This is a genomic window from Thalassoglobus neptunius, from assembly GCF_007859735.1.
In the GTDB taxonomy this organism is placed as follows: domain Bacteria; phylum Planctomycetota; class Planctomycetia; order Planctomycetales; family Planctomycetaceae; genus Thalassoglobus; species Thalassoglobus neptunius.
Map to the genome: position 1 here is coordinate 2,592,884 of NZ_SIHI01000001.1, position 230,686 is coordinate 2,823,569.

Consider the following 230,686-nt stretch of genomic DNA (forward strand, 5'->3'; position numbering starts at 1 on the left):
GGTCAGTCAGGTCACTTGGGTACGCTTTTCGAATCGCCTCGGACACCGTGCACTCCTTTGCGTTGATGAACCGCAAAGTGTGAACAAAACCAGACTTTCACAAAACCTCAGTTTCCGGATAGCCTCTCAGTCTTGCGGAGATGATTCTTCCGATGAATCATCCTGCTGCACTGAGGTTTCGCACGAAGCTCCATCCGAATTCTTCTGAAGCGGAAGAGATTCCCCGTCGAGTTGAGCGAGCGCGTTCCGGGCTGCCCGTTGCTCCGCGACTTTCTTACTTGGCCCCCAAGCTGGGATGAATTCCCGATCCCCTACGACTGCGGTCACCTGAAAACATTTTGAATGATCCGGACCGCGTTCGTCCATGACTGTATAGACCGGAGTTTCCCCGAGCACCTTTTGCATTCGCTGTTGAAAGAGACTCTTGTAGTTCACTCCAATCGTCGACTCAGCGGCATTCGAGATATCTTCATCAAGCACCCATCCGATAAACGAGCAAGCCGCTTCGTATCCTCCGTCCAGATAAATCCCTCCAATGATCGCCTCGAACGCTGTCGCAAGAACGGAATTCGGAACCGATGAACTCGTTGTGATTCCTTTTCCGAGGACGAGGACGTCATCGAGTTTCAATTGGCGGATCAACCGTGCGCAAGTGGCTCGACTCACCACGACTGATTTAATTCGGGTCAGCTCCCCTTCTGACGACTCCGGAAATCGATGGAAGAGTTCTTCACAGACAGCTGCCCCCAGAATTGCATCGCCAAGAAACTCCATCCGCTCATTCGATTCCAACCGTGTCCGTGCTGCAGAAGCATGCGTTAAGCAACGGATCAGGAGGTCCTGGTCCTTGAACCGGTATCGCAAGACGTTCTGGCAAGCTGCCAATGCATCTGACTCAGGAAGTTGAGAGGCCGGTTGAGAAGACATCAATCATCAACATCGAGAACGTTCGGATTGAGAAGCCAAGTCTATTTCGCCTTTGAGTAGACTGTCAATTCGCTAAGCATCAAGCCCGCATAGAGATTACTTTTCAGCTACTTAATTCGAGCGAGAATTTTCGCTTTGCCCTTCTTGCGAATAAGGAATAATCATCTCCGCTTTCCAGTAGCTCTTCAGCCTTTCTACCAGATCGACAAAGTTTCCAACATCCACCGGCTTGGTGAGAACTCCCTGCACATCCATCGCCCCGAACTCGTCTCCATCAGACGGAGTCGTTTCGCCGGTCATAATCACGACAGCGATCCGCTTTAAGTGATCCGTCGATCTCATCAGCTGCAAGATTTGACGACCGCTGAGCCCCGGAAGATTCAAATCGAGCAACACAAGATCCGGACGCGGAGCGAGTGAAAACCGGCCTTCCTGAAACACAAAACTCTTCGCGTCATCGCCGTGACTCATCCAGGTCAGACGATGCCGGATTCCGCTGCGATCCAAAGCCCCAATCGCAAACTTGGCAGCGACCAGACTATCTTCGACCAGAAGGATCTCCATAGGACGACCGACGGCAGACTGCAGAGCTGCTGCTTCGTCACTGCTGTCGTGTCCTCCGAGGAATCCAGTCACTCTCGCCTCCTGAGTCCGATCTACTCGAGATCACTGAGAATGTCATCCCAATGTGATGACGAAACCGGAGTCGGTTCAAAGGTCTCGTTCTCGGAAACGGTTCCGACTTCGCGAGACTGAAATGCATTATATCCGTCGAAGCGATACTCATGCAAAAGGGTATTGATTCGCATCTCGATCTTTGTCAATTCCGGTCCTTGCTCCGGAGTGACGAAGGTAAACGCCCGCCCGTGAAAGTCTGAAGAGAGTCGACCCGTTCGCCCCACGCGATGGATGTAGTCGTCAGCACTTTCAGGAATATCGTAATTGACAATGTGAGAGATTCCCGAGATATCGATTCCGCGACCGACGACGTCCGTCGCAATCGCCAATCGAACTCGACCGTCACGCAGCTGTTTGAGAACACGATCCCGAGTCTTCTGCGGAAGATCTCCATGAATCGCGGCGACGTCCGGCAGATTCTTTTTAGTCTTCGCATAGATCTCATGAGCCTTCCGCTTAGTGCGGCAGAAGACGATCGCCTGCGAGGGACGCTCATTCAGAAGCAACTTGATCAGCAATCCGTATTTCTGCTCGTGCTCGACGGTGCAGTAAAACTGCTCAATGGTATCCACGACGACGTGATCTTCAGAAAGATCGACGAGCGCCGGCTCCTTCATGAATCGTTGAGCCAATCGCTGAACCGGTTCGGCCAGCGTTGCGGAGAGGAGCAGAGTTTGGCGATCTTCAGGACACGAACTCAAAATCCGTTCAATGTCTTTTCGAAACCCGATATCCAGCATCCGGTCTGCTTCATCAAGAACAGTAAAGCTGACCTGACTCAAATCGAGGGCTTTTCGCTGGAGAAGATCGATCACGCGTCCCGGCGTTCCAATGACGACCTGAGGGCACTTTCGAAGAGCAGAGAGTTGCGGCCCGAGAGGACGACCTCCGACCACGAGAACGGTTTCGCAGTTGGACTTCCCGGCGAGTGATCGGAATTCCCGGTCGACCTGTTCGCTCAGTTCTCGAGTCGGCGCCAGAATGATCGCCTGGACCGCTTCCGATCGAGGATCGAGCTTCTGAAGAATCGGGAGCGCGAAGGCTGCCGTCTTTCCGGTTCCAGTGCGTGCTTGTCCAATACAATCCACGCCAGTAATCGCGACGGGAATGAATTCCGCTTGAATGGGTGTGGGCTTCTCGAAACCGAGTGATTCAAGCGTTGCCAGGATCCGCTGATTCAGCCCAAGACCCTTAAATGAGAGTGTTTCGACATCAGATGTCATACGTGCGTTCAACCAATTCAGCAACCGGCCAGTCTTGAATACAAGTGACAAACCGCTGGTTGCACTAAAGAAAGTTCAATTACGACAACAGTTTACTGAATCATACGCCCGCGTGGCAAAAATCGCTATCGACCTGTGGAAATGTGCTAGGTTTTAACGTGAAACAATCGACAGAAACGAACACAACCAGAACATGTGAACATTCGTCAACTAACTGCTGATATCGAAACAGTTTTCAGGAACTCGTTCACGCGAAAATCTTGACCCTCACAACCAGGCTTTTCGCACAAGCAATCCAAAGAACACCACCAGACTGCAGAAGGCATCCTGAACTCGTGACTCGAATCGTTGAGAAGGTCTTTTTCGAGCCGCGTTCAGACTCAAGACAATCGCTGGGTTGTCAGCACAGCTGCCTTCGTCGGTCCCAAACTCGCTGAGTCACCAGCTTGCCCGATGACAGATTCCCCGGAAAACAACGATCGATTCCTGGCCGCTCAACAACGCCTGCAGGACCTCCTCAATTCAGTGGAGTTGCAGTCGAGTTCGGACGAAATTCTCCTCGAGGAGAACTCCGGATTCACGGAGATGTGCCCCTCCTGCGAATCGACAGAAGACTGGGGAACAAGCTCCTGGTGCCCGAACTGCGGGTATTATCCAAAGACCGGGAAATCCGTTTTTGACGATTCCGCCGTCGAAGGTCTCGAACTGGACCTGGACGAGGACAACGACGAGAATGCTCACAAGGATGAAATCGACGAAGATGAATCATCCCATATCCTGATCACCGGAATTCTACTGGGGCTCATCGCCTCCACCGGCATCGGCGTTTATTTCTTTGCTCCTCAACTTCTTCCTGAACCGTTTCGGCGCAATGCGTCTCTTGCAGTCATCGAAACGGAAGAGCAACCCCTTGAAGTCATTCCGGATCAACCGGAAGAACTCGATCTCTCGAGCGACACAGAAGCGATCGACGGCCTGTCAGAAGATGAGATTGCTTCCTTAGACCCAGAAGGCGATTCCGCGCTACTCACTCAAATTGAAGACCAGCCACCGGGATATCACGAAACGTCTGAAGGGATTGTCGAAGACAAAATCTATCAGAACGATTACGCGATCATCGGCTATTCGACCAACGCTGAAGGGGAACTTCGATCCGTCCTCCTTGCGGGAATTCACGCAAGGACCAAGCGACCCGCATTTGCGGGGAAGTTTTCCATCAGCATTCGCGACAAGAACTTCCTGACTGCGTTGCAGGAGTCTCTCGACAACCACCGGACGAAGAAGCCTCCCGTCCCGAACCCCTACAACGCGCGCTGGACGACACCGTCAATCTTTTGCACGATTCATCACAATGGAGTCACGCCCGACGGGCGCATCCTCGAAGGTCAGATGATTTCGTTTCGTGACAGAACTCTTTTCCCTGCAAGCAGTGACTCCGAAACGGAGACTTCAACGCTGGGTGACTCGAGTGCCGGATCGCAAACAGGCAAGACTTCCGAATCCTCGTAGATAGAGGCGACAGTTCGCCACTGCTGGCGTCGAATACGAGTTGTCACCGATCGGACTTTTTCCGTACAGATGGAATTCCGGCGAGGCATCAATAACGACGACTTCCCCTTCTTCAGAAATGCAGTAGAGCTTTCCGTCAATCAGTACGGGTGAGCCACTGAAGTTTCCTCCGACCCGCTCCATCCAGACGTTCTGTTCCAGGTCTCCGGACAGATCGATGCAGCAAACGACGCCGCCATCGTTCCACAAGAACAAATGGCCTTCGTGAATGATCGGAGTCGGGACGTAAGGCAAGTTGCGTGTTCGCATGTTGACGACTTCACCCTTCCCGTCAGCCCTCACAAGTGCCAGAGTCGTTCCGCGTCCACCCTTTCCGCAAATAGCGGTCAGTAAGCCTTCTCCATACGCAGGCGAGGCCACAGTTCGATCGGGAAGCTCACCGGAAAACCAAAGCTGTTTTCCTGTTTGTGGGTCCAATCCCGACAGTCCCAGTGCACCGCTCAGACAAACCAGCTGATCCTTTCCGTCAATGTTGACGATCAAAGGAGTCGCATAGGAGGTCCGGCGGAAGTCTCGTTCGGATTCCCAAACCTGCTCTCCACTCGCAACATCGAGAGCGACGATCTTGCTTGGCCCCATCTGATCATCCGGAACGATCACTTTTCCGTCGTAGACAATCGGAGAGACTCCCTGTCCATGCTGGCTCGTGAAGGAACCGAGATCTCGTGACCAGATTCGTTCGCCCGCAAAGTCGTACGCCAGAATCGTGTAGTGATTATCGTCTGCAAAGACCACAAAGACCCGCTCACCATCAACAGCAGGTGTTCCTGAAGCGTAGCTGTTTTTCTTGTGAAGATGATTGGCGCCCAGTTGAATCGAGTCCTCCCAACGGATTTCCCCGGTCAGAGCGTCAACGCACAATACGATTCGGGTTCCATCGTCGAGTCCTGCTGTGAGGAACAGAGAATCGTTCCAGACGGCCGGCGAAGAGTGCCCTTTCCCGGGAAGCTCAACGACCCATTCATAATCTTCCATTTCCCAGTTCGTCGGGAAGCCCTGCTGCGAACTCTTTCCCTCACCATTGGGTCCACGAAATCGGGTCCACTCCTCAGCCTCGACAGAAGTCAGTGCCGCAAGGACGGCGAGCATCGTACAAACCAGAACAGACAAAAACAGATTCGCGACACGAACAGGGGGCATGGGAAACCTCATTCAAATAGTGCGCACAACTTCACGTTTTGCACGTTGGGATCGATGTTCAACCGGGAGGCAATAAAGTGGAGAGCATTGCCCTCTGAAAGCCTTCCAGCATCATGAATCCGAAGCTGTTACGCAATGATACCTATGAGAAAAGTTGCATCCCACAAATAGCGAGAGACGCGACGTTTTGTACGCCGCGTCTCTTGAATTTCGTGTTAATCACGATTTTTCGAATCGACTCATTCGAGGAACGAGGTCCTCACGAAGGAGTCGCCCGCTCTACTCGCCGTAGAACTTTGTCAGTTCATCAGTCGTCAGTGGTTCAGGCACAGATTCACTTGTTACCCGTGCTCGGAACCGCATGTTTCCGGGAGTCTTGCTCGCGACGCGAACACGGAAGGTCGCAGTTTCTCCCGGTGCGAGTTCTGGAGTGGTGCGGAAGACAACTTCGTTTCCTTCACTCACATGAGCTGCTGGTCCTTCAGCATGAACAAACGCTGTTCCCGGTGCGAGTTCACAAGTCAGGCCAACATCTTTCGCCGCTGCGGTTCCTTCGTTCTTGACTTGAACTTCGTAGACAGCTTCGGTTCCGACTTCGACAGGATCATCGAGATCGATGACAGCCACGGAAAGTGATGAAGCTCCTTCGATACGGCAATCGAGTTCGGCATCAGCCAGTGTGCCGTGCTCTGAGGTCGCACGAATGAGGTGCTTGAACGCTCCCGACTTCTCAGCCATCAGTGTGACGTTCAACTCTGCCGACTGTTTGACATCAAGCCGACCGACAAACCAGATCAGCATTTTTGCATTGCGATCGAATTGAACTCCGCGATCCGCCGAAACGAATTTGAACCCGTCCGGAATTTTGTGCATCAACTGGACGTTGTTCGTGGCAGCTTGTCCGTCGTTCTTGACTGTCAGTTTGAAGGTTCCTTCGCGACCCAGATATCGCAGTCGAGGACCACTCACTTCAGCCATCAGATTCGGGGCGATGACGTGAACGGCTGAGCTGATCTGTTCGTCGAGACCATTGTCAGCCACAGCGTGAACCATCACATCGTGAGTTCCGCCTGCGACAGCTGACATCGCCAGTTGAACATGTCGTGATTCACCGGGGTTCAGAGATCCGATTTCCATCAGCAATCGTTCACCACGAATGTGTTCAAGTCCTTTCGGAATGAACGCTTCGACGCGAACATTTTTCGCGACACCGGTTCCCGGATTTGTAACGATCACAGAGTGAGGAACACTGTCCCCGACGTGAACTTCCTGAGGACCTGTTAGTTTCAGAGCGAGCATTGGCTCGGCGACTTCAAAGACACCTCTGGCGTTGCCTGAGAAGCGAACGCTGGCATCGGCGTTAATGGCTCCTCGTTGAAACGGAATCATCGAAACCTTGATGGTCTTTTGTTGTCCCGGCTTCAATTCCGCGAATTCCCATCCGAGGAATGTTTCACTCTGATCAGGTTTGGGTTCGGTATTAACAACGCGAATGTTCTGCGGCAAACGAGCCTGAACTTCAACACGCGTAGCTGTTGATTTTCCGTGGTTCGAGATCACAAGGTCACAGTCGAACTGCTGGCCGACGTTGATTTCGGAGTTGGTCTTCCATTCGATCGTCAAGCTTGGAGTCTGCGGTCCATGAAGATCGCGACCGGTGACGACCGATGGAGTTCCGAATGTATTGGGAGCCACAGGAGCAGTCAGCGACCGCGCGGCTTTTTCTTTTCGGTCCGGAGCCCGAGTGATCGTGAACGATCCTTTTGGAGTTGTCTTGGCAGGAACGCCCATCTCTTCCTGTCCGTCCGCTGCCGTCATGGGTGCAGGAGTTTCAGGTGCAGGTGCCTCTGCACTCGCAGGCTTCCCGGGAAATGGACGAACGTCGCCCAACTCGCCACTGACTGGCTGAATCGTTGGGCTGCTGTCAGATTCCTCAGCTTGAAAAGTAGCTGGGGTCACTCCGCTTCCCGCGGACGCATCGACTGTTGTTTCAAAGGTGAACGTTGGACGGGCTGGTTCAGCCTTTGCCTCGTTCTTTTGAGCTGCGCCTCCAATGGCCTGCCCGTAGAATCCCGGAATCGGTGAAGCCTCTTCAATCTTCACAGGCCTGGGACCGGGTGCCTCTGCCGAAGGAGTGGTTTGATCCGATTTGGAATTGAAAAATTGCAGCCCACCTGGTGCGGGCTTGTTCGCCTCGACGGAAGGTCCGAATGAACTCTGAGCGTTGGCACTCGATATTCCCAACCCGAGAATGGCCAGTAAACATGCACTCCTTCGCATGACAGTCTCCGTAACGATGTGAGGGGGTCCAAAATGGATTGGAACGATCGAAGACTCACTGAGCTGCGACGGGACGTCACTTTGACCGTAGGATGGGCGATTCGCTCAGCAAGAAGTTTGATTTCGAGGTGCGTCTGTGACGCTGTGGAGCGCGGCACATCTGCTATCGTTGAAATCGACTACGTTCTTTCGTGAACATGAGGAAATTGGACGGGTTGTCCGGATTTCCGCGAAGTCTTTTCCTGATTTGCTCGACGAAAGATCGATTTCGCTCAAGAGAATCGATTCTTCCGATTTGAATCAAGCCGAAACCGATTCTTCGCCCAATCGAGCATTCGGAATGGCAATTATTGCCTGAGAAAACGGCTTTAGAGCCCACAAAAGCGGGGACCGGACAGTGATCCAGAAGTGCGCGCAGTTTCAGATGTCCACACTGCTACAGAAGGACACTCGCCGGGAGAGTTTGTGACCGTCGCTCCGTTCTGTTGCCCGATTTTTTGCCCAATCTCTTGCCTGTTTTTTTGATTGGGGGCCCGCACGATCAAGCGTTTTCTGAGACCCGAAACTCGATTCGCCGCTATTCGCCGCCGTTCGTATCGGGTTTGGGAGGCTCTTTCGGACGATTGTGCTTGTTCGGGATGAGCTGGTCCAGCACGCCGTTGACGAACTGAGCGGACTGAGCGTTTCCGAACTTTTTGGCCAGTTCGATCGCTTCATCGATCACAACGCGTGGCGGAGTGTCCGTCTTTAATAGCTCGAATGCCCCGAGTCGAAGAACACTCCGATCGGTGGCAGCCATTCGGCTGATCCGCCAATTTTGGGCGACAGCCTGAATTCTTTCATCGAGTTCAGCGCGACACTCCATCACTCCGCCAAACAGCGACCAGGCGAAGCTTCTCAGATCCGGATCTTTCATTCGTTCGGCGATCATTTCGCGAATCGAATTCATTCCAATATCTGGATTCAGGTCCGTCTGATACAACATCTGGAGGGCAATTTGTCGGGATTTGCTGCGTCGAGCCATTCAGTTCTGCTCTATCGTGGAATTCTGTCGGTGGGTATCAAAAGTCATTGAGAATCAGGCTCGCGGTGCCGCCAGCTTTCGCATGGCCGAAGCAACGGCGAATCACGTTTTTCTTTCGAGTGAACTCGTCCTTCCGGAGTTGACTCAGCAGTCTGCCTAATCCCTGCAAATGTGATTCAGTGGAACAGTGTTCGGTCGAACAGTGTTAAGAGTGTTTCTGAAGCGATCTCAAAATCAACATCTTGTTTCCGGGGACATTTACTTGATTTCAAAGACCGTCCGAGACAAGCTCGATTCATCATTCCTTCGATGACGTGATCGCGCCATGATCAAACGTTTTGTTTTCGCCGACCGAGCGACTCGGCGCTGTCCAGGATGCCTGCCTGACCCATCTCTTGGGGAGACTCACGCGATCTTTGGAAGCCCCCGTCCGATGGACATTCCATCGACCTGAAATCTCATCTCCGTATTCACGAAATCTCCGCACAAGTCGTGGACAAACCATTGCCCAAAGCATTCAGGAGATCTGTCTGAGAACATCAAGTGTTTCGATTGCTGCCAAAGCGGCCTCGGCACCCTTGTTCCCTGCTTTTCCGCCAGCTCGGTCCAGAGCTTGCTCCATCGTACGACAGGTCAACACGCCAAACAAGGTGGGTATCGAGAACTTCTGCGACACTGTCATCAATCCTTGAGCGACAGCGTGATTGATGTACTCGTGGTGATCGGTATCGCCCTGAATGACCGCTCCCAAGGCGAGAACCGCCGACACATCTCCTTTGGCAGCCAGCTTTTCCGCAACGACCGGAAGCTCAAATGCACCAGAGACCCAGTATACGGAAATCGACTCTTCCGAAGCACCGTGCCGAGTCAACGTATCGATCGCTCCTTGAAGAAGTTTTCCCGTGACCAGATCGTTGAATCGGGACACAACGATTGCAAAACGGTCTTCAGAATCTGCGATCAGTTTGCCGGAAGTTTGCTGAACCATAATTTCCGCTTCGTCACCACAAAGAGAATCAAAGGTCGCATTCTAGGGGGATCACTCCGGTCATACCACTATTCGAACGCCTTCGTCTGGTGGCCCGCTGAGCGGATTCCAATTTAGTGAGAGTCCTCAGTCGAAGCGTCCTTGTCGGAAGACACATTTTCCGGGGCATTCTCTCCGGGTTCGTACTCGCTCGAGCCATCTCTCATCAACTGGCACAACGATCGATACGAAATCACAGCATTCAAGGTGAGGACAAATGCCGCTCCGATCGCGAGATACGAAACGATCGACAATGTGCCAAACAGGAGCAGCGACACGAGGATCAGGACGAGTGTGACGCCCCAACTCATCAAAGCGGTCTGCTTCCACTGCTGAAACCTCAAGCGTTCTCGATCCGCCATGGAGTTCGCGACAGCTTGCCTGGCGGAGTGATTCGCGACAGCCCGAAAGGAATCGAGTTTCTGGCGAAGCTCCTTCCGGTCGGTGTCGGATGGACGAGGGCTTGGTGATTTATTGGCCTTTTCTCTGCTTTTTTCCCGCTCGGAATCGGCCAGTTGAATTGCCTGTTCCTGTTCTTGAGCTTCCTCGGCTTTGGATTTAGACTCACTCGTCTGGTTACTTCGGGAAAGAAGCCGTTCCATATACGAGTCGATCGAAATTTCTCCCGACTCCTCAGCTGGAGCATTTTCCGGATTCGAGTCGTCCGACTGAACATCTTCCGGCGCCCGACTCACAGCCTCTTCATGGGACGTCGGTGGCAACGCCGAGAATCCCTGATCGTCTCTTCCGGCATCTGAACTCGATGAATCGTAAGCCGCTGGCGAAACCCGATTCCCTGTCGCTCCGGAAGGGTCAGCCCCTTCTCTTCCAATTCCGAATGCCTGACTTAACTCCGCCCGGAGTTCTTTTGCACGAACTTCATCGTCACTGATCATTTCCTGGCCCTCTGTCACTTGTGGAGTTGAGACATCACTGCGAGCATCGTCTTCTGTCTCAGACTCAGATTCTGATTCATACTCAGCGAAATCGTAGATCAGTCCGGAGTCCTCTTGAGGTTCAGATTTCGCGTTCGCATCGATTCCGTCCGTTGCATCTAAGAAACGTCCGGCACAATCCTCAGCATCGAGAGAATCGACAGGCTCATCAGCATCACTCTCAGCTTCCGAACCCGAAGCCTGATCGTGTACGACTTCAATCTGCGTTGATGCCAGTTCCTCAACGAAACTTTCAAACTCATCATCGTCCGCAGTCGGATCATCCGAGTTTGGCCCCGGAACGGAACTCTGAGCCGATTCGACACTGAATTCCTCCCATGAACCGGACCAGCTACTCTCATCGCGAGATGGACCGTTCGCGATTTCATCGGCATCGATTCCCATCCGGAATTCCATCTCACCGAGAATCTGTTCGCGACGTTCCAGTTCCGCCACACGATGAGCGAGATGCTCCCGCGACTGCTCAATCCGTGCGGCTAGCTTTTCAATCTCTGTCTGTTCGACGCGCAGTTGATCTGCCTTCATTGCCAGAGTGGCCTGAGCCTCTTCGAACTCCGCACGCCAACCCAACGGCTCGGGGGAGGACGGTTCCCCGCCAGTTTCATTGGCTTCGCTCGACAATTGCAGCATCGCAGCTTCTTTGGCTTCGAGCGTGTGGCTCCAGTCGGTGAGATCGGTGGCGAATTTGGCTAAGTCTCTGCGCTCCTGCTCAAGCTTCTCTTCTGCTTCAGCGAACCGATCGAGTTCCGCTCGCAGCAGTTGTTCTTCTTCCTTCAGAACCTGTTCGATTTCATTCAACGTCCGCCGGTTGCCGTGCAGTTCTTCGAGTTTCTCATCCAGAATCTCTCTTTCCGAGATGAGTGTCGCCCGCACAGCTTCGAGTTCGTCCCGCTCAGTCAGTACGGTCCACAGCATTTCTTCCATTCGCCTTTGTTGAAAGGCGACGTCTTCCTGCAACTGCTGCTCGAACAATTGAAGATCTTGCGCCTTTTGCATCGACGCACTCTCGATTTCATCGCGAAGAGAGTTCTCTTGCTCTTTCAGCTGCTGCGTCGCTTGTTCGAACTCTTCAGCCTTCTGAGACAACTCGTCTCGAATCGAGGCAAGTTGTTCCTTTTCATCGCTGAACGCATCTGCTTCCGCTTTCAAACGACTCCGTTCTTCGTCGAGTTCTTGTTTCGATTGATCAAGATGTTGACGCAATTCTTCGAGCTGTTGCGCCTCCTGAGACAACCGCTCTGCTTCCCGCTCCAATTCCCTCTGCTTCTGTGAAGCACTCTCTGAACCTGCCTGCTGCGAACTCTTAAACTCAAGTTGTTGCTCCCTGAGTTTGGCTTCTGACTTCTTCAGTTCCCGAACCAACCGTGCGAGCGTCTGGCATCGACCTTCCAGTTCGAGTTCCCGAGACGTCAGTTCTGGCTCGCTGGTGGAAAGTGAGACTTGTTGATCGGCTTGCAGTGCTCGTTCTTCGAGATTGCGTTCCGCATCGCTGAGTTCGTTCTCTCTTCTGGTGAGTTCCGTTTTCTCAGCTTCGAGTGCTTCTGCCTGGCGAGTCAATTCCTCCGCTTGAAGTTCAACGTGACTCTTGCGGGAATTCAGTTCTTCTTCACGGCGAGAGAGTTCGACTTCACGCTCTTGAAGATTCTGGAGCGTAATCTCGATTTCGCTTCGACGCGTTGCCCAGCCAGTCGCATCCTGGTTGAGGCGATCCTCCTTCGCTTCAAGCGAAGCACGGGTCTCTCGTTGCTCCTTGGCTGTTGCTTCTAACTCGAGACGAAGCGACTCCAGTTCCGCCTTCAGCTTTAAGTTCTCGTCATGCTGGCGAACAAGTTCCTGTTTCTGTTCGGCGAGATCCGACTGCATTTTCGCGAGCCGTTCGTTCTCTGCCTGACTTGCAGTGCGTTCCGGTTCGAGTTCCGATTCCGTCGAATTCAATGTTCGTTCACGTTCGGCCAGTTCCTGTTTGACCAACTCCAGCCGGGTGAACTCGTCCTGCAATTCGAGACGCTTTGATTCCAGAGAATTTCGGTCCGATTCCAACTCGTTTTGATTCCGATCGACTTGTTCCTGCAGCTGTTGCAGCTTCTCTTGAGCCTGTTGAGTGTCGTCGGGAGCGACAACTTCTGACTTGACATCGCTCGTGATGCTCTGCGAATTGCCATCAACCGCCTGATGACTTTCCGTCGATTCCGCCGGGAAGTCTTCGCGAGTTCGTCCTGTGAAGAGGATCGATTTCAAAAGGTCTCCGAAGTCCGACGCCAGAAAGCCGCCCGCCGGACTGCCGTGCTCGTGGCTCTCGACGAGAGGTTCTTCAACGAGGAATTCGATGGGGCCAAGCGCAATGCGATCGCCCGTTGAAACAGTCTCTTCGTTGACTGCTCCGTCGTTGACCCAAGTCATCGGAGAGTAGGCCTGAAGGATTGTTCGCTTCGCGCCAATCACCAGCAAAGCATGCTTCTCTGCGACACCGTCAAAATCAAAGACGAGATCGCAGCCTTGACCACTCCCAAGCAGGTAGCGACCGGGAGTCAGATTCACAGGGTCAAGTTCCCAACTCGACCGGAGTGGTTTCAAGCAGAGAACTGCCGAAGCTGAAGCAAGCTTGTCATTGTGCGCAACAGTTTTGCTTCTGGGGATGGAGGGGTGTGCCATTTGTCATTGCTCCTGAGGTAGGGCGACCTCGACGTACCGACTCCTCATCGGTCACTCAGAGAATCACCCTCAATGGCATATACCTCACGAAATTCATGCGGTCAAAACCCCAAAGACACCTTCGCATCATCCCTGCAATGAATCACTCCAACTGCCGATTTTGCGGTGTCTGATGCCCCAAAAATCGTTCAGGCTTTGCATTCGCCGATTCGTGCGCAGGCCAGACAGACGTTAAAACCGATTCGTTCTTGACGAGATCCGTTTCCACCGGGGAGTTTTCTCGTCGCCGATCGCTCCACTGAACAGCGGATTGAATGCATGCGGATCGTTGTGAGTGTCGCTCCAATTTGCGAGACTTTATCGAAAGAACGGAACATAAAGGAAACACTCCTATGACGTGCACAACGCAAAGAATGATCGCAATTTTGGGAACGTTTTTGATCATTGCGTGCAGTTCGCAAAATCTATCGGCACAGCCTGCACAAACAGACACGCCCAATGTCAGGCAGCGTCCCGCGAACCGCGAAGCTGTCAAGGTTTTGAAAGACCTCGAATATGTCCCGAATGGCCATCAGCGGCAGCGTCTGGATCTCTACCTCCCGGTGAATCCGAAAGCCAGGCAACTCCCGTTGATTGTTTTCATTCACGGTGGAGCATGGAGAGCGGGAGACAAAGCTGGCGGTCGAGGGCAGGTCTACTCATCCGTTGCTTCAGGAGAGTTTGTGGGCGCCTCGATCAACTACCGCCTCAGTGGACACGCGATCTGGCCAGAGCAAATCAAAGACTGCCAGGCAGCGATCCGATGGCTGCGCGGAAACGCCGAAAAGTATGGGATTGATCCCGAACGAATCGGAGTCATCGGGAGTTCCGCCGGTGGGCACCTTGTCGCGATGCTCGGCACTTCGGGAGATGATGCCGATTATCCTGATCCGATCGGTGAGCACACGACCGAATCGAATCGCGTCTCCGCAGTTGTCGACCTGTACGGACCGACGAATTTCCTGACAATGAATGACTTCCCCGGCCGAATGGACCACGACGCCCCGAACTCTCCCGAATCGTTGTTGATTGGAGCCCCGATTCAAAAGAATCCCGACAAAGTTCGGGCCGCTTCTCCTTTGACATATGTCTCGGAAGACGATCCCCCATTCCTCATTATTCATGGGACAGACGACCCTCTTGTCCCGCTCGATCAATCGATTCAACTTGACCGGGCTCTCGATATGATCGGTGTTGAGTCAACGTTGATTCGAGTCAATGGGGGCTCTCATGGTGGTTTTAAGAATCCGCAGGTGCGGCAAATGATTCTCGACTTCTGGAAAGCGAAACTGAGTGGAAGCGAATGGGATGTCGAAGACTCAGAAATCGAGAACCAGGTTCGAGAGAACTGATTGTTCGAGTAGATTCCGCCCCCATTGTCCACTAAATTTCACAAATTCAGGTGTCACGGAGTCCCTCCGCCGGACGTACTGTTGTCGAAACTGCAAAGATTCCCGGTATCCGGGGTGTGAACTTCTTCTATAACAAACGAAGAATCACACAGAAGTCGACACTGTGTCCAGCAATGACACTGTGCCCAAAATGACAAGACGTTGAAATGACGTTGCGTTGATATGACATTGGGTTTGAAAGACACGGTATTTGACTCATACTGCCCTTGAATCTGCGGACTGCCTCCAAGAGACCTCCCCTGCCGAAACAACTTCATCCAGCCTTCTCAATGCGATCCCAAAACCTGCGAATCGAGAAACTTCCTCGGAAGACTCGCTGAAGCAGGAAGAGTCCTGAGAGACTTTCAGAAATGGTTTTCGCTATTTGATTGAGTAAAGAGGATGAAAACCCTGACAAACGGACCAAGCCAGTTCACCAGCAAGAGCAACACGTTCTTCTAAAGACAGCTGACACATCGATCCACCGACTTCGATCGGTTTACTGAGAGGAAATTCAACTGTGAACGCTAAAATCGTCCTCCTTCCTGGAGATGGAATCGGACCGGAAGTGATCGCGGAAGCGAAGAAAGTGCTTGAGGCTGTCGGCACAAAGTTCGATCACGAATTCCAGTTCGAATCTCATCTGATCGGCGGAATTGCAATCGACGAAACAGGAAATCCACTTCCCGAGCCGACACTCTCTGCGTGTCGATCCGCAGACGGAATTCTGCTGGGTGCTGTCGGTGGTCCGAAATGGGATGACCCGAACGCCAAGACTCGTCCCGAAGCAGGGCTTTTGAAGATTCGCAAGGAATTGGGCCTGTTCGCAAACCTGCGGCCCATCACCACGCACGAATTCCTCATCGATTCTTCCCCATTGCGTCGGGAATTCGTCGAAGGAACCGACATCCTGTTTGTGCGTGAGCTGACCGGCGGAATCTATTTCGGTCCATCCGGATTGGAAAAACATGACGACGGGACCGAAACAGCATCGAGCACGATGGTCTACAGCACTCACGAGGTCGAACGCGTTGTTCGCATCGCGGCAGAGGCAGCACAGAAACGATCCGGTCGCCTCACATCAGTCGATAAAGCCAATGTGCTTGAAGCTTCGCGACTGTGGCGAAAAGTGGCCGAACGCGTTGTTCGCGAAGAATTCCCTGACCTGGAATACGACGTCGTTCTCGTCGATGCAATGGCGATGCACTTGATTTCACGTCCATCGACGTTTGACGTCGTGGTCACCGGCAACATGTTCGGCGACATACTGACGGATGAAGGCTCAATGCTTCCGGGATCGATGGGACTGCTCCCATCAGCATCTCTTGGAAGCGATGGTCCCGGACTTTATGAACCGATTCATGGATCGGCTCCGAACATTGCCAACAAGGGAATCGCGAATCCTCTCGCGACAATCCTGGCAGCCGCCATGATGCTCAGACACTCGCTGAACCTCGAAGAAGAAGCGAATGCAATCGAAGCTGCGGTCGATTCGGTTTTGCGTTCGGGAGCACGTACCAAAGATCTCGCACGTGGTGACGAATCGACGCTGTCCACGATCGAAATGGGTGATCGGGTCTGCTCAGAACTGACTACCTAGAGCATCTTCTGATTTCGTGTGCACTCACTCGCACGAACAAACTCAGCCTTTTCGCTGGTGAAAAAGTTCAAGCGAGTGCACAGGAAAGAGCAACTTGCTCTAGCAGAACTCGTTTCCACTCGTCCTCAGGGCTCGCGTACAGCCCTGCCTTTTGAAAAGTTTGACATCGCCAAAGGAGTTCGAACGATGCACGATCGACTGTTGCCATTGCTTGCAATTGGTCTCATTTGTTGGATCTCAGGATGTAACAAAGCCGCGGAAGACCTAACTCCTCCGACTCCGGAAGTCCCGGAAGCGGGGAGTGCAGTGACCGACGAACCGGAAGAAAGTGGAACTCCAACACCAGCCCCGGCGGGACAAACTGAAGAGACGGAAAACTCGGAAGAAAACTCCGAAACAGATTCAGAAACACCCTCTGAGTCGACTCCTGTAACACTCGAGACGAAGAGCTGGGATGAGACACTGAAACTTGTCGATCAGGAGCAAGGCAAAGTCGTCGTGATGGACCTCTGGTCCACCTCGTGTCCTCCGTGTCTTGAAGAACTTCCCAACCTCATCAAACTTTCCAAAGAATTTCCCGATTCGGTAACCTGTATCTCGGTCTCTTTGGATTATGCTGGCTACGAAGATGAACCTGTTGAAAGCTATCGAGATTCGGCGATGACCTGGCTGGAGAAATTCAACGCGAACATCCAGAACATCCTGTGCTCAACCGATTTCAACACCATCTTCAGCGAGAAAATTCCCCATTCCTCGCTTCCGGTCGTTCTTGTTTACAATCAGCAAGGGCAACTCGCCGGACAATTCCCTGACCCCAAAGATCCGTCAGAGTTTACCTATCACGGAGACGTCATCCCCTTCGTCAAGAACCTGATTGATCAATAAAGTTTCCGAAGACAGCCCGAGTCCAAACAGCCGATCTGAACAACAAGCCCCCCTATCATCGCAGTGTTGCGTTCTTGTTGAATTGGGTTGGTCGAGCATAACCAGTGATCCGAATGAGGTCTGTGGTGGTATCAACGAATCTCGAGGATCGTGTTTCCTCGCCTCCCTCGAGCCAGAATGACCACGACAGGTTTCAACGCTTCCTGCTGACCAATCAACAGCCGATCATGGGTGACCACGACGAATCACACCTCCCTCCGCATCATCGATCAATGAACTGGCGATCGAAGATTGCGTGGTGGTACGACCCCCGCCAATGGGTGCGCGCGATCTTGCTTCTGCGCGACACACCACATTCCATTGCACTCGGAACAGCGATCGGAATCTTCATCGGGCTGACTCCGACGTTCGGAATTCAGATGATTCTGGTGATTGCGCTCGCTTTTCTGACGCGAAAGCTCTTCCGATTCAATCGCTTCGCGGCACTTGTCGCGGTCTACGTCTCGAACCCATTCACGATGCTCCCAATCTTCTGGTTCAATTACCGGGTTGGGGCTCTCTTCATTCACTCTCAACTGACTTGGGACGAATTCGCAAAAGTCTTCAAGTACAACGGAATGAGAGAGTGGTGGCACTCCTTCCTGAATGCTTTTCACCTCATCGGCTCTCCACTGATCGTTGGCTCTTTGATAGTGGCTTCTGTCTTCGCTCTTCCCACCTACCCTCTCATGAAACGTCTGCTTGAGAACGTTCAGAAACGTCGACAACTTCATGCGGCCCGCAAACTTGTTCCCAACGTCGACGCTGATTACTCGACAACCTCTTCCGAGTCCTCCAAGCTTCCGCTCTCTTAGCACATCGTTCATGATGTCTGGGACGAATTCTGAAAGCAGGCAGATGGCGAGATCAAACGTCAGGGCTGCTTGAGAAGGTATTCGTCCCGTTTGTTTGTGCTGATTGCTACGTTCATAAAACAACACATTCAAGCGAGTGCACAGGAAAGAACAACTTGCTCTAGAAAGAGGGTTCCATGAAGCCGTCGCAACTCTCATGCGATGTCGTTTGCCTCGGGCTCATCGTGGCTGACCATGTGTGTGCTCCGATCCGCAAAATTCCCGCTCCGGGAGGATTGATCACCACTCCCGAACTGCGACTGACGATCGGGGGTTGCGCTGCCAACGCCAGCACGGACATGGCGAGACTCGGGCTTTCTGTCGAGCTTGTGGGATTAGTCGGAGACGACCCGTTCGGCAATGTCGTGATTGAAGAACTCCGCTCCAATGGAGTTCGATGCGAGCACGTGAAACGCCTCACCGATCAAGCAACCGCAGCCACGATGGTCATCAATGTTCATGGAGAAGACCGCCGGTTCATTCACGCTGTCGGAGCGAATACCCAACTCACCGGAAACGAAGTCTCGAACGAACTGCTGAGCAGTGCGAAAGCACTCGTTGTGGGCGGCTTCGGGCTGAACCCAAGTCTCTCAGGAGAAAACGTGAGAGACCTTTTCTCACGCGCCCGCGACTCTTCGGTCGTAACCGTCCTCGATGTCGTGCTCGACGACGTGGATATGTGCCGAACAATGCTCAAGGATGCTTTGCCGGAGACAGATTACTTCCTTCCCAATTCCGATGAAGCTCGACTCTTGACCGGGACTTCTGACATTCAACAGCAAGCCCGAATCCTGCTTGACTGGGGCGCGCGTGCGGTCGTCATCACGCGAGGTGCCAGTGGTGTGATTCTCGCCGACCAAACTGGAGCAGTGAAAGAAGTTCCTGCCTTTTCCGTCACGCAGGTCGATGGAACCGGTGGAGGAGACGCATTTGTGTCAGGGTTCGTTTACGCACTTCTGAAAGAGCTCCCTCCACAAACGTGCATGCGTTACGGGGCTGCCATGGGTGCCAGTTGTGTCCAGCATTCCGGAGCAACGACGGGTGTTTTTAACTCACAGGAACTGGAAGAGTTTATTCGTTCTCAGAAATGCGCAGAGGACGAATAAAATCCGCTCGAACGAGAGATCGGGATCAAACGGGGACCGGTGAACTCGTCTTAACGGCCGTGAGAGGAACCGTCGTCAGTGATCGATCCTTGAAGGCAATCATCTTGACACCCATCAACGAATTCCGCTATTGAGACTCCCGCACCTCGGAGAGTCTGAAATGAACCGATGGATCATCATTCTTCTTGGGCTGAGCGTGACTTCTTGCGCGGTGAATAAAGCCTCTCTCGGAGGGGATTTGCAGCAAATCGAAGACTCAGTCGAAGGGAAGTCCTCGAAACACCGACCCCGCGATTCCGGAAAGTCCGACAACTGCGCTCCGTCCGCAGCGGAGTGCGATTCCGATTCGTGGACGGAGAGACTCTTTGTCGACATTCTGGCCCCGCCGCTGTTCTACGCCGTCACGTCACCATGGTGGGTTCCTGCATCGCTGATCGAAGATGATCAACTTTGCGAAGCCGCTTACCCAAAGTATCCGTACGAAGCAGAAGGCAGCGGATTCCTGCTCATCAACCCCGAATCACCAATGGTGAAACCGTTTGCGTTGCAATTGACTTCCGAGTATGCCTCGGACTTCTCGGGGCTGGAACGTGTCGGAAGCCGAATTCAGCTCGACACGTCCTCGCGTTTTGGAGTCGATTCTGAATGGAACTACTGGAACGAGACCACTCCTCACGGAAACGACACATTGTGGAACGGCGACTTCAACGTCACCTACCGATTCGCCCAATCGGAAACGATTCAGATGTATTCAGGCCTCGGCCTCAACTGGCTGAGCGGAGACCAAAGTGACGCTGGAGTGAATTTCACCTATGGAATCGACATGTTTCCCGGCGAGCCATTCGTCATTCGTGGCGTCATCGATGCCGGGACCATTGGGGATGCCGATTTGTATCACGCAAAAGCTTCACTCGGTTGGATTTACAAACATTTTGAAATCTCGACGGGCTATGACTTTCTTCATATCGGCGATACCAACCTTCAGGGAATCACGTGCGGATTGACTCTCTGGTTCTAAGCCATGTTCGCGGTTTCCCTGCACTCGCCAGATCCCATTTCTTTCACTGTTGGCTGCAAGTGACGAAAGTGTCTTCACTCCTGGCCAACGCGTTCTCTGCCGTACCAAAACGCGAAAATTTCTTATCTTCGACCGAGAATTTTTGAAAGAAGTTGGCACGCCCAATTGTCGTGCGCAGATCTCATTAAGATTTGAGAACCACAGACTGGCAAATATTGACTTTCACCCGATTTCGACGAAAACTTCGACGCCTCTCCCGGGTTTGACTTGTAGGGCCCGAAATCGTGAAGGTTCCCAGAGCCTTTCTCCTCCCGACATTCCATCCAACCCTCCGACGCGCGGAAAGAGGCGAGGAAAATCGGCAAGACTCCTACTTGAATGCGACTTTCAAAATCGATTATCCGAAACCTGTTTCTCCTCATGCTGATTCTCGTCGGAGCAGTCGGAGGGGTGTACTGGGTCGAGAACTCACAACCACTGGCAGCTTCGAAGTCAGTTGGTGAGCGTGCTTCGTTGTTCAAACCCGACCTGTTCGAACAATTCGAACAGTCGGTCGATTACGTCACACTCGCTCCGCGCGCGCGCGACAATCTAAACTTTGAGCAATCAATGCAGCTCAACCTCGCTCACAAGTACTTCACCGACTTCCTCAAAACCTGGGAATCGGACCCGGCACTCTTATTTGAAGTCGCCCGAGCCCATCAGCAAATCGGGAAAATCTGTTTCGGTTCGCGTGACTATATTTTGTCTCTTGAAGCTTACGACGCCGCCATTGCCACCGTCGAAAACGCGAGCCTCAACGATTTCAGCTCTCGCTATTTCACAGCTGTCACGCGAACCCTGCAGGCAACGACGTATGCGATGACTGGTCGCGATGCGGAAGCACTCGAGTCGACACGCCTCGCTGTTCAGGAACTTCGATCGCTCCTCAAAGAGTCTCCCGACGATTACACATATTCATCGTCGCTGGCCGTGGCCCTTCGGAATCAGGCAATCCTGCTGGAATCGATCGGCCAACCCTCTTTAGACGCAGCCGCTGAAAGCGTGGCCATCGCCGAGTACTCTGCAGAAATCGCTTCCACACCGTTTCAGGCGATCGATATCATTTTCAATGCCATGGGAGTTCGAGCGGAGCTTGCCGTCAGGAACAATGACACCGTCCAGGCAACTGAAACCGCACAACGTGCCATCACACGGCTCAATGATTTCATCGCCATCATTCCGGAAGTGAATCGAAAAGGCGATAATCTCTACCCGCTTCAGCAGTACGAACGAACCTTGCTCAACTTCAAGGAACTTCTCCACACGTTGAACAACTCGCCGGAAAGCGAAGACCCAACGATTGCCGCCGGACTCAACAATCAACTTCACTCATGGCGCGCTTATCTCATTGCTCCCCGACCAGCAATCACACTCTCGACAACCCGATTTCAGTCCGGGCAGCTATTCCCCGATCACGACAACCAGGATTTGTTGCTCCTCGCCTGGCATGACTGGTGTGCGAAAGAACTTCTGGAAGTCATTTCCGCAGCCAAGAATCACATCCGCATCGCCGTTCTGGTTTCCGACATGGAGACGCGACGATTCCTCGCGGGCCGCCTCAAAGACGGAATTAAAGGCCGGCGAATTCAACTCGTGAATGTCGAAACCGATTCCCCCTGGATTCAGGATTACGGACCACAATCGTTCCAAAGCATTTACGGAGAACCCACCTGGTGTGATCCCAGCTATTCGAACGCGCTGACACGCCCTCACTACCGGGACGATGAATCTCCGAAGACGCTTTCCAGCTTCTATGATCTTCGGCCAATCGAAACCCCAGTCCTGCTCGAAGGCGGAGCGGTCGTCGGCAACGGGACCGGGATCTTGCTGGTCAGCCAACATATCCTCGAACGCAATGCTGAGTTGGGCATCACGCGAGACATGGTTTCACGGACGTTGCAGCGAGTTTACGGAGGAACTCAGATCCAGTTCATCGAAACATTGCATCGCGACCCAACGTCCCACATCGACTGGTTCGCAACGTTTCCCACTTCGGATACGGTTCTTCTGGGAAGTTATGGCTCAGACGATCCTGAGAATCGAATCCTTCTGGATCGACATTCCGCATTGCTGCGAACTCTGCAAACTCCCAGCGGATCATTGAAGGTCAAACGCATCCCAATGCCTCCCCACGAGGGCGACTTCTTCGGCGGCAGCTACACAAATGTCGTCTACCTGAACGGACTCGTCCTGGTCCCATCCTGGGAAAACGCACCTCGTTCCATGGAAGCCAGTGTTCGAGCAATTTACCGGGAAGCTCTTCCTGGCTGGGAAGTTCGGATGATTGATTCGACCGCGCTTGGTCGTCGAGGAGGAGCACTGCGATGCATGACAAAAACCGTCCGCGTGCCAGAACGAGTCATTCAGACTCTCTTTGAAGAGAGCTGATTCGCCGCACGACTCCGCAAAGAGACCCGTTGACCACACACATTCGTTGTGCACACTTGACCGTGGCCCACGCGCGTTTTCTATGATCCTCAGAACTCTTCCCTTTCTGAAGCCGCTTGGACCATCCCGATGATCATTGATGCGCATCAACATTTCTGGCAACGTTCACTCCCCTTCGACTACGACTGGCTAGACAGCCCAGAGCATCAGCCAATCAGCGGAGACTATCTTCCCGAAGACCTTGCCAAGGAGATGGCAAAAGCTGGCGTCGATCAATCCGTCTTCGTCCAAACACAACACAACCTCGACGAAAACCGCTGGGCCCTCGAACTCGCCAATCACTACGATTTCATCGCTGGCATCGTGGGCTGGGTCGATCTGGCGAGTCTCAATTGCGAAGAACAACTTGCGGAGTTTCGCGAGCACCCGAAGTTCGTCGGGATTCGACACATCACCCAGGGCGAACCCGACGACGACTTCATTATTCGTGAACCAGTTAAACGAGGTCTCGCCGTTCTGCAGAAGCACGAAGTCCCCTTCGACCTGTTGTTCTATGTCAAACATTTGAAGCACGCCAAAACGCTCGCCGAAGAGTTTCCCGACCTGCCAATGGTCATTGACCATCTCGCGAAACCTCGGATCAAAAAACAGGTCCTGGATGATTGGGAAGCCAATTTTCGCGCAGCTGCTCGACACGAAAACGTCTACTGCAAACTCTCCGGGATGGTGACGGAAGCTGACTGGAATTCCTGGAAGGTCGATGACCTGCGTCCATACGTCGAGATCGCACTGGAGTGTTTTGGTCCAAAGAGATGCATGTTCGGATCGGACTGGCCGGTCTGTGAACTCGCTGCAACTTATTCAGAAGTCTTCGAAGCTTTGAAAGAGCAGACATCTCAACTCAGCGATGCGGAACAAGCGGACATCTTCGGAAACACAGCACGACGATTCTATAAGCTCGGCTGAACGGTCCTTAGAAATTCGATTCTGTCGCTGCGCGGCGTATTTAAACCGACAAGTCGTGACTAGCGAGTTGCTGCAGTGATTCGTGCGGAGCCGCGAATAAGAATTCAAAAGCGCTTGACAGACGTATCAGTTTCGATTGTCTCAGGCGGCTGATACACTACGGAACCTCAATAAGATTTCCCCCACGGACGTGGCCCTGCGAGTGTTCAATCCTGGTGGATTCGACCACCCGCAGCAGACACTCAATGCACGGACCGGTTTTTCCTCAACTCACTTTCGAGCCTTCACCATGAAACTCGTCGTTTGGGGACTCGTCGTCCTCCTGATCATCATCCACCAGGACTTCTGGCTCTGGGATGACCCCACTTTGCTGGCCGGGTTCTTCCCGATCGGCTTGGCCTACCATTTTGGAATCTCTCTCGCCGCAGCCTTCACGTGGTATCTCGCGACTCTGTTCTGTTGGCCAGTCGAGCTTGAGAGTTCAGAAGACAACACGACCGCGACCGGAGAGGGGGCTGCAGAATGATTCAGCTCATCATTGTTTGCATTTACCTCGGTCTCCTGCTTTGCCTGGGAGCATTCGCCAGTCGAATGTTTCGAGGAACGAGTCAGGACTACATGCTCGCGAGCCATTCGATTGGCCCGTTCCTGCTGTTGATGTCGATCTTCGGAACGACGATGACAGCCTTCGCACTCGTCGGTTCCAGCGGGGAAGCTTACAAAGAAGGAATCGGCGTTTATGGTCAGCTTGCTTCGTCGAGCGGGATCATTCACTCGCTCTGCTTCTTCCTGATCGGTGTCAAAATCTATTCCTTCGGAAAGAAATACGGCTACACCACACAGATCCAGTTCTTCCGCGACCGCTTTGAGAGCGACCGCATCGGAATCATTCTTTTCCCAATCCTCGTCGGCCTCGTCATCCCATACCTTCTCATCGGCGTCATGTCGGCGGGAACCGTTGTCTCGAACATTACCGAAGGTGCGTTCACGAACATCTTCGCCAGCTACGACTACGGAGTTCCTCCGTGGCTCGCCTCCGGTGTGATCTGCGTCGTTGTGTTGATTTACGTCTTCTTCGGCGGAATGCGAGGAACAGCATGGGCGAATGCGTTTCAAACGCTCGTTTTCATGGCTTTGGGAATTGTGACCTTCTACATGATTTCATCACAACTGGGAGGGCTCGAAGCAGCGAGCCAGAATGTTGCGGAGAAGCATCCCACCAAGCTCATGAGGGCAGTCGCCGAAGTAGAAGCCGAAGACTATGAGACTCAACTCGCGGCGTGGAAGAAGCGGGCAGCGTACAACTACGCCGTCGATCATGGCATCCTCAAACTGACACCGGAACAACTATCGGAAGCTCACGAGTCAATGCGTCCGGGCCCTCCGTGGCAACGACAGTTCCTGGAACGGATCGCCGAATCCAATTACGCCTACGCTCATGACCTGATGCCGGAGTTGACTCCAGAGCAGATGAAGATCGCAGAGATCGAGCAAAACGACCGGGTCGTTCCCGATCCAATCCCCGAGAATTTTCTCGAAATGCCGATGCATGATTTTCCCGAAGACAACTGGGCCCCGAAAGCGATGGAGTACTTCTCCAGCATGATCGGTCACCCGAAGGAAGAGGGAAAGATGACCATCAAACAGGCACTCGGACGCTATCGTGCAATGCGATGGGCGCCTGAAGCTCCTCGCGGAATGGATCAACTCGCGTTTTTGACTTACCTGTTCATTCCACTCTCCGTCGGAATGTTTCCTCACCTGTTTCAGCATTGGCTCACCGCTAAAAGTGCGAACAGCTTTAAGCTTCCGGTGGTCGCCCATCCAATCTTTATTGCCATCGTTTGGGTGCCGTGTGTTCTCGTCGGCGTCTGGGCGACGTCCGCATCCATGCCAGGAAACGCCAACGTGCCGCTCGTTCCCTCTCACTTCAATCCGAACGGGGTCCTGGCATACATGGTCGGGCAGTTGACAGGGGACGTCCTCTCCGGATTTTTGACTGCCGGAATTCTGGCTGCGATCATGTCATCGCTCGACAGCCAATTCCTCTGCATCGGCACGATGTTCACAGAAGATATCGCGATCCACTACGGGGGAAGGAACAGGTTCTCTGACAAACAAATCGTGCTCATGGCTCGATCGTTTATTGTCGCGATCGTGTTCGTCACGTACCTATTCAGCCTTCTCGAAGTGCGTCGAGTCTTCACACTGGGAGTTTGGACCTTCAGTGGATTCTCAAGTTTGTTCCCGTTGATTTTCGCAAGCTTGTACTGGAAACGCATGACCAAGATGGGAGCGTATGCCTGTATTCTCGCTGCCTTTGGAACATGGGTTTATTTGTTCAAAGAATCGGGATACGGAGCAATTCCTGACTTCACTTATTTCCGGATGCAACCAGTCGTGACGATGATCGTCGCGTCAACTGCGGCACTTGTCGGCGTTTCACTTGTGACACGCCCACCGAGCGACGAGACATTGGCGAAGTTCTTTCCCAAACAGAAGGACGCCTGAGACAAGTTTCCATGCTTGACTCACATGATCCCGTAGCAGCGAAAGATGCATCCGAGTGACCTGCATTCCATGGAACGCATTCACTGTTTTCAGTGATTCACTCTGACATGCAACTGACTCATTCTGAAAGGCCCCGCGCAACCAGTGGCACGGGGCCTTTCTCATTCTCAATCTTCTCATCCCGAGTAACTGACAATGTGGACGACCGTTGAAATTTCTGGAAGACCAGCAGACGTTTTCCTCCCACAGACTGAAGAGAGCGCAGAGGAAACGAAATTCCCCGGAGCTGTGATCTACCTTCACGCTCATGGAGAAGAGAAGTTGAGTGAGAAGCCGGAGTTCACTCAGATCTTCGAACAACACGGGCTGCCGATTGTCTGTCCTCGCGGAGCCAAGTCCTGGTGGCTCGATGTCATCTGCAAAGACTTCGATGATGAACTCACTCCCATGGAGTTCATTCGACGCGATGTCACTGCGTGGATTGAACAGCAATGGGATGTCACTTCTCCGCGGATCGCACTCTTGGGAATCAGCATGGGAGGACAAGGCGCGCTCAATCTTTCTTATCGACACGCATTGAAATTCCCCGTGGTTGTCGCAATCTCGTCTGCCGTCGAACTGCACAAAGCCTATGGATACGGCTTCCCGATCGACAACATGTTCGAGAGCGCAGAAGAAGCAAGACAGCAAGCTCCCTTGTTGCATCTGCATCCGCTCAACTGGCCCCGATTTCAGTTTCTCGCGTGCGATCCCATGGACCCGACCTGGCTCGAAGGCAACGAAATTCTCGCGAGCAAACTCGCTTCATCCGGAATCCCCTTCGAGAACGACTTCCAGACCTCACTCGGCGGACACACCTGGGAATACTTTGCAGCGATGACAGACAAAGGAATGACCTTCATCTCAACAGCCATCCAGAAGCTGCAAACATAAGCGATCCAACTTCGACGATTGGCGTTTCTAACTCGCGCAAAAAAAGAACGAGCAAACCGGGATTCCCGATTTGCTCGTACTGAACAATCTGTTCCAGCTTGAAAGCCGACTACCGCTTCTTTGTAGCTCTCTTTTTGGTGGCTTTCTTTTTGGGAGCAGCCTTCTTTGGTGCAGCCTTCTTTGGTGCAGCCTTCTTTGGTGCAGCCTTCTTTGGTGCAGCCTTCTTCTTAGGAGCAGCTTTCTTTTTAGTGGCTGCCTTTTTCTTAGTCGCTGCCTTCTTCTTTGGAGCTGCTTTTTTCTTAGTCGCTGTCTTCTTTGTCGCAGCTTTTTTCTTCGGAGCAGCTTTCTTTTTAGGAGCTGCCTTCTTCTTAGTGGCTGCTTTCTTCTTAGTTGCAGCCTTCTTAGTTGCCTTTTTCTTGGCCACGGAAACTCCTCCTTCCAAGAGTTTCAGGGTTGTGGAATCAAGCCGATGCTACTGGGCAAAAAACGGTTGATATTTCCACGTTGCCGAATCCATCCCGATCCGCCAACCGTGGCGAACCGACTGTTGTCGTTCTGAACCAAGCTTTCAGAAATAAACTGAAACGCAAAGACATAGCGACAACAATGACTTGCGGCAAATGTTACGAAATCCCAAAAACCTTGCAACCCTGATTTGTACCGTTTTGACGACAACCCCCACTCGCAGAACAGAATAGATCACGCGTTTTCACGTTGCTGGCGATCAAGTTGAGTGCGCTTCGGACCACAGACTGTCGTATTCGCTGGGTCGTTTGCTCGCCGGGGAACTCGATCAGATTGATACACCCGCAGCAGTTGACTCAGTCGCTCATGAACGAATCATCGAATCAACCCACTGCGCCGACGACACACGCAGCAAAGTTTTGACAGCATAAATTCTGCCGCAAAACGACGCCTTTTCAAAAAGAAACGTGCCGAAGAGATTCACAGTCAACAGCGATCCACTGGCTAGCGACCACTGACGATCGCGATTCCGCTTGTTCCGATTGTGAAATCGCAGAGTGAATTCGGACAGACAATCTGTTCGCGACAAGAACTCAAAACTGCATCAATGAAGACCAAACTCGCTCGTGTCAGCACCATCAACCAACTCAAGAAAGATTGACGACGCGATCAAAAAAATACCAACCCAAACCAAGAGTTGTTCGACACCTGCGCTGTTCAAGCTGTCTCAATGAGACATCAATGAGGCATACGTATCAGTCGGTCGATTCACGCCGAAAGAGCTTTCGCGTATTCGCAGTCACTTGCTTCGCGAACTTATCCAAGGTCAACTCATGCACATCCGCCAGACACCTTGCTGTGTGAACAACGTTGGCGGGCTCATTCCGGTTTCCCCGAACTGGAACCGGTGCCAGATACGGAGAGTCTGTTTCCACTAACAATCGTTCAAGGGGAATCGCGCTGGCCACGCTTCGAAGTTCATCATTCTTCTTGAACGTGACCATGCCCGCAAACGAAATATGCATCCCAAGATTCAAGCACTCCTCGGCAGTTACCGCGGTCCCGCAAAATGAATGCATCACCCCGCGCAGTTGACGTCCCGAAGCGGTCTCTTTGAGGACCTCCACAACGTCATCTTCCGCGTCGCGACAATGCACAATGAACGGCAGATCGCGCTCAATTGCTAACTCGATATGGCGGACGAAGTATTCTTTCTGAAGGTCCAGCGGAGCGTGATCCCAATATCGATCGAGGCCCGTTTCACCAATTGCAACAACACGGGAATGTTCCGCGATTGCTTCAATCTTCGAGAAGTCGTCAGGCTGAGCTTCAGCGACATAGTTCGGCTGAATCCCAACAACAGCGAAGAGTTCTGAATGCTGTTCCGCCAGTCGAACGGCCGCTTCGCTCGTGGACCGAGAGATCCCGATCGTAAAGATTTCCTCAACCCCCGCTTCACGGGCTCGGCCAAGCACCGCATCCAAATCAGTTTCGAAAGACTGCTCGTCCAGATGGGCGTGAGTATCGATGAGCATAGTGGATCTCACGAACTGAGATTGAAGAATTTGCACGAAGAAACGTAGCGAAACCTGCGGTTTACGCGCCACGTTTGGGACTCAGCAACGTCGTTAGGGAATCAAGCATCCCCTGCTCCGCAGCGAAGATCCTATTCGCTCGCTGAACCAATTTCGGAGCTGCCTGCAAGGTGAAACTCTGAAAGCGATTTGAGCACGTCTTTCTGAACGCCAACGGCATTCTGCACGAGTTCGCTAGCCTCAGAATCCTCGGTCAATCGAGGCAAAGCAGCTTCCAACTCGACCAGAACCGCAGCTTCGCTCTCGCGAAGACGATTCAGAAAGAATCCCAGAGACACGAAATGCAGACTCGTATACTCATAGGGATAAACGCCGAAATCGATCGGGTGTTTACACTCTTTCAAGAATGCAACCATGCGTCCGACAACCTGCTCCTGCCGCCGGGCTGTCATCAGAAGATGTTGCTCAGTATCGAGATCATTCACTGCCGCCCATGGCCATGATTCGGCAGCGTATTGCAGCAAACTGCGATGCACCTGCACCAACAAATCATTCACAATTGCAACGGAAGAATCCATGCCATCATCTCATTCTGGTCGTGATCGACAGGCTTACTGAAACAGGGAGGCTGCGACGTATTTTGCTGTCGCAGTCAGATCACCCTGAAGGGAAGACATCCCAAGAGCAAGAATAGGAATCGTGACCAGCAGAACATAGGCTCCGGCCATTCCGGGTACTTCAACAGGTGCCGCATCAGCTTCGGGTTCACTAATAAAGGCCGCCTTCAGAACGTTCAAATAATAGAAGAGGCTGAAGACAGTATTGAGGGCTCCAAAGCCGAGCACAATCCACAAAAACCAGTGAGCATGCCCAGCTTGAAGTGCACTGTAAAAAATCATCATCTTGGCAAAGAAACCACCGAATGGAGGCATTCCGACAAGACTGAAGAAGCTGATTGCCAGGCAAACACAAAGAACCTTTGTCGCCGCACTTCCCGAGATGATTCCTCGGTAGCTCGAAATGTCTTCGCGGAATGTTTCGTTTCTCAGCAAAGCGACAATCGCAAATGCCGAGAGATTCATGAACAGGTAGACCGCGACATAGTACATCAGGCCTTCAATGCAGGTAGCTGCCTGACCAACACCGACGCTCGAAGATGGGGAATTCAAAATCACCAGCATCGCCGAAACCGCCATCACCATGTAACCAGCATGGGCGATCGTCGAGTAAGCAAGCAGTCGTTTCAAATTTGTCTGACTGTACGCAGCAAGATTTCCAAAGGTCATGGTGATAATGGAAATCGTCCCCAATGCGATTCCGAAGAGAATTCCAAGCTGAGCGAGCGACTCATGAGTTCCCTGGAATGCCAGAACAAATCTCACAAGCAACGCCAGTGCAGCCGCTTTTGAAGCGACAGACAGGAATCCGCAAACCTCGGCGGAAGCCCCTTCAAACGCATCCGGACACCAGAAGTGAAATGGAACCAGCGACAGTTTGAAGGCCAAACCGACCAACACCATCATCATGCCCAACACAAGCGTGAGGGCAGTCGTGTTTGACATCGAGAAGAATTCACCCTGCATCAAAATTGCAAAGCGTTCCCCCAACTCCGGCATGTTGGCAGTCCCCAACAACCCAGCGATCAACGAAATCCCATAAAGCATCACGCCCGCGATACCGGCTCCGTAAACAACATACTTCAGTGACGCTTCACCCGCCTGCTTCCGACCTTTCTGGAACGCGACCATCACATAACTCGGGACGCTCATCATTTCGATCGAAAGAAAGAGCATCAACAGGTGATTGGCTCCCACTGCCATCAACATCCCGACAGTGGAACCGATCAAAAGCGTGTAGAAATCCTGACCATCTTCTGCATCCGGAATCCCGGTCAGAATTGTCAGTGCAGTGACCAGAACGAGAAACAGAGTGAGCACAAGCCGGAAGAAAACCGCGAACTGATCGTGAACCAACAGTCCGGTGAAATACGGTCCGATCTCGCCAACTCCCGAAGGAGTCAGTCTCCATTGATCAAACAGAAACTCAAGACCACCAACGCCCGCTCCGCCGGTCTTCAAATACATGAATTGTGCAAACACGCCGAAGAATGCGACGAGTGAACCAAAGAGTGCCACCCAGCAAGTGGGAATCCGTTGATGCAAGTCCAACATTCGCCACAACAAGAGAAGCACAACGGTGGCGCACAACACGAGCTCAGGAGCAAAGACCTCCAGTGAACGAGGGAGGTCTTCTCCAAGAACGTGATTCAAAATCGAATGAACAGACATCGTTTGTTTTCGTTAAGGTGCGTCAACAGGATTCGAAGTGATGACCACGTTTTGGAAGACGAACTAGCGTGACAGCTGCGTAACAGCAGTCACGGTTTCCTGAACGGCCGCGTATCCCTCGGAGAGAGAAACCGTTAACTGGGCGATTGATGCATCCATCAAGTTCAACACCAGCTGATATGGGAAGATTCCGAGCAGAACCGCCAGTACAGCCAGCGATGCTGCAACGGTTGTTTCCCGGCTTGTGATCGGAACGATCTCTTCTTTGTGAGGACCTTTGTACTCAGGTCCCAGGTAAACCCGTTGAATCGTCCAGAGGATGTAACCAGCTGTGAGGATCACCGCGGAAGCAGTGATGATCGCCAGAATCGGGCTGTAACTCCAGATGCTCAGCACAACAAAGACTTCGCCGATGAATCCACACAGTCCCGGAAGGCCAAGACCGGCAAAGAAAATGATCACAGCCAGTCCGCTGTACAACGGCATCAGCTGCATCAGTCCACCGAACTTGTTCAGATCACGATGGTGGACTCGATCGTAGATCACACCCACCATAAAGAACATTCCCGCTGAAGAGATTCCATGACCGATCATCTGGAACATTGCCCCGGCCATTCCGAGTTGCCAGAAGTTCAGATTCTCTGTCGCACCAGTTTCGCTGATCTTCCAGACTGCCATTCCGACGAGAACGTATCCCATGTGACTGACTGAGCTGTAAGCAACGAGTCGTTTGAAGTCTGTTTGAGCCATCGCAGCGAAGGCTCCATAAACAATACTGAAGACTCCCAGAGCGACGAGAGCGTAAGCTGCGTATTGAGTCCCATAAGGACAAAGTGGCATTGCGATTCGCAAGATTCCGTAGCCCCCCATCTTCAGGAGGACACCGGCCAGAATCATCGAAATCGGAGTCGGTGCTTCCACGTGAGCATCAGGAAGCCAGGTGTGAACCGGGAACGATGGAAGCTTAATTGCAAAGCCGATGAACAGCAGAATGAATGCGAAGATCTGCATCGTCGCATCGAACCCGCCGACTTTGGCAATCTCCGCCAACTTAAGCAGGTCGAAGATACTTTCATTCCCGGCGATCTCTGAAGAGGCACTGTTGAAGTAGAACATCAACATTGCGATCAGCATGAGAACCGAGCCGAAAAGCGTATACAGGAAGAACTTGATCGCTGCGTATTCGCGTCTCGGACCTCCCCAGACACCGATGAGAAAGTACATCGGCAGGAGCATGACTTCCCAGAAGACATAGAACAGGAAGAAGTCGAGGGCGAGAAACACACCCATCATCCCGGTTTCCAGGATGAGGAACAGCATGAGAAAGCCGCGAACCTTGGTCTTGATACTCCAGGAAGCCAGGCACGACAACATGCTGATCAACCCGGTCAACAAGACCAGTGGCAGACTGAGACCATCGACCCCCAACTGGTAATTGATGTTCCAGGTCGGCACCCACGGAATGGAGACAGCCATCTGGATGCCACCCTCCGAGCGATCGAACTGCTGCAGGATCAACAGAGTCAATCCAAATGTCACTGCAGTGATCACCAATGCAAAGTTGCGCATTGCATCTTCAGCCTTCTTATCGAAGACCATCAGAAACAGCGCACCCAGCGTGGGCAGAAAGATCGTTGCGCTCAGTAAAAATGCTGGATTGGACATGGCTTGATTTATTCAGTGAATCTGGCAGACCGGAAGGTCGGTAGTAAATCGCAAACAACCTATCGAGGCAGGTAAGCAAACAACACAAAAAACAGCATCACAACACTGACAGCAATAAACATGACGTATTGGCGAAGCCGTCCTGTCTGGACATAACGCAGCGACCGTCCGACGGAGGAAGTCGCTTCTCCAACGGCATTCACCAACCGGTCCACAACAGCTTCGTCGAAACGACGGTCCCAGCTGGAAATGGCAACAACCATTCCAGCGAGGAATCCGAGGAAACGGTCGAGCACGCAACGATCGAAGGCCGCTGCCCACGTCGCCACAACTAAGGTCGGACGAACCCACATCCATTCGTAAAGCTCGTCGAACATCCATTTTTCTCGGAGGAACTCGTGAACGCCCCCGAATTGTTTCTGCATTGCTCCGGTGTCGACGATACCAAGCCCATAGAAGAGATAGGCCAGGATCGTTCCGCCGAATGCGACCAACAGGGCCACCGCACCTGCACTCGCATGGAATTCGTGAATCTGATGATGCCCAGGCAGGTTCAATCCAATATGCCCCGCTTCCATGGCTCCTTCAGCAACATGGACTGGTTCCGTCGTCAGGATCAATTGGGCCAATGGACCATTCTCACCACCGATGGCACAGAACATCGCGAAGAACGCGAGAATCAGAAGCGGTGCTGTCATCACTCGTGGTGATTCATGAGCATGGTCATAAACATGTTGATCTTTCGGCTTTCCGAAGAAGGTCATGAACCACATTCGGAACATGTAGAACGCTGTGATGCCAGCTGTGATCAATGGAACGAAGAACAAGAGCGAGTGAATCGGATTGAGTGACGAGAACGTCATCCCCGCAGCCACGATCGCATCTTTTGAGTGATAACCTGAGAACGCGATTGCTCCCAGCTTCGGAATTCCCAGGAACGGAATGGCGAGACCACTGATGGCGACAACACCAACGAACATGGTCCAACAGGTGATTGGCATTTTCTTGGCCAGGCCACCCATCTTCGTCATTTCCTGTTCATGGTGACATCCGTGAATCACACTTCCGGAACACAGGAACATCAGCGACTTGAAGAACGCGTGAGTAATCAGATGGAAGAGTCCGGCAAGCCAACCGCCGACGCCCAACGCCAGCATCATGTAACCCAACTGGCTGATCGTGGAATATGCGAGCACTTTTTTGATGTCCGTCGCGACAACCGCAATCGTCGCTCCGACAAACAATGTAATACAGCCTGTGTATGCGATAACGAGCAGGACTTCCGGTGTGAACATCGGGTAGAAGCGCCCGACGAGATAGACCCCGGCAGCCACCATCGTCGCTGAGTGCACGAGTGCAGAAACCGGCGTCGGACCTTCCATCGCATCGGGAAGCCAAGTCTGAAGCGGGAACTGAGCACTTTTCCCGATACACCCTCCAAAGATTCCCAACCCTGCAGCGACGAGCAGGAAGTACGGAATCGTCGGGTGTGGGTTGCCACCATCTTTGTGGATTCCCTGCTGAGCTTGCAGGACGACCACTTTCTCCCGACCTTCGCCTTGAGTTTCGAGTTCACCGTCAGCTGTGCGGACCATCTGGAACAGTCCGGTCGAACCTACAGTTTCCGGATTCGTTTCGGCAAACTGGAAGACGCCAAACCAAGTCCAGAGAATCATCAACCCGATGAGAAAACCGAAGTCTCCGACCCGGTTCATGATGAATGCTTTGTTCGCAGCTGTGCTGGCGGTTTTTCTTTCGACGTAGAAACCGATCAGCAAGTAGCTGCAGACGCCGACGAGTTCCCAGAAGATGAACACCTGAAAGATGTTCCCTGCCAGGACGAGCCCCAACATGGCGAAACAGAAAAGCGACAGGTAAGCGAAGAATCGATAGAAACGTCCGACGCGATGGAAATGACCTCCATCTTCCGTGTGAACGAAGTGATCTTCGTAGCGCTCGGTCAGCTCATCGCTCATGTAGCCGATTGCGAAGATATGAATACAGGTCGCGATCAGTGTGACCATGGCAAACATCGCAACGGTCAAACCATCGATGTACCAGTCGAGCGTAATATCGAGGGAACCATACTTCCCGAGCCGGTAAAAGGTTCCGGCGAAAGCTGTTTTGAACGGATCATTTGCGTGAGATTCATGCCCACCATGATGTCCTCCATCATGATGAGCGTCTCCATGCTCTCCGTGAGCGTTGGAATGATCAGCGTGATCATGGCTGTGGGAATGGTCGTCTTCGTGTCCGGCCTCAGCGGCATCAGCTTCATGATGAGCGACTGCGGCGGATTCGGTATCTCCAAAGTGCCACAAATTGAGATCGGCTGCGTCGACCCAAGTGAGGAGAGCGACGAGACTCAGGAGAAATCCGGTTCCGATACATCCGACCGCAAGATAGGCCGGCGTTTTGCTCTTACGATCACTCCAATAGCCACCGAAGATTTCGATCACGAACCCCAGCAGCGGCAATAGCCATGCTGCAGTGAGCAGCCACATCAGCAGATTGCCAACTTCACTATAAAATTCAGGAGACATCATTTGTCGCTGTGGTCAGTCGTTTTGGTGGTCAGTGAAAAACTGTTTCAATCGCAGGAACACTTCGTCGCCACTGCCTGTCAGCAAAAGCTGTCAGCAAGCGAGGTAGTGCCTTGTCATCCTTGTAGGTCTGTTGCCTGGTCGACGTCGACGGTCATGTGATTGTTGTAGAACGCGAGAACGATCGCCAGCGCCGCAGCTGCTTCTGCCGCAGCCAGAACGATAACAAACAAGGACATCACCTGCCCATCAAGCCCGAGTGATCCGTATCGGGAGAATGCGACGAGATTCAAATTCGCCCCATTGAGCACAAGCTCGACACCCATCAGAACACCGATGGCATTCCGTTTGGTGGCCATGCACACCACGCCGCAGACGAACAAGACTGCTGACACAGCGAGAAACATTTCCAGACCGACATTTTCCACAATGTTCTCCCTCTGCTGTTAAGCATTCTCAACGTCGACACGTCGCTTGGCTCGAGCCAGATACGCGGCACCGACGAGGACAACCAACAGATGCACGGAAACAATCTCGAACGGCAGCAGATATCCTGCACTGACTTCATGATTGCCATGAGTATGTCCGTGATTGGAACCGTCTTCTGACTCCAGCGAAAGATCTTTATCGAAACGCACGCCCAGAAGAGCTGTTCCCAAACTTCGAGTTGTGTTCCCCGACTCTTCGGGATTGTAACCTTGCTCAGATTCAGGCTCTGAGACTTCGTGAACGTGACCATGCTCAGCATGATCATTCGCGTGTGCGAGTCGCACTTCGTTCGCTTCCCAGTTCACAGACAGGACTGTTGATGCGACGAGAGCCAGAAAGGCCATTCCGATAATTCCTGCCTGAACAACTTCAGCAGGTTGACTTTTGATCGTTCCGTAAGGGCCACTGGAGGTCAGCATCACCCCGAAGATCAGCAGGACAACGGTTCCGCCAACATAAATCAGTAGTTGTGTCGCACCGACAAAGTCTGCACCGAGCAGAAAGAACAAGCCAGCCACTGAACTCAGAGAGATCACCAGCCAGAAAGCCATTCGCACAACATTCTGACTCAACACAACAGCCAGAGCACCACCACTGGCGGCGAGTGCGTAGATCACAAACAGAACTGTCGACATTACTCTGCCTCTCCCGTTGAGAGACCCACTGTCACGAGAGAGTCCCGACTATTCCATCGATTCATTGCCGTTTCATCACCTTCAACCTCAGAGGAAACTTCTGGCTCCCCGGATCGTCGCGAACGCGGCATCCGGTCCCCGACCGGCGACCAGATCGATGTTTGACCAATTGTGGTTGCGAGAACCAGAGGCCAGATCACAGCCCCCAGGAACAGAAAGCAACTCATCGGCACAAGATACTTCAAGCAGGTGGTCATCACCTGATCGATTCGCAATCGCGGCAAAGTCCAGCGAATCCAGATCTGCACGAAGACCAGGATCGCAGCTTTGACCATCAGAATTTTCATTCCGAAAACTCTGAGGAGATAGTCCCCGCCAACTGAAGACTGGGCTGTTGAGAGCAACCAGTTATCGAGTGGAGAAAACCCTGTCCACCAGCCACCGAGGAACAAAATCGCCCCCAGTGCACTGACAAAGAACATACTTGCGTATTCAGCGAGGAAGAAGAACGACCAACGCATCCCGGAGTATTCCGTATGGAATCCCCCGACAAGTTCACTCTCAGCTTCTGCCAGGTCGAACGGAGCTCGCTTGTTACTGGCGAGCGTGACCGTAAAGAAGACAAAGAAGGCGAGGAACGTAAACGGACTACTGAAAATCAACCAGTTTTGAATTCCGCCAGATTGCAGGGCACCAATCTCTCCGAGATTCAGAGTTCCCGCAACGACGACTGGAATGACAACGGTAATTCCCAGCGGAACTTCGTAGCTGACCATCTGGGCCGCTTCACGCATTCCACCAAAGAGAGACCATTTCGAACCACTCGCATATCCGGCGAGAACAATTCCAAGGACTTCCAGTGAGAGAACAGCCAAGGCGATAAACAACCCGGCATCCATCGCAACTGCGACGAGTCCTGCACTAAACGGCAGGAACATAAATGCGGAAAACGCCGCAATCACAACGATATAAGGGGCCAGCCGAAACAGCATGACGTCGGCGGCATTCGGAGCGAGATCTTCCTTCTGAATCAGCTTCACGCCGTCAGCAAGAGACTGAAGCCAGCCAAACCGGCCACCGACACGAGTCGGTCCCAGTCGATCCTGGATTCGTCCGGCAACTTTTCGCTCTGCCCAAATAAAGACAAAGGCCGGAAGACCAAAGAAGAGGCCAACGAGCGTCGTATGGATAATCGCCGCCCAAACCGCAGCAGGCAACACAGACAAAGGCCAGAAACTGGCCGAGTCGATCCAATTTTCGATTGATGTTGCCAAGAGAAAGGGATTCATTCAACGGTGCCTGTTCGAGTCCTGCAGCCACTTTGAGAAGCAAAATCTCAGCGGCAGCATGGATTCAGCGAGTCAATCTCTAACAGAAGTCCAGAGTTATGACAGATGCGACAGGTGACTTCAAGCGACCCCATCGCCGTTTCCGGTGTTGGGAAGAGAGTTTCCCAGACTCACCCGAACCAAACACTACTGTTCAGGTTGAAAAGAATCCCCCCAGACCTTTTCCGCTGCCTCTTCACCACTTCTGATACAGTCTGGAATCCCAACGCCAACAAATGCGTTCCCCGCCAGAGCCACACCTTGCAGGTCGTCCATTTGGCTGCGAATACGCTCAACCCGCTGCAGGTGTCCAACCTCGTACTGAGGCATCGCGCGATCGTACCTGACGATTTTCATGAAGTCCGGCGTTCCCTGAACTCCCAAAACCGATCGCAATTCGATCCGCACGGTATCCATGATTTGATCATCAGAGAATTCCACTTCGCCGGGTTGCATTGCTCCGCCGACGAATGTTCGGAGAACGACTTTCCCAACTGGTGCACGATCCGGAAACTTTCGACTGAGGAATGAGACAGCAAGAATTCGTCTTCGCTCCCGATGTGGAATTACCAATCCGAACGCATCAAGCGGATGCTCAATGTCATCAAGCTGATGACCGGAAACCACGATCGCGCTACTCGCGTAGTCAATCTCACTCAAGCTTGAAGAAAGGTCCGGATTCGCTGACTCAAGAAGCGACGCACTCAGGTAAGCGGGCAGCGCCAGGACAACTCCATCGAAGCAGCGCGGTGGAGCTTCCGCAAACTCAATTTGAATCCGGTCGGCATCAGGACGAATTCCTTGCACCTTGGTCTTCAATTCAATGGTCGCTGATTCTTCGATCTTCTCCACCAGACTGTTGAGGAGTTGCTGCATGCCTTGCGCAGGAGTGACGAAGAGCCCGTATCTCGCACCACTGGCGGGACTGGAACCCTGCTTCAGTTTGCGAAGTCCGCGAATCACGCTTCCATAACGTGCTTCGAGTTCCAGAAAACGAGGCAACGTCGCTTGAAGCGAAAGCCTTTCCGGATCAGAGGTATAAATTCCGCCGACCATGGGCTGCACAATATTGTCGAGCAATTCCTGTCCGAACCGCCGACGGACGAAACTCGCAAGGCTTTCATCTTCGTTGCTTGCTTTTCGTCGCACGAACATTTCTTGAGCGACGCGCAGCTTTCCGGGGAGCGACAACAGTGGGGACTTGAGCATCGGCCACAACTCAGTTGGTCCGAGAAGTTGAAACCCTGCCGGTGTTTCGACTGGTTTCCCCCGATGCAGAATCAACGCCCGACGAAACTCCGGGTTCGTGGAAATCAACTGGTCCTGAATTCCCAGACGCTCACACAACCTCACCCCCCAAGGCTTGTTGGTCACGAATGAGTCCGCACCTCGCTCGATTCTGTAGTCTCCGATCTGTTCAGTCCCGAAGGCGCCTCCAATCCTCTTAGCAGCATCGAAAATCGTCAGTTTGACCGGTTGAGAGTGCTCCTGACTCAATTCAAGCAGATGATAAGCAGCGGCCAGACCACTGATCCCGGCACCAACAATGGCGATTTCTTTCGCGGGGGGATCGAATGTTGGAGATGACGAAAAGTCCGAGTCGTTCATGGAAGTTTCAGTTCGTGAGAGCGAACAAATCGTTGCTGTAGCTGTAAGTGGTCGAAACAGTTTGACAGACCAGTTGCTTCCGAGAGCACGTTGCTCCGGTGTCTTGTACGGAATCGGCAACCCCGTTTGATTGATCGCCCCGTCCGAACGAACGAGTATTCTTGTCGCCCATGTCTCGATGGACAACAGCCGGAACTCGCATTTCTCGCCGATTGCAACCTGTCACCGCCGAAGATCGCGGTTCATCAATTGACGCGATTGCCGATGGAGGAGTAAGTAGCTCTTGTGAAAGACTGGAGATTCCTTGCCCCCAACCCACAACGCAGCGCATCATGCAACCTCGAATTGCCGTTCTGCACGTGATAGGGGTCTTACTGGCCGTTGCAATTGCTTCCGCAATTCGCGCTGAAGAATCTCAACCCGAGTGGACACCGGAACACGCCCTCAAACAGTACCAGTCACAGCTTGTTTACGATCCGAACCGGGCTGCGACGACTTCTCGCGCGCCTTTAGCAACTGATCCAAACGGCCCACAAGAGAATGAGATTCCCGAACCGGAGATCGCCCCGGTCGACGTTGCCATGGGAGGAGTTCCTGACCTCATTCCGTCGGATTTTCCGAGCCCTGATGATCGACTGAATGCCGTTCCGAACCCGTATTCCGGAAATCCTCTTTCGTCGTCTGGCAGCGATCCGTGTTGTCCGCCGGCGAACGAATCAAATTGGCTCGCCAAAGAATTTTCGTTGTTCGGGACAACCTGGAACAAACACCTGTTCACGACCAGCGTGATTCCAGCTTCGCAAGATGGCGTCGGTTTCACCTCTCTGGAAATCGGGACACAAATTTTCCCGAACGCCTTCCCTCTGCTGAGAGTCAGCCCACGCTTCGCCTGGCACTTCGTCGATCGTCCCGACTCAATCGATCTTCCCGCAAACGTCTATGACACAGCCGTCGACGTTGCATTGTTTCTTCCCTTCAACAAGAGATGGTCATTCTTCGGCGGTCTCGCACCGGGGCTGTATACCGATTTCGACAACATGTCTTCGGACGCATTTCGATTGATTGGTCGCGTGTTGTTCTTCTACAAGCGATCCGAATTTCTCAAGTACGCTTTCGGTTTTGTTTACCTCGACAGAGAAGACATTTCTGCACTGCCTGCTGTCGGGGCGGTCTGGACACCGGAGTCCGCTCCGAACCTCACGTTCGAAATCATGTTCCCCAAGCCGCGCATCAAATATGTTCTAGAGAAATGCGGCGAAGCGGAGAACTTTGTCTATCTCGGCGGCGAACTTGGCGGCGGAACCTGGGCGATTCAGGAACGAAACGGAAGAGACACGATCGTCACGTACAACGACCTGAAACTCGCACTCGGGTACGAAAAATCCAATCCCGAAGGACTGACGTGGTTTCTGGAAACCGCTTACGTCTTCGATCGATCTCTCGAATATCCCGACCAACCGGAAGTCGATCTCAGCAACTCCGGAATGGTGCGAGTTGGCCTGAAATACTGACTGTGAAAAGATTCTCTAAGAAAGTGCCTGCTGAGACGAAACTCTTTCAGCAATCCAATTCCGTTTGCCTCCATTGAACGCAAGACTTATCGGGGCTGCGAAAGAACGATCTTGCGAACCCGCTGGCGGTATGGGATAAGAAAGTTGACGGGTGTTCTTCAACTGCTGAACGATTATGCAAAACACTGAATCCGAAATGGAGCCTTCCCCCTCTGGTCCTGACAGTCAGAAGAACAACCATCAGACAGGCTCGAAAACAAAGACGCCCACACATCCGATTGTCGCCAGCATCGAACAGATGATTATCCTCATTGGATTTTACATCCTTTCGATCGGGCCCATGTACTGGCAGTGGATTGCAGCCAAAGACGTCGACGGATTCCACTTCATCGAGGTGCTCTATCGCCCGCTCTGGGTTCTCGCTGGAGAGATCCCCGCATTAGGAGACTGGCTGAACTGGTATGTTCGGCTGTGGATCTTCTGAAGAAGCTGTGCGGCCCATTCCTCTCCCACTTCTCCACTTCTCATCAATCCAATCGTCACAGAAGGGTTGATCACAAGCTGATCTGGCAAAGGTCACTTTGGAGATCAACAGACCTGTTTGCCGACAAATCAACATCTGGTTATAAGTCTCAGTAGTCGTGCAACCTTGTTTCTGATTGCTGAGAATAATGGCCATTGATCCTCCCTCCAATCTTCCAGACGCAGAACCCCTCGATACGGTCCCTCCGGAATTCGATCAGGAATTGAATGAGGGAACTCTGCCTCCACCGAAAACACTCGGCGGAATTCTGCGTCAACTGGGTCCGGGGCTCGTTGTTGCCGGCAGCATTGTTGGATCGGGAGAGTTGATCGCCACGACCAAAACCGGTGCTCAGGCGGGCATCGCACTGTTGTGGTTGATCGTGGTGGGCTGCCTGATCAAAGTCTTCGTTCAGATTGAACTCGGGCGTTATTCCATCTGCAATGGAGAGACCACGCTCAATGCGTTGAATCGCGTTCCGGGGCGAATGGGGCCAGCCAACTGGATCATCTGGTTCTGGTTCTTCATGATGCTGGCCGGAATTGCGCAGCTTGGCGGAATCGTCGGTGGAGTGGGTCAGTCTCTGGCGATCGCCGTTCCCTTCACCGGAGATTATCGCGAAGCGATCGCTGTCCCTGAACAAAGCGAAGTTGTCTCGTATCTCGAATGGACGGACCTCCTCAACAGCGAAACCGTGGAACTCACCGACATTCCTGAGGAAGAACTCACTCGAATTCAACATGGACACAAGCGGATCGGCGAGGCACTCGAACAACTCGGCGAGCGAGGCGTGCAGACGCTGGAAGCGGTCAAAGCTGGCGAAACGCTTAAAGACCCTCGCACCTGGGACGACAAATTCTGGGCATTGATCGTCGGGCTGATCACGGTCGCACTCCTTTACAACGGTCGCTACAGCGTCATCCAGACCATCTCCACTGTCCTGGTGATTGCATTCACGTTCATTACGATCGGTAATGTTGTCTCGCTTCAAATGACCGAGGAATGGGCGTTGTCGTGGGACGATGTCGTCACCGGCTTCTCTTTCGGACTCCCAAAGACCGGTGACAAATGGGATTCACTGGCGACGGCGCTGGCGACGTTCGGAATCATCGGAGTCGGAGCGACTGAGTTAATCACCTACCCTTACTGGTGTATTGAAAAAGGATACGCCCGCTACACCGGAAAACGCACGAACGATGAAGACTGGGTGACTCGTGCTCGCGGCTGGATGAAGGTCATGCATTACGATGCATTCCTGTCCATGGTCGTCTACACGATTGCGACGATGGCATTCTTCATCATGGGCGTCGCTGTTCTCTATCGAGAAGGACGCGACCCCGGCGGAATGCGAATGGTGAGCACACTGGCATCCGCGTATGTTCCGGTCTTTGGAACGTACGCCAAGTGGCTCTTTCTGGGTGGAGCGATCGCTGTGTTGTATTCAACGTTTCTCGTCGCCAACGCAGGTCATTCCCGGATGTATACCGACGCGATGAAGATCTTCGGATTCATTCCCCGCAATGACCAGAAAGCCCACGACAGAACACTGACGACGTTCTGTGTTGTCCTTCCCATCTTGTGCGTCGCGCTGCATTGGACGGGAATCGATCCCGCTTCCGCCGTTTTGCTATCGGGAATGATGCAAGCGACGATGCTCCCGATGATCGGTCTCGGAGCCCTTTACTTCCGATACACGTCGACAGACCCGCGGCTTGCTCCCAGCAAGCTCTGGGACGTGATGCTGATTATCTCGTTCCTGGGCCTACTCGTCGCAGGCGTCTGGGGCGTTTACCTTCAGATCCTGAAACTGATGTGAGGACAGGATCACTTTTGACCGAAAGCGATTCACGCTTGAGCGCAACGACTTGCACTGGAAGGTTTGCGTTCAGTATGCCGCGACGCAGCAGAAGGACGGGTTAAAAGACCACCGTACTGATGCCAGCCATGACCCAATGATTCACCATCTCGACTGGAGAAAACTTGGATTCTGGCGAATAGACTGTGATCTCGACACCAGCGTGTCCGAGTGCATCCAAAGCTGCCTGACCTTCCGCGTCGTTGACTTCATCAAGAATCAGAAGACGCCCACCATGCGAACTTCGCAATGGTGGAAGGAACTCCGTCCAACGCTTGGGAAGTCGGCTGCAGATGACACCTCGAACGCGTGCCAGATCGTACTCGCCGGAGTTTTGCAGGATCAGCTGTTGCAGTCCGACAATTGCTCCTTCTCCTTCACCCAGAATGTGTACGCGATCTGAGTGAATGTTGAAATCCGACTGACCAGCACGCACGCAGTCTCGAACGGTCGCGAGGGAAGCATCCGGACGATGGAGTTTCCATTGAAACTCTCCGGGAAATCCGAGTTGATGCGGAAACGGTGCCCGAACACCCATGGCCAGAAAATTCTGGTCACTGATCGCGGGAAACCACTTCTCGAGATCTGCCTCAGACCGATGGTGATCGTGAACGTAAGCAATCAGCGGATACGCATATCCTTCGGTGTAGCTCTCCGGGAAATACGTAGAGAATTTGAGATCGACCGCTAAGCTGGCGATTCTCGCAGCATTGAACCGGTGATTCGCTGAAAACTGACTGCTTGTTAGACCGCTAGGGAGTTGAAGCCCGTTCCCGAGGGACTCCATTTCTCTGGGTTGTCCGAAGGACCGATACCACATTTTTGATTACCTCCGTGGATCCCGAACTCGTTCGGGAATGATGTGCGTCGTTGGGAACCGGCCGTCTGGCAATCGGTCGTGACACAATTTCCTGAAACGGAAAATGCCGTCCCGGGCATGCGGTGGCCTTCAAGTCACCATGTTTCAAGATCTGATCGTTTTGAATTCCAAACTGCGCTCTTAGCTCTGCAAGCAATCGCCTGACCGCATCGACTTGTGCAGATGTGGGGCCAGCCTCTTCAAAATTTCCGACGAGACACACTCCGATTCCGAAATCGTTGTATTGCCGAATTCCGGCGTGTGCTCCGCTGAGTTGTTCTTTCCAGCGAAAGGTTGGCTGAACCTCCCCATCGCTCATCCCGTGGCCGTTTCCAATCACGAAGTGATAACCGATTCCCCTCCAGGGATTTCCCGACGAGTCAACTCGCCGTCGATGTGCTTCGTGAATCGATTCAACGCTTCCCGACTGGGTCGCTGTGTGATGCAGGATCACAAACTTCCAGGCTTTCAATTCCGTCGCTTGATCCACTTCAAGATGAGCGGTCGTTTCTTCTTCAACCAGTTCTTGCTTGTGATCTTCGACATCACTTCGCGTCGGAACCTTGGTAGTTTCCCGATCGTTTGCTGCTTCCTGATGAGGTGGTTCTGCACTCCCCAACACCGCAACAAAATGCGGGAGCAAGGTCACCGCAAGGATCGGAATCAACAATTGAACTCTCGAAAAGTGAATCATGCCTGGAATGTTTGTACGTAGCCTTCGGGAGCGATGTCAACTTGGATCCTTCAGCCGTCGCAATCGATTCTTAACAATCGGCAGCGATTGCCCTACGCGTCGTGTTCCGACACGCCAAGGGTGCAAGACTTACAAACTTAAATCGAGAATGCGACAATGAATGGAGAAACTTTCACTTCACAGCTTCAAAAAACACGATGGACCAGTCCTACTGAACAGACCAATGATTCGTTCATTCGGAGCGAAAGAATCGATGGCTTTCCGGATACCAGCCAACCACATTTCTGACGATTCCATCGATCGCGCGGAAGATCACAGCTATGATCTCGACAGTTCTCAATGGCGATTTGTGCCCGACTGTCCGTGAACTGAATTGCTCAACGCATTCTTACGATTCGCTCGTGCGAATCGCTGCTCCGATTGAAACGAAAATGCTCCAAATGCCTCACCGTTCATGACCGAAGACATTGCCCTCGTCGTTGTCCACTGGACTGCCCGTCTGATGGTTCTTTGCTACTTGCTCCGCGTCATGATCGATTTGCGGTCCGGGTCTCTGCCTTCCGATAATGCCAGCCAGTCACGCGCTCGAATGTTGTGGACGATTGGATGCGGCCTCTTCCTGATTCACCTGAGCTTCGCATTCGCGTTCATTCACCACTTCGATCATGCGCACGCCTATCAGCACACAGCAGAACGGACCGCGAAAGTGATCGGAGTTGAGTGGGGCGGTGGAATCTATGTGAACCACGCATTCGCGATCTTCTGGATCTACGATGTGATCCGGTGGTGGACCCGTGGTGTCGAATCCGCTCGCATTCCCGGATCATACTTCTGGACCGTGCACGGAGTCTTTGCGTTCATGTTCCTGAACGCCACCATTGTTTTCGGTCCACGCTACTGGATCTGGATCGCCCTGCCGGTCGCAGCTCTTCTGATAGCAGCTTACGTATCGCGAAAACGTTAGCCCCGAATCATCACGACTCTGCACTCACGAAAGCAGATTTCGAAAGGGTTCGCATGCATCGAAACTACGGCAGTTCCCGGATTCGGAAGTTGCGAAATTCGATCGGAGCCCCTTCCGCTTCCAGGCACAAATACCCTTCGCTGGGATTGCAGTTGTTGCCGCCGGAGACTTCTTCTCCATTCACCCACAAACGGACTTCTCCGTTAATGGCTCTGACGTAGTAGTGATTCCAATCGTCGACTCCCTTGCTGAGATTCTTGCTCGGGAAGCTTCGAGCCCCATTGGGGCTGAGAGGAGGAAAGGGATTCATTGTCGACGTTCCGACCGGGAACACATCCCCGTTGGAGGAAAACCAGTCCGGTTCTTTGCCGGTCCGCTCTTGATACTTGACTGCGTATCCGTGATCCAGAATCTGAACTTCAATTCCCCCCGGCGGAAGTTTGTTCCGCGGCAAATCCGTCACGGCAGCTTCCGGAACCCAAACGAAAGTTCCTGAGTTTCCGCCAAATTCGCGATGACACCATTCGAGAACGTATTCGAAGTTCTTGTACTGCTTCTTCGTCCGCAGAACTCCGATCGGTTTTCCTGTGCAGAAGATCTTTCCGTCTCGAAAGCTCCATGTCTCCGGATCACAATTGACGGGAGCGAAGTCCTCTTCGCCGAGTTCCACCCATCCATCCCCAGTTCCGTCGATGAAAGCCTTAGGGTGCGTGACGTCACTTTCCTGAGCGAAAGCGTTTGTCGTGATGAACATGATCCCGAAGATTATGGCTGATCGCATAGCGGTTCCCATCATTGAACTCAAAAGACTGTTCGTTGGTACCGGGGGCTTAAAGTCCCCGATTATCGACTGATGGGAACACCGATCATGGTCCCGTTGTAAACCATTTTGTCGTCGACAAATCCCTGAAATTCGAATTCGGCGAGCCGCTTGGGACGGACTTTGAGAATCCGAGCGCAAATGATCAATCGGCAATCGGGGTAAACAGGACGACGAAACCGAACGTCATTCATCCCGCCAAAACCGAGATAATCACCGGCTCCGAGCAGATCGTACTTCCGAGCATAAAACCCGGCGAGTTGGGCCGCTGCTTCGCAAAGCATGACTCCTGGCATCAACGGAAATCCGGGCATATGCCCTTTGATCCAGAATTCGTCGTTCGAGACTTCCTTGAATCCGACCAGCCCGTGCTGCTCGCGGTCGATGTGAACAATTCCGCTCAACTGCTCCATCTCGTGCCGTTGAGGATTGACCTTCCGAACCTCATTGAGGTCCAAAAGCGGTTTGTCGTAATCGAATTGTTTGTAATCGAATAAGGGCTGTGCCGGCATCTCTGTCTAATCCGTGATGAAACTTTGTTCGACTGTTGAAATCTTGAAGTGACCAAAAACCAGTGAATCGTCGCTATTTCAGTTCGAAACATTCATCGATTCAAACCACGTTTTTCGGCAACCACTCACTTACCTCCCGACGATCTGTCGGATCTGACGTACCTCCGTGAGGAGTCGATCCGGTTTCATATCGGGATGACGCACCTCCTCGGCGGTCACTTGACACGTCTGATCGGCAACCAGCAAGGCGGTGCGAAAACCAGACTTCTTTGCAATCGCCAGATCGTCCTTCAAACGATGGCTGACATGCAAGACCTGTTCCGGAAGGATTCCATGCTTCTTGAAGACTTCCTTGGGCCGTTTGTAGAGAGTCAGAGAGGGTTTCCGCAACTTTTCCTGATAGGACAGGAAGAAAAATTCCGGTGAGAACATTTCTGCAATCGAAGAAAATCGGCCTTGAAGCGACAGTTCATGGCTAAGTTGAGCCAGTGAAAATGCTTGCGCGTCGGCAAGTAGCCCCTGAAAAACACCCTCATTTGTCAATTCAGCAAGTGTTGATTGAGCGTGTGGAGCTGCTTGAACTCCTTGCAAACTTGCATGAAAAAAATACGCAATCTTCAGCGCGAAATCTTCCTTTTCCCCATATTTCCCGACATCCCAGCTGTATTCTTTCTGCTTGAGTCGATCGAGAACCTTGGACCAGATCTTCACGGAATCCGCTTCTGTGAAGTCCCCCTTGTGCTTGGAAGAGACCATTTCGAGATCTTCCCGAAATCGATCATAGAGAGTCAGCATCCCTTCCCACGGCTGCCCTTGCCGCCGGTTCATGCTGTTCCACATATTGAACTCTTTGATAACCTTCTCGAGAGCAATCTGCATCCGGATTTCCTGGGGATGATGATGCAGCAGCTTGCCGTGGTCGATCTCCAGCAATGTTCCGTAAAGTGACCAGGTGACTAGTTTCACTTCGGGAAGTGGCTTCAAATAAGGTGTTGCTTTCACCGGTTTCGGATCGGCGGGCTTCGGCCAGATCAGGTCCGAACGGGTGTGCAACTCTTCAATATAGGCACTGAGCGAAATTCCCATTGGTGTCGATTGTCTTCCACATTGGTCATCTGGAAATGTCGTGAAATCTGTTGCTGACCCCAAACGATTCCGAAATCGGACTGGGTCTCTCGTCGCGATTCGATTTCGGTGGTCTCAACTCTTTGGGCGGGAGTGTCGTGAGCAATCCTCAGCGACTCAAGCCTCAGAGCAACTTGCCGGACCTTGATCACCGGGCCCGACTCGTTCGCGGGATCCACCTGTTCTTTTTCAGATTCCAGCTGCTAAACTACCGAAATTGTCGAGTCTTGTCACCTATTTCGAAGTTCAGCACTGCTCTACTGGCAGTCTGGAAGAATGAAACCTGCGTGGTCGAAGGGAGTCGACACATCCCAGCTCCGGACGGGAGGAATCGCGTGAGTCACAAGTCCTCAGGACAACCGTCGAACCCAGTCAGTCGTCGAAATTTTCTCGCCGTCGGCGGCGTCAGCATTGCCACTGCTTCTTTGCGAGACTCCTTCGGCGGAAAACGTTCGCAGCCTCATGCTGTCATTCAGATCATCCAAAACGGCGGGGCCAGTCACCTCGACACACTCGATCCCAAGCCGGATGCAGCACGTGAGATTCGCGGTCCCAGCCGTGCCATCTCGACGGAAATCCCGGGCGTTCACTTCGCAGAATCGTTTCCCGAACTGGCACGCCGAGCCAACGAACTCGTCGTCTTGCGATCGCTGCACCACGACCTCGCACCGATTCATGAGACCGGTCTTCAGCTGCTTCGTTCTGGAGATCACGCCCGACGGGGTCAACATCCGCTCGATCTTGGAATCGCGCTCAGCCAACTCCTGCGTCCCAATGGAACCACACCTCTGGCTGTTCGTATTTCTGAAACAGACATCACTCCGAAAACTTCTGTTAAACAAGACGACAGCCCAACCCCGAACAACGAAGCGACCTCGAGCGAGCCACCCGTCACGTTGAGTCTTCCAACCCTCAAGGACATTCATCAGAGAGGGTTTGCATTCGAGGACAGCTCATCTCAAAACGCTGCCCGAACAAAACGTGCGTACGGAGAGACTCATTTCGGGGAACTGTTGTGGACGGCAGCGCGACTGGTGGAAGCGGGAGTGCGGTACGTCGAAGTTCACACCTTCGAGAACCTCGAAGGTCAACTTACCTGGGACGCACACGGTTGTCGGAAGACGTCACCCGCCACGGTGTTCACTTATCGCGACGAATTGGGTCCGCGATTCGACCGAGCCGTTGGCGGCCTGATCGATGACCTCAAAGAGACCGGTCTATGGAATCAGACACTCGTCGTGAGCGCGGGCGAAATGGGTCGAACACCACGGATCAACGAGACAGCTGGCAGAGACCACTGGCCTCACGTCTTTTCCGGCTTCCTCGCTGGAGGAGGGTTAAAGGGCGGACAGGTGATCGGAGCGAGTGATGCCACCGGGGAATCGATCATCAACGATCCCATTCCTCTCAACCATCTGCCGGGATTGATTTGCAATTACTTCGGAATCGACGAAAGCGAATCACTCGAACTTCCGGGCTTTCGCACATGGTCTCCACCACCAATGGAGAGTTCTCTGACAGCTTCGTGCTGAAGCATCTTCACGAGATCGGCGACTCCGTGAGGAGATTCGAGCCCCGTTGTCGATGAATGGCGGTTGAGAAAAGCTGTCAAATAAAAAAAGGGGCAGGAATCCCAATTGGACCCCTGCCCCTCAACGGAGGGTGATCGCGTCAATTCACCTTATTCAACGACAGGCAGCAAATTTGGATTGCTTGCTGAACGTTCAAGTTCGCTCGACTCAGACGCTGCTGGTGGAGTCGGAGCAATTTCGTTCGTGTTTTTCACTTCCACGCCTTCGATAATCTGCCCGTTTTGAGGACAGTACTCTCCTGCGTATCCGTATTGATTTCCGTGGGCATAGCCGCGTGGATTTCCGTACTGATGCCACTCAGCTGGCTGCATCGGAGGAGGAATCATCCCTGGACGTGGAGTCCAGAATGGAACTCGCTGGTAGTAGTATCCCAACTGAGTCGTATCTGTTGGCATGTAAACAGCAGGACGGTGTGCGCGGTAGCCGCTTGCGACTCCGCCGTTCCAGCACGCTGGGTAGTTGTGCTGGTATGACACTGGCATCGCTGAGTAAGGCTGCTTCGTAGGTGGACGGAAGCCATGGCTTGGCGAGTGAGTGCAGGTATTGCTGCAAGGGTTGAGCCAGCAGAGGATGTTTCGCATTGCCTGGCTGCACTGTCCCCCACAGGGTCCGCATCCATAGCCGCAAAGTCCACCTCCACAGAGCCCACCGAATGGGCAAAGACCACAAGCACCATATCCGCAGGCGTTGCCACACATTCCGTTGCCACACATTCCGCCGCATTGCCCATTGCAGCCAGCTCCGTTGCCGCACTGGCCATAACATCCAGCACTGCTGCAACCCGCTCCGCCGCCGAGCATTCCCGCTCCGCACGCGCCGCTGCCGGACATGTCGCAATTGACACCGGGGCAACAGGCGTTGGCATTCGTATCACACCCCAGGACATCGCAGCTGCTCTGCAAGATCTGTCCTTGAGCCATATCCGTAATCCGGACGATTCCGGTATCGTCAAAGTCCTGAGCAGTGACTGCTCCTAAGGACATCGACAGCACTCCCGCGACCGCGAGGAGGCAGTGTCGCCATGTTTGTGTTTCAGTCATCATCATGATCCTGTTCGAAGATTCAGAGTTCAACGATCGCTCAAGCTCAGCGAACGGAAACTCCTGGAGAGAGAGGCTGTGCAACCCGTGTCAGACGGCTCGATGGAACTCCCCAACCGTAGTTGTAGGTGTTCTCTACGACAGGCGCGAGTGGAACGGAAACCGGTCCACCGTATCCGGGAGCGGCGTAGACGTTTCCATCTCGAGGATCGAAATGGTACGGGTTGACGGGGTAGACCATGTTGTAGCAACCGATCGGAGCAACTCCGGATCCGTCACCACCACTTGGGCAGAAGTAGCCGAACTTGCATCGCAAGAACGCGCACTTCTCTCTCAAATCTTCACGACAGGATTGCTTCAACACAGCACAGGCCTGGTGGTGTCGCATGCAGCACAATTGCATGTTCCACGACAACCAGCTGCAGGGACTTTCGGGGCAGCAAGTGGGACAATTGGTCGCTCCCATCGGAACGCCGTGCTTGCACCGGCGAGCATGCCCGACGAGTTCGATGTCCTGAGCCGAACCGTATTCGGCTGACTGACCGCGAAGGACTTGCTCGGGCTGTGCTGCGTCGGTAATCCGAACAACACCTGGCGTGTTTGTCTGTGAAATGCGAACCACACCCTCAGCGTCATCGGCAGAAACGGGCAAGGTCGCAAGGACGAGGCTGGCGGCGAATAACCGCAGACTCCAATTGCGAACGTGAGTCAACATGATTCGTTTTCCTGGGTCAAGGGTTAGTCCAATTCACCAGCTGGAGGCATTCCCAATGGAGCCCTGTTGCCGGAATTTGGCACTTTTCATTTAGTGAGAACGACTCGAAACTGCGGGTTGCAGGCAGTGGAAAGCTCAGCACGGTGCGGGCCGTGCGAGCAATCCTGCTGCGGCTACCAACGCGGTCCGCAGTTGATCAAGCTCAGATCGTTACGCGGGACTTTGAATCCAGAGAAGAGAGGGAAGTGTGAACGATACTTCACAGTCACTTCGGTTCCCTGAAGTTTGACTTCTTCGTGCTGTCGCATTCCGAAAGGAGTCCAGATCCATCCACCTTTGACCTTGTAGTAGTAAGGGGGATAGACCGCACGATAAGTGTGTGGATAGAGCATCTCGTGAGGCGCCAGTGCCTGGTTCGTCACGATTGTTCCGCCATTCCAGTGCGGTGTGTGCTGGACAGGACTGGGGTACAACGGAGCATTCAGCTGTGGATAGGTCTGTCCCGGTGCCGGGGCGCCTGTCTGAACATCTTGTGCCAGTGCGCTGTTGAACGCAGCTGCTGCGAGTAAAATCGCAGTCGTCTTGAACGTCATTGAGAACATTTCACCCTCCATGTGTTCTCACCGAAACGAACTGAGCACTTCCGAGTGCTGAGATTTCGGTTTGTTGAAAAATTCCGGCCGCTCTGACTGGCCAACCGCAAGGATTGAATAGAGAGTGGCTCAATCTCAACTTCGGCAAGCAACGATCGTGTCAATGAGTCATTTCGTGTACGTTCCACCGAAACGGCCGTGTTTTCCGAATATGAGGCTCTCAAACGACTTAAAGACGACGCACAACCCTCACGAACCACTCAATTCGCAACCTCTTCGCAATCGTTAAAGTCACCCCAGTCGCCGCAAAGAGTCATCAAATGAACGCACAAAACCGCTTGAAGCTCGGCATCCTCGGTTGTGGACGGATCGTCACTCGGCGAATTCTGCCGGCGCTCTCGGAGTGTCCTGAACACTGGTCGGTGGTCGTCGCGAGTCAACGTCCCGGAGTCGCCGACGAAGTGGCTTCAGAAGTGGACGGAGTGACCGCAAGTGACTCCTACGAAGCGATTCTCGCTGACGACTCCATCGCCGCGGTTTACATCCCGGCAACAGGGGACCAGCACCGAGAACTCACCATTGCAGCTGCGAAAGCCGGTAAGCACGTTCTCTGCGAGAAACCTCTGGCCCCAAGCATCGAAGAAGCGGAAGAAATGGTGCGGGCCTGCGAGGACCACAATGTGATCTTACAGGAAGCGTTCATGTGGCGACTTCACCCGCGAGCACTGCAAATTCGCGAACTTATCGAGAAAAACGAGATCGGCAATCTGAGACTGATCGTCGTCAATTTCTCCTTCAATATTGACCGAAATGACTGGCGATTGAACCCCGATCGAGGTGGAGGAGCGATGTGGGATTTGGGCTGTTACGGAGTCAATGCGAGCCGTTTTTTCACCGACGCCGAGCCAACAAAAATCAATGCGGGCGCTCACTGGTGGCCGTCGGGCGTCGACATGTCGATGCGGATCGGTTTGACCTTTCCCGGAGAAGTTCTGGCACAGATTGATTGCAGCTTCGAAGCCCCGTTTCGGTGTCGACTCGAACTGGTGGGAGACGACGGAAGAATCCTGGTCGAGCCCGCTTTTCAGCCCGGTCAACAACCAACATTCGAACTCTGGAGATCATCAGAAAGAGACACCCCGGTCGAAGTCATTTCCTGCCCGAGTGATGATCAATACGCGTGCCAGCTCAAACACTTTCACCGCTCAATCGAGAGCGGAGAACTCCGCGCTCCGGCTGAGAATGGGCTGCAAAACATGAAGATCATGGACTCAATTTTGAAGGTCGCCCGCGAGTCTCGATAGCCTCAAAGTTACCTTCAATGATCCACAACAAAAGATCCCGTCTGCAGAGTCCTGCACACGGGATCTTTGAATCATTTGAAGAGTGCGTCGGACACTCTTTTGGACTCAACGGAACGATGTCCGCTAAGCAGCACGCTTCTGTTGCTGTTGAGCTTCTTCGACGGTTTGCGGCTGTCGAGTGCGGCTCAACTGGTATTTGTCTTCACCGCGAAGCACGGAGACGCCCCAGTTCTTCAGCGAGTATTTTCCGCCGTTGTAGACTGAGCGGTACTTTTCTTTATCGGTGTAAACTGGAACATTGGTCGGGATCACGCGCATGTTGAATGCGAGGCGATGGCGATCGGTCGTGTTCGGACCGGAGCCGTGAATACATCGTTCGGTGAAGATGATGAACTGTCCCGACTTCACAGGCAGCTTCACGATGCGATCCGCAGGATAGTCGTGTTCCAACGTAAAGTTGGCTTCGTAAAAGCCATCCTGTCCGCCGAATTTGATCGTCCGGACTTTCTCGTGTGAGCCCTTTAAGAACTCGATGCAGCCGTTCTCATAGGTCGAATCGTCGACGGCCACCCACACGGTCAATTGAAACATTTCATTGAGATTCGGTGGGAAGATCGCTGGGTCGAGATAGTCTTCCACCATGAAGGTACTGGCCTGGTGCCATTGAATCGACGGTGCCTTTGGTCCTTTGTAGAAGAACTGTGACCGCCAGACGAACAAATCTTCACCAAGAATCTGAGCGACTCGCTCGGTAATCGCTGGCGACTTCATGTAGCTCCACACGCGAGGCATATGGAAATGCGGATCGCGGGGGGTGACGAAGTTGTAGGTCGGCGAAACGGCTTTTTCTTCGCGAAGCATTTCTTCGCGGAAATCCGCCATCTCTTCAGGAGTGAATGCGTCGAAGGGACCGATAAACCCGTTCTCATAGAAGGATTTGAGTTGATCTTCTGTCAGCTGGAATTCTGGAGCGACCTTCGCTTTCGGTTCGACCTTCTCCGGCATTTTGAATTCACACGGTTCGTCGATATAAGCGCGCGTCAAACCGGACTTCAGCAACATCGCGAATTGCGAATAGTGCCAGTTATTGATGATCGAACGAATCGCACGTGGGAGAAAGAATGTTGGCAGACCGGCCGCTTTGTATCCCATCACACCAGCCAAGCTGGGAATCGCCAATGCACGTTGCCAAAGAGGTCGAATTTTAGGCTTCAGATTCATCCTTGAATTCCTGCCGAAGAGGCTGCGGCAAAATGTGCCGCCATCAATCACCATCGAACATGAATTCCCCAAAAATTGGGAAATTTAGCCGATGACTCCGTGATACTATCGGAAAAACCGGAATTCTTCCGAGACCAGTTTCCAGAATTTCTTAAGCCGGGAACCAAAATGAGGGGAAATTCGATCGCCGCCAGAATCCCCTAACGTTTGTGACTTCAAGGTGAAATCGATCGCTACGACGAATGAGCGCGGGCTGAAAAAACTTTTGTTACGCTCAATGACGGAATCGCTCAAGAAATCTTTTGCAGGAGCAGCACGGTGCAGAACATGTTTTCGCTGGCGGCCTTCGTATCCCTTATGTGCCTCGCATCCCTCAGTTGTCTTCACGAGGTTCACGCACAGCCTCTCGTGCAGAAGGAATCCCCATCTGCAAGCAAACTCGCCATTGTCTGGACGAGTTCCGATCCCGAAGTCGCTCACAGAATGGTCTTGATCTACGCACACGCTGCCAAGAAAGCGAAGTGGTTTGACGAAGTTCGCCTGATCGTGTGGGGACCGAGTTCAAGACTGCTCGCAGCTGACAAAGATTTGCAAAGCAAGATTCAAGACATGAAGAAAGATGGTGTGTTCCTTCAAGCGTGCGTCGTTTGCGCCGACTCATACGGCGTCGCCGACCGGCTTCGCGAATTGGGACTGGAAGTCAAAGGGATGGGAAAGCCGCTGTCTGACCTCATCAAAGACCCCGAGACCCACGTGTTGACCTTTTAACCGCAGCCCAACTCTTTACCGCAGCCAATCTCGAACAGTCCCGCATCTCTTGAATCGCGACGAATCGTCAACACGCATTTAGAACGAATGGAACGGTCTCCGAACACCATCCTGACAGAATGAAGTCGGGATGGTGACGGTGACGACTCTTCAGAATCGTGAGACGACAAGAGTCTATTGGGCCAATTGCAGGACCGCCATAACAGGGAAGTGATCGGATGGAGTCACTCCATTCCGATTGGTGCGATCAATTTCGGCTGACTCAATCGAGAAATGATTCGTGCATCCAATCCAGTCAATCCTTCTTGTTCCCCGATCCTTCAGCGTGAAGCCTCCAGAGGTTCCGACGTTCTCATCTGAGTCCGAATGAGAACTCCGATACGTATCGGTCAACGGAATCGGGGTCTCCCCATCGAAGAGATTCTTATAGACGTCGCTGCCTTCCGCGGCATTAAAGTCTCCGGTAGTAATCGCGGGGTCTTTCCCGGCCAGCTGTGAGACCATCTTGCGCAAGAGCAACGCGGACTCTCGACGAGCCTGCTTTCCCCGGTGATCAAAATGGGTGTTGAAGAACCAGATCGTTTTGCCGCTTTGAGTGCGATCACTTAATTTCACCCATGTCGCCATACGTGGCAAACTGGTTTCCCACGCTTTCGATCCGGGTTCGTGTGGAGTTTCGCTGTACCAGAAGTGCCCGCTATCGAGAATCTCGAAACGTGATTTTCGAACATAGACAGCCATCATCTCACCGGACTCTTTGCCGTCATCCCGTCCGACACCGATGACTTCAAAATCCGGAAGGTGCTCCGCGAGATAGTCCTTCTGAAACTTCAGCGTCTCCTGAGTTCCCAGCAGATCCGGGGCGAACGCCTGAATCGTTTCAACGACGAACTCTTTTCGGTTGTCCCAAACATGATCGCCGTCGTTTGCGGTTCCATAGCGAATGTTGAAGCTCATCACTTTGACCGCAGACGTCTCTTCTGCCTGGAGAGAGAATGTCATCAGGATGAGAAAACACATTCCGCCGAGAGTCATTCGAGTCATGGTGATTGAGCGCTTAAGAAGATCAATGGGAAGGCAAACTCTTTCCGCGAACATCTATTCCTATCAATGAAGCAGGACTGAAGATATTAACAGTTTCCGAAGAACATGCAAAAACCCATCAAGAGACGTTTGAGTCTCTGATCTTGACATGGGTATCATCGAGTCGTCGCGCGGGTTCTTCTTCAATTACAGTAAGGATGGTACTCATGATTCGTACACTTCTCTCACTGGCTGTGCTGCTGCATTTCGTCGCAGCTTCTTCCTCAGCGGCTGACCTCTATGGCCTGTCGGAAGGAACTCCTGACATTCAGTCTGCGGGACCGATGACCTTCGGCCCCAGTGGAATCCTTTTCATTGGCGACCCCAAGGGCGCAGCTGTCTTCGCGATTCAAACTGGTGACAGCGACGGTGATCCAACCGGAGCCGAACATGATCTGGATGGAGTGAAAGACGCCATCGCATCCGCAGTTGGGGCTTCTGCAGATGCTGTCACAGTGAATGATCTGGCTGCGAATCCTGAAACCGGGAATGCGTTTCTTCTGGCCACTGTCGAAGGCAAAGGACCAGTCCTCCTCCGAGTCAGTGGTGACAAGGCTGAAGTTGTCTCTCTCGAAAAGATTCACTTCGCAAAGAAAGAACTGACCGACGCTCCTGAAGATGCCGTCGTGGGAGAAGGCCGACGAAAGCGAAACCTTCGCGACGATTCCATCACTGACATTGCTTTCGTCGATGGAGAAATCATCGTCTCTGGACTGCGAAAAGCCGACTCACCTTCTGGCGTCCGCACAATGGTCTTCCCATTCAACAAAGCTGACAAAGGGGCCAGCCTCGAAATCTATCATGCAGCACACGGACGATCGGAAGACAGTTCCGCGATCCGAACTTTCGTGCCGTTTGTGATTGATGGCGAACCCAACCTGCTCGCTGGTTTCGTCTGCACTCCGCTCGTGAAATTCCCCATCTCCGCAGTCGATTCAACGGATCGCATTCAAGGCACAACCGTTGCCGAGCTGGGAAATCGAAACCGTCCACTCGACATGATCGTCTACACAAAGAATGGCGAGCAATACCTGCTGTTGACCAACAGCGCTCGCGGAGTCATGAAGATCAGCACCAACGACATTGAACGTCCAGAAGGACTGACCGAACGAGTTGAAGGAGGCGGAACTGCCGGGCAAACGTACGAAACTGTCTCAAGCTGGCAGAATGTCGTCGAACTCGACAAACTCAATTCCACACACGCTGTCGTCCTCATCGATGACGGCGGACAACTCAATTTGAAAACTGTTGAGCTTCCTTAATCAGGATTGACATCAATTCTCAACAGCATTTCAATCGCAAATTCTTCCAACAGCCTGCCTGGAATTCCCGGCAGGCTGTTGGCATTTTCAATTGAGAGACAAAAAGTTGGGAATAGTCAGAGTCGAAAAAGGGTTCGGGCGATACAATCACTCTCTTCGGCATTTGAGATGGCGCATTCCCGACTGGGAAACATGCGAGATGTTGGATGCTTTCAATTTCTCTTCCAGACTGTCTGGCACTCAACAATGAGATTCCAGTAGGCTGAAAGGAAGCGCTCGATTTTCGGGCGAATCGTGTTTTCTGATCATTGAATCACGAGAAACCGTTCTTTGAAGAATTCGTTTCTCAGTGGAACATAAAGCTAGGTAGGGAGGGGTTTGTGTCGCTGGCACAACTTCTTGAGAATAAGTTTCGCGGAGACATCCGCTTTCGTGGACAGGCATACGTTCAGGCGGAGCGCGTTTCGATCGTCCGAGTGACACCCGACGATTTGCACGGCGCTGTTCGTGACGGTGTGGAATACCAGACACATCTCAGCCGGCAGGGTGATGAACTTCGCATGTTCTGCTCCTGTGTCGGCGACGCGCAATCCAAAGAACCGGCATGCAAACATCTCTGGGCGACCATTCTCGCCGTTGATGAAGGGGACTACCTGACCGGCGTCGCCCGTGCTGGGCAGATCCCGCCATTCGCTGCGGAAGTTCTCTATCAGCCGAGCCATCTGCTCGACGAATGGGACGAAGATGTCGACGTCAACGAGATCTTCCGGCCCAGTAAAGCCGCAACGCAGACGACCACACAGACAGCGACGAAGCCTGCTCCGCGTCAATCGAGAGAGTGGGAGTCGAAGCTGCAGACGCTTCGTTCGGAAATGCCGACTCAATCGCGAGGCCCCGCAGCTGCGGACTCGAAAGAGCGGGAAATTTTCTTCGAGATTGATGTCGAAGAAAGTCTGAAGTCGAAGCAGCTCATCATTCAGACTTCCCAGCGACAACGACGAAGTAACGGTCAATGGGGCAAGCTGAAGCCGCTCAAGTTGCGTCCCGGTCGCTTGGAAGACATTGAACATGCCGACGACCGGAAAATCCTCGCGTTTCTCGCGGGAGGAACTCCAGAACGAACGGGATGGATGGCTCAACAGGCCGAGTTCCAAACTTCCGTGTTCCGATACCGAGTTCCATTCGAACTCTGTGAACTGATTCTGCCATTGATGGCGAACTCAGGACGCTTGAGGTATCTCGACGAGTCCGAAAAGGAACGTCCTCCTCTCAGTTGGGAGAGTACGAATCCCTGGAAGCTTTGCCTGGTCCTCAATCAGAGCGAAGAAGACGGCACGTGGAAACTCGAGGGAGAAGTCCGTCGAGATGACGATCGAATGAAACTCGACGATTGCGAACTCCTTCTTCCGGGAGGACTCGTCGCCACTCAAGATTTCATTTATCGCCTGGACGACTTTGGAGCATTCGACTGGGTGCCGATGCTGACCGCCGACCAGAAGATGGTCGCTCAAGACGGTGAACAACAGGATCTGGTCGACTGGATCCTCGACATGCCCACTCTTCCACAACTCGACCTGCCTGAAGAGTTGCAACTGGAAGAAGTCCGGCCGACTCCAAATCCGCGACTGATCTTCAAATCTCCCAAGCAGAGAAGTTGGAAGCACGAACGAATCCACGGGTCCATCGAGTTCGATTACCTTGGCACAAAGGTCTCCGCATCCAATCTTCAGTGGGCCATTGTTCAGCGGAACGAAGGCCGTTGTCTGCTTCGAGATCAACAACGCGAAGCGACCTGCTGGTCGAAACTGAACGAACTCGGATTTCGCCGACTTGTTGAACATCGACAAAGCGCACACGACGTCGATATCCCGGTCAGCGAACTGGGACGAGCTGTGCGAGAACTTGTCGCCGACGGTTGGGAAGTTCAAGCAGATGGAAAAGAAGTCCGACAGCCAGGAGCGGTCAAGTTTAATGTCCGTTCCGGAATCGACTGGTTCGAACTGACCGCCGATGTCGACTTCGAAGGAAAAAAAGCCAACTTCCCGGAACTGCTGGCAGCCCTGACTCGCGGCGACCAAACGATTCGCCTCGACGATGGTTCGCTCGGAATTCTTCCCGAAGAATGGCTTCAGCAATACGGAATTCTGGCGGGGCTCGGAACAACGGACGAGGAAGGTCTTCGTTTCTCAACGACGCAGATTGGACTCGTCGACGCGTTGCTCTCGGCTCAGGAGTTTGTCGATTTCGATGAACGGTATCTGGAACTTCGTTCGAAGCTGTCGACCTTTGATGGAGTTCGTGAACAACGCGAACCGGAAGATTTCCGCGGGGAACTTCGAACGTACCAGCGAGAAGGTTTGGGATGGCTGACATTCCTCCAGGAGTACGGGTTCGGAGGGTGTCTTGCGGACGACATGGGTCTCGGAAAGACCGTCCAGATGCTGGCCCTCATGCAGGATCGCATCACTCAGCGTAAAGAGAAGATCCCGTCGATTGTCGTGGTTCCGAAGTCACTGATGTTCAACTGGGTTCAGGAGCTGCAAAAGTTCGCTCCCGAGTTGACCTTCGTGGAATACACCGGCCCTCTTCGATCGGCACATCTGCGCGACATTCCGAAGACGGACGTCGTGTTGACAACCTACGGAACACTGCGTCGAGACATCATGGAGCTGAAAGACATTCAGTTCGACTACGCAGTTCTCGATGAAGCTCAAACGATCAAAAATGCGTCGTCGCAGGCAGCCAAAGCGTCGCGATTGATCCGCGCACAGAATCGCGTCGCATTGAGTGGTACGCCGATCGAAAACCATCTCGGCGATTTGTGGTCGATCTTCGAGTTCCTCAACCCGGGAATGCTCGGCCGAAGTGCCATCTTCAAAACACACGCCGTCGATTCTGCCAATCCAAAATCTCGCCAGTTGATTTCGCAGGGAGTCCGACCGTTTGTGTTGCGACGAACCAAAGGCGAAGTGGCGAAGGAACTGCCCAACAAGTTCGAAGAAACCATTTACTGTCGAATGGGTCAACGGCAGCGCGAACTCTACTCTGAACTCAGAGACCATTACCGAGACTCATTGCTCGGCCTGGTCAAGAAGCAGGGGATGGGAAAATCGCGTATGCATGTCCTTGAGGCGTTGCTGAGGCTTCGTCAGGCTGCTTGCCATCCGGCATTGTTGGATCGCGGAGCAGAAGAAGACGCTTACGCGAAACTCGACGCGCTTTGCCCTCAACTGGAAGAACTGATCGAGGAAGGCCACAAGTCGCTGGTGTTCTCACAGTTCACGAGCATGCTGTCGATCGTCAAGCAACATCTCGACAAACGCGGGATCAAGTATGCTTACCTCGACGGACAGACTCGCAAGCGAAAAGATGTTGTCGAGCAGTTCCAGAACGATCCAGACACATCAGTCTTCCTGATTTCGCTGAAAGCAGGGGGACTCGGATTGAACCTCACCGCGGCGGAGTATGTGTTCCTTCTCGACCCATGGTGGAACCCAGCTGTCGAAGCTCAGGCGATCGACCGTGCCCACCGTGTTGGACAGAAAAATCAAGTCTTCGCCTATCGACTCATCTGTCGAGATACCGTCGAAGAAAAGATCCTCGACCTGCAACAGAAGAAACGCGAACTCGCGGATGCCATCCTCGAAGCAGACAATGCTCCTTTGAAAGACCTCACCACCGAAGACCTCGAACTGTTGCTCTCATAGGCAGCATTCACGGTCCTTCACCAGTTGAGTCTTGTGGACATCGCCGCTTCTAACTGGAGTCGTCATTCGTAGCTGACAGACAATCTGTCGTTCGAAAACGACGTCGGGAATCCGCACGAGTTTCAGAACGGAAAAAGGAATCGTTGTCGAGACAACGATTCCTTTTCTCTTGGCATCTTCATCTGAGCGACAGAATTCGACTCACTTCTGAATTCCGGAATTTGCAGCGGCGAGCTTCTCTTTGTAGTAAGCGTTGTCGGGCTGTTCGTCGACAAGCTGCTGAAAATACTTCTTCGCCTGCTTGTAGTTTCCTTCTTCAAGATAGGTCTCTGCGAGGCCAACCGTTCCCGCATTCACCCCGTCGATGCTTTCGACCATTTCCTTCCAAAGTTCAATCGCTTTCTCGGTGTCTCCCTCAGCTTTATAGCATCTCGCAAGGCCGTTCATTGCTCCGAAAGCTTCATCAGTGGAGTCGACACACTTCTGAAAGTACGGTTTCGCTTCCTGGAAGTCTCCCAGATTGAGCAGTGCGAATCCCAACCCGTTCAGTGCACTGAGATTCTCCGGCGACTCTTTCAGAACTTCCTTGAACTGGTCCTTCGCTGCGCTCGGATCTCCCGAATTCAGAAGACGCCACGCTCCAGCCACACTTGCACTTGATGGACTTGGCGGTTCAATCAGTCGTCGCAGCGAGTCATCCAACTCTTTTCCTTCGGCCGCAGACAGCATCTTCTGAACAAGTTCGTTCTTGGGGTCGGTGTTGGCGATTTTTCGGCACCACTTCTCTGCATCCTGAAAGTTGCCAGCGAGAAGTTCCAAACGTGCCAGCCCATACCAGGCTGCCGGAGCCTGCGGTGCGGCCTTTAAGAGGAACTCTCTGGCTTCATCATACTTGCGTTGAGCCAAGAGAGCCTGCCCCATTCCATTCAATGCACCGGGTAATTTCGGTTCCAGTTTGAGGCATCGACCGAAAGCTTCAATCGCTGCTGCATTCTTGCCCTGATTGACGCGAGCCCAGCCGAGCCCATTCCACGCATTGACTGACGTCTCATCGTGTTTAATCGCGTCGCCGAACTTTTGCTCAGCTTCTGCAAACTGTTGCTTGCCCCACAACTTCCATCCTTCTTCCGTGAGATTGGAATCGCCTTTTGCCTCGCCTTGATTGGGCACAAAGACCATTGCCATCAGCGCGACGACGCCCAGAACACTGAGTGTTGTGAGAATCAATGATCGACGACTGCGACGCTGATCTTCCTCCTTGAGTGAGTGCAGGAGGAGGTCGTCACACTCCAGACTTTGATTCAATTGTTGATCTTCATTGACGATTGGATTCTTCATTGGACCGCTCAGTTCGAGAAACAGGTTCGTGCCCAGACGACGGCGACTGGATCAAACAGAACTCAAATACTCTTGATCAACTTTCCAGCGTTCAAAGCGTCTCGATTCTCCTGTCGGGTTGCCGCAGATTTCTCTTCGACATCGACCATGGCATCGAGAAGGTTACCTCGCGTGGGAGATGTTTTTCCGATTTCCTCTCTGAGCGTCTCGATGATCTTGTTCAATCGAGAACGAACGGTCGGATAGGAAACCCCGGTCAGTTGAGCAATCTCTTTGAGGTTGCCTCCGGCGAGGATGAACATTTCGATGAAACGTTGATGCTCGGTCGGAAGACTCGAGAGCCGGGATTCTGGAAACTCCGCCCGAATTGAGACCTCGCAACATGAACATGACATTTCCGTCACATTCAACTTTTGAGAACAGTACGGGCATTCATTTGTAATAAACTTCAATTTTCCACTCCCAAAACTCCACAATGTCAAACATGACACGAAGCCAATGCAGAGTCAACGCAAACTCAAACATTTTTCAAAACAACAGAACAAATTCTTTCACATATTGAAAACTCGAACCACACAAAGTTACACAAAATGTAATTCCAAGACTCACTCAGTTCCAGCAATTTCCCCTTCAACGATAACCTTTGACCCCGAAAACACGTGAAAAAGCGAGCACTTGACGCATGAGAGCGTGATCAAATTCGATTCTTGAAGTGCTCCCGATACACCCCATCCCATCAAACGTCTACACTTCTGTGCCCTGTGAATGATTGCGGTGCTCGATCAGCAAGCACTGAGAGACCACAAGGTTTGTCATCAACAACGTCCGATATCCAACCTCCTCAAGCCCGGTTCGGTGACTTCCATTCAGTATTTCGTCGTCAACATGTATGGGCTTCTTGTCCTCGCAATCCTGGTTGCAAGTGCAACCAGCTGGGCGAATTTGTTGCGTCGCTCCAAGGAGAACGAACCGCTCATCCCGCCGAGGTTTCGATCGCTTTCCGCAACCGTGCCACCGTTTGCCGTCGCGGTCGTTGTGGCTTATCTCTCACTGAATCTCGTGCTCGTCTTCAGTGCAGCCCCCGCCAGAGAGTTTGATGCGGAAGTCACTTTGCAGCAGGTCCGTGGGTCGATCGCGGAAGGTCTGATTGCCGTTTTCCTCGTCGGAGGGATTCTTGTGTCACTCTGCCCGAGAAGGACCGATCTCATCCGACTCGGATTTCGTCTGGATCACATCAAAGAGCAACTCACTTACGGAGTCCGTGGGTTTGTCGTCGCGATTCTTCCAGTCTTTGCACTCCTGATGCTGACGCTGCCCCTCCGGAGCAACGAAACACTCCATCCCTTTTTGCGACTTCTCGACGAACGCGGATTCGGCCCGGAGTTTCTCGTCGTGACGTTCGCTGCGGTTGTGATTGCGCCCATCAAAGAAGAATTGATCTTCCGAGTTTGCTTGCAATCCTCGCTCACAGAACGCTTCGGAGCTCAAGCGGGGATCGCCGCGACCGCGTTGATTTTCGCGATGGTCCACGGACTCCCTGATGCTTTAGCGCTCCTTCCGCTGGCGATCATCCTTGGAATCGTTTACCACTATCGACGCAGCTACGTGGCTGTTGTCATCACTCATGCTCTCTTCAATGCTTTGAATCTGTCAGCTGTCTGGATTCAAAAGTACGCAGAAAATCTTCTCGGGATCGTTTACTGACATGAGCCTGCTGCCTGCCTCGTTTTTGTTTCGTTATTCGATTCCGGTAAAACGCATCGACCGATTGCCGCGTGCGAAAGCTCCGGTTCTGAAACTTCCAAAGAGTTGCGAGATTCCGTTTCCTTCTGAGATGGACGATGTTCCGCAGTTCGCAAAGCTTGCAATGGCATGGAATTCCGAGGGCCTTGCGCTCGCCGTTACCGTTTCAGGAAAAACCGACTGGCCGAACTGCTCGCCCGACGCTCCGCATTCCGCCGATCGAATTCAAATCTGGTTCGACACCCGCGACACTCAGAACATTCACCGTGCCTCTCGGTATTGCCATCGATTCGTCCTGCTTCCGATTGGTGAAGGCAGTGATGGAATGGAACCCTTTCTGAAACAGGTTCCGGTCCCGCGAGCCAGTGAAGATGCCCCCGATATTGATATCGATTCGGTTCTACTGGAGAGTGAAGCGGATCAATCCGGCTATCGCGTTGCCGTCTGGTTTCCGACTGAATCGCTTCAGGGTTTCGACCCGGAGACCTATTCACGACTCGGCTTCTATATCACTGTTCACGATGATGAACACGGACAGCAAGTCTTCACCCTCGGCGACGACTTCCCTTATGAGAGCGACCCGAGCATGTGGGCCAGCCTTGAGCTCGATTCTGGAACCGATTGAAAACAAAAATCCCGCCACACGAAAGATCGGTGACGGGATTGTTTTTCGTTCACGGCATTCCAAACGCCGACGATGTCATCGGTGGCATCTTCAAGCACTTGATGAATTGTTATGGAGCCGCGATGACTTCAATCGATTCATCCGCTGCATCTGCGGAAACGTTGACCGGGATCGTCCACTTTTTCTCGCCTGCTTTACAGACTCCTCCGATCCCGTCGCGGCAATACTGATAGCTGACAGCCAACCCAAGCGTTCCCTGCCCTTCCTGCCCGGTCATCGGAACCGAGACAGTTGCGGAGATCTCATCAGAAGCTGCTTGCTGTCTTTTCCCAAAAACCGAAGCTTCGATCACTGATGGCGTCGTCTTCGCTCCCACTTGATAAATCACTGGAGCCAGCTTGTTGAGCTTGTACCCGATCGGGAGATCGAATTGGACAGTGATGTTGAGCATCTCACCCGGTTTGACATTGACTGCGGGAAGTTCTTCACCGGGACCAGTCACCAGTTCAACGACCTGCTGCGACTGCGGGGGCTGCGGAGGATTCAAGCCTTCGATCTTGAGAGCTTCTGCTGTTCCCGTTTGCCAATTGACTTTCAGAATGCGGTGATTGTTGGTGTCTGTAACAAACAGTGCTTCCGACGTGGCAGCGACTCCGGCGGGCTCATTCAGCTGCAACGGATCAAGGCTTTCGCCCCGCTCACCATTTCCAAGCCACGACTTCGCTTCTCGTGACGCGATGTCGATCTTTTTGACTCGATCGTTGTAGGTATCCGCGACGTAGAGCATTCCGTCGTGATAAACCAGTCCGATCGGATGCTGAAGCCGAACATTGTCTCCCACGCCGTCAATGTCTCCGAACTCAAAGAGCGCTCCGCGAATATCGTGGGGACCGACGATCGTTGTCACCTTGCCGTCTCTCACTTCCCGGACAGCAGAACCTTCACTGTCGACGAAATAGAGGGCTTCACCGTCGCTGGTGATTGCCGATGGTTGAGCCAGTGCGCTCGCGTCCAGTGGACCGTCGATCACATCTTCTCGTCCGGTTCCGGCGAAGACCTCGATCGTTTCACTTCCCAAGTCGTGTTTCCACAATTGGTGTGGCCCCGCCATCGCAATGTATAAGACGCCGTCCAGATGCTCCAAAGCCCATGGACTGTTCAATGGCAACTCACGGAGACTTCCCGAATTGGCACGTCGACGCGCCTGAACTCCGGTCCCGGCCAGCGTGGAAACTTGCTTCTTTTCCAAATCGACCGTTCGAAGGAGATGGTTTTCAGTGTCGGCAACATAGAGAGTGTTTCCGACGAGGACTGTGCCTTGCGGATGGTCGAACGATGCGGACTTGTAATCTCCATCATTGGCCCCGATCTGACCGCTTCCAATCACGTCGATGAGATCGCCATCAAGCGTCGTCACGACAATTCGATTGTGATTGCTGTCGGTGATGAACAACCGGTTTCCTGCTTCGTCCGCATGAATTTTGCCGGGGTAGTTGAGTTCGCGAGCGGGCTCTTGCTGGCGCTCAAGATGAAACTTGATCGGCGTTTCGTCGAGCGTCCCCTTGCTTCGATGGTAGTTCACCATCTGGCCGATGACTTGATCGAAGAGCTCTCGATTTCCCTCGCCCGATTGCCTTCCGACGAAGTTTCCTTCCGGATCGATGAGCATCAGTGTCGGCCAACTGCTGAAGCCGTACTTCCGAGCGATTGTCATGCTTCCGTCGTTCACGACCGGATGTTCAATCTCGTAGCGAATAATCGCTTCGCGAATGTTCTCTGATTCTTTTTCGTTGTCGAACTTCGCTGCATGCACACCGATCACGACAAGTTCGTCGGGGTACTTCTGTTCGAGATATTTCAGGTCCGGAAGAACGTGGATGCAGTTGATGCAGCAATAGGTCCAGAAGTCGAGCAGAACGACCTTTCCCCGCAAGTCGCGAAGAGAAATGGGGCCGGAAGTGTTGAGCCATTCGAGTCCGCCGTCGAGGCTGGGAGCTGGAACTCGACCGGGATAAGGATTCTCGGTGGGAGCATTTTCCTCGGAATCCTGAGCTGAGCAATGTCCCGGGACCGCCAGTCCTGCTCCAAATAACAGTGCGATCAGCACGCACGAAATCAATCCAAACCGCATTCCATCCCTCCGTTGCCGCATCGCGGGAACTCTCATCAGTCGAATCCTTGTTTCACTCCGAGCTGACAGACCATCGATTGCCAGCTTCGATCGTGGATGATTTGATCAATGATGGTAGGCGAGAACTCGACAAGTGGCTACCCTCATTCCAGCACGTCGCTGTGTCTCTGCGCTCGACTGGGATGTTTGCCGTCGTTTTCGTCTCGTTCGCCCGTGCGAATTCACGATCGCGATGTTGAAAACTGCTCTCGACGCGGTGGCATCGGTTCCGAAAGATGGCATCCTGCCATGCAGAAATGAACTCGACGAACACCTCAAAATCGACCTGTTCGCATCGTTGGACTCCACGAATCTGGATCATCACTCTGATGATCGTGCATACCGGTCTCGTCGCCTGGGCATCCTGGAGGTATTCGCCGACACAAGATGAGTGCGGTCATCTGGCAGCGGGTCTGGGTCTCTGGAAATTTCAGGATTTCAGTCTGTATCGCGTCAATCCTCCGCTCGTACGAACTGTCGCAGCTGCGCCGCTATTGCTCATCGATCACAAAGAGGACTGGACGCGCTATCAACCGGGAGCGACCGTTCGACAGGAGTTCGATCTCGGGCGGAGATTCTTCATCGCCAACGGAACACAATCGCTGTGGATGCTGAGCGTTTCCCGATGGTGTTGCCTGCCGTTCACGTTGATCGGCCTGCTCGTTTGCTGGCAATGGGGACGAGAAATCGCAGGCGATCACGCCGGAATTGTCGCAGCCGGTTTCTGGTGTTTTTCCCCGAACATCATCGGGCATGGAGCGTTGATTACGTCAGATATCGCAGGCGTGTCGTTGGGGTTGCTGGCAGCCTGGCGATTCAGTCGATGGCTCGAAAGCCCCAACTGGCCGCTTGCCTTTCAGGCGGGGATTGCATTGGGATTGGCGCTGCTGAGTAAGCTTAGCTGGGTGGTCCTCTTCCCGATCTGGCCAATCCTGTGGATCGCGAGCAGACTTCCCTCTCAGCGTCCTCACGACATCAAAAAGGAGGCGGTGCAGTTCGTTCTCATCATCGGATTGGGCATTAATATTTTGAATCTCGGATACCTGTTCGACGGGACCGGAACTCCGCTTGGAGAGCTGGAATTCTTTTCGACACCTCTGGCGGGCAAGAAGCTTCTTCCGGGGGGAAAACCTTCCTCTGAACCGTTTTCAGGGCACAATTTTCAAACACATTCCCTCGCCCTTCCCGAGAGAATTTCTCCTCGGACTCGATTTGCAGAAGAGTGATTTCGAATGGGGGGCGACGAACTACTTCTTCGGAGAAACGAAAGTCTCGGACGGCTGGCTTCTCTACTACGTCACAGGTCTCTTCCTTAAAGTTCCTGTCGCTTTGTGGGTGCTGTTCGTTTGGAATTTGTGGGCAGGATTCAGAGACGCTGCACTTCGAACGAAACAGGGCCGCTTGTTGCCAATCGTCGTTCCTTCGCTGGCGATTCTGATACTCGCCTCGCTTCAACCGAATCTCAACAGCCATATTCGATATGTCTATCCGTTGCTGCCGGGCCTTTATCTCGTTTCGGCACTCGGTGTCGACAAACGGTTCTGCCTCACTGTGTTTTGCGTGTCTGCATTCGCGATCAGCAGCTTGTCGGTCTATCCCTACAGCCTGAGTTACTTCAACAGTTTGATTGGAGGCCCATCGAACGGCCACAAATTTCTGATTGACTCCAACCTCGACTGGGGTCAGGACATGATGGCTGTTCGTGACTGGATCGCCGAAAACCCGGACTCTCGCCCGGTTCGGATCAAATGGCGTGGATTTCTTCCGTTAGAAACCCTGGGAATCGATGCCGAACTCGCAAAGGCAGGCGAGGACCGACCCGGTTTCGTCATTCTCAGCCTGCATGAATTACTTCGTCCCGATTCTGGATTTCAGAAATTTCAGCGCGAACGCCCGATTGACCGTGTCGGCTACAGCTTCAATATCTACCATGTGAAATCACACAACAGTTCCCCGAATTCAACAGCTGAAAGCAAGATCAACGAAAACTGATTTTGTCGAGGACGATCCACTTTGACCGACAGCCAATCCCCCCTCACACACTTCGACGAAGCTGGACAGGCCCGCATGGTCGATGTTGGTCAAAAACCGGAAACCGACCGAATGGCACGGGCGGAAGCGTTTGTTGAAATGGATCCATCGACGCTTCAGCTGATCTGTGATCGCAAAATTGCCAAGGGTGATGTTTTCGAAATTGCTCGACTGGCCGGGATCATGGCAACCAAACGAACGCCTGAACTCATCCCGCTTTGTCACGCTCTCGGACTCGATTCCGCACATGTCGACTTCGAAGTTCTGGAGCCGAATCGCATTCGAATCGAGTCTGCCGTTACCGTTCATGCGCGGACCGGAGTCGAAATGGAAGCTCTCACAGCTGTCTCAGTCGCCGGGCTGACCATTTACGACATGTGCAAATCCGTTGATCGGGGAATGTCGATCACAAATCTCCGCCTTCTGGAAAAACAGGGTGGGAAAAGCGGACATTTTCTGCGTGAAGAAGATCCGTCAACTGCGGTCACTCAAGAAGACACAACGAAGCAATCCTGAACGAAAGTGGCCTCATGCCGCACCTTGATCGTCCACAACAGCTCCTTCAGAAAACGCAAAACCTGATCGGCGATGCGCTGGAAGCTGTGGAAGCGACATATGCCGCAGAACTGGCATCTCGAAACTCTTACATCCGAGATATCTACCAACATACGAACCGGTTTCGAGGGAAACGACTTCGACCTGTTCTCTGCCTCCTCGCAGCCAAAGCCTGCGGCAATATCACAAGAGAACACGAAATTCTCGCCGCTGTGATTGAGATGATTCACACCGCGACACTCGTGCACGATGACGTTCTCGACAATGCCGACGTCAGGCGACACGTCGCGACTGTGAACGTCCGGTGGAACAATCAGACCAGCGTTTTGTACGGAGACTTCCTGTTTACGCATGCGTTTCATCTCGCCTCTCAAACCGGCAGTGCTGAAGCGTGTCGATTGATCGGACATGCCACCAACCGGGTTTGTGAGGGAGAGCTGACCCAGATTCGAAACCGAGGCAATCTTTCGCTGACAGAAGCGGAGTATCTCGACATCATTGACGGAAAGACTGCCGAGCTATGTGCCGTCGCGTGCTATCTGGGAGCGAAGTTCGCCGGCGCTGAAGAATCGGAAATTGGCCGCCTCGAACGATACGGCCGCAAACTCGGGCAAGCCTTTCAGATCGCGGACGACGTTCTCGATCTGACCGGAGCGGAGAATGCTGTCGGCAAGACACTCGGCACCGATCTCATGCAGCGAAAACTGACTCTTCCCATCATTCGACTTCTCAATCGCGAAGGCGACAGTCATCGAATCCGCATGATCGAACTTCTCGAAGCTGGCGACGAAAAGGCGTGTCTTGAGATCAGTAAGCTGAGCCGAGAATCAGGAATGATTGACGATTCTCTTCAGTTTGCTCACCAACTTGCTGAAGAAGCTCGCGCCGAAATTGCGGGAATTGCTGAGTCCCCCGCTCGAGAGTTGCTGCTGCAACTTCCGGAATTGTCGATCAATCGTGCCTGCTGAACATCGCGTGAAGAAGTCACCTGTTTCAAGTCGCCCAGTTGAGTTCATGCCTCTTCAAAGCGTCCTCGGTGGGAACTCCGGACGGTGACCATTTTCGAAGTGAGTAGTAAGCCTGAATCTGATTCCGGAGGACTTCCCGATTCAGGATTGCTCCGTCGCTCGGTGTTCCTCGCACGGGAAGATTAAAGAATCGATCCGGCAGCGTGTCTTCCGCAGCTGTCCACCCCTGACGGATGTTGAACAGTTTTTTTGCGGTGACAATTCCCGCCGCACGCTCTTTCAAAGACTCCGAATTGAAATTCGCTCCAGTCACCAATTCGAGCATTGTCGCCATCGAACTCATCCGATCCTCGAAGACTCCTCGCAGGAACTTGCAGAGAATCAGTGAGTCCATGATCGACGCTTCGTCTTCTGTTTCAACAGCCATTTGCGCAGCACGATTTCCGGGATTGAGCCGGTCGACACCCGGTGAGAAATCGGCTTGATACGCTCCCGACTTGTTGTGATCAGCCCCGCGCGCCCCGACTGCAAAACCGAGAGCCATCGTCTGAAGAGACCGGGGATCATAACCGGGAAACTCCAGTCCTTTGACGTGAATCGCGAACTCCTCAGACCCCTGACCGATTTTCCGGGATGCAGCCCGAACACCCTGTGACAACAGATCACCAAGATCTGTTTCACGAGAGACGATCGCCTGAAGCAAGACCAGAAGCTTCTTTCCATCCCCGAAGCTCAACCCGTCAGCTTCAATGAGCCCGCGTTCTGAACATTCCATCGCAAACGCAATGCAGACACCCGCACTCACGGTATCGATCCCTGCAGCATCACAATATGACGACGCTTCAAGAATGACTTCCGGATCGTTGATGCCGCACATCGGCCCGAGTGCGTAGAGGTTCTCATACTCCATTCTCACAGGAGAGCTTCGATCCTTTTGAGGAGCGAAGATGTGTTCGCAACCAATCGTGCAAGCTGCGCAACTGGAACGAGTCCGTGTTGCCGAGAGAGATTCTGGAGCAATCGCTTCAGCGTCTGAAAACGACGACTCCTGAAAGTTTCGCGTTGGAAGCGTTCCCAATCGATTGAATGTCAGGAGATTGCTGACCGTCCCCAACTCGCGATACTTCGCTGTTGCCTCGCCGAAAGATCTCTCCGACAGATTCTTGCTGTAGGCAATTAACTCTTTCGGCGCAGCAAACTCTGTCAGTTGATCCCCTGACACCGCGAGTGCCTTCAGTCGTTTCGATCCCATGACTGCACCGAGACCGCCCCGCCCTGCATGACGCCCTTCGTTGGAGATCGTGGCATAGCGAACACCATTCTCACCAGCTGGACCGATCGCAGCGACTCGGAATGACGATCCCACCTGACGCCGGAACCGCTCGCTCGCCTGCTCGCTCGACAGCCCCCACAGATCCTGGGCATCTTCAAACATCACCGTGTCATTGCGGATGACGAGTGCCGTTGGCCCCGGACACGCACCGACCAGACAAATTGCATCAAAGCCTGTCCGTTTCCCTGCAATCGCAAAATGAGATGACGAAAGTGAATCATTGATTCGATGGGTGAGCGGACTCTTGGCGACGATCGAAAACTTGGCAGAAGTTGTGAGCGGACTTCCAACCAGCGGGCTGAACACAAAGATCAAAGGAGCTTCAGGTCCCAAAGCATCGTAACAGCCTGAAGTCTCTTCGAGCAAAAGAGCTGTCCCGAGCCCAGCCCCTCCGAGAAACCGATCCAGTCGCTTCGGATCAATTTCAACCGCCCGCGATTCGCGCGTTGACAGGTCGATCCGCAAATAACGACCGTGGTAACCAAACTTCATGGATGCTCAATCGGCATGAGATTCGTCAATCAAGACGCGTCGACCTTGAACTTTCAGCCGCCCTTCCGAAAACAATTGAACGGCCTTCGGATAGATTCTTCGTTCGGCCGCGACCACTCGGTCTGCGAGGCTGTCTCCATCATCACCGTCGAGAACGGGAACCGCTTCCTGCAAAATGATCGGACCGTGATCGTATTCATTGTCGCAAAAGTGAACCGTACACCCCGACACCTTACATCCCCGTTCAATCACCGCCTGATGAACATGGTGTCCGTACATGCCCTGTCCGCAGAATGCCGGAATCAGGCTGGGATGAACATTCATGACGCGCCCGAAATAGTCTTCGGGAATGATGAGTCGACTCAGAAAACCGGCCAGAACGACGAGATCGGCCTGATGTGCCCGCACAAGTTCAAAGACAGATTCACTAAACTCCTCTGGCCCCGAAAACTGACGAGGCGAGATGACGCTGGCTTCGAGCCCGAGTTCCTGCGCTCGCTCGACTCCCAGACATGATCGACTCGCAACAACCGCCGCGATTCGCGCATCGAGGAGGCCATCCTGAATGTTCTGTTGGAGATTGACCATCGTTGTCCCTCCACCTGAAAGCAGGACAACTAGTTTGATTGGAGGACGAGAGTCGGACGAAGATGACATGGAAACCTTGACGATCGATACAGGCCGAAGTGGGACTGACTGAAAAGTTGAGATGGATGGCGGACTAAAATCTCCACCGCGACACATCCGATACTGTGAGATGATTTCGGCGAAGTTGCATCAGATCCGCTTCGACGTCCCCGGTGATCGGATCCAAAAACTTGACGTCGATCATCCTCCACCGACCTTCTTCTGTTTGCCAGCGTGCTTCAATGTATGCTGGTTCTCGAGCAGAAGCACGTTCTGAGGTGATCAGCGCATTCACTCGAAATCTCGAGACAGCGCGCGTGGCTTCACTTTTCAATTCGACCTGAATATCGGTGACACGCATGTTTTCGAGCGTCGCCAGATTCATCGCCATATCGGCAAGAGTCCGCAAATCTAACGAACGCTGGGAGATTCGTGAATGCACACCTTCGAAGTCTTTGGCAGCGAATGCGTGTGTGATTTCCAGAATGGCCTCTTGGACTTTCTCTCGCTCAGTCACGATCGTCCGGTCAGCGTACCATGCAACTCCCATCATCCCAAGACAACAGAAACAGAGGACGAGATATCGAGTCTGCAGTCGCCGATACCAGCCGAACGCCGCAATCATCGCCAAGATCGCGAACAGGAGCATGGGCTGCCAGGCATTCTCTGTGAACCACATCTCCTCGCCCTCCCGATTGGATATTCATCCATCTTGTGGAACTCAATTCGAACTCTGAAAGTGCCTCAAACGCGGTGAGATTTGCCGATGGCAACAACCTCGCGAAGTCTTACGAAAACACCGTCTCATTTTCTGAGAAACTCCCGTCCGTTCTCCGCGAAACGTTGATCTCACCGAGTGCTTTGTCTGTTCGAATTCTGGTTCGGAGAAGCTTACGACTTGGTCACAAGTTCACGAACGAGACTCCGAGCGGCTTTATAGGCATGTCGAACCGCAAACAGACGTGTCTCAATTTGCTCCTGATTGTAGTACTTCCCCGGTTCACTTGGCGGCAATCCGGCCAGATTGAGCGTGAGCGGAAGCAGATCCATAAACTCTTTATACCGCCTCTGTTGTTCGTTTTGCTCAGTCATTCACTACTCTCCCGAGTCTTCCGGATTTCTGCGACCCCAGTCTGTGATTCCGGATTCTCTACGATGGTATACGAAATAAAGACTTCTTCTGTTGGACAGCATATTCGTTGCGCGAAGTCGAGTCCACAAACGAACAACAGCCACTCCGAAGACTTCATGTCTTCCGGACCGACTGTCGTGCAAAATTCGAATTCAAGAAGAGCAGTACGTCCCCGGGAGGAGAGTCAACACGAGAAGGTCACAACGTGTGGCGGAGCCGTTCGCTCACGCGATCACAAACGCTGCATTCATCGAAAGAGACAACTTCACGTGAGTGCATAAAGACCGCGAGAATTGTTAGAACTCGCCGACGATTTCGCCTCCGGAACGGGTCGCGAGAGACTGGAAGACGCCTTCGTCGATATTCTCGCTGAAAAAGTGCACATGGCCGTCTCCCAGAACAAACTGGGCTCCTCCGGCATGAAAGCTTCCAAAGTCTTCTGGATGCTCTGCTTCATTGGGTGGATGTTCTGCATGTCCGAGAATTCGGGCTGACGCTTCTTCGACCTCAGGAGCAGCTCCGGACCAGGTGCCGTAAAAGTTTTCACCAGTCACTTCATCAACAAACGTGGTTCGTTCCCCGACGACCAGCGTCGAACTTGTCCCATCTGTAAAGTCTCGAAACCGAACGGCACTGTTATGAAAGAAGGCTCCGTCACTGACACACTGACCCTGAGAAGTCACTGGTGCTGTTCCCGGTGAGTTTTCGCACACATGGAGTTCCGTCGTTCCGAACACTCCGACATAGTTCGCCGTCGACATTTCCAAAGCGGTCCCGTCTCGGTCTTCGAGCTGAAACGTACTCGGTTTCGGATCACTCGGGCATTGGAAGACTGTCAGAATTTGCTTCAGCTGTTCCCGGTTGGGAGTCCGATCAATCGCGAGTGCAAAGTCGAATTGATTGTAGAGCGGACCTTGATCCATCTGAGGAAGCAACATGGACCCCCAGCCAAAACCGCTTTCCCCTTCCGCATTCGCACGTTGATTTTCAACGCCGATCCAGCCTGAAGGAAACGTTCCGAAAGTGTCGTGATAGTTGTGAAGCGCCAAACCGATCTGCTTCATGTTGTTCTTGCACGACGAGCGACGAGCAGCTTCCCGGGCCTGCTGAACAGCAGGTAACAGGAGGGCAATGAGGATCGCGATGATGGCAATCACGACCAGTAATTCAATCAAGGTAAAACCGCGACGGGCGCGCATGGATGATCTCCCAGGAGAAGCTTGAGCAAAAGAAGTTCTCAGCCATTTCCGACACCGCTCTCACACAGAGCGCCAGCTTCGCACATGAATACGCAGAACGTCATTCAAAATTCATCGTGCGTCCAAGTTGCGTGCTCGGCCATCTGATTGAGGACTAAGCTGCGCAAGAAGCATGACGTGAAGCGAAATGGAACTGAGTTCCAGAGACCCTCAACATTTGAGAGCCAATGGGGAGTTAGAAAACTCGACACTCAAACCAAAGAAGGGGGACCGCGAGCGGACCACGAAAAGCGAATCGGGGAGTCGTAGTCCATTTCGGACGGAAGCACGTCCACGACAACAACGGAAGAACTGGCCGGTTCCCCAACCAGTGCGACATTCACAAGCGACTTTGAAAGATCATCGCAGAGTTCACACTCTTCGGAATGATCCTGTTCGCCCTGAGAAGATGTACCCTGAGAAGAGCGATCCTGAGTGTCGTCTGCCACTTCTGGCAAATGTCCGAGACACTCGTCGGGCGAAGTCGCCCCAGTGTTTTCAGCCTCATCATGACGCGAAGATTCGCGATGTGAATGAGAATGCGTTTGACCAACGTGAACATGCGTCGACGAATGAAAGTGGCATGACGCCAACTCACTCGAAGCTGCCTCACCTGAAATCTCGGCAAGGTGGTGGAACGGGGAATGGACCCATTGCACAGCCAGCAGCATTGCGAATGCTGCAATCGCTGAATATCTCTGAAGTTGTGACGCCACGCGTGTCACGCAATCCACTCCAACCGAGCTATTTCGAAAGAACCTGAGAGCAGGCAGAACTTTCTGTTTCTTGACTCAACTCGCATTTCCGAAGCTGAGTTATTCACGACAAAGCAGTGAGAATTCAACTGAGTCGATTCCTGGAATTCACCGCAGATCAGTCACGCGAACGCTCTGACAACTCCGGACGATTCTTCAAGAAACGCACAATTAATATAACACTCAACAGAGAATTCTCTAGTTCCACTTTACAAATTTCCATGCCAGCAATGGCAACAGAACGCGCCACTTTCACTAAGTCTTCATGAAATGCAGGAGATTTGCCATCTTTTTGACCACAAATCGCTTGCACGAGAACCTGCAACAGAATTGCAGCAACGTTCAACTTGTCATTGTAAAGAGTTTGGAAGAACCTCGTCCAGACAGATGAAAAAGCCCCGCAATGACCGCCCCGCTTCGATGAACGCAACAGTTCTTCGTGCGCAACAATTCCACGTGAAGTTGTGGCGATCCGGAAACGAAAGCACCTTCGCTTCTCACCTCAAACGCGATGTCAGGCGTCTTCACTCTGAGGAGCTTCGTTCTTGCGAAAAATCCCGTATCGGAAGATTCCCAACTTGGCCATCCAGTATTGTAGGAGCACCCACAGCGTCGTGCATCCATAGGTCACACAGCGTCGAAAATTGATGCTGGACGCCTCATCAAAGTACCGGACAGGGACGGGAATGTCTCCCAATTTGAATTCGAAGAAAACGGACTGAGCCAGAAACTGGCTGTCGAACGCGAAGTCATCGGTGTTCTTTTGCCAGGGAACAGTCTCCAGAACTTCGCGGCGATACGCCCGAAACCCGCTGTGAAAGTCTCCCAGATTTTGCCCCAAACACACATTCTCAACGAGCGTCAGACATCGGTTTGCGACGTACTTCCAGGCGGGCATCCCACCTTCGAGTGCTTCTCGTCGAGTGCGGATTCGTGAGCCAAGGAGGACATCACAGATCCCCAATCGCAAGATCTCCGCAGCTGCGGGAATAACGCGGGCGTCATACTGATAGTCGGGATGGATCATCACAACGACGTCGGCGCCGACTTCCAGAGCCCGTTCATAGCACGACTTCTGATTGCCCCCATACCCGGTGTTGTTCTCATGAGCGACAACTGTCAGACCGAGCGATTTCGCGAGCTCAACCGTCCCGTCGGAACTGCAATCGTCGACGAGAATGATCTCATCGACCCAGTCTTCCGGAATGTCATCGACTGTACGCTGCAGAGTTTTTTCTGCATTGTAGGCCGGCATGACGACGACCACTCGCCCCACCAGTTCTCGCTTTGGAGCTTTCTCCGCTGGGATCGTCATGTTGCTCACTGCGTCTTGTCACTCACAGAATTGAAAGGGGCTCAAGAATTAAAACTGGTGACCGCGCTGAGGTCCGTTTTCAGTCAGCGTCAAAATCTCCGGCCCATCTTCCGTCATCAAGATTTGATGTTCAAACTGTGCAGACAGTGAACCGTCTTCCGTGAGAACCGTCCAGCCATCTTCCAGAGGAGGTTGAGTGGCGGCGCCTCCGAGATTCAACATCGGTTCAATCGTGAAGGAAACTCCAGGCGTGAGGACATCCAGGCGGCTCTTGCGGAACGGAACATGAGGAACCCCCGGCTCCTGATGAAACTTCCTGCCGATCCCATGCCCCTGATAATTTTCGACGACGCCGAATCCCTGTTCCTGGCCGAACTTCGAAATCGCGAGCCCAATTTCAATCACGGTGCTGTATGGGTGAATCGCATCGATCCCGATCCACAGCGCGTCAAAGGCCCCCTGCATAATTCGTTTGGCGTCAGCACTCACTTCACCGATCATGAAGGTTTCCGAAGAATCGCCATACCAACCGTCAACGACCGTTGAACAATCGACGTTAACGATATCGCCCTCTTTCAGCTCGCGGTCTTCGGGAATCCCGTGACAGACAACATCGTTGACACTCGTGCAGATCGATTTCGAGTACCCGTTATAACCCAGGCAAGCTGGAATGTGTCCATGATCTCGCGTGTACTCTTCGGCAAGGCGATCCAACGTGTTGGTTGAGACGCCGGGCTGAACGTGCGGACGCAGAAAATCCAGCAGCTGAGCGTTGAATTGACCGGCGGCGCGAAGGCCATTCCGCTCTGCCTCGGTATTGTATTGAGGGAGCTTGTTGCGTCTTCGCAATGGAATCATCCGTCTCATTAGTTATTCTCCAGGAATTGCCATTGTGATCGGGTGTCGTTCAACCTTCAAGACCCACTCCACACTTCCCCCGACAAAACAAGACGGAATTCACGAACACTCATCCTGGAAGCTTTAAAACGTGGTCGGTCGAAAAAAAAGACGCACTCGCTCGAAATCCTCAATGGGAAACCATCAGCGAAACTGGATTTGGGGACGTCACGCGGTGATGGAATCACTGCGTGCGCATCAATGGCTTCCGGACGAACTTCACCTCGCGCCGGAAGTCCTCGACTCCAACATACTCCGTGAAGCGACTCGCAGAGCGCAATCTTCCGGAATCACCACTCATGAGGAAACCGCTGAGTCGCTCACTCAACTTTGTCATGCGCGAGACCATCAGGGACTTGTCGCCAGAATGCCGGAGTTCCCTTACTGTTCCCTCGACATTCTCGACAAACATCCCGACAACAGCCAGAAATTCGCACTTGTCTTAGATCGGATTCATGACCCGTTCAATTTCGGCTCGATTCTCCGATCCGCCGATCTTTTCGGAGTCTCCACAGTTTTGATCGGTGAACGTGAACAGGTTGGGGTCACATCTCACGTCGCCCGCAGCTCGGCCGGGGCTGTCAATTTTCTCAAGATTTGTCGAGTCCCGAATCTGTGCGAAGCCAGCCAGCGACTTATCGACACCAATTACCAGCTCATCGCAGCGACTGAGAAAAGTTCAACTCCGCCTTCCCGGATTGATTTTCAACGTCCGACGGCCATCGTCATTGGGAACGAGGGAACGGGAATCGATCCCGATCTTTTGAAACTGGCGACAGCGACCTGTACCATTCCGCAATCAGGGCACATCGACTCATTGAATGCCGCCGTCGCTGCCGGGATTTTGTGCTACGAGGTCGCGCGTCAGCGGACTCCGTCTGATCCCTGAAATCGACGGAAATCGAGGAAACCTCGACAGACTGGCGACGATTTGCCAAAGTCAACGGCGTCACAAGTGCGATCCTTAGGAGTAAGCCGAGTTCAGTTTGATGGCCCGATTACCCCAGCCCAGCGCAACGCCTCCTTCGCAACAGGATCGCCCAATGGCAATCGCCCTGGGAAACACGACAACCGCTGCTCCATCACAGCTCTATCTAGGAATCGATCCGGGCCTCAACAACACCGGCTATGCTTTGATTCGTCGAACAGCTTCGCGACCTCGGTTGGTCGAAGGAGGAGTGATTCGATCCACACGCACAAAAAACCTCGCTGAGCGTGTCTTCGAAATTGGTCAGGGCCTGCGGGAAGTCCTCGCGGAATTCCAACCGGACGCGGTCGCGATTGAACAGGTTTTCTCGTCCCCGAAGAATCCGAAATCGGCACTCTTAATGTCGCACGCAAGAGGTGCCATCCTCTACGCGGTTTGCGAAGCGTCGATTGGGATCATGCACTACACGCCCCGACAGATTAAGAAGCTTCTGACCGGCACCGGAACTGCCTCGAAAGAACAAGTGCAGGAAGCGATCCAGCGAGAACTCGGCCTCAAGAAGATTCTGGAGCCGAACGATGTCGCTGATGCGAGTGCCGTTGCGTTGTGCCACTATTACAGCGCCCGCGTCGATCTCACCACCGACGAACAGTGCTGTCCGGTTCTCTGAATTCGCGAAAGCGATCCCGGCGACGTCTTCTTTCAAGAAGCCGTCTGCGAAGCTTCCGGAAGCGAAAGAACAGCTCCGACGAAAAAGCCAACAGCTCCGACCAGAGTGAATAACGTCGCCAACGTCACGGCAGTTTCATTCACAGGACCGGGAGTGATGAATGCGCAAAGAGCAGACGCCATAAAAAACAGGCATCCCAACAAGTTCACGAAAACCACCCACCAGGAAAGGTTGCTGGTATTCCATGACCAGTAAGCGTGAGCGACTTCAGCGAAAGCAAGATATCCGGATGCGAGAAAGAATACGGAGCCAACAAAATTCGGGACCCAGACAAACAAGTCCTGTTGAAACCAGTTGAGGGAAGGAATCATCGCGTCGAACGTATTCACGTTGAAGAGGACCGTTCCCAAAAATTGAAGGAGACAACTGATCCAACCGATGTTCGCAGGCTTCCATCCCAGAAATATCGTCGGCCGGTCGGTTTTCTTGCCTTCTCCTTGAGCGGGCTGTGAGTGATTGGATTGATAAAGCTGCAGATAGGCAGCCAGTGTAAAAGGGATGGATCCAGCGAAATAAACCGCGTTCACTTGTGTCGCAGACAATCCCACGGTTTCTAATTCGTTCGGGAGTAACGTCAGCACACTCGCTGTGACAAACAGACTGGCCCCCAACGCGAAGATGATTCCGATCCACCAGTTCAAAGTCGCTGGTGCCCAGAGCTGTCTGCCTCGAAGAGTTTTGGCTTCATCGCCAAGAGTCTCAGGCAGGATCAGATTCTTGCGGGCGTGTCTCGAACTCCAGATGTCCACAGACGAGTCTTCGAACTTGTAGACCGTTCGCGTGATGAACGGCCATGGCCCGATGGACTCAGAGCTGCGGACGTGTTTGAAGCGTTCTTCCCGGAAATCCATTTTGGAAAGTCTTCGATTTTGTCGTCTTGGAAAAAGGCCGGAGCGTCAGACACGTGACACCCCAGCGACCATCTTCAGTCACGTGATGTGAGACATTGATTGTCAGTGAGAGCATTTTCTGTTTTGGTTTCTGCTCACTCCCACGAGCAAACTCCGCTCTTCACCTGATGAAAGTGTTCAAGCGAGTGCACCGGAAAGAGCACCTTGCTCTAGTGATGAAATCCTGAAGCATCTTTCGCTGTCATGGAATTCTGCACCGGGTGCTTTTCGAAGTATTCGATCGCACGTTTGATGTCCGCCACGAGAAGCGTGCCGAGATCGCGGCTCACTCCATGCCGCACAAGAATTCGCTGAACCGGAAGATCATCGAGATGCGCAGGAAGTGAATAAGCGGGAACCTGCCAGCCGCGAGTTCGCAACCTGTCCGCAAGATCATACAGTGAGAATCCGGGATCGGTGCCGTCTTTCATCTTCCAGCACAGCGCTGGAATCCCTGCGTCCATTTGGCCATTGTAAATCACATCGAACAGCCCGATCTCATCGATCTGTTCGGCAATGTATTGAGCTGTGTCGTAACAAGCTTCGTGAATCTTGCGATAACCTTCTTTGCCGAGACGCAGGAAGTTGTAGTACTGACAGACAACCTGCCCGCCCGGACGAGAGAAGTTGAGACCGATGTCTCGCATATTTCCGCCGAGGTAATTCACCCAGAAAATCAGCTCCTCCGGCAGATCCGCAGGATCCCGCCACACGATCCAACCAACTCCGAGCGGGGAAAGCCCGAACTTGTGGCCAGAAGTGTTGATTGATTTCACTCGAGGAATTCGGAAGTCCCACTCAAGATCCGGGGCACAAAACGGAGCGAGAAATCCTCCACTTGCTCCATCGACATGCATGCGAACATCGAGTCCCGACTCTGCCTGCAGTCGATCGAGTGCCTCGGCCACTTCTTTAACGGGTTCATATTGGCAGGTAAAAGTCACACCCAAAGTCGGAACGACACCAATGGTGTTTTCGTCGCAGCGTTTCAGGACTTCGTCCGGTGTCATCAACATCCGGTCTTTATCCATCGGGATTTCTCGAAGCTCAATATCCCAGTAGCGGGCAAATTTGTGCCAGCAAACTTGAACCGGGCCGGTGACGAGATTCGGTTTATCAATCGGTTTGCCGGCTGCTTTGCGTTGGGCTTCCCAATGACGTTTCATCGCCATTCCGCCGAGCATCGCCGCTTCACTGGAACCTGTTGTCGAGCAACCGATCGTGTTGGCCCCTGCGGGAGAGTTCCACAAATCGGCAAGCATGTGCACGCATCGAGCTTCGATTTCGGCCGTTTGAGGATATTCATCCTTATCGACCATATTTTTGTCCATGCACAGATCCATCAGTTCATGAACTTCGGGTTCGGCCCATGTTTGACAGAAAGTCGCCAGGTTCTGTCGGGAGTTCCCATCGAGCATCAACTCATCGCGGACAACCGAGAAAGCGCAACGTGGGTCCTGCTCCTCTTGCGGAAATTGATATTTAGGCATGCTGACTGTCAGATCAATCGATGCGTAAACATCGTCGTCGAGATTCTCTCGAATCGTATCCTTCTCGTGGAGCGACATAGTTTTCCTTTCTGCTGGGAAAGCGTCATCGACAATGTCGAGTGTTCGGCTCGAACGCTAGGGCGACGTTGTTTATACCGGCCTCGTTGCAGATTAACGACTCGTGCGAAGATCGAACAGAAGTGGCCGTTTGCGTTCAAAAAGAGTTCCAACGAAACCCATCTGGGCAGGACAACCCACAACATCCATTTTTTCCGGTGCCTCCGCATGAATCATGACGATCCGAACGATGTGAAGCATGCCCTTTCGACCGACGAACATGACGGTCAAAAACTCGCACACAAATCACTTCTCCAGAAACAAAAACAGCCCCGGACCATCGTCCGAGGCTGCGATTTGTGCTGAGCAATTCAAACGTTACGGAAGCTTCTTCACACGGATATTCTTGAAGTGAACCGTGCTGCCTGGATCGTGTCCCTGAAGAGCGAAGGTTCCTTCGCTGATCAGTCGATCGAACCCTTGCTGAGGTTCTTGTCCTTCAGATTCGGTGTAGTCCGTCACAACTTTTCCGTCGACGAGAATCTTCACATTCTTTCCATTCACGATGATGTGCTGAGTCCACCATGTGTTGTCCGGGATGTGTTGTTCGTTGACATCATCCACAGCGTAGAGGCTTCCCGTTTTCCGGGGATCTTTGTGATACGTGTTGTTGACCTGCGTTTCGAATCCCGCTTTGGGCCAACCTTCGTCCTGATACTTGGTGTGAAAATAAATCCCACCGTTGCTGTTGGGCTCCGCCATCACATCGACTTTCAGTTCGAAGTTTTTGAACGGTGCCAGATCGCCGGTGTAGAAAACGTGGCTGCGAGGTCCATTGCAGACAATTGCTCCGTCCTCGATTTTCCAGGTTTCCGGTGACTCGTTGATTGTCCAGTCGTCGAAAGTTTCGCCATCCCAGATTTGCACGAAGCCTTCTTCTTCTTCGTCGTCGAGATAAGCAACCGCTCTGCGGACTTCGGCGAGGCAGAGTTCGATGTCTGAGAGTGGGTTTTCGGGGTTTTCTTCGTACTCGAGAGACAGATTGCGGTCGAAGTCAATATTTCGCAGTGCTCTCAACACGCCCACAACATTCAGTTCCCCTTCACCGAGGATGGTGAAGATTTTGCCTTCCTGCTCGAGGTGTTTCTTTCGGTTCGGTGGGAGAGATTCGAGAAGTGTGGCTTTCTCTTCATCTGAGTAAATCGTTCGAACGTCTTTGAGATGGACCCCGAACACCCGCTTGCCGAGCTTCTGAATGACTTCCACAGGATCTTCATCGCTTCGAAGATAGTGGCCAGTATCAACGCATGCTCCGATCAACGGGCTTCGTCCTTCGACCCATTGCAAGACATCGTCAACTTTGTCGTAGGCAGCTCCCGGTCCGTGATTGTGAATCGCGATCGGAATCTGATATTCCTCAACCAGTTTATCAAGCAGTGCGAAAGTCGCTTCGTCTTTCTTAGGATTGGCACTGATGGAAAGCAGTCCCATCGCTTTGGCGTAGTCGAAGACTTCGCGAGCTTTGTTCTCGTTGCTGTCGAACCCGACAACTCCATATGCATCGAGAGTAATGCCTGATCCCTCGAGCAGCTTCTTCTGATCCTCAATGTGAGAGGGAAGCGTCGACATCGGAAGGTGCTTGGAATAGGCTTCCCAATAAGTCAGGCCGAGCTCTTGAGAATGCTTGAGAGCTTCTTCAACGGGATATCCTCGCAGGGAATAACTCTGGATTCCCATCTTGAATCCGCCGTACGGATCATCGGACGCTGATAAAAGAGCGGGATGAATGAGCAGGCAGCAGGCTGCGAAGCTCAACATCTGGGGCAAAAAGAAACGTGTGAAAGTGGGTTGGCGCATGTTATCGGTTTCTCCGAGGCAGGAAGACATTGTGTGGCCCTCCAGTATGATGAGCAAATTCACAAGTATTCAAGTGTTGAAGCATTGATGTTGGCCCCAAAGCCGACATTATCCGCAAAACCGTCAAGGTTTGCCCCGTTCTTGTCGATGATGAGAGTGGAGCACTCTGCTCTATTCCATCAAATTCAGTGACAATGGAGCAGTGATGAGCCCACGGATGCAGCAACGACTTTGTTTCTGGTCAGCGGGCAGCTTGTTTGTCATCGGAATCGCATTGGTCACCAGTCCGACGACTCCGACACACTCTCCAACGTCCATGTCCCGTTCTTCGACTGACCAACGGAACACTTCATATCAACAATCTGAGGATGCATCGCGGCTCATTCGAGAAACCAGGACAAAGCCGGAAGAAGAAGCCTCCGAATACGTTGCGGTGCGAATGCGAACCGTTGACTTGGCTGAAGCGTCAGAGAAATTGACGGCTGCGGACGCTGTTCAGGCACAGCATCGAGAAGAGGTCAGTCAGAGCGACGCGATGATCGAACAGACATCTTTCCGGAAAACCGACAAGCAAGCTTCGAAGCTCGTGCAGCTCGTCGGTGTGATCGCCCCAGTTGAAGATGAGTCAAAGTAGAGTGTGAGTTCATTCAATGTATGAGACTTACTGGAAGCTCACCTCCCGACCGTTCGACGACCTCCCTGACCCGAGGTTTTATTTCCCGGCGCACTCTCACCAAACCGCACTGCTGAAGCTGCGTTATCTGATCGAGCAGAAAAAAGGAATCGGGTTGATTGTCGGCGAACACGGGACAGGAAAATCGTTTCTGCCGTATGTGCTCGAACACGATGAAAAGTCTTCACTGAATCTGAGCTTCATTCGACTGGTGATTCCGCAGCTTGAGCCCGAAGATCTGCTCCGGTACTTCTCGAATCGATTGGGAATCGGCAGCAATCCTGATCAGACACTCGACGGAATTCTGGTTGACCTCGAATCAAGACTCGTCGAAGTGGCCGATTCAAGTCGACATGTCGTGTTCGTTGTGGACGACGCCCACTTGTTGGGAGACGAACAACTCAACGTCATCCGTCTCTTGCTCAATCTTCGTGAGAATCCACGAGTGGACTTCACGATTCTGCTTTTGGGAAGAACAGAACTTCTCTCCCATGTCTCGCACCATCACGGACTCGATCAACGCATCGCCGTTCGCTCGGGGCTTTCGCCGCTCAAGCCAAACGAAGTGCGGGGATACATTCAGCATCGAATTCACGTTGCGGGCGGTGAGGTTGATCAGTTTCACGAGAACGCACATCAGACAGCCTGGGAGCTGAGTGGCGGCATTCCTCGCAAGATCAATCAGATTTGCGACCTCGCTCTTCTTGTCGGCTTCGCGGATCAACTCGACACACTCGGGCCGCTTGATCTTCAAACTGCAAGTGAAGAGATCGAAACAGTCATCGCCTGAGTTTGATCGACAAGCGCATCTTCGAATGGATTCTCGTGAACACGCACGAACAGGAAATCCATTGCACAACGGAACATGTTCCTCCGAACGCCTCGCGACCGTGAGCTCGGCTTAGAGAAGTTCGCGGATGACCTCTCCGGAAGGAACGAGATGCGTCGGCCGTCCGGAATGGTCGATGATCGTGTCGTCTTTGCTGAGTCCGACAGCGTCGTAGACAGTTGCGCAGAAATCCTCCACGCTGATCGGCCGTTCGGTCGGGAACTCCGCCTTGCTGTTGGTCGCTCCAACAATCTGACCGTGACGATACCCTCCCCCGGCAAACAGAATGCTTTGTGCTTGCGGCCAGTGATCTCGTCCGGCGCTGCTATTGATTCGCGGTGTTCTCCCGAATTCTCCCGCTGAAATCACAGTCACATCATCGAGCATTCCCCGATCGTGAAGATCCTGAATCAACGTCCCCACTGCCTGATCATGTCGCGGGAGTTTGTTGCGAAGATTGGCTTCGATGCGACCATGATCGTCCCAGTACCCCGTGTTCAGGGAAACAAAACGAACGCCAGCTTCAATGAGTCGTCGTGCCAACAGCGCCTGTTCTCCCCAACCGGGACCGTAAGCATCTCGAAGAGATTGCGGTTCTTGCGACAGATCGAAGGCTCCACGAGTCTTCCCTGTGAGCAGAATATCGAGAGCTTGCCCATCGATCTCATCGATTCCGGAGAAGACTCCCGAATGATCCATCTGATATCGAAGTTGATCAAGCTGCCGTTGGAGCGAAACGCGATTCATCAAGCGATTCTCACTCAGTGAATCAACGAGTTCGAAACTCTTGGCATCTCCCGTTGGAAGCCGTCCCGCTTCGTTCCCGTAGCTGAATTCGCCCGTTCGAAACGGATTGTGTTGAACTCCCAGCCAGGATCCTCCGTGGAATCCAAATCCCCCGTCGTTGATATTGACCGACGAAAGACTTCCCGGCTGAGTCGGTCCGAGAAGATGAGAAGCGACCGCGCCCATGGAAGGTTGTCGCGGAGCACGATCTGATCCATTCGCCCCCAGGCGTCCGGTCAACATCCAGTGGGCAGCTGCCCAGTGATCGCCATTGCCATGCGAGAAGCTGCGAACAACCGTGCACTTATCCATCACCTTGGCATGACACGGCATCAATTCACAGACAGGCAAACCGGGAAGACTCGATTCGATCGAGCGAAATGGTCCTCGATACTCAGCAGGAGCATGAGGCTTCATATCGAATGTGTCGAGTTGCGATGGTCCCCCATGCTGCCAGATCAGAATGACAGCTTTCTTCGATTTTGGATGACCGTTCGCTTCCGCTCGAAGCTGTTGACTCAAGCCCCAGCCAAACGGGGCGAGTGCTCCCACCTGGAGAAAATGTCGTCGCGATTGACGACCACATAGTCGGCCTTGTTCCGTTCCAACAATTTTCAGCATCTTTGGAAGTCCGTCAATGATGTGTTGTTCTATGGTGTGGATCAGCTTGCAGTCATCCAAACTTCATCGTTTCTTCAGATTATAGATTGCAACGAGAGTTGGCGAGTCCAAAGTCCCCCAACTTATCACAGGATTCCGATGGACGTGCCGCGAGAGTCGCGTCCGCGAAACATCTTCACAATCAGAATGATTCGACCGATCACGTGCTGTCGCTGGCGAAAAGTGACCTGTTCGTTCTATCCTCCCATCTCAACGAAACAGGGAGAGACAAGATGCGTTTGGCGTTGTGCATAATTCTCTGGATGGGAATCCAAGCTGTCGCTGCAGACGAAGTTTCGACTGCGCAGCCACAGGGGCTACGGAGTCATACTCCATCCACATTCCTCTTAAAAAATGCTCACGTCGTTGTCCGACCGGGCGTGAAACTCGACAACGCGGACATCTTGATTCGTGATCGGAAGATTTCGGTTGTCGGTGCAGACCTTGTGGCTCCTGCCGAAGCTCAAGTCATCGATTGCTCCGAAAAAACTATCTATGCCGGATTTGTTGACGCTTACGTCGAGCAAAGTGTTTCGACAGAACCGATCGAGAGTGGTGCCCCGTATTGGAACGAAGCGATTCGGCCGCAGCTGCGAGTCGCACGACAGCTAGGCGTCAATTCCCTGAATCAATCGACTCGGCGAAAACAAGGCTTCACCACGGTCCTGGCTGCTCCGGAGGGAGGGATTCTGAAAGGGTCCGGCTCCGTCATTCTTCTCACAGGAAACTCCGCCAGCGAAGCGATTCTTCGACCTGACGTCACGCAGCACATCAAGCTGACGGTGCAGCGAGGACGCGGACGATCACCGAATTCTCCAATGGGTGCCGTTGCGCTCGCACGACAGGCTTTCTACGACGCGAAGTGGTACGACTCCGCCTGGTCCGTCGCAAAGGAGGATCCCACTCTTCAGCGACCGGAACAAAACGATGCGCTCGAAGCTCTTAATCTTGATCTCGCCGACGATCGCCTTTTCATCGCAGACACAACGAACGAATTGATGTTCCTGCGAGCCGATCGTTTCGCGAGAGAATTCGGTCTGGAGCTGGCAGTCCTTGGCAGTGGCAATGAATACCGCAGACTGAATGAAATCGCCGCGACGGGACGGCCTGTCATTCTTCCCGTCGACTATCCCAAACCGCCGAACGTCGGAACAATCGAAACGGCGATGAACGCATCTCTTGAAGACCTGATGCACTGGGATCTTGCTCCGGAGAACCCGGCGCGCCTCGAAACATCGGGGGTCACATTCGCCTTCACAACCGACGGGCTCGATTCACCCTCCAAGTTTCTCGAAGGACTTCGAACAGCCGTCGAGCGAGGATTAACACGAGACAGAGCGCTGTCAGCACTGACGGTAATCCCTGCAGAGTTGTTCGGTGTGGATGAACAAATTGGGACCATTGAGCAAGGGAAGCTGGCGAGTCTCGTGATCACCGATGGAGACCTGTTCGAGAAGAAATCGAACGTTGTCGAGACATGGGTTGCCGGACAACGCTTCGAATTCGATCGACCGTCTGACCGCGAAGTCGTCGGGGAATGGACTCTCAGTCTTGTTGATTCCTCCAATGTCGAAGATGTTGAGCAATGGAACCTCTCGATCAGTGAACGCAAAGGAAAACTCAGCGGGGAATTGACTCGACCTGAAGAAAAGGAAGAAGCTTCCGATGATCAAGAAAGCGAATCGGACACAGACACTCCTTCGCAAGACAAGACCGAAGAAATCTCTGACGACGATCCAAACGCAACCCTCGACGACGAAGACTCCGACGATTCGTCTCAGGAAGAGAGTGACAACAAGAAGACAATCAAACTGACCAAACTTGTTCTGAATGGAACCCGCTTGAGCGGAACGTTCCCGAGCCACGACGATCCGACGCCGGGAATTGTCCGTTGGACAATGGTCATCGATAAAGACGGAAACACCGGATCCGGACAAATCCTGTATCCTGATGCCACTAAGAAAAGTTTCACCGGAGAGCGATCACCCAAGCAAGACAACGCTTCGGAAGATGAAGACGACGAGGCTGAAGAGTCCGACGACTCAGAAGAAGCCAAGCCTTCCTCGTTCGCGGTCAACTACCCGCTTGGCTCCTATGGAGTCGATGAAGTCCTTTCCACAACGGAACGAGTCGCACTGGTCGGCGCGACCATTTGGACGTCTGGCCCGGAAGGGATCATCGAAAACGGAACCCTTCTCATCGACGATGGGAAAGTCGTCGCAGTTGGAACTGATGTCCCGATCGATCGAAACACTCGAACGATCGATGCTTCGGGAATGCACATCACTCCCGGGCTGATCGATTGTCACTCCCATATGGCAACTGATGGCGGAATCAATGAAAGTGGACAGGCAATCACAGCTGAAGTCCGCATCGGAGATTTCATCGATTGTGACGACATCAACATCTATCGCCAGTTGGCCGGTGGGGTCACAACTTCCAACATCCTGCATGGCTCCGCAAATCCCATCGGAGGGCAGAATCAAGTCATCAAACTGCGATGGGGAATGAACGACGAACAACTCAAATTCCGCGAAGCTCCTGCAGGAATCAAATTCGCCCTCGGCGAGAACGTCAAGCAAAGCAACTGGGGTGACGATCACACATCGCGGTACCCACAAACACGGATGGGTGTCGAGCAAATCTTCATCGACGAGTTTCGTGCAGCTCAGGAATACGCTGAACGACAAGAACAATACCGTCGCGACCGAGAAGGAATTCCGCCGCTTCGCGATCTTGAACTCGATGCAATTGCTGAAATCCTCGCGGGGGACCGATGGATTCACTGCCACAGCTATCGTCAGGATGAAATTCTGGCTTTCATTCGTGTTCTCGATCCGTTCGATGTCACAATCGGAACGTTTCAGCACATCCTCGAAGGCTATAAAGTTGCGGACGCAATGGCCGAACATGGAGCAATGGGCTCTGCGTTCTCCGACTGGTGGGCCTACAAGTTCGAAGTGTACGACGCGATCCCTTACGCTGGCGCACTGATGCACGAAGCAGGCGTTGTGGTCTCGTTCAACTCTGACGATCGAGAACTCGCCCGGCACCTGAACACCGAGGCTGCCAAAGCGATCAAGTACGGAGGACTCAGCCCGGAAGAGGCTCTGAAATTCGTCACTCTCAACCCCGCCAAACAGCTTCGGATCGACGAATACGTCGGTTCGCTGGAACCTGGAAAACATGCGGACTTCGTTGTCTGGTCCGGCTCGCCACTCTCAACGATGGCCCGCTGCGAACAGACATGGATCGATGGCCATCAGTATTTCGACTACACACAGAGTCAGGTCGTTTCCGCACGAAACGAATTCATGCGAAACTCCTTGATTCAGAAGATTCTGAAATCGGGACACGACATGAAAGACCCTGACGCGGGACCGGATGACCCGGAACAACTCTGGCCACGCGACGACATGTTCTGTGGAGTTCATGGCTTTCAGGAATAGATTGTTCTCCGGTTCCTGATCGCGTTATTCGCTCAAATTTGCGTCATGCTATGAAACGAAATTTAATGATCCGAATCCGACCTTTCCTATGTGCTGGTGTCGCGGCAGTTCTCTCTGTGTCAGTGGCATTGCGGGCATCGGACGAGATTCCCGGCGGCCCTCAACAGAGCCCGATCGCGCTCATCGGAGCGGATCTCTACCCGGTGAGTCAGCCTCCCATTCCGAACGGAGTGATTCTCTTCGAGAAGGGAAAAATCACCGCCGTCGGTCCCGCGAGAGAAATCGCGATTCCCGCAAACACACAAAGAATTTCGCTCGCCGGAAAACGAATCTATCCCAGCTTGATCGAGTCGCATTCGATTCTGGGACTTGTTGAGATCCCGGCAGTCCGGGCCAGTCGAGACCAGCGCGAGACCGGCTCCATCAATCCCAATGTTCGCGCCGCAGCAGCTGTGAATCCTGACAGCGAATTGATTCCCGTGGCACGCGCGAATGGCGTTCTTCTGGCATTGTCTGCTCCGGAAGGTGGATTCGTTTCCGGGCAAGCGTCGATGCTTCAACTGGATGGCTGGACGAGTGAAGATCTCGCGTTGGAACCATCTGTTGGAATGATTGTGAATTGGCCGAGTGTCAAAAACGACCTCAAGGAAAGCTCCAACGATCACGACCGGGTTGACGAACTTCGTGAGCTGCTTGATGAAGCCCGAGCCTATCGAGCCGGAAGAATCAGCGACCGAAGTCGACAGCAGACAGACCTCAAACTGGAGGCGCTGCGTCCGGTCATCGATCGGCAGATTCCGATTCTCGTCTGGGCGGATTCCGCTTCCGTCATTCAATCGGCTGTTGCTTTCGCCCTTGAACAGAACATCCGAATCGTCATCCTCGGCGGATATGACGCTCCGGTTTGTGCGGACCTCTTGAAGAAACACAAAGTTCCCGTCGTTATCTCAGCAGTCTATCGACTTCCGCGGCGACGGAACGACCCATTCGACTCCGCCTATACGTTGCCCGCAAGACTTCACGAAGCAGGTGTTTCGTTTGCCATCTCAGGAAGTGCCTCTTCACGAAGTTCTTCAAACTCGAGAAATTTGCCGTATCATGCGGGAGTCGCAGTGGCGTATGGACTTCCCGAAGATGAGGCATTGAAAGCAATTACGCTGTCTCCGGCGGAGATTTTCGGCATCGAAGATCGCGTCGGATCACTCGACGTCGGAAAAGATGCGACGCTCATTGTGACCGATGGTGACCCACTTGAAACTCCAACAAGCGTTACCCATGCGTGGATTCAAGGTCGTTCGGTGGAGCTCACAAGCCGCCACACCCGGCTTTACGAAAAGTATCAGCAAAAATACCGACAGCTCGGAAACCAGTAGAACGGGGGATTTACTGGTCATCGCTTTACGATGATTCCGTTGGCGCGTACTATCCGCCGTCTTTAACAACTCTCTGTGTGTAAGGACGGTGGACGGATGTCTGTCTTGCTGCAACTTGTCAAAGGCGAGAAGAGCTACGGCGACCAGATGCTTCTGGATCAGGCGGATGTCACGCTGTACGAAAACGTCAAAGTCGGTTTCGTCGGTCGAAACGGTGCCGGAAAATCGACGCTCCTCCGGGTTCTTCTCGGCGAAGAAGATCTGGACAGCGGAGAAATCATTCGCAGCCCGGATCTAAGAATCGGCTATCTGCGTCAGCACGATCCCTTTCAACCCGGCGAATCCGCGATGGATTTTCTCCTTCGCGATTCAGGGCAGCCCGACTGGAAGTGCGGAGCCGTCGCTGGGCAGTTTGAACTCAAGGGCGATTATCTCGAAGGCCCCATCTCGGCACTGTCCGGAGGATGGCAAACACGCGTCAAGCTGGCAGCCCTTCTGCTTCACGAACCGAATTTGCTCGTTCTGGATGAACCGACGAACTTCCTCGACCTTCGAACTCAAATTCTTCTTGAACACTTCTTGCGCGGGTTCAATCAGGCGTGTTTGATCGTCTCTCACGATCGATCATTCCTCAGCCAAACGTGTTCAGAAACCCTCGAACTCTCTCGAGGGAAACTGACGATGTATCCCGGCCAAATTGAAGCGTTTCTGGAATACAGACAGGAACGCAAAGAGCACGACGAGCGAATCAACGCAGCTGTCGAAGCGAAGCAGAAACAGCTTCAGCGATTTATCGACAAGAATCGTGCGCGTGCGAGCACGGCATCTCAAGCCAAATCGAAAAGCAAGCAACTCGAACGGCTTCAACTCGTCGACATCGCTGCCGAGGAAGCGGTCGCGCACATTCGCGTCCCGTCTGTGGAACCCCGAAAGGGCCCTGCTGTTCGATGTGAAGGAATGGCCATCGGCTATCCGAACAATACCGTCGCCAAAGACATCACTCTTGAAATCGAACACGGCGAACGAGCTGCGATCGTCGGGGATAACGGACAAGGAAAAACGACGCTTCTGCGAACGCTCGTCGAGTCACTCAAACCAGTCGAGGGAGAAGTTCGCTGGGGCTATGGGTGCGAGATCGGCACCTATGCACAACACGTTTACTCGTCACTTCCGCCCGATCAAACGGTCGTTGAGTATCTCGACTACGTCGCCAAGCCCGGCACCACAACGCAAGAACTGCTAGCCGGTGCGGGAGCGATGCTCTTTCGCGGAGGACATACGAAGAAAAAGGTCTCCGTCCTGTCAGGAGGCGAGAGAGCCCGTCTCTGTCTCGCCGGTTTGCTTCTCGGGACTTACAACATTCTCGTTCTCGATGAACCGGGAAACCATCTGGATGTTGAGACAATTGAATCGCTTCTCGACGCACTCGCCGATTATGAGGGAACCGTGATTTTCACGAGCCACGATCGGCACTTCATGAAGCGGCTCGCGACGTCGGTGATCGAAGTCCGCGACGGTCATGTTCGTAACTACGGAGGCGATTACGAGTCTTATCTTTATGCGGTCAATATAGAAATTGACGATGGAGAACGGGAGCGAAATTCAAGAGCAAAGTCTTCTCCCGGAGTTGAGCAAGCTGCGCAACCGACGCGGACTCAGGCTGACTGGAAAGAAGAGAAGAAACTTCAACGCGAGATTTCCAAGCTCGAAAAAACGATCGCACGACTTGATGATCGCAAGCGTGAACTCAACGACAAACTGGCCAATACCCCCGACGCTTCAGAAGCGATGAAAGTTCACGAAGAACTGACCGAGGTTCAAACCCAACTTACAGAAGCGGAAGACCGCTGGCTGGAACTTCAAAGCGAATAACAACTCGGGAAGTAATCACACCCCGAGAAGTTCTGTCTCTGTTCTTTAAGCGCTGGGCCCCGCTTTGAGAATGGGGATGAGCTTGTCGAATTCGGAGCGAAGCTGATCACTGAGAGTTTTTGCGCGACTCGAATCTTTGCTTTTCGCAGACTCCTCAAGCGAGAGGAGCGTCTCCGCGGGAACAACTGCTCCGATGCTCAACAGGGTCCCCTTGAGCGTATGGGCATTCCTGCTGAGACTGTCAAAATCATCGGTCTCAATGCTGCTTCGGATGCCTTCAAGAAGCGGCGGATACTCTTGCAGAAAAGCGTCCAGAACTGTTTCCAGCAGTTCTAAATCACCAGCGACATTCTCGAGAGCCACAGACCAGTCGTAATTCACCCACGGGTCATTGGCTGTTGATTCGGAGTGGACGTGCGGTGCCGATGTTGAACCTTTCGGCGAGTTCATGATCGATTGCAGTTTCTCTCGAAGCTCACCAACCCGCACGGGTTTCGAAAGATAATCATCCATCCCGGCAGCAAGACACTTCTCGCGGTCCCCAGACATTGCGTGCGCGGTCATCGCAATGATCGGAAGATGTTCTGCGTCGTTTTCAAGTGCTCGGATTTGCTGAGTCGCTTTGAGGCCATCCAGATCCGGCATCTGAATGTCCATGAGAATCACATCGAATTCGCCTGCTTTCCACTTCTCGACAGCTTCAATTCCCGTTTCCGCAACGGTCACCTCGCAGTTGAGCTTGCTGAGAATCCCGACCGCCAACTTCTGATTGACGAGATTGTCCTCCGCCAGAAGGACGCGGCATCCCTCAAATTGCTCGACATCGGAAGCTGTTTCCACTATGTCGTTCATCCCGGACGATGGCTGTACTCCCAGTGCTCGAACGATCTCTTCAAAAACTTCTGACTGCTTGACCGGCTTCATCATCTTGGCGCTGATGTTGAGTTCCCGTCGACGTTCTGTGTCACCGGGGCGTCCTCCGGAAGTGAGCATAAGAAGTGGCAGCGACTGGAACCGTTCTTCCTTTCGAACCCATTCCGCGAAATCGAATCCGGATGCTTCGGGCATGTTCACATCAAGAAGAACTGCTTGAATCGGACGGTCTGTTTCAGCCGCGCTGCGAATGGCATCAAGGGCCGCTTTCGCCGAATTCACAGCCTCCGGTTCGACACCCCAGTTCGAGAGCATTTCCGTCAGGATTCGGCGATTGGTGGCATTGTCGTCGACAATCAGAACCCGAGCGCCCTCAATCTCGGAAACATCGGGCAACGTACTTGAGCCTTCGGAATGGTCGATTTCCAACTGCGCGGAAAACGTGAAGGTGCTTCCGGTCCCGGGTTCGCTTTGAACCGAAATCTCCCCGTTCATGAGCTGGACAAGCCGAGACGAAATCGCCAGCCCGAGACCGGTTCCGCCGTATGTTCGCGTTGTGGAAGAATCCGCTTGTTGAAACTCATCAAAGACGAGTGCCTGCTTGTCTTCCGGAATTCCGATCCCCGTATCACGGACGGAAATTTGTAGAGTGATGGTCTCCTGCGTCGACTCGATCGCTTCAATTGTCAGGACAACTTCGCCCTCTGATGTAAACTTGATCGCGTTCCCGACGAGATTCACGATCACCTGCCTCAATCGACCGACATCCCCGATCAGGGCCGACGGAATCTTCGGGTCAATCGAATACGCCAACTCGATGCCCTTGGCGTGTGCCCGCAGCGCGAGTGAACGAAGTGTGTTCCCGATGCTTTGATGAAGATCGAACGAGCTACGATCCAGCTCGAGATGCCCAGCTTCGATTTTTGAAAAGTCGAGAATGTCATTAAGAAGACTTAATAGCGACTCCCCAGATTCTTGAACGATCTTCAAGTATTCCCGTTGAGACCGATCGAGACTGGTATCGAGCAGTAATTCCGTCATCCCAATGATCGCGTTCATTGGTGTTCGAATCTCATGACTCATGTTGGCGAGAAAGTCGCTCTTGGCTTTGCTTGCCAGGTTCGCCGAATCACGAGCTTGCTGTAATTCGTCCTGAGTCTTTTTGAGTTCCGTGATATCTCTGGAAATCCCGAACGTCCCGACGATCTCGCCCGTGCTGTCTCGAAGTGGCATTTTCGTAGTCGAGACCCACGTATCTTCCCGCTCTGGCCATGTTTCCTTTTCAATGCGAGCGACCATGGGAATCCCCGTGGCCATGATCTTTGCTTCATCTGCGAGCGCCTGACGGGCGTGCTCTTCAGTAAAGATGTCTGCGTCGGTCAGACCAATCGCGTCATCCGCCGAGGCAATTCCAAACTTGCGTGCTTGAGCCGAACTCATCCGAATAAAGCGGCTGGCCCGGTCCTTAAAATAAATCGCGTCGGGAATGTTATCCATCAGCGACGACATTAAAGAGCGTTCATGATCAAGTGCCTCTTCGGTGCGATTCAGTTTCGACACATCCCAGAAAACGATCTGCACTCCGACAACTGTCTGATCCGGGGCACGAAGCGGAGTTTTAATCCGTTCGATCCAATAGCGTTCCCCATCTGCATTGAGGTGTTTCTCCACCGCCCAGGAGCGTTCTCCCGACGACATAACCTGTTGGTCGTCCTCACTGAACTCGCGTGCGAGATCTTCTGGGAAAAGGTCGAAGTCGGTTTTTCCCTGAATCTCCTCGAGCGTCATCTCGTGCAATTTGAGATACGCCGGGTTTCCATAAACTCTGCGTCCGGATCGGTCTTTGATGAGAATGTGGAATGGCAAGCTGTCCAGCAGGGTCCGATAAGCGATCCAGCTTTGCACGTTCGGCCCCTGAGACGCGTCACCCTCGGGGCTCCATATCCATTGCAGTGATGTCTCGGGATCTGAAGAGGAACTCTCATCCGACATAATCAACAGGGCCTGCAAGAGCGTGATTCAAGTTGTTTCGACGAACTCGTGCGATCCATCCAGTTGATCTCCCGAGCCAAAGAGTTCAGGCGTACTTACAAAACCGAGCAGTTGCTCCCGACTCTTCCATGACCTGACTCCCGTGTCACTTTGCTGTTTCATCTTATCAGAGTAGGTATGACGCTGAGTACAGGAATTCTCGGGATTCAATGAACTCCTCCCAGCAATTGTTCTCTCTGAATGATCTCTGCATTGTTGAAAACATCTCTGGAGTCTGAGATGAGAATGCGCTAAAATCTGGTGATGAGTGATTCCCCACGAACGAATGTGTTGTTGGAAGTGGCAAAGCTGTCGCTTCGGATTGGACGCAAGTATGTCGAGCCGTATTCGCATGCGAAGAGGAAGCATATCCCACTGGCATCCCGATCGGCATTGATAGAGGATCGTGTTGATCACTTCCCGCACGTCCACAGTTTGTGGTCGCCCGCCTTTCTTGCTGCGGCGGGGCTTCGGAAGAATCATTTCGACCATCTCCCACTGAAGGTCAGTCAGGTCACTTGGGTACGCTTTTCGAATCGCCTCGGACACCGTGCACTCCTTTGCGTTGATGAACCGCAAAGTGTGAACAAAACCAGACTTTCAAAAAACCTCAGTTTCCGGATAGCCTCTTAGTTGAGGATACTGAGGAACCCAGCATACGTTGTCACTACTAACTGTTTACCATCCGGGCTGATGTCGATGTCACCAACACTCGATCCGATGAAGTGTTGCCAGCGGAAGTTGCCCATGAGGTCGAATGCCCTCAAATATCCACTCGCATCTCCAATAATGAACTCGTCACCACGAGAGACTGCGGCATACACCCGAGAGCCTTCTTCAAGGACGGTACATCGGTTGTCGGTTTCGTAAGGCTCGGTTTCGAGTCCGGGCAGTAATTCGGTTGGCACACCGACAGTTTCACCGTTGTAAAAGTGGCACGAGCTGAGAGCGACCATCGAACTGTCAGCACTAAATACAGCGTAGTGTGGGTACTCGCTGAGATGTCCGATTTCGCCAACAATCTCAAGCGTATTGACGTCGAAGATATAGTGCAGACTCGACTGCTGACCTGCTGCAATCCACTTTCCGTTCGGTGACAAGGAGCCGTGCTCCATTGAAAGGTCGTACGACAGTGGATCGTCGGGGTAGTCCTTCCGCAGCCACTCGAAATGTTCCCGCAATTGTTCCTTAGTTGGAAGGAGCCGGTCTGCTCGTTCATGTCCAAGCACAAAAACACCTTCTGGACTGACGAGTAGCACTTTCTCGCCGCTGTCGAACGGGCAAAGTGTTGTGATTGTTGGAGTCCCTGAAATTGCCTCGACCGTAAATTCGCTGGGTACGCCCTCTTTGCCTGATGGCCAAGGCAGTCTGACGGACTCAGGACCGTCCAAACCTTGACGAATCGAAACTCCAGACTTAGTGGCCAATGCAAAGAAACGGCGATTCGGCGAAATACCAACTGAGATGACTTCTGGTCCGAGCTCTGAAATCTCCCTATCATCGATCACAATGACACGCCCTGCTTCCCATGGAGACCCAATTCTTGTCACGATCCGTCCGTCATCTAGCAGAATGACAAACGGCAAGCTCTGTCCGTTTTCTTCAAGCATGTCGATGAACGGGCCATGTGCTCGTGGAAATCGCTCGTGCAATCCCTCCACATCCCCCACGTCATTTGCCCTGCGAATGGCAGACAATACTGCCGACGCCAATGGTTGCCGGGTATCCGTTGGCTCGTCTTCTCCTTCGAGGTTCTCCCAGCCTTCACGCTGACCACGTTCAATGAAAGCGTTCAGTGCAACGAATTCCTGCCCTGTCCGCGTGTGAAAACAGCAATTCGGGATACGTGGCATGAAAGAATCCCCTCGATTCGAACGGGACTACACAACTCAGAATCGGTAGTTGGCTCAAAACGGGTTTGCCACACTTCAGAAAAGGACAGCACAAATCGTGCTACAACAACACGTTACAGAAAATCAATCGGCCCTCAAAAAGCAATGCGGTTGAGAGGATTCGAACCTCCACGTCCTTATCGGACACAAGAACCTGAATCTTGCGCGTCTGCCAGTTCCGCCACAACCGCAATGGGTGGAAAGTTTAGTCGAACAATGGTTTCGGTCAACCGTGTGACTTGAACCTGTTCGGAATGAACGGGGCTGCGGGAACTTTTTCTTTCTGGGGCGTTCTGCGAGACTATGGTTTCTCCATCTTTTGATTGCAGTGATTTGCTTGGGCGAAAGCTGTGATTATTGTAAGAAGCGGGTGCTGAGATCCCATGAATTCGGTTTATTGAAGAAACTTTCCGGACTGGAAGGTCACGTTGGCGAGGAACGATGTCAGAAACTGGGGATTCTCCGCAACCGAGGCGAAAACGAAAGCGTGAACCGGGTCATCGTCGCACGCCACGTTCGATCGAGCGAATCCGCGTTTATCGTCAGGCTGACTGGAAACGGGTTTCTCAAAATCTGACTGCGAGTCTCCCGGGCGTTGCTTTCAGTGTGGCCTTCCATCTGATTCTGCTCGTCGCTTTGGCCTGGATCATTATTCGGCTTCCGGTTGAACCTCCGAGCGTGATCGAATTGGGATGGTCAACACGGGTCGACAAGCAAGATGTCGAGGAATCGGAGGCGGCAACAACTCCGATTGCCATCCCGTCTGTGACGTTGCAATCGAATGGAAACGAGCGGAATTCGGAAGCTGAGACGAACTCTTCGAACGAAAACACCGAACGCGATTCGAGTGAAAGATCTGAAACGCCGGCGGAATTGCGACTCGTCCCGGTATCGCAAGTGCTCGATCTTCGGACTCGTTTTTCGGGATCGAGTGGGGCTGATGGGTCTTCGGATGATTCTCTCTTTCAGGCGATTGATTCTGCAATTGGGTGGATGGCGCGACAGCAAGCTTCCGACGGGTCTTGGGATTTGCGTGGTCCCTATCCGGATGGAGGATCAATTGAAACTCGAACCGGGGCAACGGCTCTCGCTTTGCTCACGTTTCTCGGCTGCGGTCAGACACATCAATCCGGGGAGCATCAAGATGTTGTCGCCCGTGGGCTGATGTGGCTTCAGGACATCCAGCGAGCTGATGGAAACCTCTTCGACATTGAAGAACAGGGACGGGAAGCACATTTTTATGCCCACTCACAAGCGACGATCGTGCTTTGCGAAGCTTTGGCACTGACTGGAGATGAATCACTCCGTGAGCCAGCAACACAGGCTGTCAACTATCTCGTCAAAGCACAGAACCCGAAGCTGGGAGGTTGGCGGTATCGCCCGTTGACTGAGGATGGAATTGGAGATCTCTCGGTGACGGGGTGGGCATTGATGGCTCTTCATTCCGCTCGAGTTGCTGAGATCCCGGTGGGGTTCGAAACATTTCTGCTGGCGGAGCAGTTCTTGAACTCGGTTCAGGAGTCACCTCATTCGGAGTCGTTCTATCGCTATCGTCCCGACTTTCCCGCCGAAGAATCTCAACGGTTGTCGATGACCGCCGAAGGACTTCTGTGTCGACAATGGTTGGGATGGCCGTCTGACTATCCTCCATTGAGAATTGGAGTGCGGAGGCTGGTTGCTTTAAAGAACGAGCCTCAATGGACACATCGGCGTCGCAATGTTTATGCGTGGTACTACGTTGCACAAGTTCTGCATAATCTCGACTCGAAGGAATGGGACGACTGGTTCAGCATGACGAGCAGATTCATCGTCGAGAACCAAACATCGTCGGGACCACAGCGAGGAAGCTGGAATCCGAATCGCCCGTTGGGGGCATTTCAGGAGAGAAGCCAGGATGCAGGACGATTGTACCTGACAGCGATGTGCACTCTCATCCTCGAAACGCCCATTCGACACCGGCCTCTTTATTCCACGTCGGAAGAATGAATCAAAGAGCCTGTAAACAAAGGCATGCCCCTTCGTGATTGCTTCAATTCACTCGAGCTGACATCTCGCTGGCCTGACAACGCAGTTCAAGCGAGTTGTGTCTGTTACCGGGAAATCGAGTCGTGACTCGACATCCGCTCCTCAATTCGATTCAATTTTCTGAGCAGGGTTGTCAGGTCTTCTGTGATGACTCGCTGGAAATGACGAATCGGATCTTGAATCCTTTGGCGATAAGTGCTCACTCGTTTGAAAACGGTTTACCTCATGAAATCATTCACTCTGCTCGCGTTGACGCTGACGTGCCTTTCTTTCGCTTCTGTTCAAGGTGCGGAAGTTTCGTCGAATCGACATCAAGTCATTGCTGCCGACAAAGGTCAGATTGTCCGTTTTGACGAATCCGGGAAAGCTGTCTGGAAGTGCGACAAGGTTCGATCTGTTCATCGCATTCAACAGCTGGAGAATGGAAACGTGATCGTCCAGCAGGGGTGGGGCAAGATCGTCGAAATTGATCCCTCGGGCGAAATTGTCTGGGAATACAATGCTGCCAACAGCAATGGGAACAAAGGCAAAAAGCTGGAAGTCCACGCGTTCCAACGTCTCGAAAACGGCAACACCATGATTGTCGAAAACGGAATCGGCCGCGTCATCGAAGTCGATGCGAACGGGAAGCTGGTTCATCAATTCAATTACAAGGTCAAGGAACTTCATCCGCACAGAGATGTTCGGCAAGCTCATAAGTTGAGCAATGGAAACTATCTGGTTTGCCATGAAGCTGACGGGCGAGTCACCGAATACACCGCGGATGGGGAAATCGTCTGGGACTACCAGGTTCCGCTTTTCGGAAAAGAGCCGGCAAACGGTCACGGTCCAGAAGCGTTCGGAAATCAGGTTTTCAATGCTTTGAGACTTCCCAACGGAAACACTCTGATCGCGACGGGGAACGGACACAGTGTGCTGGAGGTGTCTCCCGAGAAAAAGATCCTCTGGGAGATTCATCAGAACGATCTTTCGGGAATTACTCTCGCCTGGGTGACCTCACTGGAAGTGCTTCCGAATGGAAACATAATCATCGGCAACTGCCATGCTGGCCCGGAAAACCCGCAACTCATTGAAGTCAATCGCGACAAAGAAGTGGTCTGGACGTTTCGTGACTTCGAAAACCTCGGAAACGCGACAGCTGCATCAGCTACGGTTGGAGGAATCGGCAAAGTGCTGCGGTAGACGAAAGAAGAAGTCGCCGACCTGTTGCTCTTTGGTTTGCAGATCGAATGAGCCTCGCATGATCGCGCTAAGTAATCGGCTTTCATGTTCAGTGAGAGCGATCCTGAAAAAGATCTCGCCGACACGAATCAAGGACTTCAAGAATTCGGGGCAACCACTCCTGATGCTCGGGCTTCATGAGACAGGCTCGCAGACAGACGAGCGTATCACGGTCCCACTTAAGATCCGGCCGAGCGACTTCAGCGAGCGCTTTCGGAACTTGTAGCATCGCGAGGTGCACATTCCGTTTAGCAGCCTCATGAAAGAATCGTTCCGCAAGCATGGACGATTCTTTCGCAGAGTCTGCAGCTACGGACCAAACGACGATATCAAGCTCGGGATCGACGATTCGAACGAAGTCCGGCGACTGATCGATCCAGTCGGAAAGTAGTGTCGCTGCGGTTCGACTGGACTCCAGTCCTTGCGCGAATTCGCCATCAACGGTGAGTGGAAACCTTTGGAGTGTCGCCCACAAAGCGACCGCTGAAGCGCCCGGACGGGAGCATTCGAACGAGATTTCGCCGAGATGGAGATCGTCGGACGTGAAGTATGTGTACGGAGAGTCGTGCTTGTAAACACGTGCAACTGCAGGGTCCCGAAACAGGACGCATCCACACCCGTAAGGCTGGAGTCCGTGCTTGTGCGGATCGATGACAATGGAGTCTGCCTCCTGCATCAAACTGAATTGGCGTTTCGTTGCAGGCTCAAGATTCTTCGCCAGTCGAAAGTAGCCTCCATACGCAGCATCGACATGAATCCGGCACGGAACGCGATCACGCAATTCGAGAACCTGATCAAGCGGATCGACGACTCCAAGCCCGGTGGTTCCCAGCGTCACCACGATTGTCGCTTGCGAAGAACCATCGAGCATCTCTTCCAAACGCTGAACGTCCATTCTTCCGGAGTTGTCGCAAGGAACAGAGTGAAACGGAACCCCGAGAAGCTGGCAGCATCTCTCGTGAGTGTAGTGAGCCTGACTCGATGCAAAGACCGGAGCATGTTGATTCACTTCACGAGCGACCCACAAGGCTTCGAGATTGGCGATCGTACCGCCCCCGCAAAGATGCCCCAGTGCTGATTCCCAACCAACCATTCTGGCGATTTGGCGAACCGCTTCTTTCTCCATCTGAGAACTGGCCCGCCCTCCGTCCATGGCATGGTTATTGGGATTGATCGCCATCGCCAGCGCGTAAGCCAGACTCGCTACAGGATGCGGCGGCTTAAGCATTTGTCCCAAATAGAACGGATGTTGATAGGGGAAATTATCCCGCATTCGCTCGGCAACATTGTTCAGAATTTCTGAAAGAGCATCCGGGTTTTCCGCTGACTGTGTTGAAGGAAGATCAGCGAACCCTCCGCTTAAGTGATTCAATGCCTCACCGAGCACGCGAAGACATTCTGTATCGTGATCTGCCGAATGATTGTCGACCATGGTGTTTGGACTCTTTGAGCGAGTTGCGCTTTCCTGTGCACTCGCTTGCACTGTTTCATCAAATCAAAGGCTGAGCTTGCTCGTGCGAGTGAGTGAAAACCAAATCAAAGAATGCTCTCAATTGACTCTTGGGACTTTCAGCGAAAGTTTATGCCATCATCGTTTCTGAAGTCACCGCTTCACGCAAACGGATTTTCTGCGGCGTGATAGATGGTTCGACGGTTCCGCTCTCTCAGAATCGTCTCGACCGTGTGCGCGGGATGAGACCAGAGAATTCTACCCGATCGACACTCACCTCAACCGGGGCCGAATCCTTCGCGAACGTGAAGACACTTCGCCAGGTTCGTCACACGGAGCACTTCACGCAACTCCTCTGAGGGATGGTACAGTTCGATGTCGATTCCGTTTCGCTGAACGGCCGCAAGAATCCCAAGAACCCAGCTCGACACGATGGGTACTTCCATCATGTCCACAACCAGAACTTCACAATCATGATGCTCCACAAGGTGAAGTAGCTCTCCGCAAATGTCCTGCGAACTGCCGAACTCCTGAAGATGTCGACCATCGAAACCGATGATTGTCAGTCGACCCGTCTTGTAAACGTGAAAATACTTGCTGCCGTCGAGTGGATTGTTCATACGTCATCCCTCCTGGCTATCGACCCTCGCAACTCCCTCTTTGACTCTATTCTCGCAGCACAAATTGGGAAACGCAATTCCCTTCACTCAAGATCGCAATGAAGGTCGCAAGAGGAATGCGGAAGAATTACAGCGGGTGGACCTGATCCCAGTCGTGATCCGCTTTGGAGAAGTGCCAGGACTCCAGAAGCGGCTCAAAGCGTTCCCGGTCTTCAGAATGAGCACAAACAATTGTCGGCCGCATCGTCCTCGTCGGAAAGAATCCAGCCGACCGAAAAGCCTTGAGAACGCGCGGATCAGAAGCTGCCGTTTCGATGTAATCGCAATGCGGGCCGAGTTGTTCAAACCCATGTTGCAACAGAATCGCCATCGCACTCTCATCTAATGGAGAGGTGAACAGGTCGACGATCACCCCTTCTGGAAGCTCTTCCGGTTCGGCAACTCTTGTGACGAGATAGCCGCGAATCTGCTCGCCATCCCGCAATAGAAATCGGCGATACTTCAGAACTGGAGCTTTACAGAATCGCCAGTTCACAAAGGTTCTGGACCGGTCGAACAATGCCGGAAACTCGGGTTGAACGCGATTCCAGAATTCATCGTACTCTTCGGGGAACGTCTGTATTTCTTCGATTGTCCAGTTTTCGCCACGAGCTTTCTGCCGAAAGATCCGCTTCGACGACACAACATTCCTCGCCAGCGCGGACGTCATGATCGGTCCCACTTTGGAGCCAAGAAAGACCCCAATTGGAGTCGCCCAGTCAGAGCGATACGAGGCTTTGTGTTTGAGGTATCGTTCGACCGTTCCGGTGGAAAGGCGATGAGGACAAATGAGCTGAACAGTTGGTCCCAGTGTCAAACAACCCGCTTTCTCTGCGATTCGGCGAGTCGCTGCCGCCATTGTGAGAGTCACGAGAATGGGCCGGTCTTCCAGCACAGCCGCATGAATGCGATGCCCGAGCCCTTGCCCACGACATTCTGGATCGACCATCACATCAACGACCCAGCCGGCGGGAATCTGGCTCCCATCCTGAAGATGAACAATCCCATCTTGAACGGCAATCTGCCCCACGACACGTCCGTCGGATTCTGCAATCCAGACAGGCAGCCCCGAATCCTGATCCGTCGTGAACGGATTCTTCACAAACTGCCACTCGGTCCGCTCACCTCCCTTGAAAGGCGCGGTCTCTTCGTAGGTTCGCTCGATAAAATCCTGAATTGCGGCGAGGTCATCCAAAGAAGCTCGACGAACTCGAATGGACTCGCTCGAACGATTTTCCTGAGCAGAGTTGATTGAGTCGGTGTCCATGTCCACTTCGTAACTTCTGAATTCACTCCTTGCTATAGAATGATCCCTTCGTCGAAAGGGATTATCAATATCGGCTGGAGAATTCCGAAAGACAGGTGCGTCCCAATCAACTGTTCTGAGAGTTAATGTCGCTACAAGCGCTACACATCGTCAGAAGCAATCGAAGACACAAATCGACTCCGCAATGAGCGAAACGGACACGTAATTCAAACCGTGGCATGAACCGACGAAGAACATTCTTCGGGATCTCAATAACGCAATGACAGTGCCGCACAAGAGCACGTGCAGCAATGATCGAGAGAAACAATTTCCAACACGTACAATGCGCCCCAAAAGTGTGTGACTTAAAATTCTCCGACGATGTTTCCATCTCGACTTTTGGCCAGATTCACGAAGACTTCCGAGTCAATGTTTTCGGAAAGACTCCTTGTCGAACCATCTGCCATCATTACGTGCACTGTTCCCACATGAAAACTGTAAGGAGAAGCTTCGTTATCGACGTTGATGTACTTCGTGCAGCCATCACAGCCTTTTTGCAGCCCATCATCGGACCAGTTGTAGACACCAACTCCGTTATTCCCTGACCATGGTCCGTAGCTGTAGAACTGTGCATTGGTCGGCGGAGGATGCAGCCTTCCAAGTTTCCAGTGATCGCCTTTGCCTGCCATCTCGTAAAGAAGAATCGTATTGCTCGACCCATCGGTGATGTGACCAATTTTCGTCCCCTTCTCGTTGAGAACTCCAGCTGATCCATCGAAGAGATGGACTCCATTCTCGTCGACGTAATGCATTCCGCGGACCCCAAAGTAGTCGGACGCCACTCCTGTGACTCCGGGAAGTGCATTAACGTCCGTTGTCCATCCCATGTTCCAGCCAGCATAGATCGGCATCACGCGATCGCCCGGTGCAGACGGACAAAGAAACTCAGGCACAATCGTATTCACTGCTTCCTGATTGAAGGGATCATCGAAGCCGTATTTCTGATCGTAGATGTTGCTGAGATTCGACCCTTCCATTTGCGGAAGAATCATCGCCAGAAACCCGGTCACCACGCCAGTGGGGCTGCCTGTCGAACTTGTCCCGGGATACACAATCCGCCCTGGGGGAAATGTGCCGACCATCGAGTGGTAGTTGTGGCATGCAATCCCGATCTGCCGGAGATTGTTCTTACACTGAATCCGACGGGCTGCCTCCCAACGCCGTTAACCGTATGAAGTCAGTGTTAGGGGTGTGATTTTTTGGGCGAGGAGGTTCAGGTCAGCTGAAGGTGGCTTGATTGTCGGTGGACCGGGTGGTTTGCGAGTTCGACGCTGCGGATAATCAGTTCAAACAAATGGTGAAAACCAAAAGTCTGAACACCTGACAACAAGTGATCATCTGGGCGCTACGCTTTTATTCCGTCACACCCTCTCCGTCGAGCGCTACGTTTTCTGACCGATGTCTACAGATGATCCGCGAAACATGTTCTTCACTTCCTTCACTCTCTATGACGCTGACGGTTATCTCATGGAAGGAGAAACCCACATCAACGACAAGATGTGGAAACCGAACGAGGATGGGACCGTCACCATTCACTTCAATGCCGGAGAAGACGCGATCAACAACCTCTCCTCCGGCGGTAAGCCCTTCAACTACATCGTTCGCAGCTACGGAGTCAGCCAGCAGGTGATGGACGACACCTGGAAGCCCGTGAAGCCTGAACACGTCAAGTAACCTAGCCCTGTCGCAACACCTTTGAATACGAGAACGCTCCTATGAAAACACTGCCGATCATCGCATTGACCATCACTCTGGTTGGCTCCGCCGCCGCACAGCCGCCAGCGATGAAGATGACCACCGAGATTCCGGAAGGCATCGCGACACCCGACAAATTGGAAACCAGCCTCGGGACACTCACCTCGTTCGACGGTGTGCCCGACGACAAGACGACCCGACTGGTCTACGAAAACCTCGCACTGCAGCGCGCACAACACGCCTATCTGTCCTCAATCCAGATTTCGTCGATGTATGCGATGGAGCAGGGCTTGCGGAAGTTCGGTCCGCCGAATACGACCGCGCTGCTGTTCGAGGACCTGATGGATTCCAAGGCACTTTGGCTGACCCCCAATACCGTTTCGGTGTACATGGCCGCCTGGATGGAAATGGAAGACGAACCAATGGTGCTGGAAACACCTCCCCATGTGCTCGGATTCATCAACGACGCCTAGTTTAAGTATGTCATCGACTTCGGCAACGCCGGTCCCGATAAGGGTGAAGGTGGGAAGTTCTTGATCGTTCCACATGATTACAAGGGCGAGATCCCCGAGGGCTATCACGTCGCCAAGACCTACACCAAGGGTCACTGGGTGGTATGGCGCGGCTTCCAGGTCGACGGTTCCACCAAGCCCGCGGTCGACGCCACCAAGGAAAACTTCCGGATCTATCCGCTCTCCCAAAAAGACAATCCGCCCAAGATGGTGTTCAAGAACGTGTCGGGTATCCCGCACAACACTATCCATCGCATGGACTACGGTTTTTGGGAGGAATTAAACCAGCAGATTCAGGACGAGAACATCGAAGGGCTCAACCCCGACATTCGCGGTCTGCTCGCCACGATCGGTATCGAAAAGGGCAAGGAGTTCGCACCCGATGCCCGGATGAAGAAGATTTTGACCGACGCGGCTGCCATCGCTGCCGTGACAGCAAGGGCGCTCACGGCCCGTCCAGAAGACGAGCGTCATTACCTTTACCCGGGAGAGCGAGTGTGGACGAATCCCTTCATCGATGGACGCTACGACTTCCTCCTCGATGGCGAGCGACTGTTCGACTCGCGGATCTACATGCACTTTTATGCGACGGGCATCACCCCGGCGATGTCAGTCAAGAACGTGGGTAAGGGCTCGCAATATGCGATCGCGTATCTCGACAAAGACGGCAAGGCTCTCGACGGCAGCAAAACGTACAAAATTCATTTGCCAAAGAATGTTCCCGCAAAGGACTTCTGGTCATTCACGCTCTACGACAACCAGACCCGGTCCATGCTCCAGACCGACGAGCGGTTTCCAGGCCTGAGCAGCGTCGACACAACTCCACCCGTCGCGAACGAAGACGGCTCCTACGACATTTACTTCGGTCCGGAAGCTCCGGAAGGAATGGAGAGCAACTGGATCCAGACTGTTTCAGGCAAAGGTTGGAACACGATCCTGCGCCTCTATGGTCCACTGGAGTCCTTCTACGATCAGACCTGGAAGCCGGGAGATCCCGAGTTGGTTGAGTAGGTCGGTGACAGAGCGATTAAATCGTAGTGCAAACATCGAGCCTCGCGTCTTGTGACGTTCGGTTCGACGTGTTGACCAGCCGTGGGCAATGGCACTGAGTGCTCCCCTAAACCGTTTCGCCAGGTATCTCTCAACCTGCTAGCGGTTGGACCAACCGAGGCGGCTGACGAAATATGCAAACTGAGCGAGGTGACGCACACCTCCGCGCCCTAGACATTCGCTCGGCGTGCTTCACTGGTAACGTCGAGCGATCTGCTTGTGGGCGAACGTTGCGACGGGATTTGAACTCCGCAACACCCAGGCATCAATTGAGTTAGAGCGAAGTGCGGTCTTTGCCAGTCGACTTTGCGGATCCGTTTGAACCGAGAGGCCACTTCCAGAAAACAACGCAAATCGTTGCTATTCAATGAGAAACAGCTTGCCACAAACGATTGCGACGAACTGTTTTGAATTTCAAGTCGGGATGACAGGATTTGAACCTGCGACCTCTTGACCCCCAGTTAGACGCGCCTGAGCGACTGTTCACGTCGTGCTCGACTCAATCTCCAGTGTTTCGCGTGAATTATGCCGTCGGCGATTTTTGACTTCCGTCCAGAAGTGTACGGAACTGTTCAGAACTGTACGGAACTGTCCACTTTGGCTAGCGCTTTGGCTAGCGCAGCCCGCGTCTGTTTGTTAACAAATCTTCGCGTCCATTGAGTGCTTCCGCCCCGCCTGCGAATGTGATCCGTTGTCAGAATTAGTCCGATTTTTTTTCGTAGAATTGCTGCATCATGTTCGCCGCTTCCGAGTGATCCTGATCGATCCAATGTGCGTAGGTTCGAAGAAGCGTGTCGACTCGGTCGCCCAGCCATGCCGCCGCTTTCGTGACTGGAAGTCCATTCGACAGCGCGATCGACGCGGCTGTGTGCCGTGCCGTATGGAATCCACAAACGGTCAAGCCGAGCCGTCTGAGCCTTGGTTTCCAGTTTCGGTTTGCGAAGTTGCTTCTCCGGATGACTCCGCCCAGTCGATTCAGGAACACCATCTCCTTCGCTCGCACCCGTCTGCTCCCGTCCTCCGTTTTGACGACGATCTTTTGCGGGTCTTTGAACTTCAGATCCTTCCTTCTGCGGAGTTCGTTGACGGTCTGATCTGCCCATTGAAGAAAATCATCATTCGCGAATTGACCTCATCGATCGAACTTGTCGATGGCGGACGCTGCGACGTTCGTCGTCCCGACTGTGAAGGGACGACAATGGATGTCGAAGGCATGCGTGTGGTCGGAGGGATCAATCTCCGTTGGACAATGTGGGCGATCGATCTCATACGCCAATCCCAGGACTTCACTCCAGCCTCACTTGCAGCAACAACGCCGATCGACAGCATGCGTCGCAATCCATATTCGCCGTCTGCCGGTACCGGTTCTTCCTGAGCGCTGTTTGGAAACAGACGGTCCAAGATCAGTCCCACGCCTGTTTCGACAATGAGTGAGCAAAAGGGAAAGGCCAGAATTGCCAGCGGTTCGGAGAGCGTCAGCCCGTTGAGGAGCGAGAGTGGATTGAACAATTGTGCAGACGTTCGAGTTGTCGTTGCAGCATCCGCTCGAGGAATCCAACTCGTAGTTAAGAGAATGGGGGATACGCGAACGACAAAATTCGCTGGCCCACGCGCAGTACATGTTGCTGGTGACACACATCTGCAATCGATTTACAAGATTGCCGTTTGTGAAAAGTGCGTGGAAATTTGCCACCGACCGTCAGATTTCTGACCTAAACTTGAATCTACACAAAAGCGACGAATCGCGGCCCCTTGTACAAGATTTATCTGAAAAGTAGGAACGAGAATTGAGACCGATTCAAGAACAACCAGGTCGCATTGTGCTGATTCCATCCACCTGGATCGCATGGCTGGCGGTCACTTGCGTCCTGTTCGGAGCGCCGCTACTCGTGATGCTTCCCTGCCTCACATGGAACGGACTGACAGCAGTCCGCAATCGAGTTCGCTGTCCAAATGTTGAGCAACAGCAGCGAAGATGGCTTTAGTGGAGGGATCGTCGCAAGGCAGGTGCCATAAGCCCTTCCTGCAGAGTCTCACGAAGGCTAAGAAATGCAGCCAAGTCGTCCGGAGTGAGGTTCGCTAACGATTGTGGCCACCTCCACGTGGCTGAAGAGTTTGCTGCGCCGATGCGCGACGGGAGTTTCGTGATCGTCCCGCCAGTCAAGGTCAGGTCGACATCGACAGTACCGAATCCGGCTACGAGTCGGGCCCCCGATGGCAACTCCGCGTAGATCGCGACAAAGCGTTCACCGACCACGGATTGCGCAGGTCCGGATATCAACTCATCGCCCACGGTCGCAACTTGCGGATCGACAAATTCGCCCGTAACTCCCCCGGAGACATTCGAACCTGAAACGGAAACCATTGTCGGCACGTTCAGGACGAGCAGATTCCAGCTCGCCAACTCCAGTTGGATCGGAGCGAGTCCGGGTACGGGGTCCGGTTGACCCGGAGGTTGTGCTAGCAAGTAAGGGCCAACGGTCATTGCAGGCACCGCTTGGGCAATTGCCGTCGCCCGAACAATCGTGCCCCGTTCGCGGCGGTCAAGTAAGTCCGGCCCGCCATATGGCCCTCGACCGAACAGAAACGGAACGGTCGGACCACTGGAGCTGACACCTGCGGTCGTGTCGATTGCTGGTGCGGGATCGACGGTGGGGTCTGTTCGCCGCAGCCGGACCAGAAACGAGTCGTCCCCGACAACAGAGTCGTACCCGCTGTCCCCAGACAGCAGAAAATCCTCGCGAGAATATGTCGCATCCTCGCTGTGACTCGCGGCCGGTTGGAACTGTCCGGCGACCATGTCCCCGTGTCGTTCGTTGGATTCGTTGGATTGCAGGACTGGATCATAGACGCCGGTGTTCTCTCGTCGAATGCTCCGTGACGCTCGAAATGAGGTTCCGGGCAGTGTGACGTCCGTGGCATCGTCGTCGAACAATATCACGGGACCGGCACCGAATTGCATTGCATCATCTGCGTCGGAGCTGAGGTTGTCATCGTAGATGGCGGTCACGAGTTCGGTCACGTGGGCCCGTCGGTCACTCTCTGTAAACGTCGGGGCAACAAGCGATCGATCTCGCAGTCGCAGGCCCTCCATTGCGGCCGCATCAACCGCAGTCTGCATTTGCCGCCGACTCAGCGTCACCATTCCCAAGTGAATCACAAGCGCCATCAGCGGCAGCAGTGCGAATAGAAGCACTGCAAACCAGATCATGACGGTGCCTCTAAGACGGCACGTGACATCGTGCTTCTTGTGGAGAACTCGTCTCACTCGAACACCTCGCGACGGTAGATGCCCTGAGCCGAGATGACTTTCCGATAGGGGCGGACGGTGGTGGCGAATGCCTTAGCTTCCCCGAAACCATAAGTTCCCCGATGCGGACCAGCACCGAAATTGGGATTCGCGGAGGGATCGACCAGTATGTAGCCAGCCGCAGCCAATGTCTGGCCATTTGGAAATGTCGCGGAGGCAGCCCCAGTGACAGATGCATCATCGGCAGTGACCGGGATGTTCTGTACTCCGTTGAGTCCAACCGTGTCAGCTGGCCGGACAATGTTGCCATCGGAATCTGATTGGATATACGCGACGAGAGCTGCAGACTGATACGGAAAGTTGATCCGCAATGCGACCATGCCCGGTTCGAGGCTTCCAGGCGTGGGGGAATCGAGCGCAAACGGTCCTTCGGAAGCTCCTGCTGGCAAGACCTCCTCAACCACGCGCCGCCATTCGGAAATTGTTTCGGCGCCTGTGCTCGAGTCACGGTTTCCAAAACCGACAAGCGGGATGACAACAGTCAGATCGCCATCGACATTTGTGACCAGCGTGCCAGGGTATCGCACACGGTCAATGTCCGGGTCGTAAATGTAAGTGGAGTACAGCAATCGATTGATGAGAGGAAGGGTCTCTGGGTCGGTGCCTGGAACCACGACGAGTGATGCTTCGCTGTACAAGCCACTCCCCTCCAGTGCTTCATCAAATGTACCAACTGGGGCAAACGGGTGCCGTGACAATTCCATCGCCCCAACATCCGCTGCCTGTTGCAACACGTTCGCTGAGAAGAAGAGAAAGCCGAACGCCAGAATGGCCCCCAGTAAGAACGTCATGACGAACGCGATGACGGCAAACTCAATTAATGCCTGACCGGACCGTAGCGATCGACGATCCTGGTGCGATGAAGTTCGCATCAAACTCTTCCTCATTTTCGCCACGGAGTGCAATTGGTGTGCATGTATCGTACGACTGTCATGCCGCGAATGCAATAATCTCGCCTGACGATAATGTTCTGGTGGTTGCAGATGCACACGTTGTGTACTACGGTGGTGGATCGGCTGCATGCCAAGGAGCGGCATGCAGTCCCAAGTCTCATGGATGAGCCGATTATCGATCTGGAAGACAGCGTCTTTCATCGAAAACCGTCCACTGGAGTCTACACATGCGTTCGCAAACAACGAGACTGTGCCTGCCGGTCTGCCTTGTCCTCTCTTTCACCGGCATGTCGCAAAGTCAGGACGAACACGACACGAGGCAAGAGGGCTCAACACAAGCGTTGATGCAGATCTCTTTCTCTCCACGCCCACAGATGACGGAATCCGCTGTCGAGAGTTTGCGGTCAATTCGCCTCAAGTGCGACTGCACGCAGTCGTTCCATGGAACCTTCGCGTCACCTCTGTATGCCCTCGACCTTCAGGGTTGTGCAATCAATGACGCGGACTGCGAGTTGATCGCCGAAATTGTCGAACTGGAGGAACTGAAACTTGTTTGTACGCGAATTACGAACGGCGCGATACATCCGCTGTGCCGCCTCAAGAACCTGCGGTGGCTTGACCTGCGTGGCACCCGCGTCACGGATGACGGCATCCTCAAGCTGACCCAGGCACCGAGACTGGAAATGCTCGATCTGCGAGGCACGAAAGTGACAGCGGACGGTGTCCAGGAACTTCGATTGCGACGACCGAAGTTGAGGGTACTTGTTGATCTTCGAAAATCCTCCCCCAACTTTACTTCCGCGTTGACTGCGGACAGCGTCGACTAGCCGAAGGTGGGATCACTCGATGAGTGGCAACGGGTTCGACGATCGAATCAACGAGAGCAAAGTTCGTCTTCGGGTCTGGAGTCGTGTTTACGAGCGACTCTTGCTGACGCAGACTTTGCGATGCTGAACTTGTTGATGACCGGCCTGATGGGGCACTCTCGCAATCGACGCAATCGCGATTGGCCCGGCATTGTCGGTGACTGCATGCGACCTCAAGTCGACGCCCCTTGGTTCGCGCATGAGCCGTTTGCCCCTGCAATTCTCGCCATGTTGCTGGGACCGATGTGAGTGTTTGACGTCCGTGATTTCAGCCGCGGAAGAAGTCGATTGTCGAGTTATCCCACAAGTCAAATGAAAGAACCGCACTGAATTCAGTGCGGTTCATGGGGCATTTGCGTAGCGAGACAATCGTTGATCGTCAGGCAATGACGTTGACCGGACCGTGGTTGTCGCAGTGGTCGCCGTGCGGATGGTGCAGGTGCCCATCGACGAGATAGTCGACATGGTCACCGTGCGGGACGGCCTCGTGACCGCAACCCGGTCCATGAACATGATTCACGTCGTGTCCGCCGCACTTATGGTCCGGAGTACAAGCGGAGGGATTTGCATCGCTCACTTCCAGCACATGTTCGACGACCTGGCCGTCCTGCTGCTGGTGGTGTAGGTGACCATCGTGAAGATAGTCCGTGTGGCCATTGTGCTCAACGGCGGTATGACCGCAGTCGGCCCCATGCTGATGATCGTGATTGGCGTGAGTCGTGGACATCGAGTTTCCTTCTTCGTTGAAGAGCAATAACACGGCGAATCACTGGAAAGTGAATCGTCGCTGATTAGGGGTCGGTTTCCCGCGCATGGTCAATGCCGTTGGATACCAACTGCGAAACATGCTGGTCAGCCACGGAATAGAACAGGTGCTTGCCATCGCGACGACTGCGGACCAGCCGTTCGCTCTTGAGCAACTTGAGCCTCTGGGAAATCGTGGTCATCTGCTCCTCGAGAGCAATCGCGATCTCCGTGACGCACATTTCCTGTTGGGACAGGAGTATGAGTACCTTCAATCGTCCGGGGTCGCCCAATGCCCGAAAGATTCCGGCCGCGCGGTCGCAGACGGAATCATCAACTGCCGAAAGGCCACTCACTGAATGGTCATCATTGCTGCAATCGGGCTTCACAATCCATTAATCCTTCAATTCACCATTTGATGAAGTGTAGGATAGTGCACGGAGTCGATTCAGTCAAACGGTATTTTCGATGAACTTGCGCCAGCGACTTCACCCTCATTCGGGCTGTCGCCCGCTACATGCCAGCCGCCGCCACACGGACAGTGTAGAAAGCTCCCATACCGAGAATGAGCAACGCCCGAATGTGCGCCCAGGGCAATCGCGATGTGCCTGTCATTCGACGTCCTATGCGGTCCCCGAAAAGTTGCAGCATGATGCCCACAAGCGTAAGCGACGATGCAATGCCAGCAGCGAACAGAGCAATGATCAGATAGGCCGCCGCCGGCGAACCGGTCGACAAGCCAGTGAAGTAGGCTGCAAGCGCCGAAGGACACGGCAGCAATCCGACAGCCATTCCGAGCAGTGCGGTCGTCTTGTAGCTCGTTCGCAAGGGCGACTGAGATGAGAGGTCTCCGCTGGCGACATCGAGTTTTACGACGCTGGGACCGTCCGCACAGTCATGATCGTGATCGTGGGAATGGTGGTCATGTCCACAGCAACGCACCTGTTTTCCCCGAATCGCCTGCCGGAGGAGATAGCACCCGACAGCTACGACCAACAGCGCGCTCACCCAGGGAAGGAACGTCGAAACGTTTTCTTCGTGGTGGTGATCGCCCGTCACCACGTGATGCGCAAGATGCACGGCAAAAGCGATGGCGAACAGCGACACAGAGTGCGAAACGGCTGTCGAGAGTCCCATTACAATCGGATGCCACGGACTGCGTCGCCCACCCACAAGGTAGACAAACATGGCCGTCTTCCCGTGCCCCGGTTCGAGGGCATGCAGCGCCCCGAGGAGAAAAGCAAGCCCGAGAGTTAGGTCATGGGTGTGTTGATGCATTGAACCACCTGGAAAGTCACTCGCAAGGAATTCGACGAACGCGACCGATCAGAAATGAAAAGTCCTTCCATTGCAACGTGTCGAACGAGCAGTTGCAAGTATCGCAGGCACAGAATGGTGCCATCATGGTGATCTCTAAACAGATTCATCTCCAAATGAGCTCCCCGCACGCTTGCCGAAAATACTCGTGAAGTGTCTCACATCAGCTGATGTTTCATCGAGAGATTTTCCGGATCAGGTGGCTTTGCTGAGGATAACCCACCCGTGCGAGATGCAGGGCCAGGCGAGAGCGTGTTCGAAGGAATTTCGTCGCACACATCCCTGTTCCTGTTGCCTGAGTCACTGAAAGACTTTCGGCTCAACGATCGTCGGCCGCGTCTATTTCATCGCGAGTGTCGGCGGCGACCTCCGGTTAATTCGTTTCCCCTTTCTGGATTGTGTCGTTGTCCTGAAAGAGAGTGCCAGCTCCCTCGATGAAGTCTTGCCGCTTACCCATTCTCAATCCTCGACAATCGCGGGCTGCTCAATCTCGGCAATCTTCTCCCGATTGTTGTCCCCGTGGCTGATCCTTTGCACAATTGCGTCAACACGAACTCCACAAGCAGGAGTTTTCACCGAGGACCAGACAGTTGGGTTACGAGGCGGCCGTCAGGGAACACCGGTTTGAGTCTTCGCCATCCGTCATCAAAGCGGTACTCGCCCGGCGCCTCGCTCGCCCCAACATTGCCAGCTGCGTCTCGACCGGACTGCGCAAAAAAAGGAAACCCGTCGAATGGAAGTTGCCATTCGACGGGTTTCCTTGCATCCCTTGCGGGGCAGTTCGTTCTGGCTACGGAGCCAGGTCACCACCTTCGATCACGAGAGTGTCAATGCCGGGCATACCCATGTTGCTCGCCAGGCTGCCAGGATTTGTTGGGTCGAGATAGACCACGCCGTTAGTGTCCTGCTGCGTGTTCACCAGTTTACCACTGACGATTGGACCTTGATCATCGTCGTGTGCACAGGGCAATGCAGCGGCACAAGCAGCCATCAGGTCATTCGACTTGTGGCCCATAGTCGCAACCGCGACCAGGCAGACCAAAGCCACTCCGCCGACCAGAATGCCGTACTCGACCATTCCTTGGCCCTTGCGGCTTTTCAACACATTCCGCAGTTTTCTCAACATCAATTCAACCTCTTTCAAATGGAGCATCGCTAATCACGCTATCAGGGCAATAGCTGCCAGTTGCGTGCTTACTTGCAAATTAGCTGCAAGTGTATATTGCGTGTATATTGGAGAATCGATGTGATCGTCAAGCCTACCGAAGCGAGTTTCTCACATTTTCAGATTCGTTTTGATGGGGCCACGCCATTCGCGAATCGCGATCGAGGGTCGGGAGTGTCTCGGGCATAGTAAGGCGTGTTGGCCAGCAGCGGGTTGTTCGTTATGAACTATGCCGCGTTCTTTGGCGAGGACTGCTGTGCAGCGGCGCTCCTATCGCGGACACATGTGAGCCCAATGCTGTTTTGCATGTCAAAAGCAACTCAATCGTATCGCTTTCGTCCATGTGGAACGGGACAGCAGCGATCAGTCATTCCGACGAGAAGACCCTCGAACTGTCGAATGAGTGCATTTGCTGCACGCTGTGAGGCTCTACTGAATGAAATGAGCCGACTGGCCGTGGACGGTCGCTTCGATTACCGAGCCCGCTGATGCTTGGTGGGCTGTGACGTCGCGAAATGAGGCCACAGAATGGCAAGCTATTGGCTTGCCTGCTTACGGACGAGGAGTACCAAGCAGGTCCGATTGTTTGGACCGAGTTCGCAGATCCGTTTCAGCCTTAGGACGAATTTGCCGACGAGGAAGCGGTCGAACGGGTGAAAGCGTCCACGATTTCTCATGGATGCTTAATCAGCCAGTTGCCAGTTTGAAACCTCGGAACGCTCACCGGAAACCTGTCGGATGGCCGAATAGGAGTTCATTGATTCCGTCTCTAGACTAGCGATGACCTGTGCCGTTTGACGGAATTCTGGATCAAGTTCGGCGGCTCGCTGCAAGTGAGCCAATGCATCGTCCTTGTGGCCGGCTCGCGCGAGAAGCATTCCCGTGTTGTGGTGTGCCGCTGCCGTTCCAACACTTGATTCAAATTCAGCAAACGCCTCGTCCATCCTACCTTCCGCAGCAAAAACCATCGCTAGATTCAGACGCGCCTTGGGGTGACTTGGCATGGACTTCAGGCATCGCAGCAGCGTTTCCTCAGCGCGTTCGAGTTCCCCCTGTGTGTACAGGAAGTATCCGTAGTCGTTGAGTAGGTCCGCGTCATCGGGCGACTCCTGCAATGCTCGTCGATACTCACTGGAGGCCGCCGTCCATTGTCCCTGACGGTCGTAGAGCACGGCAAGTGGATGGGCGACCCCCTTCATTCCGGGGGCCAGTTCCCGTGCTTTCTCCAGTTGGGCAATGGCTTCGTCGTCCTGTTGTTCAGCCGCGAGATGGAGTCCGCGTTCGCGACAGGCTCGTGCCGATGTACTCTCTGCCCTCGAAAGTGTTGGAGGAGATTGTGATGCGAGCGGATCGTCCCGGCCAGGCAAGGCGCAGCCTGCGAGAGCCAGAACGCTAAAGCAAAGCGTACTCCGTAGCAACGTACCCTTAACCCGTGAAGCACGGGAGACAACGGGATTTGAGTCCGCCCAGCATTCATCGGCCAAAACAGACTTCGGTGCAGTGAAATTGAGATTTGTCACGTTAGAAGATTCCTCCACCGCCGAACCCACTTCCACCCCCGAAGCCTCCCAGGCCACTGTTTCCATTTCCTTGGCCCCCTTGAGTGCCGTTTCCGCCGACTCCCGTCCCGTCGATGAGCTGGTTGTAGATGCGAGGCGCTTCTGCGCCGTGAACGCCAACACCTCTCACTGGAGACAACACCACGCGCTGGTCGGCATCCATCAGACCATTCCGTTGTAACTCGGCCACAACGTTCATTCGTCGCTGCTCGTTGAGAAAAGCCGTTCTCTTGTACGCATCGTCCAACGACTCGTCCCCCTCCAGTATGACCGGCTCGGTCTCGACAACAACGATTTTTCCATGGCCGATCAACGCAGTAGCCAGTGCGATGACATGCTCACGACCTTCAGGGCCAAGTTGCTCCTTACCGGCAAACCACTCGTTCCGACTGATGACGTACTGCTGGTCCCTCGCGGAACAAATCAGGGCATCGTTCCAACCATTGACGTACGTCCCGAGCGGCGCAGGAACCGCGTAAGGTCCGAAGTCATCCGGTCTTCGGCAGTCATTGTTCTCGCACCAACCGCGATTCGAATCCAGCCCCGGTGGACATGCGCGGCTGTCGGTCGTGGCGCATTCCTTCTGGTGTGATTTCTGCGCTGTCTGACAACCAACGAGTGTTAGCATCAAAGATGCCACGAGAAATGGACGGAGCCTGGTTGACACCTCCGTGTGCAAAACAACATTGTTCATGGTGTCATCCTCAGTAACGGATCCGACGGACGTGCAACGGGAGGACAGAGTAAGCCGTTTGAGTGCCCCGGCTGACCGATGATTAGTTCCTGTTCGAGTCGGCGAAATGCTTTCATCTTGTAGATGTCGGTGCGGATCGAACTTCGATAGTCCTCGGCAACATGTCCCGTCAGATTCCCACGCAAGAAGAATTCGACATCGTCAGGCTCGAAGTAGTCGGACCCCGGCAAGGCCAGTGGCTGGCAAGTTGCATCAACCGGATTGACCAGATACGGCGTCACGAGCACGATGAGTTCCTGTTCGTCTTGCGATGTTCGATCCTGTGAGAACAAACGTCCCACGTACGGGATGTCGCCCACGAAGGGAACGCGATCGGAGTCGCCTCCCAGGTTGTTCTGAATCAGTCCCGCCAATGCCAATGTCTGTCCTTCACGAAGTTCGACGACATTCGTGAATTGCCGCTCGTTCAATCCGGAGACTTCGGTGTCGCCGATCAGTGCTCCGGTTGCCTCGTCGCGTGTGCTGACGCTCGTCGCAAGTTGGAGTCGAATCCGATCATGATCTGTTACTACAGGGGTGAAGCTGAGCTGAACACCGAACGGAACGAAGCGAACCGACTGCCCCCCCACGAAGTTCACTCCTCCGACATTCTCCTCACCGTTAAGCCCGTTGTCTGGCACGGGAAATGATCCTCCGACTTGAAAGTTCGCCCGTTGTCCGTTCAGGGTCGTGAGTGTCGGTTCGGCAAGCGACTTGGCTAGCTGATGTGTCTTGAGAAAGTTGAGAATCAAATCGAAGTCGCCGCGATCCACGACAAACGTCCCGCCCGCACCGCCTGGATTCTCAAAAGCGCCTCCGGCGATTCGCATGAGCGATCCAAAGCTGGTGAAGGCAGCGGAGTCTCCGAACAGCGCAATCAGATTTGCAGACGCACGGCGAACCGCACTCCGATTCACTTCGGCGATCGTCACTTTAAGCATGACTTGATGGACGCCCGCGATTTCCAGAAGATTGACGACGCGCCCATTGATTCTCGCGCTGTTGACTCCTGATGCGGTATCTCCATCCAAAAGCCCGGTCAAGCCACCGGAGTCGATGATTGCCCCGGCATCAGCATTCCCCAGAAAAAATTCATCGGGGCTGAACGGAGAGTCCAGGCCCTCCTCTTCGGGGATGCTCCGAGCAACGATTCGCAGAATCTGGGTAGCGTCTTCGATGCCTTTTGCTTGTCCGCGCACCACGACCTGAGAGCCGACGTAGCTGAGCCGCACTACGCTGTTGGGGAACGCCCGGTTGATCTCGCGTTCGATTCTCGCCAACAAGACTTCAAAGCGGCGTGCGGTCTCCGGGTCTTCCTGAACGCGAACAAGGTAACTGAGAACTTCTTGTCCTCCCGATGCTTCGGGATTCTGAAACCAGAAGTTCAGCACAGTTGAACCGAGCTGTTTTCCGTTGATCGAGTATTCGGTCTCAGTGACGTTGAGAGCATCGACAACATTCGGGTCAGCCACTTGATCACGAAACGGTGTCTGTTTGAATTGCAAGATTACTGGGCGACCGATCTGGACGTCAAGCGTGAGTTGCGGGTCGACGCGATCCACAACATATCGCGAGGCCCGCTCTTGCGCGGCTGCGTTTGGTCGAGGTGTTCCCAAGTCGGGGCGGTCAAGTCGAAGTGGACGTAAATCCGGTGATGGGAGTCGCTCCGTCGCAGAATCTCCCTGAGCCAGGACAGGCTGCGTGGGAAACTGCGGTTCCGACTCGGCGTCCGAGAACTCAGAGAAAGGCAGAAGCGTCGCCCTGCCCGGTGAATTCACACCACCGACATCCTGAGCATCAGAATGTAAAGAGAACAGAAGAACGAGACAGACCGCGACCACCACGGTGCGCTGGGAATCACCCAGTCGTCGCGCGCAACGCAGAATGCTTGATCGCTGAGAAATCACCGCCGTCCCCCCAATTTCAACAAGATCGTTCCCCTGTGAAGGGAAACGGAACACTGAGAGAGTTATCGGCTGTAGTGGTTGTAGGACTTGTGCAAAATGCTCCACATGCAGTTGAACTGCAAAAAGACGCAAGTCGTTCTCAGGAAATAGGTTGCTGCTATTTGAATGGGGTGACTGACGTGTTGATGCCTGAATCGTCTCGAATCCGCAGGGTCTCTCCGGGTTCTGCAAGTCGTGCTCCAACAGGGAGTTCCAACGCTGCCGCGGCATCTTTCTTGCCCGCAACAGCGACGGTCCACGGTCTGACATTTTCCCGAGACTCAACGACTTTTCCGTCGCGATCCAGAAAGAGCAGGTTGATCGGAAATCGCATCCAGAACATATGGATCGACGAAGACGGATACAGCAGCAGCCCCATTGCTTCGGGCAGTTCCCGTTGAAACTGGAGTCCTCGGAATCGACTCCACCAGGTGTCCGCAATGAAGAGCTTTTCGACCAGAACCTCCCCGGTCGATTCAATAATCAACTGCCCGACGAAACGACCTGTCATCATCGAAATGCTCCCTGTAAGAACGAATCGAGAACCTGAACGATCTGAAACACGACCGGCCCCAGAGCTGCCGTCATGATCCCCGGCAGAAAGCAGACAATGAGTGGAAACAAGAGTTTGACGGGAACGGCCATCGCAAGGGCCAAAGCCCGTTCGCGGCGTCGCATCCGTAGATCGTCCGCCTGCACCCGCAGCGTTTGTGCGAGACTCGATCCGACTTGCTCGGCATGAATGACAGCTGAGACAAAGATCGAGAACCACGGTACATCGACACGCTTCATCAAACGCCGCAGTGCCTCCACTCGCGGACGCCCCGCCAGCATGTCGATCTGAAACAGTTGGAGATCCTCCGACAGTGGTCGACGCGATGGCTGCGTTTCGAGAAACCGATCGAGTGCCGAGTCGAATCCAAATCCCGCTTCGGCCAGCGTGGCGAGCAGGTCGAGCGTGATAGGAAGATCCTGTTCCACTTCTCGAACACGTCGCCTGCGGCGTGCCCGCACAACGATCGCTGGTAGAAAACCCAGTAGCAGTCCGGCCAGCCAGGGGCTGGCCCAGATCAGCGGCAGAAAGACCTCGCCGACTCCACCTGGCACACTGGATGCCAGTCCACTCGCCAGATCCACCAACTCGGCCCAGTATATGGAGGCAATGAATGCTGCCCCAACCAACAGGCCAAGGAGGGAAAGTACAAGGAACGTCGGCGTCGCCGACTTCGACCGAAACCCGGCTCGAAAAAGCCACCACCCCAGCTTGCTTCGCGTCGCATCCGATTGGAGTTGTTGCCCTGCTTCCTGCTCATTGAGCGGCTCCAGTCGTCGTTGCGTCAATCGCCGACGATGCAGCGTTTGCCAGACCCAGACCGCCACACCGGCAATTGTGATCCACAATGCAAACAGCAATGCAACCAGCGTTGATGACATGGAAAGGAACCGTCGGCAAACTTCGATCAGAATTGCGGGCGACTGAGACGAGAAATCCAAATGATGCCCACAGCCTGCAAGACAATTGCCGTTGCCACCATTCCCTGGCCGACGAACGACTGCAGATAGTCGGCCATCCGGTCCGGATCGTTCCGCCACATCATTGCGGCGATAAAGTAGGTCACACCGATTACCGAAACCACGGACAGGCGAGCTTGTGTGGTCATGGCGTGCATGCGATTCGACAGTTCGAGTCGATCCCGAATCGTCCGGCCGACGTTCGCCAGTGTCAGGGCGAGTCGGCCTCCCACAGTCCAGTTGACAGCCAATGTCTGCGAGAACAATCGCACCGTCTCCAACGGCACCCGCTGACTCAGTTCGCCCAGCACTTCAATAGGATCGTCTCCGAATCGAATCCTTCCCACCACCTCCTGCAATTCGAGTTTCCAGGGTGGTCCGGTATTTTCCATCGCGGATTCCAGTGCGCCTTGCAGACTGGACCCGGACTTCACAGCCGCAACCATCATGTCAATCGAATCGGCGAGTTGCTGTTCCGCCTTCTGTAGTCGCCGCATTGCCCACCACTCTTCAACCTGCCAGGAGATCAGCGCAGTGAGCACCCCAAGAGCGACACAATACGCCAACGGCCAGCGAAGTCCAAAGTAGAGAACCCCGGTGATCACAACCCCAGCCAGTATGGCCAGCCAGCGATACCGCCGGGTGAGCGAGTTGGAAACAATAACTTCGGAAGCGTCTCTGCCCATGTCCTGTTCGCGGACAGAATCCAGGAGTCGCCTTCGCGAAGTCTCAGCCATCCGCCCCCGTTCGATAGCAATCACAATTGCGGCGAAGCCAACGAGAATCAAGATGGCGGCGAACGCAGCACCTAACACGGCTACACTCTCCCATCGGATGGCTTGCGGAACATCTCGAACGAAACGTCCCAATCCCGTTCGCGAAGTTCGTGCATGCAACGGGGAACGATCCCCGTCGCGACAAATCGTCCTTCAATTTGTCGCCCCTGTCGACCGGTCTGCTGGAACGCAAAGATGTCCTGCAATTGGGGTGTTGATTCTTCAAGTCCGGTCAGTTCCGAGATGCGATCCACGCGGCGGACACCATCATCGAAGCGGCGGACGAACACGATGATGTCAATCGCGGCAGCAATCTGTTCGCGAATCGCCCGCGATGGGAGATCGAGCCCCGCCATCAGCACCATCGTTTCCAATCGGGAGATCGCGTCGCGCGGGCTGTTGGCGTGAACGGTCGTCAAACTGCCGTCGTGGCCCGTGTTCATCGCCTGCAACATGTCGAGCGCTTCGCCACTACGTACTTCTCCCACGATTATGCGATCGGGACGCATACGCAGCGAGTTGATGACCAGATCCCGTGCCGAGATCACCCCCTGCCCTTCCAGATTGCTGTGTCGAGTCTCTTTGCGAATCACATGTTCCTGATCGAGAATCAGTTCGGCGGCATCCTCGATCGTGACGATTCGTTCGTCATCCGGGATAACCTCGCAGATCGCTCCCAGGAAAGTTGATTTCCCTGCTCCTGTACCACCCGCCACGATAACATTACGACGTGTCCGGACGGCCAGTTCCAGAAACTGCATCATCTCTGGGGAGAACATCTTCAGTCGCAGGAGATCATCGCGACGGAGGCGTTTGCGACCAAAGCGGCGAATCGACAACGTTGGGCCATCAATGGTGACTGGCGGAAGCGTGGCATTGACTCGACTTCCATCAGGAAGTCGAGCGTCGACCATCGGGGATGACTCATCGATCCGACGACCAACGCGAGCCGCGATTCGCTGAATGATGCGAATCAGGTGGTCAGTATCACGGAATCGGACGTCCGTCTTTTCCAGCCGGCCGAATCGCTCGATGTAAACCTTGTCGTATCGATTGACCAAGACATCCGTCACTGCAGGGTCGGCCATCAGTGATGCCAGTGGACCCACGCCGAGCGTTTCCTCCTTGAGATCATCGACAATGCGCCCACGTTCCTCTTCATTGAGCGGGATGTCTTCCTGATCCAGAATGCGGGCGACAAACGTTTCGACGTGAGCGGCCAGTGATTCTTCACTGTCGCCGAAAAGGTCGTCGGCATTCAATTCGTCCAGAAGTCGCTCGTGCAAACGCCCCTTGACGACCGAATAGTCTGCTCGGCTTGAAATCGGACGTTCAGGTGCTCGCGTGTTCTCCGAGTGAGACGTCCGTTTGCTCACTCGATCCATTGGAACAGAAAACGTTGTGCGTCCCAGTCGCTCGCGCACACGATCAATACTCTCGGGGGTCTGATCACTCATCTGAAAACTCCGCTTCAGCCTGAGTGTCGACGATTCCGTTTGATCGGCCGTTGGACTCGGCGTGACTACCTTGCCCTTGTCGTTCTTCAATCTCTCGAACAATCCCCTTGAGACCTTTTTCCACTCCTGACCAGCGACTTCGCGACAACGCAAACGGTCGTCCCAGGTTGGCGGCTGTGATTGCTCGTTTGTCGAATGGCAGGACATGGTCGACGGAATGTTGGAGCGTGTGTCGAATGTCGTCCAGCGAGGGATTGCCGGGAACTCGCAGAAAACGATTGACAGCGACTCGCCGTCTCTCAGTTGGATATCCCACATCGTCCAGCAAAGACATCAGTTGCACAATACTCAGCACCGTAGGGACGACGTTGTCCAGAACGATATAAGAGAGATCCGCCGCGTCAGTGACCGACATCACGATCCGGTCGAACATCGGAAACGTATCGACGATGACATACTCGTAGGTGCGACGAGCCAGGTTGAGCACGCGCGTCAACAACTCGTCATCAATCTCCGTTGCGGAAAGTGCGTCGGGCGGTGCGGCCAGTAAATCGAGTCCGCAGGCATGAGGAGTCGCCAGCTGCCGAATCAGCGTCGAATCCAGTCGATGCCGTTCACGAATCGTGTCCAGGAGCGTCGTCGTCGGCTTCAGTTCAAGCATCGTCGCGCAAACGCCCATCTGCAACGACGCATCAATCAGCAGGACTTCACCGGGATGATGTTGGGCCAGTCTCGTGGCCACATTGACAGCCAGCGTCGACTTTCCCACTCCTCCCTTATTGCTGATGAACGAAATCGTCACGCCGGATGTCTTTGCAGCACGCGAAGGCGGTGTGACCGACCTATCGAGAAGTTGTCGAAGATCGGCCGTCGACACGGGGCGCCGCAGGAAGTCACGGACACCGACGCGCAAGCCTTCCACAAAGATCGCCCCTTGCGCTGCTTGTTCCCACTTCTGAGGTGCAAAAGTGTTCGGTCGGTATGCACCAGCGATGGCGGTCTCCGGTGAGACTGCCAAGAGTTCGCGAACCATTGACTTGAACGCTTCCATGTCGTCCGACATTTCGACGATCGCCACAGCAGGCCAACGGGCACGCATGATATCCACCGCCCGTGTAAGATCGTGGGCGAAGTGCGGAATCACAGCGGAGTGAGAAAGCGATTCCAGCGCAGCCTCAACCTCTTCGCGAAGAGCGTCATCATGACTGACAATAAGTAGCTGCGGCTGCGAAATGGAAGTGACTCCTCAAGGGCGAGTGATACGGGAAACACTCGCTGAAGTGCTATTCGACGACGGAATGGGTTCTGGTTTTGTCGGCGTGATCCAGACATCTCGCGTCACCTCGGTGCCACGGATGTGCTCGACAATTTTCGGGCGCGGTAATTCAATGTCTACGGTCGGCTGTTGCACAAGACCTGACTCAATCGAAACAGTCGGTGGCGATTGATCTGCCGAAGTGCCGGGGAGTGGGACGGCGATGATCTGCGTTCCGACTGCGAGTGCCTGAGCCAGCTGCCCAACATCATTCGGCTGGAGAGCCAACAGATAGGTCTTGGCGGTGACCTGTCGTTCGTTGACCTCCGGGGTGACCAACTCATTCACGACGCGAATCGGACCATTTGGAGTGAGTTGGGTTTCCGTCGTCGTCTGCGTTTCATTCACCACACTGCTCTGCACGGTCTGGATGTCTGCTCCAAAGTCAACCAACTGAACCTCACTGCATAGCACGTCGACGATCGCACGCTGGAACAAGTCTCCTGCTCCCAAAGCCTGCTGGATGGCGTCTCCATTTGTGAGCCCGCGACGCACAGTTCCTCCCAACGCATCAATGTCATAAGGCCGGACTGCGACAAGCTGGAAGCGATCGCCCCGATGAAGATCTTCCAGGCCATCCAGGCCAAGAACCTGTTGTCCATTCACGGACATACCGAGCATTCCCTTCGGAATTCCAGCCGTCGTCCCGGGTTGCGAACCCACAGGGAGAAGGGTTGATTCTTCAATCACTCGTCCTGTGTCAATATCCCGCGTCACAACGCGATCAATCAGTTCATTTAAGTCACGCACCCATTCGGTTCGAACGCGATCTGCCGGGAACAACATCGTCCTTGGACGACCCGTTGAGGGGGCGATGAAATCATCGAGGGTCAACTTCGAGTAAGCTTTGATGGGGCGTGCGGTCACCGGGACGGCAACACGGTCTGAGAACGCGAACTCATCGGACGGAGCATCCTGTTTGAACGACACATACGTGTTTTTTGCACTCTGCGAATTGGGCTCTTGTGCTGCTTGCCTTGGCACAGGAGATTTCCTTTCCGGGTGAGCGGAAGGACTCTGCTCTCGACCGGACGAGGCTGCTACGAACAGTTCAGACTCTCCCTGAAGAAGCTGAGAAAGCTGTGTCACCGCTTCCTCGGGCACGGCGATGCCCACAACTTGCTCAGACGTTTCCTTGGTCGCTGAACCGGAGTCCGCCTGACCAATCAACACAGCCTCCTTGACTACGAGACGCACCCCTGTGCGAAGCTGCTCTTCCAACAGGCGATCCTCGTCGGGGAGGACAGCTCCTTGCAAAGTCGCCCAATCGGTCTGTGGAAACGCGGGACGCAAAGCCTCTGGCAAACGGGCATAGACAGCGAATCGATCGCCGTTCCGCAGCCGATTCAATCCAGTCATCCGGTTCGATGCGACGGGAAGCACGACTGTCCCTTGAGGTGCACCGGCCACCAGCCCTGGTCGTGTCCCTCGGGGCAACAGCATCGCTTCACTCAATACACTGCCGTGCGGGATATCCTTCGCGACGACCCGCCCCACCAACGAGCTAAAATCGGTGATCCAGTCCGGTTCGATTCGATCCGGTGAGAAGTAGAAGACGTTTAAGCGTCCGGTCACCGAGTCCGCCAAGTCTTCCGGTCCCAACGCGGTGAAGGCGTCAACGGCCCGGGAGGTGGTTACCACAGGCACCATCCCCTCGAATGAAATCGTCTCATCTACCTCCGATTCGTCCTCGGCGTGACCACTACGAGCCACGCAGTACATCTCGACATCCAGGCCCAGTGCTTCAGTCAACGGAGCGACCTCTTCGGGATCAACAGCTACCGTCGCCACAATGCTGCTCTGATTCCGTTGCCGTGTAGCGGCCTGAGCATCTACCACTAACGATTGCGCTCCGATCGTCGATTGCGTCGAACCTTTGGTCAGCGCGACCATCATTCCCCCCAGGACCAGCGGTTTGATGCCCGTCTGCTTGGCCAGTTGCCCTGAACGCGTATCTGGGGGCTTGATGCCACCCAGCAGCGCTGCTTGTTCGATATTGGAGATCGCTTCCTTCCGCGCAGGTAAAGCAGCGAGCAGGTCGAACGTGTCGCCCTGCCGCAGCAATTCCAACCCTGGCACTTTCTCGACGGCAATGCTGAGACTTCGCTTACCCGGTGGCACACCCGCTGTCACGCCTGGTCGCGTCCCAACGGGAAGGAAATCGGATTCGGTCAGGATGTAGCCCGGTTGCTTGTCTCGCGCGACAACGCGGCCGATAATTTGCGACAGGTCGCGCAACAAACCGGGGCTCACCATCTCTTCATCAAGCCAAATTGGCTTCAAACTCTGCGTTTGGAGATCGACCAGGTCTTCGCGGGTGATTCGCTCATAGGCCTTTACTGGCCGCACCAGTGATGGGAACGCTACCTGCCCTTCGCGAGACACAGGGGCAGCTGTCTCGAAAACTCCCGTCGCCCAGAGTGTCGCACCGGTTCCCAACCCGACCAGAACCAACAGCACGGCGACCATCCCCCAAACAGTTGAGGCACCGGCACTCGATCGGGCGACTCGTTTGGTGGGCATCGTTCAACCTCATTTCAGAATTGCTGTTTAGTCGGCACCGCCACCGTGCTGCCATTCTCATCGCTGAATTTTGTGTAATTATTGCGAAGCTGCATACCGTATGCAACTCGTGCCGTCGCGTATTTGCACTTAAACCGATTCAGCGTCTCAGTTTCGATCGCAAGGCTTCATACGATCCGCAAAACGGGCCGGATGAAATCCAGCAATGAAGCAACGCCGGTCGGAAAGATGACGGTGATTATCAGGCCAGCGGCAATCGCAGGAGCGTACGCGAAGTCCTTCTGCTTCCGATTGTGGGCAATGATCGCGGAAACGACTCCCGCGATGGCTGTCCAGAACAGCAGCGAGAGCACTAAGGCCGGTCCCAGCCAGGCCCCAAGACCACTGACCAACTTCAAGTCCCCACCACCAATGCCGTCGCTCAGCGTGAATGGAACAGTTATTACAAACGCCAACGCGACTCCCAGCAAGGCGTCAGTCCAACTTATGGGACTCCAACTCAGCCCCGTTGCCACCAGGCCAGTGACCAGTAGGCACAGGGGAATCGAGTCCGGAATTTCCCGTTCGCGCAAATCGTAGAAAACGGCAGACATGCAAAGGATGACCGGGACGATCATGATCCACATCAAATCTTGCCTTAAACGTATAAAACCCGCTCGTGCCGTGCAAAACGATACGAGCGGGCTGTGATCTAACAGGAAGAAACGTCCCTGTCCCGCAAAAAACTCCAGACGTCAGACCCGTAGCGACTACGGAGCCAGGTCAGCACCTTCGACGACGAGAGTCTCGATGCCCGGCATACCCATGTTGGTCGCCAAGCTGCCAGGATTGGTTGGGTCGAGATAGACCACACCGTTGGTGTCTGTCTGCGTGTTCACCAGTTTACCACTGACGATTGGACCCTGATCATCGGCATGTGCGCCTGGCAGTGACGCCGCCACACTAGCCATCAGGTCATTCGACTTGTGGCCCAGAATCGCCACAGCGACCAGACAGACCAGCGCGACACCGCCGACCAGGATGCCGTACTCGACCATCCCCTGACCCTTGCGACTCTTCAAAACATTTCGCAACTTCTTCAACATTGCTCGTTCCTTTCGATAAAACGGAGCGTGAGGGAATCACCCGGCCGGGAACACAATTTCCAACAGTCCAGGGGATAACTTGTTTTGTGCACACAGTGTGCATGTGCATGGAGAATTTAGACAGCCTGGTGGCTCTGGTCAATGGGGTGAGGACGGATTTGCGATATTTTCCGATTTGAAATCATAGGACATCTGTATCATGTTTACTGAATGCATGGCGGCTGCGTCTGACTGTTGAGCGCAAATGCGATGTCGATGCACAAATTGCGACGCACCATGTAAGATGAGGTTGCGACTGAAGACGCTGCATCGAATCAGGCTCTTCATTTCTCCAATATTCAAGAATCCATGAAATCATCGACAAGAGCAGCCGGTGTGACTGTTTTGGCCGTCTGCCTGCTGGGTCTGCCTGGTTTTCTCTCGCCCGTGTCGGCCGCAGAGGACGCAACGGCCGAGCACAACCATGAACACACTCACGACCATAGCCACGAACACGGCTCTGACGCAGAGTCGGACCACGCACCCAGCCAGCCAACAATGAATCGTTGGAGTCTGCTCGGGCTGTACTCACTGATCATCGCGGCCGCGTCGCTCTTCGGCGGCTGGTTGCCCGCTCACGTGAAGCTGTCTCACTTGCAATTCCAATTGGTTATGAGTGCGATTGGGGGGCTCATTCTGGGCATCGGCGTGTTGCATCTGCTCCCGCATGCCGTGCATGAGATCGGACGAGACGGTGTCGACACGATTGCCAAATGGATGCTGGCGGGGATGGTGATGATGTTCTTTCTGCTGCGGGCGTTTCATGTGCATCACCACCAACCCGAGATCAATGCCGACGCTGAGGATGAAGCGCGCAATCCACCAGTCGACTTAGCCGTTATCGGACACGCGGAGCCTGTCCATCTGCATGGCCCCAACTGTGACCACTCTCATACCCCAGAGAGTCGCTTGAGTTGGTTGGGCATCTTCTTCGGGCTGGCGGTCCATACGCTGCTGGACGGGCTAGCACTCGGTGCGACCATGCAGGCAGAAGCAACTCACAGCGCGGCGACATTCGTGGGCGTGGGGATCTTGATGGCCATCGCACTGCATAAGCCGCTGGACTCGTTGTCAATCACCACGTTGATGATGAACGCAGGCAAGTCGTCGACAGCTCGCTGGGCGGTCAATCTCGTGTACGCGTTGCTCTGCCCGATTGGCGCGGCAGCATTCATGCTGGGCGTCGGCCGGATGGACCTGGGCGGGCACTTTGTTGTCGGGTGCGCCCTTGCGTTTTCAGCCGGTGTTTTCATCTGCATATCGCTGGCTGACCTGCTCCCGGAAATGGAATTCCATTCGCACCATCGTGTCCGGCTAAGCATCGCCCTGTTGCTGGGCATCGCTCTGGCATGGGGAATTGGGTTCCTGGAACCGGCCCACCTGCATCACTAATGAGTGTTCCATCTTCGAGCAGGGATGGCGATCAGGCGGATGTCGTCTCGCAGTCCCGGAAATACCCCTTGATGAGAATCTCCGTGATCCGACAGGTGTCCTTGGCTTGCCGCTCGGAACTCGCGGTGAAGGTCATGTCTCCCAGGCACCGGATGTCACCACATTCGACACACACAAAATGGGGGTGCTGGTCGTCGGGGTTTGTTGGGGTCAAGGATTTCGAATCGCCAAACGGGATCTCCCAATTCCCGACGCGAGATCAGATCGGCGTCGGTGAGGTCAGTAAGATTGCGAAAGACAGTCGCCTTATCGATTCCCAATGGGACCAACTTGTCTGCCAGATCCGCATGCGTCAACGGCGACTTGGCGTTGCGCAGTTGCTGAAGCACCGAGATCCGTGCTGGCGTTGCACGAATATTGCGATTCCGCAGGAGTTGCCGAACTTCTTCCACTTCGTTCGCATCGTTACGCTGGGCCCGTTCTGCCATTTTCCAAATCTCACTTTCGATCAACTCATTGAATCCCAGAGCGAATTGGCGACCAAAGACATTCTAATTCAACTTTCTCTCTAGTCTATATCTGCAAGTCGATTGCAGTTGAAAAACCTGGGGGGCAGTCCAGTCGCCTCGCGACAAGATTGCTGAGCTAAGCCCGGGAAATTCGTCAACCAAAAGCTGGCCAAAAACGCCGAAGGGCATGGGCAGTGATGGTATGAGCAGCGAGGAATCGCGATTGCCAGCATGCGATTCTCGATAGTGGCGATCATGACCACCACGACGGTGGACTTTGGGTAGCTCTGCCTGGTGAGACAAGCACAATCCGTACGACGGGAACAATTTCAGACCTGGCCACGAAGTCGACCGAACTGGCAGATGAAAACGCCACCACTGCCAAATCGAAATTCGTTCCACAATGATGCGAGTCACGTGTCTCCGCCGCCTGTCGTAGAGTCGCGAGATTCTCGGGTCAGCATGGCCTCCAGCGGCACCCCCTGACTGCCAGTCCGTTCGCCCTGCAATTATGTCAGGAAGCACGAAGTCGGTGCACAAGAAGCTTGAACTTCAAAAGTCGGGGGATCCTGGTTCGGTTCCAGGCTTGGTCTTTACCTCCAACACCAGTTCTGATTCTTCCCTCAGATTGGCCGATCTCTCACCCGTGTCGCCTCACCTTATGTGTCAATCACCCCACTGGAAACGATCAAAAGACTATCAAGCAGGTTCAACCGTTTGAGGCCTCGGCCAGCTTGCGAAGACTGGTGAACGCATTCCGGAGAAAACCGGAAATGGCTTCAAACCTTCTTGGAACAGCGTTTCCAAAGTTTCGAGAGAACTCGAAAGAAATCATCTGGTCTCACGGTCAGTGCAGTCTCGGCGACTGCGGGCCATTTCACGGCGAATCTCAGTATGCGAGAAGTCTTCTCAGGAATTCAAGTCTTCCCGGTCCCCTCACTCTGCGCCGTGAATTGCGAATCTTTGTCAGCCCCGTCTTCAGGAAGCCCTCAAGAGACTTGAGCTGTTTTCCGGCCCGTTCCGGAGTCGACTTTCGAGTTTGGCTAGCGCTTGAAGTTTCCGCCTCTCTCTGTGCTTTCCGTAAAGCGTTGTCTTTTCGGCGTTTAAGAAGTCGGGATGACAGGATTTGAACCTGCGACCTCTTGACCCCCAGTTACATTCCGGTGAAATCTTGAACAGTAGCGATATTTGCGCAGAACTCTGGGAACTGCATGTTTTTTGCCGTCGATGCGATCACTGCATGAGTCGAACACTGTTCACTTCCGTCCGTTTCTGTTCGCCTTTGTCCTCTTTGGCTCCCCATTTGGCTCCCCACTACCCCGCTGCTGACCACTTGTCTTCGACTGAGATTTCTTGCCAGTCGATTTCGCGGATTTCTTTCTGACAGTCTCCATCACGTGCACGGCTTGAGAGTGATCTGAGTCGATCCAGTGAGCGTAGGTCTTCATCAGAACTTCGACTGTGTCACCCAGCCATGCCGCAGCCCTCGTGACTGGTAGACCGTTCGACAATGCGATCGATGCCGCTGTATGTCTCGCTGAATGGAATCCGCACTCGTCCAGATTCAGTCTTCTGAGACGTGGCTTCCAGTTGCGGTTGGCGAAGTTGCTGCGCCTCAGAAAAGACCCCCGCTGATTGAGGAATACGAAGTCCCTCGCGTGGAGCTTCCGCTCACCATTCGCGACTTGAATCGTCTGGTCGGTCTCAAACCCCGCCCTGCTCTCTTTGATCGTCCGAATGACTTCCATCGTCTCCACCGGAATGTCGATCAGCCGATAAGAGTTGCTGGTTTTGGGTGTCGTCTCAATGAAGATCGTCCCGTCAGTCTCGACCAGTCCCTGCTCAATCAAAATCTTCCCGGCTCCGAAATCGATGTGCTTCCACAGCAGTCCGAAGATCTCCGACTGCCTCATGCCTGAGAGAAACGCCAGCAAATAGACACCAAACAGATCGTCGTTTTGAGCATCGTTCAGAATCTGCTCCATTTGTGTCGTCGTGAACGCCTTCACCTTTTTTCTGTCGTAGCCAGGTCGTGGAATTACTTTGCAGGGATTCTTGTCGATCTCCCCTTTCTTGACGGCATGATCCAGCGACCGACTCAACAGATCAAATGCGTTTCGGCGCTGCGAGTTCACACCGTTCTCTTCCAAGTCCTCCAGCCACTGAGAGACCATACTGGAAGTCAGTTCGTGGACAGACAACTCTTCCAATTCACCCAGATGAACCCTCACCCGATCATAGTAGTCCTTCGACGTTTTCTTGAGCTTGGACCGATCAGCGATGTATCGATCAATGAGAATCTTCACCGTGGCCCCAGACAGACTTTCTTCGAAGTCCGAATAGTGGATTGGGTAAAGTTCGTCCAAAAGATCTCTCAGACCTTCGTGAGCTTCCTGCTCATTTCTTGCCCGTCTGCGGATTCTTTGCCCTTCCAGAGTTCTCGCAGAATACCTCCATCGCCCGTCTGCTTCCTGGTAGACTGTCCCTGACCCGTAGTCTCGCTTACTGCGTTTCTTGGCCATTCCTTGCACTGCTCCGTCTTGGCTCAACGACTGGCAATGCTGCAAAAAACTGTTCCGCGCTGAGTAAATTCTCGCGGTGAAACGTCTTCATCGGGACACCCAGACTCTTGCACTTGCGAGTGAATCCCCGCTTATCAAGTGACAAGGCGTCTGCGAACTGCTCCGCGAAATACACACCAGACTGAGGAAGTCTGGGCGCAACGAAATTCTGACGGCATGTCGGATACTCACTGAACTCTTCTGCATAAAAATCCACTGTGTGCAAAATCAGTGTGTACCCGAAGATTCGATGTCGATAACTCGTTCGAATCTGATCCCGCATCCATCGCACCGAGTGCTGTCTTTTGGGATTCAGCCCCGGAAACGCCGCCATCCATTCCACATCCAGAAAGAATCCGTATTGAGGCAATACAGAATGCACGCCACTTGGTGCTGGATGCGGCAATCTCGTCATATCGTGAAGGTCTCCAGTCGTCACAGCAACGATGCATTGAACTTAATTGGCCCCCTGAGCATCGTCAAGTTGCCGACCGTCAACCGATCAGTCGCAAGACTGTTCTTGGATCACTCACTTCTGACGACTGACCCTTCTTCTTCCAGAGTCCCTGCGTTTCCGACAACGTAGAGAATACATCCGTCTGGACCTGACGCCGCATTGTAGAGCGGTGCCTCAGTCACGCTGTGCTGAAGATCCCAGACCACTTCGCCTGTCTCTCCGTCCAGTCTGGCCGCCTGTCGGGTGTCGTAGTCCTCATTGAACCAGACCCCGAGCACGATCAGATCCCCGCCTTCAAGTTCGATCGCGTTGTAGACTCGACCTCCGATCGAAGACAGCGGAGTCTTCCAGACATTCTCTGCACCGACCCACTTCTGAATCACCAGACGTTCGGTCGCTGCGTCTCCGGTCACTCCGAGAACGGCACTTCCCGAAAACCCCCGAATGAAATGGCATTCCCCATTGAGTGACTCCACGCCTTCGACGCTCATGTCTCCGGTCACATCGAAGATCAACAGCGTTCTGACAACTGGACCGATCGGCTGTTGATCTTCCACGGCTGCGTAGGCGAATCCTCCGCTCGTGCAGACCCCCGGCTCCAGCGGGGTCAACCGACTCCCTTCGTCAAGTTCCAGAGTCTTGTCGACCGTCAGCGTGCCGTCCGTTCGCACCAGCTTCGCGACCTTCCCCTCCGTCTCCGTCGATGCCAGTCCGACGATCTTCCCATCGCCAACCCATCCGGCCGCATACAGTTCGATCCCCGGATTGTTGTCTGTGAACGACTGAACCGCACTCAGCGTGACGTCGAATCTGAGAACATCCTTCACCTGACCGAGTTTGAAGGTGACCGGGTTCCGCAACTGCTTCTGAATCACATCGACGTGATTCTCGACCCCGTTCTGCCGGACGGTCCCCGGCCACTCCATTGCCAGCGTGACGTCCAGTTCTCTGTCGAGTCCCCACCGACTGATTCGATTGAACTCCACTCGCCAGTAGCCGTTCGAGTCCCGCACGGTCGACTCAAACGGATATCGCCCACCGGCCACGGCTGCGAACTCGCTCGAATAGTCTTCGAAGTCGTTCGAGTCGCCCCGATCTGTGTAGCGTGCGATGTACCCATACTGGATGTCTGAATCTCGGTCTCTTTCTCCGACCTGATTCCCAAACGCGAGCAACTCAACTCCGTCTTGAACACAGGTCACTCCGGGAGCGATCAGTGCGTCTCCGGAGTAGTCCACGAACACAGTGTCCTCAAACGTCTGATCGTTGAACGGTGAATGCTCGTCACTCCAGATCTTTTCCCCAGTCTCCGCTCGTATTGCACGGATCGTCGCCTGTCCACAGCACTCACATCTCGTCACAAACACACTTAGCACTCCGCTGCAATGGGGATGATCGTGCCGCCGTGCATTCCGAGAAGCACACGTCGGTTGTTGGCAATTCGTCCCCAAATGTTCAGGAACGTCATGTTTCGAATTGAACCAACTGTGACGCCAATGTCGTTCGAAATGATCTGAGCCGACGACACATCCCCCTTCGTGCTCGTCTGATTCGTAAGTCCGAGCCATTGCCCGTGCGGAAGCGGCGTGATGTGATGATAGCCCTCCTCGAACCTCTCTTGAGATACGAACATGGCCACGATATTCGCGTAGACCCCTTGATTGTATGGTTCGAGCTTGTTGTTCCCGTACCGGACCAGAAGCAGACGATTTGTCGAGACTCGTCCACCACTTTCATCCACCTGTGCCGTCAGCCCTTCAGGACCACAGAACGTACAGTGTCCCTGATTTCGTGACGCAACCGCACCCATACCATTGAATGCGACAAACCCCAGTCCCCGCTGCCCTCCACCTTTGACGGCGTCCGTCTCTGACTGTGACGAACTGCGTTCTTCCGGAGACGATCCTGTTCTGAGCCACTCCGGATTCTTTCCGTTCGAATCAACCCGCTGCGGACCGCCAATCAGGATCGGACAGAAAGGAGGAATCTTCACGCTGCCGACATTCTTGAACGGAATCGTCGCTTGATACTGGTAGGGATTGCGTTCGGTCGTCACACCTTGTCCTTCTGTGCTTCTTCGATATCGGAAACCTTCTTCTTGATGGTTTCGATTTCCATAACCCGGAGACGCTGCTCAAAGCTCGGAGCCAACGTACTGTGCTCGGTATTCAAACTTGCCTGTGTCTTTCCGACTCCACCACGCACAGACCAAGTCACCTGCTGAATCTTTCCGTCCAACTCGATGGCGTGAAATCCTGAATACAGAGCATCGGTTCCACGCTCCGGCCGACGCCTTCTGGCTTCAACGTCCAGAACTTTCTCCGCTGCTGATTTCAATTCGGAATCGTTGTTGGTTGCCTTTTTGACTTTGTAGGTACTCTCCCGCCCACGCCGTTCATGGACATGCTGAATCCGAACCGTTGAATAAGCGTCCGGCCTCGAAATCAGTTCTGCACCCGTCCCAGATCGACCGGAAAGTTTCTTAGTCAGTGTCGATCTGTGAGTAATCCCCGTGTCCGGATCTCGGATCGAATACGAACACATCAGCCACAGTTTCGGAGCTTCGTAGTTATCACGTTTGTTGACGCGATAAACCGGCTCCGGCATCTTCACGACCTTGTTCGCAATGTCGAGTGAGATATTCCCTCGAAAGCGGTTGTTCAGCTTCGTTGCACCGGCTGGCACGACATCTGTTTCATAGATCCCCAGATTCTTGTCGTACCATTGACCGAGAACATACGGATCGAGTTCTGAAAATGACCCGTCATCGTTCTCTGCCGTGTCGAGCAATTTGGAATGCAGTTCGTACTGGCTTAGAGAAGTGACTTTCCAGTTCAGTTTTGGAACCGGCCCCAGTCTCCCATCCGGCTGTCCCTTGATTCGAAACCACCTCCAGACGGTGCCCTTTGCGAGTGCCCTGGCCCGTTCTTGCTCCTCTTCGTCGCTGCCGAAAAGAATTGCTCTATCTGGATATTCTGGCGAGTACGACTCGAATCCATCGTCTGGTGCGTAGCTCAAATCTTTCCAGAGCTTGATCTGTCCATCCAAATCCAATCCGACCGGCTCCAAGAGCAAGAGCCCCTGCCAGCGAGACTTACCCGCCACAAACAAGAGTGAGTCTGGAATTGCCACTGACTCAATGGATGCCCCACCACTGATTGTCCGAACATCTGGAAGATTGGAGCCATTGCCCACTTTCACAATGCGGATCTTGTCTTTCAGTGTGAGGACAATTCTGCACGCATACTGTTCACACAGTTGCTGAAGTGCCGCCGCTGGCTTCACGTAGTCCCAGACGATTTCCGGAGTCTCTTCTTCCACCTCACTCGGAAGATCCCGAACATCTGGCGATGACTCTCCCAACTGTTTCAGAAGGTCTTTCGCAAGGTCTCGCGGTGAACGCCTCGTCTCTTCCAGAATCGTCTTGTCGGGTTTGCGAACATTAAATCGCCCGTTCACGTACCCACCGCCGCGCCACCACTTCCAGCGTCGATCGAGTACCCGGACGGTGTAGAGAACCTCCCCGCCTCCACCTCCCGAACGGAACATTCCGTCGATGGCACACTGCTTGAATCGGAGAACTTCCCGCCCATTCTCTGAGAGAACAACGTCCCCGATCGCCGGAACGAAATCTTCTCGTCCGACAATCTGAAATGTGAACGAACTCGGTGACGCTCCATGACTGAGTGTCACCGTTGTATCACCGGTGTCGGAGCTCATTTGACCACGCCCCGACCCGTACTGGATGTCACACCACCGTTCTCCGGCCATGCGTTTCTCCCATTAGAATCAGGTGACCTGGATGAGCTTTCCACCCGCCGTAATGATTGTCTCTGTACCGAGGTTCTTGCGGATGTCGACACCACTCGGGAGCGTGCCCAATGGATCTCGCAACTCAGTCGAAGATCCGAACAACTCAATCACATTGCCGCTGTTGAAATCTTTCTGACGTGGATCTTTCGAACAATCCACCACAGAATCCTTCGCCGTCAGATTTGTGACCTCGTCCGTTGTTCTCCAGTCGAGAACAGAATTGAACAGATCGATATCGGCGTGCCCACCTTCGATGAGAAGAACGTTCGTGTTGTGAGCTTCCAGCACAGTTGTGTCTGAATGGATCTCGACTTGTCCGCCTGAAAGATAGAGGTTCGTGAGAGTCACACCTGCATTCATCCGGAGATCAACGTCGCTTTCTTGATCCTCCAGAAACCCAGTTCGCACTGTTGCCAGTGTGGACGACGATCCCTCAGTTGGTGCCACTTCCACAGAACCTTTTGTGACGTTCAAGACGTTGGACGCATGTGTTCCAAACAACACCAGAGCCTTCTCACCGTCATTCGCAGGTGATCCCGTGTTGAACACATTGATCGTGGATTGAACGGCTTTCAAATCCAGCCGCATCAGCGATGATCCCGGACCATCTCCCTCTCCGATCGAAACGACCGTTGCGCCCACTTCGAATGACCGACCGCGATACTGGAAGTATTCGCCATCCGCATCGTAGACCGGAAGTCCGATCTCTCCAGTGTAGCTGGAATGAATGATCAATTCCGCCAGAGTCACGGAAGCCAACGCATCAAGACCGTACCGCATGGACCTGTTGGAGTTGGTCAACACGAGGGTGTCAGAATTGCTCGGAAGTGATCCGGTCGAATAGTTGAGCGGTTCGTCCACATGTTCTGGACCGGTCGATGCTGTTGTCTCTGTCACTGTCGCTGTCGGCGATGCTGTTCCGGTCAGAAGTTTGTTCTCGGCAACCGGGTCAGCGAGATCTTGACCACTGAGCGATCCCGCAGCAGTAAAGGTGTATGGCCCACCGTCTGAACCTGTGACAGTCATGTTTCCAGAGCCGACAGACGACAAAGCTTGAACTGCTGTCTGGACAGTTGCCGAAGACGCGTTGTAGGCGAGTCCACTGGCAGTTTTCCCAAGAACCTTGACTGACCACGTCCCGCCAGTCGCTCCGATCAACTCGACACTCCACGCTTTCGGAGTTCCTGGATCACCCGCAGTGACTGTCGTCACTTCAGAACCGACTGCCAATGTGAGGTTGGTGACGTCTGACACCAAAGTCGGCACGTTGGTCCCGGCCTTACCACTGACGTACTCGACGTAGAACGGGGAAGCATCGGTCCCTGATCCTGTCACACTCGAATTGCCAGACCCAATCTCGGACAGACCATCGATCGCCGTTTCGAGTGCTGCTGCTGCAATCGCATAAGACAAGTTGCCGGTTGGCGTTCCCCCTGCGTCCAGTGTGAACGTCCCTCCGTCCCCTCTCACGATAATCCGATGAATTTCGTTGAGCAGACCTCCACCGTTCGCCAGTGCCGACGGTGCAGTCCCCACCGAGACGGTGATCAGTCCCTCATTCGAGTTCGCCATCGCGTTCCCGAACTCGACAATCACCATCGGGTCCGCCAATGTCCCTGCTGAAGCTGGAACGTGAACCGTGATGTCTCCTGAACCGATGTTGCTGAGTGCTTCAAGCACCGACTTGAGCGAACCTGTTGACGAGATCGACGTCGTGGTCTGTCCCTCGAACGTGTACGTTCTCGATGCTGACGCACCGTCATCGTATCCGTGGACGAACTGATGCTCGTTCGCTCCAGAACTGTTCCCATGCTGCTGGATCTTCTCCGCTGCCACATGCGTCAACAGCGTCCCGCTGGACCCATAGTCGATCTGGCAACTGATCGTGTTGTCTTCAAACACACTGAAGACGACGCAACCGATCTCACTTCCGGTGTTGTCCGAGAGCGTTTGCGTCTTAAAGTTCGAAATCGTCTTCGTGAACTTGCTCTGCCAGAACGCCAGAGTCATGAACTGCATTGTGTCGATCGTCGACGACACCCCATCGACAGTCACAGTGATCTGAGACGACCCACCACTTCCCCCGTAAGCGTCCTGCTTCCGGTAGCTCATCATCCAGACCGTGGGAGCATTGTCCCCGATGTTCTGAACGACTGAGATCTCGACTTCTGCCGCCGCAGTCAGTGACCCGGTGTTGACGGTCAACTCTGCAAGATTCCTGTTCCCCAGAGAACCGCTGTAGGTAATCACATACGGATTCGCCATCGTTCCGGCGCCTGTGATTGTGACGTTGTCTTCTGTCACAGACGCCATCCCGGAAACCATCTTGGCTTTGATCGCCGTCAGATTCCCGTTCCAAGCAATCGCGTCACTCGTTTCGTCTCCGCTCCCGAAGTTCTGAGTGATTGTGTACGTGCCGCCAGTTCGAGTCGACGTGAAGTAGAACGACTGGACTTCGTTCGTTCCCGGAGTCGCCTCCTGAATCGGGTCGACATCGATCACCGGATACAAACCTGACACAGTCACCGTGAACGGTTTTCCCGGTTCGTCGGCTTCAAGATCCAGATACGGTTCCCCAGACTCGTCGACGCCATACGTGGCGGTGATTTCTGCGAATTCTGCGACCTCAGAATCGTTCCACGCGTCTTCTGCCGCTTGAAGAAGACCTGATCGAGTTTCTCCCGGAGACTCAACAATCAGCGTTTTGTTTCCAATCGTGAAACCGACGTCCGAAGACTGATTCACCGAACCAGACAATGTCACACGAGTGATCTGAGCAACCGCTTGTGAATCACCTCTCCAGATTACGACAGCCATCTCTCAACTCTCCTTGTCCGATCCGCTCGAACTTGCGTGATTTGTCTTACTGTGCCGTTGCGTAGGGACTTCCTGGGAACGGTGCGTTGTGGATAAACGAATAGCTGTAGGCAATCCCGAATTCAGTGAATGTGCCGTTCTGATTCTTCGGAGAGAAGAATGAATACCGTCGCAGTTCTTCGTTCTCAAAAGCCGCCCACCGTGGACGTGGAACAAAGATGTCCGGTGGTCCATTCAATCCGACCACCTTCCCGCTCTGAACGGCATGGCACAACGTGAACCTGCGTGGACGTTGGATATCCCCACGCTCTCTCTTCAGTGCGATCCCAACCCTTGATGGTCCACCCGTTCCAGTGAACTCAATCGTTTCTTCGAAGCTCCACAGGAACTGTGTGTTCACGGCGGCAATTCGCTCAATTGCCTCCAGTTCGATTGCATAGTCCCAATAAGTGGAATACTCAGCGTTGTAGACCTGCTGATTTGTCGGACGCGAAATCACCCGGATTCCACCAATGCAATCCCTGTTTCGAATCGCCAAGTCCGGAGTCTGTGCCCCATCATTCCAATCCAGACTGAAATCTCCACCATCTTGGCTATAGGCTTGCAGGACGTTCTCAATTTTCGACTTGAGTTCGCTCTGTGTCTCCGCGTGCAGTTGTCCTTTCAGTGCGATTCGACGTTCGACTGCATACGGATGTCCGCGCGGAGTTCTCAAGACTTTCGCTGTCGCTGAAGCACTCGTTTCGTAGATCTCATGTCGATAATTCCCGTACGTCAGACGCATCAGATCACTCCCGACTGTGCGGCTCGATTCGCCGCCATCGTTTGCAGATCCTGATCGATCTGCTGCATGTTTCTTTGGATTGTCGCGCCCACGTTCTGGACGTCTCGTCCGATGGTGTTCTCGAAATTCGCAGCGTCTTCTGGGGAGAGACCTTGGTTCTCCACTTGGCTCTGAAGAAGTTGCCTCTGCTGTTCGGTCAGTGCCTTCAGCGAATTGAGATATTCCTGTTTGGCCTTCAGGAGATCATTGTTGAGTGTGGCCTCTTTCCGTTGGGAGGCATTCAACTCACGCGTCAGTCGGTCACGTTCTTCGATGGCACTATCCAGACCGTTGCTCTCTCCGAGTGCCCCCAGAATCCCGACACCGCCCGCATCACGCCCTCGCTCCGCAAAGAAGTCTTCGGCCAATCCTTTTCCGAATCCCGTCCGATTGAGGATGTCAGCATCCGCCTTGGTGATGTCTTCACCCTTCTTGACGCGTCCAGCGATCTCCGTGAGCTTGGCCTGGTCGCCTTTGCCAAGCTGTGCGAACCTCGCCAGAGCCGACTGCTGATTCTGCTTCTCTTGCTGAACTCGCTGCTCTGCTGCGTCCAGATCCGCTTTCGCTGCTGAAACGATCTGGCGTTGAACTTCCAGCCGCTGTCGGGCTGCGTCCGTGATTCTTTGCTCTGCTGCTGCTCTGGATTCTGTCGCAGCCTTCAGGCGTTCTTGAGCAACTTCCATGTCAGCAGAGAGTGCGAACTGTCCGGCCCTCTGTCGTTCAATGGCCCGTTCTCTCGCTGCTGCAAGATTCGCTTCAGCTTGTTCCAGTTGTGATAATGCCCGGAGTCGATCTTCTTGCGGGTTGTCGCCCCCAGTCAGCGCGTTCACGCGTGATCGAACTTCTCCGAACGCGTTTTGAGATTGAACTCTCAGATTTTCGAACTTGCGGATGTTCTCGTTACTCGTTCGCTGCTGATCAAGGAGTTTTTGCCGGTTGGCTTCAGCTTTGGTAACAGATTCCGTGGACTTGACGGCAGCGATTTGAGCTTCACGCATTGAATATATGGACATCACCAAGCTTTCTGACGACGATGATGTTGACCCTAAAGCACGCGCTGCACCTTGCAGAACTTCTGTAGCAACCAATCCGGTTGCACCTAAGACGGACAGCGTTCCAGTGAGTGACATGAGCCCTTTACCAGCGGATGCCACAAGCGTGCTGTTGGCGACCTGCCCAGCAACAGCACCACCAACGAATGTTCCGACCGCTGAGCCTGCCTTCTTTTTCGCAGCACTCGAAGCGGCACCCGATGCAGCAGTTGTGGCGACAGACGCCGCAGCACTCCCTCCATTCGCAGCATCGATCGCCTTCTGTGAAGCTGCCAGTGCCAGGTTCGCCTCAGTTGCCAGTACCGTCGCTTTCCTCCACTCCTTCATTCCTTCGCGAAGTTCGTGAAAGATCGTCAAGGCTCCACGAAAAGCAGAAAATGCCCCTTGCACTTTCACGAGGCCACGAACGACATCTTCCAGGTTGTCTTGAGATACAACGCCAAGCGTTACAAACCCTTGAGCAAGGCTCATCGTCCCCTCAAGAACTCCCTTCGTTCGGTCACTCAAAGCCTTCTGCGACGCATGCATCCTTTCTTTGGCAGAGACATACTGATCGCTAGTTCTTTGGACAGTGCGAGCCAATTCTTCCTCTCTCGCTTTCGCCTCCGCCGCCGCCTTCGATTGAGCTTGGCTCCAACTGCTCATCTTCCCAATCATCGAGTTCTCAGAAGTCTTCTGTTTATTCCACGCATCCAGTTTGGACGTCATGGAATCAATCTCTTTCTGAGATGACTTCCAGATACTCAGCCGCTCTGTCATCGTGGCTTTGTCGTTCTCGACAATCCGCTTGTTGGTCTCCTTGGAAGTCTTTTCAATTTCTTTGTTCGCAGTTTCGACTTGCGAGACAACAGCCCTCTCGGATTCGATAGAGAAATGTTTGGAGCGTTCCCAATGCTTGGCGCGTTCGTCTGCTGCGAACTTTTCCAGAGCCGACATTCGGTTCATGGATTCCCGATGAATCCGTTCCACTTCAGTCTGAGACTTGGAGACCGCTTCCAAGACGACTTTTGCCGCCGCAGGTGCGCCAGGATCGCCTGACAGCTTCAGGACGATATCGACCTCTCGCTTGACACCTGACATAAGACGCACCTCTAATTGTTTAGAAATTAGGGAACACTGTTGCCTCAGAGTGGGAAACAACAATGGGAGACTTATCCACTTGGGTGGATCGACTTTGCCTAATAATTGCGGTTGTTGTTGTGTGGAAGGTTATTGTGAAGTTGATGGCACCAAAACCACCGAAATCACCACCGGTAGATGTCTCGCAACTCCCGCCAGACGTCCAAGAGCAGCTCCGACATCACAACCACATGATCATCCTCAACTTCATCGGAGTGCTGCTCGGACTCGCCTCCCTCATCTTCGGAGCATACGTCTACTTCACCTTCTAGTTGCCGGTGAGTGCGGTCACCATCGCCAACTGGACGGCGCCAGCAATTGCGTCGGATTGCTGCCTTCTGGAATTTCCCTCTTCCAGTTCGGACAGGGCGACGGCTCTTTGCATCACGAGTTCGTCGTCTGGCCACTGCCCCGTAATTCGGCATCTCCGAAAATGCTCGTAGGCTTTGGCCTGCCTGACAGACAACTCCACCGGTTTCTCCGGCGTTCCTTTCGGGCAACTCCCCCCTTCCCTCCGACACGGCGCCGGACATCCCATCGGTCTTTTCAATGGCTGCTTGTCGCGTCCGCATTTCACCTTTCCGATGTTGGGGCCATCTTCCTCATAAAAGAACTCCAAGCAGTGCTGACAATCACGGAAAGCCACTTCGGGATGCACCAGCATCAAATGCACCCCGCGAATCAGTTTCCCAATTCTTCCTGCAAGTTCATCCGTGCTGTTTGTGGCTCACCGGGAACGGAATCCGACATTCTGAACTGAGTGATAATGTCGATGATTTTCGCCTGAACCATGCGGTGTACACGGTGGCAATTCTCCGCAGTGATGGGAACAGGCTTTCCGGCACTGTCACAGAGATCCCACTCCACGAGATGCTTTCGCATGAACTCTGAATCACGCTTCGCTCTCTCCTGACCGGGCAACGTGTCTTCACCCGTCAAAAATTCTGTCACTTCACCACCACCTGCTGGACGATACTTGAATCGAATCGCCTCAAGCTCGTAGTCCGGCATCGCAGCGATGTAACCATCGAGCGTGTAGCCGTCATTGATAAAAGCACCCATTCTGTTCGCCTCCAGAATCCATAAAAAAAGGCGGCCTCTCAATTTGAGAGACCGCCGTGGGCAGTGCGTCGTGAACTTTTGAAGACCGTTCACGCCAAGACGTATTCACGCCAGAATTGTGCGCAGAACTCAACCAGCCAGACAAGATCAATCAAAACTGCCGCTTTCAATGGAGACACGACGCTTCGGATTCTTGACGTGACGACACGTGAAGTGCTGTACTCTTTGGTTGACAAAATGCGGCGAAATGCCCACTACAGGTTGCATCGTGGAGGTGTAAACCAAGATCAGTCGCCGCCTCCTCGAAAACAATCGAGTTGGTCAATGAGAACTCTCACTCTGAGTCTTTCCGGGCTTTCCTTATGATTCTTCTGGCAGCAGCGAGCAACGTCTCTCTCGACCATGTGACGTGCTTCTCGTCAAGAATTTCCGCAGCCTCTATGATCAGATTCTTTTCCGACTGCGTGAGCGGAATTTTCGTGCTCTCCGTCCTTCGATCTTCCGGGTTCTTCTTCGGTCGCCCCATTTTTATTATTCCCGTAAAAACATTTGATCCGAACTTGAATGCCACGAGTTATTACGGGTATGTTAAATTGTCGTTGAGGAACGGCAAGTCACAAAAAAAGCCCGAACCAGCGGAAACTGATTCGGGCGAACCAAAACCCGGCGTAAACGCCAGACTTGGCCTAGCAATTCGAGTCTACCGCGTTTCGCCCCAATTGAAAGGGTGAAACCCATGTTTCATGCTGTCTGCCACTCTCCTGCTAACGATTCTTCCAGCTTCGACAACTTGGACAAAGCCGCCACTCGGTTGAGTCAAGCAACCATCCTTCCCCAAAAGTTCCAAGGTGAAGACAACATTGGCAACTGCGTTCTGGCTCTGATGGTTGCCGATCGATACGGCATCGACGTTCTGACTGCCATTCACCAGATGGCCAATGCACCTGGTGGTGTCATTGCTGATTGCCAAGTTTTTCAGATCTACTTGTTCAACCAGTGTGGTCGCTTCACTCCGATTCGCTACATCTGGACCGGAACTGAAGGAATGATGAACTACGGCGTTCGAGCCGAATCTATCGAACTGGCGACAGGTCAAGCTGTCACTGGTCCGGTCTTCACCGTTCAAGATGCCTTGGACACCGAATACATGGCGGTTTCCATAAGCGACAACAACGAGATCCCGTACGCAGAAATGACTCAGTTTGTCGGATCTCAGTTGGTCCAGAAGTACGCTCCGGACATCGCGGGCGGACTGACATTGAGCTAGTCGATGGCACCATGAGTAGACCGTCTCCGTTTCCCTGGAGACGGTCTACTTCTCTTTCAGGCGTCACCATCTGGTATCTTGCGCCACCCGGCGCCATGTCTCACTTCAGAAGCATCCGAACCGCTTACTACGCATGCGCGTTCGTGATTCGAATATCTGGGGCAGTCGCTCCCGCATGTCCAATGCCGCGTGACTGACCTTCCATCGGAATCACCAACTGTCCTTTCGAGTTCACGACCGGCTTCCCAGTCGTGAATGACAATCGTCCGAGAAGTGCCGTCAGCACGCTGCTTGCTTCTTCCGCATTGGTCAAAACCAGACTCACTTGCTCACCGGAAACAGTTGTCGAAATCAAACCGGAGTTGCCTTCGGCCGGAACACTCAGTCTCACGGTCACAATTCGATCCGAAGAATTGATCAGCGAGTCCCGCGTCAAGTTATTCGCGAACTGATCGACAATCAGCACATTGTCCACCACGATCTCAAAATCGAACAACTTGCGAGCGGCACTTTCGATCGTGACATCGCCCAGATCGCTGAAGAAATACGGCTTCGACACATCCGGGGTCGGTGCTGGTGATGGCCAGCTTTGCCCCCAGGTGATCGACTCTGCCTCAACATCCAGAGACATTCCGATGATGCCGCCTTGGCTACCACGGAGCGTGAACCGATTGATCTTCGCAGCAGTGACCAGAGCAATGTCTGTGACCTTGTCGATCAACAGATTGAACTCAGGGATTGTCTCCGCCACATTGAAAATGTTGGACGACTCAGCCGCTCCGAGTGCTGCCGGAAGAATGTTATCCAGTGCAATCCGACTGGCTTCCATTTCAATCGTGCCGCGCACTGTCTCATTGCCGGAACGATTCCGCTCACTGGCGTGAGTTCGCGTTCCACGAAATCCCGCTGAATTCAGAATCGGAATGTCCTGCACGATCGACTCGCTCAGGAACTCCAGCCAAATTGACGAATCGTCAAACGATCCAGTATCCCACAGCATGCGTGACGAAAAACCGGGCATTATTCACTCTCCTTAGAGTTGATCAATCTGTTGATTCACGTCATCCCCGATGCGCTCGGCGGCATCGTCGGCCATCTTGTCGTTCACTCCGATGAACGGTCTGGCAGGAATCTTCCCGGAACCATGCTGCATCCTCGCAGCGACCGGTTCACCGTTCTTCGTGTGTGCTGTCCCCAATCGAGCACTGTTATTCGTCACCTGTTCAATGTGCCCCGCACGGTTTCCCTTCACAGAACTGTTGAGCTCTCCCGTCTCGAACAACGCAACTGAGTGCCCTTTGAGCATCGATGTATACCGTGACAGAGGAGCATACGGCGTACCATCGGGAGACACCTGCTGATGCATCATCTGGTCGAGTTCGCCCTTGGCAAAATCAGTCCAGTCCTGAAGAGCATCCCGGCATTGCGGGTTTGCAACAACTCCTGCCAGGCCATTCATGAAGTCGGTGAATTCAGCAACATTCACGGTCTTTCAACGCCCTTCCCAAACTTGTCAACGACAACCTTGTTCTTGTTTCGATGATCGACGGCAGTCACTTCGACCGGCCAATCTTCAGAAAGCCCCTTCACCTTCCTGTATTGCATTGCCGCTGACTCCGCGTCGTCTGCGTCCAACCGGAGACGTCCACAAGTCTCCTTTCCGACGCGCTCGATCGGCGGTGGTTGCAACGATCGCACATCGAACTGAACGACCTTCTCCTTTTGCTTCATCCAAATCGTTTGGCTGGTTGGAGTAAAATCAGTCAGAGGATGATCCGAATTGGATTGCGACTGTTGATTTGCTTTCTTAGTCATACCCCGCGTGTCTCCCTACTTAAGAACTGAAACTGCAACGCTGAACACATAATGTTCCCTGTCCACCACGGATCATTCAGGAGTGGCATCTGTCCCATGCGACAGCCCCAAATTGTCGCGTCTGCTGTTGCCAAGGGTTGATTCACGAATGCGTTGCGAATCCGCTCTCGATTCCGAGACCACTTGGCTTTGAGTGCATCCGTCTGTGACCGATTCGCTGCCATGACATGCGCCACGATCACCGGGTACTCATAATCGTCCCGCTGCATCGGACCTTCGTTGGTCAGGTTCTCCCCGTTCGCCGGAGTGACCACCACAAGCTCACCCACCTTCAAGCCAGGTGTCGTCTTGGGATCAACGATGTAGTGAGACTGCACATTGGCACTCGCAATTGAGCCTGTCTCAGCCTCCAGGCTGAGCAATCGCAACTTGGCCACAACAGCCGCCAAGACTTGATCCCAGACAGAATCTGTCTCGTCCAACACAACCGCGTAGATCGGCTTACTGATCTCATTGACGTCAGACTCCGCGAAGAACCAGAACGCGCCTTTGCCTGTGTTGACTGTGACGTCTCCGTCACCAACTCTTGATCCTTGACTTTGCCACGTCTGCTCACTGTCCCACTGAGTTCCCACTTGTACGGCATAGACTGTCAACGTATCTCCACCACCTGCCCCGCTGATCGAGCAATCGGCGGAACCATCTCCGTTCTGAGAGACAGTGAGGGTCAACACTTGGCAGAGTCCACAAAAAAAGGCGGCCTCTCAAACGAGAGACCGCCGTGGGCAGTGTGATGCAGGTAATTGGAGACCACCTGCACCAAGACGTATTCGCGTCAGAATTGTGCGCAGAACTCAATCAGTCAGACAAGATCAATCAACTCACCACGATCTTCAACGCGTTCATACCGCGCAGAAAGAAATCCAACGACTCAGGGTTTTCGAACCGTTGGATTGGAGAAGCGCCTTTTCAGATGCTAATCAGACGATTCGTCCTCATCTCTTTCGATGAGTCCCTTGTTCGTTGCCTCTTCAATCCACTCTGCCTTGCTCTTTGTGCATTGACCAAGCTCCTTCGCAAAATGCGGAGAAACACTGAGATCTCCCGGAATATGATCGTGCCCCTTGTCCTTCTCTGACCCACGACGAATACCGAATCTAGCGACAGCTTTCTCTTTATGAAAGATCACATAAATGTCATGAGCTTTGTTCTTCTTGCCGTTTTTCGATGTGAGAATCACAGCCCCCAGTTTCTTCTGAATTTTTACCGCCAACTCTTTCGTGATCTGACGTGCCATTAAATTGTCACTCGGCTACTTGTAGGAACTTTTGCATCATGCAGAATTGCTCTTTGAGCTTCGGCCCCAACTGTTCGGTGCTATCCAACTCTGCATACACCAGGAATGTCTCTTCAATCATTTCTCGGCAAAGTTCAAATGCCTCAAGTTCATTGTCTCCAGTCACTGTGACACCAATGTCAAACGCCGTGGCAAGATAGTCATCTCCATTGAAGGTGATGACCACAGGGATTGACTTCTTGAGTGACACATCGCAACAGCTTGTTGCTGTCATTTGCAATTCAATGTTCTTGAATCGCGACTTAAAAGCAATTAACTCGCTTTCGATGCGAGAAAGTTTCCGTTGCAGTGCCGTCAAATTTGAGTGTTCAGGAACTCCCGAGAACTCAGGGGGCACCAATTCTTCGTATCTGGCAGAAACTTTTTCAGATCCCGGCCATCCGGAAAACCATGTCAGGACGCAAGCCGACACATCCTCTTCTACGGTCTTCCATCCTAAATCCTTCCGGGATGTACGCAGATTCCTTACCCGATTTTCGCTCATCGTGCACCCTCACAGATTTTATAAAAGCCGCCCTCCAGGAATTCACAAGCTTCAACAAGCATTTCTTCCGAGACGGTGATTTCAGTTTGCCCTATTAACTTGACAAAAATGTGATTAGGCGACTCTCGTCCCCAACTGATTGATTGGTACTCGTCGTGATTGACAAGGAATGCCCCATCAGTCGGCAGGACGGGGGTTTCCTCCCACAAACTCGCCTCTGTCTTCGATTTCAACCACCCATCAGGTAGGTCGTCGAATTCGACTTGAAACGTCCCGACACACAACGCCTTGGTCCGATCACTGTAGCCCATGATGTGAGCAGCGATCTCTTTTGCCGACACGAACCGATTTCCATGTAACTCAGGATATTCGTCACCGAACCATTCGAATGTTGCCGCTTCCAGATGGAGTCGCACGCTTTCCGATTCCTCGTGCGTCATAATGCGGACGTACTGATCTCGATTCGTCACGTCCTCGTACACCGTTTCAACGAGATCCAAGTTCACCTCGTCGTCCACAATGAACCCAGCGCACACAGATGCTTGGGACATTGAGTATGATTTCAGTGATGGGATTACGATGGACACGGAACTCTCAGTATTCAATAAGTAAACTTGTCAAGGTTAATTCTTGCAAGTCTCAAGCTCTTGTCAACAAACCGGTTACGGCACAGGTGGCCCTGCTGGAGCACTGCAAGTTGTTTCCCAGACTACTTTTATCGACTATCGTACTGCCAGTCTGCACAAAAAGGGCATTCGAATCAATGCTGATCGCATAGGACACAAATTGGGTTGCGCGGTTCCACTACCTCGGAGCTTTTTTGGAGAAAACTGATGGGAAAGCGGTGAACAAACAACGCCGATTCAGTTCCGTCACTTCGGAGAGTCCGGATAGTTGAACCGCTCTCTGTCCCTGACAGTGCGAACTCGAATGAACTCCTCTGCTTCTGGAGTCCAGACGACGGGAGAACTGTCCGCTCCGTTGACCCTCGGACGTTCCACCTGAATCTGAAGGATCTCCTGAACTCGATCCCAGTCAAATCTCTCAAAGAGTAGTGCCTCGACTCCGATGTCGTTTCCGTCCCGATCGCAGCACCAGTGATGCCAGAAGCCGCCCCCAACTTGCAGAAACGCGTAGTGATCGACCACGAACTCAGAGAATTCCATCTGTCTCCACTGCGCAATCTTCGGATGATTCATGTCGTGTGACAGCCCCCGAAAATGGTGATAACTCGACTCGCAGATTCTCCACGGGTTTCGCATCACAGCGAATCGAATGATCTGGTCCCAGTCTGGCACTCGCTTCCGGATCATCAACGCCCGTGAGTGTCTCCAGAGTTTGAACTTCCTCTGAAAGCCGTCTCCCAAGAGCATGTCCGGTCCAGACTCGCCCATCGACTGATCCATCACTGCCCGGCAAATGGAGATTCCCGAAGTTCTTGGGATGTGAATGAAACAGTATCTGCCTTTGGCATAGATCATCGCTGAACCTCCGCGTCGTGTTCGTGAATCACGCTCCCGACTGTTGATAGACTGTTGCGTTCGTCGGGCAGACCACAACCCGACCTGAAACCTTGTGAATCTGGCTCGCTTGAAGCGGATCAGACTCGACGAACAGCGGCTCAATATCCACGCCCGGTGTCTGTCGAACGATCTGCTCAATCAGCCTCTGAAAGACGCCAGCTTTCCAGCCTCCGACGTCAACCCTCTCTCGCGATTCATCAATGCTTCTCGGTCGCATCGTCAGCGAAGCGACCTGCACTCCCCATTTCTGGAACCAATCCAGAGTCGCTTCTCTCCAGCGTTCTTCTCGCCATGTCACAAAGTGAACCGGACTCTTGCGGATCAGATATCTCGGCGGTCGACTCGCAAGTAGTTCCCCGTACAGCACTGGATCGTTCCAGCTCCCTTCCGGAAAGTCCGGACAGAGAATCCCGTCAATATCGAACACCATGCGAGGTAGGAATGTGGAATTAAACAGATTCCACTCCAGCAAATGCGGATGCGGCAGAAGCTCCGAATAAAAGTCCAAGTGATCTGCCCCACCCGGACTCGCATAAATCGCAGAGTAGAGCGTCCTCTCGTCTCCGAGAATCGTCTTGGTTGTCTCGATCGACCTCCCCGTCATCACAGTGTCGTCAACAACCAATCGCACACCACTGCCCGCCTCTGAAGCTCCCATGAGACGCCAGCCATGCCCAGCGTCTGAAAGATCCTTGGCGTTCTGCCTCAACACTTTCAGGGGAAGATGCAGCATCTGAGCAATCATTGCTGCTGGAGTCAGTCCCGATCTGGCAACCCCAATGATCTCTGTGACATCGGGAGGCAACTTTTCGATCAGCTTCAATGTGTTGCGGGACAAGTCTTCAACCGTCACGAACTTGAGCGGTTGACTGATCGATTCAAAAGCCGCCCATCGCGGTCTACAACGCCTCTGCGGTGGAGTCTCGTTTCGACTCTTCACCGTGGTTCGACACCGACGACAATAGAACTCATCGGCAAGACTCGACTTCTCTTCCCAGTCACAGAACTGCACGAAACTTTCCGACATGAATTTCCACCAAAGCCAGCAGTTGCAGCAGAAGATCAACAATGAGGGACTTGCTGATGTCGTGTTACCCCTGCTGCAACGTGCATGGGCAGGCGAAGTACACCAGAGAAGATCCCCTCCGAACTTCTCCCACTTCACCACTAACCGTCCATGTTTCAGAACCGACCTGAATCGTGTCTCCAGACTTCGGTGAATTCCCATCCACCAACGCGGCAGGCACTCGCCAGAAGTTCAACGGACTCTCTGTTGAGAATCCCCCGCCACTGGGACTGGTACGTCTCTGCGAGTCTCTGCGAATAATCACTTCTTCGTATGTCGCAGCAACGTAAGCGTTCGAATCCGAGTCATAGACCGACTGAAGCACCACAGTGGCCTCTTCCTTCTGGTCCCAGTACAGGTATTCATGCGAGTAATCGAGAGACACGCGTCGCTCCTACGAAAAGACCTGTGTCTCGATCTCGAACGGTCCAATTGTCCCATCCAGGTTCTGCTCTGCCTGAATGGTCTCTTCGGCCTTTCTCAAGCGCTCATCAATGCGATCAAGCTCTTCGTAAAGACCCATTTTGTATTGATGGAACGCGATGGCTCCTTCCCCGGAAGCGTCTGGACCGGAACCAGGATTTGATCGACTCGCGTTGTTGTCGATCGCCCTCAGTTCGGTCGTGATTTCATCACGCCGAACCCGAAGATCCAAAACCCATTGTGGTGCCGCCATTGATCAACTCCCGGAGAATTCGAGCAACTACAAAATCCGTCAGACCGCTCGCAGCAAACTAGGCTGGAACTTCTTCCACCACACCCAGAGACATGAACCGAGACGCAGCGGCCATACTCGGTGGACACTTCGCACTGGCCACGATCTCGGAAATCGCTTCCGCTTCATCGAAGCCGTATGCGAGATACTCGCCCGGAGTGATGCGCGAACCGTTTCCGTATACTTTGATCCGGAACAGTTTCTTGTTGCTGACGGTCGTCCCGTACTTCGCATCGGTTTGAACGACTGTTTCCGGAGATCCCAGAATCTCACCAGTCACTTCAAACATCTTCTTCCGCTCAGCCGCTTCGCGTTCCGCTTGCTTCGGATTGATCCGTGGATCAGCTTCCGTCACTTCAGGACGATTCGCCTGCTGAACGGCACGCTTCTCTTCTTCAGCAGAAGCCAGCTTGCCTTGAAGTTCAGCATTCGCCTTTTCGAGCTCCGCCAACTTCTGAGCCATTGGGTCAGATTGTGGAGCTTCAGGAGTTTTCGGCTCCGCGTCACCGCTCGAATCGCTGGAGACGGGTTCTGCCGAGTCTGCTTTGACGCCCGGAGTCTTCACGTTGAACTTGGCGTCCAAGGCTGCAATGTTTTTCAGATTGTGGTTGGGATGAACGGAGTCCCCCAATTCCACAATCGCCGCCTTCACTGCTTCGACGTCCAAATTGTGCTGTTCTGCATATTCAGGAAATTTCATCACTCACCACTCCCCAAGAAAGGGTCCAAGAAAAACAGACGGGGCAGTCACACCACCCCGTCTGATCAATCGCTCTCAAAATCCGCATCAGACGGTGACTCAGGATTACTGAGTATTTTTCACCATGCGTCGTTTCTCGGTGACACCGACCACACCACGCTCCGAATACTTCCAGAGACCAACGATGTCTAGTCGGAACAGATCCGGACCTGGAGGTGACTCCTCACCGGAAATCGGCCAGTGTTCGACGTACACGAACGAGTTCTTCGGATCACCGATCAGCCAAGTGCTGTCACTCGATGTACGCTGTTTGATCAACGGGCTGCTCAAGACGCTGTAGTCATCCAGCGTTGAAGCTGAGCGAGTCGTTGTCCGGGCCGTATCACCAGAGTGAGTCCCGCTCGCTTCCTCGATGTGAGTCGAACTCAGGATGTAGCGAGCCGTGTGTTTGAGAGCCGTAGGAACGACAATCGTGTTCGGCATCACGTCGATCAGTTCACCGGTGTCAGGGTCAGTCATGGATGCAAACAGAAGTTCTGCTGCTTCCACAGACCGCCAGTCCTGCAAAGCATTCGACGTCTTGGTGTTCACCACACCCGAAGAAGTGTAGGTGTTCTCTGCAAGATCGTTCCGCTTGTACGTGTTGGTAATCCCGAACACCGCATCGATGATGCGCTTCTCTTTGTTCAAGCGAAGTGACTGCGTGAAGTTGCTGGCGCGAGTCAAGACTTCGCCCAGACGATCCAGGAACACCAGTTCCTTGGTCAGTGCCAACTCGAAACCACGCTTCTCTGGACGAGGCAGCTTGACTTCGTAGTCAGTCATTCCAGCAGATGGATACTCTCCATGTTCCGGAACGATCTCAGCCACATCACCAACGTCCGAAACACCGGGGATCACTTCTTCCTGAAGGTTACTTGGAAGATTCGTCACAAGCTGATCGCCAATGAACGCAGGGTTGTTCCACTGCTCCATGACGTGGTTGTAAATCATCGAACCCGTGATACGGGTAAACGACGACAACCCCACAGCGTGTGGGCCTTCCAACAAGGGCATGCCATATTGCATCCCACCCTTCTGGAAAGGATTGAACGACTCCAGAAGCTCTCGGCCATCTGGAACGATCGCTTCGAACAGGTGATTGACCTGAATCGACCGAGGATTCAGATCCTTAGACTTGGCAAGCGCATCGACGGTGTCGTTGAACTTGTCTATGCGGTTTTCCCGGAGTGCTTGCCTGTGCAGGTTTCGCAAGTCACGGGCCAACGTGAAGCTCTTCATGTTACTCTCCTATCGCCATCGGCTGACGAATTGCCTGAATCACAAAATGCGGTCTCCGGGCCGCAACACCGTTTCTCAGATCGGCCGAAGCCGATCGCTACTACCGCTTCTGGGCACCCTGTTGCCAAAAGGCGTACAAAGTTTGAATGTTCGTTGACCCTGCTTTGTGGTACAGAGTTGGCTGCATTTCCGTGGCGCTCGCGATGTCCACGTTGAAGTGCTTGCACACCACAACACCATTGATCGTGTAAGCCACGTCGAAGTACGCACCACGCGAGAATCCGTGAATGCCCAGAACCACCTTGTTAGCTCCATTCGCAGTCTGCACCGCTCCGGCAAGGTTGTTCTTGTTGGATTCAATCAGAGCATCACTCTGTCGAACACCAGCAGCGCCGCGAGAAGTAACCACGGTCCAGTAGCTCTGATCCTTGTACTTCACGAACAAACATCCATCGATGTTGCCTGCACGCAATGCGGCGCCACCATCTGCAATCAGACCAGCGGCGTTGCCGTCCACAAGTCCAATCGCCAAGGCGTCGTCATTGCTGTTCGCATCTGTGAAGGAAATGCACGATTCAAACAGAAACGGCTTTCCATCGACGAACTTGAACAATTCAGGTTTGAGGGCCAAGAATGCTGGATCGTTGTCCGTGGCAGCAGTCGCAATGCTCACACCACCATCAGCAGAATCTGGTGCGGCAACCGTCCCGTCTGTGTCATAGTGGTCCGCGTTGAACTTAGAGAAATCTTCCTCGTACAACTTCGTCAGTCGCCGGGCAGTGAATGAGTCCGGCAGTGTCAATCCTTCCATCAGTGAATCTCCCTTATTTGTGATGCAACTCAGGTCACAGGTTGTGATGCCATCTCTCAGAAGAGACTCACATCAGGACTTAACGCTCTCCAACAGCCGCTTGGCCATTGCATCCACGCCATACTCGTTCGAATCCGAGGCACCAGAACTTCGCGGTGCAATGAACACGCTGCTTTCCTGCGACTCTCGGAGTTGCTGGATATACGCATCGCGAGCTTTGTCTCCGAGTCCTTTCGCGATCTCCAGAGTCGCTTCGGTGACTTTGACACCTGCATCGCGAAGCTCTTGTTCAATCACCGACAGACGTTTCTTTTCTTTGTCTGCGTTCAAGAACTGCGAGACCTGCTCTTGTAGATTCTTCTGACTCGCAACCACTGGAGCGATCATCTTTGCAACCGCTTCTGTCATCTTCGTCAGTTCATCCGTGCCCTGCTCTTCCGGCAATTTCTCAGGCTCTGGACTGGCTTCTTCAGCAGCGGGATCGATGATCTCCTCTTCAGTCGCTGGAGTCGCCCCCTGCAACTTTCCGAGCATCTCCAGAATCGCGTTGATCTTGGAGTCAGGGTCCATCTCACCATTGCCAAGGATTGCTTGAAGCATGGCCAGCAACGAACTATCCATCTCCATGACGGGAGTTGCTTCGTCGGCAACTTCCATTTCCATTTCGAGAACGTCTTCGTCCCCGTCTGCCATCTCCTGCAATCGCTTTCGACCGGGAGTGCTCTTGGGAGCCTTCTGAATCGCTTCGCGGATCGTCAGTTTCCTCATCTTGCGTTGCTCCTTTTTCTCTGGAGTCTCAACACTCTCAAAAAGGGACTTGTTCGTTGCAGGATTGGCGACCAAGTCCACCGACTTGACTTCGTACAATTCCACAACGTCCATCCCACCATCGGACCTCATCTCGACGAGACCATCTGCGTCGTGAGAAAACCCGCCTTTGTGCGGAAACCGCTCCGCAGTCTCGAAAACCAAGTCAGCAAATGGGTGCGACTTGATCACTTGAAATTCCTTGGCGTAGACCGCCTCGTCTTTTTCGTAGATTCCAGTCAGCACACCGATGTCATCCACGAACGGACGATTGAGTTCCCCCGGCTTGTGATCAAACCGAACCGAGCAACCTTCATAGAGTTGCACCGCCTGTTTACGAGCGTTTTCCGTGTACGTGCGATTGTTCTTGCTTTCCTTGCCAAGAATCTTCACGTGTCGAATCACTCCGGCTTCACGATCCACCTTGTCACTGGTCAAACCCGAAACTGACTCCAGAAAGCTGGTGCGTTTCGCATCCATCACGTCCGTAGATTCGAACAGTCGCATCTGCACTCGCTGTGTCATGGGTAGTCCTTTGCCTGTTGATCCCAAAAGTCCCACATCGTCTTCTGTGCGTACTGAGCTACGTGCTGCTCACGCTCCGTTAGGGGACTCGCCACACCCAGTTGCTTGCCCTCAGTGCGAAGATTCTCGTCTTCGATGTCTGGGTCGAGTTCCGCCTGACGCGCCCATGTATCCGCTGACAAGACTCCAGAGTCGTGCATGATCTCTTTGGCTTCCGCGTCTTCCTTGCGGTCTCTTTGAGCAACTTCGGGAGTCTCGATATCAATCAGGACGATCTGCTTCAGTTGAGACAATCCCTTCTCGGAATCGATGCCGTACCGTTGATACCGCCCCTGAGCGCAGTAGATGTCGAACATCTTCCAGAGGATTTCTCGAAAGTGCTTCGAGTAGAACCGCTGATCCTTTTCCCTTGCCCGCGTGAACGGGCCTTCGGCGACTTGTGCAGACGCCAGGTTGTTGTTTGACGCATCGCCGGAAATCATGAACTCCGGCATCGCCCACTTCGCACCAATGCGCCGAGCCGCTAGGGATGAAACGATTTCAAAGCCAGCATTCCGATCTGACCCCATCGGACCGGGCACGTAGTCCTTTCCCTTCGTAACCGAGAGCACTGTTCCTGGTCGAACCGTCCGGCCTGATTCCTCCCGAAGACCGCCGCCAGACGATTTCATGTTCCGTTTGTGGTCAGCGAGCTTTCCAACCTCAACAGCCATTTGTTGCTGAGACGCTTCGACATACTTCTCAATCCACGCGATCGCGGCCTGATTCGATGCCCCGTGGACCATGTTTCGAATGAGCTTCGCATCCTGCACAATCTGAGGCGCCACGTTGAAGAAGTCCGACATGCCCCTCTTCACTGGCTGCCGCACATTCCGCTTGATGTGGTGCGCCATCGCGACATGGTGAAACCTTGCTTTCGCAGCGTTCTCCGCCATGAAATACTGGTAGTCGGTCTGCGACTCACTCCAGTCCACAAGATAGCCCAACGGCTTTGTGACGTCCGATTCCAAATTCTGGACACCGTATCGCCACGACGTTCCCTTCAGCCCCAACTTGTTATCAACGTCACGACCAACATGCTCACCTTCACAGCAGTATTCCGGCTCAATGATCCTCGCATCGACACCGTGCTTTCCCGGACTCAATGCCAAGAATGCTTCGCCGTCCTCCCGCGAACCGTTGTGCAGGTCACTTTCCAGACCGCCTTCAGCCCAGCCGTTGCGGTCCATGAATTCTTCCATGTCCGCTTGAAGCTGATCGATCAAAGCGTCATAGCGACGATTGCCACGCTCTTTCGACTTCACCTCATAAGAGAAGCCCCCGGCAATGACGTAGTCTTCCAGACGATCCTTCACAGCAGACGCCATGGAAGCGACCGTCGCTACCATCCGGCACTCTTCTCTGTGAATCGAGTGCATCATCCATGTGTACCAGAACGGACGGAAATCGCCCCCTTGATACATCAGGTTTGTGGAAGCCCGTCCCCATCCGGAAGACTCACCTCGCCAATCGACACCACCCCATGTTGGTGTCAGATAGTCCAAAGGATCTGTGACCGCACCGCCCCCTCCCAACGCTTCCCGAAGTTGGTCGCGTTTCTCAAGAATGGCATCTTGATGGCTGTGTAGAGTCACTTCGGTCCGGCCAATAAAAAAGGCAGTCACACAGAATTGCGTGACTGCCGTGGGCAGATGTTCTCAACAAAAAAAGACGGCCTCTCGTAATGAGTGACCGTCGTAGACAGTTGTGTTCTTGCTCAGATCAACAAGAGTTGCAGCGATCTGGAATTATCCCTAACTGATTGTGCGCGAGTCTTCAAAAACGTGTCAATAGTTTTTACTCCGCCGAGACGACCGTGACTGTTGTGTCGCTCCCCGTGGTCAATTTCAATCGACACCTTTGACTGGAGAACGTCCCGACAATCTCTTTGCTCGAATTGTTGGAGATGGCCACTGCGCTGATGTCTTCGCAGTCCACCCAAACGTCATTCAATGGATCATACTCCTGAACCGTCACACTGACCCCACCGTTTGAGCAGAGCACTCGAAATGAGCGGCCAGGATCAAACTCTGTGCAATCGCCCGCAGTTGTTGACACGGTGACCTCCTTCACCGCTTCAAACCGCAGTGTGATGTCTGCCGTCACTGGCCAATGCAACGCAACCAGAACGAAGCCAACACTAAGGAGCAAGTACGTATTCGCGTTTTTCATGAGCGATTTCCTTTCGTTTTCTAAGAGAGTCCCAGTCAATCGCTCCGAATCGAAGCAACAGATTCCGCAAACGCCTTCCGTCTGGGTTGACCGCCAAGACATTCACCGTCACGTCGACAGTGTCATCTGGAGTGCTCCCTACACTGCTATCGTCGACGTTGATCGTGACGTTCAAGACCGGATTCGTGTCGAAATCGAGAGACGTCTCCGCCCGAATGTAGAGATCGTTTCCGACAAGTTCGAAGTCGTCGGCGTCGTCTCCCGTCAGAGACAGCGTGTTCGTGCCCTCTCCGTCATCGGTGATAGTCACCGCCCCGATATAGAACCGGGTGTCGAATTCCATCCCCTCAGAAACCGTGCCAACCGCCTGAGCGAATTCGATTGTTGGAGCAGTGTTGACGTATTCCAGAACAGTCACCGTCACGTCGTAGGTATCGTCCGGAGTTGACCCGACTGACGAGTCGTCCACGTTGATTGTGACTGTCAACGATGGGTTCGAATCATAGTCCAGCGTTTCGTCGGCACTGATGTAGAGCGTGTTCGATTCAATCTCGAACATCGACGCATCAGTGCCCGTCAAGCTAAGTGTGTTCGTCCCTTCTCCGTCGTCAAAAATCGTAATGGTCCCCACTTCGATCCGGCTGGCCGTCGAAGCGTTCTCGGAGATCTCCGTCAATGACTGCGTGAAGTCCAGGCTCGGTGCTGTGTTGCTTCCGGAAGAATACTCGAACGCACCGATCGCATCGGTGCCATCTCTCAGAAACTCGTCATACCCGCTTCCGTCTGGACGTGGTCGATGTGTTCGGTAGACCAGCCCGGCTGGCAGTTTCTCTAACGCCGGAGAATCTGATGCAGGCATCCCGTCAGAGCCGATCTTGAGATCGGCCGTCGTGTAGTTCGTCGCGGCAAACAACCCACTTTCAAAATCCCCGTCCTCCTGGATGTTGAACGCGAGATATCTTTCGCCGTTCTTGACGATGTCCCCGCCTGAGTCCTCGGACGCAGGATCAAACGCCTGCCAGACATTCGCCATCCAGACATCGTCAGAAGTTGAATCTGCAAGCGTGTATTTCCAGTAGACCCTCTGACCTCCAACGCACGTATTGCCAACGTAGTTGAAATTGTGCGTGTCGAGATTAAACGCCCCCGCCTGAGACGCATTCGGCAGATTTAACCAGGCATTGTTCACCATGCACGAATCGTAAAGCCCGCCCGCAATCCCCTGAATCAGCAGGTGCTGAAGATCGGACGTGTTCGTCGATCCATTGGGAAGATTGTGCTGATAGACACAATCCAGCATCATGTAGTTGTATTGAGGGGCTGTACTGACAGATCCGTCCACATGAGCGAACCATTGAGCCATCGCATCGCAGTGAGCGTCGAAGCGAGTCCAAACTGAAATCGGGGATGTCTTCGCATCAGCCCAGGTGAACGCTCCAGACCCCGAAGCGTTCTCGGCAGTCACAAATCTTGCTCCCAGATAGCCCCCCAAGTCCGCAGGCTTGTTGGCTGCGTACGTGGCAGTGGCTGTCCAGTCGGTCTGATCATTCACCCAGTCGACAACTTCGTCGATCGTGATCGCTTCGTCGTATCCTTCGGCTGGCTTCGAATCCGGAGTCCCACGGAGAAAGACCAGTGTTAAATCTGCCGATCCCGATGACTTGAGGATGATCCCTCCGTCCGGTTGCCAGTCTTCAACCATCGGATCGGAATCTTGATCGGTATACCCTGACGCGCCCCCTGAACCGAACTTCTCCACACTGGCGGTTGCATCGCCGCCTGTGTACTGAATCTGAATCGACTCATAACCTGTGATATACAGGTCTGGCTGACACGCTTGGACTCGTGTGCCAATCATCTGGCGTGTTGCAGCCCCATCACGAACCGATTCCAGCATCGAATCGTGAGTCGAGTTTGCCGCAATGATGCCGTCATAGACCTCATGCCAATAGCAGAGTTCCGTTCCGTAAGTGAACGGACTCAACTGAATCGACGCCTGAAGCGGTTGCCCGTCTGAACCAATCGGAAACAAACCGTCGGAATGGTAAAACTCACATTCTGTGAATGTGTGGTAACAGAGCCCCCCACGCCCAGGAATTGCAATCTTATAATCGAACCGCAGCCCTTTAATTTGCAGTCGCCAGACATCGAAATCGGCGTAGGGTCCGGTGGTTTCCGGGTAGTTCGAACCGTCTGTTGTGTAGGTGATATCGTCGTTCGTGACTCCGTCATCGAGTTCCAGCAAGATTCCCGCTGTATTCTCAACCGCTGCGCCACCCGTATCAAAAATCTGCGTTCCCGCCATCAGTTTGACGATCCCACCATTCACCCCACAGGCCGTGAACCCTTCATCGATCGTTTTGAACGGACTTCCTGAAGATCCGTCACCACTGGAGACAACATCCCCGTCTACGTAGTACGTCGTCGGTGTGGAAGAGAGCTTGTGAAGGTGGATCGGTTCCCACCATGGATCAGACGTCAGGTCGACACCATTGATCGCCACACTTGAGAGCGTCTGGAAGTTCGGATCGTTGGCGGTGACTGTCGCAGCGACATCGTAGACTCCTGCCGGAAGACTTGCTGGGATCTCGCACCAGTAGGCGAGCTGATACCGCGTCGTTCCATCTGCATTCACTCCCACTGTTCTCACCGTGGGAGTTGTGACTGTGACCGTGTTGCCGTTCCCGCTCGATTTGTCCCGCAACATGAATTCGACCTGTCGAATGCCTCCGTGGGCATAACAGGCGACACCCGCCCAATAATCCTCATCATCTTTCACAACCTGACAGAATTCCGAACCGACCCAGCGGCAGGTTGGTCTCTTGGCTGTTCTCGCTTCAAACGTCGGCAAAGTCTGTGTCGACGCTCCCGTCATGTCGAGAGTCGGTTCACTGACTCCCGTCACGTCTGCCACGGTGAAGTCCACGTCGAACGAATAGGTCGCATCTTCGTCCGAATCTGACGTGATCGTGACGGTTCCTGATCTCGCCCCTTCGCTGTTCGGAGTCAGTCGGAAACGGTAGATTCCATGGCCACCATTCGCCATCGAGTCTGACGAAAACGCTGACGATCGATCCCACGCAAGATCCCCAGTCACCTCGATGTTGGAGACAGTCAGCCCCATTGTCGAGTTGCTCACGTCCGACTCGATCTTGACCGGCATGTCTGGATTGCTTCCAAGCGGAACCGTCGACGGAACAGTGATCGTTCCTCCGTTGGCAACTTCCACTCCGTAAATCGAGACCTTGATGTCTTTCGAGAAAGCAGGTTGCTCGAATGGCGGTTCCTCATCGAGCACCGTGTACCCGGTTGCTGTATGGATGGTCGCATTCCCCATCGGATCGACCAATTGCCCTGACGCCGTATCAAACAGGAAGATTGCGATTGGTTCGGCGTATGTATCCAACCCCTTTCCGACGCCACCCGACCCGCCATCGTAGAACTCAGAAGTCGTCGCAGAGTGGTAGGTGTCGTAGACCGCGATCGCCGCCAGTTTGCCATTGAAGCCACCAAACTTGATTCGACCTGTGGGCGTCGTCGTTTGAGGTGTCCCCTGTGAGATGTTTCCGCTGTCATCCATCGCGGACCATGTCCGCCCGACTTCACCGACATCCATCCCCGATCGGTAAAACATATGCCAAGTATCATCGACAGCAACCTGAGAGTTCGTCCAGATTGACGAAGTCGTATGACCAGCATGCCCGTATGTATTCCCATCTGCTTCGACGCCAAGGATCACCTTGGTGCTTCCTCCGAGAGTCCCGTCTTCCGTGGCAATGGCTTGCGGTCCGTCACCAGCAACGTCGTCAATCTGCGCCCACGCGACAAACGTGTATTGGCCTGAAACAACAGGGGCATCGAGCAGTGTTCTCGGAAGGCTCACCTCGATATCCGTTGACGTCGTCACGCTCGCCACACCGTACTCGTAAGTCGGAGTCGCGTCGAACTCATCAACAACCAGATCGTCGATGAGTGAGTTTACCCCCGGAAGTGCGAATCCAATGTAGGTTCCAGTGTTCGCTGTGCTGTCGCTGTAAGTCTTCTTCAGGTCATCATCAACGTAGACTTTAATTTCATCATTCGAGTCCACTGTGATTCGAATGGTGTATGTGCTCGTCGTGTCGATAGTCAAAGAAACGACGTCTTGGCCAGCGATCGCTGTCTTTGTTTCGTCTACCAGGTAAAACTCATCATCGACTTGATCAAAATAGACTCCGATCGCATCCGTTCGGTCTGAATTGGAACGAATCCACACGAGCACCTCAGAACTCGAATACTGGAATCTCGAAGTGAATTCGATCTCCAAATTCGAGGTATTCATGTCGATGATCGCCTCTCCATTGGCGTCCAGACCTCTCAGCTTTTGGACACCTTGGTGAACGTCCATCCCGAACCCGTCCCCAGACGGATGCAGGTTTACCCACGGTGTCGTGTCAACTCCAGAGTTCCAGTAGTAATTCCCCGCTGGAACTGTGACGTCCCACGCATCAATCAGATACCGAACCGTGGTGTCGAACGAGTCCGTATAGAGATTCGCAGCATGCGCAGGACCGCACATCGAAAGAATTGCGAACAGGAATCCGAAGAGCTTGAGCTTCATGGATCGAATCACTCCATTATCTGGATTCACTTTGTCCGCTGTCATTGAGATCGGACATCCGAGATTCCCGAAGTCGCAGCAATTCAGCCCGTGCTTCATGGATTGTGGCGCCACTCTCGGCAAGCTGTGTGTTGTTCCGCTCAAGTGCGATCGTGTTGTTGTCAAGAGCCTGCTTGATTTCCATCGAATGTCGATCAGTCGTTTCCATCATCCTCTGAAAGAGTTGCTGGTGAGACTGGTGACACTCCCGTCCCATCACTCCGATCGTTTCTTCGAAGTGTGTCGCGATATCCTGTGTGCGAGACATCGCGGACTCCTGGAGTTCCTTGTGCTTCACCATCGCGTCGTCCTGCAATTTGCCCCACGCTGAGAAGATCGATTGCGACCCCTTCCACAGTGCCCAAAAGACAAGACCGGTCCAGACAATTCCGAACACCATCACATAGAAGAGCAGCCAGAACGCATCATCGCGCCCGGACGTGGTCGATTGAAGGTGATTCAGAACCTCTTGTATCGAGACAGTGTGATCCATTACTCCACTTTCCTGGCGGTTCGAATTGTGAGAGTGGTCCCATCCAAGACCTTCGTGACGCGGCACGGAATCCTGACACCGTGCTTCTCGAAATAATCCAAAGAAAGAATTGCCTCCAAGTACGCTTCATCGTCTTCTGACTCTTTGAGAAGCCAGACGCCCGCTGTTGTTCCTGTCTGCTGTGCGTACCTTGCCGCCTGACCGAATGCCGCGTCCGCTTTCGCACACCATTCGACTTCCCAGCAAATCTCAGCCGCTGGATCATAGATATCCACCCGCTTCCCATTCGGGAGTCGATACTCGGCATGAACTTCTGCATCCAGTCGACAGACTTCTGTGCAGAGCCACTTGGACCATTGTACTTCACTGGCGCCAGCATGTGGTGGATCTTGTCCCTTGGGCAGTACGCCTGCTTTCTCTGCACCTGCAATGGTTCCAGCAACAGCCAACGTCAAGACAACCGTCTTCACCTGCCGCTTCGCACGTTTCAGAAAGCTCTCTTTCTCGGAATCACTCATCAACGTTTAAGCCTCCATTCAACGCTTCAAAGAGCATTTGAGCCATCTCTTTGATCACTGCCCACACCGCTCGGTACAGAATCGCCATCAAGATCGGCGGAATCGCTTCGTATCCTGAATCGGCTTGCATCGCTCGCAGGCAACGTCGTTTGCTCCAACCCTTGCGTCTCTGCCGTCCCTCCGGCGCGGTATAGAACAGCAGGCTGCCAGACAGCACTCTCCGCACTCTGTCTTCTTCGCTCACTGACTCCTGAGAGAAAGCAAAGCGACCAACAGCAGAAGCACCCAATCGATCGCCACTCACGGAAGACGACTTGGATTCTGATTCGTCCCATCGCACCACGATGGAAGCTCCCATCACCAAGTGGATCTCCGCGTGACCAGACCAAATATCGATCCTTTGAATATCAGGGTCTGGCCAAAATCGAGCGGTAATCTCGGCCTTGCTCTTCCAGGAGACTTGAATCCTGTCCTCTTCGACTCGAATCTCCGGTACTGGGTCACCGTGCACCTTCAATCCGAACGTCTCGGTCAACTGCATCTCACCTGTAGCGAGAAACGCCCGAATGAGTTCCATTGGGCGTTTTGCGTTGGGAAAATTGAACTTGGTAGTAATCATCGCCGCCACCTCCAAGATCGCTGGGGCGCCGATCTGTAATAGGAGGTGACGGCGGCATGTAACTGCTCACCAGAAATTCGAGCATTGAGCCAAGCCTTCGTCTGGACATCGCTCACGTGCCGCAGCGTTCCGCTGGAGTCTCGGTAGATCGTCATGGGGACAGTGTTCGAGTTGAAACGACTGACCGCTTCTGACCACAAAGCAGATTCCTGCTCTGCGTCCATCGCAATCACGCCCGGAATCTGTTCATACCCAGTGGACAGCTTGTACGCCTGACAGGGACCACACCACGTCGTACTGAAGATCACAACCGCCCCGCCTTCTGACGGGATGAGCGACTCCAACGTACGCCCTGAAACAGCCTCGCTGGACTCAGGTGCTTCTGTTTCTTTCACGAGTGTTTTGAGTCGCGACACAGCAGCGAAGTACGCCTTGCGAGCGTCTGAAGACAAATGCTCGGTCAACACCCCGATCAACTGTCCATCGTCATTCACAACGGCCCCGCCAGAGTCTCCCGGTCGCGTCCCTATCTCTTCAGGAAGCAACTGAAGAATGAATTCGGTGAGCCCATCGGTGCGTGCCTGACTCTCTGTCACGAGTCCCCGCATCAGCGTCAGAGTTGTCAGCCCATATGCCGTTACAGAGTCGAAGTAGCTCGGTTCTGCGATCTCCAAACCGGGAACGTCAAGCCCCTCAACTGTCACCAAAGCCAGGTCAGCCCCTCGAATCGATTGAAACCGTCCGGCGTATTCCTTGCCATCATGTTCAATCAGAACTCGGTATCGATTGCCAAGTCGCTGAACCAGATGCGCGACGGTCGCGAACTGGCCATTTCCCAGAGACACCGCTGAACATTGATAGCGTCTCGTTCCAGCCCCTTGATCGGCATAAATGCGATAGACAAAGGACTCCACCGAGAGTGCAGCCGGAGCCTCCTGCTCGAAGGCTTCCGGTTCACTTTCAGCATCATAAAGACCGGTTTCCGCAACCGGACCAGCGTACTCCGATTCCGCATCAGAGTGAGCGTGTGTCACGTCTTTCGAGTCAGCTTCCAAGACTCCACTGTTGCGATCCGTAATGAGTGAACACAACAGCACCCCAATCAGCAACAGGGTTCCCATGTCTCGCATCGTTTTGCTCCTGCCGTTATGCCGCAGTGATGGCCATCAAAGAAATCGCTTCATCAGGCACAGCATGTCGTCCTGAGTAGATCGTGAATCCGTTTCGGTCTCTCGCCAGACCAGAGTTCGCCGTCAAGATCCCGACTGAACCGTCTTGCATCTCCACCGCGTCAATCGCACAGACCAGGTGCCGTTGCCAGTTGTACGCCACTGAAACCGGCAACCCGGACAATAGACAAGTCACCAACTGACCAAAGTTTCGCGGTTGCAGATCCCACCATTGATCGGCCTGATTGTTCAGCCGATCATCGCGAGACGACTTGGTGTCATACCGCCGATCAACACTGTTTGCTGGCCAGATTGCCTGCCTCGCTGCTCCAAAGTCATGAAGCACCTTGATCGCTTCCATGCCCCAACCACCACGAAGCCTGTAGCCAGTTGCCAGTGCAGCCACACTTCCAGAAGACAACAGAACTTTCTTCTGCTCATCGAAAATGATCTGCTTTATTTGAGCCATGAACGTTGTGCCGTTTGCCCAGCACAACGGAGTTGAACTCTGATGGTACGGCTTGAGTTTTGCCATCTCCATCAGATCAACCAGCCGAGAGCGATTCGCCTTTCGCTCACGAATCCGGTCGATCCATTCATCTTCCGGAATCAACGGCATTGAGAACGGAGCCGCGTAGCCTGTGCCACCGCATGGATCTTGCGCCCAGTCGCGTTCGACGTATCCCGTCTTCCGGCGGCCTGTCACAAACCGATGCCAGTTGCCGTCTGTCACAACTGAGCTTTGCTCAACGTCTCCCCACGTCATTGCACGAATCCTTCCAGAATTGCCCGCGTTTCGTCCCATGACTTCGGCAATGGACCACTGAACCCCCGCTCACCGTGGTCGCTGACATACAGCCAAGGGACTGAATCCCTCGCAGCGTTCAGACCAACAGTCCACTTCGGATCAGCCCGCGAGGCGTCGACGTCGTCATCCCAGACCTTCAGTTCCACGCCGTTCTCATTGCACCACTCACGAAGCGGCACTCCGAGAATCAGGTTCAGATGCCCTCGATCGAGAACCGTTCTTTGAGAGACGTCTTCGACAACCAGCACTGACAGAGCGTCTGACTGAAACGGTGCAGGCGTCTCCGTAATCCCGTCAATGAGATTCGGAGACCATCCCCACAACCCGGAAAGTCCAAAGAGCAACAGCAAAACACCCAGAAGATCACGGATCATTCGTCATCCTCCAGAACGTGCCCTGAGTAGTTGCTCTCCAACTGGTGATAGAGATCCAGTGCTTTCGCGTCTTTCATACGGATCGTATGCACGCGTCCATCTTCATCTTCCACTCGAATCTGGATGATGCGAGAGACTTCAGAAAGCACGTCGACATCCGATCTCGCCCACGAATCAGGCGTCTTTCGCGACTCCATCAGACCAGAGGCACGACTCTTGACGAACTCCAGAGCCTGTCCGATCCGTGGCCAGAGAATCGCCACAGCCACAGCAATCAGTCCACCAGACTGAATCAGCTTCCAGAGTTCTGGACTCACAGAGACACCTTCGAATTCCATCACGATTCCCCTTGATTCATGCGGTCAAACGAGACACGCACAGAAGATCACTCTTCGTCGAAGATGAGTTGCAAGCCCTTCGCCGCGTAGTCGAACAACGTGTCGACAGCCAACGGCACCACAAAGTCAGAGAAAGGAAGATTCAGAGACTTCGCACTCTCTTTGAGTTCCGCCTTGTACTTGGAGATGTCTTCGTCACTGATCCCGTCCGAGACGTCACAGACAACTTCCCGAACTTTCCCCGGAATCATCGGAGTGATGAACGCACAAGCGACATTGAGAAGTTTCCCCTCCCGCTCTTCGCTCATACCGGCAACATCAATTCGCTTATTGATTCTGGATGACCAGGCCAAAGCGAATTCCGCATCGTTCTTGTAGTCAACTGCCATGTCCGTCTGGCTCCCGTTTGAGTGTTGCGCAATAAAAAAGGCGGCCGGACTCTCAATTGAGCCTGACCGCCGTGGGCGATTGTATTTTCGATGTGCCTCAACTCAGGCACTGTTCATGAATGTTACGTTTGAGTTCTTTTCAGACGATCAAATTGAACATCGTCAATCACATGATTCGGATCACGAACCACCAAGGTGCATCGCCGGTGACTGGTCGTCTTCGGCTTAATGTGGAGAACCACGTCAAGTGACTCCCCTTCCTGAAGCGGCATTGTCACGCCTGCCGCGCGGCCACCGCCTTCGTTCGCCATTTCGATTTCTCCGTAGGAAAAACAAGACTCAACTGCAACTAAAGAACCTTCGCACGAAACGTACAATACGCATGACTCTCAAAAATCGTCCATACGAGTTCTTACGGTGTCAGTTGCGTTCCGAACGTCGCTGGAATCTCCGGCACACTCGAAGGACTGACCTGTCCTGTCTCAATCAAGTGATAGACGATAATGCATGCACAATGCGGATGAATTGGCGGTCCGTTCACAGCGTCCGGATCAATCACTCCCCATTGAGACCGCAACTTCCCGTCCAGTCGCTTACACCTCTTGCAAGTTCCAGTAGACGTTCTCCATGGTCGAATCTTCCAACGGTCTTTCTCGTGTGCAAAGCCCACTTGTACGGCCGCCGTCTCAGTCCCGTGGGTGATCGCACGCGTCCCTTCCGTGGAAATCGTGTCGAAGCGTCGCGTCTCCCCGAAAATGTCCGTGACAAGCTCTCTGACATCCTTCTGAGTGGGAGCAACCCGATTCCGTCCAGACGGCGTAAATCCGTCTCCAAACTTTTCCAGGCGGTTGCGGTAGATCTTGTCCAGACCTGTCATCAGGCGAGCCTGCGAGTTCTCTGTGTACTTCCGCGCCACCTTTGAGGCTTGCAGGTTGGCCCAACCAGTTGCTTTTGCTCTTGCGGGGATCTCTCCCAGACCAAACTTCATCCCGCTTTCCGTGGACAGCATGAGCAGCATCAACACCAGCATATTGCGGTGTTCTTCCTCAACACGTCTCCAGAAGCTACTCGGCACGTTTCTTGGATCAGGCGGATTGCCCAAGAGAAGAATCAACTCTTCTCGCTGGCGAGTGTTCAGTTTCCGCATGTCCTTCAGAAACCGATCTTCAATCTCGGTTCGGCGCGAGACGTCCATTCTTTCCGATCCCCTCGGCACGGGTTCATAAAAAAAGCGGCATGTTCTCGTCCTGCACAGAGAGATCACACCGCCATCATCCGGGTTACCCCGAAATTCGTCAATTCTGAATCAGACCTCCGCAACCGAACTGCTTATTTGCAGTCCACGATTCCAGCAACGGTCGAAGCGACACACATGGTTACGGCCACAACAGCGACGACCATCGCAGCCGTGTAGAGTGCCGATCCCTCACTGACGATGCGTGCAGTCGATGTCGCACAGAAAGTGACTCCTGCTGAAAGGATGTTGATCTGGTTGATTCGTTGACGGTTGAACATTTCGGAAATCCTCTCTCCGACTCCCCGGAGTTGGGTTGTGGACGTTAGTTGCCACTCTATTAGTTCAACGTCAATGTGCCGACACAGGATCATTGAATCGGAGTGGTTTCGTCGGATTTACGAAATATATCGAGAATTCATTCACTCTTGAGACAACGGCATCACGACATACGTCGTTCCGTCGCATTCGAACTTTTGAGCCATGTTGCTCCCCATGCACGTCCATTCAATCAAGGCTGTCGCGTCCAGCGTCTTGCAAAGATCCAGAATGTACGCACCCTCAATTCGAACGAGCATCGACGGTTTGTTCGCAATCAAAGTTCCACCGCCCTCCCCGTCTCCGTGGACAGAGTCCGGCATTTTGTGAGTTTCCACAGGCAGATGAATCTTGGACTTACCGATGTCCTGCCCAACCTGGTCGATGTGGATCACACCGTCTTCAATGTGAAAGTCACTGCCGGTCGATTCCTTTTGATCGACAACTTTGGCCTGACGAATTGCGCGAGCCAATGGACCAGCTACGGCCCGAACACACATTTCGTAGTCATTCGGAATCACGTCCCGAAACGCAGGGAATCGACCTTCCACGAGGCGACACCACAGCGTCCCGCCAGCAGAACTGAACTGAATCGCGGACGCATCCTGCCGAATCTCCACTTCGTCAGCACTGCACAGAGCCAAAGCATTCCGCAATGCCAATGCAGGAACCACCGTTTGATCTGCAATCAGATCGGTGTCCTTCACGCCTTGCTTCACTTGCACCCTAAGCACATGGTGAGACAGCCGCCGTGAATCCGTTGCCGCCAAGTGCAGAAAGTCACCTTTCAGTTCAAACAGCACTCCGCCCAACGCATATCGAGTCGATTGAACATCACACGCAAACACTGTCCGCGTGATCGCCTTCGCCAATCCCCCACCGCCAACGATTACCGGATCACTCTCAATTTGCTTCAACGATGGGAATTCCGCCGTGTCTTGCGTCTGGAGCTGCCAACTGTTTCCATCCCCCTGGATTCGCAATTGGCCATCTTCCAAAGAGACTTCAATCGATTCGTCGGCAAGTTCACGACACAGGCGAATGACACGCTCATTCAATAGTGCTTCACCTGGTGCCATCACCTCCAGCGGACCATCGTCCTCAGTGAGTCGACTGAGGAACGCGACTTCGTTGTTATTGCCCAGAAACGTCAGCCCGTCCGGTGATGCGGTCACCTTGACGTACTTAAGAACCTCTTGCGAAGTTGACTTGGGCGACACGGCCGCCGCTCGTTGCAAGTGATCCAGAAACGTGTCTTTTGAGACGAGAAACTTCATAAGAGTGCCCCCTTCCCCAGAGTGCAGGACAGAAGTAGCAACACGGCTCCACTCCACACGAGCAAACACCCGGTCACTAACAGAGAAAGCGATAGAAAGCGAAACATGATTCCCCTCCGTGGGATTTGTTGATTAAAGAAGGCCGATTAGTCCCACTGAGACAATCACACCTGCGAGACAGAGTGTCATCAGAAACAAGCGACCACCCAGCAATCTCAAATACACGCCGATCTGTCCAAGGCTATCCCATCGGTGATAATCCTCATCGCCGAACAGGAACGACTTGATCCACCAAGCCAGATCAACAACCGGGTCCATGAAACCGATGAGCAGCGAGATCGCTACCAAGATCAAAGTTGTACCGACACCTCCGAGCAAGAATGTCAGTGCCAGATTGACAAACGGATATTCCAGAAAGTCCATTGTTCTACCACCCCTATCGATTCAACGAACCGGCTTCAGTGATCGGAATGCCAGCCTCAGTTGGGATATAAATAATCTGATCGATCGTCCCGTTCTGGAGTGCTTCAGCGAACGCACCAATAAATTCCTGATGCCTGTATTCCGGATACTTCTGAGCCACTTCTCCGACTGTCTGAATGGCTTCCGCTCGCAACTTCGCGGCTTCCACTTCAGCCTTGGCTTGCTCAATCTGGATCTGTTTTTCGTGTTCGGCACGCCGCAGTAGTGCCTCCCCTTCCAATCCAGCAGCCCAGACTCGGTACTGTGGCATCGCAAACATCCACGTAAGCACCAATGCGAACACGAAGACACCGACAAGCACTACAGCCATAACAACAGAACGTCCATCTTTCACAGAACTTCCTCCCATCCGGATCGGCACCGGATCAGCCTTGGTCGAATTGACCGGAACGCAAGATTAAGCGACTTCAGCAACCTCTCGCGAGATACCTTCTAGCTGCCACGCGGTGAACGCTTCATCAAGCTCACGATGCTCACCACCCAGAATGTACTCCAGCTTTTTGATCTCTTCTGTAGTCATCGCGACGGGTTCACCGTCCAGCCACTTGACGAATCGTTCGAAAGCTTCCATGTCGTGATCCGTAAGCCTACGAATCTGTCGCGAGAATTGAACCATTGAATTCAGCGAGACGCTGTATTTCGTGTGCAGACTGGCCACTGTCAGATCTCCTGCCGATATCCGCTATCGGTGTGCGTTGTCGTTCACTCGACTCAGTTATTCTATCGGCACTTTTACGAAGTGTCAATCATGTTCAATCCAATGTCGGCGGAATTACGAAACAAAAAAGCCACCCCAGAATCTCCAGAGTGGCTCGAATTCTCTTGTGAATGAATCGCTCGTTACGACTTACGTCTCTTGAGCCCGATTGCCCCGATCAGCCCCATTCCGAGCAGTGCCATCGATGACGGTTCTGGAACGGGATTGAAATACGGTGTGAACGTCCAAATGGCCGTTCCTGTCGCTGTTGACGGATAAAGGAACTCCGGGAAATCGTTCGGGTGATTGTCCATGTACACTTCGAGATTCCAGACGTCTCCGACTTCGACAACCCCATTCCACATGGCGCTCGTTGACGGATCTCCGGGCGGCAAATTCGGATCACCATTTGGAGCAAAAAACTCATTCAGCAACTGACTGGATGGTCCGCTCAGCGGGTCTTTGAAGAAATTCACAATCGCCGAACCACTCTGGACACGACCTGGTGAAACGATCGCCCCCCAGTTGAACTCAACTTCGAGTGTCCAAGTTCCACGTCCAGTTGCAGGCATCGTGACAGCGTCGATGAAAGCTTCGACGTACTCTCCGCTTGTCCCTCGCGTGACAGAAAAGTCCCACTGATATGTGATCACTCCGCCCGCGTCTTCAGCAAAGTTCCCGACGACAGTCGCTGAATCCGAGTCTCGCGTTTGCGTCGTCGTGTGGTCAGTTCCGTCATTCGCTGGAGTATTGAGAGTGTCCACAACCCCAGTGAATCCAAAATCGTGAACGGCGGCCGACTGAACAACCTCATCAAGCATCTGGAATCCCGCCATCGCGGAATTCGCACCGAAACCGAGAACCGCAACGAAACACAGCACTCCCGACTTCCATCTACCCATAGCATTCCCCTCAACAGTGGTTAAAGATCAGCCCACACAGATTGATCCATAAACTTACACTCAGAACTGTCCGCTGGCAATTTGATTCTCTGCCTTCAATCGACTGAATAACCTGCGCCCGATTCTTTCACAGTTCTTCGACGAAGCCGTCATCGTGCATTCCAGCTTCAGCAAGCAGTTGTCCAACACCAACTCCATAGGAATCTGCAATCTGATCCTTCAGACGCTCTTGTTTCTTTTCGTAGTCCTGCACACCAACGGGGAACCCAACCAAATACTGATTCGGGTCGTATCGATCGTCCTCTTTGTCGTCTTCTGTAAAACCCGTCAGAAGGCTTGTCACGTCGTCAGCATCCTCACACACGAACACGTCATCGTGTGATTCTTCCTTCAATCCACTACCGCCGTAAACTGCCGTCGTACGAAAGCTGATCAAAACAACGTACTTCCCAGATTCCATCCGATATAGCTTGAATTCGTGCCAGCGGGCATACTTCCCCGGATCTTCCGGTCCTGGAACTTCTGCGATCAGTTCCCCTGTAAATCCTACTGGTCTTCCGTCCGTCTGACGGAGCGTAATGCGATCCATTGCGATGGTCTCCATATCGCAATCCTCTCTTGTCTTCCTGCGACCTCGACAATCGAAGTCTGCCTGTCATATGAGGTTACACCGTATCCACCACAGCGGACCAGCGTCAACACTCCGCGGCCTCCGACATTTTGCCGCTCACAAGAGATTGGCCCTCCCTCGCGTTCTTCCTACTGTTCAATACGAAGGTTGCAAGGTTCAGATCATCACTATTTGTCACGAATCTTTATGAGAATGGCCTCGGTAGAGACGTTTCGACTCTCCAAAACACCACTTCACCAATAAAAAAACAGTCCGCCAGGTTTCCCTGACGGACTGTACCGGGTTGTCATCAAGACATTCTTTCACGGAAAGGATGCTCGCCCGGCAACTACGAGCTTACCACGGATCGCAACTGAGAAGCGAGCTTCGCCACGCACAACTGGTTCAGCGAGACACCCTCTATCTTTGCCTCTTCAGCTAACGCCTTGTGCAGACTCTTGGGAAGCCTCAACGCGAAGTTTCCACTGTACTCATCAACCTCCGGACCCTGCATCGATTCCATCATTTTGCAGATCTCCTGATACTCGTGAGTCTTCGAGAATCTCGTCCTCTCCGTCTGAGACGGGAAGAGTTCTCCCATGATTCCGCCAATGCCAAAGAGGGCATTATGGAATTCGATCCAGTTGGAAGACTTCGCTGCCACTTTCCTCGCGCGGTCGAGTGCTTTTTGCTCTACTGATTCTTGTGCTGTCATTTCCTACCCCAATTCCTTGTTTGTATTCGAAAAGGAGAAAAGGTCCGGGAGGGGACCACCCCCTCCCGGATGTCATCTTCACTCGTCCGTTCGCAGGAAGCGAACCCCGTCAAAATACTTGACTTCGAAGTACATGGCCTTCTGGTCAAGTTGGCGTCCAATCTCCCGAACAAGTTGTTCGAGTTCTGGCAACCGCTCTGGTTCCGAGACAACTGTCAGTTTCAGGCTTGTGTCCTGATAGTGCTGACCGTCTTGCTCGTCGACCCAGTGCCCTTCAACTCTCCCTTCGAGAGTTGCCCCCCCAAACCTTTCCCAGACTTTCCGGGAAATCTCTTGGAGTTCTTCGGGACTGACGGGTGATCCATCGTTTCGATGAATCGGGATAAAGGTTGTGACCTTCATCGAGTTCTCCTTTCCAAATTGTGAATGAACAGTGTCTTGATGACAGAGGTCATGATACCGCCGGTAGTTGCATGCGTCAATACTGCATGCGATATCATTTTCGTGTTTTTGCCGAAAATATTTCTCAGTGAGAACTGCCATTGAATCGAAGAACATCCAGGCAGTTCAGGCTTCAGAATCGCCTTGCGCATTGCTTGTGCAAACTTGCCAGACTCAACAGTGAGAGAGCCGTTCTCAGGCTCACCTGACTCTCTCACTGGAGTGCTGGTCAATTATTGAGCAATCAGTTTCATTCCGTCTTCTGGAGACAACTGGAAGCCCGCTGCGTGCTTGTGTCCACCACCGCCGAACTGTTTGGCAATCTCAGAGACATCTTCCCCGTCTGGCTTGCTGCGCAAGCTGAACACGAACTTCTCACCAGTGAAGAAGTAAGCCATCCCGAATGGACGATCGGTTGCAAGTTCTCCGGCGATGTCGCTGAACAGAGTTGTCGCATTGACGGCCAAGATCTCGTGTCCTGCAACCTTCACCGGCTTCGCGTTCCTGACGTGACTTGCAACGGTCTGTTTCTCCGATCGAAGAATCGCAGCCCCGGACTCCACAATGGAATCACCATCGAAGATGCCGTGAGTTGCCATGTCCGACCATGTTTCGAATTCCATCGGAAACGATCTCAGCCAAGCATTGATCTCTCTGGAGTGCTCCAGATTGAACCGCCACAAGTCGCGATCTTCGACATAGGCCACAATCCAAGGAATCTTCTCGACACCTACATGCGGGATACTCCAACCATTCTGCACAAGCCAATCCCACATCAGCCGAGCACCAGACTTTTCCATGTCAAAGACACAATACGGAAGCCCTCTCAGGTTCTCTTCTGCTGACTTGTGATGGTCCAGAACAATCAGCGATTCCGTCTGATCGTACATTTCTTCCATCACCAGACGGGGATAGCTGAAGTCGACCACGATCACATTTCGACCTGCGACATCAGGTGGTGAATCTCCATGCTTCGCTGCGAAGAACTCAGCATCTTCGAACACCAGGTTCGCCAGCCATGCGGAACAGAATCCGTCATGACATCCACCATGATAGATCACAAGTGGATTCGATGGCTTCTCACGGCTTTGAGTCCTGCCTGTTTCCCTTAGCCGTCTTCCTTCTACTTGCCGCTTCCGCGCGGCCGCGTCAATTGGTCTCATTCGGACTCTCCGTTCTGTTTACGGGATTCCTCCAGCCTCGCCTTGTATTTCTCAGTGTTCGAAGCTGTGACGTGCTTCCGAATCACAGTTTCGACTGCTTCCTCCATTTCTCCGGATGTTCTCACGTGCATGACCTTTCCGTGAAAACCTTCCATCGCCTCACGAACAGTTTTCACTGTTGCGACAGTCTTGCCGACGCACACGAGCATTCCATCGGGGAATCCGCCCCCTGCAATCTTCGCCAGAAGCGCTGCTCCTTTTTCATCGCACGAGTCTTCACTCTTTATCACTGACTGAGACGCATACTTGTTCGCACTGTCTTTCAGAGACGTCACTTCATTGAACACCACAGCCAGCACGTTCTTGTTGTTGTCGACCTGCTGTCTCATATGGGAAACTTCCCCGGTGAGCTTTTCGATTCGATCATTGGTTCTTGAACCAAACATCTTCATCCTCCTCAGTTGGAAAAGCGGTCTTAACTACCTCGGACCGCTGGTAAAGAAAAAGCCCGAATCGTTGACTAACGAAACCGGGCACGCCTTCGAAGTTTGTCGTACTTAGCATTGTGTGCCGCCACGTCTTCAATCTGGAGAATGCACAGCAGCAACACCACGAAGATCGCAAAGAACCAATACAGAAGCCACATGATGACTTTCATTGTGCGCCCTCCATTTCACTCAGTAGCTCCCTTTCCTCATCGATGAGTCGGCTTCGATCTTCAATCAGGTCACTCTTGCTTCGCTTGTGGTTCCACTGGCGGTCGTAAGCTGCGATCTCACTGTCAATCAGTTTGATCTGACCGCGAATCAGGCTCAGCTTTAAGCGATTGATGAAACCTCTTTCCGTCTCCACATCGTTCATTGATTATCCTCGACCTTCAGGTGATTGGCTGATGAAGAGCCCACTCATGAAACACCACACGTCGTCAGCCTCCACCTTGACTGCTCCGCAAGTGCACTCCTCTTTGGCATCTTTCAGTTTCACGTCGCACAACGTGATGTAAGGTCTCAGCATTAGCCTCAAGAGTTCCGAGTCCTCATCGCAAATCTCCACACCGTCTTCCCTATGAAACAGTGCAGTGATCCTCTCAGCCAGCCCCTTTCGCACAACTGGATCGTCACCGACAAACTTCGGTGGATTCCATGCTTCTAGTTCGACGGGTTCGCTCATTTCTGTTCGTCCAGCTTGTCACCAAGAATTGTCAGAAGCTCCACAACTTCCGGTTCAGGTTTGTCGTCAATCACCGTGCGTACAGATCCCAGAACACGGTCCAGAGCCGCCTTCACACGAGGCGACAAGTCGTAGTATTCGATGGCATCCTTCTTTGCCTTTCGTGAGAAGAACCCTCTCTTCTCCTTGTGCTCAGACGTCATGACTTCAACGGGATTCTCCGGTTCCACCACTTTGTACTCACCTTCCATCAAACGAAACGAAGGCGGCAATTTCAGACCGTCTGGCCTTGGAACAGGCTCGCGTGGCTTGGGGACTGGCCTCCGTTTTTCGGCCGGACTTTCCGGTTCTTCTACCTTCTCAACTCGACGCAACACGAACGACGGAAACGCTTGCAAACTTCCGTCCGATTCCATTCGAACGCCGAGACACTTGACTCCCGGAAAGTGAACGAATCCGGGAGCTTTGAATTCCGTGCTCTCGACAACACCAAAGTGACCGATCCTGAGAACGAACGGACCAAAGTTCGCGTAATTGGTCCCCCATGGAGTAACTAAATCGCGGACGACAACCCGGTCTCCGACTTCAAAACTCATGGGGTCCCGATCACAATTCCCCTGATCGGCTTCCGAGTTCTCATTCTCCGGAACTTCCGCCTGTTCTGCTTCTTCAATCAAGCGGTCAATCCCACTCAACATGGGACTGGCGAAGCAATCCCCAACCGGTCCAAGATTGTCACGAACAGAGGCCACGACCAATTCAGCCAGCCACCGAACATCCTTCAACGCTTTCAGTCGTTCACTCATCTCAACAGTCCTTTTCGATCTGTTCGCGATTCGCGTGAACTTCTTTCACTCTCTTCAAGTGATCGCTCGCCAAACGAATCGCATCGGATTCACACTTAGCGTCCACGTAGAATTCGCTCTGGATACTTGGTCCGTCATTCGTCCACACTGTTAGGTCTGACCAAATACGTCCCGGAAGTCTTTTGCAAGTAACCGACGTTCTCTCGTCGATTACAACCTGGAAGTGCCTCATCCCTTTAGGTGGGTGCAGATTCAAACCTTTGAGAACTGGTCTGAAATAAGCCTCATCCCACCCATAATCCCCTCGTGAGACTGTCGGGACTTCATTGAGATATTGAGTCACCTGACTTGCTTCTTCACGATCATTGTAAACTGCAAAAACACACTGAGATTCATACTGAGTGGCAACTTCAACCACCCATGCAATCTCAACTTTTTCCGCAAGAATGAAATTGTGGAGCATCACCGCTCAGTTCCTTTTTGTCAGGTACAAAAAGAGACGCCCCTGCGCCGACAACAACACCTGATGAAGCCACTCGCACAGGCATCGAAAACAGAGGCGCCTCTTGCTTCACTGGACTCGTTGAATCCGATATCCAATAAGTTTCCAGTCGTCATCAAAGACACTCACAATGTGAACTCCAAACACGAATCGCAAAATTGGATTCAGAATGACATTCCACAAAGTTCTGTGTCTGCTCACTGGGATATCAGACTGACATTCCGGGCATATGTTTTCCCGAAACTCTCCGTGCTCTTCGCATCGATATAGAATTGTCATGACAACCTCGAATCACAGAACGCGAGCAAGCATGTCACGCATTTCTCCGACACACTCAGCAAGCATCGACTCCAGCTTCATGGCAACGTCAGAAGGCAATCCCGCCTGAACCTCTGGAGCCTCTTCAGAATCCAAAGTGTCCAACCACTGCAAGAGTTTCAGCTTGGAGTCTCTGTACTCCGCCTTGATCGGCTCTTCGACGGCAACGTACTCCGATTCCACAATCGACCCCGGAAGACTCTGAGCAGCTTCCTGAACAACGTCATCAACTTCAGCGAGTTCAGCATCAACGTGTTCGGACGATTCTGGAACGGCGTTCTGATCGGCTTCGATACGATCCCGCTTCTCTTGCTCGATCGCTTCGAGTTCTTTCCGAGCGGCTTCAGCTTGTTCCTTCGCTTTGGCAAGTTCAGCCTCTTGTCGCTGGAACTCTTCCTGTGCTGCTCGCTTCTCTTCTTCGAGCTTGGCCTTCTCAGCTTCCATCGCAGCACGTTCTTCAGCGAGACGCTTTGCTTCAGCTTCCTGTCGTTCCTTCTCGATCCGTGCTGCCTCTTGACGTTCCAGAAAGGCTGCTTCGGCTTCTGAGAACTTCTGCTGAACGTACTCTTCAGACCACAGGCCGACTTCACGAGGATCAACAACCGATCCGACTTCTGCGAACTTGTTCACGATCTCTTGAACGCGAGCACGTTCAGCCGCTTCCTTCTCCGCTTTGATTCGCTTCTTTTCTTCTTGGTATACGTCGTACTGAGACTTGAGGTGATCTTCGATCGGCTTCAGTTCAGCCGTGATCTGTTTGGCAACTGCGTCCACCTTGCGTCCGTAGTCCAGAGCAGGCTGCTTGAGAGCCTTGCGAGTCTCTTCAACACTGAGCCGCAGCTTCTTCATTTCTTGCCATGCGGGATGCACCAGGTTGTACCCGGCGTCATCGTCTGCACCCTTGCAGGTGAGTGGAAGATACTTGTCTTCGAGTTCCTTAATCTTCTCACTCGTGAGTTCGTTGAAGTTTCGACGGCTCACTTTGAGTTCCGGAACAGCAACGATGTTCTTTGGTTTGTCTTCGACGGTTGTCGACATTTCCCCAGACTCCCATGCAGATCGGGCCTGCATTACCCTTTGGCTGAACGCCGATAAAGAAAAGTTGTCTCAGTGTAAACGACACCGAGACATGAATCGATCAAAAGATTTATGGTTGTTCGTAAAAATCACGATCTTTACTGACAAGTTAAACGAACTCAGCGACACCGAGAGGATTCGAACCTGCAACACTACGACTCAGTGACCTGTGAAGGACTGCTACAGCCTGCGCCTTACTTTCTGTCCATCCTTCATTCTAGGCGTTCCCAATTCCGCCACGGTGTCGAACGCTCGTTTCAATTACCTATGGTGCTACAAAAGACTTCTGTGGCTGGAGTCGGTTGAGTTCTACAAGAGCATCCTCGAACGACTCAACAAACTTCACGCAGTCCAGCCAGCAGAAAATGTTCTCCCTGTGACCAACAACGATAACAGGCTTACCCATTCCAAGAGCCATGCCAAGTTCGACATGACGTCCTCCTCGCGAGGCAGATGATCGTGGAGGTTCCGTGAAGGCGATCAAGACGTTGCACGAACGAACATCAGCAACGTCTTCATTTGCAAAGTGAAGTCTCAATCTCGCAGACTGCTCGGTTCGAGAACCGTTGTCTCCCTCTTCGACAAGCGCTTCGCCTTCTTCGTTGATGGGCGTTCCATCGTCGCCAATTTGATGAAACCCATTCAGCCAACGACTTGTGACCTTGATGCCATTCGCCTCAAGTGCTGTGCGGTATTCACACAACTCCAAACGCCTTGAATAACGTGCCGCAAGATAAACCGAATCGTACATAATGAGACTCCCTGTTAAGTGTGAGATTAAAAAATTGCCGGAGTTTTTTGGTATCCGGCTCCCTCTGAGTGTGCCACGAATTGAACATCTTCCATCTCCGTGTTTGATGGACGTGTCATGTGAATTTACATCGAACCGCTCCTTCTCGTGGTCAACTCTGCCGGTCGAATAAAACCAACTCTTTCAATGCCCTAAGCCCGCACAAAGGCGGGCTATTGATCGTCCGGGCCAGACGGTTGATGGCTGGCTACTCTTGCGTCTTGACCTTTTCCGCAGCCGTCTTGCCTCTCTTGAATGCTGCCCAATAGCGATTGCTCACTTGAATGTGCTCCTTCACCTCTGGATCAGTCATGGAGTATCGGGAAAAATTCTTTCGACGAATCATTGACATCGCCCACGGCCCGTTTCCTTCGATGTATGCTGTAGTCTCAGGAATTGCGCCTTCGACGAATCCACAGAACTCGACGCATTCATCAAATGACATCCACTCAGGGTTGCCATCTGCGTCTGATCCGTCACTGTCATGCTCATCAGAAGACGACCCGCAAACATACGAACGCACTCCCTCTCCGTACCCTTCATCCTCCCATAGATCAGGGAATACTTTCTCTATGGCGCTTATGTCAGTACCTTCAGCGACGACAAATCCAGCTTCCATCGATCGTTCCGTTGTTATGTTCTAAAAGGTGCCGGTCTCTCCCGGCTGTCACGCTCGAACTCCTTAGACCGGGCCAAACCGGATTGACAGGAATCCAGTCGGGCTAGAGCGTGTCACCCCTCGCATAGCGGGCTTCAGCGTCCGTGGACTTTGTGCCATCGCGTCGTCTCTCCACGGTCTACGACAGGCAAACCTCCGCTCCGTGCTTACATCACGGTTAGAAGCCCTATTCAGGTATTCTCAGAACGACAACGCCAGTTCTTCCACTGGTTCCGACTCAACCTGTGATTCATCTTCCGCCACTTCGGGCTGATGCACCCTCAGTGATTCACCGGTTCGACGGTTGCCGAACTCCTGTTCTGCCTCATTCAACGCTGAATGAATCCCATCAGCGTTCTCTTGGAGCATGTCCCGAAATGTGGACAGCTTGAAACGAAGCTCCTGAATCCGGTCTCTTCGACGACGAAGAACCGATTCAGAGCTATCTGGCGTCACAATCTCCAGCGTGCCCCTGAAGTCGCTGATCAGCTTGTGAAAGTGATCAGTCATCGAATCTGCGATTGAGCCACTGGTCGACTCGTCAGCCGCCCCAATCTTGAACCGACGCAACTTGCCGTCGATCTTGACGAGGAAATCAGACACCCGAACAACGATCTCTTCCTGATTCGATGGCACGAAGTAAGCACCGCCTGCATCACGAATGCTCACCAAGTCTCCTGAGTGCTTGTCAAAGATCCGCTGAATCAAACGAGTAACGTCTGCCGACTTGCGAACTTTCAATTCCGCATCCAAAAGAGACTGGATTCGGGCAGCAACTTCTGACACGTCTGACTCGACGATTCCCGTTTTCTTCTGCACTGAGACCGTCGCTTCCCGGTGATAGTGCAGTTCATGATTCTCCGAGTCCAAGAACTCGGAAGTAAGTTGAAAGCGAATCAGTGTTGAATCTTCGTCCACCTTGCGGACGATGCGATTCTCTTCCAGCCTGTTCGCGGCTCTGGCGAACGCATGACGTGGAAGCATCTCAGTCAAGAGTTTGGAGTCAAGACCCGCATGTGCTACGGCCTCTTTGAGAAGAGAGAACTCAACCACAGTTGGTGGAGTCCAGGTTACGATTTCACCGAGAGAGAGAGTTGAAGTCTCAGTCATGAAAAGCATCTCCTGTCAGTATGCGCCACTGACCAGCGTTCCTGATCCGCTCAGGTTTGCGTTGCCGAAGGTTGTTTCGACTCAACGATGGTATCGTGAAAACGCCGACGAATCAACTGTGGGTTAAACGGATTCGTCAAAATTGCGAAAGTTTCGTCTTGCTATTCGCGAACGAGGTTGAAGAGCAATTCAAGTTGAACCCTGTTCCTGAACCATTCCCGGCCGCGATTCAACTCGCTGTTCTTCCGGATGATGTCGACGATATTGGCAACACGAAACCCCACATGCAGATTCCATTCGTCGGGATGAATGCTGAATGGTTTCCTGTCACGATCGGCCATCAATCGTGTCCCAATCACTGTCAGGTTCTTGTTGATCGTGGGAGTGTATCGATGCAGCTTTTCCAGAAGTTCGCAGCGGTTTTCTGGCCGCACGAAGATGAGCCGTTTTTCGTCTGGCGGGTAGTGATCTTCAACGGGCGATCCATGAACGTGCAGTGCGCTGAACACTGTCTTCTCCATTTCCTTCCAACACCCCTTCAGTATGCGCAGTGCATCAAGCCGGTAGGCTTCATCATCGTCGTTGATCGACCTCAACATCCCGCCAAATCGTCTTGGACTCGGATCAATTCCGTCGTTCGAGTCCTGAATCAATGGGTTCAGAAACGACCATTTCTCCAGTTCTTCAAACTCACGCTGCAACACTTTAGACAATGAACTTATATCCACTTCTGAATCTCCCAATTAAACAGCGACTTGAGCCAGATCCCACTGAACAAACCCAGCACGGTACGGCAAATACAACGGATGCTTCGGGAAGCCTTCCAGTGTTTCTCCCAGGTAGTGAACCGGTTTGCCCAGACGTCTCAGAAGTTCAATCAGTTCGCTGTGCCGATCGAACAGTTTCGCGTGCGTCCCCCAGCAACAGACCACGGTGTCAGCGACTTCACACCCGTGGCGAATGAACTCGTCATTCTCTGGGAGATTCGGTTCCGCCACGCTCTTCAACCCCCTTGGGTCGGTACTGCGCAGACTGAATGCGTTGAGCATGATGAAGCCGCCGTACTTCAGCTTCTTAGCTCGCTTCTGAAGACGGCCAACTGTCGGATCGTTGTGCCTCTCATCGGCTGTACTGGGATTCAGGCCGATGTACGCCACGATCGGTAGCTGTTCATCCCAGACGCGGCTCAACCACAAGCGATGCTCTCGTGTTGCCCGATCGTAGACAGCACACGAGACCTTTCCCGGTTCACTGAAGCCGCGAATCGAATATGGGCTGTTTTCCGGTTCGGATTCACTGTAGTCCACCGCCATCTCTTCAAGCACTGGCATTAGCATTGCCGTCTCTCCTTCGATCAATCCGCTGATCGTTGCGTTGCCTTTCACATGCGAAGTTCATGTCTTACAGAATCACTCTACAACGTGCCTTGTGTGACTGATTGGCACCATCTCAATGAGAGTTGTTTCTTCCACTTCCGAGAGAAACTGATAGGAAACCCACTCTCGTTTGATCTCTTCGTCGAACCATTCAACACGATATGTCGTGTCCCCTGCGAGGTCCAACATCACCCCTGTAATTACAACCTCGATTCCGTAGCAACCCGGAAGTCTTAATTGGGCACTCTGTCCGAGACTGTAAACCACCACCTTCTCACGTGTCTCCATTCTTGGCCTCGCTTTCCTTGTTTTTCTGGATGTATTCCCACTGGCGTTGAACTTGTACCGACCGGTCCATTAGTTCTCGGAAGTCTCCCGTCAACAGCGACTCGCAGTCGCATCTTTCGGCCTGACAGAGAATTTCCTTGATGTACCTGTAAGCATCCAGATTCATTCCAGATTCGTCGTAATGGATCGAGACGCCATTACATGGAAAGTACACCACCCGCTGATTCCGTTTCATATCCGGAGTTCGATAGCACAGTCCGATAAAGTCTTGATCTGGATCACCCAAATTGGGCGATCCAGATCCACCGGACCACGTTCAGCCATTAGACGGGCGAACTTAAGATTCGTCTCCGCTCGTTTGATCATTCGATTGAATCGTTCGTGAGGGTTCATATCTCAGCCTTCTCCTTCTTCGTTCAAGTCCGTCTCCCCTTGTCTTAGACCGCCGAAGTTGACGAGTCGAAAGACCTCTTCTTCATCCTCCAGCGTCGGCAACCGGCCTTCCGAGACCGGAATCGGAATGTTCTTGAACACTCGCTGCGAGACGATCGACAACTCCGGGAAGCGAGCTTCCTCCCGTTCGTCTCCGAACCACTCACCCGGTACTGAGAACGTCCCGCTCAAGAATCCGAGCAATGTCGTGATCCTCTGCTTCCCGTCGATCACCGCCATTCTGTAATCGTCCGGCCAGTTTGCTCCCATCCTGTCGTTGACGATCAGTGACGGAATCGGCACTCCGATCAAGACCGAATAGACGAAGTTTGTTTTCCGCTTGAGTCCCCAGACTTCGCCCCGTTGATACGGTGGGTCAAGATAGAGCGCGTCCTCTCTGACCCAGTGTGACAGACAATCAATCGGCCGATTCGTCTGCTGCAACTTCAAGCGTTCAAGCCTACCCATCGCTTCCTCTCCCCCCCTTCTGTTTAGTTCTCGCTCGGAAAGACCAGACGACTGACTTCGACCGCAACAGGTTCTTCCATAGTGATCTCTGCGAGAATGTCTTCTCTCAGCTTTGTCAGCGCGATGCCGATATCGACCAGCCCCTGAATCAGACTGTCAGTTCGCGGAGAGTCCATCGACTCCCCAGTCTGATTCCTGATGTCGATCTCCCGGCCCAGCGCCTGCATGCCGCGCTCTGCCATGTGCTCAATCACTCGCAGATCCTGAATCTGATCTGCTGTCAGCTTGAATTCGTTCCGCTTGCTCATGACTCTTTCCCCCCCTTGCCGGATCAGTCCCGGCGAACTTGTTCAATTCAACTGATGGTTAAAGCGTTCTCGTCCACGACCTCCAAGACGACCGAAAACTCGACACTGACCCTCTCGGACTGAAAGATGTCATACACCCCAGCCCGGATGATCACTGCAATCCCCCACTCCTTCTGATACTCCCGCTTCAGACGATCGACGACGTCCCGAGCGATCTTCTCGCGGATCTCCGACGCCTCTCTCCTCAAGCTCTCGACGAAGAACGCGGCGTTCAGCGCGTCGTTCGGCGGAAACTTGATCTCCAGTTGTTTCTCAAAGCACTCCTCATTCGAGAACGGCCCCTCCCAGTCGATCAGCAGGGTCAGACGTCCCAAGACCCACTCGTTCCAGAGTTCTCGGTAGATCTTCCCGAACACCAACTCCCGGAATTCGTGGTGCGTCCCATTTCCAACCATCCGGGAAGCCATCTCCCGGAGAACCTTTGAATCTTCCTGATCAGACACTGAACACCTCCCCTACCCCTTCACTTTCCACGGAAAGATCAGCTACACAGAAAAGCTGATCACAAATCTTCGAGAACTCCGAAATGCTGGCACCGATCACGATGCCGAAACTGACCACTGACTCGCGTTGCTTCCACTCGCGGAATCGCTCCGCTTCTGCATCTGAACAACGAAGCTCACCATCAGTCACAACGATTAGGTCGCATTTCCCGTCCGGCATCCCCTGAAACTTCCACTGAGGCCAGTGCGTGTACGGCAACTCTCTGATCGGAACGTCCAGAGTTGTCCCGCCTGCGTAGAAGTGCTCCAGCCAGTTGAGCAGAGCGACCTGATCCCATTGCCCCGGCGCCATCGCCAGAGTGTTTCCCTGATTGCCTCCTGCGAATCCCACGAAGGCAATCCACCGATTCTGTTTCTGGGCAATCCAAGCCATGGCCAGAGCCAGCCCTTTCGCCTGGACGATACGATCCCCGGCTTGAGGTTTCTTCGTCTTGCTCATGGACGAGCTTTCGTCAACGACGACCACGATCGGTCCCTTGCCGACTGGCTCCACGCCCTGATAGTCCCGCTGCATCGCCGTTTCCGTGGCGATCTTGTAGAGCTGCAAGAGCTCTGTTTCCTCATTCACCAGAGCAGCAAGCTCGTGAAGGCAGAGCTCCGGGATGTCTCCGCCGATCGTCACACCGACAACGTCATCAACTCCGTGAACCGTCTTCCGTCGCTGCATCGACTGCGCGACACGTCGAAACTTGCCCGCTGAATCCATAATGGCTCGCAGCGTCTCATCATTGCGGACGCGTTCAAAGACGCCTGCCATCAGTTCGCTATCGAGTTCTGCACCGTATCCCTGGCCGACACCGCAGCCGCCGCCCAATGCTCTGATCGTGGCGGCTGCGTCGTCCGCCGCTCGCTTGCCACGCCTGATGGCTTTGGCCACAGAACCGGCCGCATCAACGGCGTCTGTCTCCTCGGCATCCAGTTCCAGAAACTTGGCGAGTTCTTCGCCGATCTCCTTTGCCGACTCTTTTGCCAGCAACAGGTTTCCACGCGTCTGTTTGTGCAGCGCCTTGTAGCCATCGGTGTCGAGAAGAGACTGGAACCAGTCTGCTTGATGCTGATTCGCTGGACGATCTGCCAGCTTTGGGCGTGACTCAAACAGAGCCGCGTGACAGTCTGCCCACTCTTCAGGAGTCAGTGCAGCACTCGCATCGCTGTCAAATTGCTGGCGATGCTTCTCGTCTCCACCGTAGAACCGTTCTTGGGTTTCTTCGTAGAGTTCAACGCCTTTGCGTAAGCCCCACTGATCAACTTTGAGTGAGGTTGGAGAGACGCGTAGGTTGTCAGTTCGCGTCTCGCTATCAGAAGTCTGCAAGACTTGATTGATGTCCAGAGCCATCGAGAAGTATCCATTCCGAGTTCCGCCTCGGTTGGCGTTGCCTGATCCCCTCAGACTTGGGCGCTGAATTCACTTCAGCTTCACCACACTCTATCGTCATTCTGCCGATGAAGCAACAATAAAGCCGAGAACTTCGCCAGAATTACGAACTATCCAGTCCGGTCGAATCACGCTTCTTTATCAAAGAACTCAACCCATTGCACGCTAGACCAAGGAATTACCATGTACGCTGATCCATCTTCTGGGTGATGACACACCATCGCCGTGGAATCAACTGAAATCAAACTTAAGCTTTCCAGTTCGATAAAATGTCTCGATTGACTCTTCGGTGGAAGTGCGTATTTCAAGACTCGCACATTGAAACGAGGGTCTTTCATCGACTTCGCGATTGAGTTAATCGATTCGGCAGTGTCAGTTGTCTTCACAATAAACCTCCCATGTTGCTCAGCAACGAAAAAATCAGCCTGCCAAAATGGACGATTGTCGTCCAGACGTCACCAGCTCCTACCTGGCATCCTCATCCGCAATTTTAATGACGTTCTTCTGTTCATTTGTCATTGACTGTAGTGCTGCCTTGCACTCACGATCGCTTGCTTGCCACGCCTCGATCTTCTCCCGAAACTGGTCGACTGTCGGAATTCCATCGGGCGGAATTGTGAATTCTGTAAGGGCCATCGTATGGTCATTGGGAAAACTTAATTCTCTCCACCCAGAATCAAACACCTTCTTGAATTGCATCAGCTTCTTTCGCAGCACTTCAACTTCATTGCGGCATTTCTCGCGAACTTTGACCGCGTTTGCGTAACGGTCGACGACATGCTGTTCACTCACTTAACTCTCCTCGAACTCTTAGTTGTCAGACTCAACAGTTCTATTCTTGTGATGCGAAGAACACCCTGACATGGGCCCGTTCAGCAATGGACGTCATGTGCCTTGTCCCTGCGCCACCGGGAAATGATACCAGAAGGTCCGGCTCCAGTTCTAGCATCTTACGGTTCCGCTTCGGTCCAGCCGATCGACCGTGTTTCGACCACTCAGCAGGAACGGAAGTCTCTTTCACCCCGTTCGCCCTGGCCCACTCTCCACAGAGTGAATCCGCACCGCTTGCGGCTCCGTGGATCAGTTCAGTGACTGGTGTTTCCGAGTGAATCTTACTGAGCGTTTCGAAGACGTGTCCTCGATCGCTGTAATTCCGTCCGCCTGTCACCAGAACCCGCATTGAATATCACCCCACGTAAACCATGTCCATGCTGATGTACCTCCCCGGATCTCCGGGCAAGTGGCATTGAACACGTAAGCCATCATCCTGAGGTTTGGCCTCCAAGGCTAGTGGGTCCGCACCCTTCAGGCGAAGAACCCACTTTGAGCACTTGTAATCCCTGCCAATCGGTTCCTCCGGTTTCCATCCATGGCAAAAAAGATAGCCGATCAGATACTGATGCACAGCCTCCACACAATCATTTGTGCAGATGTCGAGATTCAAGGCGATGCCGCCCAAATGAGAATCGATCTGAAAGACTTCTTTGGCAGTGCGTTTACACCAGCCCTCGTAAATCTGCAACTCGAATGGATTGCTCATCAAACGCCCCCAGTGAAAACAGAACAAACCAGACGGGGCAGCAGCCACCAAGGTGACGAACGATGCGACTGCCACCCCATCCAGACGAATGCCTCACGCCCTTAAGACTGCCTGATTGAGTTCTTTCGCCTGCCCCAGAATCTTCGCGTGAGCTTCCTTCGCACGGTCCCCTGGAAGATCTCTCAGCTTGTTGCAGACTTCCGTCAGCTTGGCGAGTTGGCCGTAAGTCTCACCCGTCACATTTCGAGTGTTCACCGATTCAACCAATTCGCGAGCCTCAACCAACAACTGCGCCAACTTCTTCGCACCGGGATTCGAGACCTCAATCACAACTTCCGAGACCTTCTGCGGATGCTCCACAGGATCTTCCCAGAGAGCATGCTGAAGTACTTCCAGATGTTCCGGCAGAACTTCACTGGCACCTCTCAGCCAAGCTGCCGCTCGTGCCAGTCTCGCTGACTTTCGGCATCTTCGATCTGATGGCCGAATCCCCTCACTTCTCAACCGGTCCAGAATCTTCAGATACGCTTCCTTCCCGGATTCACTCCACGGAATCGATGCAGACTCTGCCACGGCGGCATCGATATCTTCCAGAGACAGGATCTCCGGAACCTTGGAAAGTTCTGCGAAGATCACGTCTTTCAAAGACAATGGCGTCACGTAGCTGACCGCTTTTCTCAACAGGAAGCGATCGAACATTGCGCCACATGTTTCGAACCCTTCTCCGACCGGCCACTCATTCGAAGCCGCTACCAGAATCCGAAGCGGACAATCGATGCGGTCTGGCCCATTGTCGAACTTCCGCTCGTTCATGATCGTCAGCAGAGAGTTGATGATCGCTGGCGATGCTTTTCCGATTTCGTCGACGAACGACAAGTGAGCCGAAGGTAGGAATCCTTCAATCTTGTGTTCGAACCGATCGTCTTTCAGAGCCTTCAAACTGGGAGGCCCAAAGAGTTCTTCCGGCTTGCTGTACTTACCGAGAAGCCGCTCGAAGTAAGCGATCTCACCTGAGAGAGAATCCAGCAGACTATTGCAGAGTGCTGACTTTGCCGTACCTGGAGGCCCGACAAGCAACAGATGCTCCCCGGCTGCGAGTGCCACTAACAGACAAGCGATCTCTTCATCGCGTTCAATCAGAGATGCGTTCAGTGCCTTGTGAAGCTGGACGAACTTTTGGTGAGCTTGAGACATGCTCTTGATTCCTTTCCGAGTTCCGCACCCGGTTGGCGGCTCTTCTGTCCCCCGAAGAGATGGGTTGTCGTTTGCCGACTTATCCAGTTTATCGGCACTTTTACGACGCGTCAACTATCGAATGATGGACATCGGCGGAATTACGACAAATTCTCTACGCCTGTTCGCGAGATCATTGCTTGTCCTGACTCTCTGCGAGTTCCGCAATCATCTCCTCAATCCAGATATTCGCCATCAGAATGATCTGCGCGAGTGCAAAACCGCTATCCGCGTGCCCATGCTCGTCTCTCTCTGCGACCAGCTTCACCCAACGGCTCTCATCGCTCGTCTTGACTCCGATCGAGTTCAAGTCGCGTTCTAACTCTTCATCGTAGTACAGCGATACCTGCCCCGTCTTGAACGCTTTCAGGAAGTCAGCAGCCATTTGCTTCTGGACTTTGGCAGAACTGTGAACCACCTGCTCACACCGGACAACAGCACTGAGTTTCTGCGTTGATCCGATTGCTTGCCAGTTGTCGACGTAGAGACAGTCCACACCACCGAAGCGCAGACGATCCAGATCAATCGCTTCCTCAACCACGGCAATCTGCACCTCCCCTTCTGGAAAGTCTTTCGGATACCAAGTTCTGTGACCCACGAGATCGATTGTCCTGAGCCCACATTTCAGCCCCACCCAGATCAGGGATGCCCTATCGTGAACGATCCCCAAATCAAGAGACCCAAGAATCACATCGTAGCCGTGCTGGCCTTGCACGTTCGGCCCAGCGAGCCTGGTTGCTGCCACGATCTCTCGATACGGAATTCCGGTCGCACTCCCCTGCAACCACTTATTCAGAATCAGACGTCGATAGTCATCCGGCGTCAATCCGGTCTCTTGCTCGGCAACGTCTTCCGGGGAAATCCAGCTTGCCTCGAATCCGTTCAGAGAGTGGAAATGCCACTTTTCATTCAGACGGCATCTTTCCCTGACACCCCATTGCCACGATGACCCTTTGCCGAACCCGGCGTTCGTGATCACAACCATCACCGATGTCGGCACTTTGACCAGACCTGAGAACAATGTGCCCCAGACCTTTTCGTTTGACCAGTGCGTCAATTCGTCACAGATCACAAAGTCTGGCGTGTGCCCGAAGTTGGTATTCGCTTTCGCCGGGACAATTTGACAGAAGGATTTCGTCTCCTTGTTCTTGACCTTGCTCCCCTGAATCTGAATGAACTGCTCCAGCCACGGATTCTCTCCGACGATCGCCTGAGCAGCGACCAGAAGCAGCCCCGCCTGTTCCTCCCCAGCCGCAGCCGCATAGCCCTTGATCATCACTGGTGCAGCCAGAACCGCCCAGAGAATCATCACCGCTTGGTCTGTCGTCTTCGAATGCCCGCGCGGTCTTTCCAGATACGCCCGTCGTTTCTCCGGCTTCTTCCGAGAGACTTTCGCAGCCTGCATCCATGCCGCGTCCATTGTCTCGAAATCTTCCCGCTGCCACGGATCAAGCGTTTCGCCGAAAGACTTCTTCTCTCCGGCCACATCGATCATCAGATGCTTGCGGAAGACTTTCGGATGCGACTTGATCGCTTCCAAGAGCTCTTCGTGTGGGATCTCTCCGTCCGTGTCAGAAGAGACGTCTTCGTCAACTTCCTCATCCTCAAGCAAAAGCTGATCAATCCTGTTCAGAGCGAACTGGTAGAGCCGATCAACACCGTGCACCTTCTGCATCGCCGAACGCATCGAGACACAACTCCCACTGAATCCGACAGCAACCTACCGTTCAGGCTTCCCAGAAACCACAACTTGAGAATCCACATCAACCACGGGATCTGGATCGTCTTCACCGTTCATCGATGGCGCCGCACCTGTGATCAATCCAAACTGCCAGCGAATCTTTCTCAGAACCTTCTTGTCAGTGATCTCCGGCAACACAACATTCAACAGCATATTCATAGCATGGATCGATTGAGCAGCCGTCAGCATGCTTCCAGATTCGATCATGATCTTCTGATCGGCCTGGACCACCGATCTCCGCGTACTGATGAGCTTCTGCACTTCTTTCCAGTTCTCGACAGTCTTGGCGTTCTCCATAATGACGTCGCCAATCTCACGAAGAATCTGCTTCGACCTGTCTGCGTCTCCTGCCTTCTCAGCCTCTTGGTACTTCAACCACAGAGATTGCAGCTTCTCAGCATTCAGTGTTGCGCCTGACTGGTCAACCTCGTCCAGCAATTCCTGAATCCGCACGTTCAAGATTGCGGCGTCTTGACGGAGACTCATCAACTCAGCGTTCTCCATCTCCTGCTGAATCTTCTCACGAAGGCCGGTCACCACTTTCAGCTTGCTGTGCTTCCCGTCTTTGTATGTGTGATGTCCCGGACCTGGTGGAACTGCGTGCCCACCGTGCATTCGGCAGCGTCCATTGCCGTTCTTGATCGGCGTTCCACGGCAGACCATCTTGCCGCCACACTTCTCGCAGACACCTTTGTGGCGTACGTTTCTCTCTCCTTTGTGTCCGCATTCTTCACAGATGCCGGACATTTTGACCTTCGATCCACAGAGTCCTGCTGCATGACTTGACTGCTGCTGCACCTGCTGCGCCTCCCTGCTTTCCGCTTGATGATTTATGCGATTGCGTGGCTTCGAGGCTATTCTACAGGAATGTTGCAACTTTGTTGCAGGTCAATTGCTGCGCGTTGCACCTCTCGGCAGCCAACCAACTCCCTGACTCCATAGTCAGTCTTCAGCGTCTCCGCCACTGAGTATGCCGTGATCACGAGGTGACGATAGATCAATTCCATGTCCGCTTCTTCCACAAATGCATACGGTCCGGTTTCATCCAAGTCCAAGACGACGCAATACGCATTCACACCGGGCACAGCTTTGATCTGATCACAGAGTTCGTCGACCTTTTTCTTGGCTATCTTAGAGATGGACTCCCGTCGAAAACTTTCGAGACTGAGAATGTGCAATGGACTCTCCTCTGAAAAGCCTGATTGTTGCTGCAACTATTGCTGAATTCCGTAGTCGTCGAACACTGATTCCATCCAGTCCGCGTACTTCCGATCCTCTTCCGGAGTGAGGGCGATGCCGCCCGGTTCCATCTCCACCCGTTCAGTCTGGTGATTGTAGGTTGGGTATCCGGCCCAGAGCGTTGACAGAATCCGTACTCCGTCTGCCTCGTCCCTGTCTTGATAGGCCAGTCTGTCCCAGTCCCATCGCTCGAACGCATCGTTGACGATCTTCGCACCCGCTTGATCATCAGAGAACCTGAACGTGATCCAGTCCAGCATCGAGTCAACTTGCAAGTCGTAGGTGTGACGTCTCAGAGCCGCCGCCAGACGTCTCGTTGCTTCCCACCCGAGACATCCCGCAAATCGCTGAAGCATCTCGCGAGTGTTACTCTCGAAGACCTCACTGCTTCCAGTCCCTCCGATCTCTCCCCACGACATCCTAACCAGATGATGGCACAGCTCTTCATCGTCGATCTGATCGTTGCACTTCGAGCAGTATGTCGTCGGACGATCCCCGTAGCACTGCCAGTCGTCCGTCTTGAACGGATTCCATTCGCCAGTGTTCATGATCTCCAGCGGTTCATCGAGCAGGCACTCGGATGGAATCTGGCTGACGTCCAGCTTCCCGCTACAGTCGCTCGTCTCGCCGTCGTACCAGATCAAGTCCTCCCCAGGCTTCACATCGTGAATCTCGAAGTAAGGTGAACCGACGTCGTGATAGGCAATATCTCTTGCCTCTCGAATGAAGTTGGCATTGTAGGTTGCATCCTCGGTCATCACTGACCACGGAATCCAGACCTGCTCGCCGTCGATCTCCTCAAGTCCGTACCGGATGAACACCGGCGTCTCTGATCTCTCTCGCATTTCACGCACCTTTCACGCTTGCTCGTTCTGGAGCCCCTTGCTCAACGCGAACCCTCTCCACCCAGAAGTAGCGACCGTTCTTGTGCACCAGTCGCTCATTCTTGCGGTCAACCGTGATGGAGATTTGGTTTCCATGTACGTCCCAGTAGCGTACAGCCACGCTCCAGAATCGATCCGTTGGTGACACTTCACATGGCAATAGCACATCCACAGCAACTTCATGCTCACTCATCGGTATATCCCGTCCCCTTCAACTTGACGATCAGACTTGGCACCCAATCGGTCTCGTTTTCTCAGATATCGCGAAGCTGATCGTTCGCGACTGTCACAAAGCTCCCACCCTCAACCATTTCCATGTATGGTTCGACCAGAACCATCTGCCCGCCACGGTCCGGATGCACTACGTCCACCTTCACCAAAGCTACTCCATCGTCTCCAACGATAACGTTTTCAATTGACGCAAACCCAGAGACGGACGCCCCGTCGAATGTCTTGATTGCGACAGCATACTCACTGGAAAACTGCCCCGGTGATTTCTCACAGATCAGCCACTTTTCACTCTCCATATTCCACTCTCCGCTTACTTCCCTAGTTTGTTCGGACGAGTTTCTGTTGACTCTCGTTTCCGGATGAAACCCTTCTGGGATCACAATCAGCCACTCCGAGTTATCCAATGTCTCGACGTGGATTTCAATCAGCTCCCCATCACTGAAGAACTCAATCGGCTTCAAATGCAGTTCCTCGTTTCGGAACGGGAGAATCTCTCGAACCCGCTGCATTCGATGCTCACGTATGTAGTCCGCAGCAAACCGGTTCGCTGCATCCTCAGTGGGGAAGAGTTTTGCCCACGTCCCATTCGCATCGTTGATCGTGGAAACTACGATCCACGACCGTGGAGTCTTACGACTTCTTCTTCGCATTCTTCCTGTGCCTGTAAGGACTGACTCGCTTACGCTCCCGCTCCGCCAATGGGTCGAAAGACTTCAATCCCATTCCGATCCCGTCCAGTTCCACGATTCTGCTGGCAATCGCCATTTTGAAGTCCCTATCTCCCTGTTCGTATCCGTGAGGGAACTTCAGTTGTGATCTCGGAACGATGTGGATTTCTCCGTCAACGGTCTCAATCCAGATTGCTTTGGTGTTCTGGCGATGCACCTTGACGACGTGAATGCTGGTGTATTTCCCGTTCATTTGTCCCATCACTTGAGTTGTGACAACCACTGAATGTGGCCGTCTTTCGTCAGAAAGCCGACGCAACGCCCCAGAAACGAAATGGACGCTGAATACCCCGGCACGCCTGCGCCGTACATCTTGAGTCTGAATCCCATCAGCCCTAGCAACTGTGACCACTTCAACGCTGTCACCTGAACTCTTGCGAAGAACGCTCGTCTTGAAATCTTCATCGGTCTTCTATCCTTTCGGCGATTCGTCGAAGCTTTCTGATCGCTGGCCTTTCAGGCCCAAGATCGATGTTGTACTCGCGACTGTTGACATCAATAAGCGTCAGAAGAAACTTTGCTTCCTGACACGTCAAAGCGTGCTCCATTTGTTCACAGATTGATTCCGTCATATGCAAACAGGCTTCGAGATTCTCAGAAGCCCCGAAGATTGCGTCCTTGTCGATCTTGTCAGCCTGGCACTGGTAGACCATCGACCACGACGCATTGCGGAATTCCATCATTTTCTGGAAGTCGCTCATTCCAATTCTCTCCTTTCTGTGATTCTTAGAATCCACTCCGATCATTGAATTCGCCGTAAAGACCACACCGCACAAGCGGACCCTTCGGCTTCCTGACCCCCTTGGGAAAACCTTCCGGCCTTTGACCTCGACACTCGTCCGAGCAGGCAATCCAGAGTCGGTGGTAGTCCCCCTTCTCTTCAATCAGAAACGAACCGAACACGGAACTAAACTCGTCCCAAGTGAACGCCTCTCCGCAGCCGTCACAAAACCAGACTTTTTGACCGCCACGGAGATTCAGCTTCTCACTGGCAATCCGCTTGCCCCCGTACACCCTCGCCATCAGGAACTCCCCGCAGTCTGACGAGCGACCTCTGGAAGTTCGAGATGCTGCTTGCCGTCCAGAATGTTCCCAGAGTGCTCCCGTCCGACATGAGACATTGGTCGACCACCTATCAACGCAGATGGAATGATGTTCTCCATTAGCAAGTTCTCATCGACCATTCCTGACGGAATCCAGTCTCCCCACGACTCGAACCAGAACGGAACTCCAGAGACCTCGCACGCATTCGCAACCAGTCTCACCCAGTCCGTTTGCACCGGATCTGGACCGCCATCAAAGACAACCCAGTCGATCTTGTACTTCGGGTCCGCCTCACCACTGAAGAACGAAGTGGCTCTCATTCCAGTGAGTACGTTGACGTACAGGACTGTCCAGTCATTCGAACCCAGCCCATTGTGCAAACTTCTCGCTTCTTCCTCAGACCTCTCTTTGTACGGAATCGCATAGAAGTTCAATGCCTCATTCGGATCGCAAATGCGAACTCCCACAACGTCCGCTACATCTCGGCACTCCAGGAGCCGCAAGACTCGTTCTTTCAACTCCTCTTGTGTGCTGACTCTCACGAGCAGCCAGACGTTCCGTCGATGCCAATTCGACAACACATGAACACTTTCGACCCACTCACCATCTTTCACGCCATACGCTTTCGCAGTCTCCTCATCGAACGCAATAGACTGTCCCTCGCGTCGGATGTCCGGCCAGATTCTCTGCACGTTCTCTGGATGTCCCGTGCTCAGTACGAAGTCGAGGTTCGAGCACCTGTCGACCAGACTGAAGAACCTGTTGCGAACGTCAGTGATCATCAACGCCCTTGGGTAAATCGACGGTGTTCCGATCGGCCTGCCCTTGGAAGACGCGAAAGTTGAGTAGCTTCCATCTGTGAGTATGTGCAGTATCCAGCCTTCACTGTCATTCATCCACGGGTTGCCATGCTTCCCCTGAAAGTCTTCGAAGACGTCCACGTCGACGCGAACCCTCAGCCGTTCCCCTCCCTTGCAAGACTTGTCCAGAGATTCGATCTCGTCCCATTCCTCAAGATCCGTCAGCACTCGCCTGTCTCCGTCGACAGTCCACGGATTGAAGATCTTGTCCCACCACACATTTCCAGAATCAGTCTCATTGCTCATCGTTTCTCTCCGTTCGTTCGGCAGCATTTCTTGAACTTCTTCCCGCTTCCGCACGGGCAAGGATCGTTCCGTCCCACGCGAGGTTCTTTGCGTTTGCCCCCGCTGTCCCAGCCGACCACTCGACCGCGAATCGCCTGACTCGGATCGTCCGGATTGCCACACCCTTGGACTTCTCCGAATCTGTAAGCCTCCGGGAACGCCGCCATCGCACCGACAGCCATTGACACCATCGCTGATCGGTCCATCACCCCTGCCCCTCGACGATCCGCTGATAGTACATCAGGGATTCGTGGAAGAGTCCGGGAACAGGGTTGATCTGGACTTCCTTGTGGCCAGAGTGCCAGCAATCACAGTCGAAGTGTGGTTGACTATTGAAGATGAATTGCGACCCATCTGAGTCCTCTGCAATCCACGTCCCCCTCTTCAGCCACGGAACTTTGCTCACGTCGATGAGGCGGGGTTTGTAGATTGGGTGCTCATGAACAGTTCGGACGGCTCCACAGACATAAGCCCTCGAATCATAGAGTGAGTAATACCCCTCCCCTCTCACGGCCTCACGAAACTCATTCGTGAAGTCATAAACCGTCCCGTTCATCGTGATCTCAGCGGGAACTTGAATAGTGACATCAACCTCTTTAATTTCACTCACCTTCGTACTCCTTGGAACTTGATTTGTTGATCTTGAACTTGCTTCGAGAAGTCCTTTCTGCCATTCCGGTTGCTGGGCAACCAGGTCGACGGCCCGTTCAAGGAACGCCATCACCTCAGGATTCGGTTCATCACGCTGCACAGTCATCCACTTTCCTAATCAGATGAAACATTCTCCATCGTGCTCGATGTCTGCCCACCACCCAGTGAAGACGCCCTCCCCGACTCTCGCGATGCACACACTCCAACTGTATCCGCCGCCGAATTCGTTAAACTCGCCAACTGACACGCTCGGTGGATGCGCTCGATTCTTGGAGTCTCGGTCCAGACCGAATTGAGTGCAGATGAGATACTTCAGAACATAAAACCATCTCATCAGTCGGCACGGTTCGAAGTCCGGTTGATCAACCTTGCACCGCTGCGACACGGCTACTCGCAGGGACAGGCTTCTCTCGAACTGCATTGCCTGTTCGATGCTCTCTTCAACCTCTCTGATGATTTGAATGTGCTCCTCAGAGGTGCAATTCGGTTGTCCACAGAAATCGCACTTATCATCCGTCAGCATGCCTGCACCGTCCCCTTCGTCTTGAACTGATCCAGACTCTCCACCCCACGCGGAAGCGGGAACTCCTGAATCAACTCGCCATCCAGTTCCACACCTTGACCCGACTTGAACGCACTGCTCTGCTTGTGGAAGAACGCAACGCCTGCACCCCGGCACTTGTCTCGCATATCCCTTGCCCATTGCTTGTCTTCTGGACGCCGATTTGATCCAGATTCCGCCCCGTAAATCACCCAGTCGATGCCGCTGAGATTCAACCCGTTCAATGGCCCCAATGCTGGCTCATAACTGATGAACCGACAGACCGCTGGAATCTCATTGAGACAAGTCGCCCGATAGCTGTAGTCAGATTCTTCGATCGAAGTCCCCAGCCAGACGTTGGGATACCCGTCGCCCCAGTCAGACGGCAGACACGATCCAATTCGATGCGGCCGCTTTGTCAGAATCTGAAAATGCAACCACGGACATTGCTTGATGATGTACCACGCTTTCGGTCGATGCTCATTCGCGACCGGATGATCTTCAAAGAAGTCCGACAGAGAAGACGTGAACACTCTCCGGAGTAGTTGCTCACTCTCTGCCTCTTTGTTCCACTTGCCAACGTCTTTCAAGGTTTTTGTGACTTGCCGAGTTGTTGTCAGTGGCGGCCCCCACAGTTTCTTTCCCATGCGGTTCTTCACAAACGATTCGGCATAGCAGTTTTTGCATCCCGGAGAGACTTTTTCGCAGCCGATCCATGCGTTCCAGGTTGCGTCCGTCCACGAAATCCCTGTTTGTTTAGCCATCAATCTTGCTCCCATTGACTGGTTAAATCTTCAATTTCATCAATCGTTCCCGTGTCAACTACGCAACCACACGACATGCAACTGACAGTGAACGTTTCCAAGAACCAGTTCACGAAAAGCAGGCAAAACCAAGACCGTTCGCAGAGAAAACAATTCGCTTGAACGAGTTCACAAGTCTTTCTAGCCATCGAATCCGTACCTCGTTCGTCTGTCAGAAGTAGCTCAGGTCTTTTTCTTCAGCGATCCATCGCGTGACTGTGAGAGTGACGTTGCAATCACCCTCTGAAACCGAATCCGAGTCTTGAATCTGCGAGTACGGAATCCAGACTTCCTCTCCGTTCTCGTCTTCAACCAACATGGCGGCATCTGTCATGCGAATGACTTCAACAACTTCAATCTCAACCCATCTCTGGCTCATAGCCTGCCCCCCAGTTCAGTTGTTAAGGATTCCTTGACAACTGATTTGATCAGTCCTCAATCCGTCCGTTGTGCCCCACGTGCCACGATCCGCAATGTGGGCATCGGTAAGTGTTCAATCGATTGTCACCCAGCGATTCCATATGCCGCTTTTGTCTCTTGGCGGCTTTCTTGGAGAGCTTTAGTTTTCCATCGAGTCGACAGTAGTCGGCGGTTTTCACCACATGCGCCACCCAGCGTGAACCCTTGTAGTGACGGTACTCACCAGATGCGTATTGGGCGCGAGCTGTCCTAGCCATTGCTCGCCTCCGACCTGGAGGCTTCGTTCTCATTGGTCGGCAAAGTGGAGTTTTTGTAGCCTTGCCTCAGAGCCGTCCTCGCGATGACCTCAAACCACCAACTCGGATCATGGCCTAAAGAATTGGCCAGACCGTTGGCGGCCCGTCTCCAATGATCGATCCCCAAGTCGTGAGACAGAAGTCTCCTGACTTCGAACTCACCTAGATCGGACTGGGAGAATAGTTCTACATCCCTTGCCCGCTTTGACAGTCCCCGCTCGACCTGATCGCCCCACCTCTTCTCAGCCTCATTCCTCATCGCTTCCGAAATCGTCGGGAATGATGCTTCTGGATTCGGAAGCTTCACGCCCCATTCTTTCGATCGATACTCCGGAGCTTCATTCCACTCACGAAAGATCCGTTCAAGAGCCTTCGGACACAGAACCTCTTTGAACCGACACTCGTCTGGCCACTTTCGATAAACGATCATCTCCCAGACCAATTCATGATTCAGTCCGGTCAATTCGCACATCTGCCTCAAAGTCCACCCGCGACACTTCGCCATATTAAGGATCAGCCACGCTGGATCGCTGTGATACATCCAGTCCGATCGTGGCGAATTGTCGTCAGTCTCTTTCTCTGCCTGACCCTGTTCCTCAGTGGACTCTTCGGATTCCGACCCCGCAACGTGACATTTCACTTTCTCGGCAAGCATCTCCCACCATTCTTGCTTTTCGCCGAATCGCACAGCCAAGTAGTTCAGGACGTCTCCCACATCCCGTCCTTCAAACACCCAAGTGTCACCCCTCATTAGGGATTCAAACACATGCGAACTAAGCGGCATTCGGGAGTATTCGTATCGATACTTTCCGTCAACTGCTCGCTTCTGGATCTCGTCAGCGATTGAATGCTTCTCAATCGGTTCAGGAAACTTCCAGTCTTTTCTTTCCCCCTTCGATGCAACTACACGCATCGGTTGATAGAAACGATGCGTGTCTTCTTCACCTTCCTCAACTGGATCAGACGGCTGCTCACTGTCTGACGGTGTCTCATCGCAGGGCAACGTCACATCGGCTTTCGGAGTCCAGTTCTGGACGATCTCACGAACCTGATCGGGCGCAGAGGAGTTGAAACCCTGAATGAACGCATCCAGTGTTCCAGAAGCTTTCAGTTTCTCCAGCAATTCCGGAATTGCTGGCCCGTCTTCGCTGGTCTCAGATTTATTCACCGCGTTCAAACGGAGGGCAAATGTCTCCAATTGCCCCTCGATCGAACTCAACAGGGACTTCAAGTCATCTGTGATCATGTCGCATGGCGGAACTTCAAAGTCGTCAGGCCCATACTTGGAAACAAACTCCAGCAAGTCTTTGCACTTCTCCGCGTACTGTTTGACAGCACCGCGAAGATGAATACCCAACAGGCGAAAATTCGAATCATTACTCATCAACATTTTTCCCAGTCGGATCGGCCCCGACTTAGCCTTTGCTGCTCACCAGCCATCTACAGACCATTTTGTTAAGCTCAACAAAACGGCTTACCAGTTCTCCACACAGCGAACTTCGAACACTCCTCGGCACTCGTTCGGGTAGTGTTCTATGAAATAATTGATCGCGATTTCTTCGTTCATAAAACTCCGACGAGAGATCAGACCGCCGCCCATCGCTTCCGGTGTCCTCAGTTCATACACCTGAGTCAATCCGGTCAGTTCTGTTTCACTAATCAGCGACTCCATCTCTTCTCCGATCTCAGGAGTCCACGTCATTGATCCAACTCCTCAAGCATCATCTCAATCTTTGTGACAACGATCCCTGCTCCGTCCCGTTCTCCAGGACTTAGACCACCGCATTCACACTTTGATTGAATCCAGCACTTCAGACGTTTCAACAGATCCCTGTTCGAATCTCTTTGAAGGCTCACTACGAACTGAAGTGCCGAGATCACGTCGCTGTCAGTGAACTGACTCCCCTTCCCAGCGAGCAACTGACTGTTCTCCAACGATGGAGGCCAGTTGGAGGACTCTGAGTCTTGACCTGACCCACCAGGTTTCTTCGGTCGCTTGCTTGATTTCAGCGATTTGTTCTGCCCACCTTTTCGAACTTTTCCCTCTTCGATATTCATCGACTTTCCCCACTCTTGAAACCCGTTGGATCACCAATCACCAGTGTTTTCACGTTCCCCAAACCAACCTTGATCGATCCGGGATCTCCGTAGGAATAAGGTCTCGACTTCGCATAGCAGCGAACCCAACGACCACCCCGCTTCACGAAGATCCCCCATCGCTGACGACCGTACGGACGCTCTCCAACTGGTCGCAACTGGATGTCCCCGCACTGGTGATATCCCTGTCGAGTCACTCTCCAGTTGACTCGCTTGACCAACACGGTTTCGCCTTCGATCTTCGGTGGTGAAATCTCAATGGGCATTTTGTGCTCTCCACAAAAGCCTCCCCGAATTTCTCCGGGGAGGCTCAACCAGATTCACTACAGGCACTCAGTCAGCTTTTCGATAACCTCATCCGGAATGCGATTTACATCAAGAGACTTCCCGTTGACTGTCGCGTCCACGGCGACGACTTCACCGCTCTTGTAAGAACCGAACTCGTCACTGACCCACTCCATCGATCGACGGACTTCAAACTCTACTCGGAATTCCGCGTCTTCAGTGAAGCCAAGAGACTCTGCAATGGAACCGAGTTCACGATGTGGGTTGTCATCAGCGTCAATCCAGTCGCCCTCAATGTTGGCGATTTCGATGACTGAGTAAGTGGTCTCTGAAGCGAAAGAGTGAGACATCTTGAAGACTCCTTACCAGTTCCCCACTGGCTGGGTTTTCCTGATCCGCTCAGGTTTGCGTTTGTCGAATGTTCGACACGTTGACTCTATCGTAATAACGACGACGAATCAATGATGGATCAATCCGTTTCGGCGGTTTTACGAAAAATGTTCGTGCAAGGTTTCTGGCCAGAACCACTCTGCCAGAATCCGCTCGTCATGGTTGGACTGTTCCTTGCACGCTCTGTCTGGTCTGATCATACGACCACGCGACGTAAACAGAACAAGCCCTTGGCTCACCTTTTTGTCGAGATAAAGATCGACATCAGCCATCACATCCAACGGCATCAGCAAAGGAATGTAACCGTTTTCGTCTTTGTAAATCCTGTATGCGACTTCGGCACTCATCGTAGACCTCAGAAAAAGAAAGAGAGCGGGACGACATCTCACCCCGCTGAGAAGATCCCACTCACTTGTCGATCACAACCAGCCGCGTTTGCACACCAGTGGATCGAAACGCATTTCCTCGACTGAAGGCATCACTTGGAAGCTGACGACTCCAACCGTTGACCTCGTTTTCCAACCAGTCACGAAAGCCCTCCGCTTTCGAGTCACTCCGAAAGAATGGCCCCTCACTCATGATGGAAACCAAACGCCCACCTTCTGCAAGTTCTTCATAAGCGTGCTGGACGTGAACGATATCCGCCCCGTTCTCAAAAGGTGGATTGGCCACGATTCGGTCATAGAGATCTTTGTCGAGTTTCGGTTCAAGGAAATCGCGACGATCGTCCAGTGTGTGACCTTTCGCTTTCAGAATTTCTCTCAGACGCGAACTGATCTCGACGCAGACCACTTCACAATCCGCCGCTTCTCTCGCAGCATCGGCCAGTGAACCAATCCCCGCAGACGGTTCCAGGACTTTCATTCCGTCACGAATGCCTGCTTCCTGAATCACGAGTTCACAGATATCGTCCGGAGTCGGAAAGAACCCGTCAATTTTCACTCCGATCAGATCCCGCATCATCTTCTGAACTGGCGGCTCTTCTTCGATCACACCAAGCAAAGGAAGCAACGCTCTGAGTGCATGCCGCATCTCATAGATTGAATGAATTCCAAGTCTCTGAAACCGCTTCCAGTCGGTAATGTCGTCTTGAATCCAAACGCACTCAAACCCCGTCTTGACTGCTTTCGAGTATGCTGCTGACAATTCCTCGATTTCGAAAGTGCTTCGAAAGTGAACTGTTTCGTTGTAGTCACCTTTCCGCTGAAACCTTTCTACTCGCTTCTTAATCTTCTGCCCCAGCCGGATCGCACCTTTGACTTTCAATAAGTGGTTCCCCATGTCGTACAAGTGCCGAGCATAGACTTCTGGATGTGGCAGTTCGGCGAATCTCACATCACTCGGTTCCGTCCGACTCTCTCGAATCGAATTCGCTGACAGATTCCGCTCGTAGTTGCTCAAACCCTCAGCAAGCTCTTTGACCTGTTTCTCCTGTCGCTTGCGTGTTGCAGCCCAGAGCACCGACTTAAGACCGTCAACGTCAGTCAGATAGCGGATGTCTCGTAACGGATGCTCAGGATCGGACTCCACTGCGTCTGCAATCGCTCGCACTGTCTTGGCTTGAGCCAAGTCACATCTCGCACGTTCACGAGCGTAGGCAGATTCTCCCGCCCTTTTGTGAGTGTTCTCTTTGCGTTCTCGATTCAACTCATGGTTTGCGCGAGACTCGATTCCTTCCGCAAGTTCCCGGAGTCGCTCAACGGCGGTTAGTTCTTTCCGTCTCTGTCGGTTCGCCAGGATCTCCGATCGATCGGTGTCACCATGCAGCAGGCTCAGAAACTGATCTGCCTGAGACTTCTCGTAGAATTGGAATCCCGCGTCAGATTTCTTGAATGATGAATACCACCCTCCAAGCTGCTTGGCCTTGACCAGAAGCTCTCTGTAGTGCTCCGTGGGAATTCGACATCCCATCTGAACAATCCACAATGGGCACTGATTCTTGTCGTGATAGCCTTCTTTCAGGCTCAATTCGAGACCGTCCACGCTGAATTGTTCAACCGTGGTTGACCGCTTCTTACTTTCGCGTAGTTCGCGCCGACTCTCTGACTCCAATCGATCCCACAAAGCAAGTTGTTCATCGCTCAGACTGGAGTCATCCAGCAATCGTGAACGCTTTCGAAATTCTTCCAGAGTCTCCGGATTCTCAATGACTTTGAGGTTCTGGTCGACTCGGTCCTGAATCACTTTGACATGGTTCTGAATGTCTTCGTCGGTCAATTTCTTTGCGTGGAGCAGCAGTGCTTGCTCTTTGGTTTCTGAAAATGGCTCCCATGAGAAAGAGTCGCCGGGAAGCAACTGCATTTGCAGAGAGTCGATGATACTGTCGACGATCTCCTTTTTGGTGCTTCGTCCAGCACCATCAGGCGCCAGTTCCTTGAGCGTCTTCTTGTTCAATTCCAGAGCAATCTGCTCATGTTCATCGATTGACCGCCGCATCGTCTCACGAACCTCATCGGCCGTTATCTGTCCAGATCGGACTCGCTTAACATCAGCCAGAATCTTCGCCAGTGCTGACTGGCCATTTGCAACAAGAGCAGTCATTTGAGCATTCTCCCTACCAGATCGGCTCTGGTTCAGCCTTGGCTTTCGAAGCCTGTTGAACTGTTAAGGATTCCTTGACAGTTCAACTTGTAAGCAATGGTTACAGGTTCTTTTCAATTTGAAACAGTTCCAGCGGAACATCCAGGGCAATTGCCACACCGCGAATCTTCTGTGCAAGAGACTGAGAATACTCTTCGAACACAGTAATCGGGATCTCTCCCGTCTCGACCATGCCCACGAAACAACTGAGCGTAAAGCTCTCAAGGTGGTTGCCGGTCAAATAAGCGTCAATCTTCTGCTTTTGCTCTGGCGTCATTTCAGCAGCCTCTTCCTGATCCGCTCAGGTTGCGTTGTCGAATTTGCTTCGACTCGTTAATCGTATCGGCATTGTGCCGACGAAGCAACAATTAGTTCTGAACATTCGTCACATTCACGGAATCGACTGAGCGAAGAGTTTTCCGACGCAACTGACCGGGAACTTTGCGAGCAAGCTGGCACCGGCCTGAAGCGACTCAGTCAGTTCTCGCATCAACTTCTCGCCATCTATCTCATCAGGCGCAGCGACCCAGTATTCACGATTCAGTTTCGGGTCATCCCGAAGAACTCGCATCCGAAAAACAAAGAGCGGTATTTGGCCACAGCAGGCCACGAGATCCCCTAACCGCTCAGCAAAAAAGAACTTCACATTTCCGTTGCTGTTGACTGAATCGATGGCATCCACGAGTCCGCAACCGATTGCGTACCGCGTGTCCCGGACCGTTCTTTCGTCTTCCGTTCCCCTGTCAACCGTCTCCTGAATGACAAACCGATAAACCGCCGCTGACTCCTGATCAGTCTCTAACACTTGGCCTCCAGTGATCACAATAGCCCTGCTGCACAAGTCACAGACGCCATCTTAGGCCATATGAAGAGATTGTCCATAAAACCGATCAACCTGTTCCATCCTCCCCGTCAAATTCCAGTGTCAGCTTTCTGGCCTTCTCAAGAGTTCTTTCATCAATCGACTGATCTCTCATGACTTGCCAAACTAGCTCTTTCAGCGTTTCAAAAGCACGTTCCAACCGAATCCATCGACAACATTCATCGCAATTTCCGCATCGTTCACACGACGATCTACCCAATGAGTTGACTCGAACTGTCCGTCTCAGGCCGTCTTTCGTTGATCTCATCATCGCCCTTTCTCATCGAGAAAAATGCCCTCATTGTATTAGCGTTTTTGTTTCAAACAGAATCAACAGATTCCTCCAAATCAGGACAGTCACCAATAAGAAAGTTCACATGCCAACGGAACAAACAGAATCGCTAGAACATTCGGAACTGACAATCCGCTGAACAACCCTGTCCACCGAAGCCTCCGAAACGTCCAGGCGGAACGCCATCTGGCGCGTTGACCAGCCCCTGTGAAAGTGGACTCGCACCCAGTCGATCTGGTCTTCGGAAAGTTGACGGCACATGATTTCAGCCTTGACTGACACCCTGCGGTCTCTGGGCTCAATCATGTGTCTCTCGCCACTTCGGAAGCGTAGCAAAGCCTCATACCGTTCTTCTGGAGGTGACAGAATGTAGGCTCTCCACAATCTGTCTGACGCCTCTTCTGACGTCTCCATCCGGCGAACTCGTGGAACATTCAGGTCGTCTAAGTCGTATTCATCCCTGATCATCTCAGAGCCCTTTCTTTTCACATCTCGCGGAGTGACCTGATCAGTTCGACGGTCGCTTGGGCATCGCCAGCAGCATCATGATTCCCACGTTCGATCCCGAAGTAATCGCAAAGATTTTCAAGCTTGTAGTCCTTCGGCCCACTCCCGTCATGCATTGCAAATTTCCATCTTGCCAACTGACATGTGTCCCAGGACGCTGAATAGCATGGGCAGAATTCGTCTGCTTTCTTGTACCAATCTTGAAGGAATGGCAAGTCAAAGCGGTCAGAGTTGTGACCAACCATTTGCGCGACGAAGTATGGTTTGCCTCTTCGACTGATCAATTCCACATCACAATAGTCTCGCAACCAGCCACTAAAGTCTTGACGCGCCTGATATTCGTCTACCGCTTCGCGTTTCCATACAGCAGGATCATAGGAGTTCTTCTCCAGAGCATCGCGAGTTGCATCCTGCTCTCGGAACTGAACCTTGACCTCGAATTGATCCAATACCCTCAAGGATGAGAATTCAACTGCGATAGCAGCCAGTTGGGTAATTGGATGAATCCTCGAATTGAACCCACCCGTCTCCAAGTCAAACACGACAACATTCATACTCAACAACCCCTTTCTGATTTAGCTTGAAGCCTTTCGCGATCGAGCGATGTCGGCTTGCATTTTCTTTTCAGCAAGCTTGATCCGCTCTTGCTCGCGATCGATTTGCCATTGTTCGACCGAGGCTACACGGTACATCTCCGTTCCACACTGGAACGTCACGAAGTCGATCTCCCCACGATCTTTAGCGCTTTGGATCGTGCTTCGTGGAACATCGAACTTCCTTGCACAATACGCTGGTGAAGCATACTGATCGGTGTTAATCATCATTTCTTCGGTTCTCGCCTCAATCATGCCGACGCCCCTCGCGCAACGGGAATTTCGACACAGCCGACTGAATCGGTTTTCTCACGAATCATCCAATAGAGTGCAGCGGCAATTGCCTGCGCGATGGTCACACCCTGTCCCAAGACTTCATTCTCGGCCGTCGGTCCAACTGATAGGACAAGACAATCCTTCCCCGAAGTCTCAGGAATCAAAGTAACCTGCCGATCACGCCCCCCTTGGAACAACCCCAACGCATACGCAGCACGCATTGCCGCATCAGTGTCTGTTGTCACAGGGGAGAAACGTAATCCCGCCGCTTCACTAATTTCAGAATCGACCGATGTCATCGAAACCCAACCGGGCAAACGTCGATCGCTCTGATTTGTCATACTCCACATGCAAAACTCTCCTGACCGGTGTCCGCCCCGGTTCACGTCGCCCCACATGAGGCTCTTCAACGGTATCGTCACAATAACGAAACTTCAACAGGTTCTCTTCATGGTTCGCAGTTCAGTCGACAGCGTATTGATTCATTGACTGAACTTATGCAGTCACTTTCACCTGACTTCGAACATGCTTAATTCGGAAGTTGGCACAAACGACCACAGAAGCTGGATGTGGACAAACCGAATTCCCGCACCGGGCAACTTGAGTCTTCTTCGTTGCCGGTTTACCGTCCAAACCAGTGTCGATGTCGTAGTCGTCAGGGAACCCCTGAGCCGCGAAAAGTTCTCGCGGGGTCAGCATTCGCATCCCGATGTCGACGATCTGGAACGGCTGACCTGAGACCAGGACGATTCCGAGTGCGATGCGATCCTTGGTTGTGACCGTTGGGACGGGTCTGTTCAGACTTGTCTTGCCACCGTTTCCGTAGTAGGTCGTGAGAAACGCACGGACTTCCTCGACTCTGTTTGTCGTCTGATTTCCACTGATCATGTTGACTGCGACAACTTGATTCTGAGTTCCACGCGTGGTAATCGTCGGAAATGGAACATCTGCTCGAACGCCCACCATTCCTCCAAAGTGCTTAGCAATGAACGCTGAGACCAGAGCATGCTTTCCGCCCCCAGCAACGACCGTCCCCAGAGGATGATGCAAGTTGAGACATCGTGGAGACTGCCCCGGACGTTCCCCGTACCCAGTCTGCACGAGCGATGGAGCAACCAGAGCAAACCGGTTCTCAGTCGTTTGTGTCGGAAGCGGTTCCAAGAGATGGCGACCGCGATGATGATGCTCTCCTTTGGGACCGTAGTAACTCACCAGTGAGGGAGCGACTACGAGATTACAGTCCTTCGTGGAAGCCGTGATCGTGTGAACTGGATCATCAATTCGACGTGATGAACCGCCATGTTGAAGTGCTTGAATGAACGGAGAGACAAGGCACGACTTGTTCTCTTGCGTCAGTGCACCGATCGGAACGTTGATTGAACTCCCCACCGATTGCCCGAACATTCTTGAGACGTACGGCGTCACGACTCCATAACCATTCGCGGAAGTTATCGTAGACAGAGGCCGATCAAGTGGCTGACCACGGAAGTGCTCACTGCCGTGATTCACTTTCACGATGAACGGGTCATTGGTTTCGATCACATAACGACGAATCCCTTCCGCGATCCGCTTCATCGTCTTCTCTGCCAAAGGTCTCCGGCATCCCTGCTCTTTCGCTTCTTCGGGAGTCAGGAAGATCGACGGACACGGAATCGACCAATCGATTATGTCCGCAGCGGTTCGCCACTTCTTGAGTCGCGAGTAGCCTTGCGACTTGATCTGTTTCGCGATCTGTTTCGGCCCGCCATGCGTCGGTTCTGGCCAGACGATCGGCTTACCGTCACAGCGAGCAATCAAGAACAAGCGTTTGCGAGTAGTTGGACTTCCAAAGTCACTCGCGACAACACTCTGCCATTCGACGTCATAGCCCAACTCCCGAAGCTGATGAACCCAGCCTTCGAAAGTCTTGCCTTTCTTCTCCTTGATCGGCTGGCCTCTTTTGAGTGGCCCCCATGTCACGAACTCTTCCACGTTCTCAAGGAAGATCACGCGAGGTTTCACGCGAGCCGCCCATCGAAGAACAATCCAAGCGAGTGCTCGAATCTCTTTCTTCTTCGGCGTCTTTCCTTTGGCTTTTGAGAAGTGAGTGCAGTCTGGAGAAAACCAGGCAGCGCCGACCGGTCGCCCTTCGCAAACGACCACCGGATCGATGTCCCACAGGTTTTCGCAGTAGTGCTTCGTTGTTGGGTGATTCGCCATATGCATGGCAATCGCTTCCCGGTTGTGGTTGATTGCCACGTCGACTGATCGACCGATGGCCCACTCCAACCCGACCGACGCGCCACCGCCGCCAGCGAAACAATCGACAACGATTTCACGCCCTTTGGGAAGCGGTGAATCATGCGGCTCATTAAACCAAAAGTGTTTTTGTCGAATCTTCAATCAAGTTCCTCCCATTACTTTGCAAGCGAACCGTTATCCACACGAGAACAGTCATCAAGAGTTCCGAAATCTTTCGATTCATGATTCCGTCACATCTTTGCGAATCTCCACGTAGTCGATTTCTACCAGCTCTTCTTTGTTGGCTTGTTCCAGCTTTGTATTGCTTTCAATCAAAGCGGTGTCGCAGGACTCACACATTGCGGACTTGCCCGGTTCGTGCGTTGCGGATTGGCAGAATTCACACAATCGCTTTCCACGGCCAATGTCATTCAACAGACGAATCGCCTTCTGTTGACACTCGAAAATCACCTTGGCGAAGTTGCGAGAAATCGTGTCAGCATCAATGCCGGCCTGTTCTCGCTCGCTACAAAGTTTGATCTTCTTTTCTGACTCGGAATGCTGTCTTTGCAGTCTTCTGACCAATTGCTCCTTCTCAGAAACTTGATCAACCAACCCTGAGATTCGACCTTTCAGGTTCACGATACACTTCTCTTGTTCCTTCTCTTTGGACCGCAATTCATCGAGACTCTTGTTGGCTAACCCGCAAATCGAATTCACACGTTCCAGGTCATTCGCTCTCTCTGCCGCCATCCACTTCCAGTGATCCCGATTTGCTTTCATCGAACCAAGTTCACGAGACTTGCGAAACGCGACGATAGCCAGCACCCATGAAAACAAAATTGCCAACATCAAACTGAACAACATCACCGCACCTCCCCGAATTCATCCCCCTCAACCGCTGAGCCACCAACCGCTTCCTCCATGTGATGCGATTGAGGGATCACCTGAAGGTACGCAAACCCGGCAAGAGCACAGATCAATCCGACGAAGCACGACACGACGACGAAGATCGCCCAGAATGACTCCACTGCATTTCTCGGGGGCTGGATTGCGAACCAAACGGCACCGCATGCCAATCCAGCGAAAGAAGCCAGAAGCACCATTAGAAAGAAAACGCTCATTGTTCACCTCATAAAGTTTGTGGATAGGGTCATCCCGCAAGACGGAAGTCGACGAGGAGGCTTCCGAACCGCCACAATTGCGAGCACCCGAGAAGATGCCAATGCAATCAAGAGGCGAAACACATCACCGCACCTCCCCGAGTGCCACTTGGATTTTTAAGGCGCAACCCGTCCGTTGTCGCAGAACGCTCGATAAGTGATCGGCCAACCTTTCGAGAACATCTCTTCACAGGCGCGAGCACCGAGTTCGATCTCATGAAGCGGGTAGCTGACAAACTTCGCGTTATCAGGCTCATGTGTCCGCAAGCTCAGAAACGCCATCAAAGAACGTGGGTTACATGTGACCCAGCAACCGGAGTAAATCCCCACTGGCAAATCGATTCGTGCCAGTCCGGGATCAATCCCCATGTCCAGAGCGTTTAAGTAACTGTGATAAGCTGACTCATATTGAGTCTTCTTCATCTCGACAAACCGGTCGAAAACCGAGTCATCTTCACAATGGAGAAACTTCGGTCGACCAGGCTTCCACTCACCGACCTTCATCATCGGTCGATCTCTTTCCGGAATGTAGAACACTGGCTCCAGTGTCTTGTACCTTCCGCTCTCTTCATTGAATGAAAAACCTATACGGTGGCGATGCCATTCCCGCCAAACAAAGATCGGAGCATGCACAAAGAACGTCATTGCAGCATGCTCAAATGGAGTTCCATGCCGGTGCTTCATCAGGTAGTTGATCAACCCAGAGTTCTCAGCAGAACTGGCTTCATCGGCGTACTGCAAAGCATCTGCGCCTTGCGTACTTACTCTGGCGGCAGCAACCACCATGTGATCCCCACCCATTGACTGAATCTGCTCAACTTCCACAGACGACTTGTATCGAACATCAACCATTCAGCTTCTCCGTTTCACAATCTTTAGCCGACTCGCTCTCAATCAATCGATCGAGATACCAACGAGCCTTCTGTAAGTCTTCAGTGCCGTTTTTGCACTTGTATCGAGCGATGTACTTAAGGACATTTCCCTCATGAAAACCGAGTTCAAGCCCCTCGATCGCATCGATGACTTCCAATCGCCCTTGGTTGTAATGCGATGGATGATTAACTTTTGAATCACCGCTCATTGATTGACTCCTGAACCAGAATCCACTGATTGCGCGGTGCCCATGTAGAACATTTCAAACCGCCCTTCATGTAGCTCACACGCATCATCAATCTGCCGTTGACGGACATCCCAGCCGTCACTTCACCTTGAATGGCGCCATTGATATGACGGGCTGTATCGCCAACTTGAACTGGTGTCACTTCGCTTTCCTTGTATTTCACCCGTCACTCTCCATCGATCACTCACTTTCATTCGGTGCCGGAAGGAATCCGGCCAAACCAGACGGGACGCTTCCCAATTCATACGCCGCTTCAATCTGAGGTCGCATCAGTTCGCCAACTGTTCCACCACTCGGAATCACAATGTGAGCCATGAACTCGTCTTCAAACTCGCTGATTCCGGACTCCACAGCCTCCAGCTTGGCTTTGATGCACAGAGCCAATGCACGCCACGATTGACGACACGATTGTTCCCATTGCTTCTCAGCAGCGTCAGGAGTTCTGCGCCCTCTGGAGTGCTTCCAGAACCGATCCTCGGACTTGTTCGGCAACGACAGAATGAACCGAACTTGCCGGTCACTCGCTTGAAACTGGATAGTTGCCAGCCCCCTTAAATCATCCCGCCCGTACATGAACTGACTGGCGCCATATCGCTCCAGAATCCGTTCAATCTCCGCGCGAGACTTTTCAACTGAAACTGTTGTGTTCTCTGCAAATCGCCCCATTACTCCATCACCCCCGCAAACAGACTCTGTGCCTTTGATCTCTCACGTTGACCGATCGCAGTCTCAAGATTCTTCTTCGCCTGCTGAATGTATTCATCCTTGATCTCACAGCAGTGATACCTGCGAGGGTTCTCGATTCGTTTGCAAGTCTTTAGTGACTCACCACCGAGAGCCACATACCCACCGCTTCCGATCCCTCCGAATGGTTCGAAAACCAATTCACCTGGATTCGTGTAGAGCAGAATGCATCGCCTGTAGACTTCCAGTTGCAGCGGGCAGATGTGTCGAGTGTCATCACCCCCTTTTGCCGCTGCGGTGTTCAGCGTGTCCGTCTCAATGACGTCACGCCAATCCCACGTTCCTTCTGCCCAGTTGATCCAGTCATTCCGCGAAATTTCATGCTTGGATCGAATCGGAACGCGGTTCTCTCCCGGCGCCCGAAACTTGATCAGATAGTCTTGAATCGTCCCACGTGAACCGGAACGATCGCTCTCCAATCCAGCGAACTGCAATTCCCTAGAACGCGTGCGAATTGCCTGCGATTGAGGATTCTTGCCGATGCTCCAGTCGTATTCGTAAACCAGACCAGCACGTTCACCGAGGCGAATCAGCATCCCGCGAAAGTCGTGCATTCCGACTTCCCCCGTCCGCTTCATACGGGGAATCTGACAGCAGTGGCAGATCGCAACCCGCCCCGGCTTCAGAACACGCTTAAGCCCCTTGAAGAAGAACGAAAGGTGAATCTTGGCTTCTTCATTGACCGTTGCTGTGTTGCCGATGTCGCAGTCCTCAGACGTGTATGCGTACAGCGAGGGAAACGGAGGACTATAGATTGAGAAGTCCACCGACTTCGGCTTCATCTCGCCCAGCATGTGGGGAATACAATCCCCTTTGTGAATCGACCACTCGTTAGATGACGGCATTGCTTCGGAAAATCCTTTCTTGCTCTTTGGTATCCGCTTCCACCCGGTCTGCTTTCGACAGCACGTTGGACAGCATCGGTTCTTCAACTTCCGTGACCGGAATATGCACGTTTAGCGGTCGCTCCGACCCGATGCGGTTCGATCGCTTCACAGCTTGGTAGTACTCTTCCAGACTGTCGCTCGTACCGTTAAAAACCTGTCGAGTTGCGATTTGAAGGTTCAAACCGAATCCCAGCACTTTCGGTTTGCTCATCAGTTCCTTGATCTCACCAGACTGGAATGCCTTGATGATCTCACGCCGTTTCTGAACTGGCGTTGAACCGCTAATCGATCCGGCTTCAGGAAATGTCTTCTCCATCAGCTTTTGTTCGTCGTTGTGGTGACACCAGATGATCGTCGACTCACTTGGCCACGAATCGACAAGATCACGAATGAACCCCGGCTTGTTCGTCGCAATTGGCTTGTCGCGATAGCTACCTTTCGCGATCCGCATCAGTTTGGATCGTTGGCCAATTCCACCGGCTTCTGTCACGAACATTGAACCGGTCAGATCCATCACAGCATTCCGCTGTTCTTGTGTCAGTTCGACGTTGTGAATGTGCGTGTAGATCGGCGGAATCGTGGAACAATTGTCTTTCCACCCGTAGGTCGACGGGTCACTGAGAAAGATGCACCAATGAGACAACGCTCGGTAGAACGGCCCCAGAGCATGCGGCTTCAACACCCAGCGTTCCTGCGTCTGTCCCCGATTGATGAAGTAGGTCGCCAAGAACTCTTGTGTCGTCCGGTAGTGATCCAAGAACACAGCGTGATTCGCATATTCAATCCGATCGTTTGGAGCTGGTGTCCCAGTGAAACACATCTTCCACGGAACCCCACGCCCCAGGCGAATCAAACGCATTCCCCATTTGCCGTAGTGATTCTTCAGCATTGAGGATTCGTCGAGGAACAACCCCTTCAGGTTGCGGTTCGACAACATCAGATCGTCGCGAATGGATTCGTAGTTGGTGATTCCAACTCTTGGCCCCGCTGCGGATTCGAGCCACTTTGAAAGATCGCTCGCAGACAACTGCTGAATTTCGATTTCGTCCCCGTACCACTTCCGACACTCTTCAATGGTCTGGTCGACAACCATCAGTGGCGCCACCAGAAGAAACTTTCCATGCGTCTCAGCTTTGAGTGCGTGGCGAAGAACTTCAAACTGAATCATCGTCTTGCCGAGCCCGCAATCCGCGAACACTGCAAACCGGCGTTTCCGAATCGCCAACCGTGATATGTCTCTTTGGTAATCGAAACAGTGCGGAGACGGTTCGTAGTCCACGTCAGTTGATTGCTCAACATCCCCAAGAATTAGTTGCGAGTACATCTCCGGGACTTCCGCCGCAAGGCCACGCCACGAATAAGCTGGCAGCCTTTTAAGTCGCAAGAACTGCTCATAGCTCTCAAGACTCCCGGTGTCGAATCGCACAAGCATCGAAGATTGAGTAGACATCAGGCCCCCTTCACGCAGCAGTCATAACAAGGAACAGTGCCCACACCGTCACACCAGGGGCACGCCCCGCTTCCGTCGCATGTCTGGCACCTTTGCAGGCTTCCCTGACTCTCTCCACTACCGAGGCACTCCCCACACTGAAGAGCATGATCGGTGATTGCACATTCGCAATTCACCATAAAACTGTCCCCACACGCAGGGCATTCCACGCTGCTTCCTCCCCGAATCCGTTCGAGGTCGGTGATGAACTTCTTGTTGATCGCATCCATTGAATTCACCAGTCGCCACGTGCTCACGTAGAACAGAGCATTTGAAACAGTGAAAACAAGACTGAGATTAAATAACGTGACTTCATTCATCTTTTAATTCCCTACACCGCGACACATGTGATAGGCCCAACCCCACAGGGCAATCCACGGAATGGACATCACCCCAATTGTTGTAAATCGCTCATCTGGCTTCGGGTCGTTCCCATTTGCCAAGAGAATCCAAATCGCCCCCATCAGCAGGCTGAGAACCAATGCGATTAGAAGCCCAAACGGGAGAGAAACCACGAACAACGCTATACGTCCAAACCTGATCACTTTGACTCCTGACGTTCGTCCTGTTCCCTGTACCGGTTTAATTTGTTGTAAAGCGTCTTCAAGCTAATACCGAGGCTCTTTGCTGCCTCGGCTTTGTTGCCATTTAAGTCTTGTAAACGACTTAAGATGATCGCTTTCTCATGTTCATCCAGGGTAAGCGTGTCCATTCAAACAACTCCCAATCCTTTGAAACAACACATCGGTCTCGCTTAAATAAAGCACACGCCCAGAGAACACTGACGGACTGGCTCTTTCCGATCCGATCGCTCAAGATCTGCATCCACCAAAGGGACGCGATCTTGATGGAGAAAAACGCCTTCTTCGGAGTCGAAATCACGGACGTCAAAATCAACTTTGACAGCTTCAACGAATTGCTCAGGGTAATCGTCTCGTACCTCTCGCCATTCTTCGTTTGTTTGATGCGGACATATGTAGCATCGAGATTTCTTAGGGAATGGAAGCCCCGACTTCTTGATGATCGCCCGGCATGATTCTTGGTTAATCATGTTCTCAACTAATGGAAATCGTACAGCCCACGGTCCATCTGGTTCGCCTTTACCCACCCATCTAGATCTTTCGTCATGGGAGTAGCCGATCCAGTTTGTTGCAGAACAAATTCCGCAACTTCTCATGTATCGTCTAACAACAAGTTTCTTCCATTCTCCGGAGCAGTACGCTGAAAACTTTCCTGTCTCTGTGAACACAGGAATCAAGAGAGTGCCTTTGTGGGAATACAAATCCACAGTAGACAGATCGTGCGATGCAATCTCGACGGGAGGAAGTCCATGTTTCTCTAAGTACGGACTAGCGTGATCGACAAGGTATTCCCATGTCGATCTCACCTCGCGTGAAGTATCTGCGGTGATGATTCGATCCGGTCGTTCGATTACCCCTTCAGCGATCAAGACCATGAGTGCAATGGTGTTGTAGCCGCCACCGTAGTTAAAGACTTGCGTCGCAAACCTATCTGGCATATCAAATAATTCCCGTGAACTCTTCTAGATGTACTGCCCTAGGACGCTCTCTTTGATCGATCGGCTTTCGACACACCTTCCGGAGTCAAGTACCAAACCTGATCTGTGCGGACCGCCAACTGACCACGCTTCCGGTCCCATTTCAGATGTTTTGTCTCCTTCGACCACATCCACCCCTTGGACTCCGCCCACTGAAGGCATGCAGAAATCAATTCGATCGTTTTACGATCTGGAGAAACCAGGACCGGAAGCGTTCTCGCGGCCAACTCTTCCACCGTCAGCCCCTGCATTCCTCGCAAGATTCTGAGGATGGTCGCAGTCTTCCGTTTGCGATATTGCTTCCACCACTGCTGTCGATTTTCTGTCAGTTCCTTGGGCATCACGCTTCTCCGTCCAGATACTCGAACTCGATTCGATTCACCTTCTGATCCCGCTCACCTTTCATGTGTGAGCAAAACATTGACACAAACTCAGCCGGAGACATTCCGGGAAAACCTTCCTTCACGACGTCTTCGCGAGTGATTTGATTCAGCCGCTCTTCTCGCACATCCACGATCCGGATGGATGCCAACCGTTTCGACTTCTGGCCTTTCTTCAGGCCCATCCCCTTATCAACCGCTGTCACCAAGTCACCTGGCTTGAGGAACCACCACCCGACCCGACGTGTGACTGTCTTGGTCCGATCCTCGACCTGCTTTTGCGTGAGCATGAAACTCATTCGTCTTGCCATGATTCCGCTTGCTCCAGATCTTCAGGAGAAACCATCTTGTGCCACCTGCCACGTTCTGGAACGGTCAACTCGATATAGATGACTGTCCCAATGACAGCCTTCACTCGACCGCTCTGGCCTGTTCGCGCCACTCGAACCCAATCACCAATGGACACCTGAGACACTGACCCATCTCCACTTGAGTGACGCGAACAGACCGTCCCCACAACGCAACCGATCAGTCTTCAGTGGCACCGATCTTGTCAGCCATTTCATGAATCCGCTGGACGATGCGATTCAATCCACCGGCGTTCAAGAACCCCTCTTTCTTCAAAGAATGTGCCGCGTCACTCCATGCACCGAGTTCATCGAGAGACGACACTGACTTGATCCCTTTGATGGCCCGGAATTCCCACTTTGCCGGAGACTCACTGGTGTCTGGATACAAGCCCTCTTGGCTAAAGTCCTGCACCGGCTCTTCTGGATGTTCCTGAACCTCTGAATCGCTTGCTGTGAATTCACGTTCGAATGGTTCTTCACTCTCTGGGAGCTCCAGATTCTCACCGCGATCTTCCGGAGTAATGTCGATGACTTCGTCTTGTTCGACGTCTCGTTTCACCTGTTGAACGACATCCGCGATGCGTCGGGAATGCTGAGCAGGCTCCACGTGCAGCGATTCTGAGATCTCTTCACGAACCGCCAGTTCCGTGACTGCTGTTGAGATTGGAAGCTCTCCACGCGCCACCGCTTGATGCACAAGCGTCTTGCGAGCCATCGTCTCCCAGGCTGTCTGCCACGGTGAATCATTCTTCTGATAACTCTTGGAATACTTCGTCTTGTGCCGCTCGACTTGCGCACGAGTCCAGACCAAGCGACAAATCACGTGGTCTCTCTCCACCATGTCCTTAGCGATTAAGTAGACGTGCGTGACATCTTTCTCTTCGAACTCAGCATCGGCAGACTGATTAGGGATGTGTCGAATAAAATCTTCGTCGCCTTCGGCGTATTCAAAGACATCCCCTTTGTAGACACAGCGAGTCTTAATCAGAATCTTACTGTGACGTCTCGCGAGATCGAGGTAACCGCGATATCCGATCTGGAGTTGAGCCTCTGTGACGCCATTCTTTCGATCTCGGTACGGAACAAGATACGCATGTCCCAAGACACCGTTGGTCGCCAACCCTAATGCCGCAGATTCTTGAGCCGATCGATAGATCGACTCCCACGTGCACTCCAAAAGCTTTGGATTTCCTCGCACTTCCTTGATCAGAACATTCGCCAGTTTGCTGGCATTTTGTCCTGCTGGCGTCAACGCTCCGAGTTCTTCGATCTTCTGATTCATCAAGAACTTCAAAGCGTGAATCCGAGATGCCGGATCTCTCTTTGGATCAGAATAGACTCGCAATGAATGCTGGACCTGTTCCCCGATCGAGAGCTCACGACTCTCTGATTGATCACTGCTCAAACGACCGTTCTTTTCTTCTGCCTTCGTTGTCATTCCACCACCCCACTGAGAACTCGGATATTGCCTTCGCCCAGATCGGACCAATTGCCCGTTTCCACGCACCATGCGTAGTCGTGAATCATGCTTGCCCACTTACGATGAGCATCGATCACATCCATCGCGGACAACTCTTGAAACGAGAAAGCCAACGGCGCAACGGCTTCCACAGCCGGTGACAAATAGGACTTCAACGCCTCATAGTTGTCGGGATGATCCAAATACGGTGGAGCCTTCGCCCGCATGCACTTGGCGACCTGCTCACACACCGTTGACGAGACCACAGCAAAACTGAATTGAATGTCGTTCAGGTCCAGTCCCGTCTCGGCACTCAGTGCCCTGCTGTAGTGAGCCACCTGCGCCCAGTAGTCGAATCGCTTGGTTGCGTAAAAGAACCCTTTTGGCATGAGTTCACTGGAGGTCTTGATATCGATGATCAGACCATCAGTTGACGTGAACTTTGCAAAGTCCAAGAGTGCTTTGCAGGGAACATTGACCACTTTGCTTTCAGGTAGCGAGTCCTGCCAGGAATCGAGTTCAACGACTTCATTCCACAGAATCGGCCACTCTCGCATCGCACTGGGGTGTTGCAGTACGCCTTCAAGTTGCTGCTCCACGACCAACTGCATCGTGATGACAAGCCACCACTGATCCAGCATTAAGACTGTTTTTCCGTCTTCCCGCTCTCGTTGTTTGAAACTACGAAACGCCGACAAAGAACGATTCTGCTTGCCTGTCCAAACCGCGATGTCTCGCTGAGCCCGCTTTGGCTCCAGCAACCACATGTGAGTTGCTGTCCCTTCATTTAACGCGTCGAACTTGTTTGCGGGTTGTAGCTCTGACGGAACGTTCATCCAGCCGTCTTGATGACAGCGATACAGACGACGAGACGCATTGAAGACTTTCAACGACGACTGATTCATCGCCGGATAATCGCGGTAGTTCCACGTTGTGAGCGGTTCAAGAGGGACCGCCTCAGAAGATGATTCGCTCATCTGCTCTCTCCCACCAGATCCCCTCTGGCTTAGGGTTGTCGATGCACTCGACACAGGGAGTATATCGGCAGATTTACGACAAGGCAACTATTAAAGAGAAACTATCGTCAGAATTATGAAAGAATGGTTCTCCAAAGTGCCGCGACTGGATGGGTACAAGACGACACTTCAGAGAACCCCGCTGAACTCCGTGTCAGCCACGTTCCGCATTCGGCATGCGGGAGCCGTTGCGTCGATGTCGTTTCCGACGTTTGATCACTCTTCGTGCGGACTCAGTGCTGTCCCACCACGATTGTTTGAACTCGGACAAACTCTTGCGTGTATAGACCGATCGATGTAGATACTTTCGTTTCTCAATCCGGCCTTCCTTCACAAGCCGATAGAGTGTGGTGCGTCCACACCCAAGAATCTCCATCGCTTCCTGCTCACAAACAACAACCTTGCTTAGATCTTCCGGAAGCTTCGACACGGTGACATCCCCCCTCGCTCACACGTTGACTCTCATCGCGGGGCAGAGCATACAGCCGATTTCAGGAGTGTTTTTCACGTGACCATGAATCCGCATGCTGAAACCTTGGGAACTCTTCAGAATGCCGCGACGACTCACCCTGCACGCTTGACAAGGTCTTCCCAGAACGGTCCGCAAGGTAGAATTCGATTCCGCCGACCAACCTTTGCCGCGATGTTCAATTTGAAAGAGTCGTCGGTGTTGTCGTAGCCAATCGCACAGCGTCCCAAGACTGCGAGCATGACGGCATCCGCTTGATTATCGTCGGTGACCTCTTCCCCCAAGTACAAGCTGGCCGCAGCGATCATCTTGTCTTTCTTTGCGTTCCCCTTGCCCGTCGCAAACTGTTTCAACTCACTGGGAGTCACTTCGACAACCGAGGCCGAGAGCTTGCGAGTGATCATCTTTCGAATCGCGAACCCAAACTCACCTGCCTGATGCGCTCGAGTGTTTCGAGAACTGAAGCTGTACGTCTCCAGAAAGACATACTTTGGACGCATCGACTCAGACCAGTGATGCACCCGCTCTGCGATCTTGTCGTATCGCTTCAATCTCTCTGGCCAGTCTTCTCCCGAATTCGGTTCAGAAACAATCCCTTTCCGAAGAATCTTGCCAGTCTCAGCTTCGATTCCACAGAGTCCGAACCCGGAGAGACTTGGGTCCATTCCGATAATCTGCATGAGTCAGTTCCTTCTTTTCCAGTCCTCGTCCTGTTTGTATCGATCCACAAACTTCGCCAATTGATTCAGAGTCAACGCAGCAGCCAGATCGATGTTCCCCTTCTCCAGATTCAAAGACATATGGAATGCCGCAGAGAGCAACGAAATGAAAGCTGCTTTGTCCTGAACCTGGAGTGTGATCTCCTCAATTCGATCCATCATCCATTCGATTTCGGCATTCACCTTCGATTCATCATCACTGGGAGTTTCTCCAGATGTCACGCTTTCACCCCTGCTTGCCGTTTCGAAAGATATCGCTCTGCCACTTTCCGCAGAGCATCCATGCGGTCAATACGCCGCACCGGAACGAGATCCCGAACTTCACCTCTTAAGCCCTTCAACTGTGCTTCCTTCACTCCAAGGATCTCACACATTTCCGGATCAATACCTTCATCGGAGATCATGAAGTACGCAACCACTTGATCTGTTTGCTCGTTCCGCCTCAGACGGCCAATGCATTGATTGTGCATGGCCCAAGTCCAATCGAGTTCCCCGAACACGGCAACGCGACAACGTCGCTCCAGTCCATCCACTCCTTCACCGCTTCGTAATGCCATAATCAGAAGATCGGACTCACCCTCAATGAATTTTCGCTTTGACTCTTGTTTCATCTTTGGCGATTCACGACCAGTGAAGAACTGCGGATTGAACTCCGCCAACTCTTTCTTCCAGATCTCATACACAGCGTGGTGGTGACCAAAGAGCAGAACCGGTTCACCTGAATCCAGAAGCATCTCCACGTACTTCGCTACGGCGTTTGCTTTGGCGATGCCTGTCGCTTGTCGAAGAATGGTATCAAGCTGCATTGCCGCACTACGCTGCTGATCTCGCGTAACTGCGTGTGCACGACCGAGAATGATTTCAGCCAGTTCACTCGCGGAACCTGAGACCTTGTCCAGTTCACCCACATGACTCTCGATGTGGTGATAGATCCAGTTCGCTTTCGGAAGCTCTCGGCCGACATCCTTCAACTTCCGATCGATCATGAAACCTTCAGTTCTCAGGTAGTCACCCAAAGCCACAGGATCAGAAACGATGTGCTTGTTGTCGAATGATCTTGGACACCAAGTTGCGTAAAACTCTGAACGGTCTCCCAGTCCACCTGGGACGAGACAATCGATCACATTGAACATCTCGCCACCGTAGTTGGCGATTGTCGTAGCACTCAGCCCAAGTCGATAGTCTGCCACAGAAGACAGAGAACGTGCCGCCTTGTACTTCAGACTGTCGTCTCTCCTCAGATGCTGACACTCGTCATAGACGACGGAAGACACATACTTCTTGAGAAATGAAACCCAGTCATTGAGCTTGGCGTAGCTGATCACGAGAACGTCTGGTGTTCTCCCCTCGCGATTCTTGGGAAGTTCGTAGACACGACTTTGCTTGACCTGATGCGCGTAAAGGTTGGGAACGAACTCCGCCAGCTTCTCCATCCAGTGCGATTGAAGATTTGGAGGAACCACCACCACAGCAGGCAGCGTGTTTGGATCAGTCAATCCAGTAATTGCGGTGACAGTCTTTCCCAGACCGAGATCGTCGCCACAAAGCAAACCTCTTTGTGCTAACCAGATTTCCGCTCCAACAGCCTGATACTTTCGAGGAGGTTTGCTCAACGAGAATTGCCGTGGAACATAATCGGGAGCCTGGACGTCTGAGATCCATTCGTCACGCGCTTTCTTGGCTTTGACGGCATCTTTGAGAACTTGCAGGTCATCGCTGCGAATCTCAAGAGCGTACCGCTGCATGAACCAATGAATGTCGAGAGACGTTTCTTCCGTGCTCCGGATCTGGATAATCCCATGCCCCTTGCCCGCCTTTGGAACCAAACGGCGAAAGTGTTCTCGCGCGTGAAGTGCGGTGAACTCCAGATTCCATCGCCCGTCTCGAAACCAGACTTTCCCGTAAGTGCGACTCACTGCTGCTCCTGCTTTGCTCGTGTCCAGAATTTCTCGACGGCATGAAGTTCTTGTGTTGCGGAGATACGGTCCAGTGGACCATTTGCATTCAACAGGAATTCGCAAGAAGAATCGTTCACGGAGATAACACCAACACCTGAATCAGCGAACTCCCTCTTTCGTTTCCCATTCACGATGCGATTGGCAACAGATTCAGGAAACGCGACGAACGAATCCCGAGTAACCCCTTGGTTGCTTCTCGCCTGAATGAGCGCCCCACTGATGTCTTTCAATTTGAGTTCAATTGCCATAAGACGGCGATGGATCGGACACCACCCAACCCGACTCTTGAACTCCCCTGCCGGTGATTCGTCAACGAACCGTCTCCTGCGAAGGAACTGAATTCTCTGCTCTAGTTCATTCCGCGACCACTGTAACGTGTCCTCAAGATCAGAGATCGTTATACCGATCGGTTGTCCTTCATATGGAATCATGGAGAGCAAGAGGACATTGCTGTGTGAACCGATCGAGGCTTTCTGCCCGCGACGAATCCTCCTTAACACGTGCGTTCGATTGACCTCACAAGCGACGACATCACAGATCCCCCAAGGAAACACGAACTCCAGTTTCGTAAAGAATCCTTGGGAATTGAGCCAATCGTCAACGATTCGCGTCATCTCAGATTCACGCGAGAACATTGCCGGCTTGTTCACAAAACCTCCAGAATCTCAGGACTCTCTTTCAGCATCCGCTTCACGCGATCAGAGGCCACGCGACACGAATTCTCGGAAACGTCACATGTCACAACGTCACGTCCCGTTTCAACAGCAACCTTCGCCGTCGTCCCGGAGCCGCAGAACGGATCGAACACCAGATCCCCTGTGTTCGTGTAAGCCAGAATGAAACGCTTCAGATACGCTTCCGGAAGCTGATTCGAACACTCTCGCTCCCGTTCACGATTGTTTCCCTGAATCCGACACATGCCTTTAGTGTCATCCGGGACACCCAGTTCTTCATCGCCTTGCACACCCCACACAGTGCCCGGCAACCGCATCCCTTTATACCTTGAGGTCTTCACTCGCTTGTCGCCCATTTTCAAACGCTCAGATTTAATCATCACATCGATTGGATTCCAGGTATTCCCGCCCCCCTTGCGAATCACAAACGCATGGCAGCGAGAATCGATCCAATTGCGATCCGTCCATTGGCCGAAGCTGTAGTACCAATTGACCCACGCGATCCGACGCCAACGTTCGTTGATCAAGAGTGGAATCCAGATGTCAGCCAACGCATCCGGACCGTGTAAAACCAAGACGCCGTCATCATCAAGAATCGTGTACGCAAGCTTTGTCCAACTGATCACCCACTGACGGAACTCCTTGTTCGTCCTGCGATCGACGTACCCGTCGTACTTCTTCCCCACATTGAACGGTGGATCGGCAAAGATCAGATTCGGACGAATCGCAGTGTCCCTCATGACATCCTGACAATCCCCCTGAATGATCCGATACCGTTCCCCGCTCGCAATCGTTTTCCAGTTCTCCGCCATTCTGATCCCTTAACTGTCGCATTTGCTCGGCAACCCACTTGCCGATCCGAATCTTTTCCCCAAGCTTCGTGACGCCAACTCGCTCGAAAGCTGTTCTGACCAAACTTGCATAGTTCGCTTTCGAAGATTCCAGGACTGCATCCAACACTGCCTCGCACTTACCCTGAAACTTCTTTTCCTGAATCTCGCGATGCCAACGAACGATTCGCCACAGTTCCACGTGATCCGTGATCGAGAACATTTTCACGGCACCGTCGACATCCGCACCTTGCTCTTCTTCCAGATATCGCCAGATCAACTCCAGACGAGCGACACTCTCGCGTAACTCGCAGAATTCCGATTCATCACAAAACAAAGGTGCTGGTTTCATAAGAGCCGCCATCACAGTCCTAAGAGAATTGAACCGAATGGCTTTCCCGCAAGTTCACTCTTTGGAAAGAGATGCCGCCTGCGGGTTGTCACCAGAATCAATCCTTTGACCTCTTCGCACTCAGCGTATCGAAGCAGTTGAGCCGCCACGGATGACATCGAACCTTGTGTTTTCACTTCGATTCCAATCGAACCAAAACACATAAAGTCGATCCGCTCGCGATCACTCAAACTGTATTCTCTTTGAAAGTGTTCACTGCCGATCTCCTGAATCAGCACCTGCTCCAAATTCTGTTGAAGCACGAACTCTTCGCGAACGATCGGCAGTTGCCACCCAGACAGCGCCGCAACCAATTCCTGCACAGTCATTACGCTGCTTCCACAGGATCAGCCTGCTCCACGCTCTCTCGGTTCATCGCCCAGTCCTTGACGATGGCTGCCTCAGCTTCCCAGCCCAAGCCTTCAAGCTCATAGGCGGCCGACATCGCAGCATCTTCAAATGCATCCTGTTTGCTCATGAACGGTTGACTCGCGTGATGCGGAACTTTGCGCCCGACTGTCTCACCTGAAGCCAATGTGAGATCAAAGCAACTCACCCAGTCATCACCGATCGAAGCCAAGTGCAGAGTGGCCAATTCCTTACCTTCCGGACCGTAGATCGGGACAGACTCCACATCGTTCGGGTCAATTTCCGAGTCACCTTGCGGCGATTCATCTTCGTACTCCGCAAGCTCGAACTCAGACTTTCCACAGACGCAGTTCTCTTCGTCCTGTTCACGGAAGAACCCACAGTCCAAACACTTTCGCTTGCGGGGATCGTCTTCAGTCTCGGTCGGTTCAGAAGAGACCGGAGTTCGCTCGGACATCGCTTTGCGTACCGCTTCTTCGATGGACTGGGCCGTTGTTCGTCCAACCTTTGGCACGTCACTCCACCAGTCACCATTTTTGTCAATGGCGTCAGCGAGTTCCGAGACAGTCGAAACGCTCATACCGTCTTGCAAGGAAGTGATCTGCTTCGGTGTCACTCCGTACCCGACAAGAACTGCCAGTGGAGAGTCGAGAGACTTTCGGTTCTCCAGACGTGCTTTGGCCAGAATCTGACCCACTGTTTCCAGACCTGGAGTTGATGTGTAATCGATGTCGTCGTCGTTGAACGGCAAGAACGACTGCCCGTTGGAGATCTCCACAATTTCTTCGTTCAGTTTCCGCAGCATCTTGAAGTAGCGATCGACGTCCGCCTTTGCTTCTTTCAACTCTTCTTTCAGTGTGTCGACTTGGCCTTCACTCTGTTTGAGTTGCTTCAACGTGTGCTCGATTTGGTTCATTCGAACCTGAACCTGGTTTTGTTTGTCGCTCATCTTTACCCTCACTCACAGGGACGCTTTGAGTCTCCTTTGAACCATTCAAAGAAGACTGATTCCGAATGGACAACTCCATCCGATTTGGATCGAATCGAAGAAACGTTGGGTTTTCCCGATCCGCATATCGATTCCCGGCAGAACACCGACACGCCACCATGACGTCACGGCTTTGAGTCGCAATCACAGTTCTTTTCTGCCCCAAAATCGGTAGCTCCGTTCCGTCAATGAAGTCGATCAAGATCAGACCAGCTCCAAAGCACAATTCGCACCGAGGCACAGGGCGGGACGTACTCACTCTCCACGCTCCAATCTGGGAGACATCGATTCCCCAACACTCTGAATCAAGCTCCTATTGTCTGACTTCTGCTCCAGAGTCTTTTCCGCTGCCCCAATTACCTTGGGCCTGACTCCTTCCGGAAGCATCCGTTTCCTCTGCTGATCTTCAGCGACGTGATTCCAAGAGTCCCGGAATTGTGCGACCAACGACGACCTCTCTGAAACAGGTGAACTACACACACGGTCCCAACCACCGATTCCCTGAATAGCTCTCCAGATGGACTCACCAAGCATCTGTTCAGCAAGTTTCGGCTGGTTGTAACCGCACTTGGAAATCGCACGCTTCACTTGGTCGAACGCTTCCGAGTGACTCATGTCACAACCATGCGTGAACTCCACAGCAAACTTCCGCAGTCGCCCCGGAGTAGGAAGAACGGGATACTGATCTTCCATGATGATTCGCTGCACTGACGCTGACACCGACTCAATCGGAAGATCCTTCAACGCCATCGAATACGACGCCAAGAGACCTTCGCTGATCTCTTTGCCAACTGAACTCTGCAACACTTCCATCAAGCGACCGAACTCACTGGCCCATCTCTGACTAACGCTGAATTCTGACATTCTTCGGCCTTCTTCATGAATCTCTCGACAGCCGTCAGCTTCTTTTCCTTCTGACGGTTGTCGTACTTGCCTTCCATGATCCAAACGACGACGTTCTCATTGCTCAAGAACCACTCCACGTCGGCAATCCAGTCCTTGTCCGGGATCTTTCCCCTTAGAAAGTCGGATTCAGACACTCTCTGGATGGCTTCCTGCCAGTTGTCTACGAAGTACCTCTCCTGCAATCTTGCGATTGCGAGCTTCATCCGCTTCGGAGTAATACGATTACACTTCCGGCACCGAGAGAAGTCGTTCCACGTTCTGATCAGATGATTCACCGACGCTACACCTGGGCGATGTAACGTCTCTTCCCCTGCGTTCTGCTCAGCAGTTTTTGCGGTCGCAGATTGCGACTCCTGTTGCCTCTCCGGTTGACAGACCGGTTTCTGTTCATCCTCAAAACGCATCTGTGTTTGTTTCGGTTCAGAGGCAATTTGCTCAACTGATTGATTTTGTTTGGGTTTCTTTTGTGTTTCCGGACGAACCGCATCCCAGCGAGATTGACGCTCATCTTCCCGCTTGGCCTCTTTCTCTCGACTTCGATCAATTACAACTGTGAAAGTCTTCCAATGTTTCACGTAGAGCAGTCTTGCAGCGTGTAGTTCATCCAACGCCTGCCTTGCGGAAGCCCAATCGCTCCGCAAGGCCGACGCCAGTTGCTCTTCCGTGCCTTTCAGTTGGCTCAGGTCCATCTGGTCCATCAGTGCTCTGACTTCCATCCAGATGCCACGTGCCTGAAGACTCAATCCTTCCACACGATCGTCACGAATCCATGCTTGCAGGAAATCGCACACAACCAGACCTCCCTATCGGCAAGAGTTTTGAATGTTTTGCGTCCGTACCAGCCCCCGGAATCCATCCGATTGCTGAAGACAAAACCCCTCCCATCGATCTTGATAGAATTGTGTAGCAACGAAGAACGCGACAGCATCAATTGCCGCCTGCAATGTTCTTCCGAAGACTGATCCGAGCTCTTTTTGGGAGAACTCAGTATGTTGTTTTGCGAGTGATTCCAGAAACACACTCTGAGAAGTCGCCAGCATGGCTCAACGCTCCTAATCGGACTTGGTGCCGATCCAACCTTCTCGCTTCACGCGATGGATCACATCTTAACTCTTATAGAGCGGATGTCGAATGAGAGATTTATGTTTTTTAGAAAAACTTCAACATCTCTCACAATCAGGCGACGTGCTTTTACATGTTGGCGCATAAAAAAAGACCGCATGTTGTACCATGCGGTCAGGTCCGGTAAATCCCACTGGAGACCTTTGAGGATGTTTGGGGCAAAGGAAAGAAGAACCACCGAA

Annotated in this window: 238 protein-coding genes, 2 tRNA genes and 3 pseudogenes; 47 read left to right on the forward strand and 196 right to left on the reverse strand. The window is 53.1% G+C overall.

The window, feature by feature from the left end; translation table 11 throughout:
- Positions 1–126 precede the first annotated feature (126 nt).
- From rnc to KOR42_RS10155, 3 genes are all read right to left on the reverse strand, one after another.
- On the reverse strand, positions 127–927 hold the full coding sequence (gene rnc / locus KOR42_RS10145) for a ribonuclease III (protein ID WP_146509363.1): 801 nt from the start codon (positions 925–927) through the stop codon (positions 127–129).
- Positions 928–1,038: 111 nt separating this feature from the next.
- Entirely contained in the window at positions 1,039–1,563 is a 525-nt protein-coding gene (locus KOR42_RS10150) for a response regulator (protein ID WP_231740835.1), read from the reverse strand.
- A 20-nt stretch (positions 1,564–1,583) separates the two neighbouring features.
- Positions 1,584–2,828: a DEAD/DEAH box helicase gene (locus KOR42_RS10155; protein WP_146509365.1), complete on the reverse strand. Its 1,245-nt coding sequence runs from the start codon at positions 2,826–2,828 to the stop codon at positions 1,584–1,586.
- Between the two features lie 348 nt (positions 2,829–3,176).
- Between KOR42_RS10155 and KOR42_RS10160 the strand changes: the two genes are divergently transcribed.
- On the forward strand, positions 3,177–4,337 hold the full coding sequence (locus tag KOR42_RS10160) for a hypothetical protein (RefSeq protein ID WP_146509367.1): 1,161 nt from the start codon (positions 3,177–3,179) through the stop codon (positions 4,335–4,337).
- Here KOR42_RS10160 and KOR42_RS10165 read toward each other — a convergent pair.
- The 5 genes from KOR42_RS10165 to KOR42_RS10185 all read right to left on the reverse strand — a co-directional run bounded on the left by KOR42_RS10165 (position 4,278) and on the right by KOR42_RS10185 (position 13,476).
- Positions 4,278–5,537 (reverse strand): PQQ-binding-like beta-propeller repeat protein, encoded by a 1,260-nt coding sequence (locus KOR42_RS10165; protein WP_197441032.1) that lies wholly within the window; start codon positions 5,535–5,537, stop codon positions 4,278–4,280. The genes KOR42_RS10160 and KOR42_RS10165 overlap by 60 nt on opposite strands.
- 279 nt (positions 5,538–5,816) lie before the next feature.
- Positions 5,817–7,817 (reverse strand): DUF11 domain-containing protein, encoded by a 2,001-nt coding sequence (locus KOR42_RS10170; RefSeq protein ID WP_146509371.1) that lies wholly within the window; start codon positions 7,815–7,817, stop codon positions 5,817–5,819.
- 577 nt (positions 7,818–8,394) lie between these two features.
- Positions 8,395–8,841, reverse strand: coding sequence for a transcription antitermination factor NusB (gene nusB, locus KOR42_RS10175; protein ID WP_146509373.1), 447 nt, complete (start codon positions 8,839–8,841; stop codon positions 8,395–8,397).
- Between the two features lie 517 nt (positions 8,842–9,358).
- On the reverse strand, positions 9,359–9,829 hold the full coding sequence (ribH, locus tag KOR42_RS10180) for a 6,7-dimethyl-8-ribityllumazine synthase (RefSeq protein ID WP_146509374.1): 471 nt from the start codon (positions 9,827–9,829) through the stop codon (positions 9,359–9,361).
- Between the two features lie 113 nt (positions 9,830–9,942).
- Positions 9,943–13,476, reverse strand: a complete 3,534-nt coding sequence (locus KOR42_RS10185; RefSeq protein ID WP_146509376.1) for an FHA domain-containing protein — start codon at positions 13,474–13,476, stop codon at positions 9,943–9,945.
- Positions 13,477–13,868: 392 nt separating this feature from the next.
- On the opposite strand from KOR42_RS10185, the gene KOR42_RS10190 reads away from it, so the two are divergent.
- The 11 genes from KOR42_RS10190 to KOR42_RS10240 all read left to right on the forward strand — a co-directional run bounded on the left by KOR42_RS10190 (position 13,869) and on the right by KOR42_RS10240 (position 27,248).
- On the forward strand, positions 13,869–14,867 hold the full coding sequence (locus KOR42_RS10190; protein WP_197441033.1) for an alpha/beta hydrolase: 999 nt from the start codon (positions 13,869–13,871) through the stop codon (positions 14,865–14,867).
- 559 nt (positions 14,868–15,426) lie between these two features.
- Positions 15,427–16,506 carry a 3-isopropylmalate dehydrogenase gene (leuB, locus tag KOR42_RS10195; protein WP_146509380.1) on the forward strand — a complete coding sequence of 360 codons (1,080 nt, stop codon included), beginning with the start codon at positions 15,427–15,429 and terminating at the stop codon, positions 16,504–16,506.
- Between the two features lie 186 nt (positions 16,507–16,692).
- Positions 16,693–17,391 (forward strand): TlpA disulfide reductase family protein, encoded by a 699-nt coding sequence (locus tag KOR42_RS10200; RefSeq protein ID WP_146509382.1) that lies wholly within the window; start codon positions 16,693–16,695, stop codon positions 17,389–17,391.
- A gap of 125 nt (positions 17,392–17,516) precedes the next feature.
- Entirely contained in the window at positions 17,517–18,245 is a 729-nt protein-coding gene (locus KOR42_RS10205; protein ID WP_197441034.1) for a DUF2062 domain-containing protein, read from the forward strand.
- A 176-nt stretch (positions 18,246–18,421) separates the two neighbouring features.
- A complete protein-coding gene (locus tag KOR42_RS10210) occupies positions 18,422–19,390 on the forward strand; it encodes a carbohydrate kinase family protein (RefSeq protein WP_146509386.1) in 969 nt (322 codons plus the stop codon).
- 160 nt (positions 19,391–19,550) lie between these two features.
- A complete protein-coding gene (locus KOR42_RS10215) occupies positions 19,551–20,408 on the forward strand; it encodes a hypothetical protein (protein WP_146509388.1) in 858 nt (285 codons plus the stop codon).
- A 378-nt stretch (positions 20,409–20,786) separates the two neighbouring features.
- A complete protein-coding gene (locus KOR42_RS10220; protein ID WP_146509390.1) occupies positions 20,787–22,838 on the forward strand; it encodes an agmatine deiminase family protein in 2,052 nt (683 codons plus the stop codon).
- A 129-nt stretch (positions 22,839–22,967) separates the two neighbouring features.
- A complete protein-coding gene (locus KOR42_RS10225) occupies positions 22,968–23,804 on the forward strand; it encodes an amidohydrolase family protein (RefSeq protein WP_231740836.1) in 837 nt (278 codons plus the stop codon).
- A gap of 289 nt (positions 23,805–24,093) precedes the next feature.
- Positions 24,094–24,330, forward strand: coding sequence for a DUF3311 domain-containing protein (locus KOR42_RS10230; protein WP_146509394.1), 237 nt, complete (start codon positions 24,094–24,096; stop codon positions 24,328–24,330).
- Positions 24,327–26,315, forward strand: a complete 1,989-nt coding sequence (locus KOR42_RS10235) for a sodium:solute symporter family protein (protein ID WP_146509395.1) — start codon at positions 24,327–24,329, stop codon at positions 26,313–26,315. Before KOR42_RS10230 ends, KOR42_RS10235 begins: the two co-directional genes overlap by 4 nt.
- Before the next feature lie 195 nt (positions 26,316–26,510).
- A complete protein-coding gene (locus KOR42_RS10240) occupies positions 26,511–27,248 on the forward strand; it encodes an alpha/beta hydrolase-fold protein (protein ID WP_146509397.1) in 738 nt (245 codons plus the stop codon).
- 109 nt (positions 27,249–27,357) lie between these two features.
- Here KOR42_RS10240 and KOR42_RS10245 read toward each other — a convergent pair whose 3' ends face one another.
- The 11 genes from KOR42_RS10245 to KOR42_RS10295 form a co-directional block, all read right to left on the reverse strand.
- A complete protein-coding gene (locus tag KOR42_RS10245) occupies positions 27,358–27,672 on the reverse strand; it encodes a hypothetical protein (RefSeq protein ID WP_197441035.1) in 315 nt (104 codons plus the stop codon).
- A gap of 796 nt (positions 27,673–28,468) precedes the next feature.
- Positions 28,469–29,248 carry a TatD family hydrolase gene (locus tag KOR42_RS10250; protein ID WP_146509401.1) on the reverse strand — a complete coding sequence of 260 codons (780 nt, stop codon included), beginning with the start codon at positions 29,246–29,248 and terminating at the stop codon, positions 28,469–28,471.
- Between the two features lie 131 nt (positions 29,249–29,379).
- Positions 29,380–29,826 carry a hypothetical protein gene (locus KOR42_RS10255; RefSeq protein ID WP_146509403.1) on the reverse strand — a complete coding sequence of 149 codons (447 nt, stop codon included), beginning with the start codon at positions 29,824–29,826 and terminating at the stop codon, positions 29,380–29,382.
- A gap of 33 nt (positions 29,827–29,859) precedes the next feature.
- Complete coding sequence (locus tag KOR42_RS10260; RefSeq protein ID WP_146509405.1) at positions 29,860–31,536, reverse strand: NADH-quinone oxidoreductase subunit N; 1,677 nt, start codon at positions 31,534–31,536, stop codon at positions 29,860–29,862.
- Positions 31,537–31,599: 63 nt separating this feature from the next.
- A complete protein-coding gene (locus tag KOR42_RS10265) occupies positions 31,600–33,201 on the reverse strand; it encodes a complex I subunit 4 family protein (protein WP_146509407.1) in 1,602 nt (533 codons plus the stop codon).
- Positions 33,202–33,260: 59 nt separating this feature from the next.
- A complete protein-coding gene (gene nuoL / locus KOR42_RS10270) occupies positions 33,261–35,747 on the reverse strand; it encodes an NADH-quinone oxidoreductase subunit L (RefSeq protein WP_146509409.1) in 2,487 nt (828 codons plus the stop codon).
- 113 nt (positions 35,748–35,860) lie between these two features.
- On the reverse strand, positions 35,861–36,151 hold the full coding sequence (nuoK, locus tag KOR42_RS10275; RefSeq protein WP_146510066.1) for an NADH-quinone oxidoreductase subunit NuoK: 291 nt from the start codon (positions 36,149–36,151) through the stop codon (positions 35,861–35,863).
- Positions 36,152–36,190: 39 nt separating this feature from the next.
- The gene (locus KOR42_RS10280) at positions 36,191–36,868 is read right to left on the reverse strand and encodes an NADH-quinone oxidoreductase subunit J family protein (RefSeq protein ID WP_146509411.1); all 678 of its coding nucleotides are present in this window, start codon (positions 36,866–36,868) and stop codon (positions 36,191–36,193) included.
- Positions 36,868–38,157 carry an NADH-quinone oxidoreductase subunit NuoH gene (gene nuoH / locus KOR42_RS10285; protein WP_146509413.1) on the reverse strand — a complete coding sequence of 430 codons (1,290 nt, stop codon included), beginning with the start codon at positions 38,155–38,157 and terminating at the stop codon, positions 36,868–36,870. The genes KOR42_RS10280 and nuoH overlap by 1 nt, the downstream gene beginning before the upstream one ends.
- 186 nt (positions 38,158–38,343) lie before the next feature.
- Positions 38,344–39,804, reverse strand: coding sequence for a protoporphyrinogen oxidase (gene hemG, locus KOR42_RS10290; protein WP_146509415.1), 1,461 nt, complete (start codon positions 39,802–39,804; stop codon positions 38,344–38,346).
- Positions 39,805–39,811: 7 nt separating this feature from the next.
- Positions 39,812–40,138, reverse strand: a complete 327-nt coding sequence (locus KOR42_RS10295; RefSeq protein WP_146509417.1) for a hypothetical protein — start codon at positions 40,136–40,138, stop codon at positions 39,812–39,814.
- On the opposite strand from KOR42_RS10295, the gene KOR42_RS10300 reads away from it, so the two are divergent.
- The 3 genes from KOR42_RS10300 to KOR42_RS10310 all read left to right on the forward strand — a co-directional run bounded on the left by KOR42_RS10300 (position 40,137) and on the right by KOR42_RS10310 (position 43,654).
- The gene (locus KOR42_RS10300; RefSeq protein ID WP_146509419.1) at positions 40,137–41,315 is read left to right on the forward strand and encodes a DUF6268 family outer membrane beta-barrel protein; all 1,179 of its coding nucleotides are present in this window, start codon (positions 40,137–40,139) and stop codon (positions 41,313–41,315) included. The genes KOR42_RS10295 and KOR42_RS10300 overlap by 2 nt on opposite strands.
- A 196-nt stretch (positions 41,316–41,511) precedes the next feature.
- Entirely contained in the window at positions 41,512–41,799 is a 288-nt protein-coding gene (locus KOR42_RS10305; RefSeq protein WP_146509421.1) for a hypothetical protein, read from the forward strand.
- Between the two features lie 187 nt (positions 41,800–41,986).
- Positions 41,987–43,654, forward strand: coding sequence for an Nramp family divalent metal transporter (locus tag KOR42_RS10310; protein ID WP_146509423.1), 1,668 nt, complete (start codon positions 41,987–41,989; stop codon positions 43,652–43,654).
- Positions 43,655–43,754: 100 nt separating this feature from the next.
- Here KOR42_RS10310 and KOR42_RS10315 read toward each other — a convergent pair whose 3' ends face one another.
- Both KOR42_RS10315 and KOR42_RS10320 read right to left on the reverse strand, forming a co-directional pair.
- Positions 43,755–44,480, reverse strand: a complete 726-nt coding sequence (locus KOR42_RS10315; protein WP_197441038.1) for a hypothetical protein — start codon at positions 44,478–44,480, stop codon at positions 43,755–43,757.
- On the reverse strand, positions 44,446–45,222 hold the full coding sequence (locus KOR42_RS10320) for a peptidoglycan recognition protein family protein (RefSeq protein ID WP_197441039.1): 777 nt from the start codon (positions 45,220–45,222) through the stop codon (positions 44,446–44,448). The genes KOR42_RS10315 and KOR42_RS10320 overlap by 35 nt, the downstream gene beginning before the upstream one ends.
- A gap of 247 nt (positions 45,223–45,469) precedes the next feature.
- On the opposite strand from KOR42_RS10320, the gene KOR42_RS26545 reads away from it, so the two are divergent.
- Positions 45,470–45,613, forward strand: a complete 144-nt coding sequence (locus tag KOR42_RS26545; protein WP_197441040.1) for a hypothetical protein — start codon at positions 45,470–45,472, stop codon at positions 45,611–45,613.
- 87 nt (positions 45,614–45,700) lie between these two features.
- The gene (locus KOR42_RS10325; RefSeq protein WP_146509429.1) at positions 45,701–46,210 is read left to right on the forward strand and encodes a hypothetical protein; all 510 of its coding nucleotides are present in this window, start codon (positions 45,701–45,703) and stop codon (positions 46,208–46,210) included.
- A gap of 64 nt (positions 46,211–46,274) precedes the next feature.
- Here the strand turns inward: KOR42_RS10325 and KOR42_RS10330 are convergent, their stop codons facing one another.
- The 3 genes from KOR42_RS10330 to KOR42_RS10340 all read right to left on the reverse strand — a co-directional run bounded on the left by KOR42_RS10330 (position 46,275) and on the right by KOR42_RS10340 (position 48,628).
- A complete protein-coding gene (locus KOR42_RS10330) occupies positions 46,275–46,991 on the reverse strand; it encodes a 3-keto-disaccharide hydrolase (protein ID WP_231740837.1) in 717 nt (238 codons plus the stop codon).
- A 62-nt stretch (positions 46,992–47,053) separates the two neighbouring features.
- Positions 47,054–47,542 carry a 3-hydroxyacyl-ACP dehydratase FabZ family protein gene (locus KOR42_RS10335; protein ID WP_146509431.1) on the reverse strand — a complete coding sequence of 163 codons (489 nt, stop codon included), beginning with the start codon at positions 47,540–47,542 and terminating at the stop codon, positions 47,054–47,056.
- A gap of 129 nt (positions 47,543–47,671) precedes the next feature.
- The gene (locus tag KOR42_RS10340; protein ID WP_146509433.1) at positions 47,672–48,628 is read right to left on the reverse strand and encodes an HAD family hydrolase; all 957 of its coding nucleotides are present in this window, start codon (positions 48,626–48,628) and stop codon (positions 47,672–47,674) included.
- Between the two features lie 374 nt (positions 48,629–49,002).
- Here KOR42_RS10340 and KOR42_RS10345 point away from each other — a divergent pair, with 374 nt between their 5' ends.
- Positions 49,003–50,199, forward strand: coding sequence for a DUF1501 domain-containing protein (locus KOR42_RS10345; RefSeq protein ID WP_146509435.1), 1,197 nt, complete (start codon positions 49,003–49,005; stop codon positions 50,197–50,199).
- Positions 50,200–50,348: 149 nt separating this feature from the next.
- On the opposite strand, the gene KOR42_RS10350 is transcribed toward KOR42_RS10345, so the two are convergent.
- The 3 genes from KOR42_RS10350 to KOR42_RS10360 form a co-directional block, all read right to left on the reverse strand.
- On the reverse strand, positions 50,349–51,299 hold the full coding sequence (locus KOR42_RS10350) for a hypothetical protein (RefSeq protein ID WP_146509437.1): 951 nt from the start codon (positions 51,297–51,299) through the stop codon (positions 50,349–50,351).
- A gap of 46 nt (positions 51,300–51,345) precedes the next feature.
- Complete coding sequence (locus KOR42_RS10355; protein WP_146509439.1) at positions 51,346–52,014, reverse strand: hypothetical protein; 669 nt, start codon at positions 52,012–52,014, stop codon at positions 51,346–51,348.
- A 173-nt stretch (positions 52,015–52,187) separates the two neighbouring features.
- The gene (locus KOR42_RS10360; RefSeq protein ID WP_146509441.1) at positions 52,188–52,616 is read right to left on the reverse strand and encodes a hypothetical protein; all 429 of its coding nucleotides are present in this window, start codon (positions 52,614–52,616) and stop codon (positions 52,188–52,190) included.
- A gap of 311 nt (positions 52,617–52,927) precedes the next feature.
- Between KOR42_RS10360 and KOR42_RS10365 the strand changes: the two genes are divergently transcribed.
- Entirely contained in the window at positions 52,928–53,911 is a 984-nt protein-coding gene (locus tag KOR42_RS10365) for a Gfo/Idh/MocA family protein (RefSeq protein WP_146509443.1), read from the forward strand.
- Positions 53,912–54,034: 123 nt separating this feature from the next.
- Here the strand turns inward: KOR42_RS10365 and KOR42_RS10370 are convergent, their stop codons facing one another.
- The gene (locus KOR42_RS10370) at positions 54,035–55,132 is read right to left on the reverse strand and encodes a phytanoyl-CoA dioxygenase family protein (protein WP_197441041.1); all 1,098 of its coding nucleotides are present in this window, start codon (positions 55,130–55,132) and stop codon (positions 54,035–54,037) included.
- Between the two features lie 327 nt (positions 55,133–55,459).
- Between KOR42_RS10370 and KOR42_RS10375 the strand changes: the two genes are divergently transcribed.
- A complete protein-coding gene (locus tag KOR42_RS10375) occupies positions 55,460–55,900 on the forward strand; it encodes a DsrE family protein (protein ID WP_231740883.1) in 441 nt (146 codons plus the stop codon).
- A 174-nt stretch (positions 55,901–56,074) separates the two neighbouring features.
- On the opposite strand, the gene KOR42_RS10380 is transcribed toward KOR42_RS10375, so the two are convergent.
- On the reverse strand, positions 56,075–56,944 hold the full coding sequence (locus KOR42_RS10380) for an endonuclease/exonuclease/phosphatase family protein (RefSeq protein WP_197441043.1): 870 nt from the start codon (positions 56,942–56,944) through the stop codon (positions 56,075–56,077).
- 206 nt (positions 56,945–57,150) lie between these two features.
- Here KOR42_RS10380 and KOR42_RS10385 point away from each other — a divergent pair, with 206 nt between their 5' ends.
- Positions 57,151–58,245 carry a hypothetical protein gene (locus tag KOR42_RS10385; protein WP_146509447.1) on the forward strand — a complete coding sequence of 365 codons (1,095 nt, stop codon included), beginning with the start codon at positions 57,151–57,153 and terminating at the stop codon, positions 58,243–58,245.
- Between the two features lie 380 nt (positions 58,246–58,625).
- Positions 58,626–61,952 carry a DEAD/DEAH box helicase gene (locus KOR42_RS10390; protein ID WP_146509449.1) on the forward strand — a complete coding sequence of 1,109 codons (3,327 nt, stop codon included), beginning with the start codon at positions 58,626–58,628 and terminating at the stop codon, positions 61,950–61,952.
- 201 nt (positions 61,953–62,153) lie between these two features.
- Here KOR42_RS10390 and KOR42_RS10395 read toward each other — a convergent pair whose 3' ends face one another.
- Together KOR42_RS10395 and KOR42_RS10400 are read right to left on the reverse strand one after the other, a co-directional pair.
- Positions 62,154–63,290, reverse strand: a complete 1,137-nt coding sequence (locus KOR42_RS10395) for a tetratricopeptide repeat protein (protein ID WP_146509451.1) — start codon at positions 63,288–63,290, stop codon at positions 62,154–62,156.
- A 62-nt stretch (positions 63,291–63,352) separates the two neighbouring features.
- The gene (locus tag KOR42_RS10400; protein ID WP_261342043.1) at positions 63,353–63,781 is read right to left on the reverse strand and encodes a DUF2089 domain-containing protein; all 429 of its coding nucleotides are present in this window, start codon (positions 63,779–63,781) and stop codon (positions 63,353–63,355) included.
- Between the two features lie 274 nt (positions 63,782–64,055).
- Here KOR42_RS10400 and KOR42_RS10405 point away from each other — a divergent pair, with 274 nt between their 5' ends.
- A complete protein-coding gene (locus KOR42_RS10405) occupies positions 64,056–64,994 on the forward strand; it encodes a CPBP family intramembrane glutamic endopeptidase (protein WP_146509455.1) in 939 nt (312 codons plus the stop codon).
- Between the two features lies 1 nt (position 64,995).
- Entirely contained in the window at positions 64,996–65,658 is a 663-nt protein-coding gene (locus KOR42_RS10410) for a DOMON domain-containing protein (RefSeq protein WP_146509456.1), read from the forward strand.
- A gap of 109 nt (positions 65,659–65,767) precedes the next feature.
- Here KOR42_RS10410 and KOR42_RS10415 read toward each other — a convergent pair whose 3' ends face one another.
- Positions 65,768–67,825: a thioredoxin-like domain-containing protein gene (locus KOR42_RS10415; protein ID WP_146509458.1), complete on the reverse strand. Its 2,058-nt coding sequence runs from the start codon at positions 67,823–67,825 to the stop codon at positions 65,768–65,770.
- A 332-nt stretch (positions 67,826–68,157) separates the two neighbouring features.
- Between KOR42_RS10415 and KOR42_RS10420 the strand changes: the two genes are divergently transcribed.
- The 4 genes from KOR42_RS10420 to KOR42_RS10435 are packed head-to-tail and all read left to right on the forward strand — an operon-like array spanning position 68,158 to position 71,382.
- Positions 68,158–69,054 carry an ArnT family glycosyltransferase gene (locus KOR42_RS10420; RefSeq protein WP_231740838.1) on the forward strand — a complete coding sequence of 299 codons (897 nt, stop codon included), beginning with the start codon at positions 68,158–68,160 and terminating at the stop codon, positions 69,052–69,054.
- Complete coding sequence (locus tag KOR42_RS10425; protein ID WP_146509462.1) at positions 69,041–69,820, forward strand: hypothetical protein; 780 nt, start codon at positions 69,041–69,043, stop codon at positions 69,818–69,820. Before KOR42_RS10420 ends, KOR42_RS10425 begins: the two co-directional genes overlap by 14 nt.
- 21 nt (positions 69,821–69,841) lie before the next feature.
- Positions 69,842–70,375: a cyclic pyranopterin monophosphate synthase MoaC gene (gene moaC, locus KOR42_RS10430; RefSeq protein ID WP_197441044.1), complete on the forward strand. Its 534-nt coding sequence runs from the start codon at positions 69,842–69,844 to the stop codon at positions 70,373–70,375.
- 14 nt (positions 70,376–70,389) lie between these two features.
- A complete protein-coding gene (locus KOR42_RS10435; RefSeq protein ID WP_146509464.1) occupies positions 70,390–71,382 on the forward strand; it encodes a polyprenyl synthetase family protein in 993 nt (330 codons plus the stop codon).
- Positions 71,383–71,407: 25 nt separating this feature from the next.
- On the opposite strand, the gene KOR42_RS10440 is transcribed toward KOR42_RS10435, so the two are convergent.
- The 9 genes from KOR42_RS10440 to map all read right to left on the reverse strand — a co-directional run bounded on the left by KOR42_RS10440 (position 71,408) and on the right by map (position 79,132).
- Positions 71,408–73,207, reverse strand: a complete 1,800-nt coding sequence (locus tag KOR42_RS10440; protein WP_146509466.1) for an aldehyde ferredoxin oxidoreductase family protein — start codon at positions 73,205–73,207, stop codon at positions 71,408–71,410.
- A 6-nt stretch (positions 73,208–73,213) separates the two neighbouring features.
- Positions 73,214–73,864: a phosphoribosylglycinamide formyltransferase gene (gene purN / locus KOR42_RS10445; protein WP_146509468.1), complete on the reverse strand. Its 651-nt coding sequence runs from the start codon at positions 73,862–73,864 to the stop codon at positions 73,214–73,216.
- A 64-nt stretch (positions 73,865–73,928) separates the two neighbouring features.
- Complete coding sequence (locus KOR42_RS10450) at positions 73,929–74,513, reverse strand: hypothetical protein (RefSeq protein WP_146509470.1); 585 nt, start codon at positions 74,511–74,513, stop codon at positions 73,929–73,931.
- Positions 74,514–74,725: 212 nt separating this feature from the next.
- Positions 74,726–74,926, reverse strand: coding sequence for a hypothetical protein (locus tag KOR42_RS10455; protein ID WP_146509472.1), 201 nt, complete (start codon positions 74,924–74,926; stop codon positions 74,726–74,728).
- A gap of 336 nt (positions 74,927–75,262) precedes the next feature.
- The gene (locus tag KOR42_RS10460) at positions 75,263–76,165 is read right to left on the reverse strand and encodes a DUF1559 domain-containing protein (protein WP_146509474.1); all 903 of its coding nucleotides are present in this window, start codon (positions 76,163–76,165) and stop codon (positions 75,263–75,265) included.
- Positions 76,166–76,416: 251 nt separating this feature from the next.
- On the reverse strand, positions 76,417–76,929 hold the full coding sequence (locus KOR42_RS10465; RefSeq protein ID WP_146509475.1) for a hypothetical protein: 513 nt from the start codon (positions 76,927–76,929) through the stop codon (positions 76,417–76,419).
- Between the two features lie 148 nt (positions 76,930–77,077).
- Positions 77,078–77,389, reverse strand: a complete 312-nt coding sequence (locus tag KOR42_RS10470; protein ID WP_146509477.1) for a hypothetical protein — start codon at positions 77,387–77,389, stop codon at positions 77,078–77,080.
- Between the two features lie 84 nt (positions 77,390–77,473).
- A complete protein-coding gene (locus KOR42_RS10475) occupies positions 77,474–78,274 on the reverse strand; it encodes a glycosyltransferase family 2 protein (protein WP_231740840.1) in 801 nt (266 codons plus the stop codon).
- A 48-nt stretch (positions 78,275–78,322) separates the two neighbouring features.
- Complete coding sequence (map, locus tag KOR42_RS10480) at positions 78,323–79,132, reverse strand: type I methionyl aminopeptidase (protein WP_146510072.1); 810 nt, start codon at positions 79,130–79,132, stop codon at positions 78,323–78,325.
- A gap of 172 nt (positions 79,133–79,304) precedes the next feature.
- Between map and KOR42_RS10485 the strand changes: the two genes are divergently transcribed.
- Both KOR42_RS10485 and ruvC read left to right on the forward strand, forming a co-directional pair.
- Positions 79,305–80,060: a TrmH family RNA methyltransferase gene (locus KOR42_RS10485; RefSeq protein ID WP_146509479.1), complete on the forward strand. Its 756-nt coding sequence runs from the start codon at positions 79,305–79,307 to the stop codon at positions 80,058–80,060.
- Positions 80,061–80,160: 100 nt separating this feature from the next.
- Positions 80,161–80,769 (forward strand): crossover junction endodeoxyribonuclease RuvC, encoded by a 609-nt coding sequence (gene ruvC, locus KOR42_RS10490; RefSeq protein ID WP_231740842.1) that lies wholly within the window; start codon positions 80,161–80,163, stop codon positions 80,767–80,769.
- 32 nt (positions 80,770–80,801) lie between these two features.
- On the opposite strand, the gene KOR42_RS10495 is transcribed toward ruvC, so the two are convergent.
- From KOR42_RS10495 to KOR42_RS26550, 3 genes are all read right to left on the reverse strand, one after another.
- Positions 80,802–81,680 carry a hypothetical protein gene (locus tag KOR42_RS10495; RefSeq protein ID WP_146509481.1) on the reverse strand — a complete coding sequence of 293 codons (879 nt, stop codon included), beginning with the start codon at positions 81,678–81,680 and terminating at the stop codon, positions 80,802–80,804.
- 209 nt (positions 81,681–81,889) lie between these two features.
- Positions 81,890–83,287 (reverse strand): glutamate decarboxylase, encoded by a 1,398-nt coding sequence (locus tag KOR42_RS10500; RefSeq protein ID WP_146509482.1) that lies wholly within the window; start codon positions 83,285–83,287, stop codon positions 81,890–81,892.
- 357 nt (positions 83,288–83,644) lie between these two features.
- Positions 83,645–85,123, reverse strand: coding sequence for a family 16 glycoside hydrolase (locus KOR42_RS26550; RefSeq protein ID WP_231740843.1), 1,479 nt, complete (start codon positions 85,121–85,123; stop codon positions 83,645–83,647).
- Positions 85,124–85,328: 205 nt separating this feature from the next.
- Between KOR42_RS26550 and KOR42_RS10510 the strand changes: the two genes are divergently transcribed.
- Together KOR42_RS10510 and KOR42_RS10515 are read left to right on the forward strand one after the other, a co-directional pair.
- Entirely contained in the window at positions 85,329–85,757 is a 429-nt protein-coding gene (locus tag KOR42_RS10510) for a hypothetical protein (protein ID WP_146509484.1), read from the forward strand.
- A 16-nt stretch (positions 85,758–85,773) separates the two neighbouring features.
- Positions 85,774–86,586: an ExeA family protein gene (locus KOR42_RS10515; protein ID WP_146509486.1), complete on the forward strand. Its 813-nt coding sequence runs from the start codon at positions 85,774–85,776 to the stop codon at positions 86,584–86,586.
- Positions 86,587–86,697: 111 nt separating this feature from the next.
- Here KOR42_RS10515 and KOR42_RS10520 read toward each other — a convergent pair whose 3' ends face one another.
- Positions 86,698–88,032 carry a DUF1501 domain-containing protein gene (locus KOR42_RS10520; protein ID WP_146509488.1) on the reverse strand — a complete coding sequence of 445 codons (1,335 nt, stop codon included), beginning with the start codon at positions 88,030–88,032 and terminating at the stop codon, positions 86,698–86,700.
- A gap of 272 nt (positions 88,033–88,304) precedes the next feature.
- Here KOR42_RS10520 and KOR42_RS10525 point away from each other — a divergent pair, with 272 nt between their 5' ends.
- From KOR42_RS10525 to KOR42_RS10535, 3 genes are all read left to right on the forward strand, one after another.
- Positions 88,305–91,520, forward strand: coding sequence for an amidohydrolase family protein (locus KOR42_RS10525; RefSeq protein ID WP_146509490.1), 3,216 nt, complete (start codon positions 88,305–88,307; stop codon positions 91,518–91,520).
- Positions 91,521–91,585: 65 nt separating this feature from the next.
- Positions 91,586–92,893: an amidohydrolase family protein gene (locus tag KOR42_RS10530; RefSeq protein WP_197441046.1), complete on the forward strand. Its 1,308-nt coding sequence runs from the start codon at positions 91,586–91,588 to the stop codon at positions 92,891–92,893.
- Between the two features lie 96 nt (positions 92,894–92,989).
- Complete coding sequence (locus KOR42_RS10535; RefSeq protein ID WP_146509494.1) at positions 92,990–94,765, forward strand: ABC-F family ATP-binding cassette domain-containing protein; 1,776 nt, start codon at positions 92,990–92,992, stop codon at positions 94,763–94,765.
- 45 nt (positions 94,766–94,810) lie between these two features.
- Here the strand turns inward: KOR42_RS10535 and KOR42_RS10540 are convergent, their stop codons facing one another.
- The 4 genes from KOR42_RS10540 to KOR42_RS10555 all read right to left on the reverse strand — a co-directional run bounded on the left by KOR42_RS10540 (position 94,811) and on the right by KOR42_RS10555 (position 99,752).
- Positions 94,811–97,543 carry a response regulator gene (locus tag KOR42_RS10540; RefSeq protein WP_231740844.1) on the reverse strand — a complete coding sequence of 911 codons (2,733 nt, stop codon included), beginning with the start codon at positions 97,541–97,543 and terminating at the stop codon, positions 94,811–94,813.
- A gap of 114 nt (positions 97,544–97,657) precedes the next feature.
- The gene (locus KOR42_RS26555) at positions 97,658–98,218 is read right to left on the reverse strand and encodes a transposase (protein ID WP_197441047.1); all 561 of its coding nucleotides are present in this window, start codon (positions 98,216–98,218) and stop codon (positions 97,658–97,660) included.
- A gap of 80 nt (positions 98,219–98,298) precedes the next feature.
- Positions 98,299–99,522 carry a WD40 repeat domain-containing protein gene (locus KOR42_RS10550; RefSeq protein WP_146509498.1) on the reverse strand — a complete coding sequence of 408 codons (1,224 nt, stop codon included), beginning with the start codon at positions 99,520–99,522 and terminating at the stop codon, positions 98,299–98,301.
- 145 nt (positions 99,523–99,667) lie between these two features.
- A tRNA-Leu gene (locus tag KOR42_RS10555) sits at positions 99,668–99,752 on the reverse strand.
- Positions 99,753–100,002: 250 nt separating this feature from the next.
- Between KOR42_RS10555 and KOR42_RS10560 the strand changes: the two genes are divergently transcribed.
- Together KOR42_RS10560 and KOR42_RS10565 are read left to right on the forward strand one after the other, a co-directional pair.
- A complete protein-coding gene (locus KOR42_RS10560) occupies positions 100,003–101,547 on the forward strand; it encodes a prenyltransferase/squalene oxidase repeat-containing protein (protein WP_146509500.1) in 1,545 nt (514 codons plus the stop codon).
- A gap of 264 nt (positions 101,548–101,811) precedes the next feature.
- Positions 101,812–102,768 (forward strand): beta-propeller domain-containing protein, encoded by a 957-nt coding sequence (locus tag KOR42_RS10565; RefSeq protein WP_146509502.1) that lies wholly within the window; start codon positions 101,812–101,814, stop codon positions 102,766–102,768.
- 88 nt (positions 102,769–102,856) lie between these two features.
- Here KOR42_RS10565 and KOR42_RS10570 read toward each other — a convergent pair whose 3' ends face one another.
- From KOR42_RS10570 to KOR42_RS10585, 4 genes and pseudogenes are all read right to left on the reverse strand, one after another.
- Complete coding sequence (locus KOR42_RS10570; protein ID WP_146509504.1) at positions 102,857–104,239, reverse strand: pyridoxal phosphate-dependent decarboxylase family protein; 1,383 nt, start codon at positions 104,237–104,239, stop codon at positions 102,857–102,859.
- A gap of 296 nt (positions 104,240–104,535) precedes the next feature.
- Positions 104,536–104,877: an STAS domain-containing protein gene (locus KOR42_RS10575; protein ID WP_146509506.1), complete on the reverse strand. Its 342-nt coding sequence runs from the start codon at positions 104,875–104,877 to the stop codon at positions 104,536–104,538.
- 127 nt (positions 104,878–105,004) lie between these two features.
- Positions 105,005–106,183 (reverse strand): GNAT family N-acetyltransferase, encoded by a 1,179-nt coding sequence (locus tag KOR42_RS10580; protein WP_146509508.1) that lies wholly within the window; start codon positions 106,181–106,183, stop codon positions 105,005–105,007.
- A gap of 344 nt (positions 106,184–106,527) precedes the next feature.
- A pseudogene (locus KOR42_RS10585) lies at positions 106,528–107,364 on the reverse strand (DUF1559 domain-containing protein); the annotation flags it as partial.
- Positions 107,365–107,644: 280 nt separating this feature from the next.
- Here KOR42_RS10585 and KOR42_RS10590 point away from each other — a divergent pair.
- From KOR42_RS10590 to KOR42_RS27385, 3 genes and pseudogenes are all read left to right on the forward strand, one after another.
- Positions 107,645–107,896 (forward strand): hypothetical protein, encoded by a 252-nt coding sequence (locus KOR42_RS10590; protein ID WP_231740845.1) that lies wholly within the window; start codon positions 107,645–107,647, stop codon positions 107,894–107,896.
- 116 nt (positions 107,897–108,012) lie between these two features.
- Positions 108,013–108,597: pseudogene (locus KOR42_RS27835) on the forward strand (DUF1254 domain-containing protein); the annotation flags it as partial.
- Between the two features lie 438 nt (positions 108,598–109,035).
- Positions 109,036–109,440, forward strand: a complete 405-nt coding sequence (locus tag KOR42_RS27385; RefSeq protein ID WP_231740886.1) for a DUF1214 domain-containing protein — start codon at positions 109,036–109,038, stop codon at positions 109,438–109,440.
- A gap of 739 nt (positions 109,441–110,179) precedes the next feature.
- On the opposite strand, the gene KOR42_RS10600 is transcribed toward KOR42_RS27385, so the two are convergent.
- A complete protein-coding gene (locus tag KOR42_RS10600) occupies positions 110,180–110,482 on the reverse strand; it encodes a site-specific integrase (RefSeq protein ID WP_146509514.1) in 303 nt (100 codons plus the stop codon).
- A gap of 36 nt (positions 110,483–110,518) precedes the next feature.
- On the opposite strand from KOR42_RS10600, the gene KOR42_RS10605 reads away from it, so the two are divergent.
- A complete protein-coding gene (locus KOR42_RS10605) occupies positions 110,519–110,854 on the forward strand; it encodes a hypothetical protein (RefSeq protein ID WP_146509516.1) in 336 nt (111 codons plus the stop codon).
- Between the two features lie 412 nt (positions 110,855–111,266).
- Positions 111,267–111,464, forward strand: coding sequence for a hypothetical protein (locus KOR42_RS10610; RefSeq protein WP_146509518.1), 198 nt, complete (start codon positions 111,267–111,269; stop codon positions 111,462–111,464).
- On the opposite strand, the gene KOR42_RS10615 is transcribed toward KOR42_RS10610, so the two are convergent.
- On the reverse strand, positions 111,461–112,690 hold the full coding sequence (locus tag KOR42_RS10615) for a Tad domain-containing protein (protein ID WP_146509520.1): 1,230 nt from the start codon (positions 112,688–112,690) through the stop codon (positions 111,461–111,463). The genes KOR42_RS10610 and KOR42_RS10615 overlap by 4 nt on opposite strands.
- A gap of 53 nt (positions 112,691–112,743) precedes the next feature.
- A complete protein-coding gene (locus KOR42_RS10620; RefSeq protein ID WP_197441050.1) occupies positions 112,744–113,661 on the reverse strand; it encodes a TadE/TadG family type IV pilus assembly protein in 918 nt (305 codons plus the stop codon).
- 248 nt (positions 113,662–113,909) lie between these two features.
- Between KOR42_RS10620 and KOR42_RS10625 the strand changes: the two genes are divergently transcribed.
- Both KOR42_RS10625 and KOR42_RS26565 read left to right on the forward strand, forming a co-directional pair.
- Positions 113,910–114,509 (forward strand): leucine-rich repeat domain-containing protein, encoded by a 600-nt coding sequence (locus KOR42_RS10625; protein ID WP_146509524.1) that lies wholly within the window; start codon positions 113,910–113,912, stop codon positions 114,507–114,509.
- 120 nt (positions 114,510–114,629) lie between these two features.
- Entirely contained in the window at positions 114,630–114,797 is a 168-nt protein-coding gene (locus KOR42_RS26565; protein WP_197441051.1) for a hypothetical protein, read from the forward strand.
- A 130-nt stretch (positions 114,798–114,927) separates the two neighbouring features.
- Here the strand turns inward: KOR42_RS26565 and KOR42_RS10630 are convergent, their stop codons facing one another.
- The 15 genes from KOR42_RS10630 to KOR42_RS26570 all read right to left on the reverse strand — a co-directional run bounded on the left by KOR42_RS10630 (position 114,928) and on the right by KOR42_RS26570 (position 130,680).
- Positions 114,928–115,275: a hypothetical protein gene (locus tag KOR42_RS10630; protein ID WP_146509526.1), complete on the reverse strand. Its 348-nt coding sequence runs from the start codon at positions 115,273–115,275 to the stop codon at positions 114,928–114,930.
- A gap of 64 nt (positions 115,276–115,339) precedes the next feature.
- Positions 115,340–115,681, reverse strand: coding sequence for an ArsR/SmtB family transcription factor (locus KOR42_RS10635; RefSeq protein ID WP_315861339.1), 342 nt, complete (start codon positions 115,679–115,681; stop codon positions 115,340–115,342).
- A gap of 124 nt (positions 115,682–115,805) precedes the next feature.
- Positions 115,806–116,570 carry a HoxN/HupN/NixA family nickel/cobalt transporter gene (locus tag KOR42_RS10640; protein WP_146509527.1) on the reverse strand — a complete coding sequence of 255 codons (765 nt, stop codon included), beginning with the start codon at positions 116,568–116,570 and terminating at the stop codon, positions 115,806–115,808.
- Between the two features lie 829 nt (positions 116,571–117,399).
- Entirely contained in the window at positions 117,400–117,735 is a 336-nt protein-coding gene (locus KOR42_RS10645; RefSeq protein ID WP_146509529.1) for a Flp family type IVb pilin, read from the reverse strand.
- 722 nt (positions 117,736–118,457) lie between these two features.
- Positions 118,458–119,294 carry a tetratricopeptide repeat protein gene (locus tag KOR42_RS10650; protein ID WP_197441052.1) on the reverse strand — a complete coding sequence of 279 codons (837 nt, stop codon included), beginning with the start codon at positions 119,292–119,294 and terminating at the stop codon, positions 118,458–118,460.
- A 1-nt stretch (position 119,295) separates the two neighbouring features.
- Positions 119,296–119,961, reverse strand: coding sequence for a hypothetical protein (locus tag KOR42_RS10655; RefSeq protein WP_146509533.1), 666 nt, complete (start codon positions 119,959–119,961; stop codon positions 119,296–119,298).
- Positions 119,962–120,023: 62 nt separating this feature from the next.
- Complete coding sequence (locus KOR42_RS10660) at positions 120,024–122,027, reverse strand: type II and III secretion system protein family protein (RefSeq protein ID WP_197441053.1); 2,004 nt, start codon at positions 122,025–122,027, stop codon at positions 120,024–120,026.
- A gap of 103 nt (positions 122,028–122,130) precedes the next feature.
- Positions 122,131–122,526, reverse strand: a complete 396-nt coding sequence (locus tag KOR42_RS10665) for a DUF192 domain-containing protein (RefSeq protein ID WP_146509537.1) — start codon at positions 122,524–122,526, stop codon at positions 122,131–122,133.
- On the reverse strand, positions 122,523–123,446 hold the full coding sequence (locus KOR42_RS10670) for a type II secretion system F family protein (RefSeq protein WP_146509539.1): 924 nt from the start codon (positions 123,444–123,446) through the stop codon (positions 122,523–122,525). The genes KOR42_RS10665 and KOR42_RS10670 overlap by 4 nt, the downstream gene beginning before the upstream one ends.
- Before the next feature lie 26 nt (positions 123,447–123,472).
- Complete coding sequence (locus KOR42_RS10675; protein ID WP_146509541.1) at positions 123,473–124,339, reverse strand: type II secretion system F family protein; 867 nt, start codon at positions 124,337–124,339, stop codon at positions 123,473–123,475.
- A 2-nt stretch (positions 124,340–124,341) separates the two neighbouring features.
- Positions 124,342–125,757 carry a CpaF family protein gene (locus KOR42_RS10680; RefSeq protein WP_197441054.1) on the reverse strand — a complete coding sequence of 472 codons (1,416 nt, stop codon included), beginning with the start codon at positions 125,755–125,757 and terminating at the stop codon, positions 124,342–124,344.
- Positions 125,750–126,856, reverse strand: a complete 1,107-nt coding sequence (locus KOR42_RS10685) for an AAA family ATPase (protein WP_146509543.1) — start codon at positions 126,854–126,856, stop codon at positions 125,750–125,752. The genes KOR42_RS10680 and KOR42_RS10685 overlap by 8 nt, the downstream gene beginning before the upstream one ends.
- Before the next feature lie 147 nt (positions 126,857–127,003).
- Entirely contained in the window at positions 127,004–129,595 is a 2,592-nt protein-coding gene (locus KOR42_RS10690) for a hypothetical protein (protein ID WP_146509545.1), read from the reverse strand.
- A 167-nt stretch (positions 129,596–129,762) separates the two neighbouring features.
- Complete coding sequence (locus KOR42_RS10695; protein ID WP_146509547.1) at positions 129,763–130,221, reverse strand: prepilin peptidase; 459 nt, start codon at positions 130,219–130,221, stop codon at positions 129,763–129,765.
- A 123-nt stretch (positions 130,222–130,344) separates the two neighbouring features.
- A complete protein-coding gene (locus KOR42_RS26570; protein WP_197441055.1) occupies positions 130,345–130,680 on the reverse strand; it encodes a Flp family type IVb pilin in 336 nt (111 codons plus the stop codon).
- Positions 130,681–131,028: 348 nt separating this feature from the next.
- Here KOR42_RS26570 and KOR42_RS10705 point away from each other — a divergent pair, with 348 nt between their 5' ends.
- Positions 131,029–132,111: a ZIP family metal transporter gene (locus tag KOR42_RS10705; RefSeq protein ID WP_197441056.1), complete on the forward strand. Its 1,083-nt coding sequence runs from the start codon at positions 131,029–131,031 to the stop codon at positions 132,109–132,111.
- A gap of 155 nt (positions 132,112–132,266) precedes the next feature.
- Here the strand turns inward: KOR42_RS10705 and KOR42_RS10710 are convergent, their stop codons facing one another.
- The 9 genes from KOR42_RS10710 to KOR42_RS10755 form a co-directional block, all read right to left on the reverse strand.
- Positions 132,267–132,599 carry a Fur family transcriptional regulator gene (locus KOR42_RS10710; protein ID WP_231740847.1) on the reverse strand — a complete coding sequence of 111 codons (333 nt, stop codon included), beginning with the start codon at positions 132,597–132,599 and terminating at the stop codon, positions 132,267–132,269.
- Between the two features lie 1,277 nt (positions 132,600–133,876).
- Positions 133,877–135,142 carry a tyrosine-type recombinase/integrase gene (locus KOR42_RS10720; RefSeq protein ID WP_146509551.1) on the reverse strand — a complete coding sequence of 422 codons (1,266 nt, stop codon included), beginning with the start codon at positions 135,140–135,142 and terminating at the stop codon, positions 133,877–133,879.
- Entirely contained in the window at positions 135,123–135,596 is a 474-nt protein-coding gene (locus tag KOR42_RS10725; protein ID WP_146509553.1) for a hypothetical protein, read from the reverse strand. The genes KOR42_RS10720 and KOR42_RS10725 overlap by 20 nt, the downstream gene beginning before the upstream one ends.
- A 110-nt stretch (positions 135,597–135,706) precedes the next feature.
- The gene (locus KOR42_RS10730; protein WP_146509555.1) at positions 135,707–137,005 is read right to left on the reverse strand and encodes a hypothetical protein; all 1,299 of its coding nucleotides are present in this window, start codon (positions 137,003–137,005) and stop codon (positions 135,707–135,709) included.
- A gap of 2 nt (positions 137,006–137,007) precedes the next feature.
- The gene (locus KOR42_RS10735; protein ID WP_146509557.1) at positions 137,008–137,694 is read right to left on the reverse strand and encodes a hypothetical protein; all 687 of its coding nucleotides are present in this window, start codon (positions 137,692–137,694) and stop codon (positions 137,008–137,010) included.
- Positions 137,691–139,409: a hypothetical protein gene (locus tag KOR42_RS10740; protein WP_146509559.1), complete on the reverse strand. Its 1,719-nt coding sequence runs from the start codon at positions 139,407–139,409 to the stop codon at positions 137,691–137,693. Before KOR42_RS10740 ends, KOR42_RS10735 begins: the two co-directional genes overlap by 4 nt.
- A gap of 18 nt (positions 139,410–139,427) precedes the next feature.
- Entirely contained in the window at positions 139,428–142,268 is a 2,841-nt protein-coding gene (locus tag KOR42_RS10745; protein ID WP_146509561.1) for a hypothetical protein, read from the reverse strand.
- A 46-nt stretch (positions 142,269–142,314) separates the two neighbouring features.
- Positions 142,315–143,052, reverse strand: a complete 738-nt coding sequence (locus tag KOR42_RS10750; protein WP_146509563.1) for a hypothetical protein — start codon at positions 143,050–143,052, stop codon at positions 142,315–142,317.
- On the reverse strand, positions 143,052–145,223 hold the full coding sequence (locus KOR42_RS10755) for a coiled-coil domain-containing protein (protein ID WP_146509565.1): 2,172 nt from the start codon (positions 145,221–145,223) through the stop codon (positions 143,052–143,054). The genes KOR42_RS10750 and KOR42_RS10755 overlap by 1 nt, the downstream gene beginning before the upstream one ends.
- A gap of 143 nt (positions 145,224–145,366) precedes the next feature.
- On the opposite strand from KOR42_RS10755, the gene KOR42_RS26575 reads away from it, so the two are divergent.
- The gene (locus KOR42_RS26575; RefSeq protein ID WP_197441057.1) at positions 145,367–145,534 is read left to right on the forward strand and encodes a hypothetical protein; all 168 of its coding nucleotides are present in this window, start codon (positions 145,367–145,369) and stop codon (positions 145,532–145,534) included.
- On the opposite strand, the gene KOR42_RS10760 is transcribed toward KOR42_RS26575, so the two are convergent.
- Together KOR42_RS10760 and KOR42_RS10765 are read right to left on the reverse strand one after the other, a co-directional pair.
- Positions 145,531–145,926: a hypothetical protein gene (locus KOR42_RS10760; protein ID WP_146509567.1), complete on the reverse strand. Its 396-nt coding sequence runs from the start codon at positions 145,924–145,926 to the stop codon at positions 145,531–145,533. The two genes, KOR42_RS26575 and KOR42_RS10760, sit on opposite strands and share 4 nt — an antisense overlap.
- A gap of 17 nt (positions 145,927–145,943) precedes the next feature.
- On the reverse strand, positions 145,944–146,324 hold the full coding sequence (locus KOR42_RS10765) for a hypothetical protein (RefSeq protein WP_146509569.1): 381 nt from the start codon (positions 146,322–146,324) through the stop codon (positions 145,944–145,946).
- Positions 146,325–147,060: 736 nt separating this feature from the next.
- On the opposite strand from KOR42_RS10765, the gene KOR42_RS10770 reads away from it, so the two are divergent.
- Positions 147,061–147,591 carry a hypothetical protein gene (locus tag KOR42_RS10770; protein ID WP_146509571.1) on the forward strand — a complete coding sequence of 177 codons (531 nt, stop codon included), beginning with the start codon at positions 147,061–147,063 and terminating at the stop codon, positions 147,589–147,591.
- Positions 147,592–147,718: 127 nt separating this feature from the next.
- Here KOR42_RS10770 and KOR42_RS10775 read toward each other — a convergent pair whose 3' ends face one another.
- From KOR42_RS10775 to KOR42_RS11335, 114 genes and pseudogenes are all read right to left on the reverse strand, one after another.
- Complete coding sequence (locus KOR42_RS10775; RefSeq protein ID WP_146509573.1) at positions 147,719–148,612, reverse strand: phage tail tube protein; 894 nt, start codon at positions 148,610–148,612, stop codon at positions 147,719–147,721.
- A gap of 12 nt (positions 148,613–148,624) precedes the next feature.
- The gene (locus KOR42_RS10780) at positions 148,625–149,077 is read right to left on the reverse strand and encodes a phage virion morphogenesis protein (RefSeq protein ID WP_146509575.1); all 453 of its coding nucleotides are present in this window, start codon (positions 149,075–149,077) and stop codon (positions 148,625–148,627) included.
- On the reverse strand, positions 149,074–149,406 hold the full coding sequence (locus KOR42_RS10785) for a hypothetical protein (RefSeq protein WP_146509577.1): 333 nt from the start codon (positions 149,404–149,406) through the stop codon (positions 149,074–149,076). Before KOR42_RS10785 ends, KOR42_RS10780 begins: the two co-directional genes overlap by 4 nt.
- Entirely contained in the window at positions 149,403–150,140 is a 738-nt protein-coding gene (locus tag KOR42_RS10790) for a hypothetical protein (RefSeq protein WP_146509578.1), read from the reverse strand. Before KOR42_RS10790 ends, KOR42_RS10785 begins: the two co-directional genes overlap by 4 nt.
- Positions 150,141–150,382: 242 nt before the next feature.
- The gene (locus tag KOR42_RS10795; RefSeq protein WP_146509580.1) at positions 150,383–150,703 is read right to left on the reverse strand and encodes a hypothetical protein; all 321 of its coding nucleotides are present in this window, start codon (positions 150,701–150,703) and stop codon (positions 150,383–150,385) included.
- Between the two features lie 7 nt (positions 150,704–150,710).
- The gene (locus tag KOR42_RS27390) at positions 150,711–150,977 is read right to left on the reverse strand and encodes a hypothetical protein (RefSeq protein WP_231740848.1); all 267 of its coding nucleotides are present in this window, start codon (positions 150,975–150,977) and stop codon (positions 150,711–150,713) included.
- 266 nt (positions 150,978–151,243) lie between these two features.
- Complete coding sequence (locus KOR42_RS10805) at positions 151,244–151,798, reverse strand: hypothetical protein (RefSeq protein WP_146509584.1); 555 nt, start codon at positions 151,796–151,798, stop codon at positions 151,244–151,246.
- Positions 151,799–152,119: 321 nt separating this feature from the next.
- Positions 152,120–152,728: a hypothetical protein gene (locus KOR42_RS10810; protein WP_146509586.1), complete on the reverse strand. Its 609-nt coding sequence runs from the start codon at positions 152,726–152,728 to the stop codon at positions 152,120–152,122.
- Positions 152,729–152,756: 28 nt separating this feature from the next.
- A complete protein-coding gene (locus tag KOR42_RS10815) occupies positions 152,757–153,797 on the reverse strand; it encodes a phosphoribosyltransferase (protein ID WP_146509587.1) in 1,041 nt (346 codons plus the stop codon).
- Positions 153,798–153,861: 64 nt separating this feature from the next.
- Positions 153,862–154,221 carry a head-tail joining protein gene (locus KOR42_RS10820; protein ID WP_146509589.1) on the reverse strand — a complete coding sequence of 120 codons (360 nt, stop codon included), beginning with the start codon at positions 154,219–154,221 and terminating at the stop codon, positions 153,862–153,864.
- 9 nt (positions 154,222–154,230) lie between these two features.
- A complete protein-coding gene (locus KOR42_RS10825) occupies positions 154,231–154,512 on the reverse strand; it encodes a hypothetical protein (protein WP_146509590.1) in 282 nt (93 codons plus the stop codon).
- A gap of 58 nt (positions 154,513–154,570) precedes the next feature.
- The gene (locus KOR42_RS10830; RefSeq protein WP_146509592.1) at positions 154,571–155,251 is read right to left on the reverse strand and encodes a hypothetical protein; all 681 of its coding nucleotides are present in this window, start codon (positions 155,249–155,251) and stop codon (positions 154,571–154,573) included.
- A 105-nt stretch (positions 155,252–155,356) separates the two neighbouring features.
- Positions 155,357–156,532, reverse strand: a complete 1,176-nt coding sequence (locus KOR42_RS10835; RefSeq protein ID WP_146509594.1) for a phage major capsid protein — start codon at positions 156,530–156,532, stop codon at positions 155,357–155,359.
- A gap of 100 nt (positions 156,533–156,632) precedes the next feature.
- On the reverse strand, positions 156,633–157,343 hold the full coding sequence (locus tag KOR42_RS10840; protein WP_146509596.1) for a hypothetical protein: 711 nt from the start codon (positions 157,341–157,343) through the stop codon (positions 156,633–156,635).
- 72 nt (positions 157,344–157,415) lie between these two features.
- Positions 157,416–158,675, reverse strand: a complete 1,260-nt coding sequence (locus tag KOR42_RS10845; protein WP_146509598.1) for a hypothetical protein — start codon at positions 158,673–158,675, stop codon at positions 157,416–157,418.
- On the reverse strand, positions 158,672–160,339 hold the full coding sequence (locus KOR42_RS10850) for a phage portal protein (RefSeq protein WP_146509600.1): 1,668 nt from the start codon (positions 160,337–160,339) through the stop codon (positions 158,672–158,674). The genes KOR42_RS10845 and KOR42_RS10850 overlap by 4 nt, the downstream gene beginning before the upstream one ends.
- Before the next feature lie 172 nt (positions 160,340–160,511).
- Positions 160,512–160,886 (reverse strand): hypothetical protein, encoded by a 375-nt coding sequence (locus KOR42_RS10855; protein WP_146509602.1) that lies wholly within the window; start codon positions 160,884–160,886, stop codon positions 160,512–160,514.
- On the reverse strand, positions 160,855–165,486 hold the full coding sequence (locus KOR42_RS10860) for a hypothetical protein (RefSeq protein WP_146509604.1): 4,632 nt from the start codon (positions 165,484–165,486) through the stop codon (positions 160,855–160,857). Before KOR42_RS10860 ends, KOR42_RS10855 begins: the two co-directional genes overlap by 32 nt.
- Positions 165,487–165,502: 16 nt before the next feature.
- Positions 165,503–166,018 carry a hypothetical protein gene (locus tag KOR42_RS10865; RefSeq protein ID WP_146509606.1) on the reverse strand — a complete coding sequence of 172 codons (516 nt, stop codon included), beginning with the start codon at positions 166,016–166,018 and terminating at the stop codon, positions 165,503–165,505.
- Positions 166,018–166,536 carry a hypothetical protein gene (locus tag KOR42_RS10870; protein WP_146509608.1) on the reverse strand — a complete coding sequence of 173 codons (519 nt, stop codon included), beginning with the start codon at positions 166,534–166,536 and terminating at the stop codon, positions 166,018–166,020. Before KOR42_RS10870 ends, KOR42_RS10865 begins: the two co-directional genes overlap by 1 nt.
- Entirely contained in the window at positions 166,529–167,155 is a 627-nt protein-coding gene (locus tag KOR42_RS10875; RefSeq protein ID WP_146509610.1) for a hypothetical protein, read from the reverse strand. The genes KOR42_RS10870 and KOR42_RS10875 overlap by 8 nt, the downstream gene beginning before the upstream one ends.
- Positions 167,152–168,285, reverse strand: a complete 1,134-nt coding sequence (locus KOR42_RS10880; RefSeq protein WP_146509612.1) for a trypsin-like peptidase domain-containing protein — start codon at positions 168,283–168,285, stop codon at positions 167,152–167,154. The genes KOR42_RS10875 and KOR42_RS10880 overlap by 4 nt, the downstream gene beginning before the upstream one ends.
- Before the next feature lie 16 nt (positions 168,286–168,301).
- Entirely contained in the window at positions 168,302–169,090 is a 789-nt protein-coding gene (locus KOR42_RS10885; protein WP_146509614.1) for a hypothetical protein, read from the reverse strand.
- A complete protein-coding gene (locus KOR42_RS10890; protein WP_146509616.1) occupies positions 169,087–169,506 on the reverse strand; it encodes a hypothetical protein in 420 nt (139 codons plus the stop codon). Before KOR42_RS10890 ends, KOR42_RS10885 begins: the two co-directional genes overlap by 4 nt.
- A complete protein-coding gene (locus KOR42_RS10895; RefSeq protein ID WP_146509617.1) occupies positions 169,503–169,844 on the reverse strand; it encodes a hypothetical protein in 342 nt (113 codons plus the stop codon). Before KOR42_RS10895 ends, KOR42_RS10890 begins: the two co-directional genes overlap by 4 nt.
- Before the next feature lie 47 nt (positions 169,845–169,891).
- Positions 169,892–170,233 (reverse strand): hypothetical protein, encoded by a 342-nt coding sequence (locus KOR42_RS10900; protein ID WP_146509619.1) that lies wholly within the window; start codon positions 170,231–170,233, stop codon positions 169,892–169,894.
- 122 nt (positions 170,234–170,355) lie between these two features.
- Positions 170,356–170,544, reverse strand: a complete 189-nt coding sequence (locus tag KOR42_RS10905; protein WP_146509621.1) for a hypothetical protein — start codon at positions 170,542–170,544, stop codon at positions 170,356–170,358.
- A 101-nt stretch (positions 170,545–170,645) separates the two neighbouring features.
- Entirely contained in the window at positions 170,646–171,428 is a 783-nt protein-coding gene (locus KOR42_RS10910; RefSeq protein WP_146509623.1) for a hypothetical protein, read from the reverse strand.
- 134 nt (positions 171,429–171,562) lie between these two features.
- Positions 171,563–171,748 carry a hypothetical protein gene (locus KOR42_RS10915; protein ID WP_146509625.1) on the reverse strand — a complete coding sequence of 62 codons (186 nt, stop codon included), beginning with the start codon at positions 171,746–171,748 and terminating at the stop codon, positions 171,563–171,565.
- 141 nt (positions 171,749–171,889) lie between these two features.
- A complete protein-coding gene (dnaN, locus tag KOR42_RS10920; RefSeq protein WP_146509627.1) occupies positions 171,890–173,062 on the reverse strand; it encodes a DNA polymerase III subunit beta in 1,173 nt (390 codons plus the stop codon).
- 132 nt (positions 173,063–173,194) lie between these two features.
- Entirely contained in the window at positions 173,195–173,485 is a 291-nt protein-coding gene (locus KOR42_RS10925) for a hypothetical protein (protein ID WP_146509629.1), read from the reverse strand.
- A 13-nt stretch (positions 173,486–173,498) separates the two neighbouring features.
- Complete coding sequence (locus tag KOR42_RS10930; protein WP_146510077.1) at positions 173,499–173,855, reverse strand: hypothetical protein; 357 nt, start codon at positions 173,853–173,855, stop codon at positions 173,499–173,501.
- An 87-nt stretch (positions 173,856–173,942) separates the two neighbouring features.
- Complete coding sequence (locus tag KOR42_RS10935) at positions 173,943–174,203, reverse strand: hypothetical protein (protein WP_146509631.1); 261 nt, start codon at positions 174,201–174,203, stop codon at positions 173,943–173,945.
- Positions 174,204–174,385: 182 nt separating this feature from the next.
- Positions 174,386–175,144 (reverse strand): PEP-CTERM sorting domain-containing protein, encoded by a 759-nt coding sequence (locus KOR42_RS10940; protein ID WP_146509633.1) that lies wholly within the window; start codon positions 175,142–175,144, stop codon positions 174,386–174,388.
- 127 nt (positions 175,145–175,271) lie between these two features.
- Complete coding sequence (locus KOR42_RS10945; RefSeq protein ID WP_231740850.1) at positions 175,272–175,733, reverse strand: hypothetical protein; 462 nt, start codon at positions 175,731–175,733, stop codon at positions 175,272–175,274.
- A 370-nt stretch (positions 175,734–176,103) separates the two neighbouring features.
- Positions 176,104–176,469 (reverse strand): toxin-antitoxin system HicB family antitoxin, encoded by a 366-nt coding sequence (locus KOR42_RS10950; protein WP_146509637.1) that lies wholly within the window; start codon positions 176,467–176,469, stop codon positions 176,104–176,106.
- A gap of 78 nt (positions 176,470–176,547) precedes the next feature.
- Positions 176,548–176,871, reverse strand: a complete 324-nt coding sequence (locus tag KOR42_RS10955; RefSeq protein WP_146509639.1) for a hypothetical protein — start codon at positions 176,869–176,871, stop codon at positions 176,548–176,550.
- Between the two features lie 272 nt (positions 176,872–177,143).
- A complete protein-coding gene (locus KOR42_RS10960; protein ID WP_146509641.1) occupies positions 177,144–178,073 on the reverse strand; it encodes a DHHA1 domain-containing protein in 930 nt (309 codons plus the stop codon).
- Entirely contained in the window at positions 178,070–178,519 is a 450-nt protein-coding gene (locus KOR42_RS10965; RefSeq protein ID WP_146509643.1) for a hypothetical protein, read from the reverse strand. The genes KOR42_RS10960 and KOR42_RS10965 overlap by 4 nt, the downstream gene beginning before the upstream one ends.
- Positions 178,520–178,593: 74 nt before the next feature.
- Positions 178,594–178,731, reverse strand: coding sequence for a hypothetical protein (locus tag KOR42_RS26580; RefSeq protein ID WP_197441059.1), 138 nt, complete (start codon positions 178,729–178,731; stop codon positions 178,594–178,596).
- Positions 178,728–178,934 (reverse strand): hypothetical protein, encoded by a 207-nt coding sequence (locus KOR42_RS10970; RefSeq protein ID WP_146509644.1) that lies wholly within the window; start codon positions 178,932–178,934, stop codon positions 178,728–178,730. Before KOR42_RS10970 ends, KOR42_RS26580 begins: the two co-directional genes overlap by 4 nt.
- A gap of 3 nt (positions 178,935–178,937) precedes the next feature.
- Positions 178,938–179,243, reverse strand: coding sequence for a hypothetical protein (locus KOR42_RS10975; protein ID WP_146509646.1), 306 nt, complete (start codon positions 179,241–179,243; stop codon positions 178,938–178,940).
- Positions 179,240–180,049, reverse strand: coding sequence for a hypothetical protein (locus tag KOR42_RS10980; RefSeq protein WP_146509648.1), 810 nt, complete (start codon positions 180,047–180,049; stop codon positions 179,240–179,242). The genes KOR42_RS10975 and KOR42_RS10980 overlap by 4 nt, the downstream gene beginning before the upstream one ends.
- 793 nt (positions 180,050–180,842) lie before the next feature.
- A complete protein-coding gene (locus KOR42_RS10985; protein WP_146509650.1) occupies positions 180,843–181,907 on the reverse strand; it encodes a hypothetical protein in 1,065 nt (354 codons plus the stop codon).
- A gap of 162 nt (positions 181,908–182,069) precedes the next feature.
- A tRNA-Ser gene (locus KOR42_RS26585) sits at positions 182,070–182,192 on the reverse strand.
- A 19-nt stretch (positions 182,193–182,211) separates the two neighbouring features.
- Positions 182,212–182,697, reverse strand: a complete 486-nt coding sequence (locus tag KOR42_RS10990; protein WP_146509652.1) for a nucleoside 2-deoxyribosyltransferase — start codon at positions 182,695–182,697, stop codon at positions 182,212–182,214.
- A gap of 247 nt (positions 182,698–182,944) precedes the next feature.
- Positions 182,945–183,355, reverse strand: coding sequence for a hypothetical protein (locus KOR42_RS10995; protein ID WP_146509654.1), 411 nt, complete (start codon positions 183,353–183,355; stop codon positions 182,945–182,947).
- 240 nt (positions 183,356–183,595) lie between these two features.
- Positions 183,596–184,504 carry a DUF6744 family protein gene (locus KOR42_RS11000; RefSeq protein WP_146509656.1) on the reverse strand — a complete coding sequence of 303 codons (909 nt, stop codon included), beginning with the start codon at positions 184,502–184,504 and terminating at the stop codon, positions 183,596–183,598.
- A gap of 161 nt (positions 184,505–184,665) precedes the next feature.
- Positions 184,666–185,217 carry a hypothetical protein gene (locus tag KOR42_RS11005; RefSeq protein ID WP_146509657.1) on the reverse strand — a complete coding sequence of 184 codons (552 nt, stop codon included), beginning with the start codon at positions 185,215–185,217 and terminating at the stop codon, positions 184,666–184,668.
- Between the two features lie 30 nt (positions 185,218–185,247).
- Positions 185,248–185,889, reverse strand: a complete 642-nt coding sequence (locus tag KOR42_RS11010; protein WP_231740851.1) for a DUF1643 domain-containing protein — start codon at positions 185,887–185,889, stop codon at positions 185,248–185,250.
- A gap of 24 nt (positions 185,890–185,913) precedes the next feature.
- Positions 185,914–186,168 (reverse strand): hypothetical protein, encoded by a 255-nt coding sequence (locus KOR42_RS11015; protein ID WP_146509661.1) that lies wholly within the window; start codon positions 186,166–186,168, stop codon positions 185,914–185,916.
- The gene (locus KOR42_RS11020) at positions 186,155–186,385 is read right to left on the reverse strand and encodes a hypothetical protein (protein ID WP_197441061.1); all 231 of its coding nucleotides are present in this window, start codon (positions 186,383–186,385) and stop codon (positions 186,155–186,157) included. The genes KOR42_RS11015 and KOR42_RS11020 overlap by 14 nt, the downstream gene beginning before the upstream one ends.
- Before the next feature lie 179 nt (positions 186,386–186,564).
- Positions 186,565–187,068, reverse strand: a complete 504-nt coding sequence (locus KOR42_RS11025) for a DUF262 domain-containing protein (RefSeq protein ID WP_146509665.1) — start codon at positions 187,066–187,068, stop codon at positions 186,565–186,567.
- Between the two features lie 23 nt (positions 187,069–187,091).
- Positions 187,092–187,376 (reverse strand): hypothetical protein, encoded by a 285-nt coding sequence (locus tag KOR42_RS11030; protein ID WP_146509667.1) that lies wholly within the window; start codon positions 187,374–187,376, stop codon positions 187,092–187,094.
- 47 nt (positions 187,377–187,423) lie between these two features.
- Complete coding sequence (locus KOR42_RS11035) at positions 187,424–187,750, reverse strand: hypothetical protein (RefSeq protein ID WP_146509669.1); 327 nt, start codon at positions 187,748–187,750, stop codon at positions 187,424–187,426.
- Positions 187,751–187,871: 121 nt separating this feature from the next.
- Positions 187,872–189,275, reverse strand: coding sequence for a vWA domain-containing protein (locus tag KOR42_RS11040; protein WP_146509671.1), 1,404 nt, complete (start codon positions 189,273–189,275; stop codon positions 187,872–187,874).
- Positions 189,276–189,779: 504 nt separating this feature from the next.
- Entirely contained in the window at positions 189,780–190,106 is a 327-nt protein-coding gene (locus tag KOR42_RS11045; RefSeq protein ID WP_146509672.1) for a hypothetical protein, read from the reverse strand.
- 40 nt (positions 190,107–190,146) lie between these two features.
- Complete coding sequence (locus KOR42_RS11050; RefSeq protein WP_146509674.1) at positions 190,147–190,494, reverse strand: DUF2493 domain-containing protein; 348 nt, start codon at positions 190,492–190,494, stop codon at positions 190,147–190,149.
- A 6-nt stretch (positions 190,495–190,500) separates the two neighbouring features.
- Positions 190,501–190,854 carry a hypothetical protein gene (locus KOR42_RS11055; protein WP_146509676.1) on the reverse strand — a complete coding sequence of 118 codons (354 nt, stop codon included), beginning with the start codon at positions 190,852–190,854 and terminating at the stop codon, positions 190,501–190,503.
- Between the two features lie 93 nt (positions 190,855–190,947).
- Positions 190,948–192,048, reverse strand: a complete 1,101-nt coding sequence (locus tag KOR42_RS11060) for an AAA family ATPase (protein WP_146509678.1) — start codon at positions 192,046–192,048, stop codon at positions 190,948–190,950.
- A 172-nt stretch (positions 192,049–192,220) separates the two neighbouring features.
- Positions 192,221–193,774, reverse strand: coding sequence for a terminase large subunit domain-containing protein (locus tag KOR42_RS11065; RefSeq protein ID WP_146509680.1), 1,554 nt, complete (start codon positions 193,772–193,774; stop codon positions 192,221–192,223).
- A 33-nt stretch (positions 193,775–193,807) separates the two neighbouring features.
- Complete coding sequence (locus KOR42_RS11070; protein WP_231740852.1) at positions 193,808–194,575, reverse strand: hypothetical protein; 768 nt, start codon at positions 194,573–194,575, stop codon at positions 193,808–193,810.
- Positions 194,576–194,682: 107 nt separating this feature from the next.
- Positions 194,683–195,006, reverse strand: a complete 324-nt coding sequence (locus KOR42_RS11075; protein WP_146509684.1) for a hypothetical protein — start codon at positions 195,004–195,006, stop codon at positions 194,683–194,685.
- Between the two features lie 36 nt (positions 195,007–195,042).
- On the reverse strand, positions 195,043–195,912 hold the full coding sequence (locus KOR42_RS11080) for a hypothetical protein (RefSeq protein WP_146509686.1): 870 nt from the start codon (positions 195,910–195,912) through the stop codon (positions 195,043–195,045).
- Position 195,913: 1 nt separating this feature from the next.
- On the reverse strand, positions 195,914–196,144 hold the full coding sequence (locus tag KOR42_RS11085) for a hypothetical protein (RefSeq protein WP_146509688.1): 231 nt from the start codon (positions 196,142–196,144) through the stop codon (positions 195,914–195,916).
- Between the two features lie 61 nt (positions 196,145–196,205).
- Positions 196,206–196,832 (reverse strand): hypothetical protein, encoded by a 627-nt coding sequence (locus KOR42_RS11090; protein WP_146509690.1) that lies wholly within the window; start codon positions 196,830–196,832, stop codon positions 196,206–196,208.
- A complete protein-coding gene (locus KOR42_RS11095) occupies positions 196,813–197,133 on the reverse strand; it encodes a hypothetical protein (protein ID WP_197441062.1) in 321 nt (106 codons plus the stop codon). Before KOR42_RS11095 ends, KOR42_RS11090 begins: the two co-directional genes overlap by 20 nt.
- Positions 197,112–197,315, reverse strand: a complete 204-nt coding sequence (locus KOR42_RS11100; RefSeq protein WP_146509694.1) for a hypothetical protein — start codon at positions 197,313–197,315, stop codon at positions 197,112–197,114. The genes KOR42_RS11095 and KOR42_RS11100 overlap by 22 nt, the downstream gene beginning before the upstream one ends.
- Positions 197,312–197,611, reverse strand: coding sequence for a hypothetical protein (locus tag KOR42_RS11105; RefSeq protein ID WP_146509696.1), 300 nt, complete (start codon positions 197,609–197,611; stop codon positions 197,312–197,314). The genes KOR42_RS11100 and KOR42_RS11105 overlap by 4 nt, the downstream gene beginning before the upstream one ends.
- Positions 197,612–197,636: 25 nt before the next feature.
- On the reverse strand, positions 197,637–197,933 hold the full coding sequence (locus KOR42_RS11110) for a hypothetical protein (RefSeq protein ID WP_146509698.1): 297 nt from the start codon (positions 197,931–197,933) through the stop codon (positions 197,637–197,639).
- Positions 197,933–199,060, reverse strand: a complete 1,128-nt coding sequence (locus KOR42_RS11115; RefSeq protein ID WP_197441063.1) for a DUF5131 family protein — start codon at positions 199,058–199,060, stop codon at positions 197,933–197,935. The genes KOR42_RS11110 and KOR42_RS11115 overlap by 1 nt, the downstream gene beginning before the upstream one ends.
- A pseudogene (locus tag KOR42_RS27840) lies at positions 199,057–199,167 on the reverse strand (SEC-C metal-binding domain-containing protein); the annotation flags it as partial. The gene KOR42_RS11115 and the pseudogene KOR42_RS27840, both read right to left, overlap by 4 nt.
- 137 nt (positions 199,168–199,304) lie before the next feature.
- Positions 199,305–199,856 carry a hypothetical protein gene (locus KOR42_RS11125; RefSeq protein ID WP_146509702.1) on the reverse strand — a complete coding sequence of 184 codons (552 nt, stop codon included), beginning with the start codon at positions 199,854–199,856 and terminating at the stop codon, positions 199,305–199,307.
- 410 nt (positions 199,857–200,266) lie between these two features.
- Positions 200,267–201,055 (reverse strand): DUF5131 family protein, encoded by a 789-nt coding sequence (locus KOR42_RS11135; RefSeq protein ID WP_197441064.1) that lies wholly within the window; start codon positions 201,053–201,055, stop codon positions 200,267–200,269.
- Positions 201,056–201,266: 211 nt separating this feature from the next.
- Complete coding sequence (locus KOR42_RS11140) at positions 201,267–201,473, reverse strand: hypothetical protein (RefSeq protein ID WP_146509708.1); 207 nt, start codon at positions 201,471–201,473, stop codon at positions 201,267–201,269.
- A gap of 49 nt (positions 201,474–201,522) precedes the next feature.
- A complete protein-coding gene (locus KOR42_RS11145; protein WP_146509710.1) occupies positions 201,523–201,771 on the reverse strand; it encodes a hypothetical protein in 249 nt (82 codons plus the stop codon).
- Positions 201,764–203,194 carry a hypothetical protein gene (locus tag KOR42_RS11150; RefSeq protein WP_146509712.1) on the reverse strand — a complete coding sequence of 477 codons (1,431 nt, stop codon included), beginning with the start codon at positions 203,192–203,194 and terminating at the stop codon, positions 201,764–201,766. The genes KOR42_RS11145 and KOR42_RS11150 overlap by 8 nt, the downstream gene beginning before the upstream one ends.
- A 90-nt stretch (positions 203,195–203,284) precedes the next feature.
- A complete protein-coding gene (locus KOR42_RS11155) occupies positions 203,285–203,512 on the reverse strand; it encodes a hypothetical protein (RefSeq protein ID WP_146509714.1) in 228 nt (75 codons plus the stop codon).
- A gap of 352 nt (positions 203,513–203,864) precedes the next feature.
- Positions 203,865–204,173: a hypothetical protein gene (locus KOR42_RS11160; RefSeq protein WP_146509716.1), complete on the reverse strand. Its 309-nt coding sequence runs from the start codon at positions 204,171–204,173 to the stop codon at positions 203,865–203,867.
- A gap of 57 nt (positions 204,174–204,230) precedes the next feature.
- Entirely contained in the window at positions 204,231–204,542 is a 312-nt protein-coding gene (locus tag KOR42_RS11165) for a hypothetical protein (protein ID WP_146509718.1), read from the reverse strand.
- A gap of 138 nt (positions 204,543–204,680) precedes the next feature.
- A complete protein-coding gene (locus KOR42_RS11170) occupies positions 204,681–204,929 on the reverse strand; it encodes a hypothetical protein (protein WP_146509720.1) in 249 nt (82 codons plus the stop codon).
- A gap of 61 nt (positions 204,930–204,990) precedes the next feature.
- Positions 204,991–207,123 (reverse strand): DNA methyltransferase family protein, encoded by a 2,133-nt coding sequence (locus tag KOR42_RS11175; protein WP_146509722.1) that lies wholly within the window; start codon positions 207,121–207,123, stop codon positions 204,991–204,993.
- Between the two features lie 100 nt (positions 207,124–207,223).
- Positions 207,224–207,439 (reverse strand): hypothetical protein, encoded by a 216-nt coding sequence (locus tag KOR42_RS11180; RefSeq protein ID WP_146509724.1) that lies wholly within the window; start codon positions 207,437–207,439, stop codon positions 207,224–207,226.
- Between the two features lie 114 nt (positions 207,440–207,553).
- Positions 207,554–207,967: a hypothetical protein gene (locus KOR42_RS11185; RefSeq protein ID WP_146509726.1), complete on the reverse strand. Its 414-nt coding sequence runs from the start codon at positions 207,965–207,967 to the stop codon at positions 207,554–207,556.
- Positions 207,968–208,801: 834 nt separating this feature from the next.
- Positions 208,802–209,377, reverse strand: a complete 576-nt coding sequence (locus KOR42_RS11190) for a 3'-5' exonuclease (protein WP_146509728.1) — start codon at positions 209,375–209,377, stop codon at positions 208,802–208,804.
- Between the two features lie 21 nt (positions 209,378–209,398).
- Positions 209,399–209,671 (reverse strand): hypothetical protein, encoded by a 273-nt coding sequence (locus KOR42_RS11195; protein ID WP_146509730.1) that lies wholly within the window; start codon positions 209,669–209,671, stop codon positions 209,399–209,401.
- A complete protein-coding gene (locus KOR42_RS11200; protein WP_146509732.1) occupies positions 209,668–210,042 on the reverse strand; it encodes a hypothetical protein in 375 nt (124 codons plus the stop codon). Before KOR42_RS11200 ends, KOR42_RS11195 begins: the two co-directional genes overlap by 4 nt.
- Positions 210,043–210,187: 145 nt before the next feature.
- Positions 210,188–212,074: a DNA cytosine methyltransferase gene (locus KOR42_RS11205; protein WP_197441065.1), complete on the reverse strand. Its 1,887-nt coding sequence runs from the start codon at positions 212,072–212,074 to the stop codon at positions 210,188–210,190.
- 78 nt (positions 212,075–212,152) lie between these two features.
- Positions 212,153–212,779, reverse strand: coding sequence for a hypothetical protein (locus tag KOR42_RS11210; RefSeq protein WP_146509733.1), 627 nt, complete (start codon positions 212,777–212,779; stop codon positions 212,153–212,155).
- Positions 212,779–213,036 carry a hypothetical protein gene (locus tag KOR42_RS11215; protein WP_146509735.1) on the reverse strand — a complete coding sequence of 86 codons (258 nt, stop codon included), beginning with the start codon at positions 213,034–213,036 and terminating at the stop codon, positions 212,779–212,781. Before KOR42_RS11215 ends, KOR42_RS11210 begins: the two co-directional genes overlap by 1 nt.
- Positions 213,037–213,192: 156 nt before the next feature.
- A complete protein-coding gene (gene thyX / locus KOR42_RS11220; RefSeq protein ID WP_197441066.1) occupies positions 213,193–213,927 on the reverse strand; it encodes an FAD-dependent thymidylate synthase in 735 nt (244 codons plus the stop codon).
- Entirely contained in the window at positions 213,920–214,156 is a 237-nt protein-coding gene (locus KOR42_RS11225; protein ID WP_146509737.1) for a DUF3310 domain-containing protein, read from the reverse strand. The genes thyX and KOR42_RS11225 overlap by 8 nt, the downstream gene beginning before the upstream one ends.
- A complete protein-coding gene (locus tag KOR42_RS11230) occupies positions 214,146–214,358 on the reverse strand; it encodes a hypothetical protein (RefSeq protein WP_146509739.1) in 213 nt (70 codons plus the stop codon). The genes KOR42_RS11225 and KOR42_RS11230 overlap by 11 nt, the downstream gene beginning before the upstream one ends.
- 17 nt (positions 214,359–214,375) lie before the next feature.
- On the reverse strand, positions 214,376–214,861 hold the full coding sequence (locus tag KOR42_RS11235) for a hypothetical protein (RefSeq protein ID WP_146509741.1): 486 nt from the start codon (positions 214,859–214,861) through the stop codon (positions 214,376–214,378).
- A complete protein-coding gene (locus KOR42_RS11240; protein WP_146509743.1) occupies positions 214,861–215,784 on the reverse strand; it encodes a DNA methyltransferase in 924 nt (307 codons plus the stop codon). The genes KOR42_RS11235 and KOR42_RS11240 overlap by 1 nt, the downstream gene beginning before the upstream one ends.
- Complete coding sequence (locus tag KOR42_RS11245) at positions 215,771–217,276, reverse strand: SNF2-related protein (RefSeq protein WP_146509745.1); 1,506 nt, start codon at positions 217,274–217,276, stop codon at positions 215,771–215,773. Before KOR42_RS11245 ends, KOR42_RS11240 begins: the two co-directional genes overlap by 14 nt.
- On the reverse strand, positions 217,276–217,635 hold the full coding sequence (locus tag KOR42_RS11250; RefSeq protein ID WP_146509747.1) for a hypothetical protein: 360 nt from the start codon (positions 217,633–217,635) through the stop codon (positions 217,276–217,278). Before KOR42_RS11250 ends, KOR42_RS11245 begins: the two co-directional genes overlap by 1 nt.
- A gap of 3 nt (positions 217,636–217,638) precedes the next feature.
- On the reverse strand, positions 217,639–217,860 hold the full coding sequence (locus tag KOR42_RS11255; protein WP_146509749.1) for a hypothetical protein: 222 nt from the start codon (positions 217,858–217,860) through the stop codon (positions 217,639–217,641).
- Positions 217,857–218,027 carry a helix-turn-helix domain-containing protein gene (locus KOR42_RS11260; protein ID WP_146509751.1) on the reverse strand — a complete coding sequence of 57 codons (171 nt, stop codon included), beginning with the start codon at positions 218,025–218,027 and terminating at the stop codon, positions 217,857–217,859. Before KOR42_RS11260 ends, KOR42_RS11255 begins: the two co-directional genes overlap by 4 nt.
- Before the next feature lie 42 nt (positions 218,028–218,069).
- Positions 218,070–218,834 carry a hypothetical protein gene (locus tag KOR42_RS11265; protein WP_146509753.1) on the reverse strand — a complete coding sequence of 255 codons (765 nt, stop codon included), beginning with the start codon at positions 218,832–218,834 and terminating at the stop codon, positions 218,070–218,072.
- Between the two features lie 38 nt (positions 218,835–218,872).
- Complete coding sequence (locus KOR42_RS11270; protein WP_146509755.1) at positions 218,873–219,214, reverse strand: hypothetical protein; 342 nt, start codon at positions 219,212–219,214, stop codon at positions 218,873–218,875.
- Entirely contained in the window at positions 219,214–219,543 is a 330-nt protein-coding gene (locus KOR42_RS11275; RefSeq protein ID WP_231740854.1) for an ASCH domain-containing protein, read from the reverse strand. Before KOR42_RS11275 ends, KOR42_RS11270 begins: the two co-directional genes overlap by 1 nt.
- A 5-nt stretch (positions 219,544–219,548) precedes the next feature.
- Positions 219,549–219,728: a hypothetical protein gene (locus KOR42_RS11280; RefSeq protein WP_146509759.1), complete on the reverse strand. Its 180-nt coding sequence runs from the start codon at positions 219,726–219,728 to the stop codon at positions 219,549–219,551.
- A gap of 53 nt (positions 219,729–219,781) precedes the next feature.
- The gene (locus KOR42_RS11285; protein WP_231740855.1) at positions 219,782–220,885 is read right to left on the reverse strand and encodes a recombinase RecT; all 1,104 of its coding nucleotides are present in this window, start codon (positions 220,883–220,885) and stop codon (positions 219,782–219,784) included.
- Between the two features lie 152 nt (positions 220,886–221,037).
- Positions 221,038–222,039, reverse strand: a complete 1,002-nt coding sequence (locus tag KOR42_RS11290; protein ID WP_146509763.1) for a PD-(D/E)XK nuclease-like domain-containing protein — start codon at positions 222,037–222,039, stop codon at positions 221,038–221,040.
- 193 nt (positions 222,040–222,232) lie between these two features.
- Positions 222,233–222,508: a helix-turn-helix domain-containing protein gene (locus tag KOR42_RS11295; RefSeq protein ID WP_146509765.1), complete on the reverse strand. Its 276-nt coding sequence runs from the start codon at positions 222,506–222,508 to the stop codon at positions 222,233–222,235.
- A gap of 134 nt (positions 222,509–222,642) precedes the next feature.
- Complete coding sequence (locus KOR42_RS11300; RefSeq protein ID WP_146509768.1) at positions 222,643–223,227, reverse strand: crossover junction endodeoxyribonuclease RuvC; 585 nt, start codon at positions 223,225–223,227, stop codon at positions 222,643–222,645.
- A 3-nt stretch (positions 223,228–223,230) separates the two neighbouring features.
- Positions 223,231–223,488: a hypothetical protein gene (locus tag KOR42_RS11305; protein ID WP_146509770.1), complete on the reverse strand. Its 258-nt coding sequence runs from the start codon at positions 223,486–223,488 to the stop codon at positions 223,231–223,233.
- Positions 223,485–225,182, reverse strand: coding sequence for an SNF2-related protein (locus KOR42_RS11310; RefSeq protein WP_146509772.1), 1,698 nt, complete (start codon positions 225,180–225,182; stop codon positions 223,485–223,487). The genes KOR42_RS11305 and KOR42_RS11310 overlap by 4 nt, the downstream gene beginning before the upstream one ends.
- Positions 225,183–225,870: 688 nt before the next feature.
- On the reverse strand, positions 225,871–226,710 hold the full coding sequence (locus KOR42_RS11315; protein ID WP_146509774.1) for a DNA-methyltransferase: 840 nt from the start codon (positions 226,708–226,710) through the stop codon (positions 225,871–225,873).
- 381 nt (positions 226,711–227,091) lie between these two features.
- A complete protein-coding gene (locus KOR42_RS11320; RefSeq protein ID WP_146509776.1) occupies positions 227,092–227,448 on the reverse strand; it encodes a hypothetical protein in 357 nt (118 codons plus the stop codon).
- The gene (locus KOR42_RS11325; protein ID WP_146509777.1) at positions 227,448–228,437 is read right to left on the reverse strand and encodes a hypothetical protein; all 990 of its coding nucleotides are present in this window, start codon (positions 228,435–228,437) and stop codon (positions 227,448–227,450) included. The genes KOR42_RS11320 and KOR42_RS11325 overlap by 1 nt, the downstream gene beginning before the upstream one ends.
- Before the next feature lie 294 nt (positions 228,438–228,731).
- On the reverse strand, positions 228,732–229,289 hold the full coding sequence (locus KOR42_RS11330) for a hypothetical protein (protein ID WP_197441069.1): 558 nt from the start codon (positions 229,287–229,289) through the stop codon (positions 228,732–228,734).
- Positions 229,289–230,173, reverse strand: coding sequence for a hypothetical protein (locus tag KOR42_RS11335; protein ID WP_146509781.1), 885 nt, complete (start codon positions 230,171–230,173; stop codon positions 229,289–229,291). The genes KOR42_RS11330 and KOR42_RS11335 overlap by 1 nt, the downstream gene beginning before the upstream one ends.
- Between the last annotated feature and the right edge of the window lie 513 nt (positions 230,174–230,686).

Excerpts from the sequence above, each read along its gene's own strand:
- KOR42_RS10560 (WP_146509500.1), top strand. The coding sequence starts at position 100,003 with ATGTCAGAAACTGGGGATTCTCCGCAACCGAGGCGAAAACGAAAGCGT.
- KOR42_RS11085 (WP_146509688.1), bottom strand. The coding sequence starts at position 196,144 with ATGAGTGAGCATGAAGTTGCTGTGGATGTGCTATTGCCATGTGAAGTG.
- KOR42_RS10315 (WP_197441038.1), bottom strand. The coding sequence starts at position 44,480 with ATGGAGTCCCTCGGGAACGGGCTTCAACTCCCTAGCGGTCTAACAAGC.
- KOR42_RS10970 (WP_146509644.1), bottom strand. The coding sequence starts at position 178,934 with ATGAACGATGTGGAGACGGAAAGAGGTTTCATCAATCGCTTAAAGCTG.
- KOR42_RS10230 (WP_146509394.1), top strand. The coding sequence starts at position 24,094 with ATGAAACTCGTCGTTTGGGGACTCGTCGTCCTCCTGATCATCATCCAC.
- KOR42_RS10875 (WP_146509610.1), bottom strand. The coding sequence starts at position 167,155 with ATGATTACTACCAAGTTCAATTTTCCCAACGCAAAACGCCCAATGGAA.
- KOR42_RS27390 (WP_231740848.1), bottom strand. The coding sequence starts at position 150,977 with ATGACAGCAACAAGCTGTTGCGATGTGTCACTCAAGAAGTCAATCCCT.
- KOR42_RS11215 (WP_146509735.1), bottom strand. The coding sequence starts at position 213,036 with ATGAGCGTTTTCTTTCTAATGGTGCTTCTGGCTTCTTTCGCTGGATTG.
- KOR42_RS10475 (WP_231740840.1), bottom strand. The coding sequence starts at position 78,274 with ATGACGATCCCAGCGGAGAAAGCTCCAAAGCGAGAACTGGTGGGGCGA.
- KOR42_RS10200 (WP_146509382.1), top strand. The coding sequence starts at position 16,693 with ATGCACGATCGACTGTTGCCATTGCTTGCAATTGGTCTCATTTGTTGG.
- KOR42_RS10840 (WP_146509596.1), bottom strand. The coding sequence starts at position 157,343 with ATGGAAGGATTGACACTGCCGGACTCATTCACTGCCCGGCGACTGACG.
- KOR42_RS10575 (WP_146509506.1), bottom strand. The coding sequence starts at position 104,877 with ATGAACAATCCACTCGACGGCAGCAAGTATTTTCACGTTTACAAGACG.
- KOR42_RS10645 (WP_146509529.1), bottom strand. The coding sequence starts at position 117,735 with ATGTTGAGAAAACTGCGGAATGTGTTGAAAAGCCGCAAGGGCCAAGGA.
- KOR42_RS10225 (WP_231740836.1), top strand. The coding sequence starts at position 22,968 with ATGATCATTGATGCGCATCAACATTTCTGGCAACGTTCACTCCCCTTC.
- KOR42_RS11235 (WP_146509741.1), bottom strand. The coding sequence starts at position 214,861 with ATGGGGCGATTTGCAGAGAACACAACAGTTTCAGTTGAAAAGTCTCGC.
- KOR42_RS11090 (WP_146509690.1), bottom strand. The coding sequence starts at position 196,832 with ATGCGAAGAAGAAGTCGTAAGACTCCACGGTCGTGGATCGTAGTTTCC.
- KOR42_RS10305 (WP_146509421.1), top strand. The coding sequence starts at position 41,512 with ATGGAGCCTTCCCCCTCTGGTCCTGACAGTCAGAAGAACAACCATCAG.
- nuoL (WP_146509409.1), bottom strand. The coding sequence starts at position 35,747 with ATGATGTCTCCTGAATTTTATAGTGAAGTTGGCAATCTGCTGATGTGG.
- KOR42_RS11170 (WP_146509720.1), bottom strand. The coding sequence starts at position 204,929 with ATGAGTGCCGAAGTCGCATACAGGATTTACAAAGACGAAAACGGTTAC.
- KOR42_RS11175 (WP_146509722.1), bottom strand. The coding sequence starts at position 207,123 with ATGACTGCTCTTGTTGCAAATGGCCAGTCAGCACTGGCGAAGATTCTG.
- KOR42_RS10255 (WP_146509403.1), bottom strand. The coding sequence starts at position 29,826 with ATGGATTCTTCCGTTGCAATTGTGAATGATTTGTTGGTGCAGGTGCAT.
- KOR42_RS11315 (WP_146509774.1), bottom strand. The coding sequence starts at position 226,710 with ATGGCGGAGAACTGGAAAACGATTGCGAGCGGGGAACGGTATCGGATC.
- KOR42_RS10745 (WP_146509561.1), bottom strand. The coding sequence starts at position 142,268 with ATGGCTGTCGTAATCTGGAGAGGTGATTCACAAGCGGTTGCTCAGATC.
- KOR42_RS10590 (WP_231740845.1), top strand. The coding sequence starts at position 107,645 with ATGTTCTTCACTTCCTTCACTCTCTATGACGCTGACGGTTATCTCATG.
- KOR42_RS10915 (WP_146509625.1), bottom strand. The coding sequence starts at position 171,748 with ATGTTCAACCGTCAACGAATCAACCAGATCAACATCCTTTCAGCAGGA.
- KOR42_RS11275 (WP_231740854.1), bottom strand. The coding sequence starts at position 219,543 with ATGCTCACGCAAAAGCAGGTCGAGGATCGGACCAAGACAGTCACACGT.
- KOR42_RS10980 (WP_146509648.1), bottom strand. The coding sequence starts at position 180,049 with ATGAGTGAACGACTGAAAGCGTTGAAGGATGTTCGGTGGCTGGCTGAA.
- nuoH (WP_146509413.1), bottom strand. The coding sequence starts at position 38,157 with ATGAATCCCTTTCTCTTGGCAACATCAATCGAAAATTGGATCGACTCG.
- KOR42_RS10280 (WP_146509411.1), bottom strand. The coding sequence starts at position 36,868 with ATGTCGACAGTTCTGTTTGTGATCTACGCACTCGCCGCCAGTGGTGGT.
- KOR42_RS10805 (WP_146509584.1), bottom strand. The coding sequence starts at position 151,798 with ATGTCCCAAGCATCTGTGTGCGCTGGGTTCATTGTGGACGACGAGGTG.
- KOR42_RS10995 (WP_146509654.1), bottom strand. The coding sequence starts at position 183,355 with ATGGAAGCTGGATTTGTCGTCGCTGAAGGTACTGACATAAGCGCCATA.
- KOR42_RS10380 (WP_197441043.1), bottom strand. The coding sequence starts at position 56,944 with ATGACTCGAATGACTCTCGGCGGAATGTGTTTTCTCATCCTGATGACA.
- KOR42_RS10340 (WP_146509433.1), bottom strand. The coding sequence starts at position 48,628 with ATGGGAATTTCGCTCAGTGCCTATATTGAAGAGTTGCACACCCGTTCG.
- KOR42_RS10155 (WP_146509365.1), bottom strand. The coding sequence starts at position 2,828 with ATGACATCTGATGTCGAAACACTCTCATTTAAGGGTCTTGGGCTGAAT.
- KOR42_RS26545 (WP_197441040.1), top strand. The coding sequence starts at position 45,470 with ATGATTCGTTCATTCGGAGCGAAAGAATCGATGGCTTTCCGGATACCA.
- KOR42_RS10570 (WP_146509504.1), bottom strand. The coding sequence starts at position 104,239 with ATGGTCGACAATCATTCGGCAGATCACGATACAGAATGTCTTCGCGTG.
- KOR42_RS10755 (WP_146509565.1), bottom strand. The coding sequence starts at position 145,223 with ATGTCAGGTGTCAAGCGAGAGGTCGATATCGTCCTGAAGCTGTCAGGC.
- KOR42_RS10865 (WP_146509606.1), bottom strand. The coding sequence starts at position 166,018 with ATGGATCACACTGTCTCGATACAAGAGGTTCTGAATCACCTTCAATCG.
- KOR42_RS10360 (WP_146509441.1), bottom strand. The coding sequence starts at position 52,616 with ATGTTCTCAATGACGTTCAAGACGACTGCGATTTTACTCGCAGCAGCT.
- KOR42_RS10190 (WP_197441033.1), top strand. The coding sequence starts at position 13,869 with ATGACGTGCACAACGCAAAGAATGATCGCAATTTTGGGAACGTTTTTG.
- KOR42_RS11140 (WP_146509708.1), bottom strand. The coding sequence starts at position 201,473 with ATGAGCCAGAGATGGGTTGAGATTGAAGTTGTTGAAGTCATTCGCATG.
- KOR42_RS26575 (WP_197441057.1), top strand. The coding sequence starts at position 145,367 with ATGGCACCAAAACCACCGAAATCACCACCGGTAGATGTCTCGCAACTC.
- KOR42_RS10695 (WP_146509547.1), bottom strand. The coding sequence starts at position 130,221 with ATGTGGATCATGATCGTCCCGGTCATCCTTTGCATGTCTGCCGTTTTC.
- KOR42_RS10250 (WP_146509401.1), bottom strand. The coding sequence starts at position 29,248 with ATGCTCATCGATACTCACGCCCATCTGGACGAGCAGTCTTTCGAAACT.
- KOR42_RS10525 (WP_146509490.1), top strand. The coding sequence starts at position 88,305 with ATGCGTTTGGCGTTGTGCATAATTCTCTGGATGGGAATCCAAGCTGTC.
- KOR42_RS10975 (WP_146509646.1), bottom strand. The coding sequence starts at position 179,243 with ATGAGCGAACCCGTCGAACTAGAAGCATGGAATCCACCGAAGTTTGTC.
- KOR42_RS10685 (WP_146509543.1), bottom strand. The coding sequence starts at position 126,856 with ATGCGTGCCCGTTGGCCTGCTGTGGCGATCGTCGAAATGTCGGACGAC.
- rnc (WP_146509363.1), bottom strand. The coding sequence starts at position 927 with ATGTCTTCTCAACCGGCCTCTCAACTTCCTGAGTCAGATGCATTGGCA.
- KOR42_RS10375 (WP_231740883.1), top strand. The coding sequence starts at position 55,460 with ATGTTTTCGCTGGCGGCCTTCGTATCCCTTATGTGCCTCGCATCCCTC.
- KOR42_RS10860 (WP_146509604.1), bottom strand. The coding sequence starts at position 165,486 with ATGAAGCTCAAGCTCTTCGGATTCCTGTTCGCAATTCTTTCGATGTGC.
- KOR42_RS11100 (WP_146509694.1), bottom strand. The coding sequence starts at position 197,315 with ATGAAGATTTCAAGACGAGCGTTCTTCGCAAGAGTTCAGGTGACAGCG.
- KOR42_RS10950 (WP_146509637.1), bottom strand. The coding sequence starts at position 176,469 with ATGACAGCACAAGAATCAGTAGAGCAAAAAGCACTCGACCGCGCGAGG.
- KOR42_RS10435 (WP_146509464.1), top strand. The coding sequence starts at position 70,390 with ATGCCGCACCTTGATCGTCCACAACAGCTCCTTCAGAAAACGCAAAAC.
- KOR42_RS11320 (WP_146509776.1), bottom strand. The coding sequence starts at position 227,448 with ATGACTGTGCAGGAATTGGTTGCGGCGCTGTCTGGGTGGCAACTGCCG.
- KOR42_RS10235 (WP_146509395.1), top strand. The coding sequence starts at position 24,327 with ATGATTCAGCTCATCATTGTTTGCATTTACCTCGGTCTCCTGCTTTGC.
- ribH (WP_146509374.1), bottom strand. The coding sequence starts at position 9,829 with ATGGTTCAGCAAACTTCCGGCAAACTGATCGCAGATTCTGAAGACCGT.
- KOR42_RS10775 (WP_146509573.1), bottom strand. The coding sequence starts at position 148,612 with ATGCCCGGTTTTTCGTCACGCATGCTGTGGGATACTGGATCGTTTGAC.
- KOR42_RS11150 (WP_146509712.1), bottom strand. The coding sequence starts at position 203,194 with ATGAGTAATGATTCGAATTTTCGCCTGTTGGGTATTCATCTTCGCGGT.
- KOR42_RS10240 (WP_146509397.1), top strand. The coding sequence starts at position 26,511 with ATGTGGACGACCGTTGAAATTTCTGGAAGACCAGCAGACGTTTTCCTC.
- KOR42_RS10550 (WP_146509498.1), bottom strand. The coding sequence starts at position 99,522 with ATGCCACGTATCCCGAATTGCTGTTTTCACACGCGGACAGGGCAGGAA.
- KOR42_RS11200 (WP_146509732.1), bottom strand. The coding sequence starts at position 210,042 with ATGTGGAGTATGACAAATCAGAGCGATCGACGTTTGCCCGGTTGGGTT.
- KOR42_RS10845 (WP_146509598.1), bottom strand. The coding sequence starts at position 158,675 with ATGACACAGCGAGTGCAGATGCGACTGTTCGAATCTACGGACGTGATG.
- KOR42_RS11285 (WP_231740855.1), bottom strand. The coding sequence starts at position 220,885 with ATGAATCAGAAGATCGAAGAACTCGGAGCGTTGACGCCAGCAGGACAA.
- KOR42_RS10990 (WP_146509652.1), bottom strand. The coding sequence starts at position 182,697 with ATGTACGATTCGGTTTATCTTGCGGCACGTTATTCAAGGCGTTTGGAG.
- KOR42_RS10410 (WP_146509456.1), top strand. The coding sequence starts at position 64,996 with ATGAGCCTGCTGCCTGCCTCGTTTTTGTTTCGTTATTCGATTCCGGTA.
- KOR42_RS10940 (WP_146509633.1), bottom strand. The coding sequence starts at position 175,144 with ATGGGTAGATGGAAGTCGGGAGTGCTGTGTTTCGTTGCGGTTCTCGGT.
- KOR42_RS10460 (WP_146509474.1), bottom strand. The coding sequence starts at position 76,165 with ATGCGCGCCCGTCGCGGTTTTACCTTGATTGAATTACTGGTCGTGATT.
- KOR42_RS11225 (WP_146509737.1), bottom strand. The coding sequence starts at position 214,156 with ATGAGCGGTGATTCAAAAGTTAATCATCCATCGCATTACAACCAAGGG.
- KOR42_RS10765 (WP_146509569.1), bottom strand. The coding sequence starts at position 146,324 with ATGGGTGCTTTTATCAATGACGGCTACACGCTCGATGGTTACATCGCT.
- purN (WP_146509468.1), bottom strand. The coding sequence starts at position 73,864 with ATGTCATCTTCGTCCGACTCTCGTCCTCCAATCAAACTAGTTGTCCTG.
- KOR42_RS10665 (WP_146509537.1), bottom strand. The coding sequence starts at position 122,526 with ATGATGACAGGTCGTTTCGTCGGGCAGTTGATTATTGAATCGACCGGG.
- KOR42_RS10670 (WP_146509539.1), bottom strand. The coding sequence starts at position 123,446 with ATGTCATCAACGCTGGTTGCATTGCTGTTTGCATTGTGGATCACAATT.
- KOR42_RS10985 (WP_146509650.1), bottom strand. The coding sequence starts at position 181,907 with ATGTCGACAACCGTCGAAGACAAACCAAAGAACATCGTTGCTGTTCCG.
- KOR42_RS11015 (WP_146509661.1), bottom strand. The coding sequence starts at position 186,168 with ATGGAGACACGTGAGAAGGTGGTGGTTTACAGTCTCGGACAGAGTGCC.
- KOR42_RS10420 (WP_231740838.1), top strand. The coding sequence starts at position 68,158 with ATGATCGTGCATACCGGTCTCGTCGCCTGGGCATCCTGGAGGTATTCG.
- KOR42_RS10335 (WP_146509431.1), bottom strand. The coding sequence starts at position 47,542 with ATGCCGGCACAGCCCTTATTCGATTACAAACAATTCGATTACGACAAA.
- KOR42_RS26550 (WP_231740843.1), bottom strand. The coding sequence starts at position 85,123 with ATGCGCCAACCCACTTTCACACGTTTCTTTTTGCCCCAGATGTTGAGC.
- KOR42_RS10965 (WP_146509643.1), bottom strand. The coding sequence starts at position 178,519 with ATGTTTGGTTCAAGAACCAATGATCGAATCGAAAAGCTCACCGGGGAA.
- KOR42_RS10500 (WP_146509482.1), bottom strand. The coding sequence starts at position 83,287 with ATGTCGCTCCACGAGAAGGATACGATTCGAGAGAATCTCGACGACGAT.
- KOR42_RS11135 (WP_197441064.1), bottom strand. The coding sequence starts at position 201,055 with ATGGCTAAACAAACAGGGATTTCGTGGACGGACGCAACCTGGAACGCA.
- KOR42_RS26570 (WP_197441055.1), bottom strand. The coding sequence starts at position 130,680 with ATGTTGAAGAAGTTGCGAAATGTTTTGAAGAGTCGCAAGGGTCAGGGG.
- KOR42_RS10720 (WP_146509551.1), bottom strand. The coding sequence starts at position 135,142 with ATGGCCAAGAAACGCAGTAAGCGAGACTACGGGTCAGGGACAGTCTAC.
- KOR42_RS10925 (WP_146509629.1), bottom strand. The coding sequence starts at position 173,485 with ATGGACTTTCTGGAATATCCGTTTGTCAATCTGGCACTGACATTCTTG.
- KOR42_RS10770 (WP_146509571.1), top strand. The coding sequence starts at position 147,061 with ATGTTTCATGCTGTCTGCCACTCTCCTGCTAACGATTCTTCCAGCTTC.
- KOR42_RS10405 (WP_146509455.1), top strand. The coding sequence starts at position 64,056 with ATGATTGCGGTGCTCGATCAGCAAGCACTGAGAGACCACAAGGTTTGT.
- KOR42_RS27385 (WP_231740886.1), top strand. The coding sequence starts at position 109,036 with ATGTCAGTCAAGAACGTGGGTAAGGGCTCGCAATATGCGATCGCGTAT.
- KOR42_RS10810 (WP_146509586.1), bottom strand. The coding sequence starts at position 152,728 with ATGATCTATGCCAAAGGCAGATACTGTTTCATTCACATCCCAAGAACT.
- KOR42_RS11260 (WP_146509751.1), bottom strand. The coding sequence starts at position 218,027 with ATGGACACGCTTACCCTGGATGAACATGAGAAAGCGATCATCTTAAGT.
- KOR42_RS11300 (WP_146509768.1), bottom strand. The coding sequence starts at position 223,227 with ATGCAGATTATCGGAATGGACCCAAGTCTCTCCGGGTTCGGACTCTGT.
- KOR42_RS10440 (WP_146509466.1), bottom strand. The coding sequence starts at position 73,207 with ATGAAGTTTGGTTACCACGGTCGTTATTTGCGGATCGACCTGTCAACG.
- KOR42_RS10680 (WP_197441054.1), bottom strand. The coding sequence starts at position 125,757 with ATGAGTGATCAGACCCCCGAGAGTATTGATCGTGTGCGCGAGCGACTG.
- KOR42_RS10485 (WP_146509479.1), top strand. The coding sequence starts at position 79,305 with ATGGGAAACCATCAGCGAAACTGGATTTGGGGACGTCACGCGGTGATG.
- KOR42_RS11180 (WP_146509724.1), bottom strand. The coding sequence starts at position 207,439 with ATGACGCCAGAGCAAAAGCAGAAGATTGACGCTTATTTGACCGGCAAC.
- thyX (WP_197441066.1), bottom strand. The coding sequence starts at position 213,927 with ATGGTTGATGTTCGATACAAGTCGTCTGTGGAAGTTGAGCAGATTCAG.
- KOR42_RS11265 (WP_146509753.1), bottom strand. The coding sequence starts at position 218,834 with ATGCCAGATAGGTTTGCGACGCAAGTCTTTAACTACGGTGGCGGCTAC.
- KOR42_RS10565 (WP_146509502.1), top strand. The coding sequence starts at position 101,812 with ATGAAATCATTCACTCTGCTCGCGTTGACGCTGACGTGCCTTTCTTTC.
- KOR42_RS11290 (WP_146509763.1), bottom strand. The coding sequence starts at position 222,039 with ATGAGCGAATCATCTTCTGAGGCGGTCCCTCTTGAACCGCTCACAACG.
- ruvC (WP_231740842.1), top strand. The coding sequence starts at position 80,161 with ATGGCCCGATTACCCCAGCCCAGCGCAACGCCTCCTTCGCAACAGGAT.
- KOR42_RS10760 (WP_146509567.1), bottom strand. The coding sequence starts at position 145,926 with ATGCTGGTGCATCCCGAAGTGGCTTTCCGTGATTGTCAGCACTGCTTG.
- KOR42_RS11070 (WP_231740852.1), bottom strand. The coding sequence starts at position 194,575 with ATGTCCGGCATCTGTGAAGAATGCGGACACAAAGGAGAGAGAAACGTA.
- KOR42_RS10690 (WP_146509545.1), bottom strand. The coding sequence starts at position 129,595 with ATGCCCACCAAACGAGTCGCCCGATCGAGTGCCGGTGCCTCAACTGTT.
- KOR42_RS11210 (WP_146509733.1), bottom strand. The coding sequence starts at position 212,779 with ATGTTGTTCAGTTTGATGTTGGCAATTTTGTTTTCATGGGTGCTGGCT.
- KOR42_RS10220 (WP_146509390.1), top strand. The coding sequence starts at position 20,787 with ATGCGACTTTCAAAATCGATTATCCGAAACCTGTTTCTCCTCATGCTG.
- KOR42_RS11000 (WP_146509656.1), bottom strand. The coding sequence starts at position 184,504 with ATGACTGAGACTTCAACTCTCTCTCTCGGTGAAATCGTAACCTGGACT.
- KOR42_RS11115 (WP_197441063.1), bottom strand. The coding sequence starts at position 199,060 with ATGAGCAATGAGACTGATTCTGGAAATGTGTGGTGGGACAAGATCTTC.
- KOR42_RS10260 (WP_146509405.1), bottom strand. The coding sequence starts at position 31,536 with ATGTCTGTTCATTCGATTTTGAATCACGTTCTTGGAGAAGACCTCCCT.
- KOR42_RS11080 (WP_146509686.1), bottom strand. The coding sequence starts at position 195,912 with ATGCGAGAGAGATCAGAGACGCCGGTGTTCATCCGGTACGGACTTGAG.
- nusB (WP_146509373.1), bottom strand. The coding sequence starts at position 8,841 with ATGGCTCGACGCAGCAAATCCCGACAAATTGCCCTCCAGATGTTGTAT.
- KOR42_RS10725 (WP_146509553.1), bottom strand. The coding sequence starts at position 135,596 with ATGACGAGATTGCCGCATCCAGCACCAAGTGGCGTGCATTCTGTATTG.
- KOR42_RS10870 (WP_146509608.1), bottom strand. The coding sequence starts at position 166,536 with ATGAGTGATTCCGAGAAAGAGAGCTTTCTGAAACGTGCGAAGCGGCAG.
- KOR42_RS10535 (WP_146509494.1), top strand. The coding sequence starts at position 92,990 with ATGTCTGTCTTGCTGCAACTTGTCAAAGGCGAGAAGAGCTACGGCGAC.
- KOR42_RS10625 (WP_146509524.1), top strand. The coding sequence starts at position 113,910 with ATGCGTTCGCAAACAACGAGACTGTGCCTGCCGGTCTGCCTTGTCCTC.
- KOR42_RS10955 (WP_146509639.1), bottom strand. The coding sequence starts at position 176,871 with ATGAAGGTCACAACCTTTATCCCGATTCATCGAAACGATGGATCACCC.
- KOR42_RS10855 (WP_146509602.1), bottom strand. The coding sequence starts at position 160,886 with ATGAAAAACGCGAATACGTACTTGCTCCTTAGTGTTGGCTTCGTTCTG.
- KOR42_RS10265 (WP_146509407.1), bottom strand. The coding sequence starts at position 33,201 with ATGTCCAATCCAGCATTTTTACTGAGCGCAACGATCTTTCTGCCCACG.
- KOR42_RS11040 (WP_146509671.1), bottom strand. The coding sequence starts at position 189,275 with ATGGCTCTGGACATCAATCAAGTCTTGCAGACTTCTGATAGCGAGACG.
- KOR42_RS10580 (WP_146509508.1), bottom strand. The coding sequence starts at position 106,183 with ATGGACACCGACTCAATCAACTCTGCTCAGGAAAATCGTTCGAGCGAG.
- KOR42_RS10510 (WP_146509484.1), top strand. The coding sequence starts at position 85,329 with ATGAGCCCACGGATGCAGCAACGACTTTGTTTCTGGTCAGCGGGCAGC.
- KOR42_RS10740 (WP_146509559.1), bottom strand. The coding sequence starts at position 139,409 with ATGGCCGGAGAACGGTGGTGTGACATCCAGTACGGGTCGGGGCGTGGT.
- KOR42_RS26565 (WP_197441051.1), top strand. The coding sequence starts at position 114,630 with ATGCTGAACTTGTTGATGACCGGCCTGATGGGGCACTCTCGCAATCGA.
- KOR42_RS11160 (WP_146509716.1), bottom strand. The coding sequence starts at position 204,173 with ATGCCCATTGAGATTTCACCACCGAAGATCGAAGGCGAAACCGTGTTG.
- KOR42_RS10630 (WP_146509526.1), bottom strand. The coding sequence starts at position 115,275 with ATGTCCACGACTCACGCCAATCACGATCATCAGCATGGGGCCGACTGC.
- KOR42_RS10640 (WP_146509527.1), bottom strand. The coding sequence starts at position 116,570 with ATGCATCAACACACCCATGACCTAACTCTCGGGCTTGCTTTTCTCCTC.
- KOR42_RS26580 (WP_197441059.1), bottom strand. The coding sequence starts at position 178,731 with ATGAAAGTCATCATGTGGCTTCTGTATTGGTTCTTTGCGATCTTCGTG.
- KOR42_RS11065 (WP_146509680.1), bottom strand. The coding sequence starts at position 193,774 with ATGCGTTCGGCGATGCAGAAGGTGCACGGTGTTGATCGGCTCTACCAG.
- KOR42_RS11195 (WP_146509730.1), bottom strand. The coding sequence starts at position 209,671 with ATGATTGAGGCGAGAACCGAAGAAATGATGATTAACACCGATCAGTAT.
- KOR42_RS10620 (WP_197441050.1), bottom strand. The coding sequence starts at position 113,661 with ATGCGAACTTCATCGCACCAGGATCGTCGATCGCTACGGTCCGGTCAG.
- KOR42_RS10495 (WP_146509481.1), bottom strand. The coding sequence starts at position 81,680 with ATGGATTTCCGGGAAGAACGCTTCAAACACGTCCGCAGCTCTGAGTCC.
- KOR42_RS10520 (WP_146509488.1), bottom strand. The coding sequence starts at position 88,032 with ATGCTGAAAATTGTTGGAACGGAACAAGGCCGACTATGTGGTCGTCAA.
- map (WP_146510072.1), bottom strand. The coding sequence starts at position 79,132 with ATGATTCCATTGCGAAGACGCAACAAGCTCCCTCAATACAATACCGAG.
- KOR42_RS10710 (WP_231740847.1), bottom strand. The coding sequence starts at position 132,599 with ATGGCAGAACGGGCCCAGCGTAACGATGCGAACGAAGTGGAAGAAGTT.
- KOR42_RS10330 (WP_231740837.1), bottom strand. The coding sequence starts at position 46,991 with ATGCGATCAGCCATAATCTTCGGGATCATGTTCATCACGACAAACGCT.
- KOR42_RS11190 (WP_146509728.1), bottom strand. The coding sequence starts at position 209,377 with ATGAATGTTGTCGTGTTTGACTTGGAGACGGGTGGGTTCAATTCGAGG.
- KOR42_RS10295 (WP_146509417.1), bottom strand. The coding sequence starts at position 40,138 with ATGATGCGCTGCGTTGTGGGTTGGGGGCAAGGAATCTCCAGTCTTTCA.
- KOR42_RS10655 (WP_146509533.1), bottom strand. The coding sequence starts at position 119,961 with ATGCTAACACTCGTTGGTTGTCAGACAGCGCAGAAATCACACCAGAAG.
- KOR42_RS11240 (WP_146509743.1), bottom strand. The coding sequence starts at position 215,784 with ATGCCGTCATCTAACGAGTGGTCGATTCACAAAGGGGATTGTATTCCC.
- KOR42_RS10945 (WP_231740850.1), bottom strand. The coding sequence starts at position 175,733 with ATGGATCGCATTACGCTCCGTCAGACGGACGGAAGACCAGTAGGATTT.
- KOR42_RS10835 (WP_146509594.1), bottom strand. The coding sequence starts at position 156,532 with ATGAAGAGCTTCACGTTGGCCCGTGACTTGCGAAACCTGCACAGGCAA.
- KOR42_RS10880 (WP_146509612.1), bottom strand. The coding sequence starts at position 168,285 with ATGCGAGACATGGGAACCCTGTTGCTGATTGGGGTGCTGTTGTGTTCA.
- KOR42_RS10890 (WP_146509616.1), bottom strand. The coding sequence starts at position 169,506 with ATGATCCGTGATCTTCTGGGTGTTTTGCTGTTGCTCTTTGGACTTTCC.
- KOR42_RS10210 (WP_146509386.1), top strand. The coding sequence starts at position 18,422 with ATGAAGCCGTCGCAACTCTCATGCGATGTCGTTTGCCTCGGGCTCATC.
- KOR42_RS11155 (WP_146509714.1), bottom strand. The coding sequence starts at position 203,512 with ATGACGTGGACTCCTGAGATCGGAGAAGAGATGGAGTCGCTGATTAGT.
- KOR42_RS11025 (WP_146509665.1), bottom strand. The coding sequence starts at position 187,068 with ATGGGTAGGCTTGAACGCTTGAAGTTGCAGCAGACGAATCGGCCGATT.
- KOR42_RS10750 (WP_146509563.1), bottom strand. The coding sequence starts at position 143,052 with ATGCGTCTGACGTACGGGAATTATCGACATGAGATCTACGAAACGAGT.
- KOR42_RS11125 (WP_146509702.1), bottom strand. The coding sequence starts at position 199,856 with ATGACTGTGCAGCGTGATGAACCGAATCCTGAGGTGATGGCGTTCCTT.
- KOR42_RS10930 (WP_146510077.1), bottom strand. The coding sequence starts at position 173,855 with ATGGCTGTAGTGCTTGTCGGTGTCTTCGTGTTCGCATTGGTGCTTACG.
- KOR42_RS10385 (WP_146509447.1), top strand. The coding sequence starts at position 57,151 with ATGATTCGTACACTTCTCTCACTGGCTGTGCTGCTGCATTTCGTCGCA.
- KOR42_RS10455 (WP_146509472.1), bottom strand. The coding sequence starts at position 74,926 with ATGACTGAGCAAAACGAACAACAGAGGCGGTATAAAGAGTTTATGGAT.
- KOR42_RS10785 (WP_146509577.1), bottom strand. The coding sequence starts at position 149,406 with ATGACTAAGAAAGCAAATCAACAGTCGCAATCCAATTCGGATCATCCT.
- KOR42_RS11245 (WP_146509745.1), bottom strand. The coding sequence starts at position 217,276 with ATGTCTACTCAATCTTCGATGCTTGTGCGATTCGACACCGGGAGTCTT.
- KOR42_RS10395 (WP_146509451.1), bottom strand. The coding sequence starts at position 63,290 with ATGAAGAATCCAATCGTCAATGAAGATCAACAATTGAATCAAAGTCTG.
- KOR42_RS10960 (WP_146509641.1), bottom strand. The coding sequence starts at position 178,073 with ATGAGACCAATTGACGCGGCCGCGCGGAAGCGGCAAGTAGAAGGAAGA.
- dnaN (WP_146509627.1), bottom strand. The coding sequence starts at position 173,062 with ATGAAGTTTCTCGTCTCAAAAGACACGTTTCTGGATCACTTGCAACGA.
- KOR42_RS10905 (WP_146509621.1), bottom strand. The coding sequence starts at position 170,544 with ATGGCGAACGAAGGCGGTGGCCGCGCGGCAGGCGTGACAATGCCGCTT.
- KOR42_RS11145 (WP_146509710.1), bottom strand. The coding sequence starts at position 201,771 with ATGGCTAGGACAGCTCGCGCCCAATACGCATCTGGTGAGTACCGTCAC.
- KOR42_RS11110 (WP_146509698.1), bottom strand. The coding sequence starts at position 197,933 with ATGGCGAGGGTGTACGGGGGCAAGCGGATTGCCAGTGAGAAGCTGAAT.
- KOR42_RS10370 (WP_197441041.1), bottom strand. The coding sequence starts at position 55,132 with ATGAATCTGAAGCCTAAAATTCGACCTCTTTGGCAACGTGCATTGGCG.
- KOR42_RS10815 (WP_146509587.1), bottom strand. The coding sequence starts at position 153,797 with ATGTCGGAAAGTTTCGTGCAGTTCTGTGACTGGGAAGAGAAGTCGAGT.
- KOR42_RS10185 (WP_146509376.1), bottom strand. The coding sequence starts at position 13,476 with ATGGCACACCCCTCCATCCCCAGAAGCAAAACTGTTGCGCACAATGAC.
- KOR42_RS10900 (WP_146509619.1), bottom strand. The coding sequence starts at position 170,233 with ATGGCAGTTGACTACAAGAACGATGCGGAATTCGCTTTGGCCTGGTCA.
- KOR42_RS10885 (WP_146509614.1), bottom strand. The coding sequence starts at position 169,090 with ATGACGTGGGGAGACGTTGAGCAAAGCTCAGTTGTGACAGACGGCAAC.
- KOR42_RS10830 (WP_146509592.1), bottom strand. The coding sequence starts at position 155,251 with ATGAAATTTCCTGAATATGCAGAACAGCACAATTTGGACGTCGAAGCA.
- KOR42_RS10325 (WP_146509429.1), top strand. The coding sequence starts at position 45,701 with ATGACCGAAGACATTGCCCTCGTCGTTGTCCACTGGACTGCCCGTCTG.
- KOR42_RS11055 (WP_146509676.1), bottom strand. The coding sequence starts at position 190,854 with ATGAGCAATCCATTCGAGTTGCAGATTTACGAGGGCTGGTGTAAACGC.
- KOR42_RS11325 (WP_146509777.1), bottom strand. The coding sequence starts at position 228,437 with ATGAGCGACAAACAAAACCAGGTTCAGGTTCGAATGAACCAAATCGAG.
- KOR42_RS10450 (WP_146509470.1), bottom strand. The coding sequence starts at position 74,513 with ATGTGGTTCACAGAGAATGCCTGGCAGCCCATGCTCCTGTTCGCGATC.
- KOR42_RS10530 (WP_197441046.1), top strand. The coding sequence starts at position 91,586 with ATGATCCGAATCCGACCTTTCCTATGTGCTGGTGTCGCGGCAGTTCTC.
- KOR42_RS10910 (WP_146509623.1), bottom strand. The coding sequence starts at position 171,428 with ATGGACGTCTCGCGCCGAACCGAGATTGAAGATCGGTTTCTGAAGGAC.
- KOR42_RS10300 (WP_146509419.1), top strand. The coding sequence starts at position 40,137 with ATGCAACCTCGAATTGCCGTTCTGCACGTGATAGGGGTCTTACTGGCC.
- KOR42_RS11250 (WP_146509747.1), bottom strand. The coding sequence starts at position 217,635 with ATGAATGAAGTCACGTTATTTAATCTCAGTCTTGTTTTCACTGTTTCA.
- KOR42_RS10215 (WP_146509388.1), top strand. The coding sequence starts at position 19,551 with ATGAACCGATGGATCATCATTCTTCTTGGGCTGAGCGTGACTTCTTGC.
- KOR42_RS10350 (WP_146509437.1), bottom strand. The coding sequence starts at position 51,299 with ATGACTGAAACACAAACATGGCGACACTGCCTCCTCGCGGTCGCGGGA.
- KOR42_RS11060 (WP_146509678.1), bottom strand. The coding sequence starts at position 192,048 with ATGTCTCAAGCTCACCAAAAGTTCGTCCAGCTTCACAAGGCACTGAAC.
- hemG (WP_146509415.1), bottom strand. The coding sequence starts at position 39,804 with ATGAACGACTCGGACTTTTCGTCATCTCCAACATTCGATCCCCCCGCG.
- KOR42_RS11165 (WP_146509718.1), bottom strand. The coding sequence starts at position 204,542 with ATGTCTCACTCTTTCGCTTCAGAGACCACTTACTCAGTCATCGAAATC.
- KOR42_RS10165 (WP_197441032.1), bottom strand. The coding sequence starts at position 5,537 with ATGCCCCCTGTTCGTGTCGCGAATCTGTTTTTGTCTGTTCTGGTTTGT.
- KOR42_RS10705 (WP_197441056.1), top strand. The coding sequence starts at position 131,029 with ATGAAATCATCGACAAGAGCAGCCGGTGTGACTGTTTTGGCCGTCTGC.
- KOR42_RS10415 (WP_146509458.1), bottom strand. The coding sequence starts at position 67,825 with ATGAGAGTTCCCGCGATGCGGCAACGGAGGGATGGAATGCGGTTTGGA.
- KOR42_RS10365 (WP_146509443.1), top strand. The coding sequence starts at position 52,928 with ATGAACGCACAAAACCGCTTGAAGCTCGGCATCCTCGGTTGTGGACGG.
- KOR42_RS10515 (WP_146509486.1), top strand. The coding sequence starts at position 85,774 with ATGTATGAGACTTACTGGAAGCTCACCTCCCGACCGTTCGACGACCTC.
- KOR42_RS10355 (WP_146509439.1), bottom strand. The coding sequence starts at position 52,014 with ATGTTGACTCACGTTCGCAATTGGAGTCTGCGGTTATTCGCCGCCAGC.
- KOR42_RS11030 (WP_146509667.1), bottom strand. The coding sequence starts at position 187,376 with ATGAGCAAGCGGAACGAATTCAAGCTGACAGCAGATCAGATTCAGGAT.
- KOR42_RS10825 (WP_146509590.1), bottom strand. The coding sequence starts at position 154,512 with ATGGCGGCACCACAATGGGTTTTGGATCTTCGGGTTCGGCGTGATGAA.
- KOR42_RS10615 (WP_146509520.1), bottom strand. The coding sequence starts at position 112,690 with ATGATCTGGTTTGCAGTGCTTCTATTCGCACTGCTGCCGCTGATGGCG.
- KOR42_RS11105 (WP_146509696.1), bottom strand. The coding sequence starts at position 197,611 with ATGAGCGACTTCCAGAAAATGATGGAATTCCGCAATGCGTCGTGGTCG.
- nuoK (WP_146510066.1), bottom strand. The coding sequence starts at position 36,151 with ATGTTTCTCGCTGTGTCAGCAGTCTTGTTCGTCTGCGGCGTGGTGTGC.
- KOR42_RS10895 (WP_146509617.1), bottom strand. The coding sequence starts at position 169,844 with ATGGAATTCGAAGGTGTCTCTGTGAGTCCAGAACTCTGGAAGCTGATT.
- KOR42_RS11050 (WP_146509674.1), bottom strand. The coding sequence starts at position 190,494 with ATGCGGGTTCTGGTGACAGGCGGACGGAATTACAGCGATCGAGGACAC.
- KOR42_RS10170 (WP_146509371.1), bottom strand. The coding sequence starts at position 7,817 with ATGCGAAGGAGTGCATGTTTACTGGCCATTCTCGGGTTGGGAATATCG.
- KOR42_RS11270 (WP_146509755.1), bottom strand. The coding sequence starts at position 219,214 with ATGCCCAAGGAACTGACAGAAAATCGACAGCAGTGGTGGAAGCAATAT.
- KOR42_RS10795 (WP_146509580.1), bottom strand. The coding sequence starts at position 150,703 with ATGGCACGTCAGATCACGAAAGAGTTGGCGGTAAAAATTCAGAAGAAA.
- KOR42_RS11330 (WP_197441069.1), bottom strand. The coding sequence starts at position 229,289 with ATGGAAGTGTTGCAGAGTTCAGTTGGCAAAGAGATCAGCGAAGGTCTC.
- KOR42_RS10310 (WP_146509423.1), top strand. The coding sequence starts at position 41,987 with ATGGCCATTGATCCTCCCTCCAATCTTCCAGACGCAGAACCCCTCGAT.